216 protein-coding genes, 4 tRNA genes and 2 pseudogenes (2 of these 222 running past the window's edge) are annotated in these 224,385 nt (G+C 69.9%); 152 read left to right on the plus strand and 70 right to left on the minus strand.

Going from position 1 to position 224,385, the window contains the following annotated elements; genetic code table 11:
* Both ACFWYM_RS03860 and ACFWYM_RS03865 read left to right on the plus strand, forming a co-directional pair.
* Positions 1-591, plus strand: partial view of an MFS transporter gene (locus ACFWYM_RS03860; protein ID WP_384829563.1) — the final stretch only. The gene continues 864 nt to the left of window position 1, outside the view; 591 of the gene's 1,455 nt are visible here — the last part of the coding sequence; its start codon lies off the left edge, out of view; the stop codon is at positions 589-591.
* Between the two features lie 72 nt (positions 592-663).
* Positions 664-2,337: an alpha/beta hydrolase gene (locus ACFWYM_RS03865; RefSeq protein ID WP_384829565.1), complete on the plus strand. Its 1,674-nt coding sequence runs from the start codon at positions 664-666 to the stop codon at positions 2,335-2,337.
* Positions 2,338-2,374: 37 nt separating this feature from the next.
* Here the strand turns inward: ACFWYM_RS03865 and ACFWYM_RS03870 are convergent, their stop codons facing one another.
* From ACFWYM_RS03870 to ACFWYM_RS03880, 3 genes are all read right to left on the minus strand, one after another.
* A complete protein-coding gene (locus ACFWYM_RS03870) occupies positions 2,375-3,097 on the minus strand; it encodes a lysophospholipid acyltransferase family protein (RefSeq protein WP_384829567.1) in 723 nt (240 codons plus the stop codon).
* 212 nt (positions 3,098-3,309) lie between these two features.
* On the minus strand, positions 3,310-4,548 hold the full coding sequence (locus ACFWYM_RS03875; protein ID WP_384829569.1) for a lipase family protein: 1,239 nt from the start codon (positions 4,546-4,548) through the stop codon (positions 3,310-3,312).
* A gap of 68 nt (positions 4,549-4,616) precedes the next feature.
* Positions 4,617-5,678: an AraC family transcriptional regulator gene (locus tag ACFWYM_RS03880; RefSeq protein ID WP_384829571.1), complete on the minus strand. Its 1,062-nt coding sequence runs from the start codon at positions 5,676-5,678 to the stop codon at positions 4,617-4,619.
* A gap of 109 nt (positions 5,679-5,787) precedes the next feature.
* On the opposite strand from ACFWYM_RS03880, the gene ACFWYM_RS03885 reads away from it, so the two are divergent.
* Entirely contained in the window at positions 5,788-7,683 is a 1,896-nt protein-coding gene (locus ACFWYM_RS03885) for an AMP-dependent synthetase/ligase (RefSeq protein WP_384829573.1), read from the plus strand.
* Here the strand turns inward: ACFWYM_RS03885 and ACFWYM_RS03890 are convergent.
* The gene (locus ACFWYM_RS03890) at positions 7,649-7,963 is read right to left on the minus strand and encodes an AzlD domain-containing protein (protein ID WP_384829575.1); all 315 of its coding nucleotides are present in this window, start codon (positions 7,961-7,963) and stop codon (positions 7,649-7,651) included. The two genes, ACFWYM_RS03885 and ACFWYM_RS03890, sit on opposite strands and share 35 nt — an antisense overlap.
* Complete coding sequence (locus ACFWYM_RS03895; RefSeq protein ID WP_384829577.1) at positions 7,960-8,739, minus strand: AzlC family ABC transporter permease; 780 nt, start codon at positions 8,737-8,739, stop codon at positions 7,960-7,962. Before ACFWYM_RS03895 ends, ACFWYM_RS03890 begins: the two co-directional genes overlap by 4 nt.
* 80 nt (positions 8,740-8,819) lie before the next feature.
* On the opposite strand from ACFWYM_RS03895, the gene ACFWYM_RS03900 reads away from it, so the two are divergent.
* Complete coding sequence (locus ACFWYM_RS03900) at positions 8,820-9,386, plus strand: helix-turn-helix domain-containing protein (protein WP_384829579.1); 567 nt, start codon at positions 8,820-8,822, stop codon at positions 9,384-9,386.
* Positions 9,387-9,513: 127 nt separating this feature from the next.
* Here the strand turns inward: ACFWYM_RS03900 and ACFWYM_RS03905 are convergent, their stop codons facing one another.
* Complete coding sequence (locus ACFWYM_RS03905; RefSeq protein WP_003998944.1) at positions 9,514-9,717, minus strand: cold-shock protein; 204 nt, start codon at positions 9,715-9,717, stop codon at positions 9,514-9,516.
* Between the two features lie 288 nt (positions 9,718-10,005).
* Here ACFWYM_RS03905 and ACFWYM_RS03910 point away from each other — a divergent pair, with 288 nt between their 5' ends.
* Positions 10,006-10,914 (plus strand): menaquinone biosynthetic enzyme MqnA/MqnD family protein, encoded by a 909-nt coding sequence (locus ACFWYM_RS03910; protein WP_384829582.1) that lies wholly within the window; start codon positions 10,006-10,008, stop codon positions 10,912-10,914.
* 22 nt (positions 10,915-10,936) lie between these two features.
* Here ACFWYM_RS03910 and ACFWYM_RS03915 read toward each other — a convergent pair whose 3' ends face one another.
* Positions 10,937-11,962 (minus strand): alpha/beta hydrolase, encoded by a 1,026-nt coding sequence (locus tag ACFWYM_RS03915; protein WP_384829584.1) that lies wholly within the window; start codon positions 11,960-11,962, stop codon positions 10,937-10,939.
* Positions 11,963-12,106: 144 nt separating this feature from the next.
* Between ACFWYM_RS03915 and ACFWYM_RS03920 the strand changes: the two genes are divergently transcribed.
* A complete protein-coding gene (locus ACFWYM_RS03920) occupies positions 12,107-13,849 on the plus strand; it encodes a protein kinase (protein ID WP_384829586.1) in 1,743 nt (580 codons plus the stop codon).
* Between the two features lie 41 nt (positions 13,850-13,890).
* Here the strand turns inward: ACFWYM_RS03920 and ACFWYM_RS03925 are convergent, their stop codons facing one another.
* Positions 13,891-18,651: an FtsK/SpoIIIE domain-containing protein gene (locus ACFWYM_RS03925; protein ID WP_384829588.1), complete on the minus strand. Its 4,761-nt coding sequence runs from the start codon at positions 18,649-18,651 to the stop codon at positions 13,891-13,893.
* A 327-nt stretch (positions 18,652-18,978) separates the two neighbouring features.
* Here ACFWYM_RS03925 and ACFWYM_RS03930 point away from each other — a divergent pair, with 327 nt between their 5' ends.
* The 6 genes from ACFWYM_RS03930 to ACFWYM_RS03955 all read left to right on the plus strand — a co-directional run bounded on the left by ACFWYM_RS03930 (position 18,979) and on the right by ACFWYM_RS03955 (position 23,812).
* Positions 18,979-19,281, plus strand: a complete 303-nt coding sequence (locus ACFWYM_RS03930) for a WXG100 family type VII secretion target (protein WP_384829590.1) — start codon at positions 18,979-18,981, stop codon at positions 19,279-19,281.
* Positions 19,282-19,359: 78 nt separating this feature from the next.
* Positions 19,360-19,686, plus strand: coding sequence for a hypothetical protein (locus ACFWYM_RS03935; protein WP_384829592.1), 327 nt, complete (start codon positions 19,360-19,362; stop codon positions 19,684-19,686).
* Complete coding sequence (locus ACFWYM_RS03940) at positions 19,683-21,170, plus strand: putative T7SS-secreted protein (protein WP_384829594.1); 1,488 nt, start codon at positions 19,683-19,685, stop codon at positions 21,168-21,170. Before ACFWYM_RS03935 ends, ACFWYM_RS03940 begins: the two co-directional genes overlap by 4 nt.
* A gap of 4 nt (positions 21,171-21,174) precedes the next feature.
* A complete protein-coding gene (locus ACFWYM_RS03945) occupies positions 21,175-22,521 on the plus strand; it encodes a hypothetical protein (RefSeq protein ID WP_384829596.1) in 1,347 nt (448 codons plus the stop codon).
* Positions 22,521-23,219, plus strand: a complete 699-nt coding sequence (locus ACFWYM_RS03950; RefSeq protein ID WP_384829598.1) for a hypothetical protein — start codon at positions 22,521-22,523, stop codon at positions 23,217-23,219. Before ACFWYM_RS03945 ends, ACFWYM_RS03950 begins: the two co-directional genes overlap by 1 nt.
* Positions 23,216-23,812: a hypothetical protein gene (locus ACFWYM_RS03955; RefSeq protein WP_384829599.1), complete on the plus strand. Its 597-nt coding sequence runs from the start codon at positions 23,216-23,218 to the stop codon at positions 23,810-23,812. Before ACFWYM_RS03950 ends, ACFWYM_RS03955 begins: the two co-directional genes overlap by 4 nt.
* A 172-nt stretch (positions 23,813-23,984) precedes the next feature.
* On the opposite strand, the gene ACFWYM_RS03960 is transcribed toward ACFWYM_RS03955, so the two are convergent.
* The 7 genes from ACFWYM_RS03960 to ACFWYM_RS03990 form a co-directional block, all read right to left on the minus strand.
* Positions 23,985-25,403: a hypothetical protein gene (locus tag ACFWYM_RS03960; RefSeq protein WP_384829601.1), complete on the minus strand. Its 1,419-nt coding sequence runs from the start codon at positions 25,401-25,403 to the stop codon at positions 23,985-23,987.
* Positions 25,393-27,807, minus strand: a complete 2,415-nt coding sequence (locus tag ACFWYM_RS03965) for a hypothetical protein (protein WP_384829603.1) — start codon at positions 27,805-27,807, stop codon at positions 25,393-25,395. The genes ACFWYM_RS03960 and ACFWYM_RS03965 overlap by 11 nt, the downstream gene beginning before the upstream one ends.
* A gap of 97 nt (positions 27,808-27,904) precedes the next feature.
* A complete protein-coding gene (locus ACFWYM_RS03970; RefSeq protein ID WP_384829605.1) occupies positions 27,905-28,696 on the minus strand; it encodes a hypothetical protein in 792 nt (263 codons plus the stop codon).
* Positions 28,693-29,421, minus strand: a complete 729-nt coding sequence (locus tag ACFWYM_RS03975) for a hypothetical protein (protein WP_384829606.1) — start codon at positions 29,419-29,421, stop codon at positions 28,693-28,695. The genes ACFWYM_RS03970 and ACFWYM_RS03975 overlap by 4 nt, the downstream gene beginning before the upstream one ends.
* Positions 29,422-29,462: 41 nt before the next feature.
* Positions 29,463-30,368 carry a hypothetical protein gene (locus ACFWYM_RS03980; RefSeq protein WP_384829608.1) on the minus strand — a complete coding sequence of 302 codons (906 nt, stop codon included), beginning with the start codon at positions 30,366-30,368 and terminating at the stop codon, positions 29,463-29,465.
* A gap of 6 nt (positions 30,369-30,374) precedes the next feature.
* Entirely contained in the window at positions 30,375-31,757 is a 1,383-nt protein-coding gene (locus tag ACFWYM_RS03985; protein WP_384829610.1) for a putative T7SS-secreted protein, read from the minus strand.
* Complete coding sequence (locus tag ACFWYM_RS03990) at positions 31,754-32,068, minus strand: hypothetical protein (RefSeq protein ID WP_384829612.1); 315 nt, start codon at positions 32,066-32,068, stop codon at positions 31,754-31,756. The genes ACFWYM_RS03985 and ACFWYM_RS03990 overlap by 4 nt, the downstream gene beginning before the upstream one ends.
* Positions 32,069-32,308: 240 nt before the next feature.
* On the opposite strand from ACFWYM_RS03990, the gene ACFWYM_RS03995 reads away from it, so the two are divergent.
* From ACFWYM_RS03995 to ACFWYM_RS04005, 3 genes are all read left to right on the plus strand, one after another.
* Complete coding sequence (locus tag ACFWYM_RS03995; RefSeq protein WP_384829614.1) at positions 32,309-32,869, plus strand: hypothetical protein; 561 nt, start codon at positions 32,309-32,311, stop codon at positions 32,867-32,869.
* Between the two features lie 92 nt (positions 32,870-32,961).
* Entirely contained in the window at positions 32,962-33,393 is a 432-nt protein-coding gene (locus tag ACFWYM_RS04000) for a hypothetical protein (protein ID WP_384829616.1), read from the plus strand.
* Between the two features lie 63 nt (positions 33,394-33,456).
* Positions 33,457-34,404, plus strand: a complete 948-nt coding sequence (locus ACFWYM_RS04005) for a hypothetical protein (RefSeq protein ID WP_384829618.1) — start codon at positions 33,457-33,459, stop codon at positions 34,402-34,404.
* 39 nt (positions 34,405-34,443) lie between these two features.
* Here ACFWYM_RS04005 and ACFWYM_RS04010 read toward each other — a convergent pair whose 3' ends face one another.
* From ACFWYM_RS04010 to ACFWYM_RS04025, 4 genes are all read right to left on the minus strand, one after another.
* Entirely contained in the window at positions 34,444-35,190 is a 747-nt protein-coding gene (locus tag ACFWYM_RS04010) for a hypothetical protein (protein WP_384829620.1), read from the minus strand.
* Between the two features lie 23 nt (positions 35,191-35,213).
* The gene (locus ACFWYM_RS04015; RefSeq protein ID WP_384829622.1) at positions 35,214-36,128 is read right to left on the minus strand and encodes a hypothetical protein; all 915 of its coding nucleotides are present in this window, start codon (positions 36,126-36,128) and stop codon (positions 35,214-35,216) included.
* A 78-nt stretch (positions 36,129-36,206) separates the two neighbouring features.
* A complete protein-coding gene (locus ACFWYM_RS04020; protein WP_384829624.1) occupies positions 36,207-37,502 on the minus strand; it encodes a putative T7SS-secreted protein in 1,296 nt (431 codons plus the stop codon).
* 1 nt (position 37,503) lies between these two features.
* On the minus strand, positions 37,504-37,806 hold the full coding sequence (locus tag ACFWYM_RS04025) for a hypothetical protein (protein ID WP_384829626.1): 303 nt from the start codon (positions 37,804-37,806) through the stop codon (positions 37,504-37,506).
* Positions 37,807-38,344: 538 nt separating this feature from the next.
* On the opposite strand from ACFWYM_RS04025, the gene ACFWYM_RS04030 reads away from it, so the two are divergent.
* The gene (locus tag ACFWYM_RS04030; protein ID WP_384829628.1) at positions 38,345-38,986 is read left to right on the plus strand and encodes a hypothetical protein; all 642 of its coding nucleotides are present in this window, start codon (positions 38,345-38,347) and stop codon (positions 38,984-38,986) included.
* Between the two features lie 121 nt (positions 38,987-39,107).
* On the opposite strand, the gene ACFWYM_RS04035 is transcribed toward ACFWYM_RS04030, so the two are convergent.
* From ACFWYM_RS04035 to ACFWYM_RS04065, 7 genes and pseudogenes are all read right to left on the minus strand, one after another.
* Positions 39,108-40,193 carry a hypothetical protein gene (locus tag ACFWYM_RS04035; RefSeq protein WP_384829630.1) on the minus strand — a complete coding sequence of 362 codons (1,086 nt, stop codon included), beginning with the start codon at positions 40,191-40,193 and terminating at the stop codon, positions 39,108-39,110.
* Positions 40,190-40,861, minus strand: a complete 672-nt coding sequence (locus ACFWYM_RS04040; protein WP_384829632.1) for a hypothetical protein — start codon at positions 40,859-40,861, stop codon at positions 40,190-40,192. The genes ACFWYM_RS04035 and ACFWYM_RS04040 overlap by 4 nt, the downstream gene beginning before the upstream one ends.
* Positions 40,862-41,289: 428 nt before the next feature.
* Complete coding sequence (locus ACFWYM_RS04045) at positions 41,290-41,517, minus strand: hypothetical protein (protein WP_384829634.1); 228 nt, start codon at positions 41,515-41,517, stop codon at positions 41,290-41,292.
* Between the two features lie 62 nt (positions 41,518-41,579).
* Positions 41,580-41,783 (minus strand): annotated as a pseudogene (locus ACFWYM_RS04050) (hypothetical protein); the annotation flags it as partial.
* A 93-nt stretch (positions 41,784-41,876) separates the two neighbouring features.
* Entirely contained in the window at positions 41,877-42,845 is a 969-nt protein-coding gene (locus ACFWYM_RS04055) for a hypothetical protein (protein ID WP_384829636.1), read from the minus strand.
* A 59-nt stretch (positions 42,846-42,904) separates the two neighbouring features.
* Positions 42,905-43,576 (minus strand): hypothetical protein, encoded by a 672-nt coding sequence (locus ACFWYM_RS04060; protein ID WP_384829638.1) that lies wholly within the window; start codon positions 43,574-43,576, stop codon positions 42,905-42,907.
* 269 nt (positions 43,577-43,845) lie between these two features.
* Complete coding sequence (locus tag ACFWYM_RS04065; RefSeq protein ID WP_384829640.1) at positions 43,846-44,754, minus strand: S1 family peptidase; 909 nt, start codon at positions 44,752-44,754, stop codon at positions 43,846-43,848.
* A gap of 441 nt (positions 44,755-45,195) precedes the next feature.
* Here ACFWYM_RS04065 and ACFWYM_RS04070 point away from each other — a divergent pair, with 441 nt between their 5' ends.
* The 9 genes from ACFWYM_RS04070 to ACFWYM_RS04110 all read left to right on the plus strand — a co-directional run bounded on the left by ACFWYM_RS04070 (position 45,196) and on the right by ACFWYM_RS04110 (position 51,830).
* On the plus strand, positions 45,196-45,927 hold the full coding sequence (locus ACFWYM_RS04070; RefSeq protein ID WP_384829642.1) for a hypothetical protein: 732 nt from the start codon (positions 45,196-45,198) through the stop codon (positions 45,925-45,927).
* Positions 45,928-45,997: 70 nt separating this feature from the next.
* The gene (locus ACFWYM_RS04075; protein ID WP_384829644.1) at positions 45,998-46,849 is read left to right on the plus strand and encodes a hypothetical protein; all 852 of its coding nucleotides are present in this window, start codon (positions 45,998-46,000) and stop codon (positions 46,847-46,849) included.
* A complete protein-coding gene (locus ACFWYM_RS04080; RefSeq protein WP_384829645.1) occupies positions 46,846-48,153 on the plus strand; it encodes a CpaF family protein in 1,308 nt (435 codons plus the stop codon). Before ACFWYM_RS04075 ends, ACFWYM_RS04080 begins: the two co-directional genes overlap by 4 nt.
* A 7-nt stretch (positions 48,154-48,160) precedes the next feature.
* Positions 48,161-49,219, plus strand: coding sequence for a type II secretion system F family protein (locus ACFWYM_RS04085; RefSeq protein ID WP_384829647.1), 1,059 nt, complete (start codon positions 48,161-48,163; stop codon positions 49,217-49,219).
* Entirely contained in the window at positions 49,216-50,145 is a 930-nt protein-coding gene (locus ACFWYM_RS04090) for a type II secretion system F family protein (protein WP_384829649.1), read from the plus strand. Before ACFWYM_RS04085 ends, ACFWYM_RS04090 begins: the two co-directional genes overlap by 4 nt.
* 52 nt (positions 50,146-50,197) lie before the next feature.
* Entirely contained in the window at positions 50,198-50,455 is a 258-nt protein-coding gene (locus ACFWYM_RS04095; protein ID WP_384829651.1) for a hypothetical protein, read from the plus strand.
* A gap of 23 nt (positions 50,456-50,478) precedes the next feature.
* Complete coding sequence (locus ACFWYM_RS04100; protein WP_384829653.1) at positions 50,479-50,928, plus strand: TadE family protein; 450 nt, start codon at positions 50,479-50,481, stop codon at positions 50,926-50,928.
* Positions 50,929-51,357 carry a TadE/TadG family type IV pilus assembly protein gene (locus ACFWYM_RS04105; protein ID WP_384829654.1) on the plus strand — a complete coding sequence of 143 codons (429 nt, stop codon included), beginning with the start codon at positions 50,929-50,931 and terminating at the stop codon, positions 51,355-51,357.
* Positions 51,354-51,830 carry a TadE/TadG family type IV pilus assembly protein gene (locus ACFWYM_RS04110; RefSeq protein ID WP_384829655.1) on the plus strand — a complete coding sequence of 159 codons (477 nt, stop codon included), beginning with the start codon at positions 51,354-51,356 and terminating at the stop codon, positions 51,828-51,830. Before ACFWYM_RS04105 ends, ACFWYM_RS04110 begins: the two co-directional genes overlap by 4 nt.
* 22 nt (positions 51,831-51,852) lie before the next feature.
* Here the strand turns inward: ACFWYM_RS04110 and ACFWYM_RS04115 are convergent, their stop codons facing one another.
* Both ACFWYM_RS04115 and ACFWYM_RS04120 read right to left on the minus strand, forming a co-directional pair.
* Positions 51,853-53,697, minus strand: coding sequence for a serine/threonine-protein kinase (locus ACFWYM_RS04115; RefSeq protein ID WP_384829657.1), 1,845 nt, complete (start codon positions 53,695-53,697; stop codon positions 51,853-51,855).
* A 369-nt stretch (positions 53,698-54,066) separates the two neighbouring features.
* The gene (locus tag ACFWYM_RS04120; protein WP_384829659.1) at positions 54,067-54,408 is read right to left on the minus strand and encodes a hypothetical protein; all 342 of its coding nucleotides are present in this window, start codon (positions 54,406-54,408) and stop codon (positions 54,067-54,069) included.
* 186 nt (positions 54,409-54,594) lie between these two features.
* Here ACFWYM_RS04120 and ACFWYM_RS04125 point away from each other — a divergent pair, with 186 nt between their 5' ends.
* From ACFWYM_RS04125 to ACFWYM_RS04150, 6 genes are read left to right on the plus strand one after another with little or no spacing between them, the layout of a single operon-like run.
* Positions 54,595-54,933: a hypothetical protein gene (locus tag ACFWYM_RS04125; RefSeq protein WP_384829661.1), complete on the plus strand. Its 339-nt coding sequence runs from the start codon at positions 54,595-54,597 to the stop codon at positions 54,931-54,933.
* Positions 54,930-55,619 (plus strand): hypothetical protein, encoded by a 690-nt coding sequence (locus ACFWYM_RS04130; protein ID WP_384829663.1) that lies wholly within the window; start codon positions 54,930-54,932, stop codon positions 55,617-55,619. Before ACFWYM_RS04125 ends, ACFWYM_RS04130 begins: the two co-directional genes overlap by 4 nt.
* Complete coding sequence (locus ACFWYM_RS04135) at positions 55,616-57,484, plus strand: putative T7SS-secreted protein (RefSeq protein WP_384829665.1); 1,869 nt, start codon at positions 55,616-55,618, stop codon at positions 57,482-57,484. The genes ACFWYM_RS04130 and ACFWYM_RS04135 overlap by 4 nt, the downstream gene beginning before the upstream one ends.
* Positions 57,481-57,903 (plus strand): hypothetical protein, encoded by a 423-nt coding sequence (locus ACFWYM_RS04140; protein ID WP_384829667.1) that lies wholly within the window; start codon positions 57,481-57,483, stop codon positions 57,901-57,903. The genes ACFWYM_RS04135 and ACFWYM_RS04140 overlap by 4 nt, the downstream gene beginning before the upstream one ends.
* A complete protein-coding gene (locus tag ACFWYM_RS04145; protein WP_384829669.1) occupies positions 57,900-58,610 on the plus strand; it encodes an enhanced serine sensitivity protein SseB C-terminal domain-containing protein in 711 nt (236 codons plus the stop codon). Before ACFWYM_RS04140 ends, ACFWYM_RS04145 begins: the two co-directional genes overlap by 4 nt.
* On the plus strand, positions 58,585-59,328 hold the full coding sequence (locus ACFWYM_RS04150; RefSeq protein ID WP_384829670.1) for a hypothetical protein: 744 nt from the start codon (positions 58,585-58,587) through the stop codon (positions 59,326-59,328). Before ACFWYM_RS04145 ends, ACFWYM_RS04150 begins: the two co-directional genes overlap by 26 nt.
* A 120-nt stretch (positions 59,329-59,448) precedes the next feature.
* Here ACFWYM_RS04150 and ACFWYM_RS04155 read toward each other — a convergent pair whose 3' ends face one another.
* Entirely contained in the window at positions 59,449-59,604 is a 156-nt protein-coding gene (locus tag ACFWYM_RS04155; RefSeq protein WP_384829672.1) for a hypothetical protein, read from the minus strand.
* A 280-nt stretch (positions 59,605-59,884) separates the two neighbouring features.
* Between ACFWYM_RS04155 and ACFWYM_RS04160 the strand changes: the two genes are divergently transcribed.
* The 7 genes and pseudogenes from ACFWYM_RS04160 to ACFWYM_RS04190 all read left to right on the plus strand — a co-directional run bounded on the left by ACFWYM_RS04160 (position 59,885) and on the right by ACFWYM_RS04190 (position 69,252).
* Positions 59,885-62,944, plus strand: a complete 3,060-nt coding sequence (locus ACFWYM_RS04160; RefSeq protein ID WP_384829674.1) for a BTAD domain-containing putative transcriptional regulator — start codon at positions 59,885-59,887, stop codon at positions 62,942-62,944.
* 4 nt (positions 62,945-62,948) lie between these two features.
* On the plus strand, positions 62,949-63,671 hold the full coding sequence (locus ACFWYM_RS04165; RefSeq protein WP_384829676.1) for a prepilin peptidase: 723 nt from the start codon (positions 62,949-62,951) through the stop codon (positions 63,669-63,671).
* Between the two features lie 47 nt (positions 63,672-63,718).
* On the plus strand, positions 63,719-64,918 hold the full coding sequence (gene mqnC / locus ACFWYM_RS04170) for a cyclic dehypoxanthinyl futalosine synthase (protein ID WP_384829678.1): 1,200 nt from the start codon (positions 63,719-63,721) through the stop codon (positions 64,916-64,918).
* Positions 64,919-64,925: 7 nt separating this feature from the next.
* Positions 64,926-65,525 (plus strand): hypothetical protein, encoded by a 600-nt coding sequence (locus ACFWYM_RS04175; RefSeq protein WP_384829680.1) that lies wholly within the window; start codon positions 64,926-64,928, stop codon positions 65,523-65,525.
* A 229-nt stretch (positions 65,526-65,754) separates the two neighbouring features.
* Entirely contained in the window at positions 65,755-66,444 is a 690-nt protein-coding gene (locus ACFWYM_RS04180) for a demethylmenaquinone methyltransferase (protein WP_384829682.1), read from the plus strand.
* Positions 66,445-66,618: 174 nt separating this feature from the next.
* Positions 66,619-66,690, plus strand: a pseudogene (locus ACFWYM_RS04185) (zinc-ribbon domain-containing protein); the annotation flags it as partial.
* Between the two features lie 156 nt (positions 66,691-66,846).
* Entirely contained in the window at positions 66,847-69,252 is a 2,406-nt protein-coding gene (locus tag ACFWYM_RS04190; RefSeq protein WP_384830171.1) for a hypothetical protein, read from the plus strand.
* Here the strand turns inward: ACFWYM_RS04190 and ACFWYM_RS04195 are convergent.
* On the minus strand, positions 69,242-69,571 hold the full coding sequence (locus ACFWYM_RS04195; RefSeq protein ID WP_384830134.1) for a PASTA domain-containing protein: 330 nt from the start codon (positions 69,569-69,571) through the stop codon (positions 69,242-69,244). The two genes, ACFWYM_RS04190 and ACFWYM_RS04195, sit on opposite strands and share 11 nt — an antisense overlap.
* 244 nt (positions 69,572-69,815) lie before the next feature.
* Here ACFWYM_RS04195 and ACFWYM_RS04200 point away from each other — a divergent pair, with 244 nt between their 5' ends.
* The 4 genes from ACFWYM_RS04200 to ACFWYM_RS04215 all read left to right on the plus strand — a co-directional run bounded on the left by ACFWYM_RS04200 (position 69,816) and on the right by ACFWYM_RS04215 (position 73,972).
* Complete coding sequence (locus ACFWYM_RS04200; protein WP_384829684.1) at positions 69,816-71,099, plus strand: geranylgeranyl reductase family protein; 1,284 nt, start codon at positions 69,816-69,818, stop codon at positions 71,097-71,099.
* 85 nt (positions 71,100-71,184) lie between these two features.
* Positions 71,185-71,511, plus strand: coding sequence for a putative quinol monooxygenase (locus ACFWYM_RS04205; protein ID WP_384829686.1), 327 nt, complete (start codon positions 71,185-71,187; stop codon positions 71,509-71,511).
* Between the two features lie 44 nt (positions 71,512-71,555).
* The gene (locus ACFWYM_RS04210) at positions 71,556-72,818 is read left to right on the plus strand and encodes an ATP-binding protein (RefSeq protein WP_384829688.1); all 1,263 of its coding nucleotides are present in this window, start codon (positions 71,556-71,558) and stop codon (positions 72,816-72,818) included.
* The gene (locus tag ACFWYM_RS04215; RefSeq protein WP_384829690.1) at positions 72,815-73,972 is read left to right on the plus strand and encodes a tetratricopeptide repeat protein; all 1,158 of its coding nucleotides are present in this window, start codon (positions 72,815-72,817) and stop codon (positions 73,970-73,972) included. Before ACFWYM_RS04210 ends, ACFWYM_RS04215 begins: the two co-directional genes overlap by 4 nt.
* A gap of 108 nt (positions 73,973-74,080) precedes the next feature.
* Here the strand turns inward: ACFWYM_RS04215 and ACFWYM_RS04220 are convergent, their stop codons facing one another.
* Positions 74,081-74,899, minus strand: coding sequence for a C40 family peptidase (locus tag ACFWYM_RS04220; protein WP_384829692.1), 819 nt, complete (start codon positions 74,897-74,899; stop codon positions 74,081-74,083).
* A gap of 774 nt (positions 74,900-75,673) precedes the next feature.
* Between ACFWYM_RS04220 and ACFWYM_RS04225 the strand changes: the two genes are divergently transcribed.
* The 15 genes from ACFWYM_RS04225 (at position 75,674) to recQ (ending at position 93,827) form a co-directional block, all read left to right on the plus strand.
* Positions 75,674-76,033 carry an NADH-quinone oxidoreductase subunit A gene (locus ACFWYM_RS04225; protein WP_003992243.1) on the plus strand — a complete coding sequence of 120 codons (360 nt, stop codon included), beginning with the start codon at positions 75,674-75,676 and terminating at the stop codon, positions 76,031-76,033.
* A gap of 13 nt (positions 76,034-76,046) precedes the next feature.
* Positions 76,047-76,601, plus strand: a complete 555-nt coding sequence (locus ACFWYM_RS04230) for an NADH-quinone oxidoreductase subunit B family protein (protein ID WP_010041554.1) — start codon at positions 76,047-76,049, stop codon at positions 76,599-76,601.
* Complete coding sequence (locus tag ACFWYM_RS04235) at positions 76,598-77,338, plus strand: NADH-quinone oxidoreductase subunit C (protein ID WP_384829694.1); 741 nt, start codon at positions 76,598-76,600, stop codon at positions 77,336-77,338. Before ACFWYM_RS04230 ends, ACFWYM_RS04235 begins: the two co-directional genes overlap by 4 nt.
* Positions 77,338-78,678, plus strand: a complete 1,341-nt coding sequence (locus ACFWYM_RS04240; RefSeq protein WP_384829696.1) for an NADH-quinone oxidoreductase subunit D — start codon at positions 77,338-77,340, stop codon at positions 78,676-78,678. Before ACFWYM_RS04235 ends, ACFWYM_RS04240 begins: the two co-directional genes overlap by 1 nt.
* 32 nt (positions 78,679-78,710) lie before the next feature.
* The gene (nuoE, locus tag ACFWYM_RS04245) at positions 78,711-79,454 is read left to right on the plus strand and encodes an NADH-quinone oxidoreductase subunit NuoE (RefSeq protein WP_384830137.1); all 744 of its coding nucleotides are present in this window, start codon (positions 78,711-78,713) and stop codon (positions 79,452-79,454) included.
* Entirely contained in the window at positions 79,451-80,815 is a 1,365-nt protein-coding gene (gene nuoF / locus ACFWYM_RS04250; RefSeq protein WP_384829698.1) for an NADH-quinone oxidoreductase subunit NuoF, read from the plus strand. The genes nuoE and nuoF overlap by 4 nt, the downstream gene beginning before the upstream one ends.
* Positions 80,812-83,340 carry an NADH-quinone oxidoreductase subunit G gene (locus ACFWYM_RS04255; protein WP_384829700.1) on the plus strand — a complete coding sequence of 843 codons (2,529 nt, stop codon included), beginning with the start codon at positions 80,812-80,814 and terminating at the stop codon, positions 83,338-83,340. The genes nuoF and ACFWYM_RS04255 overlap by 4 nt, the downstream gene beginning before the upstream one ends.
* The gene (nuoH, locus tag ACFWYM_RS04260; protein WP_384829702.1) at positions 83,337-84,719 is read left to right on the plus strand and encodes an NADH-quinone oxidoreductase subunit NuoH; all 1,383 of its coding nucleotides are present in this window, start codon (positions 83,337-83,339) and stop codon (positions 84,717-84,719) included. Before ACFWYM_RS04255 ends, nuoH begins: the two co-directional genes overlap by 4 nt.
* Positions 84,712-85,389, plus strand: a complete 678-nt coding sequence (gene nuoI / locus ACFWYM_RS04265; RefSeq protein WP_384829704.1) for an NADH-quinone oxidoreductase subunit NuoI — start codon at positions 84,712-84,714, stop codon at positions 85,387-85,389. The genes nuoH and nuoI overlap by 8 nt, the downstream gene beginning before the upstream one ends.
* Positions 85,386-86,204 carry an NADH-quinone oxidoreductase subunit J gene (locus ACFWYM_RS04270; RefSeq protein ID WP_384829705.1) on the plus strand — a complete coding sequence of 273 codons (819 nt, stop codon included), beginning with the start codon at positions 85,386-85,388 and terminating at the stop codon, positions 86,202-86,204. The genes nuoI and ACFWYM_RS04270 overlap by 4 nt, the downstream gene beginning before the upstream one ends.
* Positions 86,201-86,500 carry an NADH-quinone oxidoreductase subunit NuoK gene (gene nuoK, locus ACFWYM_RS04275; protein WP_384829707.1) on the plus strand — a complete coding sequence of 100 codons (300 nt, stop codon included), beginning with the start codon at positions 86,201-86,203 and terminating at the stop codon, positions 86,498-86,500. Before ACFWYM_RS04270 ends, nuoK (ACFWYM_RS04275) begins: the two co-directional genes overlap by 4 nt.
* Before the next feature lie 14 nt (positions 86,501-86,514).
* Positions 86,515-88,410 carry an NADH-quinone oxidoreductase subunit L gene (gene nuoL / locus ACFWYM_RS04280; RefSeq protein ID WP_384829709.1) on the plus strand — a complete coding sequence of 632 codons (1,896 nt, stop codon included), beginning with the start codon at positions 86,515-86,517 and terminating at the stop codon, positions 88,408-88,410.
* A gap of 5 nt (positions 88,411-88,415) precedes the next feature.
* Entirely contained in the window at positions 88,416-89,987 is a 1,572-nt protein-coding gene (locus ACFWYM_RS04285; protein WP_384829712.1) for an NADH-quinone oxidoreductase subunit M, read from the plus strand.
* The gene (gene nuoN, locus ACFWYM_RS04290) at positions 89,984-91,636 is read left to right on the plus strand and encodes an NADH-quinone oxidoreductase subunit NuoN (protein ID WP_384829714.1); all 1,653 of its coding nucleotides are present in this window, start codon (positions 89,984-89,986) and stop codon (positions 91,634-91,636) included. Before ACFWYM_RS04285 ends, nuoN begins: the two co-directional genes overlap by 4 nt.
* A 196-nt stretch (positions 91,637-91,832) precedes the next feature.
* Positions 91,833-93,827, plus strand: a complete 1,995-nt coding sequence (recQ, locus tag ACFWYM_RS04295; protein WP_384829716.1) for a DNA helicase RecQ — start codon at positions 91,833-91,835, stop codon at positions 93,825-93,827.
* 62 nt (positions 93,828-93,889) lie between these two features.
* Here recQ and fahA read toward each other — a convergent pair whose 3' ends face one another.
* Positions 93,890-95,131, minus strand: a complete 1,242-nt coding sequence (gene fahA / locus ACFWYM_RS04300) for a fumarylacetoacetase (protein WP_384829718.1) — start codon at positions 95,129-95,131, stop codon at positions 93,890-93,892.
* Between the two features lie 190 nt (positions 95,132-95,321).
* Between fahA and ACFWYM_RS04305 the strand changes: the two genes are divergently transcribed.
* Positions 95,322-96,599, plus strand: coding sequence for an ATP-grasp domain-containing protein (locus ACFWYM_RS04305; RefSeq protein ID WP_384830140.1), 1,278 nt, complete (start codon positions 95,322-95,324; stop codon positions 96,597-96,599).
* Between the two features lie 61 nt (positions 96,600-96,660).
* Entirely contained in the window at positions 96,661-97,863 is a 1,203-nt protein-coding gene (locus tag ACFWYM_RS04310) for an FAD-dependent oxidoreductase (protein WP_384829720.1), read from the plus strand.
* On the opposite strand, the gene ACFWYM_RS04315 is transcribed toward ACFWYM_RS04310, so the two are convergent.
* Genes ACFWYM_RS04315 through ACFWYM_RS04325 form a run of 3 tightly spaced genes read right to left on the minus strand, consistent with a single transcriptional unit; the run spans position 97,860 to position 103,203 of the window.
* Positions 97,860-98,198: a hypothetical protein gene (locus ACFWYM_RS04315; RefSeq protein WP_384829722.1), complete on the minus strand. Its 339-nt coding sequence runs from the start codon at positions 98,196-98,198 to the stop codon at positions 97,860-97,862. The genes ACFWYM_RS04310 and ACFWYM_RS04315 overlap by 4 nt on opposite strands.
* Positions 98,195-98,665, minus strand: coding sequence for a hypothetical protein (locus ACFWYM_RS04320; protein WP_384829724.1), 471 nt, complete (start codon positions 98,663-98,665; stop codon positions 98,195-98,197). The genes ACFWYM_RS04315 and ACFWYM_RS04320 overlap by 4 nt, the downstream gene beginning before the upstream one ends.
* Positions 98,662-103,203, minus strand: a complete 4,542-nt coding sequence (locus tag ACFWYM_RS04325; protein ID WP_384829725.1) for an RHS repeat-associated core domain-containing protein — start codon at positions 103,201-103,203, stop codon at positions 98,662-98,664. The genes ACFWYM_RS04320 and ACFWYM_RS04325 overlap by 4 nt, the downstream gene beginning before the upstream one ends.
* Positions 103,204-103,340: 137 nt before the next feature.
* Between ACFWYM_RS04325 and ACFWYM_RS04330 the strand changes: the two genes are divergently transcribed.
* Complete coding sequence (locus ACFWYM_RS04330; protein ID WP_384829727.1) at positions 103,341-104,144, plus strand: HAD family hydrolase; 804 nt, start codon at positions 103,341-103,343, stop codon at positions 104,142-104,144.
* A gap of 63 nt (positions 104,145-104,207) precedes the next feature.
* On the opposite strand, the gene ACFWYM_RS04335 is transcribed toward ACFWYM_RS04330, so the two are convergent.
* Together ACFWYM_RS04335 and ACFWYM_RS04340 are read right to left on the minus strand one after the other, a co-directional pair.
* Complete coding sequence (locus ACFWYM_RS04335) at positions 104,208-106,217, minus strand: CocE/NonD family hydrolase (protein ID WP_384829729.1); 2,010 nt, start codon at positions 106,215-106,217, stop codon at positions 104,208-104,210.
* Between the two features lie 27 nt (positions 106,218-106,244).
* Positions 106,245-107,747, minus strand: a complete 1,503-nt coding sequence (locus ACFWYM_RS04340; protein ID WP_384829731.1) for a peptide MFS transporter — start codon at positions 107,745-107,747, stop codon at positions 106,245-106,247.
* A gap of 252 nt (positions 107,748-107,999) precedes the next feature.
* Between ACFWYM_RS04340 and ACFWYM_RS04345 the strand changes: the two genes are divergently transcribed.
* From ACFWYM_RS04345 to ACFWYM_RS04365, 5 genes are all read left to right on the plus strand, one after another.
* Positions 108,000-109,010, plus strand: coding sequence for a polyprenyl synthetase family protein (locus tag ACFWYM_RS04345; RefSeq protein ID WP_384829733.1), 1,011 nt, complete (start codon positions 108,000-108,002; stop codon positions 109,008-109,010).
* A 139-nt stretch (positions 109,011-109,149) separates the two neighbouring features.
* Positions 109,150-110,256: a CHRD domain-containing protein gene (locus tag ACFWYM_RS04350; RefSeq protein WP_384829735.1), complete on the plus strand. Its 1,107-nt coding sequence runs from the start codon at positions 109,150-109,152 to the stop codon at positions 110,254-110,256.
* Positions 110,257-110,535: 279 nt separating this feature from the next.
* Entirely contained in the window at positions 110,536-111,846 is a 1,311-nt protein-coding gene (locus ACFWYM_RS04355; protein ID WP_384829737.1) for a DUF2092 domain-containing protein, read from the plus strand.
* A 101-nt stretch (positions 111,847-111,947) separates the two neighbouring features.
* Complete coding sequence (locus ACFWYM_RS04360; protein WP_384829739.1) at positions 111,948-113,042, plus strand: ABC transporter ATP-binding protein; 1,095 nt, start codon at positions 111,948-111,950, stop codon at positions 113,040-113,042.
* Positions 113,029-113,937 (plus strand): ABC transporter permease, encoded by a 909-nt coding sequence (locus tag ACFWYM_RS04365; protein ID WP_384829741.1) that lies wholly within the window; start codon positions 113,029-113,031, stop codon positions 113,935-113,937. Before ACFWYM_RS04360 ends, ACFWYM_RS04365 begins: the two co-directional genes overlap by 14 nt.
* 44 nt (positions 113,938-113,981) lie before the next feature.
* Here ACFWYM_RS04365 and ACFWYM_RS04370 read toward each other — a convergent pair whose 3' ends face one another.
* From ACFWYM_RS04370 to ACFWYM_RS04395, 6 genes are all read right to left on the minus strand, one after another.
* On the minus strand, positions 113,982-114,599 hold the full coding sequence (locus ACFWYM_RS04370) for a flavodoxin family protein (protein ID WP_384829743.1): 618 nt from the start codon (positions 114,597-114,599) through the stop codon (positions 113,982-113,984).
* Positions 114,600-114,711: 112 nt separating this feature from the next.
* Positions 114,712-115,662, minus strand: coding sequence for a M28 family metallopeptidase (locus ACFWYM_RS04375; RefSeq protein WP_384829746.1), 951 nt, complete (start codon positions 115,660-115,662; stop codon positions 114,712-114,714).
* A 186-nt stretch (positions 115,663-115,848) separates the two neighbouring features.
* Positions 115,849-117,525, minus strand: coding sequence for a hypothetical protein (locus tag ACFWYM_RS04380; RefSeq protein WP_384829749.1), 1,677 nt, complete (start codon positions 117,523-117,525; stop codon positions 115,849-115,851).
* Positions 117,526-117,626: 101 nt separating this feature from the next.
* The gene (locus tag ACFWYM_RS04385) at positions 117,627-119,105 is read right to left on the minus strand and encodes a GNAT family N-acetyltransferase (RefSeq protein ID WP_384829752.1); all 1,479 of its coding nucleotides are present in this window, start codon (positions 119,103-119,105) and stop codon (positions 117,627-117,629) included.
* A gap of 110 nt (positions 119,106-119,215) precedes the next feature.
* Entirely contained in the window at positions 119,216-119,668 is a 453-nt protein-coding gene (locus ACFWYM_RS04390) for a VOC family protein (protein ID WP_384829755.1), read from the minus strand.
* Between the two features lie 117 nt (positions 119,669-119,785).
* Complete coding sequence (locus ACFWYM_RS04395) at positions 119,786-121,060, minus strand: MFS transporter (protein ID WP_384829758.1); 1,275 nt, start codon at positions 121,058-121,060, stop codon at positions 119,786-119,788.
* A gap of 352 nt (positions 121,061-121,412) precedes the next feature.
* Between ACFWYM_RS04395 and ACFWYM_RS04400 the strand changes: the two genes are divergently transcribed.
* Positions 121,413-122,456: a hypothetical protein gene (locus tag ACFWYM_RS04400; protein WP_384829761.1), complete on the plus strand. Its 1,044-nt coding sequence runs from the start codon at positions 121,413-121,415 to the stop codon at positions 122,454-122,456.
* Here the strand turns inward: ACFWYM_RS04400 and ACFWYM_RS04405 are convergent.
* On the minus strand, positions 122,426-122,860 hold the full coding sequence (locus ACFWYM_RS04405) for a winged helix-turn-helix transcriptional regulator (protein ID WP_384829764.1): 435 nt from the start codon (positions 122,858-122,860) through the stop codon (positions 122,426-122,428). The genes ACFWYM_RS04400 and ACFWYM_RS04405 overlap by 31 nt on opposite strands.
* A gap of 104 nt (positions 122,861-122,964) precedes the next feature.
* Between ACFWYM_RS04405 and ACFWYM_RS04410 the strand changes: the two genes are divergently transcribed.
* Positions 122,965-124,437, plus strand: coding sequence for an MFS transporter (locus ACFWYM_RS04410; protein ID WP_384829767.1), 1,473 nt, complete (start codon positions 122,965-122,967; stop codon positions 124,435-124,437).
* On the opposite strand, the gene ACFWYM_RS04415 is transcribed toward ACFWYM_RS04410, so the two are convergent.
* The gene (locus tag ACFWYM_RS04415; RefSeq protein ID WP_384829770.1) at positions 124,407-125,231 is read right to left on the minus strand and encodes an AraC family transcriptional regulator; all 825 of its coding nucleotides are present in this window, start codon (positions 125,229-125,231) and stop codon (positions 124,407-124,409) included. The two genes, ACFWYM_RS04410 and ACFWYM_RS04415, sit on opposite strands and share 31 nt — an antisense overlap.
* Before the next feature lie 80 nt (positions 125,232-125,311).
* On the opposite strand from ACFWYM_RS04415, the gene ACFWYM_RS04420 reads away from it, so the two are divergent.
* Positions 125,312-126,223: an NAD(P)H-binding protein gene (locus ACFWYM_RS04420; RefSeq protein WP_384829773.1), complete on the plus strand. Its 912-nt coding sequence runs from the start codon at positions 125,312-125,314 to the stop codon at positions 126,221-126,223.
* Between the two features lie 7 nt (positions 126,224-126,230).
* On the opposite strand, the gene rarD is transcribed toward ACFWYM_RS04420, so the two are convergent.
* Entirely contained in the window at positions 126,231-127,199 is a 969-nt protein-coding gene (gene rarD / locus ACFWYM_RS04425) for an EamA family transporter RarD (RefSeq protein ID WP_384830143.1), read from the minus strand.
* A 352-nt stretch (positions 127,200-127,551) separates the two neighbouring features.
* Positions 127,552-128,418 carry an NAD(P)H-binding protein gene (locus ACFWYM_RS04430; RefSeq protein WP_384829776.1) on the minus strand — a complete coding sequence of 289 codons (867 nt, stop codon included), beginning with the start codon at positions 128,416-128,418 and terminating at the stop codon, positions 127,552-127,554.
* A gap of 101 nt (positions 128,419-128,519) precedes the next feature.
* Between ACFWYM_RS04430 and ACFWYM_RS04435 the strand changes: the two genes are divergently transcribed.
* Entirely contained in the window at positions 128,520-128,891 is a 372-nt protein-coding gene (locus ACFWYM_RS04435) for a winged helix-turn-helix transcriptional regulator (protein WP_384829778.1), read from the plus strand.
* Positions 128,892-128,937: 46 nt separating this feature from the next.
* On the opposite strand, the gene ACFWYM_RS04440 is transcribed toward ACFWYM_RS04435, so the two are convergent.
* The 5 genes from ACFWYM_RS04440 to ACFWYM_RS04460 all read right to left on the minus strand — a co-directional run bounded on the left by ACFWYM_RS04440 (position 128,938) and on the right by ACFWYM_RS04460 (position 136,064).
* Positions 128,938-130,026: a 2-oxoacid:ferredoxin oxidoreductase subunit beta gene (locus ACFWYM_RS04440; RefSeq protein WP_384829781.1), complete on the minus strand. Its 1,089-nt coding sequence runs from the start codon at positions 130,024-130,026 to the stop codon at positions 128,938-128,940.
* Positions 130,019-131,950 carry a 2-oxoacid:acceptor oxidoreductase subunit alpha gene (locus tag ACFWYM_RS04445; protein ID WP_384829784.1) on the minus strand — a complete coding sequence of 644 codons (1,932 nt, stop codon included), beginning with the start codon at positions 131,948-131,950 and terminating at the stop codon, positions 130,019-130,021. Before ACFWYM_RS04445 ends, ACFWYM_RS04440 begins: the two co-directional genes overlap by 8 nt.
* A 303-nt stretch (positions 131,951-132,253) precedes the next feature.
* Complete coding sequence (locus ACFWYM_RS04450) at positions 132,254-132,913, minus strand: LuxR C-terminal-related transcriptional regulator (protein WP_384830146.1); 660 nt, start codon at positions 132,911-132,913, stop codon at positions 132,254-132,256.
* A gap of 268 nt (positions 132,914-133,181) precedes the next feature.
* Positions 133,182-134,507 (minus strand): sensor histidine kinase, encoded by a 1,326-nt coding sequence (locus ACFWYM_RS04455; RefSeq protein ID WP_384830147.1) that lies wholly within the window; start codon positions 134,505-134,507, stop codon positions 133,182-133,184.
* Positions 134,508-134,849: 342 nt separating this feature from the next.
* Entirely contained in the window at positions 134,850-136,064 is a 1,215-nt protein-coding gene (locus tag ACFWYM_RS04460) for a sensor histidine kinase (RefSeq protein ID WP_384829787.1), read from the minus strand.
* 316 nt (positions 136,065-136,380) lie between these two features.
* Between ACFWYM_RS04460 and ACFWYM_RS04465 the strand changes: the two genes are divergently transcribed.
* The 13 genes from ACFWYM_RS04465 to ACFWYM_RS04525 all read left to right on the plus strand — a co-directional run bounded on the left by ACFWYM_RS04465 (position 136,381) and on the right by ACFWYM_RS04525 (position 148,784).
* Positions 136,381-136,779, plus strand: a complete 399-nt coding sequence (locus tag ACFWYM_RS04465) for an NADH-quinone oxidoreductase subunit A (RefSeq protein WP_384830149.1) — start codon at positions 136,381-136,383, stop codon at positions 136,777-136,779.
* Positions 136,770-137,453, plus strand: coding sequence for an NADH-quinone oxidoreductase subunit B (locus tag ACFWYM_RS04470; RefSeq protein WP_384829790.1), 684 nt, complete (start codon positions 136,770-136,772; stop codon positions 137,451-137,453). Before ACFWYM_RS04465 ends, ACFWYM_RS04470 begins: the two co-directional genes overlap by 10 nt.
* Complete coding sequence (locus ACFWYM_RS04475; RefSeq protein WP_384829793.1) at positions 137,450-138,430, plus strand: NADH-quinone oxidoreductase subunit C; 981 nt, start codon at positions 137,450-137,452, stop codon at positions 138,428-138,430. Before ACFWYM_RS04470 ends, ACFWYM_RS04475 begins: the two co-directional genes overlap by 4 nt.
* Complete coding sequence (locus tag ACFWYM_RS04480; RefSeq protein ID WP_384829796.1) at positions 138,427-139,395, plus strand: NADH-quinone oxidoreductase subunit H; 969 nt, start codon at positions 138,427-138,429, stop codon at positions 139,393-139,395. The genes ACFWYM_RS04475 and ACFWYM_RS04480 overlap by 4 nt, the downstream gene beginning before the upstream one ends.
* Positions 139,395-139,997, plus strand: coding sequence for a NuoI/complex I 23 kDa subunit family protein (locus ACFWYM_RS04485; protein ID WP_384829799.1), 603 nt, complete (start codon positions 139,395-139,397; stop codon positions 139,995-139,997). Before ACFWYM_RS04480 ends, ACFWYM_RS04485 begins: the two co-directional genes overlap by 1 nt.
* Positions 139,994-140,632, plus strand: coding sequence for an NADH-quinone oxidoreductase subunit J (locus ACFWYM_RS04490; protein WP_384829803.1), 639 nt, complete (start codon positions 139,994-139,996; stop codon positions 140,630-140,632). Before ACFWYM_RS04485 ends, ACFWYM_RS04490 begins: the two co-directional genes overlap by 4 nt.
* Positions 140,632-141,036, plus strand: coding sequence for an NADH-quinone oxidoreductase subunit NuoK (gene nuoK / locus ACFWYM_RS04495; protein ID WP_384829806.1), 405 nt, complete (start codon positions 140,632-140,634; stop codon positions 141,034-141,036). Before ACFWYM_RS04490 ends, nuoK (ACFWYM_RS04495) begins: the two co-directional genes overlap by 1 nt.
* A complete protein-coding gene (locus ACFWYM_RS04500) occupies positions 141,033-143,066 on the plus strand; it encodes an NADH-quinone oxidoreductase subunit L (protein WP_384829809.1) in 2,034 nt (677 codons plus the stop codon). Before nuoK (ACFWYM_RS04495) ends, ACFWYM_RS04500 begins: the two co-directional genes overlap by 4 nt.
* Positions 143,067-143,072: 6 nt before the next feature.
* A complete protein-coding gene (locus ACFWYM_RS04505; protein ID WP_384829812.1) occupies positions 143,073-144,647 on the plus strand; it encodes a NuoM family protein in 1,575 nt (524 codons plus the stop codon).
* Positions 144,644-146,200 (plus strand): NADH-quinone oxidoreductase subunit N, encoded by a 1,557-nt coding sequence (locus ACFWYM_RS04510; protein WP_384829814.1) that lies wholly within the window; start codon positions 144,644-144,646, stop codon positions 146,198-146,200. Before ACFWYM_RS04505 ends, ACFWYM_RS04510 begins: the two co-directional genes overlap by 4 nt.
* A 183-nt stretch (positions 146,201-146,383) precedes the next feature.
* The gene (gene htpX / locus ACFWYM_RS04515) at positions 146,384-147,247 is read left to right on the plus strand and encodes a zinc metalloprotease HtpX (RefSeq protein WP_384829817.1); all 864 of its coding nucleotides are present in this window, start codon (positions 146,384-146,386) and stop codon (positions 147,245-147,247) included.
* Positions 147,244-147,636 carry a YccF domain-containing protein gene (locus ACFWYM_RS04520; protein ID WP_384829820.1) on the plus strand — a complete coding sequence of 131 codons (393 nt, stop codon included), beginning with the start codon at positions 147,244-147,246 and terminating at the stop codon, positions 147,634-147,636. Before htpX ends, ACFWYM_RS04520 begins: the two co-directional genes overlap by 4 nt.
* A complete protein-coding gene (locus ACFWYM_RS04525; RefSeq protein ID WP_384829823.1) occupies positions 147,636-148,784 on the plus strand; it encodes a barstar family protein in 1,149 nt (382 codons plus the stop codon). Before ACFWYM_RS04520 ends, ACFWYM_RS04525 begins: the two co-directional genes overlap by 1 nt.
* A 54-nt stretch (positions 148,785-148,838) precedes the next feature.
* On the opposite strand, the gene ACFWYM_RS04530 is transcribed toward ACFWYM_RS04525, so the two are convergent.
* A complete protein-coding gene (locus tag ACFWYM_RS04530) occupies positions 148,839-150,077 on the minus strand; it encodes an APC family permease (protein ID WP_384829826.1) in 1,239 nt (412 codons plus the stop codon).
* A gap of 86 nt (positions 150,078-150,163) precedes the next feature.
* Here ACFWYM_RS04530 and ACFWYM_RS04535 point away from each other — a divergent pair, with 86 nt between their 5' ends.
* On the plus strand, positions 150,164-150,430 hold the full coding sequence (locus tag ACFWYM_RS04535) for a GlsB/YeaQ/YmgE family stress response membrane protein (protein WP_384829829.1): 267 nt from the start codon (positions 150,164-150,166) through the stop codon (positions 150,428-150,430).
* A 134-nt stretch (positions 150,431-150,564) separates the two neighbouring features.
* Here ACFWYM_RS04535 and ACFWYM_RS04540 read toward each other — a convergent pair whose 3' ends face one another.
* A complete protein-coding gene (locus tag ACFWYM_RS04540; protein ID WP_384829832.1) occupies positions 150,565-151,053 on the minus strand; it encodes a YajQ family cyclic di-GMP-binding protein in 489 nt (162 codons plus the stop codon).
* A 200-nt stretch (positions 151,054-151,253) separates the two neighbouring features.
* On the opposite strand from ACFWYM_RS04540, the gene ACFWYM_RS04545 reads away from it, so the two are divergent.
* Positions 151,254-151,335 (plus strand) — tRNA-Tyr (locus ACFWYM_RS04545).
* Between the two features lie 89 nt (positions 151,336-151,424).
* A complete protein-coding gene (locus ACFWYM_RS04550; RefSeq protein ID WP_384829835.1) occupies positions 151,425-151,637 on the plus strand; it encodes a hypothetical protein in 213 nt (70 codons plus the stop codon).
* 24 nt (positions 151,638-151,661) lie between these two features.
* Here ACFWYM_RS04550 and ACFWYM_RS04555 read toward each other — a convergent pair whose 3' ends face one another.
* Both ACFWYM_RS04555 and ACFWYM_RS04560 read right to left on the minus strand, forming a co-directional pair.
* Positions 151,662-152,318: an SDR family oxidoreductase gene (locus ACFWYM_RS04555; protein WP_384829838.1), complete on the minus strand. Its 657-nt coding sequence runs from the start codon at positions 152,316-152,318 to the stop codon at positions 151,662-151,664.
* Between the two features lie 126 nt (positions 152,319-152,444).
* The gene (locus ACFWYM_RS04560) at positions 152,445-153,728 is read right to left on the minus strand and encodes an amidohydrolase family protein (protein WP_384829841.1); all 1,284 of its coding nucleotides are present in this window, start codon (positions 153,726-153,728) and stop codon (positions 152,445-152,447) included.
* A 244-nt stretch (positions 153,729-153,972) separates the two neighbouring features.
* Between ACFWYM_RS04560 and ACFWYM_RS04565 the strand changes: the two genes are divergently transcribed.
* The 8 genes from ACFWYM_RS04565 (at position 153,973) to ACFWYM_RS04600 (ending at position 158,764) form a co-directional block, all read left to right on the plus strand.
* Positions 153,973-154,045: transfer RNA gene (locus ACFWYM_RS04565), tRNA-Thr, on the plus strand.
* Positions 154,046-154,092: 47 nt separating this feature from the next.
* Positions 154,093-154,165, plus strand: a tRNA-Met gene (locus ACFWYM_RS04570).
* A gap of 88 nt (positions 154,166-154,253) precedes the next feature.
* Positions 154,254-154,418, plus strand: coding sequence for a 50S ribosomal protein L33 (gene rpmG, locus ACFWYM_RS04575; RefSeq protein ID WP_003948671.1), 165 nt, complete (start codon positions 154,254-154,256; stop codon positions 154,416-154,418).
* 115 nt (positions 154,419-154,533) lie between these two features.
* Positions 154,534-154,986 (plus strand): MaoC family dehydratase N-terminal domain-containing protein, encoded by a 453-nt coding sequence (locus ACFWYM_RS04580; RefSeq protein WP_384829844.1) that lies wholly within the window; start codon positions 154,534-154,536, stop codon positions 154,984-154,986.
* 3 nt (positions 154,987-154,989) lie between these two features.
* Positions 154,990-155,418, plus strand: a complete 429-nt coding sequence (locus tag ACFWYM_RS04585) for a MaoC family dehydratase (RefSeq protein WP_384829847.1) — start codon at positions 154,990-154,992, stop codon at positions 155,416-155,418.
* A 144-nt stretch (positions 155,419-155,562) separates the two neighbouring features.
* Positions 155,563-156,120 carry a TetR/AcrR family transcriptional regulator gene (locus ACFWYM_RS04590; RefSeq protein WP_384829850.1) on the plus strand — a complete coding sequence of 186 codons (558 nt, stop codon included), beginning with the start codon at positions 155,563-155,565 and terminating at the stop codon, positions 156,118-156,120.
* 78 nt (positions 156,121-156,198) lie between these two features.
* A complete protein-coding gene (locus tag ACFWYM_RS04595; RefSeq protein WP_384829853.1) occupies positions 156,199-157,641 on the plus strand; it encodes a DHA2 family efflux MFS transporter permease subunit in 1,443 nt (480 codons plus the stop codon).
* A 67-nt stretch (positions 157,642-157,708) separates the two neighbouring features.
* Positions 157,709-158,764, plus strand: a complete 1,056-nt coding sequence (locus ACFWYM_RS04600) for a UDP-N-acetylmuramate dehydrogenase (RefSeq protein WP_384829856.1) — start codon at positions 157,709-157,711, stop codon at positions 158,762-158,764.
* Positions 158,765-158,795: 31 nt separating this feature from the next.
* On the opposite strand, the gene ACFWYM_RS04605 is transcribed toward ACFWYM_RS04600, so the two are convergent.
* Positions 158,796-159,428: an NAD(P)-dependent oxidoreductase gene (locus ACFWYM_RS04605; RefSeq protein ID WP_384829859.1), complete on the minus strand. Its 633-nt coding sequence runs from the start codon at positions 159,426-159,428 to the stop codon at positions 158,796-158,798.
* An 87-nt stretch (positions 159,429-159,515) separates the two neighbouring features.
* On the opposite strand from ACFWYM_RS04605, the gene ACFWYM_RS04610 reads away from it, so the two are divergent.
* A complete protein-coding gene (locus ACFWYM_RS04610) occupies positions 159,516-160,112 on the plus strand; it encodes a TetR/AcrR family transcriptional regulator (protein WP_384829862.1) in 597 nt (198 codons plus the stop codon).
* Here ACFWYM_RS04610 and ACFWYM_RS04615 read toward each other — a convergent pair.
* Both ACFWYM_RS04615 and ACFWYM_RS04620 read right to left on the minus strand, forming a co-directional pair.
* A complete protein-coding gene (locus ACFWYM_RS04615) occupies positions 160,105-161,124 on the minus strand; it encodes an adenosine deaminase (RefSeq protein WP_384829865.1) in 1,020 nt (339 codons plus the stop codon). The two genes, ACFWYM_RS04610 and ACFWYM_RS04615, sit on opposite strands and share 8 nt — an antisense overlap.
* Positions 161,125-161,272: 148 nt before the next feature.
* The gene (locus ACFWYM_RS04620) at positions 161,273-162,499 is read right to left on the minus strand and encodes a pyridoxal phosphate-dependent aminotransferase (RefSeq protein ID WP_384829868.1); all 1,227 of its coding nucleotides are present in this window, start codon (positions 162,497-162,499) and stop codon (positions 161,273-161,275) included.
* 182 nt (positions 162,500-162,681) lie between these two features.
* Between ACFWYM_RS04620 and ACFWYM_RS04625 the strand changes: the two genes are divergently transcribed.
* The 11 genes from ACFWYM_RS04625 to ACFWYM_RS04675 all read left to right on the plus strand — a co-directional run bounded on the left by ACFWYM_RS04625 (position 162,682) and on the right by ACFWYM_RS04675 (position 177,073).
* A tRNA-Trp gene (locus ACFWYM_RS04625) sits at positions 162,682-162,754 on the plus strand.
* A 107-nt stretch (positions 162,755-162,861) separates the two neighbouring features.
* Positions 162,862-163,149, plus strand: coding sequence for a preprotein translocase subunit SecE (gene secE, locus ACFWYM_RS04630; protein ID WP_384829871.1), 288 nt, complete (start codon positions 162,862-162,864; stop codon positions 163,147-163,149).
* Between the two features lie 77 nt (positions 163,150-163,226).
* The gene (gene nusG / locus ACFWYM_RS04635) at positions 163,227-164,120 is read left to right on the plus strand and encodes a transcription termination/antitermination protein NusG (protein ID WP_384829874.1); all 894 of its coding nucleotides are present in this window, start codon (positions 163,227-163,229) and stop codon (positions 164,118-164,120) included.
* A gap of 172 nt (positions 164,121-164,292) precedes the next feature.
* Positions 164,293-164,727: a 50S ribosomal protein L11 gene (gene rplK, locus ACFWYM_RS04640; RefSeq protein ID WP_100594902.1), complete on the plus strand. Its 435-nt coding sequence runs from the start codon at positions 164,293-164,295 to the stop codon at positions 164,725-164,727.
* An 81-nt stretch (positions 164,728-164,808) separates the two neighbouring features.
* Entirely contained in the window at positions 164,809-165,531 is a 723-nt protein-coding gene (gene rplA / locus ACFWYM_RS04645; protein WP_384829877.1) for a 50S ribosomal protein L1, read from the plus strand.
* A gap of 176 nt (positions 165,532-165,707) precedes the next feature.
* A complete protein-coding gene (locus ACFWYM_RS04650; protein ID WP_384829880.1) occupies positions 165,708-166,607 on the plus strand; it encodes a hypothetical protein in 900 nt (299 codons plus the stop codon).
* A gap of 77 nt (positions 166,608-166,684) precedes the next feature.
* Entirely contained in the window at positions 166,685-167,674 is a 990-nt protein-coding gene (locus ACFWYM_RS04655) for a hypothetical protein (RefSeq protein ID WP_384829883.1), read from the plus strand.
* A gap of 312 nt (positions 167,675-167,986) precedes the next feature.
* The gene (gene rplJ / locus ACFWYM_RS04660) at positions 167,987-168,514 is read left to right on the plus strand and encodes a 50S ribosomal protein L10 (protein WP_384829886.1); all 528 of its coding nucleotides are present in this window, start codon (positions 167,987-167,989) and stop codon (positions 168,512-168,514) included.
* Between the two features lie 114 nt (positions 168,515-168,628).
* Entirely contained in the window at positions 168,629-169,018 is a 390-nt protein-coding gene (gene rplL / locus ACFWYM_RS04665; RefSeq protein ID WP_384829889.1) for a 50S ribosomal protein L7/L12, read from the plus strand.
* Positions 169,019-169,566: 548 nt separating this feature from the next.
* Positions 169,567-173,052, plus strand: coding sequence for a DNA-directed RNA polymerase subunit beta (gene rpoB, locus ACFWYM_RS04670; protein WP_384829892.1), 3,486 nt, complete (start codon positions 169,567-169,569; stop codon positions 173,050-173,052).
* Positions 173,053-173,173: 121 nt separating this feature from the next.
* Entirely contained in the window at positions 173,174-177,073 is a 3,900-nt protein-coding gene (locus tag ACFWYM_RS04675; protein WP_384829896.1) for a DNA-directed RNA polymerase subunit beta', read from the plus strand.
* A 72-nt stretch (positions 177,074-177,145) separates the two neighbouring features.
* On the opposite strand, the gene ACFWYM_RS04680 is transcribed toward ACFWYM_RS04675, so the two are convergent.
* From ACFWYM_RS04680 to ACFWYM_RS04705, 6 genes are all read right to left on the minus strand, one after another.
* The gene (locus ACFWYM_RS04680) at positions 177,146-178,258 is read right to left on the minus strand and encodes a M48 family metalloprotease (protein WP_384829899.1); all 1,113 of its coding nucleotides are present in this window, start codon (positions 178,256-178,258) and stop codon (positions 177,146-177,148) included.
* A gap of 43 nt (positions 178,259-178,301) precedes the next feature.
* Positions 178,302-178,811 (minus strand): Pycsar system effector family protein, encoded by a 510-nt coding sequence (locus ACFWYM_RS04685; RefSeq protein WP_384829901.1) that lies wholly within the window; start codon positions 178,809-178,811, stop codon positions 178,302-178,304.
* A gap of 59 nt (positions 178,812-178,870) precedes the next feature.
* The gene (locus ACFWYM_RS04690; RefSeq protein WP_384829904.1) at positions 178,871-180,217 is read right to left on the minus strand and encodes a hypothetical protein; all 1,347 of its coding nucleotides are present in this window, start codon (positions 180,215-180,217) and stop codon (positions 178,871-178,873) included.
* 53 nt (positions 180,218-180,270) lie between these two features.
* The gene (locus tag ACFWYM_RS04695) at positions 180,271-182,508 is read right to left on the minus strand and encodes a hypothetical protein (protein ID WP_384829907.1); all 2,238 of its coding nucleotides are present in this window, start codon (positions 182,506-182,508) and stop codon (positions 180,271-180,273) included.
* Positions 182,505-183,293 (minus strand): hypothetical protein, encoded by a 789-nt coding sequence (locus ACFWYM_RS04700; RefSeq protein WP_384829910.1) that lies wholly within the window; start codon positions 183,291-183,293, stop codon positions 182,505-182,507. Before ACFWYM_RS04700 ends, ACFWYM_RS04695 begins: the two co-directional genes overlap by 4 nt.
* Positions 183,294-183,449: 156 nt before the next feature.
* Positions 183,450-184,163 carry a Crp/Fnr family transcriptional regulator gene (locus tag ACFWYM_RS04705; RefSeq protein WP_384830152.1) on the minus strand — a complete coding sequence of 238 codons (714 nt, stop codon included), beginning with the start codon at positions 184,161-184,163 and terminating at the stop codon, positions 183,450-183,452.
* 411 nt (positions 184,164-184,574) lie between these two features.
* On the opposite strand from ACFWYM_RS04705, the gene rpsL reads away from it, so the two are divergent.
* From rpsL to tuf, 4 genes are all read left to right on the plus strand, one after another.
* On the plus strand, positions 184,575-184,946 hold the full coding sequence (gene rpsL / locus ACFWYM_RS04710) for a 30S ribosomal protein S12 (RefSeq protein WP_003948652.1): 372 nt from the start codon (positions 184,575-184,577) through the stop codon (positions 184,944-184,946).
* Between the two features lie 2 nt (positions 184,947-184,948).
* Entirely contained in the window at positions 184,949-185,419 is a 471-nt protein-coding gene (gene rpsG / locus ACFWYM_RS04715; RefSeq protein WP_003974303.1) for a 30S ribosomal protein S7, read from the plus strand.
* Positions 185,420-185,458: 39 nt separating this feature from the next.
* Positions 185,459-187,585, plus strand: coding sequence for an elongation factor G (gene fusA / locus ACFWYM_RS04720; protein ID WP_384829913.1), 2,127 nt, complete (start codon positions 185,459-185,461; stop codon positions 187,583-187,585).
* Between the two features lie 154 nt (positions 187,586-187,739).
* Entirely contained in the window at positions 187,740-188,933 is a 1,194-nt protein-coding gene (gene tuf, locus ACFWYM_RS04725) for an elongation factor Tu (RefSeq protein WP_384829916.1), read from the plus strand.
* A 129-nt stretch (positions 188,934-189,062) separates the two neighbouring features.
* Here tuf and ACFWYM_RS04730 read toward each other — a convergent pair whose 3' ends face one another.
* Positions 189,063-191,093 (minus strand): PIG-L family deacetylase, encoded by a 2,031-nt coding sequence (locus ACFWYM_RS04730; protein WP_384830155.1) that lies wholly within the window; start codon positions 191,091-191,093, stop codon positions 189,063-189,065.
* Positions 191,094-191,727: 634 nt separating this feature from the next.
* Between ACFWYM_RS04730 and rpsJ the strand changes: the two genes are divergently transcribed.
* The 31 genes from rpsJ to truA all read left to right on the plus strand — a co-directional run bounded on the left by rpsJ (position 191,728) and on the right by truA (position 209,019).
* On the plus strand, positions 191,728-192,036 hold the full coding sequence (gene rpsJ, locus ACFWYM_RS04735) for a 30S ribosomal protein S10 (protein WP_003948644.1): 309 nt from the start codon (positions 191,728-191,730) through the stop codon (positions 192,034-192,036).
* A gap of 14 nt (positions 192,037-192,050) precedes the next feature.
* The gene (gene rplC, locus ACFWYM_RS04740) at positions 192,051-192,695 is read left to right on the plus strand and encodes a 50S ribosomal protein L3 (RefSeq protein ID WP_384829919.1); all 645 of its coding nucleotides are present in this window, start codon (positions 192,051-192,053) and stop codon (positions 192,693-192,695) included.
* 7 nt (positions 192,696-192,702) lie between these two features.
* Positions 192,703-193,356: a 50S ribosomal protein L4 gene (gene rplD / locus ACFWYM_RS04745; protein ID WP_384829923.1), complete on the plus strand. Its 654-nt coding sequence runs from the start codon at positions 192,703-192,705 to the stop codon at positions 193,354-193,356.
* Positions 193,356-193,775, plus strand: coding sequence for a 50S ribosomal protein L23 (gene rplW / locus ACFWYM_RS04750; RefSeq protein WP_384829926.1), 420 nt, complete (start codon positions 193,356-193,358; stop codon positions 193,773-193,775). Before rplD ends, rplW begins: the two co-directional genes overlap by 1 nt.
* Positions 193,776-193,814: 39 nt before the next feature.
* Entirely contained in the window at positions 193,815-194,651 is an 837-nt protein-coding gene (gene rplB, locus ACFWYM_RS04755; protein ID WP_384829929.1) for a 50S ribosomal protein L2, read from the plus strand.
* A gap of 12 nt (positions 194,652-194,663) precedes the next feature.
* Positions 194,664-194,945, plus strand: a complete 282-nt coding sequence (rpsS, locus tag ACFWYM_RS04760; protein ID WP_384829932.1) for a 30S ribosomal protein S19 — start codon at positions 194,664-194,666, stop codon at positions 194,943-194,945.
* A gap of 41 nt (positions 194,946-194,986) precedes the next feature.
* Complete coding sequence (gene rplV / locus ACFWYM_RS04765) at positions 194,987-195,334, plus strand: 50S ribosomal protein L22 (protein WP_030359020.1); 348 nt, start codon at positions 194,987-194,989, stop codon at positions 195,332-195,334.
* Complete coding sequence (rpsC, locus tag ACFWYM_RS04770; protein WP_384799824.1) at positions 195,334-196,173, plus strand: 30S ribosomal protein S3; 840 nt, start codon at positions 195,334-195,336, stop codon at positions 196,171-196,173. The genes rplV and rpsC overlap by 1 nt, the downstream gene beginning before the upstream one ends.
* Before the next feature lie 5 nt (positions 196,174-196,178).
* Positions 196,179-196,598 carry a 50S ribosomal protein L16 gene (gene rplP / locus ACFWYM_RS04775; RefSeq protein WP_017949658.1) on the plus strand — a complete coding sequence of 140 codons (420 nt, stop codon included), beginning with the start codon at positions 196,179-196,181 and terminating at the stop codon, positions 196,596-196,598.
* A complete protein-coding gene (rpmC, locus tag ACFWYM_RS04780; RefSeq protein ID WP_017949657.1) occupies positions 196,598-196,822 on the plus strand; it encodes a 50S ribosomal protein L29 in 225 nt (74 codons plus the stop codon). Before rplP ends, rpmC begins: the two co-directional genes overlap by 1 nt.
* Entirely contained in the window at positions 196,822-197,109 is a 288-nt protein-coding gene (gene rpsQ, locus ACFWYM_RS04785) for a 30S ribosomal protein S17 (RefSeq protein WP_384829935.1), read from the plus strand. The genes rpmC and rpsQ overlap by 1 nt, the downstream gene beginning before the upstream one ends.
* A 140-nt stretch (positions 197,110-197,249) precedes the next feature.
* Entirely contained in the window at positions 197,250-197,618 is a 369-nt protein-coding gene (gene rplN, locus ACFWYM_RS04790) for a 50S ribosomal protein L14 (protein WP_003974257.1), read from the plus strand.
* Between the two features lie 2 nt (positions 197,619-197,620).
* Positions 197,621-197,944 (plus strand): 50S ribosomal protein L24, encoded by a 324-nt coding sequence (gene rplX, locus ACFWYM_RS04795; RefSeq protein ID WP_030685463.1) that lies wholly within the window; start codon positions 197,621-197,623, stop codon positions 197,942-197,944.
* Complete coding sequence (rplE, locus tag ACFWYM_RS04800) at positions 197,944-198,501, plus strand: 50S ribosomal protein L5 (protein WP_384829939.1); 558 nt, start codon at positions 197,944-197,946, stop codon at positions 198,499-198,501. The genes rplX and rplE overlap by 1 nt, the downstream gene beginning before the upstream one ends.
* Before the next feature lie 5 nt (positions 198,502-198,506).
* Positions 198,507-198,692, plus strand: coding sequence for a type Z 30S ribosomal protein S14 (locus tag ACFWYM_RS04805; protein ID WP_003956452.1), 186 nt, complete (start codon positions 198,507-198,509; stop codon positions 198,690-198,692).
* 210 nt (positions 198,693-198,902) lie between these two features.
* The gene (gene rpsH / locus ACFWYM_RS04810) at positions 198,903-199,301 is read left to right on the plus strand and encodes a 30S ribosomal protein S8 (protein ID WP_018528360.1); all 399 of its coding nucleotides are present in this window, start codon (positions 198,903-198,905) and stop codon (positions 199,299-199,301) included.
* A 24-nt stretch (positions 199,302-199,325) separates the two neighbouring features.
* Positions 199,326-199,865: a 50S ribosomal protein L6 gene (gene rplF / locus ACFWYM_RS04815; RefSeq protein WP_384829942.1), complete on the plus strand. Its 540-nt coding sequence runs from the start codon at positions 199,326-199,328 to the stop codon at positions 199,863-199,865.
* A 3-nt stretch (positions 199,866-199,868) separates the two neighbouring features.
* Positions 199,869-200,252: a 50S ribosomal protein L18 gene (gene rplR, locus ACFWYM_RS04820; protein ID WP_384829945.1), complete on the plus strand. Its 384-nt coding sequence runs from the start codon at positions 199,869-199,871 to the stop codon at positions 200,250-200,252.
* 41 nt (positions 200,253-200,293) lie between these two features.
* Positions 200,294-200,899 carry a 30S ribosomal protein S5 gene (gene rpsE / locus ACFWYM_RS04825; protein ID WP_005313527.1) on the plus strand — a complete coding sequence of 202 codons (606 nt, stop codon included), beginning with the start codon at positions 200,294-200,296 and terminating at the stop codon, positions 200,897-200,899.
* Complete coding sequence (gene rpmD / locus ACFWYM_RS04830) at positions 200,899-201,081, plus strand: 50S ribosomal protein L30 (protein ID WP_384829949.1); 183 nt, start codon at positions 200,899-200,901, stop codon at positions 201,079-201,081. Before rpsE ends, rpmD begins: the two co-directional genes overlap by 1 nt.
* Before the next feature lies 1 nt (position 201,082).
* Complete coding sequence (gene rplO / locus ACFWYM_RS04835) at positions 201,083-201,538, plus strand: 50S ribosomal protein L15 (RefSeq protein ID WP_384829952.1); 456 nt, start codon at positions 201,083-201,085, stop codon at positions 201,536-201,538.
* A 224-nt stretch (positions 201,539-201,762) separates the two neighbouring features.
* Positions 201,763-203,076: a preprotein translocase subunit SecY gene (gene secY / locus ACFWYM_RS04840; RefSeq protein ID WP_384829955.1), complete on the plus strand. Its 1,314-nt coding sequence runs from the start codon at positions 201,763-201,765 to the stop codon at positions 203,074-203,076.
* The gene (locus tag ACFWYM_RS04845; RefSeq protein WP_384829958.1) at positions 203,076-203,729 is read left to right on the plus strand and encodes an adenylate kinase; all 654 of its coding nucleotides are present in this window, start codon (positions 203,076-203,078) and stop codon (positions 203,727-203,729) included. Before secY ends, ACFWYM_RS04845 begins: the two co-directional genes overlap by 1 nt.
* Before the next feature lie 99 nt (positions 203,730-203,828).
* Complete coding sequence (map, locus tag ACFWYM_RS04850) at positions 203,829-204,668, plus strand: type I methionyl aminopeptidase (protein ID WP_384829960.1); 840 nt, start codon at positions 203,829-203,831, stop codon at positions 204,666-204,668.
* A 168-nt stretch (positions 204,669-204,836) separates the two neighbouring features.
* Positions 204,837-205,058 carry a translation initiation factor IF-1 gene (gene infA, locus ACFWYM_RS04855; RefSeq protein WP_003948620.1) on the plus strand — a complete coding sequence of 74 codons (222 nt, stop codon included), beginning with the start codon at positions 204,837-204,839 and terminating at the stop codon, positions 205,056-205,058.
* A 57-nt stretch (positions 205,059-205,115) separates the two neighbouring features.
* Positions 205,116-205,229 carry a 50S ribosomal protein L36 gene (rpmJ, locus tag ACFWYM_RS04860; protein ID WP_003948619.1) on the plus strand — a complete coding sequence of 38 codons (114 nt, stop codon included), beginning with the start codon at positions 205,116-205,118 and terminating at the stop codon, positions 205,227-205,229.
* Positions 205,230-205,420: 191 nt separating this feature from the next.
* Complete coding sequence (gene rpsM / locus ACFWYM_RS04865) at positions 205,421-205,801, plus strand: 30S ribosomal protein S13 (protein WP_055698234.1); 381 nt, start codon at positions 205,421-205,423, stop codon at positions 205,799-205,801.
* A gap of 65 nt (positions 205,802-205,866) precedes the next feature.
* Positions 205,867-206,271 carry a 30S ribosomal protein S11 gene (rpsK, locus tag ACFWYM_RS04870; RefSeq protein WP_003948617.1) on the plus strand — a complete coding sequence of 135 codons (405 nt, stop codon included), beginning with the start codon at positions 205,867-205,869 and terminating at the stop codon, positions 206,269-206,271.
* Between the two features lie 136 nt (positions 206,272-206,407).
* Positions 206,408-207,430 (plus strand): DNA-directed RNA polymerase subunit alpha, encoded by a 1,023-nt coding sequence (locus tag ACFWYM_RS04875; RefSeq protein ID WP_016645160.1) that lies wholly within the window; start codon positions 206,408-206,410, stop codon positions 207,428-207,430.
* 138 nt (positions 207,431-207,568) lie between these two features.
* Positions 207,569-208,072, plus strand: a complete 504-nt coding sequence (rplQ, locus tag ACFWYM_RS04880; RefSeq protein WP_384829964.1) for a 50S ribosomal protein L17 — start codon at positions 207,569-207,571, stop codon at positions 208,070-208,072.
* A gap of 83 nt (positions 208,073-208,155) precedes the next feature.
* Entirely contained in the window at positions 208,156-209,019 is an 864-nt protein-coding gene (truA, locus tag ACFWYM_RS04885) for a tRNA pseudouridine(38-40) synthase TruA (protein WP_384829967.1), read from the plus strand.
* Between the two features lie 22 nt (positions 209,020-209,041).
* On the opposite strand, the gene ACFWYM_RS04890 is transcribed toward truA, so the two are convergent.
* Positions 209,042-209,890, minus strand: a complete 849-nt coding sequence (locus ACFWYM_RS04890) for a hypothetical protein (RefSeq protein ID WP_384829970.1) — start codon at positions 209,888-209,890, stop codon at positions 209,042-209,044.
* Between the two features lie 74 nt (positions 209,891-209,964).
* Here ACFWYM_RS04890 and ACFWYM_RS04895 point away from each other — a divergent pair, with 74 nt between their 5' ends.
* The 4 genes from ACFWYM_RS04895 (at position 209,965) to glmM (ending at position 213,998) form a co-directional block, all read left to right on the plus strand.
* Complete coding sequence (locus ACFWYM_RS04895; RefSeq protein WP_384829973.1) at positions 209,965-211,209, plus strand: glycosyltransferase family 87 protein; 1,245 nt, start codon at positions 209,965-209,967, stop codon at positions 211,207-211,209.
* Positions 211,210-211,429: 220 nt separating this feature from the next.
* Positions 211,430-211,873: a 50S ribosomal protein L13 gene (rplM, locus tag ACFWYM_RS04900; protein WP_384829976.1), complete on the plus strand. Its 444-nt coding sequence runs from the start codon at positions 211,430-211,432 to the stop codon at positions 211,871-211,873.
* 42 nt (positions 211,874-211,915) lie between these two features.
* Positions 211,916-212,440: a 30S ribosomal protein S9 gene (gene rpsI / locus ACFWYM_RS04905; RefSeq protein WP_384829979.1), complete on the plus strand. Its 525-nt coding sequence runs from the start codon at positions 211,916-211,918 to the stop codon at positions 212,438-212,440.
* 199 nt (positions 212,441-212,639) lie between these two features.
* Positions 212,640-213,998, plus strand: a complete 1,359-nt coding sequence (gene glmM / locus ACFWYM_RS04910) for a phosphoglucosamine mutase (RefSeq protein ID WP_384829982.1) — start codon at positions 212,640-212,642, stop codon at positions 213,996-213,998.
* Between the two features lie 38 nt (positions 213,999-214,036).
* Here glmM and ACFWYM_RS04915 read toward each other — a convergent pair whose 3' ends face one another.
* Together ACFWYM_RS04915 and coaA are read right to left on the minus strand one after the other, a co-directional pair.
* Positions 214,037-214,984 carry a DUF389 domain-containing protein gene (locus ACFWYM_RS04915; RefSeq protein ID WP_384829985.1) on the minus strand — a complete coding sequence of 316 codons (948 nt, stop codon included), beginning with the start codon at positions 214,982-214,984 and terminating at the stop codon, positions 214,037-214,039.
* Positions 214,985-215,006: 22 nt separating this feature from the next.
* A complete protein-coding gene (gene coaA / locus ACFWYM_RS04920; RefSeq protein ID WP_384829989.1) occupies positions 215,007-216,005 on the minus strand; it encodes a type I pantothenate kinase in 999 nt (332 codons plus the stop codon).
* A 147-nt stretch (positions 216,006-216,152) separates the two neighbouring features.
* On the opposite strand from coaA, the gene ACFWYM_RS04925 reads away from it, so the two are divergent.
* From ACFWYM_RS04925 to ACFWYM_RS04955, 7 genes are all read left to right on the plus strand, one after another.
* On the plus strand, positions 216,153-216,521 hold the full coding sequence (locus ACFWYM_RS04925; RefSeq protein ID WP_384829992.1) for a holo-ACP synthase: 369 nt from the start codon (positions 216,153-216,155) through the stop codon (positions 216,519-216,521).
* A 109-nt stretch (positions 216,522-216,630) separates the two neighbouring features.
* A complete protein-coding gene (locus tag ACFWYM_RS04930; protein WP_384829995.1) occupies positions 216,631-218,115 on the plus strand; it encodes an NAD(P)H-hydrate dehydratase in 1,485 nt (494 codons plus the stop codon).
* Positions 218,116-218,582: 467 nt separating this feature from the next.
* Positions 218,583-219,548 (plus strand): L,D-transpeptidase family protein, encoded by a 966-nt coding sequence (locus ACFWYM_RS04935; protein WP_384829998.1) that lies wholly within the window; start codon positions 218,583-218,585, stop codon positions 219,546-219,548.
* Between the two features lie 116 nt (positions 219,549-219,664).
* Complete coding sequence (alr, locus tag ACFWYM_RS04940) at positions 219,665-220,855, plus strand: alanine racemase (RefSeq protein ID WP_384830000.1); 1,191 nt, start codon at positions 219,665-219,667, stop codon at positions 220,853-220,855.
* Positions 220,856-220,901: 46 nt separating this feature from the next.
* Positions 220,902-222,107, plus strand: coding sequence for an alpha/beta fold hydrolase (locus ACFWYM_RS04945; protein WP_384830003.1), 1,206 nt, complete (start codon positions 220,902-220,904; stop codon positions 222,105-222,107).
* 147 nt (positions 222,108-222,254) lie between these two features.
* Positions 222,255-222,761 (plus strand): tRNA (adenosine(37)-N6)-threonylcarbamoyltransferase complex ATPase subunit type 1 TsaE, encoded by a 507-nt coding sequence (gene tsaE, locus ACFWYM_RS04950; protein ID WP_384830007.1) that lies wholly within the window; start codon positions 222,255-222,257, stop codon positions 222,759-222,761.
* 215 nt (positions 222,762-222,976) lie between these two features.
* On the plus strand, positions 222,977-223,156 hold the full coding sequence (locus ACFWYM_RS04955; protein ID WP_384830010.1) for a hypothetical protein: 180 nt from the start codon (positions 222,977-222,979) through the stop codon (positions 223,154-223,156).
* Between the two features lie 20 nt (positions 223,157-223,176).
* Here ACFWYM_RS04955 and ACFWYM_RS04960 read toward each other — a convergent pair whose 3' ends face one another.
* Positions 223,177-223,731: a L,D-transpeptidase gene (locus tag ACFWYM_RS04960; RefSeq protein WP_384830013.1), complete on the minus strand. Its 555-nt coding sequence runs from the start codon at positions 223,729-223,731 to the stop codon at positions 223,177-223,179.
* 167 nt (positions 223,732-223,898) lie between these two features.
* Here ACFWYM_RS04960 and tsaB point away from each other — a divergent pair, with 167 nt between their 5' ends.
* On the plus strand, positions 223,899-224,385 hold the 5' portion of the coding sequence (gene tsaB / locus ACFWYM_RS04965; RefSeq protein WP_384830016.1) for a tRNA (adenosine(37)-N6)-threonylcarbamoyltransferase complex dimerization subunit type 1 TsaB. It continues 170 nt past the right edge of the window; the window shows 487 of its 657 coding nt (coding positions 1-487); its start codon is at positions 223,899-223,901; the stop codon falls past the right edge of the window.

Raw genomic sequence — 224,385 nt, forward strand, 5'->3', positions numbered from 1 at the left:
GCCATCAACGCGGGCTTCTACGGGCTGATCTTCCTGCTCGGGCTCTATCTGCAGGAGCTGCGCGGGATGTCGGGGACGGCCGCGGGGCTGATGTTCGTGCCGCTCGCCGCCATCATCACCTCCACGAATCTCGTCTCGCCGCAGCTCGCCCAGCGCTTCGGGCGCCGCCCGGTCGTCGTGGCGGGCCAGGCGATCCTCGCCCTCGCGATGTTCGTGCTGCTCCCGCTGACGGCCGCCACCCCGCTCTGGCTCGTCCTCGTCCTGCTGATCCCGACCGGCATCGGCGGCGCCCTCGCGGTCCCCGCGCTCACCGCGCAGCTCCTGGACAGCGTGCCGGGGCACCGGGCGGGCACGGCGTCCGGCCTGCTCAACGCCCTGCGGCAGACCGGTGGTGCGCTCGCCGTGGCCTTCTTCGGCTCGCTGCTCGCGGCGGACGGAGGCACCGGATCCGGCACGGGATCCGACACGGGATCCGGCACCGGATTCTCCCTCGCCGGGATGCACGAGAGCCTGCTGATCGTGGGTCTGGTCCTGTGCGCGACGGCCGCCCTCGCCGCCTGGCTGCTGCCCCGCTCCCGTCACGCACAGTGATCCCGCTGAACGGGCGAGGCGGTGGGAGCGCCCGTAGGGTGAGCCAGAGGGCACTCCCTTGGAGGTTGCCGAATGCGTAGACCCACCGTGCTCGCCGCCGTCACCGCGCTGGCCCTGGCCGGACTCCCGGTGGCCGCCCAGGCCGCACCGTCCGCGACGCCCACACCGTCCCCGGGACCCGATCTCTCGCGCTACTACACGCAGAAGATCAAGTGGGGCACCTGCGAGCAGGCCGAGGGGCTGCCCAAGAGCCAGCGGGACGGCGTGCAGTGCGGCAAGGTCACCGTCCCCCTCGACTACGCGAAACCGGCGGGTGACAGCGTCGACCTCGCGATGATCCGCATCAAGTCGAGCGCGCACGGCAAGCCCCGCGGCTCCCTCCTGCTCAACTTCGGCGGCCCCGGCGGCGCGGGCGTCTCCGCGCTGCTCGGCGCGCAGAAGGAGTTCTCCTACCTTGGCAAGGGCTACGACGTGGTCTCCTTCGACCCGCGCGGCGTCGGCCTCAGCGATCCCGTGAGCTGCGGCGACGCCGCCTCGGACGTCGACCCCACGGACTCGGGCACGGCCGACGCCGGCGAGCGGGCCGAGAACGACCCGACCGGCATCCTCGCCGATCTGCGCAAGGCCGCCGCCCAGTGCGCCAAGGACTCCGGCCCGGTCCTGCCGTACGTCGGCACGGTCAACGTCTCCCGCGACATGGACGTGATGCGCCAGGCGCTCGGCGACAAGAAGCTCAACTATCTGGGCTTCTCGTACGGGACGCGGCTCGGCGCCGTGTATGCCGCGCAGTTCCCGAAGAAGGTCGGCCGGGTGGTCCTCGACGGCGTGGACACGCTCACCGAGGACGTGGCCGAGCAGGCCCGGGTGAGCGCCGAGGGACGGCAGACGGCCCTCGACAACTTCCTCACCTGGTGCACCGGCAACGCGGGCTGCGTCTTCGGTACGAACGCGCGCACCGCCCGCACCGCCATGACCAAGCTGGTCAAGGACATGGACGAGACGCCGCTGCAGTCCCTGGACGGCGAGCAGTTCACCGGCCAGGACCTGGTGAGCGTGCTCGGTCAGGCCCTCTACAGCCGGCAGGCATGGCCCGCGCTCTCCCAGGCCCTCGGCGGCCTGATGGCGGACGGCGACCCGAGGGCCCTGATCCGCATGGGCGGCGCCCTGGCCCAGCAGGCGACGGCATCCCCCACCGGACCCGCCCGCCCCACCGACCCCACTCAGCCCACTGGCTCCACTCACCCCACCGACCCCACTCAGCCCACCGGCTCCACCCGCCCCACCGTCTCGCCGGACAAGATCCCCGCCGACAACATGACCGCCGCCCTGATGGCCGTGAACTGCGCCGACGACCCCGACCGCCCGGCCACCGCCCGCCTCGAACGCGAAATCCCGCGCCTCACCGAGGAGTTCGAGCAGACCTCACCCGTCTTCGGCCGGTCCATGCTGATCCCGGTCCTGCTCTGCTACGGCAGGCCCGCGGGCACGGACTACATCCGCGAGGACGTCCGCGACGTCGACACCCCGCACCGCTTCCTCCTGGTCGGCACCCGGGGCGACCCCGCGACCCCCTACCGCTGGGCGGAGGAGACCGCGAAGCGCCTCGGCTCCCAGGCCGTGCTCCTGGACAACAAGGGCGACGGCCACACCGGCTACCTGGGCTCCAAGTGCGTACGGGAAAAGGTGAACTCGTACCTGCTGTACGGGGAGATGCCCGCGAACGGGAGCTCGTGCGCGGCGGAGTGAGCGGCGGAGTGAGTCACGCCGTCACGCCGTCACGCCGTCACGCCGTTACGACAGGTGCGGTCTCCCTCTCCACCCTCTCCGCCCTCTTCGCCTCGCTCGCGTACGTGTCCACGTAGTCCTGACCGGACAACTCCCTCACGGTATCCATGATTTCGTCCGTGACCGCCCGCAGCACGGCGTGGTCCGGCTCCCGGCCGCCGAGGCCGTCCGCGTACCGGGAGAAGTCGAGCGGGCGCCCGAACCGCACCGTGACCGGCACGCGGCGCGGCACCCTGCGCCCCCGGGGCAGCGCCTCGAACGTGCCGATCAGGGCGCACGGCACCACCGGCGCGCCCGTGCGCAGCGCCAGCGCGGCGACCCCGACCCGCCCCTTGTAGAGGCGGCCGTCGTGCGAGCGCGTGCCCTCCGGGAAGATGCCGAGCAGCTCGCCCCGGCCGAGGACCCCGAGCCCCGCCGCGAACCCGGCCCGGCCCGCGCCGCCCCCGGAACGGTCCACCGGGATCGCCCTGATGCCCCGGAAGAAGGCGGCGGTGAGGCGCCCCCGCAGCCCCGGCCCGGTGAAGTACTCCTGCTTCGCAAGGAAGTTGATCCGGCGACGGAGCGTCACGCCCAGCAGGAACTGGTCGGCGAAGGACTGATGGTTCCCCGCGACGATCACCGGGCCCCGCCCCGGCACCCGGCCGCGCCCCTCGACGCGCGGGCGGAGCGGCCAGCGCAGCAGCGGCACCAGCACCAACCACTTGAACAAGCAATAGAACATGCCTGATGAGCCCCCTCTTCAACCGCTTGGAGTGCCCCCGCGCCGGAGCACGCTAGCGGTCGGTGGGGACGGGAGGGAGAACGCCTATTCGGCCACGGCCGCACACAGCGCACCGGCACCGCGCCAGCAACGCACCAACACCTCACCAGCACCGCACCAAGAGAGCGGGCCCGGCGCCACCTCATGGCGTCGGGCCCGCAACAGCCTTATGGCTACTGGCAGTTACCGCTCGCGGACTTGCCCGCGAACCGCTCCGCCAGCCAGTTCGCGGCCAGCGGCGACTGTGTGATGACGCCGCTGACGTGCTCGCCGACCGGGACCGTGTGCCACTCGACGTTCGCGCCCTTCGCGCACCAGTCGTCGCGCACCTGCTTGCCGACTGCGTACGGGATCAGCTCATCGGTGATCACGTGGTACTGGTACACGGGCGCGTCCGGGGCGTGCGTGCCGACCTGCGACTCGCGCAACCGCTGCTGCCAGTCGGGCTGTTCGAGGGGGTTCTTGGTCGTCACGTCGCTGATCTTCGTGAACGCTCCGCCGATCGAGCCGTCGATCACACAGCTCTCCTTCAGCTTGCCGACCAGGTCCTTGCCGCGTGCGTTCAGATACGAGTCGAGCTTCAGCTCAGGGAACGCGGCGTTCTGGCCGATCGCCGCCATGAAGACGAGCCCGGACCCGTACGAGCCGTCGTTGAACTTCGCGACCTTCATCAGGTCCCCGGGGACGCCTCCGGTCGCCGTGCCCTTCACGTTCAGGTCCGGCGCGTACGAGCCGTGCAGCTCGGCCGCCCACGACGACGCCTGGCCGCCCTGCGAGTAGCCCATGATGCCGACCGGCGAGTCCTTGGAGAGACCTGCCTGGCCCGCCTCGGGCAGCCGGATCGCGGCGCGGGCGGCGTCCAGCATGGCCTGGCCCTCGGCGCGGCCCACCGTGTAGGTGTGGTCGCCGGGGGTGCCGAGCCCCTCGTAGTCGGTGACGGCCACCGCCCAGCCGCGCAGGGTGAGTTGCTGGATGAGGTTGGCCTCCATGGTGGTGCCCTTCGGGAAGCCCGCGCTGGGCGCGCAGCGGTCGCCCACGCCGACCGTCCCGACGGCGTACGTGATGAGCGGGCGCGGCCCCTTCTTGCCGTCCTGCGGCACGATGACCGTGCCGGAGACCGTGTTCGGCTCGCCCTTCGCCGTGGTCGACCGGTAGTTGATCTTCCACGCCTTGGTGTTGGTGGGCTGCCCCGGCAGGGGGTGGAAGCTTCTCGGCTCGGAGCTCACGATGTCGCCGGGCGCGCCGGCGGACGCGGGTTCTCCGGCGGACGTGGAGTCTTTGGCGGTCGCGGGTTCTCCGGCGGACCGCGCGAGCGCGGGGGTCGCGGCCGACAGGCCGAGCGCGGCCACCACGGCCAGCGCTCTGAAGCTGGTGCGTACGTTGCGTCCTTTGCGTCCCTTGCGTCCGTGCATGCGGCTCTCCCAACTGTGCACTGCGGCTCGGTGGTTCGCCCGTCGACCGTAGTGACCGGTGAGTAAGATCAGCGCTGACCGGAACGCTCAGCTTCGTTGACCCCTCCGCCGGGGCCCAGGGCCGTGTTCACCTGTCGGTACGCCCCCGGCGTCGTCCCCGTCCAGCGCCGGAACGCCCGGTGGAAGGCCGTGTCCTCGGAGAACCCGAGCCGCGCCGCCAGGTCCGCGATCGGCTCCCGCCCCTCCGCGAGCCCCGCGATCGCCGCGTCCCTGCGCACCGCGTCCTTCAACTGCTGGTAGGAAGTGGACTCCTGGGCGAGCCGGCGGCGCAGCGTTGCCGGGCTCACCGCGAGCCGCCCGGCCACGTCCCCGAGCGAGGGCAGCCGGGGCGAGTCCCGCAGCGACTGGACGAGGGCGCGGCGCACCTGCTCGGCGACCGTCGTGCCGTACTCGCGCCGCGACAGGAGCTCGAAGGGGGCCCGGCGCAGCATCTCGCGCAGCTCGGCCTCGTCCCGGACCAGCGGGGCGTCCAGCCAGTGCGCGTCGAAGGCCGCCTCCGTGCGCTCGGCGCCGAACCGCACGGGGCAGCCGAAGAGCAGCTCGTACTCGTCCTTGTGCGGGGGTGGCGGATGCCCGAACTCCGCCCGGTGCAGCGGGATCCGGCGCCCGATCAGCCAGCTGCACAGCCGGTGCCAGATCATGAGCAGGCACTCGGCGAGGAAGTAGTCCTCGTCGACGCCACCGCGCACGACGAAGAGCGCGTTGCCGCCCCCGCTCTCGTCCCGCTCCAGGACCAGGTCGGGCCCGCCGGGGAAGAGCCCGTAGAAGGTGACCCCGCGCCGCACCGCCGCCCCCAGGTCCCGGCAGCCGAGCGCGGCGTGGCACATCATCGCGAACGTCCCCGGCCTGCTCACCGCCGAGCCGAGCCCCAGGAACTCGTCGCCCGTGACCCGGTACAACTCCCGGAAGAGCCGGGCGAATTGGTACGGGGTGACGCGCGCCCGGTCGTCGCCGAGCAGCAGCGGCGGTATCTGCGCGGCCTGGAGCAGCGGCACGGTGTCGACGCCGTGCCGCTCGGCCCCGCGCAGCACGGCCCGCACATGGTGCACGGTGATCGTCCGCCTCGCCATGAACACGACGGTAGCGGGCCCGGCGCCCGCGGTCATGAGCGCGTAGGCCAGCTCCGGTGACGTTTTCCGTCATCCCGCCGCGCCGTGTCCGCTCCTTAGCGTCGTACGCATGCAGCAGCAGCCTGAGCAGCCCGACCAGCCAAGCACCCTGTCCGTGCTCACGGAGTGGGCGGCCGACCGCTTCGGCGAGGCGCCCGCGCTCCGCTTCAAGAGGGGCGTCACCTGGCAGGAGATCTCGTACGAGGGGCTGCGCGCCCAGGTGCGGTCCGCGGGCGCCCGCCTGCTCGCCCTCGGCGTCCGCCCGGACGACCGCGTGGCGATCCTCGCCGAGACCCGGCCCGAGTGGACGTACACGCACTTCGCGGTGTTCGCGGCGGGCGCCGTGGTCGTGCCGGTCTACCCGACGGCGGGCGACGAGGAGCTGGAGTGGGTGCTCAGCGACTCGTCGGCGACGGTCGCGGTCTGCGAGGACGAGGCGAAGGCGGCGCGGGTGACCCGCATCCGGGACAGGCTCCCGGCCCTGCGGCACGTGGTCGTGATGACCGATGCGGCGGCCGAAACTCCGGCGGCCGCCCGCCCGGCCGACGCGGCCCCCACATCGGCCCACGAGGCGCCCGGTCGGCCCGCCGATGCCCCGGCCGCGCAGGCACCGGCCGGTCCGCCGAGCGGCCCTGCGGCTGAACCGGCCGACGCGGACGCCCTGTTGGCCCGCGCCGGCGCCCGCACGCCCGACGACCTCGCCACCATCATTTACACCTCCGGCACCACCGGCCTCCCCAAGGGCTGCCGCCTCACCCACGGCAACCTCGGCGCCGTCCAGGCGAGCACCCTCCCGCTGATCGACAGCCGCCCCGGCGACGCCACCTATCTCTACCTTCCGCTCGCGCACCTGCTCGCCCAGCTCATCGAGGTGACGACCCTCATCCACGGTGGCGCGATCTGCTACTTCGGCGGCCGCATCGAGAACGTCGTCGCGGAGCTCGCCGAGGCCCGGCCCACCCATCTCCCGTCCGTGCCGCGCCTGTTCGAGAAGGTGCACTCGATGGTCCTGTCGCTCGCGGAGTCGCAGGAGGGCGGGCGCGAGCGGTTCGAGGAGGCGGTGCGCATCGGCGTCCTGGCGGCGGACGGCGCGCTCCCGGCGGAGCTCAAGGAGGCGTACGAGGCCGCCGACCAGGCCCTCTACGGACTGGTCCGGCAGGCGCTCGGCGGCCGGGTGCGCTGGGCGCTCACGGGGGGCGCGCCCATCGCCCAGCAGACCATCGACTTCCTGCGCGCCTGCGGGATCGACGTCTACGAGGGGTACGGGATGACGGAGTCGGCCGGGGTCATCACCCTCAACCACCCGGGCGCCGTCCGCTACGGCACGGTCGGCCGCCCGGTCGCGGGCTGCGAGGTCCGCATCGCCGAGGACGGCGAGGTCCTCGCCCGGGGCGCGAACGTCTTCCCCGGCTACCACGGCGACCCGGCCGCCACCGCCGCCGCGCTCGACCCCGACGGCTGGCTGCACACCGGTGACCTGGGCGCCCTCGACGAGGACGGCTACCTCACCATCACGGGCCGCAAGAAGGACCTGATCATCACGTCCGGCGGCAAGAACCTCACCCCGTCGCTGAGCGAACTCGCCGTCCAGCAGTCCCGGTTCGTCTCCCGCGCGGTGATGATCGGCGACCAGCGCCCGTACCCCGTCGCCCTGATCACCCTGGACGCGGACGAGATACGGGGGTGGGCGCAGCGCGAGGGCATCGAGCTGACCGGTGCCCCCGGCCGCGACCCGCGCGTCCGCGCCCTCGTCCAGGAGGCCGTCGACGCGGCCAACGCGACGGTCTCCCACCCGGCCCGCATCCGCGCCTTCGCCGTCCTGGACGAGGACTTCACGGTCGAGGACGGCCTGCTCACCCCGAGCCTGAAGGTCCGCCGCAGGGCGGTCACGGAGCGCTTCGGGCCGGTCGTGGACGAGCTCTACGCCACGGCTACGGCACCCCCGCCAGACGCAGCAGCGCGGTAGCCCCCGCGGCGCCCACCACGACCAGGGCGAAGGGCGCACGCCGCCAGGCAAGGACCCCGCCGACAAGGACCCCCGCGGGCCGCGCCCACCCCGCGAACCCCTGCCCCTCGGTGAGCGCCCCGGTGGCGAGCAGCGCGACGAGCAGGACGGTGGCGCCGACGGCCAGCAACTCCTGCACGCGGACGGGCAGTTCGACGCGCCCGTGCAGGAGCGGCCCGGCGAGCCGGAAGGCATAGGTCCCGGCGGCGAGGGCGAGGACACAGGCGAGGTAGGCGTTCACGAGGTGCTCCTGGAGGACGTACGGCGGGTGGGGAGGCCGGGCCCGCGCCGCGCGGCGAGCAGCCCGACCAGGGCGAGCAGCACCGGCACCCCGGCCGGGAGGAGGGGAGCCGCGGCGACGGCGATCACCGCTCCGACCGCCGCGGCCCGCCGCGCCCTGCTGTCCCCGCGCAGCGCGGGCAGCACCAGGGCGAGCAGCACCGCGGGGAACGCCGCGTCGAGCCCGAACCGGTCGGTGTCCCCGAGCACGGACCCGGCGAGCGCACCCCCGAGCACGCTCACGTTCCACGCCACGAAGAGCCCGATCCCGGATATCCAGAAGGCGGCCCTGCGCCGGCGCCGCCCCTCCTGGGCGAGCACGAAGGCCGCGGTCTCGTCCGTGATGAGGTGCGCGCCGATCAGCCGGGCGGCCCAGGACCGCCCGAGGTCGTCGGCGAGCGCCAGACTGAACGCCGCCGTACGGGAGTTGAGCAGCAGCCCGGTCGCGGCGGCAGCGACGGGCCCGCCGCCCGCGGTCAGGATCCCGACGGCGCTGAACTGGGCGGAGCCCGCGTACACGAGCAGCGACATGACGACCGGCACCCAGACCGGCAGGCCGCCCGCGACGGCGATCGCGCCGAAGGAGACGCCGACGACGGCGTCGGCGAGCCAGACCAGGGCGATGTCGCGCAGCACCCCGGGCGGCAGCTGAGCCGGCCGCACGAACCCTCCGTCGTCGTCCCTCCCCTCCCCGTCTGTTCGCTCTACTGTGTCTTCTGTTCGGTGTGGCGAACGCATGCGTCGTAGGATGGGCGGAGCGAGTGGCGTTCGTCAAGCCGAACGATCGTCCTTCCATAACGAACAGCAGGGGTGCGCAGATGACGACCGAAGAGTCCCGGCTGCCGCGCGAGTGGATCGCCTCGGCGCTGCGCCGGGAGCGGACCAGGGCCGGACTCTCCCTCTCCGAACTCGCCAAGCGCGCCGGCATCGCCAAGTCCACGCTGTCCCAGCTGGAGGCGGCGACGGGCAACCCCGGCATCGAGACGGTCTGGGCCCTCGCCGTGGCCCTCGGCGTCCCCTTCAGCGTCCTGGTGGAGTCACCGGCCCCCGCGGTGACGGTGATCCGCGCGGGCGAGGGCCCGACGATGCACTCCGAACGCGCCTCTTACGCGGGCACGTTGCTCTCCGCGAGCCCCTCGGGCGTGCGCCGCGACATCTACCACGGCGCGATGGAGCCGGGGTCGGCGCGCGAGTCGGATCCGCACAACCCGGGCACGGTGGAGCACCTGATCGTCAGCACGGGCCGGGTCCTGGCGGGCCCGCGGGACGAGTCGGTGGAGCTGGGGCCGGGTGACTACATGGCCTACCGGGGCGACGTCCCGCACGCGTACGAGGCGCTGGAGCCGGGCACGACGTTCGTCCTGGTGATGCAGCACGCCTCGTAGAGCGTGGCGGCAAAAGGCAGGAGCCCCGCTCCCCTCGCGGTAAGCGAAGGGGCAGGGCTCCTTGGGTACTTCTCTCAGTTCCGCATCACGGCACTGTGCCGAGCTTGCGAGTCAGGGACTCGAAGGCTCAGACAGGGGTGACGTTCTCCGCCTGCGGACCCTTCGGGCCCTGCGTGACGTCGAAGCTCACGGCCTGGTTCTCCTCGAGGGAGCGGAAGCCGCTAGCGTTGATCGCGGAGTAGTGGACGAAGACGTCCGGGCCGCCGCCTTCCTGGGCAATGAAGCCAAAGCCCTTTTCAGCGTTGAACCACTTCACGGTTCCGGTAGCCATAAGCCCTCCTTGGGCCAAAGGGTTGCCCTGCTCCAGAACCTGCGATTGTTTAAACAACTGCATAAGTCTGAAAACGACGAGAGCCCGCGGGTCACATGCTCCGCAGGCTCTGTACTGCAAGGGAAACCAAACTGCAACTTGTGGCGAGCTTAGCACGCAGGCACCCGAAAGCAATAGGGGGCAAGATCACGTCACTCGGAGGTTTGACGAGGCCCTCTGCGGGGTTGACGGAGGCACATGGGGCCCCGGTCGCAAGGACCGTACCGCATGGGGGCTAGCCTCCACGATGTGGACAATTCTCCTGTGGACACCGTTGCCGACTCCGGCGCCATCGCGCCCGTCGGCCCCCGCCGCAGCACCCGGCCGCGCGTCGGTCACATCCAGTTCCTGAACTGCCTCCCGCTGTACTGGGGGCTCGCCCGCACCGGGGCGCTCCTGGACCTGGAGCTCTCGAAGGACACCCCGGAGAAGCTCAGCGAACAGCTGGTGCGCGGCGAGCTCGACATCGCGCCCGTCACCCTCGTGGAGTTCCTCAGGAACGCCGACGAGCTCGTCGCCTTCCCCGACCTCGCGGTCGGCTGCGACGGCCCGGTCATGTCCTGCGTGATCGTCTCGCAGGTCCCGCTCGACCAGCTCGACCGCGCCCGGGTCGCGCTCGGCTCGACCTCCCGCACCTCCGTGCGCCTGGCCCAGCTGCTGCTCGCCGAGCGCTACGGGGTCCGGCCCGACTACTACACCTGCCCGCCCGACCTGGGCCTGATGATGCAGGAGGCCGACGCGGCCGTGCTCATCGGGGACGCGGCGCTGCGGGCCAATCTGCACGACGGGCCGCGCCTCGGCCTCGACGTCTACGACCTCGGGCAGATGTGGAAGGACTGGACGGGCCTGCCGTTCGTCTTCGCGGTCTGGGCCGCGCGCCGCGACTACCTGGAGCGCGAGCCCCAGATGGTGCACGAGGTCCACCAGGCGTTCCTGTCCTCCCGCGACCTGTCCCTGGACGAGGTCGCGAAGGTCTCCGAGCAGGCGGCGCGCTGGGAGACCTTCGACGCGGGCGTCCTGGAGCAGTACTTCACGACGCTCGACTTCCGCTTCGGCGGGCCGCAGCTCGCGGGCGTCGCCGAGTTCGCCCGCCGGGTCGGCGCGACGACGGGCTTCCCGGCGGACGTACGGGTGGAGCTGCTCCCGGACCGGGGCTAGGGCCTGTCCGGCGCATCAGGTCCTAGCCGTTGTCGGGGATCGGGGCCTGCATGTGCTTGCTGATCCACTGGATGGGGCCGTTGGCCATGGCGGGGACATAGCTCCTGGCGTTGTGGCCGCCGCCCGGGATCACGTTGAGCCGCGTCTTGACCGGGCCCTTGCCGTACTTCTTCATGAAGGAGCGCAGGTTCGCCTGGCCGGACTCCGCCGTGCCGATCTGGAAGGCGATGTCCACCTCGGGGCCCTTGCGGTCGGCGAGGGCCTTCGCCAGCTTCTCCGGGTTGTTGGCCTGGCGCTCCGCCTCGTGGCCGCGCCACAGCGGGGAGTCCGGCACCGTGTCGGGGCCGCTGGCGATGACGGCCTTGAAGCGGTCCGGGTACTTCAGCACGGACTTGAGGCCCACGAATCCCCCGGAAGAGGACCCCATGAAGGCCCATCCGTCCCTTGACTTGAACGTACGGAAATTCGCCTTCACGAAATCCGGGACGTCGTCGGCCATCCAGGTGCCCATTTTCTTCTGGCCCGGAATGTCGCTGCCGTCGTAATAGAACTTTGCGTCCGGGTTGAGCACCGGCATCACGACAATGAACGGCAGGCTCTTTCCCTCCTTGGACCACTTCGCGATGCTGCTCTCCAGCTTCAGGTCCGTGCCCATCCAATAGTTATTGGGGTAGCCGGGGCCGCCGGGCAGGGCTATGAGGACAGGAAAGCCACTGTTCGCGTACTTCGGGTCGAAGTACTGCTTCGGTGCCCAGACCCAGACCTTCCCGGTGAACCCGGACTTCTTCCCCTTCAGGGTCGTGACACCGATCTTGGTGCCGTCGTCGAGGGTGCTCTCGGTGGTGAAGGCGGACTTCGGGCCGGTGGGCAGGCGGGTCTTCCGGGCCTGCGCGGAGCCGCTCGGGGCGTGGCCCTGCCCGTTCTCCTGGCCCTGCTTCGGGTTGTCGAAGCTGACCGGGTCGCCCTTGTCGCTGGAGCAGGCGGAGAGGGCCAGCGCGGAGGTGGCCACGGCGGCGACCGCGACCGTGGTCAGTCGACGACGATTCATTGTGATCTCGCTAGGTAAGTGGTTGTTTGGGCGATTACTCCCATGAAGAGGGGCAAACGGGCCGGACCGTTCCCGGTCTACGCTGATCCGTGGAGGACGGTCGGCAGTTCGGCAGTGGACCACGCCTGGGGGAGGGCCTTCGTCATGCACCCGCTCGAATCCGGTGAACCGACCGTGATCGGTCCCTACCGGCTCCTCGGCCGGCTCGGCTCGGGCGGCATGGGCCGGGTCTATCTGGGCCGCAGCTCCGGCGGCCGCACGGTCGCCGTCAAGATCGTCCACCCGCACTTCGCGCTCGACGAGGAGTTCCGCGCCCGCTTCCGGCGCGAGGTCGCCGCGGCCCGCCGCGTCGGCGGCGACTGGACGGCCCCGGTCCTGGACGCCGACCCGGACGCCTCCGTGCCCTGGGTCGCCACCGGCTACGCGGCCGGCCCCTCCCTCGCGGAGGCGGTCCGCGACCTCGGCCCGCTGCCCGCCCATTCCGTACGGGTCCTCGGCGCGGGCCTCGCGGCGGCCCTCTCCCACGTCCACGGCCTCGGCCTGGTGCACCGCGACGTGAAGCCGTCGAACGTGCTGCTCACCCTGGACGGCCCCCGCCTCATCGACTTCGGCATCGCCCGCGCCACCGACGGCACCGCCTCGCTCACGTCCACCGGCGTCTCCATCGGCTCACCCGGCTACATGGCCCCCGAGCAGATCCTCGGCAAGGGCGTCACGGGCGCCTCGGACGTCTTCTCGCTGGGCGCGGTCCTCGTGTACGGGGCGACGGGGGAGTCCCCCTTCCCCGGCGACTCCTCGGCGGCCCTGCTCTACAAGGTGGTCCACGAGGAGCCCGAACTGGGCGCGCTGGAGGGGGAGTTGCGGTCGGTTGCCGCCGCCTGCCTGGCGAAGGAGCCGGGCGCCCGGCCCGCCCCTCAGGAGCTCGCCGAGCGGCTCGCTCCCGAGGGCGCCGAGCGGCTCGTGGCGGCCGGGTGGCTGCCGGGGGCGGTGGTGGAGCGGGTGAGCCGGAGTGCGGTGCGGTTGCTGGACATGGATACGGGTGCGGGGGCGCAGGAACCGGGAGAGGTCCGCTCGGGGCTCGTCGCCTTCAACTCCCCTTCGGTGGATGGGGTGTTCGGGCCGCCGGACGCGTCATACGGGGCCCCTCCCTCCGTAACTCCGGCTGTGACTGTGCCTCCTGAGGCTCCGGCCGACGCCCCGTCCCCGCAGGACGCCCCGCCGCCCGGCAAGCTCTCCGTCTCCGTGGCCGCGACATCCGTCCCCGAGGGGCCTAACGGGCGGGGGCGCAGGGTGAGTTGCACGGTCGCCCTGGCGGTCGCGGGGGCGCTCGCGGCAGTGACGGTGGGGTCGGTGTTCGTGTTCAACCTGCTGCCCGGCGACGGCGACAAGGACGAGAACGCGGGCAGCCGCCCCCCGGCGTCGTCGGCCCCCACGGAGGCGCCCACGGAGGCGCCCACGGAGGCGCCCACGGAGGCGCCCACCGAGGACCCCGGCGACGGCGCCGGTGATGCCGAGGGCATCCCCGCGGCGTACGAAGGCAGTTGGAAGGGCGAGGCCACCGCCAAGCACGGCGCCACCGTCATTCCGCTGGGCACCTTCACCGTGACCCTGAAGGACGCCGCCCCCGGAGAGCGCGTCGGCACCGTCCTCCAGGACGATCCGATCGGCAACACCTGCGAGGACGTCCTCACCCTCAAGTCCGCCACGAAGAAGGAACTCGTCGCGACGGGCAAGGGGAAGAAAGGGAACGGGGGGCAGTGCTCGCAGTCCGAACACACCGTGTATCTGCGCCTGGTGGACCAGGGCGGCAAGCAGGGCACGCAGCTCCGCTACACGTCCGAGGACCCGGGGGCGGGAGACCCCCGGGCCACGCTGTCCCGGCAGTAGCTCGAGCGCGGCGGCAGTAGCGAGCGCCGCGGCGGTGCGCCCTACATCGGCGTGGTGACCGTGACCACCTCGCCGTTGCCCAGGTGCAGCATGCCCTTGCCCGGGGCGATCGGGCCGCCGACCATGCTGCGCGTGGTGCGGGCGCCGATGAGCTCGCCGCTCGACGAGTCCTGCGGGGAGAGCAGGATGCCGCGGCGGCCCTTCTTCGCCTCGACCTGCCAGCCGGAGAAGCCGCCGCACACCTCCTCCTCGTCGCCGCCGAGCACCAGGGCGAGGCCCCGCTCGGTGCCGCGCTGCACGAGCCGCTTGAACTCCCGCTCGGCGTCGCAGTCCTCGAGCACCTCGCCGTCGTCGATGATCCAGACGATCGGCTCCTCGGGCGTCGCCGACTCGACGACCTCCTTGAACTCGTCGCTCTCGATGTCGTCGCCCGTGAAGACCTTCAACACGCCGTCCTGGCCGTCCAGTTCGCGGAGCGGCGAGGGGCGGGGCGCCGCGACGACGATCCGTACGCCCTGCGTCAGATACGAACGGGCGATGTTCATGAGCGTGGTGCTGCGGCCCGACTTGGCCGGGCCCGCCACCACGAACGTGGGCACGCCCTGCGCGAGATCGGGGCCGAAGCCCATGATGTCGTCGCCGCCGATGCCGACCAGGCTCCACAGCTTGGCCGCGGCGACCTCCGGGTCGCGCATCTCCCAGGCGTCCGCGAAGGAGATCCGGCTCGGCAGCACGTCCACCCGGAACGGGCGGCGGGCGCGCGGCACATCGGCGTCGCGCGCGGCCGCGGCCTCGCCGATCGCGGTGAGCGCGGCGGCCTGGCCCTGACCCGAGGCGTCCTCGGCGAGCAGGGCGAACTGGGTCTCCGTACCGTGCTCGTTCTTGAAGCCGCGGCCCGGCGGGATCTCCTCGGGGACCTTGCGGGCGTTGATGCCGAGCATCGAGAAGTCGGAGCGGTCGGCGAGCCGCAGGCCGTACTTGTCCTCGGTGAGCGAGGCCATGCGCCCGATGAGGACCTGCCGGTCACCGGTGATCACCAGGTGGATGCCGACGCTCGCGCCCTCGCGCATCATCGCCTGCAGGGTGTCGGTCAGCTCGCCGTGGTCGTACTCGCCGAGCGTGGGCAGCCAGCCCTCCCAGCGGTCGAGGAAGATCACGATGTGCGGGAGCCGCTCCTCCTCGCCGACCGAGGAGCGCTGCTCGCCGATGTCGGCGTAGCCCTTGTCGGCCAACAGGTCCTGGCGGCGCGTCAGTTCGTCCTTGAGGCGGGTGATGACGCGGACCGCGCGCTCCGTCTGGTTGCGGCTGACGACGGCGCCGCAGTGCGGCAGGCGCGTGAAGGCGTTGAGCGCGCCGTTGCCGCAGTCGATGCCGTACATGTGGACGTCGGCGCTGGAGTGCGTGCGCGCGAGGGAGCCCGCGATGGTGCGGAGCACCTGGGAGCGGCCGGAGCGCGGGGCACCACCGATGAGCAGGTGCCCGAACGACTCGAAGTCGACGGCGACCGCGCGCCGCGCCTGGTCCGCGGGGATGTCCTCCAGACCGAACGGCGCGGGCGCGAGCGCACCGGCCTTCGCGGGCGCCGGGAGCGCCTCGATCTCGTCGAGCTGCAGCGTCTCGGAGAGCGCGGGCAGCCAGGGGCTGTGCTGGGGCGGAATGCCCATGGTGCGGTTCGCATCGTTGACCGCGTCGACGAGCACCTTCAGGTCGGTGATCTCCTCCTCCTCGCGGGCCTCGGCCTTGGGCTTGACCAGGGCGGCGCGGCCCAGGTCGGCCCAGTCGAGGGAGCCGGCCCAGGGCGCGAGCACGGCCGGGTCGGTCTGACCCGGGCGGCGGCCACCGACGCGCCCCGACTGGAAGGGGACGAGGGAGGCGTGCCCGAGCCGCACGTACGCACGACCCGGGGTGCTCTTGGCGATGTGGCCGGCCGCCGGGTCGTCGATGACGTCGCTGGACTCGGCGCCGTCCGTCACGCGCAGGGCGATGCGGAGGTTGGTGTTGGCGCGGATCTCGGGGGACACGACACCGGAGGGCCGCTGCGTCGCGAGCATGAGGTGAATGCCGAGCGAACGGCCACGCTGAGCGATGTTCACGAGCCCCGTCACGAAGTCGGGCAGGTCACGCACCATGGACGCGAACTCGTCGATGACGATGAGGAGTCGGGGCACGGGCGCGTGCGACGGGTCACGCCGCACCAGGTCCTGATAGTCCTCGATGTCCTTGGCGTCGGCGGCGGCGAGGATGTGCTCGCGCCGCTTCAGCTCGGCGCCGAGCGACTCCAGGGCGCGCTCGACGAGGTGGGCGTCGAGGTCGGTGACCATGCCGACGGTGTGCGGCAGCTTCACACAGTCCTTGAACGCCGACCCACCCTTGTAGTCGACGAGCACGAAGGTCATGTTCTCGGGCGTATTGGCGACGGCGAGCGCGGCCACGATGGTCTGCAGGAGCTCCGACTTACCGGAACCGGTGGTACCGGCGATGAGCCCGTGCGGCCCGTCCCGCCTCATGTCGATCCCGAAAGGCCCGTCGTACGACTCACCGATGACGGCCATCGTCGACTGCCCGCCCATGCGCCAGCGCGCGGTGATCGCGTCACCGGTCGGCGGTTCGAGCTGCAGCACGTCAAGCAGTCGTGACGAACCGGGCAGCGCGGAGTCCTCGGTCTCCCCACTGATGTCCCGCAGCGGGGAGAGGGCGCGGGCGAGGCGTCCGCACCAGGCGGGCGAGACGAAGTCGGGCCGGACCTTGCGGATCCGGGCGGTCCCGGTCTGCTCGACGCGCAGCCGCAGTTCGAGGGGCTTCTCGTCCTGGCCGCCGTGGTCGTCGGGCTCGGCGGTGTGCCACGCCTGGAAGGACGGGAAGCCACCGGGAGCGTTGGGCGGCACGGGGGCACCGGCGCCGACGGGCGGCGACGTGGGTACGGGGGGCCGCCCGGGCAGGGCGATCTCCTCGGGGCGCGGCTCGGCGACGACGATGGCCTGGCACTCGCCGGGCAGGAACCGCTCCTCGGAGTCGAGGCAGAGCGCGTACATGGAGACGGCCGGGCCCTCCTTGAGGAGCCGCACCACACCGGGCATGGACCGAAGCCGCCGCGACCCGTCCCAGATCACGATGATGTCCGGGTCCCCGAAGGACGCCTTCTCCCGCTGCCCGCTCTCCTTGGCGGCCTTCTGCCGTGCGTCGAGGAGCTGGGTGAGCTCACCGATGCGCGCGCCGACCGTCTCGGCGTCGGTCCCGATGAGGATGTTGACGTCCTGGGACCCGGCGGGCCGCGCGTGCGGCAGCCACCGCATCCAGTCCCAGCTCTGCTGCCCGCTGTTCTCGGTCAGCACATAGAACTGCACATCGAGCGGGCTGTGCAGCACGGACGTCTGCGCGACGGCCCACCGCCCGAGCGACTGGGCGGAGTCCCCGGGCCCGGCGATGCCGACAACTCCCAGATCCCGCAAGGAGAGCGCGACGGGCGCGTCCTCGATCTTCCACGTCACCTGACGCTTGTGCTCGTCCTGCTCCGGGTCGTCGAGCACGACCTCGGAGTCGAGCCGCCCGGTGCCGACGCGCAGCAGCAGATGGTCGGCGTCGGTCCGCCGCCGCTCCCACAGCCGCGTACGGGGCCCGGTACTGAGGGACAGGATCCCGGCCGGGTCGAGAATGGCCTGCCGCTTGGCGACCCGCTCGGCGACCAGCGCTTCTTGCGCATCCTTCTCGATCCGCGCCTTGTGCTCCTCGTACTCCTTCTTCTGCTTGGCATGGGACTTGCGCCCGTGCTTCTTGTCCATGAAGTAGTTGCCGAAGAGGATGATCGGGCTCAGCGCGGCCATGAAGAGGTAGTAGTAGCGCTGGGTGATCGCCACGGAGACGACGGCGCCGACGACCGGTGTGATCGCCATCAGCCAGGGCAGCGGCCGGGCCTCGTAGTCACGGGGCGGCGAGGGCAGCCGGAACTTCGTCTGCCGGTCCGGCGGCCGCAGCCGCGGCGGCCGGTTGTAGTCGAGCCCGCCCCCGTCCTCGGACCATTTGAGGGCGGCATTGGGCGGCGAGTACCGGTCGAGTTCGAGGAGGGTATTTCCTACGGCGACTTGGGCGCCGAGGGGCCATTCATCCTTTTTGCGCTTGGGAATGCCAGGAGCGACACCACTCCCACCGCCACCTTCCTCCGCATCCCTCTTCTTCTTGCGCTTCTTGCGCCGCTTGCGGCCATTACCGCTGTCGTCGTCCGCGCCCTTGTTCTTGTTCTTCTTCTCTTCTTCTTCGAGGTCGGCGAAGGTCTTCCCGTCGAGGGCGGCGTCCTTCTTGTCCGTATGCACATGGACTTGGCAGGTTCCGTCGGTGGCGACGGCCAGGGTGAGCGCGCGGGCGGGCATTTCCGGATCGTCGATACGGATGTACGAGGCCGGGCCGCTGCCGATGTCGTAGCGGCCGATCCCGAGCCGGTGCACGGCCCCCGCCGCCGGGCCGCCCGCGATGCGCAGCTCGACGAGGCCCGTGGGCTCCCCGGTCAGACAGCCGGCGGGATCGTGCAGGCTGACGATGGCGCCCTCGCGCAGGGCGGAGGTCCCGATGGTGGCCGAAGGATCGACGGGATACCCGTCGACGTACACGACGGGCGCGCCCCCGCCGGCTCCCTGCTGCTGGTGCTGGTGCCCGCCGAGGGGAATGATCTGGGCGTCGCCGCCCCCGTATCCCACCTGCGAGGCGAGCTCCTTGGCGATGTCCCCCACGGAGGACTCAGGATCGGCGTCGAGCACCACATCGGCGTTGGCGCCGCCGAGCGGATCGACGACGGTCAGAGTCAGGCGCACGATCGTCCTCCCCAGAGCCCCGAGGGCTCACCACAGCCTCAGCCAAGTCGGCCGAGTCAACCACCCCAGCCAATCACTCTGACGATATCCGCTCCCCCCTTCCCAGAGGCAACGGGCTGTGGGGGACCTCATGGACCTCTTGTGTGCTGTGCCGTGTACCGGAGACGTCCGGGTCATAGCAGTCCTGTAACTCAACCGGGGTGTGATCCCAACGGCCCCACCCGTAAGCTGCTGGCTCAAGAGCGGACGATCGCACGATCGATCGCATCCGCGAAGGGGAGCCAAGGGGGATGGCCCTGCGGCGAGTTGGATTGGATGTGAAGCCTCATGGCCAAAGACGCAGATATCACATATGAGGAAATGCGGAACGCGGCGGGCAAGCTGACCGACGCCAAGGACAAGATCGACGAGAAGCTCGACGCTCTGGAGCGCTTCATCGAGGGCCTGGTCAAGAACGGCTACACGACCCGCAAGGGTTCGCAGGCGTTCGAGGACTCCTTCAAGGAGTTCAAGAAGGGCGCCAAGGAGACCATCGAGGGCCTCGAGGGCATGGGCAAGTTCCTGACGAACGCCGCGAAGGCGTACGAGGACCTGGATGACGAGCTGGCTCGGGGCGTCAAGGGCAAGTAAGCCTGTCGGCGAGCTTGAGCAGGACATGGGTGCGGTGACTACCAGTAGTCACCGCACCCATCTGTTTCGGAGGTTGCAATGTCTGACCAGTCTGCAGATGTCACGCGCATCAAGGAGAGCGCCAGATCTCTGTCGAAGATCCATCGCCAGTTCACGCACAATGCGAATCCTGCAGAGGGGCTCGGCGTCGGCACGCTGGGCGCCAAGGACCTCGTGGACACCTTTGATGATTTCGGCGACAACTGGAAGATCCACCGGGAGCGTCTGACGGAGGAGCTGGAGAAGTTGTCGGGAATTCTGTCGGCGGCAGCCAAGGCGTACGAAGACATTGACCACCAGCTTGCTGAGGCTCTGCGCAACCAGGACAAGAAATCGTCTGGCGGATCCAAGGGAGGGGCGAAGTGAGCCGCCCACGGGATGATGAGTGGGCGGTCATCGGGGAGCCGTCCGATCCCATCCCGGGTGATCCGCACGAAGTTGCGAAGCTCGGCCGGGAGCTACGCAAGACGGCTGATGCCATTCGCAAGCAGGCCGATGAGATCAAGGCGCTGTGCTCCGTCGAGGCTTGGAAGAGCAAGGCTGCCGAGGAATTCCGCACGGAGGCCGATGAGGCTGACGGGAAACTGCGGAAGGCTTTCAAACGATACGATGCGGCAGCTGATGCGATCGGCGAGAAGGTCACCGAAGGCGTGTGCTCGACCGAGTACGCATCAGAACTGCAACGTGCGCAGAGCATGGCCGACAAGGCACTCAAAGATGCGCGGGAAGCAGATGGCGAGCATCAGGCAAGCAGCAAGGCCATCGACAAGCTGCCCGAGGATACGGATAAAGACGATCCTGACCGGACGAAGCTGAAGCGCCAGCAAGAAGGCGCCTCGGCTGCGTTGGAGCGGGCGAAGAAGGACCTGGAGGAGGCCAAGAGCGTCCGTGATGGGGCTGTCAAACGGGCTCGCGATGCGATTCGCTATGCGATTGACCATGATGGGCTCAAGGACGGCACCTGGGACAAATTCAAGGATTGGGTGCACGATAATTCCAAGTTCCTTGAGAAATGGCTAAACCGGATCGGCTGGGTGGCCACAATTTGTGGAACGCTCTCGCTGTTGGTGGGCTGGATCCCGATTGTCGGCCAGGCGCTGGCGGGAATTCTGGGAAGCATCGCGTTGATCGCCACCCTCATCTCTCTGGTGGGACATGTGGCCATGGCCGCCGCAGGTGAGGGCAGTTGGTTCGATGTCGTCCTTGACGTCGTCGGCCTCGCTACGCTCGGTATCGGCCGCGGAGCCATCGCCGGCGCGAAGGGAGCCGCGGCCGGGGCCAAGGTGCTGGCAAGGCAGTCCGCAGGAAGGGCGCTGCGCGCTGGAATCAAGGCCAAGCCGGGGACAGCCGCCTACCACAAGGCAGTTCAGGAGTCGTTCAAGAAGGCCAATAGGCTCAGTGGTGGCGCCTTGCGGGGAAAGGCCGGGGCTGAGGCATTGGCCAAGGCGCCGAAGGGGTGGCTCCCTGGTGCCGGACGATTGGGGGATGCGTTCAACCCTGCGTCCATCGCCAAGGAGGGCTGGGAAGGCTTGAAGGGGGTGAAGGAACTCCGGAACTTCCCGCGCACCATGGAGCAGTGGCGTGGAGCGCAGTTCAAGTTCGGAGATGCCGGGATGGACGGCCTTATCCGGGAGGTCGACGAAATTGCCCCCGGCGTGCGCGCGGCGGGCGAGGTGAAAGGCATGGTGGATACCTTTCGCACGCAGACTCACATTTGGCAGGGTTCGACCATGGTCGCCTCGGTCACTGACCTGGCCGACAAGGGCGATGTCTGGAAACATGTGGGACTCGATGACGGGCTATGGGGGGCTACCGGAGTCAAGGACGCCATGACGACGAGCAATGGGTGAGTAGATGAACAGCGCGGTACGGCCCGAGCCGGTGCTGCGGCCGAAAGGTATGGGCCGACACTCCCTGGATGTCGTGCGAAATGCGCGCGTGTACATGGACGGGCCGACCGTGGTTGTACGCCGACGGAGCGGTAAGGAGCGTCGCTACCCCGTGGGGGGCGAGGGAATCCGCAGTGCCGTGTTCTATCCACCCCCGGACGCCGATGATTCGACAGCGAAGAATCGCTCGCTGAGGTGGGGAACTCTCGTCTTCGAAGGTGCTGAAGGCCGGCACCTGCTGCAGATCCCACTCGCTGACTGGCTTCCCGAAGCCGGCATCGTCAGCACGGCACAGCTGACACCCGAGGCATGCCTGGTACGCACAGGGGCGAAGCAACTCGTAGAACTGCTCGGCATCCCACTGGAATTGAGCAGGCAGCCGTGGAGCCAATCAGTTTCCAGCGCGTATGGGCGAGGCCGTCGGGATGTCGCTGCTCATCGTGAACTGCCTATCTGGCACAGCTGGGTCAGAGGGATCGGCACACTCGTGTGGCTCCTTGCTCTCCTCTTTCCGTCCCTTCTCCTCGGGGACCAGGATCGCTGGGGTATCGCACTCGCCTCAGCGGCGTTGCTGGTTGTTGTCCTGGTCGATCCGATCCTGCGCGGTGTCACTCACCTTCGTTCCCGGGGCGGTGAGTACTCCCTGCGCACTGCAACGGTCGTACCTCCGCCACGTGTTGGCGCAACCCGCCGGTTCTGTCGAACTGCGGGAGTGCGGGTGTTGCCCGCGGACGTCGTCCTGACCAATGGGTTCGGTGGGGAACGCCGGATTGCCCGGGACGGCGTTGGTTCGGTGGCGCGTCTCGTCCGGCTGACGCATGCGGGCACCGGCGAACCGCTGGGGCTGGAGCTCCGGGACGGTACCGGACAGGCCCGCGCGCTCCTGCCCTGGCACTGGTGGTTCTCCGGTCCTGACGGCGGTGAGCGATGGTTGGCGTTGACCTCGGCACTCAAAGTCCCCCATGTGGAGGAGAAGCTGAAGTCGAGGGCTGCCGACGCGGCGGAATCCTGGCACCGAAGCCTGGAGTTCAGCGCAGATGTTCTGCAAATGTCTCCGACGGCCGATGCGAAAGAGGCGCGCAGGCAGACGAGTTGGTATGGCGGAACGCTCAGAGACGGAACCTGGATGCTGGCCCCGGTGTTCGCTGTGCTGACCCTCGTCGTGGCCCTCGCGGGCGACGGTGGTGCTTCAGTGTGGTTGACCGGCGCGTGTGTGGCCGCCACTCTCGTGGTCGTCCTCTGGACCACCCTTGGGCACTGGTTCCTCGGCCGCTTCACACTCGATGTTCCAGCGGTGAAGGAGGCAGGGTGATGTCCAGCGGAAGCGGACGTGTGGCCGATGAGGACGTGACACCGATCCCAGCGTCGGACTATCAACTTCTGTTGCCCGAGGGATGGTTCCGCATCCCGCTCGATCCCGGTCAACGGGAGCGATCCGTCGAGGCCCTGGTGGAGCGTCAGTTCAAGGGAACGGACGACCTTCCCCATGTTCGGAACCAACTGAGACAAGAGCTGCTGGGCCGAGCGACGGAAGCATTCGATGAGGGCGGCATCGAGCTGTACATCAGCTTGCAGCAGGCTGGGCCACTCACCATCCCGGCGTCACTCCTGGTCGGCCTGAGCCTCTCTCCGTCGGCAGGAGCCCTGCCGTCGTTGGACGACCTGGCCGCTCGGTTGTCTGAGGACGTCTCGGATGAAGGCGCGGATGGGAAGCACACGCGAAGGGACCGCCAGGAGATCTCTCTTGTCGAGATCGCCGCGGGTCGTGCACTCAGGGTCCGGAGTCAGACCGAAGCGCCCCCAGAGGAGACAGGCAGCCCATCCGGACCGGATCAAGAGGGCGATGCCTATGCGTTGGAGTCCGTCACTCTCGACTACCAGCTGCCTGTCCCGGGAGCCGAGGCGTACCTCTTGCTGGCCTTCTCCACGCCCCTTGTCCCGATCGCGGATGCCATGGTGGATCTCTTCGACGCGATTGCGGGTTCCCTCACTTGGAAGGGTGTGGCATGAGTCAGTTGCTGAGCTGTGGACTCGAGTGTCCGCTGGACTGGGTGCCACTGCCCGTCGAGCCGGACGACGACGTTGCCGGTTGGGTCAAGGCGAAAGCCGCTGAGATCGTCGACCGTAGCCGTGAGGCCGGCTATCACGTGGCCCTGAAGACCGTACGAGCGGATCTGAAGGAACGGGCCCAGGACAGCCGGGGACGGGACCCCTTCTATGCGTTCGCCCTCTACCCGGATGGTTTCGACACGGCCCTGGCCACTCTTGAGGTCGACCTGATTCACCCCGACGACGAGGTTCCGGAGATCACCCTCGACTGGCTGGCCGAGGTCTTCAGCGCCAAGGACTTCGGGCCGCCGGACATCGCGCATGTCGACCTGCCCATCGGTCGGTCAGTGAAGATCCGGCAGAACTTCGCTGCCAAGTCATCATGGTGGAAAACGCCGGGCGTGCTCATGGAGTCGGTCATCTACGGAGTTGTCCCCAAGGGCACAGACAGCGCCGTCATCGCGTTGTTCTCCTGGACCGTCCCAGGCATCGCCGAGAGCATGGAAGAGGCGGCCGAGTCAATCGTCCGCACACTGGTGGCGGAGGTGGGATGAGGGTGCGGGCGTACGGCCGCTGATGCCCGAGGCCGGTCGGTGCCTCGACCATCACGGCGCGTGCCTCAGCCACGTCCGCCGCTTCGCTTGTCCGCCAGCCGTGAATCGCCCACGAGTGATTCACCGGAAGGAAGAGCATGGCTCAGCTGAGAGTGGGCCCGGGTTGGGCGCCCTACGCGGTCCGTCCCCGTGAGAAGTCCCCCCGGCCGACCCGTGCCGCCAAGCTGTCCTCCGGGTCCTTGAGCAGGGAGCCGTAGCCCGTCGCCGCCCAGACGCTGTGGTCCGGGTCGACCTCGAAGTACGGGACCTCGTGGGGGCCGGACGACGTCCTGCCGGTGCCGGTGCCGGTGTCGGCGGGTGTGTCGGTGAGGACCTCGGGGGGCCTGTGGGCGCGGACCGACTGGGTGCAGTCGGGGCAGGCCGCGACCTTGAGGTGGGTGCGGTGGCCCAGGGGGCGCCAGCGGACGGTGCGGGTGGCCCGGCCGTGCAGGGGGTTGAAGAAGCAGAGGGGGAGGGGGGAGGGGGATTTGTGGGGTGTGTGGGGTGTGGGGGGCAGGGCGTCGCGGCCCTCCGCCACCAGGGCCAGGACCCCGGCGAGATCCGCGAGGCCGCGCGCTCCGTCCAGGACTGTGCCCGCCGCGTCGTAGGCGTCAAGTGCCTTCTGCAGTCCGGGTGTTGTGGAGGGGGCCGCCGCTTGGGCCGCTTCGCCCAGTGCCAGGATCTCCGCCTCCGCGCGGCGCCGCAGCTCCGCCTCGTCCGCCGCGCGGGCCGCCGCGAACGCCGCCTGAGGGAAGGCGAAGGGGGATGTGGATGAGTGTGTCCTGCGGTGGCGCCTGTAGTAGAGGGTGCCTGTGGTGGTGATGGCCGCCAGCGCTGCCAGGGCCAGGAGGAGAGGGAGCCAAGGGATGCCCTCGTCCTCGTCCTCGTCCTTGTCCTTGTTGTGGTCGGGTGCGGTGGGGCCCTGTGAGAGTGAGGAGCCGGAAGAGGATCCGGCCGTGTCCCCGTGGAGCTTCTCGGTCTCCTTCTCGTAGACCGCCTTGCCGTTGCCCTGCTTGATGATCTCGATGGCCTTCGCCGTACGGTCGCCGAGGGACGCGTCCCTCAGGTCGTCCATGAAGAAGACCGCGTTGGCCGCGTCGCTCGCCTGGTGCCTGCCGTCGGGCCACTCGAAACCCCTCAGGTCGCCCTGGCTGGTCTCGCTGCTCGTCACCAGGATCAGGTCCCGCTGATCGATCCGGTCGCGCAGGACCGAGCCGAGGGTGTCCGCCTCGCCGTCGAAGGCGTCGCCCTTGGTGAGGGGGATGAGAACGACCTTGATGGGCAGGCCCGTTCGGGCGATCTGGCGGGCCAGTTGCTTCTGGCGGGCGGGTGGGACGGCTCGCGCGTACGCCGGGTCCACGTACACCGGAGACGTGCGCAGGGCCTTGGCGATCTTTGTGCCGGGGCTCGGCTCGGGTGCCGCCGCCGTGGATGCGGGCGCCGTGAGGAACATCAGGAGTGTCAGGAGTGCCAGGAGTGTCAGGAGGAGTGCCGTTGCCGTCGCGAGGGGGGCCAGGGGGCGGGTGGCGGGGGGCTTGAGGTCACTGGACACCGGTGTACTCCCGTACCTGGCGGATGAGTTGAGGGATTCCGGCGCGTGCCGCGGAGATCGGGCCGGGCGCGTCCACGTACGGCATACGGGGGGAGCGTGACCTCGGGCCCGGGCCCGAGGCCGGGAGTGTGAGGCGCAGCGCGTGGGCGAGGTCCGGCCACTCCTCGACGGCCGGGCGGCACTGCGCGCAGACGGGGATGTGGCTCCGCCTGCGGTCCTCGGGCGTGAACTTGGCGTCGCGCCAGCTCACCGCCGGGCCGTGCAGGGGGTTGAGGGCGCAGGACGGCTTGTCGGTGCCGGCGAGGAGGGCGCGGGCCGAGCGGGCGAGGACGATGGCGGCGGCGAGGTCCGCGGGGGTCGCGGCGTCGTCGACGCGGCCGTCCGGGCCGCCGCCCGCGCGGTCGACGAGGAGCGTCGCGGCGTCCAGGCAGTCCCAGACGCGGGTCCTGGTCCGGTCGCGGAGGGTGGTCGGGGACGAGGGTGAGGGTGACGGCGAAGGTGAGGGCGCGTCTGCCGTGGTGAACTCGCGCGCCAGTGCGTCGAGTTCGTCGCGGGCGGTGCGGCGCAGGTACTTGGGGGAGGGGTCGGCGGGGGCCTCGAAGGCGCAGCCGGCGGTGCTGCCCGTGCCGCCATGACCGCTGGTGCCCGTCGGGGTGCCGAGGGGTGACGTCATGCGGCTCCTGCGGCGCAGTGACGGTACCGACAGGCGCACGATGCCCAGCAGTGCCGCCGCGACCGCGAAGACCAGCACGGCGGCCAGCGCGCCGATCATCAGGCCCGGCCAGAAGTCCCCCGCGAAGAAGACGCCGTGGACGTCCTCCTCCTGGGAATCGGTCGCGTCGGCGCCGGACGAGCCGAGCGAGGACGTCTCCGGGTCGTCGATGCGCGGGGCCTTGCCGAGGAAGGTCACGAGGTCGTCGAGGCGCTCCCCGATGCGGTGGTCGACCGCTTCGTCATCCTTGTCGGTGCCGTAGCGGATCTTGTCCGGCACGTCGAAGGCCACGAGATTGGCGTCGACGTGCGCCTCGTACGAGACGGTGTCGATGTTCCCGGAGAGCGGATCGGCGACGACGTACACGCCGTCCTTGCCGAGCTTGTCGCGCACCGCCTGCGTGAAGGCGTCCGTGTCGTTGGCGGACTCGTCCTCCGTCAACTGCGGTACGAGCACGATGTGGAGGGGGAGCTGTGGCTTCAACTTCGCTATGCGCGAGTGGAGTTGCGCGAGCTGGCCGGCGTCCAGGACGCGGGGGCTCTCGGGGTCGCTGTAGACCGGGTCGTGCTTCAGGCCGTCCGCCACGCGGTCGATGCGGGCGGAGAGGTCGGTGGCGGTGGGCGGGGGCGAGGCGTCCGTGGCCGGTGGCTTCTGGTCGAAGAGGAGCAGGGCGGTGACGGTGAGCACGGCGATGGAGAGGAGCGCGGCGCCGACTTCGACGCGACCCGCTGTGGACCTCGACCAGGCTATGGCCTTCGAACCGGTCGTCATGCGGCGGCCGTTGGTCCCCGTGCCCGGGCCGGTGCCCGTGCCCGGGCCGGTGCCCGTGCCCGTGCCTGTGGTCGGTGCGGGGCCCATCCCCCTGTTCCGCCGCACCCACCTCCGTACGTACGGGCTGAGCAGCAGGATCAGCAGCGGGACGCCGACGAGCGCGATGCCCGTCACGAAGGACTGGTTGTCGCGGTCGGTCGCGCCGATGTACTGGGACTCGGGCTCGTCGCCGTCGCCGTCGTCGCCGTGCTTCTCGCGGGCCTCCTCGGCGCGGGTGGCCGCCTTGGTGCTGCCTTGCGCGATGACGTCGACGAAGCGTTCGAAGACGGTCAACGCATCGGCGTCGTAGGGGAGTTCGTAGATGGTGACCGTCATGGCGTCGTCGGCCGGGGCGCGCACCCCGAAGGCGGCGGCGTCGGCCACGCCGTCCCCGTCGGCCAGGACGTACAGCCCGTCCCGCCCGAGCCGGTCGTGCACGGCCCCGAGCAGCCGCCCGCCGTCGCTCGTCACCTGGTCGGGCAGGACGAGGACGTACGTCGGTACGCCCGTCCGCTTCGCCAGCTTCGCGAACTTGGGGGCGGTGGAGCGGGGGAGCTTGCGGGGGAGTTGGTCGGTGACGTAGACGGGGTTCTTGCGGAGGTGGGTGGCCAGGGCGGCGGCTTGGGAGGTGCCGGTGCCGGTGCCCGTGCCGGTGCCCGTGCTGGTGCCCGTGCTGGTGCCCGTGCTGGTGCCCGTGCTGGTGCCGGTGCTGTTCTTGTTGCTGCTGCTTTTGTCGCTCTTGCTGTCGTCGGCGGCTGACGCCGCGGTGGCGGTTGCGAAGAGGAGTGCCACGAGGGTGCCGAGTACGGCGAGGAGGGGTATCCGGCGTCGGGGGACGGGAGGGGTGGGAGGGCTGTGGTGGCTCGTCCGTATGTGCCTCATTGGTCTCCCCCTGCTCCCCGTCGGCTGACCCGCCGCCTGCTCCCCGCCGGCTGACCCGCCGCACTTTACTGTCCGGTTCGCTCCGGCGAAACGGGGGTCAGGTCGTCGCCGGTGTGCCCGTCTCCCCCCACCGCCGCTCCTCCCTCACCCGGGCCCGAGCCTCCCGTACCGCCCAGAACCAGTGCCGGATTCCCGTCCCCAGTGCCCAGCCGCCCACGACGGTGAACGTCACGCCAAGACCCGCGAGCACCAGCGCCGACGGGTAGCCGGAGGGGACCGCCGCGGCGACCGCCACGAGGCCGAACATGAGGGGCGCCGAGGGCAGCGTCAGCCACGCGACGACCGCGCCGGAGACATGGACGAGGTGACCGCGGCCCTGGTGGTACACGGCGGCCTTGTCCCGCCAAGGCCGTCCGGCCCGCAGCAGGTCCCAGGGGGACGCGAGCTCTTCCGGGATCGCCCCCGGCGGCAGTGAACGGGCCGCCGGGTCGCGGTCGAGCGCCGTCCACTCCGCGAGCAGCCGCCGGGTCAGGCGCCCGCGGCGCAGCACGCGTGCGAATCCGGCGAGGGACAGTCCCGTGACGGCGAGTGCCAGAGCGGCGGCCGTGGTGCCCACGCCCCACTCGACGGCGTCGGGGGAGTCGGGAGCACCGAGGTCACCGAGGTCACCGAGGTTGCCCAGCCAGGTCACGGTCTCTGTCAGGATCAGCCAACTCGCCGACACGGCCAGGGTGGTGAGCCCCGCCCAGCCGAGGTCGCGCAGCCGCAGGGCGCCCCGGGTCAGCTGCGCGACGGCTGCGGCGCGGGTGGTGAGGAGGGAGGCCCGGTCGGGCCAGGCGAGGGGGTGAGGGACGGGTGGGAGGGGGTGAGCACGGGGGTGGAGATTCATTGCTGGTACGGGTTTGGGTGAGCAGTCGGGTTCGGGTTCGGGTTCGGGTTGGGGTCGGGGTTCGGGTTTGTGGATCGTGTGCGGCGGCCCATGGCGAACGCGCAGGCCACCACGGAGACGAGAGCCGCACCGGAGATCCCCGCGGCGACATACGTGCCCACCGTGCTCGGCGCCGACCGCTCCGGACCCACCTCGCCCTCGGGGTCTTCGAGCACGGTGAGCCGGTCGCCGCGCGCGAGGCCGCCGCAGTCGTCCAGGTCGCGTGCGAGCCTGCTGCCGTCGGAGACCCGGCTGAGCCGGCATGCGGGGTCCTGCCTGGGCTGCGTCACGAGCTCCGTCACCGTCACCGGGGTCCAGCGGCCACGGGCCGCGAGCACGTCGGCGGAGTGGCCGTTCCAGCAGAAGAGTGTGAGAGCGACCGCGGCGACGGCGTACCCGAGGGTGAAGTACCAGGTCCCGCCGAAGTAGTTGACCTCGGTGAGGAGGACGAGCAGCCCGGTGGCCACGACGACCAGCAGCACGTATGCCACCCAGCTGTCCCCGCGTACGAGAAGCAGGAGCAGACGGAGCGCGAAGGGCAGGGCGCAGGCGATCAGGCCGAGGAGGAGGCCGAGGCGGGTGAGGGCGGCGCGGGGCAGGCGGTGCTGGATGCCGTCGAGGCGGTGGCTGAGGGTGTGGACGGCGAAGGGTTCGCCGAGGCCGGGTGTGCCGTCGCCGCCGTTCATGGGGCCTCCTCCGGGGCTCACGCGGTGCTGTCCGTCGTGGTTCACGCGGCGCTGTCCGTCCCGCTCTCGTCCGCGCCATCGACCTCGGCGAACGTGGAGTTGCCGCCGATGAGGGCGACCGCGGCCGCGAGGGGCAGGACTTGATCGGGGTCGAGGCAGTTGCCGACGACGAGGAGCCCGTGGGCGGCGCCGGGCGCGCACGAGAGGGAGATGGCGAGCCCGATGCGACCGGCTCCGGTGCGACCGGCTCCGGTGCGGGAACCCGCACCGGGTGACGCCTTGGCCGCCCCCGCGTCGTCCGGCGTCACGCCGTCGTCGCCCCCTTCTCGGTCGTCGCCCCCTTCTCGGTCATCGCCCGCCTCTCGGTCATCGCCCGCCTCTCGGCTGTCGCCCGCCTCTCGGCTGTCGCCCGCCTCTCGGTCATCGGCTCCCTCCTGGGTGGGGGGAAAGAGGTGGAGCTCGCCCTCGTCGGACATGACCGGTCGGGAAATGACCCCGAACCCGATGCCCATGGCTGTCGGGTACGTCTCCACGTACACCTCACGGTCGGCCAACTCCTCGCCGAACAGCCGGGAGATGACCGTTCCCAGGTCGATGTCGGGCTGTGTCACCGGAAGGTCGACGACCGCGGCCATGATCTGCCAGACCGCGGGCCCGAGTTCGGTCTCGGGGAGCGACACGAGACCGTACGCGATGGCGCCCTGCTCGCGGAGCGTGCTGCGCCAGACCATGAGGGCCTCGGTGAGGTCGGCCCGCAGACCGGGCTCGCGGTGCGGGTAACTCTTGTCGATGAGGTCGGCACAGCGGGCGCGTGCGAGGGTCTCGTCGTCACCGGCGACGAGATCGAACCAGTCTTCAGGAGCGTAGAGGTTGACGGTGCCGCCCGTGCCGGGGACGCGAGTCGCCCCCTCGAAGGACAGGGAGGTGGGGGAGGCGGAGGAGGACATCTCTGATCAGTTGCCGCTCTGTCGGGGAACGAGGAAGGGGCCGGTGGGGGTCGGGAACTTCCCCAGGTCGGGCATCTTGGGCATGGACCACGGCGACTGCCCCTGGGCGATCTGCCCCAGAGCCGTCGCGCCACCACCCGGTACGAGTCCCATGAAGTTGCCGCCGATGGTGTTGGTGAACCGGGCGGCCTGGAAGCCGAACTCCGTCGTCTGCAGGCCCCCCTTGCCCATCCCGGCGCAGAACCGGAAGTAGCCCGGCACGCTGGGCAGCCCGGACTTGCTGCCGACCTTCATCGTGGCGCCGGCGATCTTCGCGTAGCTGCCCGTGGCGCCCGCCGCCTTCATCAGTTTCAGCCCGGCGCCGAAGGCGGCACCACCGAAGGCGAGGGTGACGGCGTCGATGATGACGGTCGGGTCGGTGAGGGCCTTCATGAAGCTGCCGGTCGTTCCGACGGCGGACAGGTAGTGGCTGGCCAGCGCCACGCCGCCCAGGATCAGCGCGGGGAGCGCGAGGAACTGGAGTCCGGGGATGAGGGACAGCAGACCCAGCACGGTGCTGGCGAACCCGGCGATGTCGCCGAGCACTTTGAGGAGCGGAGCGAGTTCCTTCAAGACGGACTTGATCTCGTCGAGAATGGCATCGCTGATCTCTCCGATGGTGTCGGCGAGTTCGCCGATCGCGTCGCCTATCCGGTCCCAGATGCCGGGCTCGTTGGGCGCGATGTCCATGGCGTGCTTGAGCCGGTCAGCGACGGACTCGCCCTTCTCCGTGTACTTGTTCCGCAGCCGCTCGGCCTGTCCGCGAAGCTCCTCCAGTTCCCCGTTGGCGGAGTGCAGGGCCTTCTCTTTGCCGCTCCGGTCGGCCTCCAGTTTTTCGCGCTTGGCCTTGTCCTCGTGGGACTCGTCCTTCGGCGGCAGGTTGCCGGGGCCGCCGGGGCCGCCGGGGAAGCCGGGGAAGCCGGTGCCGGGCTTGGGCGGCATCCCGTCGAGGTCCTTCTGGGCGGCGCCCGCCCGGTCCTTCGCCTCCTGGGCCAGCTGCTCGAGCCTGTCGGCCTCGCGCTGCCGCCCTTCCATGTACGACGTCCAGTCCTCCAACGCCTGCGCGGCCTGGCCGAACGAGTCCCGCGCGTCCTCGACCTTGGGCCGGAAGTCGTCGTGGAACTGCTCCCGGAATGCCTCGGCGGCCTTGCCGCGCCAGTCACCGCGCCCGGTTCCGTTCAGCACGTGGGCGATGTCGCGCAGGGAGTCCGCGGTGCGGCGCACGATGGCCGCGACGTGTTCGGCGGTGCGCTGGTCACCTGGGCAGGGGCAGAACCCGATCGCGGGGAAGCGGGCGTCGGCGGCGGGGTCGGGCCGCATCCAAGGGGCGTCGGAGTCCCAGCCGCTCACTTACTGTGCCCCTTCGCCGGTGCGGGCTTCTTGCGCAGCTCGTGTTCGATCTGGTCGTCCAGATCCTCGAAACTCTTCTTGATCTTCCCGAGCGCCTTGGATGCGGACTTCGAGAACTTCGCCAACTGCTTGATCCCGTACGACCATTCGTCCCCGAAGTCGTCCATGCGCCTGGCGAGCTTGATCACGCCCATCGACTTGCCGTCGACGTCGTCCATCTCGCGGCAGGGCTTCTGCATGACGTCGGAGATGTTGGCGATGTCGTGCTGGGTCTTCTCCAGCATGTCGTAGTCGATGTAGAGGTCACTCATGGGGTCAGTTGAACCTGGGATGGTGAGGGGAAGGGGAAGATCAGTTCGGGTTTGATGGGTTGGCTATGGCTTGCTGACGGGTTGGCTATGGATTGCTGATGCCGTCTTGACGGGGGCCGGGCGGGGCGGGGGCGGGGGCTCCGGGGCTGGTGCTCTGTCGGAGGGTGCGGGTGTTGCGAGGTGGGTCTGATGCGTTGGGGGTGCCGGGTGGTGGAGAGGAGGCCGAGGTGCTGTGGAGCAATGACTGCGGCTGACCCGTCACGTGACCCACTGATCGACCGGGCCGACGCCGCCATCGGGATCGGCCATGTCGGACAGGAGAAGGCTGCCGAGGTGGTCGCGGCCGTCCCGGAGTCCCGGTACAGGGCGCTCGACTGGCTGCGCACGCTCGCTGACGCCGGACAGTGGCGCAGCTTCGAGCGGCTCGCGGGCGTGGCCCTGCACGTTCATCCGGAAGGACTCGCAGAGATCCTGATCTCCGCGCTGGCGTCGGCGGGTTCACGCGGCGAGGTGAACGTCGAGGACCTGGTGGACATGCTGGGCGAACTCCGTGCACCGGAAGCGGTGGGCGCGCTGGCGGCGCTGTTGCACGAACGCAGGGAATCCGACGCACCCTTCTTCCCCCTGTCCGTGAAGAGCGTCCAGTCGCTCGCCGAGATCGGAACGCCTGAGGCACTGACCGTCCTCCGCGGGGTCGCCACCGGTGCTGACTGGCCGAACCCCGTGAGATGGCACGCGGCCGAAGAACTGGGCATCGAGGAGGAGCTCGGCTACGACGAGGACGAGATGCTCAGGCCGTAGCATCGGCGTGCCGTCGCGATGCCGGACGTCGGTCACCCTCAGGGGGACCTCAGGGGGACCTCAGGGGGACCTCAGGGGAGAGGGAGCCACCCATGATCCGCTTCTCGTTCGACGTGGACCCGTCCGAGCTCGAACCTCCCTCGCCGGGTTTCGCGTTGGGCGACATGGAAGTGATGGGTGGCGGGGGCCGGGCGACGTCGCGGGGACACACTCCGGACCAGTCGATGATGATCTTCGTGGCGCTGAGCGACCTCCTCGACGGCCTGCGGACGCTCGCCGTGCGCGGGAGCGGGTCCTTCCACTTCGTGGGGACGGACTCTTCGTTCCGACTGGACTTCACGCTCGGCAAGGGAGACCGGATCACCACGAGGGACGGCTCCCGGCTCGTCGACGCCGCGTCCCCGGCCACCGAGGTGCTCGAAGCGGCGTACAGGTCGGCGAGGCCGTTCTTCGAACGCCACCAAGGGCTTGCTGAAGTGCTGGGGTGCTGCGGCGGTTGCGGGTCGCCGATCGGGTTTCGTTAGCCTGCCCTTCGACAAGGAGAACCCAGAACTCAGAGCTCAGAGAACACCAGTGGAGCGGCTTCTATGGCACCGTGGACCCCTGCCCCGGGCGAGACTCTCCTGGCCCGTGACTCCATCGCCTTCGCCAGTGGCACGGCCGGCACGGTCGACGGCATGCGCTGGTTCCGGGACCCGGAACGCAAGGACATCCAGGGCGAGTTGGTGCGGTACGGGTGGCCGGAGGGGCCCGTCCACACCGCGAACCCGGTGCCCCCGCCCAAGAGAAAGGGATCCAAGTCCCTTCGTAGGGCTGGGGTCTTCGGGCTCGGGGCCCTCGCCGCCGTCGTCCTGGTCGCGCTCGCGGCCATATTCGACGGGGCCAGTCCCAGCGGTGGCTCCGGCGGTGGCGGCAAGGGGCCCGGTCGCCCCAGGAAGCCCGAGGACGAGGTCGATGACTTCCCCGTCATGTGGGCCGCGCCGGGGAGCACGGCTCGCACCCTGCCCTGGCAGCTCGACCCGGCCCGCCGCCCCGACGGCGACTACCGCACCCACCTGGCCGTCACTGACCGGCGCATCGTCGTCCTCGGCTTTCCCGGCGACGATCCCAACCAGGACGAGGTCCTCTGGGAGATCGGGCGGGAACACCTCGCGAGCGTGGAGAGGATGCCGTACAGCAAGGTGTGGGGAGACGTGAAGATCCGCTTCGCGGACGGCTCCTGGTGCCGACTGGCGCCGCCCGAAGAGCGCTTCGCGTGGCCGGTGGCGCTCCATCTCGCGCAGCAGCCGACAGGGCCGATCGCCGTCGAGTCACTGCCGCGGCGTCATCGGGCCTACATCGCCAAGCACGTCGTGACCGAGGCAGACCGCGATCCCGCAGTGGATCCCGTCGTCACGCGCCGCCCCAACGGTAAGTTCCTCGTCGAGACCACTCGCGCCAAGCCCGTGCATCCCGACCACGGGGTCGAGAAGGAGATGACACTGCTGAGCAAGCGCGGGCTGCGCATGGCGCCCATGGAGTCGACCCTCTGGTGAGCCGAGGGCGGCGGGTCAGCCTGTTGCGACGTCCTCCTCTTACGCGTCTCCTTCCGCGTCCTCTTCCGTGTCCACCCCTAGGGGCTCGGTGAAGCTGACCGTCTGGAGGATCGATCCCATCATGTCGCAGAACTCGCCCCAGTAGTCCGTGGAAGCGGTGTAGAGCGTGAAGACCGCCGTGAACGGACCGGTGGGGAACGGGACATGGACCTGGATCTGGCCGGTGAGGAGTTCCACCTCCTCGCCGCTCTCGGTCACTTCCGGGTTGAGCTTGAATTCCTTGAGGGTGACGCACGACACCGCAGGGCCGCAGGGTAGATCGAGCCAGCGGGCGTCGTTGTACGGGTCGCGCGAGAGGATCGCGAGAATTCCCTGGGCGACGACGTCGGTGTCGGCCCGCGCCTGGTCCGTGGGGACGGCGGCCACGGTGAACGCGCACTGGGCCACGCCGTCGGCCCCTGCGGCCCGGACGACGTCGTCCTCTTCCGTGTTCTCCGCGGTCTCCTCCGCCGTGGAGAACAGCCCCATCGCCGCGTACGAGACGCCCGTGTCCGCCATGAGTTCCGCGATCGCCGAGTAGTAGGGGGCGGCGGGTTCCCAGATGCTGTCGTCGCCGTGCGAGTAGAGCTCTCGTACGAAGGAATGGGCGCGTTCGGTGCGTTCTTCGGCTGTGGCGGCCAGGGGGAGCGCGAAGAATCCCTCAGGGGAGAGGAACCAGATCGGTGGGGGTTCGATGCCGGTGTCGAGAGGTGGCAGCGCGTCCGTGGGGCTGGTGGGGGTTGTCATGGTGAGTGGCTGTCCTGGTGGAATCAGAGGTCTTCCGGGTGGAGGTCGGCGTACTCCACCTCGCTGCCGTCGTCGTTCATGTGGAAGTTGTCACTGCCCGCACCGAAGAATGCGCTGAGCTGGTCGGGCACGAACGCCTCAGCTCGGTAGTGCCCGCACGGCAGGCGCGTCACGAAGGGTTCCGAGTGGTCCGATGCGCGAGTGGTGGCGAGGAAGTTGTCGATGGCCTCTCGCTGCGCCGGTGTCAGGGATTCCCAGGGAATCAAGTCGGGGGTTGAGACCAGGTATCGGGTGAGCTTGCCCCGGGACAGGGAGCTCAGCCTGCACCATGAGCCGTCGGTGAAGGAGACCTGTACGTCCCACCCGTCTTTGAAGTTGCGGGGCTCGACCTTGCTGATGGTGGACCGAGGGGTTTCCCAGAGGACTTCGTCTTCGATCCGGCGCTCGTCCTTCTTGTAGTAGGGGAGGCCGACGATGACCAGGCGGCGATCGGTGATGATCGCGTGGGTGCGGTAGTGCTTTTCGTCCGAGCGCCCGGGGTCCAACTGCCAGGGGAGCGTTCGGGCAAGGGCGTTGGGGGCGGCCCACATGACGGGGAAGTCTTCGACCTCGTCCGCCCGGTTGTCAGGAGTATCCGAGCCGGAATCGCCGAAAGGGCTGCCACTGGCATTGCCCCCGAAGGCGCTGAGCACGGCCATGATGGCGCCGCCCACGGCCATTGCCCCGCCCTTCCCCGCCTTCCGTGAAAGGGAGGCCCCAGACGAATGAGCCGTGTACACCGGCCCTTCGGGCCACCCGGGCAATTCGCTCTGGATGTCATTGCGCTCGTTGTCGCGGAACCAGCGCATGCCCTTGACGCGTGTGGCTGCTCCCGTGGCGAAAGTTGCAGGAGCGCGGGCAAGGAGCGTCTCGCCCGGGTCGGGCTGCCAGATGTCCATATCCGTACGACTCTTCCTGTGCGACGACCAGGCCCGGTTGCCCGGAGCCTTCACTCTGTCAGTTCGCCCCGCGTCCGCTCAGCTCCCCGAGGTCGACTGCGAGAAACGATCGCCCGGGAAGAGCGCTTCTCCAACGTGCTGGTGAATGCTCGTGATCTTGGGGAAGATCTTCGCTCCGGCGTCGATGGCGATACCGGCACCCATGGGGTTGATGTTCACCTTGGGGATCATGTTCAGTCCCTTGGATCCCAGCCACTGTCCTTCGTGATAGCCCGCTACAGCCAGACCACCCATGCGGGACTTGAGTCCGCTGGTGGCGTGCGCCACCTCGTAGACATCCTCGGACTTTCCACCGATCTTCACCAGACCAGCCTTGCCGATGCCCCCAGTGAGCTTGCTCGAGTTCTTCCCGAAGGCCATGAGGATCTTCGATTGGCCAATGCTGGTGTACTTGAATCCCTTGCCCAGGTTTGCGGCGGTGGCGATTGCCTTGCCCTCGCCGACGACCTTGATCCCCTTGCTGAACATGCCGATCCCCGGCATCAGCCCCACCGCATCCATCCCGATCTGCATCCAACTCACATCGGCCCCAGCGGCTTTCGCCAGCCCGTGTGCCGCCAGTGCGAGTCCGCTCGTGATCAAGGCGGCCGTGCCGAAGATCGCCGCGAGAGGCGGGAACGGGAGGGTGATGATGGCCAGCAGACCGAGCACCGCGGTCAGGTCACTCAACAGATCACCGATCAGCTTGATCAGATCGGCATGGTCCTTGATCCACTTACCGGCCGCGTCCCACGCGTCCGCCACGCCCTTGGTGAGCTTGTCCCAGAAGCCGGGCTCGTCCGGGGCGATGTCGTCCGCCTTGTCGAGCTCCTTGCTGATCTGGCCGGCGGCCTTGTTGTAGCGGTCCTCGAGGTCGTGGACCTCGTTGGTGACCTGGTCGACGGCCGAGGACTCCTCGCCGAAGCCCTTGTCCTTCTCCGCTTCCTTGCCGCCCTTGGCCTTGGCCTCCTCGGACTTGGACTTGGCCTTGTCGCGCTCCTCGAGCTTCTCCCCGGCCTTCTTCTCGAGCCGGTCCGCTTCGAGTTGGAAGTCGTGGAGTTCGCCCGCCCACTTGTGCAGGGCGCGCGACGCCTTGTCGAACGAGTCGTGGCTCTTGCGGATGAGGGGGGTGACGTCCTCCCCGATGTACTCGGTGAAGGCGAGCGCGGTCTTGCCCTTCCAGGCTCCGCACTCGATGCGCTCCAAGTTCCTCAGCGCGTCGCCGAGTTCGCCGGCCAGGCCGCCGAGCTTCTTCGCGAGGTCCCGAGTGTCCTCCACGTCCCCCGGTGTGGGGTCCCAGCCGATGTGCGGAAAGGCCGGACGCTTGCCCGCCACGTCACTTGCCCTTCTTCTTCGTCGACTTGAGCGACTCGGCCAGGTCCTGGTCGAGCTTGCTGAACTCGGTGTCGATCTTGTCGATCATCTTGACGGCGCCGTGCGTGTGCTTGCCGAGCTGCTTGACTCCGTAGCTCCACTCGTCGGAGAAGTCGTGCACGTCCTCGACGAGGCTCTTCGCGCCGACGACCGACCCGTCCGTGTTCTTGAGCGTGCGTCGCACGGCGTCCATCCGGTCACTGACCGTGGAGAACGTCTTCTTCAGTTCCGCGAAGATCGTGTCGTCGAGCCGTAGGTCACTCATGTCGTGATCCGGTTCCCCTGAGCGAGCGAGCGAGCGTGTGGGTGCTGGAGCTGGCGACGTGGCGCCAATCAGGGTCTCTGCAGGGGTAGTTCACGGTGGTGTCGACTACGGCCCCGTTGCGACCTTCCGTGCGAAGAGCGTATCGCCGAGGTGGAAAAACATATGAGGGGGGTCAAGATTGCGCTAGGGGTCATTGAGGGGGCTGTGGCGGGTGATATGGGGCGAGAGTGTGGAAAGAGTGAAGGTCGCGGGTCGGTGCGGCAGTGGTTGAACTTCTATTGGAGTTCTCTTGGGAATTCATTTGCTCGCTCCGTTGCTCGCTCCGTTGCTCGCTCCGGTGCTTGGTCCGTGAGGTGTCCGCCGGGCGATCGTGAAGCCCTCAGCGAGGCGGGCGGGCGGTGATGTGTGCGACGGCCATCGTTCGAAAGGCTGACCCCGGCCGATTAGGCTGACGAGCCACAGGCACGACCGCCGAGCCGACACCGGCACGGCTCACAAGGGACCGAGGGACCGAGGGACCGAGGGGACGGGGGACACCATGGCCCGCTACACGGAAGCGCAGACCATCGCGCGCGGTGGCTTCAGCATCAAGGTGCCGGAGACCTGGTGGGAGTTCGACGTGCGGCCCGAGTCGCGGGACGCCAGCATCCGGCAGATGATCAACGACCGGGTGCGGGAGCGGCCCGAGCTGGCCCCGCACCGGGAGACCTTCGAGGCGTTTCTGCGCAAGGCGTCGAAGGAGGCGTGGCAGTCCGGGGCGCTGTACTGCGGCTGCATGGCCGAGAGCTTCGGCGGTGACACCCCGATCACCGGATCCGTGACCGTGTCGCTGGTCGGCGCCCGGACGGAGAAGGGCGACTTCCTGCCCACCGACCCCGCGCAGATCGTCGCCCAGCTCGCGGTGCGCGAGGCCAAGCGGGAGGGGGATGCGTGGCGGAAGGTGACCACCGTCGACATCCCGGGGGTCGGGCTCGCGGCACGTACGTACGGGATCGAGGACGTGTCCGTGCCGGGCGACGACCGGACGGTGCGGGTCGTGCTCATGCAGACCTTCATCCCCGTACCCGGGCAGGAGGGCAAGGTGGCTCTCGTCTCCGGCAGCAGCCAGATCCTGGACCTCGCGGACTCCTTCTTCGACATCTTCGACGCGGTCACCTCGACGTTCCGGTTCGCGGAGTAGCCGCCGCCTATCCCTCTGGGGCAGGCCCTTGTGACGCGTCGCGCGTGACGTGACGAAGCCCCGTACGCCGCCGTTGTGAGCGGAGTACGGGGCTTCCTTCGTACGGCTGGGCCGTGGGCCGTCAGCGGTTGACCGCCTGGGCCTCCTCGACCGTGATGTCCTGAACGGCCTCGATCGTGCCGTTCGGCATCTTGACCGGGGCGGCCTGTCCCGTGCCCGTCCAGCTGATCTCCCACGTCAGGGTCGCCTTCAGCGGGAACGTGCCGCCGTTCGACGAGCGGAGGTACGTGATGCCGCACGGCGGGGTCTTGTCGGCCTTGCCCTTGGCGTACGGCTCACCGATCTTGCCGCCGACGATGGGGCACTCGCCGTTCGCCGGGAGGGTGGTGGCGTTCTCCGTGCCCGGGTTGAGCGTGAGCGACTTGGGCTTCGCGGTCGTCGTCGCCTGGAGGTGGAAGCCGGGGACGTTGATCTCCGCCGTCGCCTGGACCTCGTCGAACTTGGCCTTGTCCAGCCAGATCCACGTCGGCAGGTTCACCTTGGACTTGCCGTCGGGGGCGAGGGTGACCTTGGTGTCGGGGAGCTGCATGTGCTGGTAGGCGAGGGCGGCCAGCATCTTCGGGGTGATGGCCTCTTCGTACTGGGGCGGCGCGGGCTCGCCGTTGTCGACCCAGAAGGGCAGGTCGGTGCAGGACGTCCGCTTGAGATAGTCGGGCTCGTTGGGGTTCTCGACCCCGGCCCAGAACATCCCCTTGCCGTCCTTGTCGGTGTTGTAGTCCTTGTAGCCGGGGGTGTCCGTCCAGCCGTAGTCGTCCTCGTAATGGCGCTGCATTTCGCTGAGGGCCGCGCCCGCGTGACCGCCCATGCCGGGCGCGTTCATCTGGTCCTTGATGCTCTTGGACATCTTCTTCTTGAAGTCCTTGGCGCCCATGTACGGGGCGTACCAGCAGGGCGGCGGGTCCCATTTGACGTCGGTGGACTCGACGTTGCCCTTGCCTCCGCCCTTGGTCACGGAGCCGGAGTAGTGGACCTGGGCGGCGGCGTAGATGCCGTTCTTTCCGTCGCCGCCGCCGTCTTCCTTGGTGCCGCCGTTGCCTGTATTCACTGGTTCCGCCACGGCGTGGGGAGCAGCGAGAATGAGGGAGCTGATCGCGAGGGTCAGGGCAGCCGTGCTGGTGCCCAGAGCCGTACGCCGTGATCTGTTCACTGGCACTTCTCCGCCTTCGTCTCTACGAACACCTTGGATGCCTGCCACAGGCCCTTGCCGGTCGGGAACTTGACCATGACGACCTTGTAGTAGTTGAAGTCCTTGATGCCGGGCTTGGCCTTCAGGACCTTGCCCGTCTTTACTTCCTTGCCGTAGAACTTCCCGGTGTCCGCACAGAATGCGACCTCCACGGAATTCCCGTTCGCGGTGGACCGCGTGGTGGCCTGGTAGTGACGGCGGGTGCCGGTGGCGGTCCAACCGCCCTTGATCCATTCGTTGATCTGGGTCTTGCCGTAGGTGAGTCCGTCGCCTGTGCTGTACGCGGTCAGTGCCGCGTCCTCCGTCGTCCGCTTGTCCACGCCCCGGTAAATGGCGCGGAAGAAGTTGGCGGCATCGCCCATCGCCGCTGCCTCGTTCTTGTCCTTCGGCTTGTCCCAGTCGAAGGTCAGCTTCATGTCCTTGGGCAGGGACAGGTCCACGCCATCGGAGGAGTCCTGTTCCGAACCACCCGCAGGCTCGCCCGACTTCTTCGGCTTCTCCGACCCCTGACCGGCACCGGCGATCTTGTCGTCCTTGGACTTGCCGTCGTCCCCACTTCCACAGGCCGTCAGCAACAGGGCTGCGGTCGCGGCGAGCGCGGCAGCGACGGGCAGGGTGCGGCGGTTCACGGTGGGCTCCTGGTGGGATGGGCCGGGGTGGGGCGCGATTTCCGTCAAGGGCAATGACGGTAACCGTGGGGTGTGCGGTTTCACCAGAGTGAATTGGCTTACGGGGGTGGCCTAATGGGGGCGAATCAGGGAAAGGCCGGGCATACGGAGAGCTCGATCTTGTAATGCGGAAGCGAGGGCTCGACTTTCGCCTATGCGTGTGCATGGGCCATGAACTTCGGGGCTGTGGTTGTCGGCTCGCTTGATCGATTGACGGAGAGCGAACGCGGGTGGCGGCCGGCAGTCGACATGGTGACCGACGGCCTTCGCCACGTCATGCCGACCATGGTGGCCTGAGCCCTGCTCAGCGTGTGTGCGGCGATGGCTGTGTGCGTGAGGACGCCGGGCCGGGCATCCCCCGGCAGCTCGGCTTGGCATCACCGCTGAGGTCAGGAGTTTCCTGCCTCGTGCCATCCGACCGCCCAGTTCCCTTCGGAGAAGAACCCTTCCAGGGACGGGTAATCCTCTGCCCAATAGTCACCGCAGCCATTCTTGAATTCCCGGTCATGGGCCAGCAGGATCAAGTAACTCGGCGGTGAGTCGGGGAGCTCCTCGACTCGGACGTATTTCCCTGCTTCATCCCCGGTCCGGATGAACCCCACCTTGTTGATTTCCATCACTGGTCCTCCTCGGTGATGTGGGGGCTATTCGATGAGACGGTAGCCTGGCCCCAGGAAGCCGCCAGGGCCTGCGCGCGCTCCAGCTTCGGCCAGTAGTCCGCGAGGGCGTCGCCCGCCATCCCCTTGGTGTCGCGGAGCACATCGGACACGTCGTCCGCGAAGTCGTGCAGGTTCTTCGCGAGACTGCGAACGCGCTGTGGATCACCGGGAGTTGGGTCCTTGTCCAGATCCAGGACATGCCAGTCGGCAGGACGGTGCGACAAGGTTCCATTCCCCCGTGGTACCCCGCGTGTGGTGCGCGGTGTTTGCTGTCTGGATCAGAGCGTGGGAGTGGGTGCTGCCAGGCGGGTGGCCGGTCAGCGGTTCACCGCCTGGGCTTCCTCGACCGTCACCGGCTGGTTGTTGCCGTACTCGCCGTTGGGGAGGTCCACCGGCTTGTCCTGGCCTGTGCCCGTCCAGGAGATCTTCCAGACCGCGGTGGCCTGGAGGTTGAACGTGCCGTTGCCGGATGAGCGGAGGTAGGTGACGCCGCAGGGCGGGGTCTGGTTGGCCTTGCCCTTCGCATACGGCTCGCCGATCGAACCGTCCTTGTTCACCGCGCACTCGCCCGAGGCGGGGTGGATCGTGGCGTCCTCGGTACCCGGCTTGAAGGTCAGGGAGGACGGCGTGGCGGTGGTGGTGGCCTCGATGTGGAGGTCACCCGCGTCGAGGGAGGCCGTCACCGAGACCGGCTTGAAGTTCGCCTTGTCCAGCCAGGCCCAGGTCGGCATGTTGACCTTGGAGGGGCCGTCGGGGGCGAGGGTCACCTTGGTGCCGGGGACCTTGATGTGGTTGTAGGCGAGGTTGGCGAGGACCTCTGCGTCGATGACGTTCTCGACGTCGGGCTTCTCACCGTTCTTGACCCAGAAGGGAGGCTTGCTGCACTTCTGCTGCTCCTCGAGTGTGGCGTCGGGGCTGAACTGGGCGCCCCACCACATGCCTTCCTTCTCCTTGTCGATGTTGTAGTTGTCCTTGGCGTACTTCTGGTTCTCGTCCGACATTTCATTGAGGGCGTCGCGAGGAGCACCCGGATCGTGCCGCGCGCCGTAGTACAGCCGGTCGCGGTAGCCGCGGAACTCGCTGGCCTTCCACTCGGGTGCGTACCAGCACGGCGGCGGCGTCCAGTTGGTGTCGACGGACGTGATGGGGCCGCCGCCCTTGGCGTTCCCCGAAGACCGGAAGGAGATCTTGGCGTAGGCGCCGACGTCGCGGTCGCGGCCGGATTCCTTGGTGGCACCGCTGTCGGTGCTGATCTCTCCACCGGCGAGTGCCGGCGTGCTGGACAACAAGATCAGTGCGCCGCAAAGAGCGGATGTTATGAGCGACTTGCGCATGTTCATCCCCGTTATCCCTTGCACTGCTGGGCGTTGGCCTCCACCTTGATCCGGTCTGCCCGCCAGAGGCCCTTGTTCGACTTGGCGGCCTTCATCGAGACCTGCCAGAAGGAGTAGTCCTTGACGCTGGGCTTGGTCTGGTGGACCTTCTTGGTCTTCACTTCCTTGCTGAAGTACTTGGTGTCATCGGTGCAGAAAGTGACGACGACGTTCTTGTGCTTCGTGATGGTCTTGGCCGTCACGTTCTCGATACTGCGCTCACCTGTGATGGTGAAGCCGGCGGCGATGTTCTTCTTGATCTGGTCCTTCGCGTAGACGAAAGACGGGCCACCGTATTCCGAGTAGAACTTGTACGCGGCGCCTTCCGCGTCCTGCTTCACGATCCCGTACGCGATGGACTGCGTGTAGTTCCGGGCGTCGTTCCAGGCGGCGGACTGGTCCGGATCCGACAAGTTCGGGTCCTTGACGGTGAGCTTCAGGTCCGACGGCAGCTTGATGTCCGGCCGATCGATCTTCGCCCCCGAGCTCGCACTCGCACTGGGAGACTCCTTCTTCTTCCCGTCCCCCGCCCCCGCGATCTTGTCCCCGGAATCCTTGTCGTCCCCGCCCCCGCACCCGGTGAGCAAGAGAGCAGCGGCAGCCGTGAGCGAGACGGCGACTGGCAGGACACGACTGCGGTTCACGAGCGACTCCCGGTGGGGCGACAGTTCCTCAAGCCATCCGAAGGTACTGAAGTGGACATCCTCAGCACCAGGGTCAAGGCCCTGAAGTGTCAAGGGTCTCGACCGTGCAAATGCCCAGTACAAAAAGGGGCAAGTTCGGGCGGGAAGTGTCGAGTTCGGGCAGTGCAACCTGTTACTTCAACGAGACATCTCGCGCCGGTCGCCGGGGCGCACCAACCTCTGCGCGCCCCGGCGGCCGGTATCCCTCAGGCCCTCAGGCCCTCAGGCCCTCAGCCCCTCCGCAAAACCCCCCGCACCCTCTTCCCCTCCACCGACTCACCCAACGTCTTCCACAGCCTCGACGAGCTCAGCGACACATACACGCCCGGAGCCCCCTGCTCCCCGCACCCGTCCCCGTACGACACCACCCCCGTCTGGATCGGGGCCTCCCGCCCCGGCACCTTTCGGAAGACGGGGCCGCCGCTGTCGCCCTGGCAGGAGTCCTTGCCCTCGACTCCCGCGCAGAAGTTGACCTTCGCGTCGTAGTCCTTGTAGCTCACCTTGCATTCCGCGTGGGACAGCACGGGAACCCGTACCTGGCGCAGGCGGTCCGGTGTGTGGGGGAGGGACGAGTCCGTGTTGCCCCAGCCCGTCACCGTGGCCTTCTGGCCGGGGCGGATCAGGGCGTCCGTGCCCTGGGTGGGGAGGGCGACCGGGGCCACGCCCCGTACCGGCTTCGACAGCTGGATGAAGCCGATGTCGTACGCCTCCTGGCCCTTCAGATAGCGGGGGTGGACCACCACCCCGCCCTTCGCCACGTTGCGGGTCACGCCCTGGTTGGTCGAGGACAGGACCGTGCGGCCCACCACTGCCTGGAGGGACTTCGGGCTGACCGGCCTGCCCGTCTCCTCGTCCACCAGGCAGTGCGCCGCCGTCATCACCACGTCCGGGCGCACCAGGCTCGCGCCGCAGAACTGGCGGTCCTGCGGGGTGCCGCGGCCCTTCTCCAGGAGGGCCGTCATAAAGGGGTACGCGTCGTTCGGCGCCGCCGTGCCGCCGATGATCGCGTGGGCCGCCGGGGCGTTCACCGTCCCCGCGATCGCCGCCCCCGCGAGCACCGCGAGGGTCGTCGCCAGGGTTGCCGTGGTGGTCGACGCCGTTCTCTTTGTCCGTGTTGCTGCTATCTCGTGCTGCTTCATTCCGTGCATGGGGGGCTAAGTCACTCTCACGTAGCAGGAGTTGATGCTTTCGCCTGATAGAGGGGTGTGCGCATCTGTGGGTTCAGCCGGAGAAGGGCCCTTACGGCCCCAATTCGCCCCCCGGTCAGTCCCGCTGCAAACACTCTCTGTTCGCTCCCGCACACTCGCCCCGGCTCCGGAACACCGAATCAGATGTCGGAACCATTGAGTGGGGATTGCGCGTGAATAACGATGGTGGGCGGCTCCAGAGGTGCCAGGTCACGGTGCGGTTCGCGATCCGGAACGCGCCTTGAGGGGCTTATGTGCTGCTGATACGGTGCGATGACTTGACACGGTGACTGGGGGCTGAGGGGCGATTCGACGCCCGCCCCAGAGCGTGCGCACAGCACGCGAACGTGTCTCAAATGACCGAATTTTCTTGGGCGTGCGGGGAGCAGTTGCGTGAAGATCCAAGAGCGTACGGGGGCGGGCAGTGGACGCTCCGCCGCACCGGCTCAGGGTGCCGTCGGTGAGCGCCTTCCCGCGCCGCCTCGCGAGCGCAAACCCGCGCTCGCCGCGCTGGCCGTTCTGCTGATTCTGATCGGCGCACTCGGCGCCACCATGCTCGTGCTGCGGGCCGGTGACCGTATCGAGGTCGTCAAGGTCACCAAGGAGATCCCGGCCGGGGAGTCCGTCGAGAAGGGCGTGAACGTGACCTCGGTCATGGTCGCCGAGGACTCCGGCATCAATTACGTGAAGTGGTCGCAGGTCGGTGCGCTCGCGAAGCTGAAGGCGACCAACACCATCCCGAAGGGCTCCGTCGCCGTCGGTGAGATGTTCTCCGACAAGGGCAGCCTTCCGGCGGGCAAGGCCGCGGTCGGGCTGTCCCTGAAGGAGGGGCAGTTCCCGGCCGGTCTGAAGGTCGGTGACACCGTCGCCGCCTACCACGTCGGGGCCAACAACTCCGGCAACTCCGGCGGCAAGGGCGGGACCAGCGGTGGGTCCGCTGCCGCCGGTGAGCCCATCGTGGCCAAGGCCCGCGTCAACACCGTTGGCGGCAACAGCGATTCGACCGTCAGCAGCGGCAACCTCAGCGTCACGCTGCTCGTCGACGAGGCGGACGCCGGGGCGCTGACCCAGGCCGCCGCAGCCAACGAGGTCTCCCTCGTCTTCGTCACTCCCGCCGGCAACTAGCGGCACACCGAGAAGTCGCCGCAGGCAGCCGAGAAGATACAGAGACAGGGACAGGGACAGAGGCACGGATATGGCGCTTATCGCTCTCGCCGCCGACAAGGGGTCCCCGGGGGTCACCACCGCCGCCGTGGCGCTCGCCGCCGTCTGGCCGCGTCGCGTCCTGGTCGCGGAGACCGACCCCGCGGGCGGCGACCTGGTGTACCGGAGCGCCGCCGCGCACGGGGGTCCGCTCAACCCGAACACGGGGATGCTCAGCATCGCCGCCACCGCGCGCCGGGGACTCGTACCGGATCAACTCTGGGACCACACACAGCCGTTGAGCGGTGGACTCGAAGTGCTCGTGGGGCTCGGAGTGGCCGAGCAGGCCGCCGGGCTCGTGGGGCTCTGGCCGACGCTCGGGCACGCCTTCGCGCAGCTCGGGGAGTCGCCGAACGCGCCGGCCGACGTGATCGCCGACTGCGGGCGGATCAGCGGGGACACCCCCGCCGTCGAGCTGTTCCCGCACGCCTCGCTCGTGCTGCTCGTGTCGCGGACCGAGCCCGAAGCCATCGCGCGGGTGCGGGACCGGGCTGCCGCCCTGTCCACGAAGCTGCACGGTGGACCCAGGGGCGCCGCCTCCCTCGCCATGCCGCTCATCGGCGTGCTGCTCATCGCCGACCCCGGCACCTCCGCCAAGCTCGTCCACCAGGTCAACGACATGCTGGTGGCCGCGCAGACCGGGGCCCGGGTGGTCGGCACCCTCGCCGACGACCTCGCGGGCGCCGAGCAGCTGGCCGGGCGCAGGCGCGGGCGGCTCGACAAGTCGATGCTCATCCGGTCCGCCCGTAAAGTCACCGTCGATCTCTACCAGCAGTACGGCGCCGCCTGGGCCAACCCCACGGCGAACCCGAACCCGAACCCGGCGGCGGGTGCGGGCCGATGACCACCGTCGACCACCAGCTCGTCAAGCGGTTCCGGCAGGACGCCGGTGACCGCATCGCCGAGCAGCGCAGACTCGACCAGGTGTCGGGTGTCACTCCCATGTCCGGCGAGGACGAGCGGCAGTACGCGCGCGCCGTCATCGCCCAGATATTGGAGGAGTACGCCCGGATAGAGATCAGCGCCGGGCGCACCCCGCTCGACGCCGAGACCGAGGAGCAGTACGCGTCAGCCGTGCACGCGGCGCTCTTCGGCGTGGGGCGGCTGCAGCCGCTGCTCGACGACCCCGAAGTCGAGAACATCGACATCAACGGCTACGACCAGGTGTTCGTCGGATACGCCGACGGGCGCGAGGTCAAGGCCGACCCCGTCGCCGAGTCCGACGAGGAGATGATCGAGCTCATCCAGGTGCTCGGCGCCTACTCGGGTCTCTCGTCGCGCCCCTTCGACTCCGCCAACCCCCAGCTCGACCTGCGTCTCCCGGACGGCTCGCGACTGTCGGCCGTCATGGACGTGACGCGGCGGCCCGCGCTCTCCATCCGGCGTGCGCGCATGGGCAAGGTCTTCATGTCCGACCTGGTGGGGAACGGGACGCTGACCCCGGAAGTCGCGCACTTTCTCGCGTGTGCGGTCCGGGCGCGCAAGAACATCATGATCGCGGGAGCCACCAACGCCGGTAAGACCACGCTGCTGCGCGCCCTCGCCAACGAGATCCCGCCGCACGAGCGTCTGATCACGGTGGAGCGGGCCCTGGAGCTCGGCCTCGACACCTTCGCCGATCTGCACCCGAACGTCGTGGCCTTCGAGGAGCGCCTGCCCAACTCCGAGGGCCAGGGCATGATTTCGATGGCCGAGCTGGTGCGCCGTTCGCTGCGTATGAACCCCTCGCGGGTCATCGTCGGTGAGGTGCTCGGCGACGAGATCGTCACCATGCTCAACGCGATGTCGCAGGGCAACGACGGCTCGCTCTCGACGATCCACGCCAACAGCTCCAGCGAGGTCTTCAACCGTATTTCCACGTACGCGCTGCAGGCCAGCGAGCGCCTCCCGATCGAGGCCAGCCAGATGCTGGTGGCCGGCGCCGTGAACTTCGTCGTCTTCATCCAGCGGCGCAACAACTACCAGACCGGCGGGCGGCTCCAGCGCATGGTGACCTCGGTGCGCGAGGTCAACGGCGTCGACGGCCGGGTGCTGTCCAGCGAGGTCTTCGCCGAGGCACCGGACGGACGCGTCGTCTCGCACGCGCCCATCGCCTGCCTCGACGATCTCGCGGCCTTCGGCTACCGCCCTGCCGGGCAGTGGGGGTGAGCACGACATGAACTCACTCGGCTCCATGGACGGGTTGTTCTCCCTGCCCGTCCTGTACGCGCTCGCGTGCGGCGTCGCCGTCGGCGGCGGCATCGCGCTCTTCGCGGTGGCGCTGCGCGGCCTGCCCGCGAAGCCCGAGCACGAGAAGCAGCGGGCCGGCGAGCGGGCCGACGAACTGCTCCGGTTCGCGGGCCGGCGCGGCTCGCTCGCCGTCGGCATCGGCCTGGTCGTGCTGCTGCTCACGCGCTGGGCGGTGGCGGGCATCGCGGCCGGGATACTCGTCTTCTTCTGGGACAAGCTCTTCGGCGGTGCCAAGGAGGAGCGGGCCCAGATGAAGCGCGTCGAGGCCCTGGCGGCCTGGACGGAGTCGCTGCGCGACACCATCGCGGGCGCGGTCGGCCTGGAGCAGGCCATCCCCGCCTCGGCGCGCGCGGCCGCACCCGTCCTCCGGCCCCATCTCGACGCCCTGGTCGACCGGTTGCGAGCCCGCACGCCACTCCCCGAGGCGCTGCAGGTCCTCGCCGACGAGATCGACGACGCCTCCGCCGACATCATCGTGGCGGCCCTCATCCTCAACGCGAAGCTGCGCGGCCCCGGTCTGCGCCAGGTCCTCGGCGCGCTCGCCAAGTCGGCGCGCGAAGAGGTCGACATGCGCCAGCGCGTGATGGCGCAGCGCGCCTCGACCCGCCGCTCCGTGCAGATCGTCGTGGCCGTCTCGGTCGCGTTCGTGCTCGGCCTCGCGATCTTCAACCGTGACTTCGTCTCGCCGTACGGCACGGCCCTCGGCCAGGTGGTCCTCGCCTGTGTCTGCGGCCTGTTCGCGCTCGGCTTCTGGTGGCTGCGCAAGCTGTCGACGGTCGAGACGCCGGACCGCTTCCTGGTCAAGGACGAGCCGGGGGTGCAGTTCGTGCGGCCGCGGGGGCCTGGGCAGGGGCCGGGCGGCGAGCAGCTGCCGCAGGCGGGCGGTCAGGCGCAGACCTTGCCGCCGCATGCCAACTCGCCCTATCCGGCGGGCCAGCCGGGTCAGCCGGGTCAGCCGGGTCAGTCGGAGGGAGTACGTCGATGAGTCTGACCATGCCGATACTCGTCGGCGCCATTCTCGGCCTGGGCATCTTCGCCCTCGTACGGGCCCTGATGCCGGGCAAGCGCAGCGCGGTCGCCACGGTGGCGCGCATCGATGCGATGCGGGCGCGGGGGACTGCGTACGAGACGAAGCACCGCGCCACGGACGAGGACAGCGGGCGTCTCGGTGGTGTGCGCACGCGGGTGGGGCAGCGCGTCGCCGAGTTCTACATCCAGCAGGGCTGGGAAATGCGGTCGCTGCGGTCGGACCTGGCGGTCATCGACCGGAGCTGGGAGAAGTTCCTGGCGACGAAGGTGCTGCTGGCGGCCACGGGTGTGTTCTTCGGGCCGTTCCTGTTCGCCGTCGTCTGGACGCTCGGCCTCGGCAGCAGCCCCATCATCCCGGTGTGGCTCGCGTTGATGTTCGGCGTGGTGTTCTTCTTCCTGCCCGACCTCGAAGTACGGCGTGACGCCGCGGACAAGCGGCGCGACCTGCGCCGCGTCGTGGCCGCCTACCTCGACCTGGTGTCGATGAGCCTCGCCGGAGGGCGCGGTCTGCCCGAGGCCCTGATGGCGGCGGCGGAGGTCTCCGACGGCTGGGCGACGCAGCGCATCCGCACGGCCCTGGCCGACGCCCGCATCACCGGTGTCAGCCAGTGGCAGGCTCTCGGCGAGCTGGGCGACGAACTGGGCATCGAGGAACTCAAGGAGCTCTCGTCGTCCCTCGCCCTGGTCGCCGACGACGGCGCGAAGGTCCGCGATTCGCTGGCCTCCCGCGCCGAGACGATGCGCCACCGAGAGCTCGCCGACATCGAGGGCAGCGCGGGGGAGAAGTCCCAGTCGATGCTGGTGGCCCAACTCCTGCTGTGTGCGGGGTTCTTGGTGTTCCTCATCTTCCCGGCTGCGATGCGCGTGTTCCAAGGTGCCTGACTACCGTGGAGTGACTACTCCCCCCACTAATTTCTCGAGAGGACAACTCACCATGACCGAACGGAACTCCAACACCGGAATCCCGGCTGTCGACTTCCTCGTGACCTTCTTCCAGGGGCGCGTGCAGCGTGTCCGCTCGGGCGAGCTCGACCGGGGTGCGTCCGCGGTGGAGTGGGTCATCATCTCGGCGGTCGTCGTGGCCATCGTGGGTGTGGTCGCCGTTGTCATCAACCGGGCGCTGAAGACGGGCGCCGAGAACGTCGAGGACTGCATCAACGGCGCGACCGCCGACGGCACCTGCAAGAAGTAGCGGGCGAAGAGCCGAAGGGCGTCATGGTGAAACGGGTCCGGGGACTTGTGCGCCGCAGAGTGGAGGCCGCCTCCACTCGCGGCGAGTCCGGCATGACCGCGATCGAGTTCGTGCTGCTCACCCCCGTGCTCTTCTTCATGATCTTCGCGACGGTGCAGTTCGCGCTGTACTTCTTCGCGGATCACGTCGCCCAGGCGGCAGCCCAGGCGGGGGCGCGCAAGGCGCGCGCGACCGCCGACAAGGAGCCCGGAGCCTGGCAGGGCAAGGCGCGGGATGTCGTCGACGACTACATCCAGCAGCTCGGCCCGAGCCTGGTGGTCGGCCCCGACGTGAAGATGCTCCAGCCGGAGCAGAACACGGTCGGCGTCGAGATCTCCGCGAAGGTGCCTTCGGTCTTCCCGGGCCTCGACTTCAAGGTGCATGCGGAGTCGTCCGGGCCGGTGGAGCGGTTCGTGAAGGACGGGGAGAACTAGATGGTGCCCGTGCCGGGCATACGGGGAGCGGAGCAGGGCGCGGACCGTGGCATCTCGACCGTCGAGGTCGTCATCCTCGCGCCCGTGATGATCCTCTTCATCCTGGTCCTGGTGGCCTTCGGCCAGCTCGTGGACGGCCGTGGGGCGCTCGACGGCGCCGCGCGGGATGCTGCGCGCGCGGGTTCGATCCAGAAGGACGGCGGTACGGCCCTCGCCGAGGCAAAGAAGGCGGCTGCCGCCGACCTGGCGGACGTCTGCATCGGCCCGGTCTCGGTCAACCAGACCAGCGGTCCCTATGCCACCGCCAAGTTCTTCACCGTGGAGGTGAGTTGCGAGGTGCGCGGCCTCGGCATGCTGGGCCTGAACATCCGTACCACCATGGACGCCAAGTTCAGCTCACCGATCGACCCGCTGCGGAGGTCGACATGAGGGGACTTCAGGGCGTACGGGAGTCCGTACGGGGATGGGCACAGGTACGGCGTGACCGGCTCGACGACCGGGGCTCCGGTGCCGCGGCCGTCCTCATCTTTGCGATCCTCTTCCTCGCGCTGGCCGCATTCGTGATCGACGGCGGCCTGTCCATCTCCAAGCGCGAACGCGCCGCGGACATAGCGGAGCAAGCCGCGCGCTACGCCGCCCAGGACATCGACCGCGAGGCCATCTACGAGGGCAGCGAAGGCGCCCCCATCAAGTACGAGAACTGCGAGGCCCGTGCCAAGGCGTTCGCCCGCGAACTCGGCATGACCGGCGCGGACGTTGCCGCGACCCACTGCGTGGCGGCCAACGCCCAGCAGGTCGAGGTCGAGGTCCAGATGACGTACGACCCGATCTTCACGGGGATGTTCTACGGCGGCTCCGTGACGGTGCACGGGCGTGCGGTGGCGGAGAACGAGACGGGCTGAGGGCCCTTGTGGGCCTCAGGGGCTAACTCTCCGGCTTCCACTGCGTGGCTTTGAAGACGTAGGTGCGGAGATTGTCGTTCTCCGGTTCCTTGTTGACCCTTGTGATCAAGAGGTGGGTGACAGCCCCCTTGCCGGACTCGACGCAGATGCCCGAGTTCAGCTTGAGGACGGAATCGTTGCGGATCTTGCCCGGGGGGATGGGGTTGGGCAGGTCTGCCTGGTGTGCGGCGTCACTGCACTCGCTCGGGGTCGGGCGGCTCTTGTCGATGGTGCCGAAGGCACCGTCCTTGTCGGCGAGGCGGATGCCGTTGGTCGAGATGGGGCTCGCGCAGTCGATGTAGGTCAGGTAGGGGGAGACGCTCGGCAGGTAGTTCTGGTTGGTCTCGACGCTGAGCTCGTCGATGTCGAGCAGGGTGACGTCGGACGGCTCGCAGAGGGACCCACCACCCGCCTCCTTCGAACCGCGCGTGTACTTCGGCGCCCGGAACGCGACCGTCTTCTCCGCGCTGACCTGCCAACCAGCCTCCGTCTTGGGCGCGTTGGCGTCGGCCCCGCTCCCGCCGGACGCCCCACCACCCCCCGGCTCCTTCTCCCCGGAATTCCCCGAAGCCTCGCTCCCCGTACCGGACGTGCTGCCCTGGGCACCCTTGTCACCGTCGTCACCGAGCAGCTTGTACGCGGCGAACCCCCCGCCCCCGACGGCGAGCACTCCCGCCACGGCCAGCACGGCGACCAACGGTGTGCGGCGACGGGTGCGCCCTGCGGCCGGGGCGGCGGCGTGCCCGACGAAAGGGTCCTGTGCGGGGGCGGTAGGCGCCCCCGCCGCAAACACCTGCCCCGGAGTGTGCTCCGGCCGCGTCGGCGCCCCCGCCGCGAACGCGGTGTGCGGGCCGAGCCCGGGCCGCGTGGGCACGGGCCCCTGCGCGGGCATGGGCGGCACCGCGGGACCCTGCCCCGACCCCTGCCCGCCCATCCGCAGCCGCACGGTCTGCTCGCGCGCGGCCACGTCCTGGGCGACGGCCGGCGGCAGCCACCACCCCTCGTGGCGCACCACACCCCCCGTACCGGCGAGGGCGTTGCACATGTCGATGAGCTGCGTGGGGGTGGGCCGCGCGGCCGGGTCCTTCGCCAGGCAGGCGCCGACGAGTTCGCGCAACTCGGCGGGGCAGGCGGCGAGTTCGGGCTCGGACGAGACGATCCGGTACAGCAGCGCGTGTGAGTTGCCGTCTCCGAAGGGGTGGCTGCGGGTCGCGGCGAAGTAGGCGACGAGGCCGAGCGCGAAGATGTCGAGCGCCGGGCTGACGTCGCCGCCCAGGGCCTGCTCGGGGGCCATGTAGGCGGGGGTGCCGAGCCGGACGTCGCTGCCGGTGAGGGCCGTGGAGTCGGCGGCGCGCGCGATGCCGAAGTCGATGACGCGCGGGCCGTCACCGGCGAGGAGGACGTTGGAGGGCTTGAGGTCGCGGTGGATGACGCCGGCGGCGTGGATCGTCTGCAGGGCCTCGGCGATGCCCGCCGTCAGCTGCAGCACCGTCCGTACGGGCAGCGGCCCGTGCTCGGAGACGGCGGCCGCGATCGAGGGTCCCGCCACATAGCTGACGGCGAGCCAGGGCTCGGGACCCTCGGTGAAGCTGTCGAGCACGGGCGCGGTGTACACGCCCTGCACCCGGCGGGCGGCGCCGACCTCCTGCGTGAAGCGGCGGCGGAATTCCGGGTCTTGGGCGTATTCGCGCCGTACCACCTTCAGGGCGACGGGCTGGCCGCCGCGGGTGTGCGACAGGTACACCATGCCCATGCCGCCCTCGCCGAGCCGGGCGAGGAGCGGGTAGCCGGCTATGTCCCGGGGTTCGTCCGGTGCCAGCTCATCCATTCCTGATCGCCCTCTTCCGTCTGCTGCCGAGTCCGTCACCGTGCGCTGCCGTGCGCCGGGCACGGACGGGCCATGCTACGCATGGGAGTTGAGAGGGGGGAGGGGCGGCTGTGGTTCGATCACGTATAGGAGGGTGTGTCATGACTGCGCACGTTGAGCGTGCTGAGTCCTCGGGGCGGCTGCGGGCCGGTCGCCCTTCCGTGAGCACCTGCGCGCGGACGGTGTACTGGAAGCGGTGCTCGGGCGCCCGTGCCCGTCGTCGTCTTCGGCATGGACTGCCCCGGCTGGGAGGCGGAGGCGACCGTGGCGGCCAATCCGCCCGAACTGCTCGGAGAATTCGGGGAGTTCGTGAGCGGGTGAGCAGGGCGGCTACTTGTCCTTGCCGCCCTTCCCGCCCTTGCCCTCCCCCTTCACGCCGTCCTGGGCCTGCTTGGCCAGGTCGTCGTCGAGCTTCTTGAATTCGCGTACGACGGCGTCGGACATGCTGGCGAGGGCGTCGAGCTGCTGGGTGATGTCCTCGCGGCCGTCCTCCCAGCCGGACTCGAAGTCCTCCAGGGAGTCGTACAGGCCGCCGTCGCCCAGATCGTCCTCGTACTGCTGGAACGTCTTCTTCGTCCGGTTCATCCGGTCCTTGATGGACCGCAGCCGGTCTCCGTAGTGCTCCAGTTCGCTGAGCGGAAGCGCGAGGTCGCTCTTTCCCTTGCCACCCATGACGTGTCCCCCCTGGTCACCTGGTCTGCGCTCGTTCGTGTGCCGAGACGAGTATCCAGACGAGTATGACGTGTGGAGTGGTTCCGGGGGTGGGGGTCGCGTGGTGAGGCGGGCTAGTCTGTTTTCGGCCAGCAAAGATTCAGCCACACCGCTGCGGCCACTGTGCAGACCAGGGACGGGGGACCCGTGACCGACTTCGGAATGGACACCGACGCGCTCGAAGAGTTCGGCGGCCGCCTCGCGCGCATGCTCTACGGCCTGGAGGGGGCGCGGAACATGGTCGACTCGTACGACTCCGACTACGGCGACCACCGGGTCAAGGACGCCATGCACGGCTTCGAGAAGCACTGGCGCGACGGCCGCAAGCACGTCAAGGACACCGGCGGCACGCTCGCCACCATGGCTGTCGAGTCCGTGAAGGCGTTCCGCAAGCTCGACGACGACCTCGGCAAGCAGCTGCGCGACGCCACCAAGGGCGATGGCAAGGGTGACGGCAAGGGGCAGGGCGGGGGGAAGAAGGGATGAGCGGCGGTCCCGCCTTCGACACCGGGCACGGCTACGCCCTCCGCGTCCCCGACGCCTGGTACGAGATCGACCTGCGCCCCGCCACCCGCGACGCCTCCGCCGCCGACCTGGTCCGCGCGCGCATGGCCGACGCCCCCGAGCTGCGTGAGCGCCGCGCCGACGTGGTGAAGCTGCTGTGCAAGCAGGCCGCGGCCGCCTGGGACTCCGGCGCCGTCTTCTGCGCCGTGATGGCCGAGCCCGTGGCCGACGGGCTGCTGCCCGCGAGCGTGACCGTCTCCTTCGTACGGGGGCCGCTGGACGCCGACTCGGGCGCCGGGGACCGGGTGGCGCCGCTCCTCGCGCCGCTCGCGGTGAAGCGGCCGAAGAAGGAGGGCGACCCGTGGACGGAGGTCACGACGGTCGACCTGCCCGAGGCGGGTGGGCTCGCGGCCCGCTCGTACGGGGTCGAGGACGTACACGATCCGAACGGCGGGCCCGGCAGCCCCACCATCCGCGTCGCGACCATGCAGACCTTTGTGCCCGTGCCCGGCGTCAACCGGGTGGCGATCGTCTCCTGCAGCAGCCCCGCCATCGAGGTGGCGCAAGGGCTGCACGACGTCTTCGACGCCATCACGTCGACCTTCGCTCTCTTCGAGGCGGGCAAGCTGATCCGTAAGGAGACGGAAACGGGAGGTGAGGACGCGTGAGCGGGCGGCCCACCGACTGGCACATCCTCGACCGCGACGCCGACCCGGCGCCGGGCGACCCGGCCCGGCTCCGGCTCCTGGCACGGACGGTGCGCACCATCGCCGACGACGCCGACACCGCCGCGCGCGGCGTGAAGTCGCTGTCCAAGGACAAGGGCGCGATGGAGTGGATCGGCGCCGCCGGAGATGTCTTCAAGGACGCGATCGGGGATTTCCCCAAGCAGCTGAAGAAGGTCGGCGACTCGCACGGGCAGGCCGCCGACGCCCTGGACGCGTACATCAAGGACCTGGAGACCGCCCAGTCGCAGGCCGACCGCGCGCTGGCGAACGGCCGCGAGGTGTACGACCAGGTCAAGAGCCTGCGCTCGCAGCTGGCGTCGGCGCGCGGCACCCTCAGCGACCTCGACAAGGACGCCGACAAGCCGAAGCCGCCGGACGAGGACAAGGTCAAGGAGGCGACGCGCAAGCACGGTGCCGCCAAGGACCGGGTCAGCAGTCTGAGCAGTCAACTCGCCGGTCCCGAGGCGCAGTTGGAGGCGGCCAAGAAGCTCGCCGGGCAGGCCGCCACGCTGCGCGACACAGCCGCGGGCACCGCCGAGAAGAAGATCCGCGAGGCGGCGGACGCGGGCATTCCGCCGGACTCCTTCTGGGACAAGCTGAAGGATGTCGCCGGGAAGGTGTGGGACGGGCTGGTCACGATCGCCAAGGTCGTGGTCGCCATCGGCGGCATCATCGCGCTGATCGTCGGCGGCCCGATCGCCTGGATCGTGTTCGCGGCGGCGCTGATCGTGCTCGCGGACACCCTCGCCAAGTACGCCCAGGGGAAAGCCTCGTTGTGGGATGTGGGGCTCGCGGCGCTGAGCTGCATTCCCATGACGAAGGGGCTCACCTCGCTCGCGGCGCTCAAGGGCGCCTGGGCCGAGGGGGCCATGCTCGGCGGCAGCGGCCTGCTCGGCGTCGGCGGCCATCTGGCCGGGGTCGGCCTGGACGCGCTCAAGGCGTTCGGCAAGGCGCCGCTCGCGCTGTGGCGGGGCCGGGGCGCGCTGCCCGGCCTGATGAAGGCGCTGCCCACGACGGCCTGGGGCAAGCTGACGGGCATGGCGACGGACCTGCGGTACGGCGTGCCGGGCGGTCTGACCGGGTTCGGGGCGGGCTTCGGCGAGGGCTCCGGGGTCTTCGGCTCGTTCAAGTCCGGCTTCTCCGGCCTGGCGGACGGCTGGAAGGGCGTCACTGGCGCAAGCAGCCCGGAGGCGTGGCGGATCGCCAACGCGTGGCAGGGCCAGGGCGCGTACATCGGCATCGACAACTGGTCGAACACCGTCATCTCGGCGGGCACCGACATGGAGGCCCTGCACCCGATCCTGACCGGCTTCTCCATGCCGGAAGGCACGATGGCGGCGCTCGGCGGGGACTCGGCGGCGATCAGCCGGGGGGTTCAGGTCGGCCCCGCGGACATCGACGCGGGCCGCAACATCCTGCACCACTACCGCCCGGAGGGCGTCACCCTGCGTTTCAACGACGATGTCGGCGCGGCCACCTCGCACGCCACGGCGAACCCCCAGTTCGGTGAGGGCGGACTGCGCCAGTACTACGTCCCGGACGTCATGGAGCACGTCAAGGCGGGCAACATCACCGTCATCGACAGCGGCGGCAACGCGCTCGGCTACGAACCGTGGGGCAAGGTCCACACGGGCGCGCCGGGCCAGTCCATCCCGCTGCACAACCTGGACCTGACGCCGGGCTCCCCGATCCTGACGAACGGCCAGACGGCGGGAGTCGTGGACGCGGGCAACGCGATCAAGAACCCGGTGGTGGGCGTGAACAACATCAGCTCGGTCTTCCGGGAGAACGGGAGCGGACGGTGACCGGACCGGAGCGTGCGACGGGCGACGGCGACGGCGATGGCGACGGCGGGAGCGGGTCGGGCGAGGGAGGGCCGGGCGACGAGCGGCTGCGCATCGCGGCGAGTGGCACCAGGCAGCACCCGCACGCCCACTTCGCCCCCGTCGTCGAGGCCGAGCTGAGCTGGGGCAACAGCGTCGTCAGGGACTGGCACCTGATGGATCCCAAGATCGGCGGCTGGCAGCTCGAGTTGGCCCGGCCGTTCCACGTGGAGCTGCTGCGGGAGACGTTCCGTTTCCCGCCCAACTTCGCGCTCCACGTCATCGGTGCCGAAGGCCCTCTGCCCCTCCCGCGCATGTCGCTCGGCGACAAGTGCTTCATGGCCGTCGTCGCTCCCGCTCCCAAGGGCTGGCGAGCCGGGAACCAGGAGATCCCCCTGTGAACAGCCCTGGTGACCCCCGCGACCCCCGCATCACGGCCACGCCGCTGATCTACCGGCTCGCCGACAGCACGGTCCTGATCGGCGTGAAGCAGACCGAGCGTGGCCCGGAGCCGCTGTTCACCGCCGTGTCCGGGGAGCCGTGCGCCGTCGCGTACACGGAGCCCGACGAGATCCGCGAGGTCCTGCCGGACGACTACCACCTGTACCAGATCCCGGTGGTGGAACTCCTCGCTCAACTCCCCCCGGTCTGCGGCCTGTTGATCAACCCGAAGGCGGCCTCGCCGCTCTACGTGGCCGCGGAGGAGCGGGACGCGGTGATCGCGGCGGGGGCCCCGTTCCCCGCCGGGGCGTTCATCAGGATCAAGGCGAGCGCCGAGAACCCGGCCCGGCTGCTGCCCGCCGTCCTCGCGCGGGTCGCGGACGTCCACGCGCTGCGCCGCCTGTACTGCACGCGGTACCAGGTGGCGGATGCGCGCGAGAAGATCCTGATGGTGTACGACACCGGGGGCGCCGCCGACGGGCCCGCGCCCGACGCGGTGGCCGACCAGGACCGGGCGGTGAATGACGCGATCATGGAAGCGGCGGCCGAGACCAGCCTTCCGGACCCGATGCAGATCATCGCGCTCGACGACCTCCCGGAAGAGTTCCGCCGCCTGGTCCTGACGGATGTGGAGCCCTGCTATGTGCGCGCAGACCTCCGGGCCTGACGGCGGCGCGGCCCCCGGGCCGTACGACCGCGTCTGGCCCGGACGGCTCCCGTTCCCGCTGGCGGGCCTCCACCTCTGGACGGACCCCGAGGGCGAGCCGTGCAGGACGGACCACGGCACGGAGCCGTGCGCCGTGGCCTCGACGACACCGAGCCAGGACGCGGCGGACGTACCGGGCGACTCCACCCCCCAACACCCGCACTCGACACGTGAATTGATCGCGGCGGTCCCCGGCGGATTCGGCCTCTGTGTCGACGCGGGCGCGGCCGGGGGCGGCCGTCACCTCACCCGTGCCCAGGTGGACGGCGTACGGGGCGCGGGACCCCCGCTCGGCACGGAGGTCCACCGGGACGTCACCTCGGCCCCCGAGCACCTGGACGCCATGCTCGACGACGTGGAGCTCGCGGCCCTCGTGGCCGGCGCCGAGGACGTGGACGCGGCCTGGCTCCGCCTCCCCGCCGGTCCTGCAGGGCTCCTCGTGGACGTACGCGGCCGGGACCGCGAACACCCGCCGCCCACCGCGGCGTTGGACGCCGCCCTCGCGGCCGTGCGCAGCCACGCACCGCAGGAGCGGGTGCGCGTCGTGGGGAACGTGTGGCTCACCGAGCGGACGCACGACGCGTCCGCCTCCGGCGACCGGGGCTGCCAGTGGGCGATCGTGGTGTGTGTGCTGGTCGTCGCCGTGGTGGTCGCGGCGGTTCAGAACGACTGGTTCTGAACCCGGACCGGCTCGGTCGGTAACCCGAACCGGCTTGCCCCTCGAGGGCGGCAAGGCAGTGGCGTGCCTCGGGTGATCCCTTGAGGGTGAAGATGACCCAGGGGGCGCCGTACGCCCCCTTCAACGGCGGCGACGCAGGGCCTGCCACGCGTCCTGAACCGCGTCCGCGGACCGCAGCCACCAGCCCTCCACCCCGTTGCGCACCGCCGACACGACCTTCCACCACTGGAACCGAGGCGGCCGCTTCGGCCCCTCGCGCGGCAGCCTGAGCCCCACCCGCCCCCTCGCCCGGCACCCCACCCCGCACCCCCCGATCCGTGCCAGAAATGTGACGTGCGCCCGCAGGTCCCGGCTCCGGGCGGGTCATCGGCGTGCTCCTCGTGGACAGTTGTGGTCACGCGCCCGGTGCCCTTACCGAGCAAATTGGTCGTAAGCGGACAAGGGTCGGACGGAAGGCCCTGTCTGACCTCCGACACCTTCCGTACCATCGGCTCAGCAGCTTCAGTCACAGTCACACACGGCCACTCACAGCCACCAGGACACCAGGATTCCCGCCATGGCGCGCACCACCTCCAGCTCGACGGGCGGCTCGTCGGCTCCGCGGAACCGGACGCCGCAGCCCCTGCCCCGGCGTCGTCGGACGTTCGGGGACTTCGTCAAGGCGTTCTTCGCCTTCGTCGCGCTCGCCGCGCTCGTGGTCGGCGTGCCCGGGGCCCTCGCATACTTCGTGGGATGGCCGCTGCCCAGCGGGGCGCCGTCCATGGACTGGCTGCAGAACGAGATCACGGCCGGGACCTTCATCCACATCCTGACCGTCGTGGTGTGGCTCGCCTGGGCGCAGTTCACCGCGTGCGTGCTCGTCGAGGTGAAGGCCGCGCTCTCCGGGGTCGGCATGCCGGGGCGGGTGCCGGGGGCCGGGCCCAGCCAGATGCTCGCCCGGCAGCTCGTCGCCGCGCTGCTGCTCGTCGGTGCCACCGCCGCGAGCTTCGCGCCCGGGCTCTCGCAGTTCGGGCAGTCGCTCGAAGGGAATCAGAAGCCCGCTTCCGCCGCGTCCGCCCAGCAGACCCCCGGGCTCTTCGGGCAGGAGCAGCAGAGCGCCGCCGCCGACGCCGCGAGCGCGATCGCCCAGCAGGCCGATCAGGCCGCCTCGCACGCCGACGGCGCCGCCGGTGCGGCCCACAAGCACGGTGACACGAAGTACTACCGGATCCAGCCGCCCGAGGGCCGTCACCACGACTCGCTCTGGGAGATCGCCGAGCGGCACCTGGGCGACGGCCGTCGCTACAAGGAGATCTACGAGCTCAACAAGGACCGGGTGCAGCCCGACGGTTCGCGGCTGTCCGAGGCCAGCCTGATCCGGCCCGGCTGGATCATGGAGATGCCCGGCGACGCCCACGGCGGCGAGCTCGTCCAGATGCCCGACGAGGCGCCGAAGGTCTCCGAGGACCTGAAGGAGCAGATCTCCGACTACGCCAAGACCGGCAGCGGCGGAGCGGGGGAGCAGGGCTCCGGTCAGCAGGGGAGTGGTCAGCAGGGCTCCGGCCGGCAGGGCGGAGGGGGCGCCACCGATCGCGACACCGCCCACATCGTTCTGCCCGAGCAGCGCCCCGGCGACAGCGGCCACCGCGGCGAGAACCACGAGGCCCACACCCCCGCCGCCACCGGCTCCTCCTCCCACGACAGCGGCTTCGACTTCGGGCTGCCCGAGGCCCTCCTCGGCGCCCCCCTCCTCGCCGCCGGTCTCCTCGGCGCGCTCGGCCGCCGCCGCAGGCACGCCCTGTGGCAGTCCGCGATGGGCGCGCTCGGCGGCCGTCGCGGCATGGAGCCGCCCACCCCGTCCGGCGCCGCCGCCGACGCCCAGGACGCGCTTCTGGTCGGCGCCGACCCCGAGGGCGTGCGCCTCCTCGACCTCTCGCTGCGCGGGCTCGCCGCCTCCCTCGCCGAGGAGAACCGCGCCCTGCCGACCGTGTACGCGGCCTGGATGAGCAACGGCGATCTGCACCTCCAGCTGGCCCAGCCCGCCGGACGGCCGCCCGCGCCCTGGCAGTTGGGGCAGGACCAGACGTTCTGGATGCTGGCCCGCACCGACGCCGAGAACTATGAGGAGAGCGAGACCGCCGCCCCGTATCCGGGGCTCGTCAGTCTCGGCACCCTCGACGACTCGCGCCTGCTGCTGAACCTGGAGGCCGTCCCGGGGATCGTGTCGCTCAGCGGCAGCGAGAGCGACCGGGCCGCCGTCTTCGCCTCCGTCGCCGCCGAACTCGCCACCAACGGCTGGTCGGACCGCATGACCATCACGCTCGTCGGCTTCGGCCAGGACCTCACCCCGCTCGCGCCCAACCGCCTGCGGCACCTGGAGGACGTCGAGGCGCTCATCGAGACCATGGAGGCCGAGACCCGCCAGCGCCGCGGCGCCCTCGGTGCGGCGGGCCACGACTCGGTCCTCACCGGCCGCACCGGCCCCGCCCAGCACACCCGCTGGGCCCCGCACCTTGTGCTGCTCGCCGCCCAGCCGACCGACGACGACGCGGTCAAGCTCGCCGAGCTGGCCGCCGACGCGAGCCGCCTCGGCATCGGCTACCTCGTCGGCACGGAGAGCACCGAGAGCGGCGGCCTGCCCGGCGCCGCCTGGGAGATGGAGATCACCCGCGAGGGCAAGCTCCTCGCCCCGCTCCTCGGCCTGGAACTGGAGGCGCAGTCGCTCCCGGAGGCCACCCAGCGCGCCGTCGTCGAGCTGTTCGTGGAGGCCGACCCGAACCAGGGCGGCACCACGGGCGCCGGGGACCCCGGGGCCGGGGCCACGTCCGCGACCGCCCCGCCCTTCCTCGTCGACGTCACCGAGCAGGGCCGCCCCGCCGTCTACGCCCGCATGGTCGGCAGTTACGAGATCATCGGCCTCGACAGCCCCGACGGCGAGCGCAGCGCCCTCCTCCACGAGGCGCTCGCGATGCTGCTCCTGCACCGCGAGGGCGTGCACCCGCGCGTGCTCGTCTCCGCGCTGTGGCCGCGCGGCGTCACAGGCGATGTCCGCGACGCCCTCCTGGACCGGCTGCGCGACTGGCTCGGCCAGGACCCCGACGGCACCCCGCGCCTCAAGTCCGACGAGTCCGGGCGGCTCAAGCTCGCCCAGTCCGTCGTCTCCGACCTGGACGTGCTGCGCTCGCTCTACCACGAGGCCACGCAGGGGCGCGGCGCGAACAGCCGCCAGGTGCGCGGCCGGATGCTCACCGACGCCCTCGTCCTGGTGCGCGGCCCGCTCCTCGCCGACCGCCCGCAGGGCCGCTACCGCTGGCTCACGCACGAGATCATCGACGCCCAACTCCCGCTCCTGGTCGCCGACATCGGCCTCGCCCTCTCCGAGTTCCACCTGGAGAAGGGGCGCGCGGAGAAGGCCATCGAGGCGCTCGGCGCGGCGATGAACTCGGCGCCCACCGACGAGCGCCTCTGGCACGAGCTGCTGCGCGCCACCCACACCCTCGACGACCCGGCCCGGCTCCAGGCGCTCGCCGCCGACCTGGTCACCCGGTCCGGCGCGCGCGGACTGCCGCCCCGCACCGAGGCGCTCCTCGACGAGCTGCTGCCCACCTGGCGCAGCGGGCTCAGCGCCGTCGGGTGACCTGGTGCAGCTGACCCTCACGGTGGGCGCCCTGCTCTGGGGCGCCCTCGCCGGCCTCTTCGTCCCCCGCCCCGCGTACCGCTTCTCCGTCGCCCCCGACGAGGAGTGGCGCACGGCCTGCCCCGCCGGGCACCCGCTCACCGGCTGGCTCGGCCTCGCCCGCTGCCGGGACAAGGGGGACAGGTACGGCCCGAGCACCCCGCTCGTGGCGACCGCCACCGCCCTGGTCTGCGCGGCCCTCGCCGCCACGACCGGGCCGCGTCCCGAACTCGCGGTCTGGCTGCTCCTGGCCCCCCTCGGGGTGCTGCTCGCCGTCGTCGACTTCACCGTGCAGCGGCTGCCGGACGTCCTGACCCTCCCGCTCGCCGCCGCGGCCCTCGCCCTCCTCGGCGCGGCCGCGCTGCTGCCCGAGCACGGCGGCTCCTGGACGCACTCGGCCTTCGGTGCGCTCGCGCTCGGCGGCGGCTACTTCGTCCTCTTCCTCATCAACCCGAACGGCATGGGCTTCGGCGACGTGAAGCTCGCCCTCGGCCTGGGCGCGGTCCTCGGCTGGTACGGGTGGGGGGTGCTGCTCCTCGGCACGTTCGCGGGATTCGTCCTCGCCGCGCTGTACGGGATGTGGCTCGTCGTCGTGCGCAAGGCGGGCCGCAAGACGGCGATCGCGTTCGGCCCGTTCCTGGTCGGCGGCGCGTTCGCGGGCCTGCTCCTCGGGGCCTTCACCGCCTGACGTACGCTGAGACGGCCTGCCCGCAACCCTGACGAAAGGGACCCCCGGTGACCGAGAAGGCCGACCTTCAGTCCGTCCTCGACCGTGCCGCCGCTGGTGGGCGGATCACCCCCGAAGAGGCGCTCGTCCTCTACCGCGACGCTCCGCTGCACGCCCTCGGCGCCACCGCCGACGCCGTGCGCCGCCGCCGCTACGCCGGTACGGAGCACATCGCGACGTACATCATCGAGCGGAACATCAACTACACGAACGTCTGCGTGACGGCGTGCAAGTTCTGCGCCTTCTACGCCGCCCCGAAGGACACGAAGAAGGGCTGGAGCCGCGACCTCGACGACATCCTGCGCCGCTGCGCGGAGACCGTCGAGCTGGGCGGCACCCAGGTCATGTTCCAGGGCGGCCACCACCCGGACTACGGCGTCGAGTACTACGAGAAGCACTTCGCCGCGATCAAGAAGGACTTCCCCCAACTGGTCATCCACTCCCTCGGCGCGTCCGAGGTCGAGCACATGGCCCGCATCTCCAAGGTCTCCGTCGAGGAGGCGATCCAGCGCATCAACGCCGCCGGGCTCGACTCCTTCGCGGGCGCGGGCGCGGAGCTGCTCCCCGAGCGCCCCCGCAAGGCCATCGCGCCCCTCAAGGAGTCGGGCGAACGCTGGCTGGAGATCATGGAGACGGCGCACAACCTGGGCGTCGAGTCGACTTCCACGATGCTGATGGGCACGGGCGAGACGAACGCCGAGCGCATCGAGCACCTGCGCATGATCCGCGACGTGCAGGACCGGACCGGGGGCTTCCGGGCCTTCATCCCGTACACGTACCAGCCCGAGAACAACCACCTCAAGGGCCGCACCCAGGCGACGATCTTCGAGTACATCCGCATGATCGCGATCGCCCGGATCTTCCTCGACAACGTCGCGCACATCCAGGGTTCCTGGCTGACGACCGGCAAGGAGGCGGGCCAGCTCACGCTCCACTACGGGGCGGACGACCTCGGCTCGGTGATGCTGGAGGAGAACGTGGTCTCGTCAGCAGGCGCGAAGCACCGCAACAACCTGCGCGAGATGATCGAGATGATCCGCACGGCGGACCGCGTCCCGGCCCAGCGCGCCACGACGTACGAGCACCTGGTGGTGCACGACGATCCGGCGAACGACCCGGTGGACGACCGCGTGGCCTCGCACATCTCCTCGACGGCGATCGAGGGCGGCACGGCCCACCCGGAGCTGAAGCTCCTGGCCACCAACTGAGCCTGCGTTGCTGACACTTCACGTCGCCGAGCGTTCCCCCGAGACGGCGGTCCTGGTCGAGGGTGCGAGCGTCGCGGCGGTGGGCCCGTACGAGGACCTGGCCACGGCGTATCCGTCCGCGCGGGTCCGCCGCTGGCCCGGCATCCTCACGCCGGGCCTGCTCAACCCGTACGGTCCGGAGCTCCTGGAAGCCACGTACCACCCCGACCCCCGCGAGGCCGCCGAGCTCGGCACGGCCCCCCTGACCGGGGAGCGCGCAAAGGCGATCTTCCGCACCGACCCGTCCCGCCTCGGCGCGAGCGCCCGCCGCGGTGTCCAGCGCCTCCTGGCCCACGGCACGGTGGCGATCGCGGGCGAGCTCCACGCCCGCCCCGTCCTGGACGCGATCCGCAGAGCGGGCCTGGCAGTGGGCCAACGCCCCCCTCAACTCCCGGGCCCCGCGAGCCTTTCACCCAGCCCGTTGATCCTGCTCCCACCCTTGGCAGCGGGCGGCCCGGCACGCTTCGCGGTGTTCGACGTGGCGGACAGGGCGGAGCTGGTGCGACGGGGACCGGGGACGTGCGTGGCGACGGTGGTGGCGGGCCGATTGGTGTACCGCAGCAAGTGAGACGGCGCCCTACAGGGTGCCCTGCAAGGGCCGCTGTCAGTGCGAGGGTGCCCTACAAGGGGCGCGGGGAACTGCGCGAGCAACCACACACAGGCCGCACCCGCCCAGGCGCCGCCCCCGGCACACGCAAGGGCGAGATGCCCGCCGCAGGCGAAGGGCCCGCCGCGGGCGAAGGAGAGCCCGGCACACCCCAAGGGAGCGAGGCCCCCGGGCCTGACACAATGACCAGGTGACCCGAGCAAACCTGGACAAGCAGCCGCACGAAGTCGCCTCCATGTTCGACGACGTGGCGGAACGCTACGACCTCACCAACGACGTGCTCTCGCTCGGCCAGTCCCGCCTCTGGCGCAAGGAGGTCGCGAAGGCGGTCGACGCCCGCCCGGCGCAGAAGATCCTCGACCTCGCCGCCGGCACGGCCACCTCCTCCCAGCCCTTCGCGCAGGCCGGCGCGTACGTCGTGCCCTGCGACTTCTCGATCGGCATGCTCCGGGTCGGCAAGCGCAACCACCCGTGGATGCCGTTCACGGCGGGCGACGGGACCCGGCTGCCGTTCAAGGACGACACGTTCGACGCGGTCACGATCTCCTTCGGCCTGCGCAACATCCAGGACACCGACCAGGCGCTCCGCGAGCTGTACCGGGTCACGAAGCCCGGCGGCCGCGTCGTGATCTGCGAGTTCTCGCACCCGACGTGGACACCGTTCCGCACGGTCTACACCGAGTACCTGATGCGCGCCCTGCCGCCGGTCGCCCGCGCGGTCTCGTCCAACCCGGACGCGTACGTCTACCTCGCCGAGTCGATCCGCGACTGGCCCGACCAGCCCGCGCTCGCCGCGAAGCTGCAGGCCGCGGGCTGGTCGAAGGTGGCCTGGCGCAACCTCACGGGCGGCGTCGTCGCGCTGCACCGCGGCATCAAGTAACCCGAAAGCAGCCCGAGCCCGCACTCGGACTGAACCGGCTCTGTCACGCCCGGAGTTGACGGGAACCGGGGGCCGGGGAAGATGTGTCAGTTGATACACCGCTGAGACACCTCCCCACTTCTCGACCCTCTCGTATCCCCATCCCGCTCGACTCCCCAACGACGGAGTGTCCCCATGGCGTCGTACTGCCCGCACTGTGGTGCCCAAAGACTGGATGAGGCGCGCTTCTGCATGAAGTGCGGGCGCGAACTCCCTGCGACCGCCGCCGAGTTGCCGCCCCCTCCCGAGGGGAAGCCCGCTCCGCAGCCGTCCGGCCCGCCGCTCCCGCCCGCCCACGTCCCCGCACCCGCGGCACCCTCCGCACCCGCGGCACCCTCCGCACCCCCGGCACCTCCGGGCCCCATGGTTCCCGCCACGCCCCCGCCGCCCCCACCACCCCCGCACCCCGCAGGCCCCTCACCCGTCGGCGCCTTCTTCGGGCGGGCCTTCCGCGGGGACTGGGCCGGGTCCGTGCAGGCCGCGCTCTGGCCCGTGCTGCTGCTCCTCGTGGGAGCCGTGGGGATCGCCATCCCCTCGTACGGGCAGGACGACGAGGTCGTGGTCGGGTTCACCGACCGGCTGCGGATGGCGCTCGCGCTGCTCCTCCAAGGAGTGGGCGGCGGCTTCGGGTTCAGCGGTCAGGACCAGAAGTCCATCGGGGACGGCTCGGGCCTCGGCGGCAGCTCGCGCGACATCGCCGTCGAAGGGTCGTACAGCCTCTCCCTCACCCCGCTCACGGTCACGGTCCTGTGGATCCTGGCGCTCTACATCGGCGTACGCGTCGTCAGGAGCCGTAATCGCCGGCGCGCCGCCGAGGCGGGAATGACGACGATCGGGCGAACCGACGGTCTGGAAGCGGCCGTTCGCATCTCGCTTCTCGTGACCCTCGCCACCCTCGTGCTCGCGCTCTTCGCGCAGCCCGAGGTCCAGGGCGTCGAGTTCTCCTCGGTCCCGGCGCTGTCCGCGCTCGGCGCGCTCGTGCTCGGACTCGCCGTCTCCTGCGCGGTGTTGCACCAGGACGACCTGGCGCACTGGCTGGCCGCCCGCCCCGCGGCCCACGCCGTGGTGCGCGCCGGCGGCACGGCCGTCAAGGCGCTCGCCGTCGTGATCGCCCTGTCCGCGGTCGTCGCGTACATCAGCATCGGCCAGCTCGACGACCTCGACCGGCTCACCGACTCCGACGACTCACCCGTCTCCCCGCTCGTGGCCGCCCTCCTCGTGCTGCCCAACCTCGGCGTCATGGCCCTCGGCCTGAGCTGGGGCGCGCCCGCCGAGGCCAAGGCGGACAGCTCGGGCTCCTCGCTCGGCAGCGGTGGCGGTCCGGAGAGCGAGTCGTTCGGCCTCTCCGAGCTGGGCGACTACGCCAACGACTGGGCGGTCGTGGGGGCGTTGGGGCTCGGCCTCGTGTGCGCGCTCACCATCGGTGTGCTCGCCGCGCGCCGCTCCGCCCGCCGGGGCGAGCAGTTCCTCGCCGGCGGCATCTGCTTCCTCCTCTTCCTCTTCCTCGCGGGGATCAGCGGCTTCGGCATGGAGGTGAGCGCCAGCGCCTCGTCTCCCTACGGGGACGGAGGCGGGAGCGGGGACGGCTTCGGCAGTGGCGGCAGCGACTACAGCGGTGGCAGTGACTACACCGGCGGCAGCGCGGGCGGCAAGGGCAGCATCGAGGCGGGCACGAGCGTGCCGGACGCGCTGCTCTTCGGGATGCTGTGGGTGGGCGTGGCGGTGTTCCTCGCGCCGTTCCTGCTGCAGATGGTGGGGAGCCGGTCGGGGACGGGCGTCCCAAGTGCCTTCGCTTCGGCGGGAGTTGTCGGTGCGCCGGACATGTCGGCGCCGGGTGCGGCACCGGCCGTACCGGGAGCCGCACCGGCCGTGCCCGGCGCCGCACCAGGCGTCCCGGGTACCCCAGCCACTCCGGCCAACCCGGCCAACCCGCTCACCCCTGGCAACCCAGCTCCCCTGGCCACCCCCGCCGGCCCCCACGACCTCTCCCAGTACGCGACCTACGTCGGCCAGCAGCCCCCGGTGCCGGACCCGGCCGCCCCGGCCCCGCGCCGCCGCGCCGTCATCTGGGTGGCGACCCTCGCGGGTGCCTTCCTCATCGGCAGTGCCGTCGCGGCGGGCATCCTGCTCTGGCAGAACCACGACGATGACAAGGACGGCGGCGGCAAGGAAGGCAAGAACGGCAAGGCCGGGGTGAGCAGGACCCAGGAGCAGGAGCCCTCGCAGACGCCCTCGGCGCAGGAGACATCGAGTCCCACCCCCTCCGCGGAGACGTCGGAGGACCCGGGCGCCGACTCCGGTGGCCTCGGGGAGGACGGCGGCTCGGCCCGGGTGGAGGACGCGAAGGGCTTCTCGTTCATCGCCCCGGCCGGGTGGACGCTCCAGGCGGGCGACAACCCGACGCAGCGCACGTACGCGGGCAGCACGGGACGCGAGGAGTTCCTCATCGGCGTGATCCCGAACGCGGACTACACCTCGTACGAGAACCTGAAGGACGGCGAGGACCACGCCGAGAAGAACAAGAAGTGGTCGGACTACCAGCGGGTGCGCCTGGAGGAGAACACCTTCCAGGGGCGGCCCGGAGCGGTCTGGGAGTACACGTACACCGACGACCAGGACCGCGCCATCCACGCGATCGACCAGAGCTACATCGCGGACGACGGCACCGAGTACGCGATCCAGCTGTCGTGGCGCGAGGACTTCTGGCCGGCGGGCTACGGCGCCCGGACCCACCAACGGGCCCTGGACTCCTGGAAGCTCACGGACTGAACAGGGCCGGGTCGGCCGGGTCGGCCGGCCTGAGCGGGGGTGCCGGGTCGGCCGGGTCCACGGGGTCGGGCAGCTCCCGGCGCAGCCCGCCGCCGGGAGGCACGGGGCGTCGAGGCTCCCGCACCCCGGCGCCCCCGCCCCCCTCACCCGGGCCGAGCTCGAACCAGACCGTGACCACGGCGCCGCGCGGCACCTCGGCGCCGGGCTGCGGGTACTGGCGCACCACATGGTCGACCAGGACGTCGTGGAAGCCGGGGCGGTCCGGGGCCGCGAGCAGCACGCCGTGCCGAGCGGCCGCCTCCCGCGCGTCGACGGCCATCAGGCCGATCAGGCGCGGAACGCGCACCTCGGGTGTGCTGGCTGCGTCGGACGTCCCTGGCACGGATGTCACCCCCCGGCGGTACCGGAAGGGTAGACCCGCGCCCGGCGGGCCGCCAGGCACCCGGGCGCCACAGCGCCCTGCGGCGGCGGCCCCTTCGCCGGGTGGATCGGTACGGCCTCATAGACTGCCTCTGTTCCGTGCCCGTCGGCACACAGAATTCGAGCCTTGGGGAGAACCCGCCGTGACCGAGCCGCTCTCCGAAAACACCGCGGACGTCATCGTCGTCGGAGCCGGGCCCGCCGGTTCGACCACGGCGTACTACCTGGCGAAGGCCGGGCTCGACGTGCTCCTCCTGGAGAAGACCGCGTTCCCGCGGGAGAAGGTCTGCGGCGACGGGCTCACCCCCCGCGCCACCAAGCAGCTCGTCTCCATGGGCATCGACATCTCCGAAGAGGCGGGCTGGCTGCGGAACAAGGGCCTCCGCATCATCGGCGGCGGCGTCCGGCTCCAGCTGGACTGGCCGGACCTCGCCTCGTACCCGGACTACGGCCTGGTGCGCAAGCGCGACGACTTCGACGAGCAACTGGCCCGCCAGGCGCAGAAGGCGGGCGTGCGCCTGTACGAGCGCTGCAATGTCGGCGCCCCGATCATCGACGACCGCACGGGCCGCATCACCGGCGTGCACGCCAAGCTCGGCGAGGAGAAGACCCCGGCCACCTTCCACGCCCCGCTGGTCGTCGCCGCCGACGGCAACTCCACGCGGCTCTCGCTCGCGATGGGCCTGCACCGCCGCGACGACCGCCCGATGGGCGTCGCCGTCCGTACGTACTTCACGTCCCCGCGCCACGACGACGACTACCTGGAGTCGTGGCTGGAGCTGTGGGACCGCCGCGGCTCCCAGGACCGGCTCCTGCCCGGCTACGGCTGGATCTTCGGCATGGGCGACGGCACGTCCAACGTCGGCCTGGGCATCCTCGACTCCTCCGCCGCGTTCAAGGAGCTCGACTGGCGCGAGGTCCTGAAGGCGTGGTGCGCCTCGATGCCCGAGGACTGGGGCTACACCCCGGACAACATGACGATGCCGATCCGCGGCGCGGCCCTGCCCATGGCCTTCAACCGCCAGCCGCACTACACCAAGGGCCTGCTCCTGGTCGGCGACGCGGGCGGCATGGTGAACCCCTTCAACGGCGAGGGCATCGCGTACGCCATGGAGTCCGGCCAGATCGCGGCCGACGTCATCGTGCAGGCCCACGCCCGCCAGACGCCCGCCCAGCGCGAACTCGCCCTCCAGCGCTACCCGAAGGTCCTCAAGGACACCTACGGCGGCTACTACACGCTGGGCCGCGCCTTCGTGAAGCTCATCGGCAACCCGAAGGTCATGAAGATCGCGACGCAGCGCGGACTGACCCATCCCGTCCTGATGAAGTTCACGCTGAAGATGCTGGCCAACCTGACGGACCCGACGGGCGGGGACGCCATGGACCGGATCATCAACGGCCTGTCCAAGGTGGCCCCCAAGGCGTGAAGGCGGTCCCCGAGGCGTAGCGGCGACCGCCGGGGCGTATTGGCCCGATTTGGCCAATACGCCAGGTCAGAGGCAGGGTGGACGGATGATTTTCATCGCAGTGAAGTTCACCGTCAGCCCCGAGCACGCCGAGTCCTGGCTGGAGCACACCGCCGCGTTCACCGCCGCCACCCGCGCCGAGGAGGGCAACCTCTTCTTCGACTGGTCGCGCAGCGTCGACGACCCGAACCAGTACGTCCTCCTGGAGGGCTTCCGGGACGCCGAGGCGGGCGCGGTGCACGTGCAGTCCGACCACTTCAAGGCGGGCCTGGAGACGATGGCCGGGCTCATCGCCGCCACCCCCGAGATCATCAACGCCGACATCCCGAACGAGGGTTGGGGCGCGATGGGGGAGCTGGCCGTGGAAGCCTGAGCCCGACCGCTCGACCGTGGCGCCCGCTTCGTACAGTGGGCGCCATGTCGGCCGATTCCCCCCTCATCACCAGCTTGCGCACCGCTGTCTCGGCGGCGCCCCAGGACGTACCGCTCCGTCTGCATCTCGCCCAACTGCTCCTGGACGCGGGGCACATCGACGCCGCCGTGGCCGAGGTGGCGGTCGCCCTCCAGCACGCGCCGGGCGATGCCCAGGCCCGGGAGCTGATGGGGCGGGCCATGGGAGTGCCCCCGGCGCCGCAGGCTCCCGCCGCACCGGTGCCGCAGGCTCCCGCCGGGCCGAGGGGGTTCGACTGGAAGGCCGCCGAGGACCAGGTCGGCGACGCCGTCCCGCCCCGGTTCGTGGAGGCGCCGCTCGCCGAGGACGGCAGCGGGGACCCCGGCGACGCGGAGGCGTGGGACGTCGAGGACACGGCGGCGCCCGGCGCCGTCCGGCTCGCCGACGTCGGCGGGATGCAGGACGTCAAGGACCGCCTCGAAGCCGCGTTCCTCGCCCCCCTGCGCAACCCCGAACTGCGCAAGCTGTACGGGAAGAGCCTGCGGGGCGGACTTCTCCTGTACGGGCCTCCCGGCTGCGGCAAGACCTTCATCGCCCGCGCCGTCGCCGGTGAACTCGGCGCCAGTTTCCTGTCGGTGTCGGTCAACGACGTCCTCGACATGTGGATCGGCAACTCCGAGCGCAACATGCACGAGGTCTTCGAGACGGCCCGCCGCCAGGCGCCCTGCGTCGTGTTCCTGGACGAACTGGACGCCCTGGGCGGCAAGCGCAGCCGCACCCAGAGCAGCGGCATGCGCAACACCGTCAACCAGCTGCTCACCGAGCTCGACGGCGTCGACGCCGCCGCCAACGAGGGCGTCTTCGTGCTCGCCGCGACGAACGTCCCCTGGGACGTCGACATCGCCCTGCGCCGCCCAGGCCGCTTCGACCGCACCCTGCTCGTGCTGCCGCCCGACGCCCCGGCCCGCGAGGCCATCCTCCGCTACCACCTGCGTGAACGCCCCATCGAGAACGTCGACTTGGGCAAGCTCGCCAAGGCCACCGACGGCCTCTCCGGCGCAGACCTCGCCCACATCTGCGAGGGGGCGGCCGAGACCGCGCTGCTCGACTCGGCGCGCACCGGCACCGTCCGCATGATCGGCATGAAGGACCTGCTCGGCGCGGTCAAGCAGACCGTGCCGTCCGCCGACCCCTGGTTCGCGTCCGCCCGCAACGTGGCGATGTACGCGAACGAGGGCGGCACGTACGACGACCTCGTTGCCTACCTGAAGAAGAAGCGGAAGCTGTGACCCTGGACCAGGCGGTGGAGCGGGCCGAGGGGCTCGTCGCCCTCGGACGGCACGACGAGGCCGTCGAACTCCTTGAGCGGAGGCTCGCGCAGGAGCCCGACGACGTGGCGGCGTGGGAGCAGCTCGCCCGCTGCCACCTGCGGGCCGACCGCCCGAAGCAGGCCCTGGAGGCGACGGAGCGGGCCCTGGCGCTCGCGCCCGAATACGTCGACGCGCTGCTGGTGCACTCCCAGGCGCTGCGGCTGAGCGGCGCGGGCCTGGACAAAGCGGAATCCGCGCTGCGCGAGGCGGTCCGGCTCAACCCGCAGTTCTGGGGCGGCTATTCGATGCTCGCCGACCTGGTGTTCCGGGCAGCCGTCGTCCGCCGCGGCCAGGAGCTCGGGCCCGGCGGACGCCTGGAGTTCGACGACATCCACGCCGTGACCGGCGAGGCGAGGGAGCTGGTCCAGGAGGCGATACGCCTGGGGCCCGAGCAGATCGGCGCGTACGAGACCGCGAAGTTCATCGCCGAGCTCTCCGGCGACGAGGACACGGTCGACCGGATGGAGCGCGAGATCCTGCGGCTCGATCCCACGCACAAGGAAGCGCTGGCCGGGCAGACCCGCAAGGCGGCCGAGGCACCCGGCGTCAGGGCGGCCGACGCGGCCGACATGTACGCGGACGCGCTCGCCGTCGACCCGGGCTCGGCCCCCATGCAGGCCCAACTCGACGCCGCCACCTACCGGATGCTGCGCGGCACCCGCTGGCTCGCGCTGTTCTGCCTCCTGCTCATCGCCGCGAGCGCCCTCGACCTGTACCCGACCGACGGCGAGACCCCGCTCGAACTGCCGCTCTCCCTCGGCCAGCGGCTGTGGAACCTGGTGCCGCTCACCGTGATCTGGCTGCTCGGCGCGGCGCTGCGGTTCTACCGGCGGCGCAAGGGCGTCCGCCTGAACGTGCGGTCCTTGCTGCGCCGCGACGGGTGGGCCCGGCTGGCCGCGGGGCAGTCCGCCGCCGTGATGGCCTGCACGCTGGTGCTCGACCTGGTGCCGTGGACCGAACGAGGGATCCCCAGAACGCTGTTCTGGATCGCCCTGGTGTCGACGCTCCTGACGATGTGGGTCGACCGTCCGTCCGTACGGAAGACGTTCAGGGAGGCGTCGAGGCGGCGCTGAGGCGGCGTCGAGGAGGCGCCGAGGCCGTGAGACGCCGCTGAGAGCGCGCGAAGGGCCGGAACCCCTCCGGGGGGTTCCGGCCCTTCGCCGTGTGTCTGTGTGCGGCCCTCAGAGGACGCGGACGGCGCCCGAGGCGGGGTAGCCGGACAGGTCCTGGATGACAACGCCCTTGCCGGGGTTGGCGGCGTCCAGGTACTGGCCGTTACCGATGTAGACACCCACGTGGTACGCGGAGCCCTTGCCGCCCCAGTACAGGATGTCGCCGACCTGCAGGTTCGAGGTGCCGACCTCGGTGCCCATCGTCGACTGGTCCTGGGAGACGCGCGGCAGGCTCACGCCGGCCTGCTTGAACGCGGCCTGGACGAGGCTGGAGCAGTCCCAGGCGTTGGGGCCGGAGGCGCCCATGACGTAGGCGTCGCCGAGCTGCGCCTTGAGGAAGCTGATGACGGAGCCGACGCTGCCGCTCGGGGCGCTCACGGACGAACCGGAGTCGTCCGAGGCGGAGGAGGACTGCGTGGAGAGGTCCGTGCGCTCGGCGGAGCGGGAGGCGCGCTCGGCGGCGGCCTTCTTCTTCGCGGCGGCCTCGGCCTTGGCCTTCGCCTTGGCTTCCTTCTCGGCCTTCGCCTGGTCCGCGGCGGCCTGCTTGGCGGCCTTGGTGGCGGCGGCGTCCTGCTCGGCGCGGGACTCGTAGGCGTCCGCGGTCTGCTGGGTGGCGTCCGCGGACTGGGCGATCTGAGAGGTCAGATCGGTGGTGAGCGTGGGCATCTCGATGGTCTCGGTCACCGGCTCGGCGGCGTTCGCCGTACCAGCGGCGCCGGCCACTGCCAGGGTGCTGAGGACGCCACCGGCAACTCCTGCGCGCAGGGCCATCTTCGACGCGCTGCGGCGGGGCTTCCGGTGGCTGGGTATGTGAGCGGTGTGGGACATGAGAACAACCGCTATCAGGGACCCACGGTTCCCTTCAAGAAACGTGTGGTGCGCCACAGTTAGGGAATCCAGCCCCGAATCCCGGGCGTGTCGCTTCTTATTGACGCCGTAACGGGCAATGCGGACACGGCCGATCACGCCTGTGATCATGGGTTTTCTGTGATACGTCCGAATTGCCCGTGGACTACCACCCGTTGAGGCCAATGGCCAAGCCCGGTTTATTGGGCCCGAAGGGTGCTGTGGCATAGGTCACAGCATGACCCCTCGGGGATCTCCCTGAGATCTCGCTGAGACCTCCCTGAGATGTCCCGTAAATCTGTGGGCCGTTCGGAAGGCCATGGAGGGGGCCGTCGCCCGGTGCTCGTGAACGTGTGCACGCATCGGCGCCCCTGCACCTCCGTTCACACCTGCCCCGCCCGGATGTGAACGCGACCCCACTATCAAGCGCGCGCGTCCAGCGCCAATTTGCTTGAGCGGTCTACCTCTTGATAGTGCGAACCCGCTCTCACCAGGGGCGACGCACTGAGATGTCACCTCTGGTGATCACTCAGGCGCTTCGCGTACGAAGATCACCGCTCATCCGACTTCATGATCCTTCGTCAGGTGGTGGAGATCACAAAGCAGTTGTCGCACCCCGTGTCGCAGATCACAGACCGGCGGGCATAAGATGCGGGGCAGTTGGGCTTGTGACCTGCTTCACATGTAAGCGATCTTCGGCAGGAATCAGGACCAGCGCCGCCAGCAGTCAGTGCCGACTGAGAGGAGCGAGGAGCGGTGAACGCGTATGCGCCCATCCTCGTACTGGGAGCCCTCGGGGCAGGCTTTGCGATCTTCTCCGTGGTCATGGCCACGCTGATCGGTCCGAAGCGCTACAACCGGGCCAAGCTCGAAGCCTATGAGTGCGGCATCGAGCCGACGCCGACACCGGCCGGCGGTGGGCGTTTCCCCATCAAGTACTACCTGACGGCGATGCTCTTCATCGTCTTCGACATCGAGATCGTCTTCCTCTACCCCTGGGCCGTCACCTTCGACGCCCTGGGGATTTTCGGGCTCGTGGAGATGCTGCTCTTCGTGCTCACCGTCTTCGTCGCGTACGCGTACGTGTGGCGGCGCGGCGGCCTGGAATGGGACTGAGGGGCCAGGAGCTATGGGACTCGAAGAAAAGCTGCCGAGCGGATTCCTGCTGACCACCGTCGAACAGGCCGCGGGCTGGGTGCGCAAGTCATCCGTCTTTCCGGCCACGTTCGGCCTCGCGTGCTGCGCCATCGAGATGATGACGACCGGCGCCGGGCGCTATGACCTGGCGCGCTTCGGCATGGAGGTCTTCCGGGGGTCGCCGCGACAGGCGGACCTGATGATCGTGGCCGGGCGGGTGAGCCAGAAGATGGCGCCCGTCCTGCGGCAGGTCTATGACCAGATGCCGAACCCCAAGTGGGTCATTTCCATGGGGGTTTGCGCCTCATCGGGCGGAATGTTCAACAATTACGCAATTGTTCAGGGTGTAGACCACATTGTCCCAGTTGACATCTATTTGCCCGGCTGTCCGCCGCGGCCCGAGATGCTGATGGACGCGATTCTCAAGCTCCACCAGAAGATCCAGACCTCCAAGCTCGGCGTGAACGCCGAGGAGGCGGCCCGCGAGGCGGAGGAGGCGGCCCTCAAGGCGCTCCCCACCATCGAGATGAAGGGGCTGCTGCGGTGAGCGACGCGCACAGCAACGGGACCAATCCCGAAAAGGACCTCAGCGCCGCCAACCTCCCGGGCCAGCGCGGTGACCAGGGCGAGGAGATCCGCGTCCAGCGCGGCATGTTCGGCGCCGACAAGGGCGGCGACACCTCCGGCTACGGCGGCCTGGTCCGCTCGATCCGGCTGCCCGGCGAGTCCACCCGCCCCTACGGCGGCTGGTTCGACGAGGTCGCCGACGAGCTGGAGGGCGCCCTGGAGGAACAGGGCCTCGTCCCCGAGAACGCGATCGAGAAGACCGTCGTCGACCGCGCCGAGCTCACCTTCCACATCGCGCGCGAGCACCTCGTCCGCGTCGCCCGCACCCTGCGCGACGACCCGGCCCTGCGCTTCGAGCTGTGCACCGGCGTGAGCGGCGTGCACTACCCCGGCGACAAGGGCCGCGAGCTGCACGCCGTCTACCACCTGCGTTCGATCACCCACAACCGGCTGATCCGCCTCGAAGTGAGCGCGCCCGACGACGATCCGCACGTCCCCTCGCTGGTCCCCGTCTACCCGACGAACGACTGGCACGAGCGCGAGGCGTACGACTTCTTCGGCCTGGTCTTCGACGGCCACCCGGCGCTGACGCGGATCATGATGCCGGACGACTGGCAGGGCTTCCCGCAGCGCAAGGACTACCCCCTCGGCGGCATCGCCGTCGAGTACAAGGGCGCCCAGATCCCGGCTCCGGACCAGCGGAGGTCGTACAGCTGATGTCTGCCACTCAGGGAACTTCCACTTCCCAGGCTTCCGCCCGCGAGACCACCGAGGGCACCGTATATACGGTCACCGGTGGCGACTGGGACGAGGTCGTCCAGTCCGCGGCCACGTCCGACGACGAGCGCATCATCGTCAACATGGGTCCGCAGCACCCGTCCACGCACGGGGTGCTGCGCCTGATCCTGGAGATCGACGGCGAGACGGTCACCGAGGCCCGCTGCGGCATCGGCTATCTGCACACGGGCATCGAGAAGAACCTCGAGTACCGCACGTGGACGCAGGGGACCACCTTCGTCACGCGCATGGACTACCTGACCCCGTTCTACAACGAGGCGGGGTACTGCCTCGCCGTCGAGAAGCTCCTCGGCATCGAGGACGACGTCCCGGACCGGGCGAACATCATCCGCGTGCTCCTGATGGAGCTGAACCGGATGTCCTCGCACCTCGTCGCCATCGCCACCGGCGGCATGGAGCTCGGCGCCACGACGATCATGATCTACGGCTTCCGTGATCGTGAACTCATTCTCGACATCTACGAGTTGATCACCGGCCTCCGGATGAACCACGCGTACATCCGGCCCGGCGGCCTCGCCCAGGACCTGCCCCCGGGCGCCGTGGACCAGATCCGCGAGTTCGTGAAGAAGATGAAGAAGAACCTCCCGGAGTACGACAAGCTCGCCACCGGGAACCCCATCTTCAAGGCCCGCATGCAGGACGTCGGCTATCTGGACCTCGCCGGCTGCATGGCCCTCGGCGCCACCGGACCCGTCCTGCGCTCGGCCGGGCTCCCGCACGACCTGCGCAAGACCCAGCCGTACTGCGGCTACGAGACGTACGACTTCGACGTCCCGACCGCCGACACCTGCGACTCCTACGGGCGCTTCCTGATCCGCCTGGAGGAGATGCGGCAGTCGCTGCGCATCGTCGAGCAGTGCCTGGACCGGCTCGCCCCCGGGCCCGTCATGGTCGGCGACAAGAAGATCGCCTGGCCCGCCCAACTCGCCCTCGGGCCGGACGGACTCGGCAACTCGCTCGACCACATCAAGAAGATCATGGGCACCTCCATGGAGTCCCTGATCCACCACTTCAAGCTGGTGACCGAGGGCTTCCGGGTCCCGCCGGGACAGGCGTACGCCGCCGTGGAGTCGCCCAAGGGCGAGCTGGGCGTGCACGCCGTGTCCGACGGCGGCACCCGCCCCTTCCGGGTCCACTTCCGCGACCCGTCCTTCACCAACCTCCAGGCCATGGCGGCGATGTGCGAGGGCGGCCAGGTCGCCGACGTCATCGTCGCCGTCGCGTCCATCGACCCCGTGATGGGAGGCGTCGACCGGTGACCGCCACACCTTCCGAGGGCGTGAGCCTGGGGATGCCCCAGCTGCCCGCCCCCGACTACCCGGCCGACGTACGGGCCCGGCTCGAAGCGGACGCGAAGGACGTCGTCGCCCGCTACCCGGACTCGCGCTCCGCGCTGCTTCCGCTGCTGCACCTCGTGCAGTCCGAGGAGGGCCATGTCACGCGCACCGGCATGCAGTTCTGCGCGGACGTGCTCGGCCTGACCACGGCCGAGGTCACGGCGGTCGCGACCTTCTACACGATGTACCGCCGCAAGCCGAGCGGCGACTACCAAGTGGGCGTCTGCACCAACACGTTGTGCGCCGTCATGGGCGGCGACGCCATCTTCGAGGAGCTCAAGCAGTACCTCGGCGTCGGCAACAACGAGACGACCGAGGACGGCAAGGTCACCCTCGAGCACATCGAGTGCAACGCGGCCTGCGACTTCGCCCCCGTGGTGATGGTCAACTGGGAGTTCTTCGACAACCAGACCCCCGAGTCCGCCAAGCGCCTCGTCGACGACCTGCGCGACGGGAAGGTCGTGAAGCCCAGCCGCGGGGCCCCTCTGTGCACGTACAAGGAGACCGCGCGCATCCTCGCCGGGTTCCCGGACGAGCGGGAGGGCGCCGTCGAGGCGAGCGGCGCCGCCGGGCCCGCCTCGCTGATCGGACTGCGCCTGGCCAAGGGCGAGTTGGGACAGCCGCGCGTGGTGCACCCGCGCGCTGAGGAGCCCCAGGACCAGCCCCCGTCTGGCCGGGCCACCGAGGAGGGGGAGTGATGACGTTGGCAGCCGAGATCAACGAGACGAGCCCGGAGAAGCTGCTCTCGCCGGTCCTGTCGGCCTTCTGGGACGAGGAGAAGTCCTGGACGCTCGACGTCTACCGCCGCCACGAGGGATACGAGGGGCTGCGCAAGGCCCTCGCGATGGCGCCGGACGACCTCATCGCGTATGTGAAGGACTCGGGCCTGCGCGGCCGCGGCGGCGCGGGCTTCCCCACCGGCATGAAGTGGCAGTTCATCCCGCAGGGAGACGGCAAGCCGCACTATCTAGTTGTCAACGCCGACGAGTCGGAGCCCGGGACCTGCAAGGACATCCCGCTCCTCTTCGCGAACCCGCATTCCCTCATCGAGGGGATCGTGATCGCCTGTTACGCGATCCGTTCGTCGCATGCCTTCATCTATCTACGGGGTGAAGTCGTCCCCGTGCTGCGGCGGTTGCACGAGGCCGTGCGCGAGGCGTACGAGGCCGGGTACCTCGGCAAGGACGTCCTGGGCAGCGGACTCGACCTGGAACTCACCGTGCACGCGGGCGCGGGCGCGTACATCTGTGGTGAGGAGACCGCGCTGCTCGACTCGCTCGAAGGCCGCCGTGGCCAGCCGCGGCTGCGCCCCCCTTTCCCTGCCGTCGCGGGCCTCTACGCCTGCCCCACTGTGGTGAACAACGTCGAGTCCATCGCATCCGTTCCCGCGATCCTGAATCGCGGGAAGGAGTGGTTCAAGTCGATGGGCACCGAGAAGTCCGCCGGCTTCACGCTGTACTCGCTCAGCGGGCACGTCTCCTCGCCCGGCCAGTACGAGGCCCCGCTCGGCATCACACTGCGCCAGCTCCTCGACATGAGCGGCGGGATGCGTCCGGGCCACCGGCTCAAGTTCTGGACGCCGGGCGGCAGTTCGACCCCGATGTTCACCGACGAGCACCTGGACGTCCCCCTGGATTACGAGGGGGTCGGCGCCGCCGGATCCATGCTCGGCACCAAGGCGCTGCAGTGCTTCGACGAGACGACGTGCGTCGTGCGCGCCGTCACCCGCTGGACCGAGTTCTACGCCCACGAGTCCTGCGGAAAGTGCACGCCCTGCCGCGAAGGCACGTACTGGCTCGTGCAGTTGCTCCGGGACATCGAGGACGGCAAGGGCGTCATGTCCGACCTCGACAAGCTGAACGACATCGCCGACAACATCAACGGCAAGTCCTTCTGCGCCCTCGGTGACGGCGCCGCCTCGCCGATCTTCTCCTCGCTCAAGTACTTCCGCGAGGAGTACGAGCAGCACATCACCGGCGGCGGCTGCCCCTTCGACCCCGCCAAGTCGACCGCCTGGGCCGACCGGCCCGCCGGTAGCACCTCGGAGGTGAACGCATGACAGTGACCACCAATAGCGCTCCCTCCGGGGGCGGTGAGCCGGCCGTGCCGCCGGAGGACCTCGTCTCGCTGACCATCGACGGCATCGACATCAGCGTCCCCAAGGGGACCTTGGTGATCCGCGCCGCCGAACTGCTCGGCATCGAGATCCCCCGGTTCTGCGACCACCCGCTGCTCGACCCGGCGGGCGCCTGCCGCCAGTGCATCGTCGAGGTGGAGGGCCAGCGCAAGCCGATGGCCTCCTGCACGATCACGTGCACCGACGGCATGGTCGTCAAGTCGCAGCTCACCTCGCCGGTCGCGGAGAAGGCCCAGCACGGCGTGATGGAGCTGCTGCTCATCAACCACCCGCTGGACTGCCCGGTCTGCGACAAGGGCGGCGAGTGCCCGCTGCAGAACCAGGCGATGTCGCACGGCCAGGCCGAGTCCCGCTTCGAGGGCAAGAAGCGGACGTACGAGAAGCCGGTGCCGATCTCCACCCAGGTGCTGCTCGACCGCGAGCGGTGCGTGCTGTGCGCGCGCTGCACCCGGTTCTCGAACCAGATCGCGGGCGACCCGATGATCGAGCTCATCGAGCGGGGCGCGCTCCAGCAGGTCGGCACCGGCGAGGGCGACCCCTTCGAGTCGTACTTCTCCGGGAACACCATCCAGATCTGCCCGGTGGGCGCGCTCACCTCGCAGGCGTACCGGTTCCGCTCCCGGCCCTTCGACCTGGTGTCGTCGCCCTCGGTGTGCGAGCACTGCTCCGGCGGCTGCGCCACCCGCACCGACCACCGGCGCGGCAAGGTCATGCGGCGGCTCGCCCAGGACGACCCCGAGGTCAACGAGGAGTGGATCTGCGACAAGGGGCGCTTCGGCTTCCGGTACGCGCAGAAGCCGGACCGGCTGACCACGCCCCTGGTGCGGAACGCCTCAACCGGTGAGCTGGAGCCCGCCAGTTGGCCCGAGGCCCTCGCGGCCGCCGCCACCGGTCTCGCCGCCGCGCGCGGGCGTGCCGGGGTGCTCATCGGCGGCCGGCTGACCGTCGAGGACGCCTACGCCTACAGCAAGTACGCGCGCGTGGCGCTCGACACGAACGACATCGACTTCCGTGCGCGGGTGCACAGCAGCGAAGAGGCCGACTTCCTGGCGGCGCGGGTCGCCGGGCGCGGCCGGGACCTCGACGGGAGCGGCGTCACGTACACCGCCCTGGAGAAGGCGCCCGCCGTGCTGCTGGCCGGGTTCGAGTCCGAGGAGGAGGCGCCCGGGGTCTTCCTGCGGCTGCGCAAGGCGTGGCGCAAGCACGGCCAACGCACCTTCTCCCTGGCGCCGTTCGTGACGCGTGGTCTGGAGAAGGCGGGCGGCACGCTGCTGCCCGCCGCGCCGGGCACCGAGACGGAGTGGCTGACTGCGCTGTCTCAAGAGGGGCTCGCCGCCGGGGTCGGCCTGGAGGCCGAAGGGACGGCGGCCGCCGAGGCGCTGCGCGCCGACGGCGCCGTGATCGTCGTCGGTGAGCGGCTCGCGGGCGTGCCCGGCGGGCTCACCGCCGCCGTACGGGCCGCGTCCGCGACCGGCGCCCACCTGGTGTGGATCCCGCGCCGGGCGGGGGAGCGGGCCGCGGTCGAGGCGGGCGCGCTGCCGTCGGTGCTTCCGGGCGGGCGCCCGGCGACCGACCCGCGCGCGCGTGACGAGGTCGCGGGCGCGTGGAACGTCGCCGAACTCCCGCACCGCTACGGCCGCGACACCGGCCAGATCGTGGAGGCCGCCGCCACCGGCGAGCTGCGGGCGCTGCTCGTGGCGGGCGTCGAGGTCGCGGACCTGCCCGACCCCACGCGCGCGCGTGAGGCGCTCGACGAGGTGGCCTTCGTGGTCTCCCTGGAGCTGCGGCCGAGCGAGGTGACGGAGCGGGCGGACGTGGTCCTTCCGGTCGCGGCCGTCGCCGAGAAGCCGGGCACGTTCCTCAACTGGGAGGGGCGGGCCCGGATGTTCGAGGCGGCGCTGAAGCCCGACCAGATGACCCGCACGCTCGCGCCGACCGACGCGCGCGTGCTGCAGATGCTGGCCGACGCGGGCGACGTCCACCTGGGCCTGCCCGACATCGTCACCATCCGCCGCGAGCTGGACCGCCTGGGTGGCTGGGACGGGCCGCACGCGACAGAACCGCTGGAGACGGCGGCTCAGCCGCCGCGCCCGGCAGCGGGCGAGGCCGTGCTCGCGGGCCACCGGCTGCTGCTCGACCAGGGCCGCCTCCAGGAGGGCGACGAGGCGCTCGCGGGCACCCGGCACGCGGCTGTTGTCCGTCTGTCGGCGGCCACCGCGGCCGAAGTGGGCGTCAAGGACGGCGACGTCCTCGCGGTCACCGGCACCGCGGGGCGCACCGAACTCCCGCTCCAGGTGACGGAGATGCCGGACCGCGTGGTGTGGCTGCCGCTCAACTCCATCGGAGGGGGCGTCGCCGCCGACACGGGCGCCGTACCGGGCGCGCTGGTCAAGATCGGCCCGGCCGTACGCGTCGAGCCCGCTCAGGAGCAGGAGGTGCAGTCATGATGCCGCTCGCAGCCGACACGCTGCCGCTGGCCGCCGAGGACCTCTCCATGTTCGGGCGCGACCCCTGGTGGCTGGTCGCCATCAAGGCGGTCTTCTGCTTCGCCTTCCTGATGGTGACGGTGCTCTTCTCCATCGTCTGGGAGCGCAAGGTCGTCGCCTGGATGCAGCTGCGCATCGGCCCCAACCGGCACGGCCCCTGGGGCATGCTCCAGTCCCTCGCGGACGGCATCAAGCTGATGCTCAAGGAGGACCTGATCGTCAAGCGCGCGGACAAGGTGGTCTACGTCCTCGCGCCGATCGTCGCCGCCATCCCCGCCTTCATGGCGATCGCGGTGATCCCCTTCGGCCCGGCCGGCAACGAGATCTCGATCTTCGGCCACCGCACCACGATGCAGCTCACCGACCTCCCGATCGCGATGCTCTACATCCTCGCGGTCGCCTCGGTCGGCATCTACGGCATCGTGCTCGCGGGCTGGAGCTCCGGCTCCACGTATCCGCTGCTCGGCGGCCTGCGCTCGTGCGCGCAGATGATCTCGTACGAGATCGCCATGGGCGCCGCGTTCGCCTCGGTGTTCCTCTACTCCGGGTCGATGTCGACCTCGGCGATCGTGGAGGCGCAGGCGGACCGCTGGTACGTGCTGCTGCTCCCGGTCTCGTTCCTGATCTACATCGTGACGATGGTCGGCGAGACCAACCGCGCTCCGTTCGACATGCCGGAGTCCGAGGGCGACCTGGTGGGCGGCTTCAACACCGAGTACTCGTCCATCAAGTTCGCGATGTTCATGCTCGCCGAGTACGTCAACATGGTCACCGTCTCGGCGGTCTCGGTCACGCTCTTCCTGGGCGGCTGGCGGGCCCCGTGGCCCATCTCCACCTTCTGGGAGGGCGCGAACCACGGCTGGTGGCCGATGGCCTGGTTCGTGCTCAAGGTCCAGCTGCTGCTGTTCTTCTTCATCTGGCTGCGCGGCACGCTGCCCCGCGTCCGCTACGACCAGCTGATGAAGCTCGGCTGGAAGGTCCTCATCCCGATCTCCGTGGTCTGGCTGATGCTCGTCGCCACCGTGCGGGCGATGCGGAACGAGGACTACGACTTCACCTCGATCGCGCTCTATGTGGGCGGCGCCGTCATCGCGCTCCTGCTGCTCTCCGTGGTCGTCGACATCTTCCGGGACAAGCGCGGCAAGGAGGAGGCGGCAGCGCGGGCCGAGCAGGAGTCGGACGCCGCCTTCGACCCGATGGCCGGGGGCTTCCCGGTGCCGCCGCTGCCCGGACAGACCCTGCCGCCCGTGCCGCGTCGACCGTCGCGTCAGGAGCGGGAGTTGATTGTCAGTGGTGGCCCGGATACTCAAAGTGACGGAAAGGAGGCGTCCGATGGCTGAGCAGTCCAAGCACCCCGCCCGGAAGGATCCGGCAGGGCTGCCGGAGCAGGCGCGCCAGTCGGCCGGGGCGAACCAGTCGGACCAGGGGTTCCAGAATCCCGTCGCGGGCTTCGGCGTGACCTTCAAGGCCATGTTCAAGAAGCGGCTGACCGAGCAGTATCCGGAGCAGCAGAAGACCACCGCTCCCCGTTTCCACGGCCGGCACCAGCTCAACCGCCATCCGGACGGCCTGGAGAAGTGCGTGGGCTGCGAGCTCTGCGCCTGGGCCTGTCCCGCGGACGCCATCTATGTGGAGGGCGCGGACAACACGGAGGAGGAGCGCTACTCCCCGGGCGAGCGGTACGGCCGCGTCTACCAGATCAACTACGCCCGCTGCATCCTGTGCGGCCTGTGCATCGAGGCGTGCCCCACGCGCGCGCTGACGATGACCAATGAGTTCGAGCTGGCCGACAGCAGCCGCGAGAACCTGATCTACACCAAGGAGCAGCTGCTCGCCGGGCTCGACGAGGGCATGGTCGACTCGCCGCACGCCATCTACCCGGGGATGGACGAGCAGGACTACTACCGAGGGCTGGTCACCGAGGCCGCCGCCGGGACGGTGCCCCAAGTCGCCGTCTCCAAGGGCGAGAAGCCCGATGAGGCGCCGCAGGCCGAGGAGGTGGAGGCGTGATGCAGCAACTCGCCGCCTACTCCACGTCCACCGGCGAGGCATTCCAGTTCTGGGTGCTCGGCACGGTCGCCGTGATCGGCGCGCTCTGCACGATCCTCATGAAGAAGGCCGTGCACAGCGCGCTGTGCCTGGCCGGGACCATGATCATCCTGGCGGTCTTCTACCTCGCCAACGGCGCGTACTTCCTGGGCATCGTCCAGATCGTCGTCTACACCGGCGCGATCATGATGCTCTTCCTGTTCGTCGTCATGCTGGTCGGTGTCACCGCCGCCGACTCCCTGAAGGAGACCATCAAGGGGCAGCGCTGGCTCGCCGCCCTGGGCGCCCTCGGCTTCGGCATCCTGCTCTTCGCCGGGATCGGGAACGCCTCGCTGAAGGAGTTCAACGGCCTCGGCAAGGCGAACGCGAACGGGAACGTGGAAGGGCTCGCCTCCCTCATCTTCACGAAGTACGTCTTCGCCTTCGAGATCACCGGCGCCCTGCTGATCACGGCGACGGTCGGCGCGATGGTGCTCACCCACCGGGAGCGCACCGAGCGCGCCAAGACCCAGCGCGAGCTGGCCGAGCAGCGCGTGCGCGAGGGCAAGCACCTGCCGCCGCTGCCCGCCCCCGGCGTCTACGCCCGGCACAACGCGGTGGACATCGCGGGCCTGCTCCCGGACGGCACCCCGTCCGAGCTCACGGTCTACAAGACGCTGCGCGACCGCGGCCAGATCCGGGACGTGTCGGACGAGGCGATGGCCGACCTGCGCGCCCTGGAACAGCGCTCGGCCGAGCGCCTCGAGCGGACCTCGACCGAGGAGGCGTCGAAGTGAACCCGGTCAACTACCTCTATCTGTCCGCCCTGTTGTTCACGATCGGCGCCGCCGGCGTCCTGATCAGGCGGAACGCGATCGTGGTCTTCATGTGCATCGAGCTCATGCTGAACGCCTGCAACTTGGCGTTCGTCACGTTCTCCCGGCTGCACGGCAACCTCGACGGCCAGATCATCGCCTTCTTCACGATGGTCGTCGCCGCCGCGGAGGTCGTGGTCGGGCTCGCGATCATCGTGTCGCTGTTCCGCTCCCGCCACTCGGCCTCGGTCGACGACGCCAGCCTGATGAAGCTGTAAGGGGTCGCTGAATCGTGGAGAACTTGATCGCGCTGCTCATCGCGGCGCCTCTGCTCGGAGCGGCCGTACTGCTGTGCGGCGGGCGGCGGTTGGACCGCGTGGGCCACTGGCTCGGCACGCTGCTCGCGGCCGTCTCCTTCGTCATCGGTGTGGCGCTCTTCACCGACATGCTCGGCAAGGGCGCCGAGGAGCGCCACCTGTCGCAGCATCTGTTCAGCTGGATCCCCGTGGAGGGCTTCCAGGCGGATGTCGCCTTCCAGCTCGACCAGTTGTCGATGACGTTCGTCCTCCTGATCTCCGGTGTGGGCACGCTGATCCACATCTACTCGATCGGGTACATGGAGCACGACGAGCGGCGCCGCCGCTTCTTCGGCTATCTGAACCTGTTCCTCGCGGCGATGCTCCTCCTGGTCCTCGCCGACAACTATCTGCTGCTGTACGTCGGTTGGGAGGGCGTGGGCCTCGCCTCGTACCTCCTGATCGGCTTCTGGCAGCACAAGCCCAGCGCGGCCACCGCCGCGAAGAAGGCGTTCCTGGTCAACCGGGTCGGCGACATGGGCCTGTCGATCGCGATCATGCTGATGTTCACCACCTTCGGGACCTTCGCCTTCGGGCCGGTCCTTGAGGCCACGGGGGACACGAGCGAGGGCAAGCTCACGGCCATCGGCCTGATGCTGCTGCTCGCCGCCTGCGGCAAGTCGGCCCAGGTGCCGCTGCAGTCCTGGCTCGGGGACGCGATGGAGGGCCCGACCCCGGTCTCGGCCCTCATCCACGCGGCGACGATGGTGACGGCGGGCGTCTACCTGATCGTCCGCTCCGGCGCGATCTTCAACGGGGCGCCGGACGCCCAGCTGGTGGTCACCGTGGTCGGCGCGGTCACGCTCCTCTTCGGTGCGATCGTCGGTTGCGCGAAGGACGACATCAAGAAGGCCCTCGCCGGCTCGACGATGTCCCAGATCGGCTACATGATCCTGGCCGCGGGCCTCGGCCCCATCGGCTATGTCTTCGCGATCATGCACCTGGTCACGCACGGCTTCTTCAAGGCCGGGCTCTTCCTCGGCGCCGGTTCGGTCATGCACGGCATGAACGACGAGGTGGACATGAGGAAGTACGGCGCCCTGCGGAAGTACATGCCGGTGACCTTCGTGACCTTCGGGCTCGGCTATCTCGCCATCATCGGCTTCCCTGGCCTGTCCGGCTTCTTCTCCAAGGACAAGATCATCGAGGCGGCCTTCGCCAAGGGCGGCACGGAGGGCTGGATCCTCGGCTCCGTCGCGCTGCTCGGCGCGGCCATCACCGCGTACTACATGACGCGCGTGATGATCATGACCTTCTTCGGTGAGAAGCGCTGGGAGGCGGACGCGGAGGGCAATGAGCCGCACCCGCACGAGTCCCCGAAGTCCATGACGATCCCGATGATCCTGCTCGCCTTCGGATCGGTCTTCGCGGGCGGCCTGTTCAGCATCGGCGACCGCTTCATGCACTGGCTGGAGCCGGTCACCGGCCATGACCACGGCGACTCCCCGCTCAGCGCCGTCACCGTCACGGGCGCCACCATGGTGGTCCTCGTCATCGGTGTCGCGCTGGCCTGGGCCCAGTACGGGCGCCGCCCGGTCCCGTCCGTCGCCCCGCGCGGCTCGCTGCTCACCCGGGCCGCCCGCCGCGACCTCCTCCAGGACGACTTCAACCACGTCGTCCTGGTGCGCGGCGGCGAGCACCTCACGCGCTCCCTGGTCTACGTCGACCACACCCTGGTCGACGGAGTCGTCAACGGCACGGCGGCCTCGGTCGGCGGGCTCTCCGGACGGCTGCGCAAACTCCAGAACGGCTACGCCCGCTCGTATGCGGTCTCGATGTTCGGCGGCGCCGTGGTGCTCATCGCCGCGACCCTGCTGATGAGGGCGGTCTGATACCGATGTCCTTTCCTCTCCTGACAGCGACGGCGGCCCTGCCCGCGGTCGGCGCGATCGCCACGGCAGCCGTACCGGCCGCCCGGCGGACCGCCGCCAAGTGGCTCGCGCTCCTCGTCTCGCTCGCGACGCTCGCGCTCGCCGTGGCCGTCCTGGTCCGCTTCGACCCGGACGGCGACCGCTACCAGCTCACCGAATCGCACGCCTGGATCGCGGACTTCGGGGTGCGCTACGAGCTCGGGGTCGACGGCATCGGCGTCGCGCTCGTCGCGCTCACCGCCCTGTTGATCCCCTTCATCATCCTGGCGGGCTGGCACGACGCCGATCCTCTGGAGACCAAGTCGTCGCGCTGGCGCCCGACTCAGGGCTTCTTCGCCCTGATCCTCGGCGTGGAAGCGATGGTGATCATCTCCTTCGAGGCCACCGACGTCTTCCTCTTCTACATCTTCTTCGAAGCCATGCTCATCCCGATGTACTTCCTCATCGGCGGCTTCGGAGACCGCGCTCACGCGGGCAGCGACGAGAACGCCTCGGCGCAACGCTCGTACGCGGCCGTGAAGTTCCTCCTCTACAACCTCGTCGGCGGCCTCATCATGCTGGCCGCGGTGATCGGCCTCTATGTGGTCGCCGGGAACTTCTCCCTCCAGGAGATCGCCGAGGCCCGCGCCAACGGCTCGCTCGACATGGCGACCAACACGGAGCGGCTGCTCTTCCTCGGCTTCTTCTTCGCCTTCGCGGTGAAGGCCCCGCTGTGGCCGCTGCACACCTGGCTGCCGAACGCGATGGGCGAGGCCACGGCCCCGGTCGCCGTGCTCATCACGGCGGTGGTGGACAAGGTCGGCACCTTCGCGATGCTGCGCTTCTGCCTCCAGCTCTTCCCGGAGGCGTCGAAGTGGGCGACGCCGGTGATCCTCGTCCTCGCCCTGATCTCGATCGTCTACGGGGCGCTGCTCGCCGTCGGCCAGCGCGACATCAAGCGCCTGGTGGCGTACGCGTCGATCTCGCACTTCGGGTTCATCATCCTCGGCATCTTCGCGATGACGAGCCAGGGCCAGTCGGGCGCGACGCTCTACATGGTCAACCACGGCATCTCGACGGCCGCGCTGATGCTGGTCGCAGGGTTCCTGATCTCGCGGCGCGGCTCGCGCCTCATCGCGGACTACGGAGGGGTGCAGAAGGTCGCCCCGGTGCTCGCGGGCACCTTCCTGATCGGCGGTCTCGCCACGCTCTCACTCCCCGGGCTCGCGCCCTTCGTGAGTGAATTCCTGGTCCTGGTGGGCGCGTTCGCGCGCTACCCGGTGGTCGGGATCATCGCGACCTTCGGCATCGTGCTCGCCGCGCTCTACACCCTCGTCCTCTACCAGCGGACGATGACGGGCCCGGTGAAGCCCGAGGTCTCGGCCATGCCCGACCTCAAGGTCCGTGAACTCGTGGTCGTCGCACCGCTGATCGCGCTCCTGATCGGCCTCGGCGTCTACCCGAAGCCGCTCACCGAGCTGGTCGACCCGGCGGTGCAGCACACCATGTCCGACGTACACAAGAAGGACCCCAAGCCCGAGGTGGAGGCGGCCAAGTGAGCGCATCAGCCGTCCACAGCCTGTGGACAACGGCGGCGGCCGATCAGATCGACAAGATCGACGCCCCCGACATCGAGTATGGCCAGCTCTCCCCGACCTTGATCGTCATTGGCGCGGCGGTCATCGGAGTGCTCATCGAAGCCTTCGTGCCGCGCAAGTCCCGCTACTACACCCAGGTGTTCGTCTCGGTGGTCGCCCTCGCGGCGGCCTTCGCGGCGGTCGTCGGGCTCGCCGCCCGCGGCTTCGGCACCACGAAGGCGCACATCGCGGCGATGGGTGCGATCGCGGTGGACGGCCCCGCGCTGTTCCTCCAGGGGACGATCCTGCTCACCGGACTCGTCGCGATCTTCACGTTCGCGGAGCGGCGCCTGGACCCGGAGGCGCACGGCAACCGCGTCGACTCGTTCGTCGCGCAGGCCGGTGCCGTGCCGGGCAGCGAGAGCGAACAGGCCGCCACGAAGGCCGGGTTCACCACCACCGAGGTGTTCCCGCTCGCGCTCTTCGCGATCGGCGGCATGCTCGTCTTCCCGGCGGCCAACGACCTGCTGACCCTCTTCATCGCCCTGGAAGTCTTCTCGCTCCCGCTCTATCTCCTGTGCGCCCTGGCCCGCCGCAAGCGGCTCATGTCGCAGGAGGCCGCGGTGAAGTACTTCCTGCTCGGCGCCTTCGCCTCCGCGTTCACACTCTTCGGCATCGCGCTCCTCTACGGATACGCGGGCTCCGTCTCGTACGCGAAGATCGCGAGCGTCGTGGACGGCAGCGTGAAGACCGTCGACCCGGCCCTGGCCGGCACGATGGGCAACGACGCGCTGCTCCTGGTGGGCGCGGCCCTCGTCGTGATGGGCCTGCTGTTCAAGGTCGGCGCGGTGCCCTTCCACATGTGGACGCCCGACGTCTACCAGGGAGCGCCGACCCCGGTCACCGGCTTCATGGCGGCGGCCACGAAGGTCGCGGCCTTCGGCGCCCTGCTCCGGCTCCTCTACGTGGTCCTGCCGGGGATGCGCTGGGACTGGCGGCCGGTCATGTGGGGCGTTGCGGTCATCACGATGCTCGGCGGTGCGATCGTCGCGATCACCCAGACCGACATCAAGCGGCTCCTCGCCTACTCCTCGATCGCCCACGCGGGCTTCATCCTGGCCGGTGTCATCGCCACCAGTGAGGACGGCGTCTCGTCGGTCCTCTTCTACCTGGGCGCCTACTCCTTCGTGACGATCGGCGCGTTCGCGGTGGTCACGCTGGTGCGGGACGCGGGCGGCGAGGCGACGCACCTGTCGAAGTGGGCGGGGCTCGGCCGCAGGTCGCCGCTGGTCGCGGCGGTCTTCGCGATCTTCCTCCTTGCCTTCGCGGGCATCCCGCTCACGTCCGGCTTCGCGGGCAAGTTCGCCGTCTTCAAGGCGGCGGCGGAGGGCGGCGCGGGACCGCTGGTCGTGATCGGTGTGCTCTCCTCGGCCGTCGCCGCGTTCTTCTACATCCGCGTGATCGTGCTCATGTTCTTCAGCGAGCCGAAGGCGGACGGCCCGACGGTCGCGGTGCCGTCGCCGCTGACCATGGCGGCGATCGGCATGGGTGTGGCGGTCACGCTGGTGCTCGGTGTGGCCCCGCAGTACTTCCTGGACCTGGCGAACCAGGCAGGGGTCTTCGTCCGCTAGCCGATCACTGTCCGTACGGTTCCGCCCGGCCCTCTGTTCGATAAGGGGGCCGGGCGGTTCTGTGTGGGCGTGCCGTTCTCCGGGTGGGCCTGTGGATAACTCTCGGGGTGTCGGCGCGGGCGCCTATCGTGGACGCAGTGGTCGAGGCGCGACAGGCGGGGGCACGGCGATGAGCGGGATCAGTGGGGTCGACGGGATGACTGAGGTGGTGGAGAGCGACGCGCTGCGGACGCTCCACCGGGTGTTCGGGTACGACGCCTTCCGGGGCGAGCAAGAGGCGATCATCGGGCATGTGGTGGACGGCGGGGACGCCGTCGTCCTGATGCCCACCGGCGGCGGCAAGTCGCTCTGCTACCAGATCCCGGCCCTGGTCAGACCCGGCACCGGCGTCGTGATCTCCCCGCTCATCGCGCTCATGCAGGACCAGGTGGACGCGCTGCGGGCGCTCGGCGTGCGGGCCGGCTTCATCAACTCGACGCTGGACTTCGACGAGCGCCGCACGGTGGAGGCCGAGTTCCTCGCGGGCGAGCTCGACCTCCTCTATGTCGCCCCCGAGCGGCTGCGCCTGGACGCCACGCTCGACCTGCTCTCCCGCGGCAAGATCTCCGTCTTCGCGATCGACGAGGCGCACTGCGTGGCGCAGTGGGGCCACGACTTCCGCCCGGACTACCTCTCCCTCTCCCTGCTGGGCGAGCGCTGGCCGGACGTCCCGCGCATCGCCCTGACGGCGACGGCGACGGACGCCACCCACCGCGAGATCACCCAGCGCCTGGGCATGCCCGACGCGAAGCACTTCGTGGCGAGCTTCGACCGCCCCAACATCCAGTACCGCATCGTCGGGAAGGCCGACCCGAAGAAGCAGCTCCTCTCCTTCCTCAAGGAGGAGCACGAGGGCGACGCGGGCATCGTCTACTGCCTCTCGCGCAACTCGGTGGAGAAGACCGCCGAGTTCCTCTCGCGCAACGGCATCGAGGCGGTCCCGTACCACGCGGGCCTGGACGGCTCGACGCGCGCCACCCACCAGTCCCGCTTCCTGCGCGAGGAGGGCCTGGTCGTGGTCGCGACCATCGCCTTCGGCATGGGCATCGACAAGCCGGACGTCCGCTTCGTCGCCCACCTCGACCTGCCCAAGTCGGTGGAGGGGTACTACCAGGAGACGGGCCGCGCGGGCCGCGACGGCCGGCCCTCCACGGCCTGGATGGCCTACGGACTCCAAGACGTCGTCCAGCAGCGCAAGTTGATCCAGTCCGGCGAGGGCGACGAGGCGTTCCAGCGCCGCGCCGCCGCCCACCTGGACGCGATGCTGGCCCTGTGCGAGACGGCCCAGTGCCGCCGCGCCCAGCTCCTCACCTACTTCGGCCAGGAGCCCGTCGCGGCCGCCTGCGGCAACTGCGACACCTGCCTCACCCCGCCCGAGACCTGGGACGGCACGGTCGCGGCACAGAAGGTCCTGTCCACGGTGGTGCGCCTGCAGCGCGAGCGCGGCCAGAAGTTCGGCACGGGCCAGATCATCGACATCCTGCTCGGCCGCAAGACCGCGAAGGTCATCCAGTTCGACCACGACCAGCTGAGCGTCTTCGGCATCGGCGAGGAGCTCGGCGAGGGCGAATGGCGGGGCGTGGTGCGGCAGTTGCTGGCCCAGGGCCTCATCGCGATCGAGGGGGAGTACGGGACGCTGGTGCTGACCGGGACCAGCGGCTCCGTCCTCGGCCGGGAGCGGGAGGTGCGGTTGCGCAAGGAGCCGAAGCGGCCCGCCCGTGGCGGGCGGGGCTCGGGCGGCTCCGGCGGCTCGGGTGGCTCCGGCGGCGGCAAGTCCAAGGCCGCCGCGGTGGACCTGCCCGAGGAGCTGGTCCCGCTCTTCGAGGAGCTGCGGGCCTGGCGGGGCGCCCAGGCCCGGGAGAAGGGCGTCCCCGCGTATGTGATCTTCCACGACGCGACGCTCAGGGAGATCGCCACGCTCCGCCCCGCGACGGTGGCGGAGCTCGGCGGGATCAGCGGGGTCGGCGAGAAGAAGCTGGCGACGTACGGGGAGGGCGTGATCGAGGTCCTGTCCGGCTTCGGCGGCACTCCCGCGCCGTCCCCCGCACCGCAGCAGCAGGGTGCCCCCGCCGCCCCCGCCCCCGCCCCCGCGAGCGAGCCGCACGACCTGGGCTGGGACGACGCCGAACCGGACCCGGAGCTCGACTGGTAGGCCACGGCCGGTGGGCGAGGGGGGCGAGGGGTGAGGCAAGGAGCACCCCTCGCCCGCGAGGGCTACCGCGCAGGCAGGATCCGCCCCGTCACCTCGCCCAGACCCACCCGCGTCCCGTCCGGCCCCGGGGCCCACGCCGACAGCGTGACCTCGTCGCCGTCCTCCAGGAACGTCCGCTTGCCGTCGGGGAGTTCGAGCGGGTCGCGGCCGTTCCACGTCAGCTCGATCAGGGAGCCGTACTGGGCCGGCTCGGGGCCGCTCACGGTGCCCGAGCCGTAGAGGTCGCCGGTGCGCAGGGACGCGCCGTTGGCCGTCATGTGGGCGAGCTGCTGGGCGGCCGTCCAGTACACCGTCGAGAAGGGGGGCTCGGAGATCACCTGGCCGTTGAGGGTCACGGTCATGCGCAGGTCGTAGCCGCCGGGCTCGTCGGCCACCGACTCCGCCGAGTCGTCGAGGTAGGGGAGGAGCTCATGGGTGCGCTCGGGCGGGGTCACACGCGCCGCGTCCAGGGCCTCCAGCGGGGTGACCCAGGCGGACACCGAGGTCGTGAAGGACTTGCCGAGGAAGGGGCCGAGCGGCACGTACTCCCACGCCTGGATGTCGCGCGCCGACCAGTCGTTGAGGAGGCAGAGCCCGAAGACGTGGTCGCGGAAGTCCGCGAGCGGCACGGGTGTGGCGAGCGTCGACGGCGTGCCCACCACGAAGCCGACCTCCGCCTCGATGTCGAGCCGGACCGAGGGGCCGAAGACGGGGGCGGTCTCGGCGGGCGTCTTGCGCTGCCCGGTCGGACGTACCACCTCCGTCCCGGAGACGACAACGGTGCCGGACCGGCCGTGGTAACCGATCGGCAGATGCTTCCAGTTGGGGGTGAGCGGGGCCGGCGCGTCGGGGCGGAACATCTGGCCCAGGTTCGACGCGTGGTGCTCCGAGGCGTAGAAGTCGACGTAGTCCGCGACCTCGAAGGGAAGGTGCAGCTCCACGTCCGACAGCGGGTGGAACAGCGGCTCCACCACGGCGCGGTGGGCGGGCACGGTGACCCACGCGGTGAGCGCCCGGCGCACATCGCTCCACGCCGTGCGCCCCGCCGCGAGCAGCGGGTTCAGGGTGGGCTGCGCGAGCAGGGAGACATACGGGGAGCCGAGCGCGGCCGCGGCGGCGCCCGCATCCAGGACGTGCGAGCCCAGGCGTACACCCACCCGCCGGTCGCCCTGCGCGGCGCCCCGCAGCGAGAACACACCGTAGGGAAGGTTGTGCGGACCGAAGGGGTCGCCTTCGGGGACATCGAGCGGGGTCTGCTCGGACATGCGTACCTGCCTCACTTCCATCGGGGTGTGCCACACGTTACGTGGGAACCCGTATCAGGGGCAGTGCCTAAAGAGTTCGCAATGTCCGAATAGGTCTTGCTGGAGTGCTCAGTTCCGGCTTAGCGTCCTTTGGGGGACGCGGACACGGATGCGTGGGTCCGGGTCGGAAGGGGGACACGTGGGGGGACCCGTGGCCAACAACCGCAGCAGCCTTCCGTTCGAGCCGGACCGCAGCGTGCCCGGACTGATCGTGAAGTTCGGCGACTACCCGCTGCACCACGGCGGCGTGGGCGCCATCCGCAGCCTCGGCCGCCTCGGCGTGCCCATGTATGCGATCACGGAAGACCGCTACACCCCCGCGGCCGCCTCCCGCCACCTCACCCGCGCCTTCCCGTGGCGGACCACGGGCACGGAGGACCCGGAGCGGCTGGTCGACGGCCTGCTGCGGGTCGGGCGCCGCATCGGGCGGCCGACGGTGCTGATCCCCACGGACGAGGAGGCGGCCGTCCTCATCGCCGAGCACCAGAAGGAGCTCGGCGACAAGGAGAGCGGCTTCGGCGGCTTCCTCTTCCCGCGCGTGGAGCCCGAGTTACCCCGCCGCCTCGCCAGCAAGCAGGGGCTGCACGAGCTGTGCGTGGAGCACGGCATCGCCTCTCCGCCGGCGGCGTTCCCGCAGTCGTACGCCGACATCGAGGAGTTCGCCGGGGCGGCCCGTTTCCCGGTGGTCGCCAAGAACCGCGAGGCGTTCACCCGCCGCAAACAGCCCGCGGTGAACGGCACCACCCGCATCGAGACCCCCGCGGGCCTGCTCACCCTCGCCCGGGACTGGGGCGAGCGCCCCGGAGTGATCCTCCAGGAGTATCTGCCGCGGGAGCAGGCGGAGGACTGGATCGTGCACGCGTACTTCGACGCGGACTCCACGCCCCTCGCGCTCTTCACCGGCGTGAAGGTCCGCTCCTGGCCGCCCCACGCGGGCATGACGGCGAACGCATACGTGGTGGACAACCCCGAACTCGCCGACCTCACCACGCGGTTCATCAAGCAGATCGGCTTCACCGGCATCATCGACCTGGACCTCCGCTTCGACCGGCGTGACGGCCGGTACAAGCTCCTCGACTTCAACCCCCGCATGGGCGCCCAGTTCCGTCTCTTCGAGAGCGAGTCGGGCATCGACGTGGTCCGCGCCATGCATCTGCAACTGACCGGCCGCGCCGTCCCGGAGGGCGAACAGCGCGCCGGCCACCGCTACGTGGTGGAGAACATCGACCTGCCCGCCCTCCTCGCGTACCGCCGCAGCGGCTACACCACGCCGCACGCGCCGGCCCGCCCGTCCTCCACGGAGCTGGCGTGGCTCGCGGCGGACGACATGTTGCCGTTCTTCACGATGCTCGCGCGTTTCGTGCGGCCGGGGGCGAAGCATCTGTACCAGTTGTGGCGCACCAACAGACGGGGTAGCGCCGGAAGTTGACGCGGTGCGCGAAGTGAGTCCGCAGTGCACGAAGTGAGTGTCGTCCTTGGGGAGGGACTTCGTGATCCAACCAGTTGCAGTCATCGGGGCCGGTCCTTACGGCCTGTCCGCCGCGGCCCATCTGCGGGCCCGCGGCATCCCGGTGCGCGCCTTCGGCGAGCCCATGGTGAGCTGGCGCACCCACATGCCCAAGGGCATGCTGCTGAAGTCCACACCGGTGGCCTCGAGCATCGACGCGCCGCAGCGCGGCCACACCCTCGCCGACTACTGCGACGACGCGGGCGTCCCGCGCCTCGTGACCGACGAGGACATCATCCCGATCGAGACGTTCGTGGCGTACGGGGACTGGTTCCAGAGCCGGCTCGTGCCCGAGCTTGAGCGGGTGCGCGTGGTCTCCGTGGACCGGCGCGGCACGGAGGGCTTCGAGCTGAAGCTGGACTCCGGGGAGCAGTTCACGGCGCGCGCGGTCGTCGTCGCGACCGGCCTGTCCGGACTCAGCCACCTGCCCCCGGAGCTCGCCGCGGCCGCCCCGGACGGACCCACCCCCACAGGGCCCGTCTCACACAGCTCGCAACACGGCGACCTGTCCCGCTACGAGGACAAGGAGCTCCTCGTGGTCGGCGCCGGCCAGTCCTCCCTGGAGACGGCCGTGCTGGCGGCGGAGGCGGGGGCACGCGTGCGCGTGGTGGCCCGCGGCAAGGGCGCCGTCGGCTTCGGGGCGCCCCCGTGGAAGCAGCCGAAGCTGCGCCCCGAGTCGCCGTTCGGCCGCGCCTGGTCCCTCTACGCCCTCAGCTACTACCCCCACCCGTACCGCTATCTGCCCCCGCAGGCCCGGCACTTCCTGGTCCGCCGCATCCTGGGCCCGCTCGGCGCCTGGTGGCTGCGCGACCGCTACGAGGGCCGGGTCACGACCCGAGAGATCGCGGCCATCACCAAGTCCGAGGCGCGGGAGGGCCGTTCGGTCCTGACCGTCCGGACCCCCGGCGGCCGTATCGAGGAGCTGGCGGCGGACCACGTCATCGCGGCGACGGGCTACCGCGTCGACGTCAACGCGATGGGCTTCCTCGGTCCCGCCCTCCGCGCCCGCCTCGCCACCAGCCGCGGCACTCCGAAGCTGGGCGCCGGCTATGTCTCCTCGGTACCGGGCCTCTACTTCACGGGCATGCTGGGCGGTTCCTCGTACGGGCCGGTCATGCGGTTCGTGTGCGGGACGGAGTACGCGTCACCGCGGTTGGCGGGGCATTTGGTGCGGGCGCACGGTTAGGCGGCGTCGTACGGGAGTGTCCAGGCGGGGGAGCCCTCGGGCGGTGCGGGACGGATGTCGTACGCGGAGAAGTCGACGTCCTCGTCCGGGTCGCCCGAGGGGAGCAGCTTTCCGCCCGGGCGCTCCTTCAGGTACAGCCCGAACGCCCAGAACTCCGGCATCTCGTGGCACATGAGGTCCGGGCAGGGACCGATCTCCAGGCGCCCGTACCGCTCGTTCACCCGGGCCACGGCTTCGGCCCGGGAGATCCCGAAACGGGTCGCGGCCTCGTCCACGATCTCGCGGAAGTACGCGAGCATGCCGTCGTCGAGGCGCATCAGGAACTCAGCCGTCATGGTGCCGTTCCACCGGCCGGCCCGATGAAATCCCCGAACTCCTCCAGCGACATCTCCAGGTCCCTGCGCGCCGGGTCCTGCGTGGGCAGCTGTGCCCGGTGGCTGTCGAGGAAGGCATGGGCCGCCCGGTGGGCCGCGCCGAGGACCTCGGCGGCGGGCGACTCGTCGACGATCCCGTCGCCGCCCCGTGTGGTGATGCGGCCGTCCTTGCCGTCGAGCGCGAAGTCCAGCCGGAACGAGGAGTCGGACCCGACGAAGCGGAAGGAGGCGCGACGGTGCTCGACGAGTGCCCGCAGGCCGTCGAGGAGTTCGCTCAGCGCCACGAAGATCATCATGGACTGATCCGGGGTGTGCCCCTTCGACGTCACCCGGCCCGCGCTGCCCACCACTTCCATGTCGCCCAACGCGAAGCCCGGCGACGGAGGTTCGAGCTCGGACGGGTCCACATCGAAGAAGAAGCGGATCACTTGTAACTCTTTCCGACAGGGAAGAACGAGATGATGCGGTTGCCGTCGGTCGAGTCTACGGACACGCGATACGTCGCGGTGAAGCCGTTCACGGTCATCTTCTTCTCGAAGGACTGCATGAGCCTGTTCGGGTTCTCGGTGATCCGGGTTCCCTTGCGCACCGCCTTGGACGCGGCCTTGTAGACCTGCTCCCGCGTGGTCCCCGGCGGCATCAGGTCACCGGGCCCCTTGGGATGGTCTCCGGTGATGTGGCGGGCGTCGATGTGAAGCCAGCCCTCCTTGAGGTTCCCGGTTTCCAGGCGGGGCTTCTTGCGGCACAGAGCGAGCCCGAACGGGTCGATCCAGGCCGTCGGGTTCGGCACGTACCAGCCCGGGTTGGGCCCGCCTCCGAGTCCGAGCGGGTCGAGGCTGCAGAAGCGGCCCACCGTCGGGTCGTAGTAGCGGAAGTAGTTGTAGTGCAGCCCCGTCTCGTCGTCCTCGTACTGGCCGGGGAAGCGAAGCGGACAGTCGACCGCATCGGAGGACGGGCCGGAGGACGGCTCGGAGGGCAGTCCCCACACGGTGTCTTCCCGGCGCCACTCCGTGTCGCCACCCGGAGTCACCAGCTCGCGTGGCGCGCCCACGAGATCGGTCACGATGGCGTGGAAGCGGGCGTCGGTCTCCGCCTGGTCCAGATCCCGCGCGCGGCGCTCGGTCTGCGCCACGGGCAGGTCCGTCTCCGGCGACCAGTCCCATGTCAGGGTCCTGGCGGCCCCGGCCCCGGCCCCGGCCCCGGCGCCGACGGAGTCGGTCTGCTCCGCGAGCACGGTGCCGTCCCAGACGAAGTCGGTCTGTTCGCGTACTCCGCCCGCCTCGTCGAGGAGCTGCTTGGCGATGCGTCTGCCGAGCGGGTCGTAGAGGTAGCGCCAGCGGTTCCCCTCGGGAGTGATCACCTCGGTGAGCTGGTCGTGATCGTGGTCGGCCCAGTGGTACTGCCAGGTGCGGGAGCCGCCCGAGAGCAGCTTGGTGGTGCGGCGGACGACCCGGCCCTGTCCGTCGTGGGCGAAGGTGGTCCGGCCCGCGCGGCGCAGCAGCGACGCGTCGTAGGACCGCTCGCCGGCCGTGTCGCCACCCGTCCGCCCCCCGGCCACGGCCTCGTGGACTTCGTGCCCCTCCCTGCCCCCGGGCCACATCGCGCGGGTGACATTGCCCGTCGCGTCGTACGCGTACTGCTCCGACCACGCGTCGGCCCGGACCGAGGTGATCCGTCCGGCGGCGTCGAGGTCGAGCCGACGGGTTCCGGTGACGCTGTCCCCGATCGCCGTGGCCAGGCCGTCGGCCCGGTAGCCATAGGTGCGCCGGGTGCGCTGGGACCCCCCGTCGACGCTGTGCTCCGTCAGTTGGTGATCGTCGTTCCAGTGACTGCTCAGGACGGCCGCCCCGACGCGGCGCTCCGTCTCCCGGCCGACCATGTCGTAGCCGATGCGCAGCGACTGTCCACCGGTGGTCAGCAGCACAGGCCGTCCGCCGGCGTCGTACTCCCAGCTGCTCAGCGCCCCGGAGGCGGTGCGGCGCGCGGTCCGTCGGCCGACGGCGTCATACGTGCTGTGCACGGTACGGCCGTTGCACGTCTCGGCGGTGACCCGGCCTGCCCGGTCGTGCTCGAACGTCAGCACCGCGGCGGCGTTCTGCGCGCGTGTGGTGCGGCCGAGCAGGTCGTACGAGAAGGTGGTGCAGGTCTCGTCGCTCTCGCCGCGCTGCTCGACGATGTTCCCGAGGACGTCATGGGTGTAGCGGGTGGTGTGTCCGAGAGCGTTCGTCCGGCGCGTCAACTGCCGTGCCGCGTCATAGCCGTACGTCAGGACGCGGCCGTTGAAGTCGGTCTCACGCACCAGGCTGCCGACCGCGTCGTACTCGTATCGCCACTGCTCTTCCAGCGGGTTGGTGACCGAGGTGAGCCGCAGCTCCGTGTCGTGGGTGAACCGCAGGCTCGTGCCGTCCGGCCGGATCACGGCACTGAGCAGATCGAAGTGCGTGTACTCGTACCTGGTCACGCCGCCGACGGCGTCGACGTGTTCGGCCTCGTTGCCCTCCGGGTCGTACGTCCAGCGCTCGGTCGCACCACTCGGCGCGGTGCGCCAGGCCATCCGGCCCTCCGGGGTCCAGCCGAACCGCGTGACCGCGTCGTTCGGCTCGGTGAGGGTGGCGATCCGCCCGTATCCGTCGTACGTGAAGCGGGTCGCGGCTCCGAACGCGTCGCCGACCGAGGTCGGCCGGCCGAGGGCGTCGTTCTCGACCCGGCGCGCGTGGCCCAGCGCGTCGATGGTCGCGAGCAGACCGCCACGGGGGTCGAAGGCATGCTCCGTGGTGGCGCCCGACGGGTCGGTGATGGCGAGGAGGTTGCCGCGGTCGTCGTACCGGAAGCGCCACTGGCTCCCGTCGGCTTCCGTGATCAGTACGGGCAGTCGCAGCTCGTTGTACGCGGCGGTGGAGCGCGACCCGTCCGGGCGGATCAACTCCGCTGTGTTTCCCTCGGAGTCGTAGACGTAGCGAGTCGTCCGGCCCAGGGCGTCGGTCTGCGCGACCAGCCGGTCGAGGGGATCCCACTCCGAGGTGATCGTCTGCCCGAGAGCGTTCGTCTCACCGACGATGCGGAAGTCACGGTTGTACTGGTATGTAGTGGAATGACCGAGTGAATCCGTGTGCACCGTCCGGTGGTTGACCTCGTCGTAGGCGAAGCTGCCGTCGTGGAACCCGTCGGAGCCGCTGGTCCGCACGCAGCGTCCCGCATCGTCGTACGTGTACGCGTACCGCGTGGAGTTGCGGTCCTCCCAGGCGACGATGCGGTGCGCGTCGTCATAGGCGAGGCGCAGGGGGGCTCCGGAGGAGTTGTAGATCTCGGTCAGATTGCCCTGGCCGTCGTAGCCGTAGCGCACGATCGGCGGTTGCTCGGGGTCGCTGAGCAGTCTGAGCGCGCGAATCCGGCGCGCCTCGCGGTCGAGTTCGACGCCGACCCGGTAGCCGCCGGAGTGGCTGACCTCCCGGGGCATGCCGTCGGCGTCGTAGGCGAACGTGACCGTGTTGGCGTTCCGGTCGGTCACCGCGGCCAACGGCAGCTCCGCGCCCGAGGTGCCGGGGAGCGCCCGGAAGTGTGAGGTGAGGCCCGACTCCGGCCGGTGCACCGTCAGGGTGCCCCCGTCGGCGGCGGACCACTGGAGGGGCCAGCGCGGGCCCATGACCGGCAGGACGGACACCTCGGGTTCCGGCACGGGGTAACTGAGCACCATCCCGTCCTCGGTGACGAACCGCACCCCGTCGGAGTCGAGGAGCAGCCTCTGATCGAGAGTTGAGGCCCAGGCCGCGCCGAACCAGCGTCCGCTCTGCACGGACGAGACATGGTGCCGCTCGAGGGTCAGCGGCAGCACGCCGGGCAGCTCCACGTCGACGGCCGAGGCGACCATGTCACCCGTCACGACATCGATGGGGTCGCTCTTGCAGCGGCGCTCGGCCATCATCTGGGCCTGCTGGCGCAGCTTGCCCATGCCGCCCTTGGCGGCCTTCGCCATCCCCTTGAGACCGCCCTTGGCGAGCCCCTTGAGTCCCTTGGCGAGACCGCGGAGGCTGGTCAGCCCTTTCATGCCGGGTATGCAGTCGAGCGCCGCGAACGCCACATCCCAGAGGCTGGCTTGTCCGTTGGCGTATTTGTTGAGGGTGTCGGCGAGCACGACGAGAGCGGCCACGAGGACGATCGCGCCGAGGATCGGCCCGCCGATGATCATGGCGACGATGCCCAGAACCGCGACGACGACCTTGCAGACGGCGACGATGGTGTCCCAGTTGTCGGAGACCCAGTCGCCGACCTCCTCCCACCACTTGCGGTTATGGATACCCGCGTCCGACGCCTCGTCGATCTTCTTCTTGGCCGTGCCCGCGGCGTCCTCGCGCATCTTGCGGGCGTCTTCCGCCATCTTCTTGGCGGCGTCCAGGGCGCCCTGCGCGTTCGAGACGTCGGACTTGGCGTCCGACTGGGCCTTCTCGGCGGCGTGGGCGTTGCGGGTGGCGGCCTTGACCTTGTCCTCGTCGGGCTTGGGGACGTCCTTGCCCTTGTCGCTGCCGTCTTTGTCCTTGTACTTGTCGGCTTCTTTCCCGGCGCGGTCCACCCACGAGTCCGCCGAGGACAGCTTGGACTTGGCCTCGCTCAAGTCCCCTTGCGCCTCACGCCCCTTGGCGAGCGCCTTGTCCGCCAGGGCCTGGGCGCGCTCCAGCTTCGGCCAGTAGTCCGCGAGCGCGTCACCGGCCATCTCGTAGCTCTTCTTGAGCTTCTTCAGCTTGCCCGGGGCGTCCTCGAACTCGGCGGTGAAGGAGTCCGCCGTCTTCCCCGCCCAGGTCAGGATCGCGTCATCGCCCGCCATCCCCTTGATGTCCCGCAACACCGACGACACGTCATCCGCGAAGTCATGGAGATTCTTGGCGAGTTGACGAACTCGCTGCGGATCCCCCGGCGTCGGGTCCTTGTCCAGATCCAGGACATGCCAATCCGCCGGCCGATGGCCTCCCATGGTGTTCCCCCGTCACACTCGCATCATGGGCACTCTGCGTGGCCCAAAGGTACGGCATGCCGCGCGAACGCGGAGTGTTCGCGTGCCGGGCGCTCCGAGGAGGGGCCAGTGAGCCCATAGGTCCGTATTCTCTGATCATGGCCGCTCAGATCGCATATGCCCTCATCGCCACTGACCTGGACGGGACGCTGCTGCGCGGCGACGACACCGTCTCCGACCGGTCGAGGGACGCGCTGGCACGGGCGGTGGCGGCGGGGGCACGGCACCTCGTGGTCACCGGGAGGCCCGCCCCAAGGGTGAAGCCGCTCCTCGACGAGCTCGGCAACCACGGGCTCGCGGTGTGCGGGCAGGGCGCGCAGCTGTATGACGCACGCCGTGACCGGATGGTGTGGTCCGTGACCCTCGACCGGGAGCTCGCCGAGGCGGCGCTCGGCAAGATCGAGGCGGAGGTCGGGATGGTCTACGCGGCCGTGGACCAGGACGGCGTGGACGGGCTCACGCTCATCGAGCCCGGCTATGAAATGCCGCACCCGACGCTCCCCGCGGTCCGGGTGCCCGGGCGTGACCTGCTGTGGGAGGAGCCCATCAGTAAGGTCCTGCTACGCCACCAGACCCTCGCGGACGACGAGTTGGCGGCGGTGGCCCGGGCCGCGGTGGGCACGCTCGCGACGGTGACGATGTCGGGGCCCGGCACCGTGGAGCTCCAGCCGTGCGGCGTGACCAAGGCGACGGGCCTCGCCCTCGCGGCCGAGCAGCTCGGGCTCTCGGCCGCCGACACCCTCGCCTTCGGGGACATGCCCAACGACATCCCGATGTTCGCCTGGGCCGCGCGCGGCGTCGCCATGGCCAACGCGCACGCCGAACTGAAGGCCGTCGCCGATGAGTTGACGGCGTCCAATGAGGACGACGGGATCGCGGTGGTGCTGGAGCGGCTGCTCTGAGGGGCACCCCCGGGGAGCGCCTGAAAGCGCCCAGGGAGCGCCCAGGGAGCCCCCTGAGGATGGTCACCCCGCCGTGCGCGGAATCCGTCGTTCCCACGTCCGGTGGAACACGACCTCGACGCCGTCCCGGCACACCACCTCGTTCGAGGTGATGAAGTCCGCCGCGTCGCAGGTGATCTCGGAGTGCGTCTCGACGGTCACGTCCCAGGCGAGCTCGGGGCGGTGCAGGCGGATGTGCCAGTCGGAGCGGGTGCGGGCGCTCAGCGGGTCCGCCTCGTCGATCGTGTACGTCTCCAGGGCGTCTTCGGTGAACTCGAGGCCGTCCGGGTAGACCCGGGTCCCGCCGTAGCGCGGGTCGACCTCCAGGCGCCACTCGCCCTTGGCCACGTCGCGGACGACGAGGCGCTCGGGCCGCTGTTCGTCGAGGGTGGCCGGGTACACGACCCCTAGGGGCTCCGACTGCTCCGGGGACTCGAAGGTGATCGAGGGGTCCAAGTCGCCGTCCCTTACGGGAAGTTCCAGGGAGCTGCCCGCCGGGTCGAGGGTGAACCCGGCCGAGTCCGCCTGCGGCCAGATCCACGGCCAGTACGCGGACGACACCGCGAGCCGGATGCGGTGGCCCGGCGGGAAGGTGTGGCCGATGCCGTTGAGCTCGAAGGTGACGTCCTCGGTGGCGCCCAGCGGCCAGGCGTCGGCGCGGTCCCGGCCGTTCCGGGCCGACAGGTTGAGCACCCCGCGCGTGACGAGGGTCGAGGCGCCGTCCGGGGCCACGTCGCAGACCCGGGCGACGGCCTGCCCGTAGGGGACGTCCATGCGCAGGCGCAGGGTGACGCGGGGGCGCCCCGATACCCGTACCAGCTGATCCACTTCGAATTCGAAGCACGCCGACTTCGCGTCCTCCTCGCGCTGGTCGGGCGGCAGGTCGGCGTCGTTCCCGAAGGGGAAGAAGCGGCCGGCGTCCAGGCCGGTGTGCATGGGGGAGTTGACCTGGACCGGGGCTCCCTGAAGGGCGTACGAGACGGGCGTGACGTTCGGGGACGGCCAGGAGGGGTCGCCGGCCCAGCCGCCGGAGAGCTCCTCGTACACCGTCGCGGGCCGGTGCGAGTCGCTGATCCAGGAGCGCAGCTTCGGCTCCTCCATGACGTCGTTGGCCACGCCCTTGAGGTGATGGTCCCACCAGCGCAGCGTCTCCTGGAGGAAGCCGATGGCGGGGCCGGGCGGCAGGCCCCGGTCCGGGTACTGGTGCGACCAGGGCCCGATCAACCCCCGTACGTCTCCAGGGAGATGTTCGACGAGGCGCAGCACCGTGTCCCGGTACGGGTCGTGCCAGCCACCCACCGCGAGGACGGCCGCCTTGATCGCGGAGTAGTCCTCGCAGACGCTGCCGTGCTGCCAGTAGGCGTCACGGGTCTGGTGGCCGAGCCAGGTGTGGATGAAGGGGTCGACGGCCTCCAGGCGCTTCAGCCACAGCTCGCGCCACTCCTCGCGCCACTTTTCGCCCATGTACTGCGGGTCCGGCGGGCGGCAGACGAAGGCCAGCATCGTGGCCGCCCACGCGTGCATGTCGACGGCGAGGACGGAACCACCCATGTAGTGCACGTCGTTGTCATAGCGGTCGTCGGCGGAGCAGACGGTGACGACCGCCTTGAGCGCCTCGGGCGCGAGGGCCGCGATCTGCAGGGAGTTGAAGCCGCCCCAGGAGATGCCGAACATGCCGACCTTGCCGGTGCACCAGCGCTGCGCGGCCAGCCACTCGACCACGGCCACGCCGTCCGCGAGCTCCGTCGCGTCGTACTCGTCCCCGGGCAGCCCCTCCGAGTTCCCGTGCCCGCGCACGTCGACGCGCACGGAGGCGTAGCCGTGGCCCGCGTACCAGGGGTGGCGCTGCCAGTCGCGGGGCGCCGTCCAGTCGGTCAGGCGGTAGGGGAGGTACTCGAGGAGGGCGGGGACGGGCTCGTCCGTGACCGGGCGCCACACGCGCGCGTAGAGCCTGGTCCCGTCCGGCAGCGGGATCCGGACGTCCTCGCGCGTGGTCTCGTACGGGAAGGAGTGGCGGATCTGGATGTCGGTCATGGCGGGTACCTCAGGGGACGGGCGTCCTCAGTGGACGGGGTGCATGGTGCGGCGCAGCCAGGGCGCGAGGGCGATCACGGCGACGCCGACGGCGATCGCGATGGCGCCGTTGACGCCGAAGTACGCGGGGTTGGAGACCTTGCCGTAGAGCTTCACGGTCTGTGCCTGGATGCCGTTGGCCAGGGCGAGCGAAAGGAACCACAGGGACATGGTCTGGCTGGCGAACGCCTTCGGGGCGAGCTTCGTGGTGGCCGACATCCCGGAGGTCTCCAGAAGGATGTCGCCGAGCCCGAGCAGCAGGTAGGACCCGACGATCCACCAGGCCGCCATCTTGTACGAGTCCCCGGAGTGCCCGACGGTCGGCAGCACCATCAGGACGAAGGAGAGGCCGCCCAGGATCACGCCGAGCGCGATCTTGTTGGAGGCGTGCGGCTGACGCGGCCCCATCCGCGCCCACACGGCGGCGACCACGGGCGCGAGCGCCACCTCGAAGGCCCCGAGCGCGGAGGCGTACCAGCTGGCGGGGAAGTGGAAGCCGAGGATCTCGGTGCGGGCGTTCGTCGAGGCCAGGAGCATCATCGTCGAGTACGCCTGGAACAGGATGAAGTTGAAGGCGACGGACGCGACGAAGAGCACCAGGTAGGGGCGGAGCCGCCCGCGCTCCTCGGCCGTCACGCGCGGGCTCTTGAACATCACCGCGAAGTACACGACGGGCGCGATCACGGAGATGACGGTGAGCACGTCCACGAAGCGGTCCATCGTCAGCCAGCCGACGCCCGCGAGCAGCGCGGCGAGCGCGGCCACCACGACCGCCCCGACGGCCATGAGGCGCACCGCCCGGCGCATCCCCTCGGGCGGCAGCGCGTACTCCGCGGTGTGCCCGCGCCCGGCCAGGTGGCGCCGCCCGGCGACGTACTGGACGAGCCCGAAGGTCATGCCGATCGCGGCCGCCGAGAAGCCCCAGTGCCAGCCCTTGTGGTCGCCGAGCCAGCCGGTGATCAGCGGTCCGGCGAAGGCGCCGATGTTGATGGCCATGTAGTAGAGGGCGAATCCGGCGTCGCGCCGCTCGTCCTCGGTGCGGTAGAGCTTGCCCACCATGGAGGCCACGTTGGGCTTCAGGAGGCCGGTGCCGGCGCTGATCAGGCCGAGGCCCACCCAGGTCATGGTCGGCGTGGGCACGGCCATCGAGTAGTGGCCGCAGGCGATGAGGATGCCGCCCCACAGGACCGCGCGGTACGAGCCGAGGATCCGGTCGGCGAGCCAGCCGCCCGCCACCGAGACCAGATAGACGAGCGTCCCGTACGCGGCCGAGACGGACGCCGCCGTTCCGGGGTCCATGCCCATGCCGTCGTTCGCGACCGAGTCCGCGAAGTACAGGACGAGGATGGCCTGCATGCCGAGGAAGGAGAACCGCTCCCACACCTCCAGGCCGGAGAGCGTCAGCAGGCCGCGCGGCTGGCCGAAGAAGGCGGTGTCGTCGCCCGGCGGCGGCTCTGTGGAAGGCTGCGTCTCAGCCGGATTACGAGACAAAGGTTCCGCTTCCGTTCATTGCGTGACGTATGTGCTAGGACGGGTCTCTCGGGCATACAGGCTGATCACGAACATACCGGTGGTGATCGAGGTCCGCCCGGGCTGGCTGCGCTCGTTCAAGCGCAGCCGGGCCCCCGCTGTGATCGAAAGGCGACCGGATACGCTGACTTGAGTGATGGCAGCGACACATCGACAAACCGTGTCATCGACCAATGACCGACCTTGTGATCGTCAGCAGACAGGAGACCGCTCGTGACCGTCGTCGAGCCGTTCAGGCTGAGCGTGCGGGACCAGGCTCTCGAAGCCGATGTCCAGGCCGGGTTGGCTGCCGTCGAGGAGGGGCTGCTCGAGGCCACCAAGAGCGAGGTCCCGTTCATCACGGAGGCCGCGCAGCACCTGGTGCGCGCGGGCGGGAAGCGCTTCCGGCCGCTCCTGGTCATGCTCGCCGCCCAGTTCGGCGACCCGTACGCCCCCGGAGTCGTGCCGTCCGCGGTGGTCGTCGAGCTCACCCACCTCGCGACGCTGTACCACGACGACGTGATGGACGAGGCGGATGTGCGCCGCGGCGTCCCGAGCGTCAACCAGCGCTGGGGCAACTCGGTCGCGGTCCTCACCGGCGACTTCCTGTTCGCCCGCGCCTCGCACATACTGGCCGACCTCGGCCCCGAGGCCGTCCGCATCCAGGCGGAGGCGTTCGAACGCCTGGTCACAGGGCAGATCCTGGAGACGGCGGGCCCGCGCGACGGACGCGACCCGGTCGACCACTACCTGGACGTGCTCGGCGGCAAGACCGGCTCCCTGATCGCCGTCTCGGGCCGCTTCGGCGCGATGATGTCGGGCGCCGACGAGACCGTCGTGGACGTCCTCACCCAGTACGGTGAGCGGCTCGGCGTCGCCTTCCAGCTCGCCGACGACGTCCTGGACATCGCCTCCGACTCGCACGAGTCGGGCAAGACGCCCGGCACCGACCTGCGCGAGGGCATCCCGACGCTGCCGGTCCTGCGGCTGCGCGAGCGCGTGCGCAAGCTCGGTCTGGCCGAGGACATCGCCCTGAGCGAGCTCCTCGACTCGGACCTGACGGACGACGCCCGGCACGCCGACGCCCTCGCCCGGCTGCGCGCCCACCCCGCCCTGGAGCAGGCCCGCCGGGACACCGTGCGGTACGCGGAGGAGGCCCGCGCGACGCTCGCGCCGCTGCCCGAGTGCGACGCGAAGACGTCGCTGGTGGAGCTGTGCGACGCGGTGGTGCACCGGGCGGGCTGAGCCCGGCCGCACCCATGAGTGTGACGCAGGTCACTTGATGAGTTCCAGACTGGATTGAGTCCAGGCTAGGAATCGGTCCGTACTCCCGCCCAGAAGCCGGCGCCGCTGGGGACGCCGGCCCGCAGGGGGGAGTCACACCATGGGTACGTTCAGCACATCCACGTCCACGTCCACATCTAGCTCCACGCCCACGAGCCGTCGCCGGACGCTGCTCGTCGCGACCGCCGTGGTCGCCGCTGCCGCCGGAGTCACGGCCTTCGTGCTGCCGGGCGACGGCGAGGGAGACTCGGCGAGGGGCGGCACGCACGGTGCGCACAGCCAGTCCGTCGAGGTCCAGAGCGGCGGCGCCGCGGTCTCCCGTGACGGCGCCGGAGTCTCCCGCGGCGGCGCGCTCCTCGTGGCGAGCATGAACGGCGCCAACGAGGTGCCCGTACAGGGCGGTCCCGCCGTCGGCGACAAGGACGGCAAGGCCCTCGAGTTCGTCCAGGTCAAGGGCGACCGGGTCACGGTGACGGTCAAGTGGCGCGGCACCGGGCGGCCCACCATGCTCCACATCCACCAGGGGAACAAGGGCGTCAACGGCGGCATCAAGGTCGACTTCACCAAGCTGCTCGGCGCCATCAAGGGCAACAGCGTCACCGGCACCGTCAAGGTCGCGGACGCCGCGCTCCTGAAGCAGCTGAAGGCCGACCCGGGCGGCTTCTACGCCAACCTGCACACCGCCGAGTTCCCGGGGGGCGCCGTCCGCGGCCAGCTCCACAAGGTCTCGGCGAACATCGGCTTCCAGGGCGCCAGGGCGAGCTTCCAGGCGTCGGTGATCCAGGGCCAGCAGATCTACGAGTGCAAGAAGGCGGCGGGCGGGGCCGCGACAGGCTCCGGGTCCGGGGCCGGGTCTGGTTCCGACTCCGGGAAGTTCGCCTTCGCGCAGCGCGACGTGCGGGCCCGCCTCGGCGGCGACATCGCCCACAGCTTCGTCGCCCCCAACTCCGGTACGCCGCAGTGGATCGCGCCCGACCGCAGCGCTGTCACCGGCCAGTTGGTCAGCAAGACGCCCAACGGGACCGAGAACATCCCGGAGCTGGACCTCAGGGCCACGCAGAGCGGCAAGCGGCAGGGGCTGCTCGCCGGCACCGCGGAGATCCTCCGCCTGAACACCGTGGGCGGCGTTGCCCCGTCCGGCAGTTGCGCGAAGGGAGCGGTGGTCGGCGTCCCCTATCAGGCCGACTACGTCTTCGTGCGGCGCTGAACGCCCCTCACGGACCGGGCCTGTTTCCCCGGACAGGCCCTGGGCGGTGCCTTCCCCTACGGGATGGGGGAGGCACCGCCTCTTCATGTCATCCCATGGCAGTACGCGGAGTTGCTCCCGGGGTCTGACGATTCCGCCTGGCCGATTTGGTCGTATGGAGGGAAGCAAGGTCCGGCAAGAAACAACCACTCCTCACCAAATCGGGTGAGAATGGCGGCGCGGGGTGGACGACCGCACGTACAGGGCAGGCCGCCGCCGACCACGGAGGTAGGGCACACAATGGCACCGTACGAACCGGAGCAGGACACCAGCGGAGCCGGGGAGCCGCGCGTGCGTCGCCGCAAGGCGGCGCGCTATGCCGTCCCGGTCGCGGTGATCGGGGTGGCGGCGGCGACCATCGGGCTGGTCCCGGCGCTCGCCAGCTCGGGCGACCCCGATCTGCCGAAGGTCACGGCACAGGAACTCATCGAGAAGATCGCCAAGTCGGACACCCAGCAGCTGTCCGGCACCGTGAAGGTCAGCACCGACCTCGGCCTGCCGTCCGTGGCCTCCGGGCTCGCCGGCGGCTTCGCGGGTGGGGGCGGTGGGGGCGGCGGGGGCCGGGGCGACGGCGGATCGTCGGCCGACCCCTCGTCCAAGCTGCTCGAACTCGCCTCCGGCACGCACACGTTGAGGGTAGCGGCGGACGGCCCTGACAAGCAGAAGCTCTCCATCCTGGACGACGCCTCGGAGTACAGCCTCTTCCACAACGGCGACGAGATGTGGGCGTACGACAGCGCGTCGAACGAGGCGTTCCACTCCAAGCAGCAGGGCCACAAGGGCGGCGACAGCGCCCACAAGAAGCTGCCGAAGGACGTTCCCGCCACCCCCGAAGAGCTCGCGAAGCAGGCCCTGAAGGCGGTCGACGACACGACGTCCGTGCAGGTCGACGGCACCGCGCAGGTGGCGGGCCGCGACGCCTACCGCCTGGTCATCAAGCCCAAGCAGTCCGGCGCTGCCCGGTCGACGGTCGGCCAGATCACCGTCGCGGTCGACGCGAAGGAAGGTGTGCCGCTCAAGTTCACGCTGACCCCGGCGGGCGGCGGCGCGGCCGTCGTGGACGCGGGCTTCACGAAGGTCGACTTCTCCAAGCCGTCGGCGTCCACCTTCGACTTCACGCCCCCGAAGGGCACGAAGGTCACCGAGGGCGACGAGCAGCGCGGCGCCCGGCACCGTGACGCCCGCGAGGGCATGGAGCTGGGCAAGGAGCTCGACAAGGACCTCGACAAGAGCCTCGGCGGCAAGGAGTTCGCGGGCGGCGAGGGCGCCGGGGGCATGAACGGCCTGAACGTCATGGGCGAGGGCTGGAACTCCATCGCCGAGCTGAAGATCCCGGGCGGCCAGGGCATCCCGTCGACGCACTCCGGTGAACTGCCGCCGGACGCGGCCAAGTTCCTCGACTCCCTCGGCGACCAGGTCACCGGGAAGTTCGGCTCGGGCACGGTCTTCAAGACCCGCCTGATCAACGCCCTCATCACGGACGACGGCAAGGTCTACGTCGGCGCGGTCACCAAGGACGCGCTGGTGAAGGCGGCGAACGCGGCCCACTAGGGCGCGCGGGCAGGAGCGGTACGTGGCGGCGGGCCGAGGGTGCCACACCCTCGGCCCGCCGCTCAGCCGTACGGTGGGGGCGGGCCAGGGGAGGGGAACACGTGCAGGACACCGAGAGCGTGATCGAGACCCACGCGCTGACCAAGCGGTACGGGAGGCATCTCGCCGTCGACGGCCTCGACCTCACCGTCCCGGCGGGCAGCGTCTTCGGGTTCCTGGGGCCCAACGGCTCCGGCAAGACCACCACCATCCGCATGCTGATGGGCCTCATCGAGCCCACCTCCGGCGGCGCCCGGGTCCTCGGCCGCGCCATGCCGCGCGCGACGCGCTCCGTCCTGCCGCACGTCGGCGCCCTGATCGAGGGCCCCGCCCTGTACGGGTTCCTGTCCGGCCGCGACAACCTCCTGCGGTACGACGCCGCCGACCCCACCGCCGACCCGCGCACCCGCCGGGCCCGGGCCGCCGCCGCGCTCGACCGGGTCGGCCTCACCGCCGCCGCGGGCCGCAAGGCGAAGGCGTACTCGCTCGGCATGAAGCAGCGCCTCGGCCTCGCCGCCGCCCTGCTCCAGCCGCGCCGCCTCCTGGTGCTCGACGAGCCGACCAATGGCCTGGACCCGCAGGGGATGCGGGAAATCCGGTCGCTGGTGCGGGAGTTGGCGTCGGACGGCACGACGGTGTTCCTGTCCTCGCACCTCCTCGACGAGATCGAGCAGGTCTGCACGCACGCGGCGGTGATGACCCAGGGCCGCCTCATCACCCAGGGGTCGGTGGCCGAACTCGCCGCGGGCGTACGGGGGCGGCTCGTCGTGACGACCCCGGACCCCGGCGAAGCGGCCCGCGTCCTGAAGGAGCACGGCGTCGCCGACCTGGTGGTGACGGAGGACCGGGTGACCGGCGAACCACCCGGCCCCGACACCAGTACCGGTCCCGGTCCCGGTACCGGTACTGGTGTCGGTACGGGCGCCGACACCGGTACGGGCCCCGGTACCAGTACGAGCCCCGATGCCAGTACGGGTCCTGGCACCGATACGGGTCCCGGCACCGGTACAGGCCCCGGTGCCGGTACCGACCTCGCCGATCTGAACGCCGCACTGGTGCGCGCGGGCGTCCGCGTCCGCGGCTTCGGCCTCGAACGCCCCTCCCTGGAGGACGCGTTCGTGGCCCTGACGGGGGAGGGCTTCGATGTCGCAGGCTGATCAACTCGGGGCGGCCGACCTTCCGGCCGATCTTCCGGCCGCCCGGGCCACCAGCCCCCTGTGGACCTTCGGCCTCCTCCGCAGCGAGCTCTCCGTGACCTTCCGCCGCTGGCGCACCCTCGCGCTGCTCGGCGTGCTGGTCGCGGTGCCGATCCTGATCGGCGTCGCCGTGAAGATCGAGACCAGCGACGGCTCGACGGTCGGCGGGGGCGGCGAGGGCGGCGGGCCCGCGTTCATCGCGCAGATCACCAACAACGGCCTGTTCCTGGTCTTCACCGCGCTCGCCGCGACCCTGCCCTTCTTCCTGCCCATGGCCGTCGGAGTGATCGCGGGCGACGCGATCGCCGGGGAGGCCAACTCCGGGACCCTGCGCTACCTCCTGGTCGCCCCGGCGGGCCGCACCCGGCTGCTGCTCGTCAAGTACGCGACCACGATGGCCTTCTGCCTGGTGGCGACCTTGATGGTGGCGGCCTCCGCCCTCCTCGTCGGCGCCCTGCTGTTCCCGCTGGGCGAGCTCACCACGATCTCCGGTACCCGTATCAGCCTGGCCGACGGCATGCTGCGCGCGCTGCTGATCGCCCTCGTGGTGGCCGCGTCACTGATCGGGGTCGCGGCGCTCGGCCTGTTCGTGTCGACCCTGACCGGCAGCGGCATCGCGGCGATGGCCACGACCGTCGGCCTGCTGATCACGGTCCAGATCCTCGACCAGATCCCCCAGCTCCACGCGGTCCAGCCGTACTTCTTCTCGCACTACTGGCTGTCCTTCGCGGACCTGATGCGCGAGCCCGTGTACTGGGACGAGCTGGTCAAGAACCTCGGCCTGCAGGGCCTGTACGCGGCGGTGTTCGGCTCGGCTGCGTGGGCGCGGTTCGGCGCGAAGGACATCACGGCGTAGCGGCCGCCGCGCAGCGGTCGGTGCCTGGCGGTCAGTCCTGGCGGTCAGCCCTGGCCCTGGTCCTGGTCCTGGCTCTGGTACGGGTAGCGGGCCAGCGCCGGCTCCTGCGTGAAGAAGGTCTTGGCGCGGGTGAGGGCCTCGGTGTCGGTCAGGACGTTGCCGGGCCGGGAGCCGTTGCCGAGCAGGACGCCGCCGAAGTGCATGGGGAAGAAGGCGGCCGTGTGGTTCAAGGTGCCGATCAGCGGGGCGGCCACTTCCTCCTCGCTGTGGGCGAGCGCCGTCACGCCCCACAGGGTGCGGCCCGCGAGAGCGTTCTTGAAGTCGACCTCCGGGACCTCCAGCCAGGCGTCCCAGTAGTCGAGGTAGCGCTTCGTGGTGGCCGAGAGCGAGTACCAGTACAGCGGCGACACGATGACGATGTCGGTGGCTTCGAGGGTCGCGTCCAGGAGCAGCGCCTCGTTGTCGCCGACGGGGCGCGGGCGGGCGCGGGGGCGGGTCCCGTCGTGGCGGTGGTCCTCGAAGTCCGGGAGGTGGTGCTCGGCGAGGTGGAGCCAGCGCTGTTCCACGTCGGGGGCGAGCTGCTCGGCGGCCTTGCGGGCCAGGAGCTCGGAGTTGCCTCCGGTGCGGGCGCTGCCGAGCACGAACAGGAACTTCCGGGTCATGGCCATACTCCCTCGTCGCGATTACATGCGTGTGCAGTTTATGCACACGCATGTAATCGCGTCCAGGGGCATTCCTGAGGGCCGCCCTCAAGGGCGGCCCCTGGGAAGGGAGTTACGCGGAGAGCCCCCACAGCGCCACCGCGATGGCGTCACTGTTGTGGTCGAGCGCGGTCTCGTCGATGTTCGACGTCTTGTCGCAGGCCGAGTGGTAGCAGGGGTCGAACGGCTTCCCGGCCGTGCCGCCCCAGTTCTGCGCCTGCTCCGCGGTCTTCTCGTAGTCGGCGCCGCTGAACAGGCCGCCGACCGGGATGCCCGCGTCCTTGAAGGGCGCGTGGTCCGAGCGGCCGTCGCCCTCCTCGTCCGGCTCGGTGGCGAGGTTGAGCCCGGCGAAGTAGTCCTTGAAGGTCTTCTCGATGGTGGGGTCGTCGTCGTAGACGAAGTAGCCGGGGTTCGGGGAGCCGATCATGTCGAAGTTCAGGTAGTCCTTGATCTTCGAACGGTCGCCGGTGGCGAGCTTGTCGACGTAGTGCGAGGAGCCGACGAGCCCCAGCTCCTCCGCGCCCCACCAGGCGAACCGCAGGTGCTTGGCGGGCTTGTAGTTCTCCTTGGCGACGGTCAGGGCCGTCTCCAGGATCGCGGCGGAACCCGAGCCGTTGTCGTTGATACCGGGACCGGAGCCGACGCTGTCGAGGTGCGAACCGAGCATCACGGTCTGCCCCTCGTCACCGCCCGGCCAGTCCGCGATGAGGTTGTAGCCGGTCTTCCCGTTGGAGGTGAACTCCTGGACGGAGGTGGTGAATCCGGCCGCGTCCAGCTTCCCCTTCACATAGTCGAGGGACGCCTGGTAGCCCTTGCTGCCGTGCGCGCGGTTGCCGCCGTTGGCGTCGGCTATGGACTGCAGTTCGTTCAGATGTGCCTTGACGTTGGCCACCGAGATGTCGGGGGCGGCGGCCTTGGATGCCTGGGACGTGGGGGCGGCACCGGCGATCGCGCTGGTGGTGAGGAGCGCGCCGACGGCTATGACGGCGGCTGCCGCGGTACGCCCGGGAACGGAGAGTTTCATGTGGGGGGGCTCCGATTTCCGTGAATCCCGAACGGGTCTTCCCCGAACGGGTGTTGGCGAGCCTGATGGTGAGGGTGGGATTCACGTGACGTCAAGAGCGCGATCCGGACGGAACGTTCCGCATAGCGGCGAGGGGTGTCTCGGAGGAGCACTCAGGGGGCGCAAAGGTGGTGCACAGGAAGTTGCTCAAGGGTGGTGCGGAGGCTCCGGGTTGAGGGCCACCGTCCAGCCCTGGGCATAGGTGTCCGGAACCGAGTGGCGGGGCCAGCCGCGGGCCCACCCCGGAGGTTCCGCTTTCCGCAGGACGAGGGCGTCGGGCGGGGGAGTGCCGCCGCTCCGGGTGCCGCGCGGACCGGCCGCGCACCCGGTGGCGTACGCGATGGGGATCACCGAGGTGTTCCCGCGCAGCACGCAGGAGGCGCGCACCCCCTCGTCGCGCAGGACGGCGGCGACGCGCGGCCAGTCGTCGCGGGCCCGGCTCTGGATCCCCGTATTGGTGTAGGTGAAGGGGAGTTGGGCGCCGAGGTGACCGGCGACGGCGGCGGCGATGACGGCCGTGGCCGCGGCGGACCGCAGCCGGGCCCGCAGCAGCCGTGCGACGGCGAGCACACCGAGGGCGGCGGGCAGCGAGAGCAGGGCGTGCGCGGGCAGCAGGAAGCGGGGCGCCCCGTAGGGGACGAGGAGGAGATACGGGGCGGCGGCACAGAGCCCGACGGCGAGGGCGAGCCAGGCGGCGGCGCGGGCGCGGGGGCTGGTGCCGGTGCCGGGCTTGGTAAGGGTAGGAGTGCTGGGCTTGGTACGGGTACGGAGCTTGGTACGGGTAGGGGTGCTGGGCTTGGTACAGGTACGGCTCTCGGTACGGGTACGGAGCTTGGTGCTGGTACCGGCGCGATGCAGCGTCCACAGCCCGAGCGTCACCAGTACCGGCAGCACGATCCACCACTCCAGCGCGACGGCCTGCAGTCGGTCGCCCTCGCACGGACGGCAGAGCAACGGCCCGTCCAGCGCCGTCAGTTGATGCAGCGCCGAGGGGCCGGGCCGCAGCCCACCCTGTACGTCGCTGGCCTCGCGGAGCCGCGCGCCCACGCTCCCGAAGCGCACCACCGCCTCGACGGCCCACGGCACCGCGCCCGCCGCGAACCCGCCGACGACCGCGAGCGCCCGCCCCCACCCCCGGCACCGCGGCACGCACACCGCAGCGAGCAGCAGCGGCGCGGCGACGGCGGCACCGTCGTTGGGACGCATCAGCGTGGCAAGCGCTGTGCCGACGGCGATTCCCGCGTACGTACGAGGAGTCGGGCGCCCCTTGTCGTGCAGGAGGAGGCCGGTGGCCGCCGTGGCACCCATGGCCGTGTAGTGGTTGGGCATGGCGGCGCCCGCGTAGAAGAGCGTGAACCAGAGGCTTCCGTAGAGCGCGCCGGCGACGACGGCCGTCCGCCCCGGCAGCACCCGCAGCCAGGGCCGGAACCCCAGGTAGAGCGCGGCGCTCGACAGCAGCGTCAGCCACACCCGCAGCAGCACGACGGAGTCGCTCCAGGATGCGACGGGCGCGATGAGCAGCGGCACGCCACGGGTGCGGGGCGCGCTGAACGGCACGGCGGGCCCGTGTGCGTACGGGCCGAACCGGCTGGCGTAGACGGTCTCGTCCCAGCCGAGCGGGAGGTTGAGCGGGACGAGGACGAGGGAGAGGAGGGCGAAGGTGAGGGAGAGGACGAGGAGGGGGCGGGTGCTGATCCTGGTACCGATCCCGGTACCGGTACCGGCTCCGATCCCGGTCCCAGTAACGGCACCGGGATCAGCACCGGAATCAGTACCAGCACAGGCTCGGGTTCCAGTGTCGGCACGGGTCCTGGTATCGGCCATGCTGCTGACGCCCCCTACTGGCTCCCACATGCCCATGAGTGAAGGCCCGGCGACTTCAGCCTTCACTCATCTATCTGTTCGTGGGGCCGTGAGAGTTCCCCTCAGGGGCGGCCCCAGGCCATCTTGAACTCCCGCTCGAACGTGGCATATCCGGCACGCGCGAAGGCCGCCGCCATGGGTGAATTGCCGAGGTCGGTCGAGGCCCGGATCCGGGGCACGTCCTCGGCGGCGAGAACCCGGGTGCCCTCGGCGAGGAGCGGGTCGATGTAGCCGTGGCCGCGGTGCTCGGGGACGACCCCGATGTAGGCGACGATCGCGTTGTAGGTGTTGCGGGCCGGGATCACGAAGCCCACGGGATCCCCTCCGGGGAGCGTGGCGATGCGCCACCAGGAGCGGGGAGTCCCGTACCGGGCGAGCTCGCCCGCGTAGTGCTCGACGGCGGCCTCGCGGGGCGTCATACGGGCGAGTTCGGTGCGGCTGTAGTGGTCGAGGGTGCCGTCGAGAGCGCGGGTCATCAGGCCGATGAGCTCCTCGGTCCCGGCGTCGGTCTCCTCGACGGACCGGAAGAGGAGGCGGCCGTCCGGCTCGGGCACCGGGCTGCCGGGCTCCCACTGGAGGCGCAGCCGCTCCACGGAGTGCCGGGCCCCGGTCGCCTCCAGGAGCCCGGCGCGGCGCTCCACGGCACGCCGCTCGGCGGGGATCTCGCGCCAGTCACCGGGGAGGAACCGGCTGTACTCCGGCCGCACTTGGTCCTCCCGGATCGGGACGACCTTCTCCAGGGCGGTGTCGAGGAGGAGGGACGCGGCGCCCTCGGCGGTGGAGTCGGCGAGGTCCGTGTCGAGCACGTCGAAGACGTCGAGCACCAGGGGCTCGTCCTCGGCGGCCCGCCCCCACCACGCGATCCGTGCGAGGACCTGGCTCCCGCGCACGGCGACCCACATCCACTCGGGCCTGCGACGGCCGCCCGCGAGGTCCTCGGCGATCTCGTGGTTGAGGGTGTACGGGAGCTGATTGAACAGGCCCACTTCTTCGGGGCCGCTGAGGGGACGTATGACGACGTCCCCGGACCGCGCCGTCTCGATGAGCTCAGCCACCAGGGCGCCCTTCGCCTCGGCATAGCGCTCCCTGGCGTTGTCGACGTCCTGGAGACGCCGGCTCAGCTCTCTCTTCAACTGGCTGTAGCGCAGGACGTCTTCGGGGTGGGCGCGCAGATGGTCGCGGAGGAGCACGTGGTCGAGGTGCGGTGTGGATCCCGCGACCACGGCATACAGGTGGTGGTCGATGTCTCCCGGGGGAGCCTGGAACGCCTCGCGCCCGGTGATGCCGAGGTCGCCCTCGTGGTGATAGCCCCGCTTCACGAGCCGGGAGATGACCTCGGGGAGGAGGGAGGCGTCGTCGACCACGATGTCGATGTCGATGATGGGCTTGGCGGCGCAGCCGGGCACGGAGGTGCTGCCCACATGCTCGACGGTGTGGCGGACGTCCTCGAGGGCCGACGCGAGAACCGTCCGCAACTCCGCGAAGAGGCCGGCCCATTCGGGGTCGAATTCCTGGACGGTGAGTGTCTTGCTCTGGTTCATCCTGCGTTGGCTCCCTTGGCCTGGCGACACGGCGGGTGACGGCCCGGAAGGGAGGCCGTCGCACCATTGTGTGCCTCGGCAAGGGGTCAGCAGAGGGAATGTGTTTCCCCTCAGTGGACGCAGAACTCATTCCCCTCCGGGTCCGTCATCACCACCCACTCGCCCCCCTGCGCCGCCACCCGCCGCACCACACCCGCGCCAAGCCCTTCCAGGCGCGTGACCTCGGCGTCCCGCTCGCCCGGCGCCGCATGCACGTCCATGTGCAGCCGGTTCTTGGTGTCCGGCTTCGGCTCGGGCACCCGCTGGAAGAGGATCCGGCGCCCGAGGCCCGTGCCGCTCTCCTGGTCGTACGGGTCCTCGGGATGCCGTACCGCGATGAGGTCGCGGAAGGCGTGGCGCCCCCGGAACTCCAGGGTCTCCGACTCCTGTACGGCGCCGAAGCCGAGGAGCTTGCCGATCAGCTCACTGTTGTCCTCCACCTCATATCCCAACGCCTCGGCCCAGAAGGCGGCTTGGGCATGCGGATCGGACGCGTCGACGACGAGCTTCCAGTGCAAGGTCATGGGGCAGTTATAACCGGGCCCACTGACAATCCCCGCCGAGGCCACTGCCATTCCCCGCCGAGCCCGCGGATCGCCACCGCCGGGCCCGCGGATCGTCACCGCCGAGGCCGCAGGCCATCACCGCCGCGCCGGAAAGCCGTGCGTGCGCGCCGCGATCACCACGGCGAGGACGGGCACCAGGAGCACGAGGACGCTCCAGGAGAAGGACGTCGACCCGAACAGGCCGAGCAGCACGCCGCCGACGACGCCGCCCGCGGCCATCGCCACGTTCCACAGGGTGACGAGCATGGCCTGCGCCGCGTCCGCCGCCTCGCCCCCGGCCTCGCCCGCGGCGGTCTGCAGCAGGGTCGGTGCGCCGCCCCACCCGAGCCCCCACAGGGCGACCGCCCCGTAGACCAGCGCCTCGCTCCCGGAGACCCCCGGCGCCACGGAGACCACGGCCAGCAGGGCGGCCCCGGCGGCGACAAGGAGAGCACTGGCGAGCATGAGGGCGCGCGCCCGCCGGTGGATGTGGGCACCCACGACCCAGATGCTCACCAAGGAGGCGCCGCCGAAGACAAGGAGGACGAGGTCGGTGGCGTCGCCCATGCCGAGGTGGTCGAGGAGCGTGGCGATGTAGGTGTAGAGGACGGTGTGGGCGAGGACGAAGACGAGGGTGACGAAGAGGACCGGGGCCACGCCGGGGACGGCGAGGGAGCGGATCACGGGGGCACGCCCGCCGCCCGGGTGTTCACCGGTCGCACCGGTCGCACCGGTCGCACCGGGCTGATCGGGGACGAGCGCGGCGATCCAGGCGATCACGCCGACCGCGAGCCCCGTCATGAGCAGGAATGTCACCCACCAGCCGAGCACCTCGCCCAGGAACGTGCCCGCGGGCACCCCGAGCGACAGGGCGACGGGGATGCCGGTCATGACGACGGCGATGGCCCGGCCCTGGAGCCCGGGGGGCGCGAGGCGGCGCGCGTACCCGGCGAGCAGCGCCCAGGCGAGCCCCGCGGCCACCCCGGCGACGAACCGGGCGGCCATGGTGAGGAGATAGTCGGCCGAGAGCGCGGTGACGGTGTTGGCGACGGCGAAGGCCGCCATCGCGGTCAGCAGCAGCCGCTTGCGCCGCCAGGACGCCGTGGCCGCGGTGAGCGGGATCGCGGTGAGTGCCGTGCCGATCGCGTAGATCGTCACGGACTGCCCCATCGCGGACTCGCTGACGCCGAGGTCGGCGCTCATCGCGGGCAGGACCCCGGCGGGCAGGGTCTCGGTGAGGCTGGTGATGAAGACGGCGGTGGCGAGGGCGAGCAGGGCCAGGAGGGGAAGCTTCCGCTCCGTCTCCTGCGGCGTGCTCCGGGAAGAGGCAACAGGGCTTTCCGGGCTGAGGGTTCGAGTTCGAGTTCGCATGCCGGGATGGTCGACCCTGACATTGATGTGAAGTTCAAGCGCGTGATTCGCGAGTCGACCCCTGAGCGTGCGACTCCCGGCACCTAAGGGGGAGTTGAGGGGCGGGTCGGGGTGATCCCGGATCGCGGGGCGGCGGGTGCGGGGCGCAGTCTGGAATCGCACGGGAGCGCCGCCCGGCACGAGCGGCTCGGCGCCGTGGGCCATCGGGGGAGAGCACGCACATGCCGCACACGCATACGCAGCACTCGCAGAAGACGCGCGCGCAGCACACGCAGCAGACGGACGCGCAGCAACAGCCCCCCACCCGGCGGGCCCGCGTGCTCGTCCGCACGCCCGGCGCCCCGCCCACCTCATGGCCTTCACGCTGTGCGGGATCGCCACGGTCCTCGCCACGCGCGCCTTCCTCTCCCTCGCCGGGTATCCCAAGCTCGGCAGCGGCGGTGGCGGCGGCCTGCACATCGCCCACATGCTCTGGGGCGGCCTGTTGATGACGGCGGCGATCCTGCTCGCGCTCACCTGCTCCGGCCGAGCGGCCCGGCGCGGGGTCGCCGTCGTCGGCGGGGTCGGCTTCGGCCTCTTCATCGACGAGATCGGCAAGCAGGTCACGGACGAGCCGGGCTACTTCTACCAACCCGCGGCCGGGCTCATCTACGCGAGCTTCGCGCTGCTCCTGGTCCTGACACACAGACTCCGCGCACGAAGCACGCGAGGCATCCAAGGCATACAGGGCCCACAGGGCATCCAAGGCGCACAAGGAACGCGGGGCGCACAGGGCATACAGAGCACGCAAGACACAGAGCACACGCAGCGCACCGCGCACGCCGCCGACCTCGCCCTGACCGGCGTCACCTCCGGACTCACCACCGAGCAGCGGGAGTTGGCCCTCGGCCTGTTGGCGGGCTCGGAGCGCGAGGTCGACGTGGCGCTCGCCCGGCTGCTCGCCACCCTTCCGCAGCGCCCGCCCGCACCCGCCGCCCGGTGGCGGGCGGTGGCCCGCAAGGCAGGGCGTTGCCTGCGCCGGATCGCCCGCACCCGCACCGTGTTCGTGCTCGCCGTGTTCTGCGTGCTGACCGAGGCGCTGCTCTTCGCCGGGATGATGTCGTGGGACGTCTACGACGGAGCGCTGGCGAACGACCCGCAGGAGGGCGCCAATCTGGCCGTCGCGCTGACGGAGGTGGTCTCGGCGGGGCTCGGCGTCGCCGGCCTGATACGGCTGCGCACGGACCGGGCGGCCGCCTTCCGGCTGTTCCAGGCGGCGCTGCTCGCGGACATCCTGTTCGGGCAGGTCTTCAAGTTCACGATGGACCAGTTCGCGGCCGTCGTCGAACTGGGCATGGACCTCTGCCTGCTCGGGGTCGTCTCCGCCTACAGGGCGGCCGCCTCCCGCGCGTCGTAGTCGGCCCGCGCCCCCGCGATCTCGTTCTGGTGCTCCTCCGTCCAGGAGACCAGGGACTGGATGGTGTGGTGCAACGTCCCGCCGAGGGGCGTGAGTTCGTACTCGACGCGGGGCGGGACGACGGGGTGGACGGTGCGCTTGACCAGGCCGTCCCGCTCCAGCTGGCGCAGCGTGACGGTGAGCATGCGCTGGCTGATCCCGTCGATCTCGCGCCGCAGCTCGGTGAAGCGCAGCCTGCGCCGGTCGAGCAGGGCGATGACGAGCAGCGACCACTTGTCGGCGATCCGGTCGAGTATCTGGCGCACCTGGCAGTCCTCGCGCGTATCCCACTGGAAGGGATCGGCGTCGCCGTAGTCCATGGTGCCCGCGCAGTCACTCGGTGACTTTGAAGTGCCTTCTTCCATACCCGTCGATGCTGCCGCAGCATCGCAGTGGTTACAAGAGGGAACTGACCGGCGTTTCAGTAACTACCGCTGGTGGTCCGTGTGTTGAGCTCAAGGAGAACGTCATGCGCGCACGCGCCTGGGCACTGCTGTTGGTCCTCTGCGGAACGATCTTCCTGGAGGGCATCGACGTAGCCATGATCGCGGTCGCCGTGCCGTCGATCAGATCCGATCTGGAGTTGTCCACGGGCACGGCGGCCTGGCTGCTGAGCGCCTATGTCCTCGGGTACGCGGGCTTCACGCTGCTCGGCGGCCGGGCCGCCGACCTGCTGGGCAGACGCCGGATGTTCCTGATCTGGCTCGGTGCCTTCCTCGTCTTCTCCGGCCTCGGCGGCTTTGCGACGGAGGGCTGGATGCTGATCGTCGCGCGCTTTGTGACGGGGGTGTCCGCCGCGTTCATGACGCCCGCCGCGCTGTCGCTCATCACCACCTCGTACGCGGAGGGGCCCGAGCGCAACAAGGCCCTGCTGGTCTTCGCCGGTACGGGCGCCGGGGGCTTCTCGCTCGGCCTCGTCATCGGCGGGCTGCTCACCGAACTCGGCTGGCGCTGGGTGTTCTTCGCCCCCGTCATCCTCGCGGGCGCCCTCCTCGTGGCGGCGCTGCGCCTCGTCCCCGCGCCTGCCGGCCGGTCCGCGCCGAGGGGAGAGCGGGGTGGCTTCGACCTCGCGGGAGCGGCCACCGCGGCCGGTGCCATGCTGCTGCTCGCCTTCGGGGTCGTGCGGCTCGAACACGGCCTGGACGGCTGGCCGTTGACGGCCGGTGCGGCGCTGGCGGGGCTGCTGCTCATCGCCGCGTTCGTCGGCATCGAGCGCCGCGTGGCCGTGCCCCTCGTCCGGCTCGGGATCTTCCGTACCGGCTCGGTGGTCAGGGCGGGGCTCGGGGCGCTGCTCTTCGTCGGGGCCTTCTTCGGCTTCCAGTTCGTGCTCACCCTCTACCTCCAGGAGCTGCGCGGCTGGTCGTCGTGGCAGACCGCCGTCGCCCTGATCGCCATGGGCTGTGACGTGGTGCTCGCGCCCACGCTGACGCCCCGCCTGGTGAACCGCTACGGCAACGCCCGGGTGATCCTCGGCGGGTTCGTCCTCGCGGTCCTCGCGTACGGGTTCTTCCTGCCGGTCGGCCCGGACTGGACGTACGCGGTGATGTTCCCGGCGCTGCTCCTCGCGGGCACCGCCTTCGCCCTGGCCTACGGCCCGTTGATGATCGCGGCGACCGACGGTGTGCCGGAGTCGGAGCAGGGGCTCGCGGGCGGGCTCCTCAACACCGGGACCCAGTTCGGCTCGGCGATAGGGATATCGGCGGTGACGGCGGTGTACGGGCTCGCCTCGCCGGAGGTGGGAGCCAGTGCGGGGGAGACCCTCTCGGCGTACCGGGCGGCGCTCGTGGTGCCCGTGGCGATGGTGGCGGTCGGCACGGCTGTCGCCGTCTTCGGGCTGCGGTCCCGCAGGGGCGTTCCCGGCGCTGTGGTGAACACACGCCCGGAGCAGGCGGGTTCGGACGCGGACTTCGCTCAGCCCACGGCCGTGAGCGAAGCCCGGTAGCCGCTCGGCGCGATGCCCCGGATCCGCTTGAAGGCGTCGCTGAAGCCGAACCCGTCGGCGTACCCCACCTGCCCCGCCACCCCGGCGACCGTCGCACCGGGCTCGGCGAGGAGCTCGGCGGCGAGCGTCATCCGCCACTCGGTGAGGTAGGCCATCGGGGGCTTGCCGACCAGCTCGGCGAAGGTGCGGGCGAAGGCGGCGCGGGAGACCTGGGCGCGCGCCGCGAGCCCGGCCACCGTCCAGGACCGGGCGGGCTCGTCGTGCATGGCGCGCAGGGCGGGGCCGACCACGTCGTCGCCGAGCGCCCGGTACCAGCCGGGCGGGCAGGCTTCGGGCAGGTCGAACCACTCGCGCAGGGTGCAGGCCAGCATCCAGTCGAGCATCCGGTCCATCACGTACTGGCGGCCCGGCCGGTCGGCGGTCACCTCGGCGGCGATCAGCTCCACGATGGGCAGGCACTCCTCGCCGGACGGCACGACGAGGACCGGCGGCAGCGCGCTGATCAGGCGCCGCCCGACCGAGCCCGCCAACTCGTAGGCACCGGCGACCAGTTCGCCCTCGACGGTCAGCACGGTGGGCGCCGTCGTGCAGATCACGGCGGCGCCGCCCTCGCGCAAGCGGTGCGGGGCACCGCCCGCCGGGTCCGTGATGCGGGCGGATCCCCGTACCACCGTGACCAGTTCGAGCGCGGCGCCCCCGGTGCGGCGCGGCTCCCACGGCCCGCTGAGCACGGCCCGGTCGAACAGCGCGCCGTCCGCGCGCACCCCTCGCAGCAGATCCCCCAGAGCGTCCACCCCACCACCGTAGACGGACACCCATGAGGGCGAGACGGACGCCCATGTCAGCAGTACGGGAAGGGCGGTTGGCTGAACCCATGACGACCTACGACACGAACACACCCGCACCCGCACCCGCACCCGGATCCACACCCGCACCCGGATCCGCATCCGAATCCGGGTCCGCACCCGCACCCATCCTCGTCCTCGGCGCCACCGGCAAGACCGGCCGCCGCGTCGTGGCCCGGCTGCGGGCGGCGGGGCGGCCCGTGCGCGCCGCGTCCCGTACCGCCGAGACCCCCTTCGACTGGACCGACAGCGCGACCTGGGGCCCCGCCCTGGAAGGGGTGTCCGCCGTCTATCTGGTGCCGCCGCCCCGCCCTGAGCCGATCGCCGCGTTCGTCGAGCGGGCGCGGGCCGCGGGCGTGCGCCGCTTCGTGGTGCTGTCCGGCCGGGGCATCGAGCAGTACGGGGACTCCTTCGAGCCGTCGATGGCGGAGGCGGAGCGCGTGGTGCGCGCGGCGGGCGTGGACTGGACGGTGATCCGGCCCAACAACTTCGTGCAGAACTTCGACGAGGACCTCTTCCGGGCCCCGCTCCTGGCGGGCCGCCTGGCGCTGCCGACCGGCCATGTCCTGGAGCCGATCATCGACGTGGAGGACATCGCCGACGTCGTCGCGGCTCTGCTCACCGAGGACGGCCACACCGGCAAGGTCTACGAGCTCTCCGGGCCGCGCGCGCTCACCTTCGCCGACGCGGTGGCGGAGATCTCCGCGGCGGCCGGGCGTCCGATGCGCTTCGAGGCGATCACGGCCGACGCGTACACCGCCGAGCTCACCGCGGACGGGGTCCCCGAGGCCGACGCCCGCTCGCTCGCGGACGTCCTGGTCTGGCTCTCCGAGGGCCACAACTCCTCGGTGGCGAGAGGCGTCCGGGACGTACTCGGCCGCGAGCCGCGCGACTTCTCCGAGTATGTGAAGTCGGCGGCCGCGGCCGGTGCGTGGTCGTAGCCGAAGGTCAGCCCACGGTCTCCCGGGAGACGCCGTCCTGGGACACGCCGTCCTGGGACACGCTCTCCGAAGGCGTGCCCGCCCGGGAGACCCGCTCCCGCTCTCGTTCCCGCTCCGCGGCCGCCGCGGCGCGGGAGAGCTCCACCCGGCCCCGGTGCGCCGTCCGCAGCGCGTCCCAGGTCAGCAGCGCGAGCGCCAGCCACACCAGGCCGAACCCGGCCCACCGCTCGATCGGCATGGCCTCGTGGAAGTAGAGGATGCCGATCACGAACTGGAAGACCGGCGCCAGGTACTGCAGCAGCCCGAGCGTGGACAGCGGCACCCGGATCGCGGCCGCGCCGAAGCACACCAGCGGCACGGCGGTCACCACACCGGTCGCCGCGAGCAACACCGCGTGCCCCGTCCCGTGGTGGCCGAAGGCCAGGCCGCCCTGGGTGCCGAGCCAGATCAGATAGGCGAGCGCGGGCAGGAACTGGATCGCGGTCTCGGCGGCGAGCGACTCCAGACCGCCGAGGTTCACCTTCTTCTTCACCAGGCCGTACGTGGCGAAGGAGAAGGCGAGGACGAGGGAGATCCACGGCGGCCGCCCGTATCCGAAGGCGAGCACGAGGACCGCGGAAAGGCCGACGCCGACCGCCGCCCACTGCACGGGCCGCAGCCGCTCGCCGAGCAGCACCACGCCCATCGCGATGGTGACCAGCGGGTTGATGAAGTAGCCGAGGGAGGCTTCCACGACGTGGCCGGAGTTCACCGACCAGATGTAGACGCCCCAGTTGACGGTGATGACGGCGGCGGCGACCGCCACCAGGCCCAGCCGGCGCGGCTGGCGCAGCAGTTCCAGCGCCCACGCCCAGCGCCGCACGCACAACAGCACGACGACGACCAGGACGAGCGACCACGCCATGCGGTGGGCCAGGATCTCGGCCGCCCCGGCGGGTTTGAGCAGCGGCCAGAACAGGGGCACGAGCCCCCACATCCCATACGCCGCGAAGCCGTTCAGCAGCCCGATCCGCTGCTCGCTTCCGGACTGCTCACCCTGCAGGTCACCCTGCGACTGGGGGCCCGCCTGCCCCACCGGACCCTTCACGGTCCCTCCTTCACGCGCGCAGCACCGTGCTGCCCGCTGAAAGTATCCGGAAAGACCTGGATCTGTCAGCCCCGTATGAACTGAACACTCATGACGGCGCTGGTGGGACAAGCGTGGGGCGAATCAGCCCGTCGGAATCAGCCCGTCGGAATCAGCCCGTCCGGCGTTGGAGGACGAGGCGCGCAGCGCCGATGGGGGGGGCCGGGGGCGAAGCCCCGGGAAGGGCGCCCCACCCAGAAGCTCAGCCCTTGACCGCGACGGCCACCGCCGAGGCCAGCGGCGTCGTCGCGCGCCCGATGAGGGCGGCCAGCTCCCCACTCGTCCCGGCCAGGCGGCCACGAGCCACCGCCGCGTCCACGTCGACCAGGATCTCCGCGAACTGCTGCGGCACCCCGGCCCCGGTCAGGACCTCCAGGTGCGCGGCGGCCGGGACGTCGCGGTGGGCGATCTCCTGGCCGGACGCCCGCGCGACCTCGGCGGCGTACTCGGCGAGCGACCAGGCCACGTCCCCGCTCAGCTCATAGGCGCGCCCCAGGTGGGCGTCGAGGTCGCCGGTGAGGACGGCGGCGGCCGCGGCGGCGTAGTCGGCGCGCGCGGCCGAGGCGATCCGCCCCTCGCCCGCGCTGGCGACGACGGCGCCGTGCGCGAGGACCGGGGCGAGGTTCTCGGTGTAGTTCTCGTGGTACCAGCCGTTGCGCAGGAACGTGTACGGCAGGCCGGAGTCGAGGATGACCTGCTCGGTGGCCTTGTGCTCGTCGGCCAGGAGGAAGTCCGCGTCCGGTCCGCCGAGGATGCCGGTGTAGGCGAGCTGCGCGACGCCCGCCGCCTTGGCCGCGGCCACCACCGCCGTGTGCTGCGGCACGCGCCGCCCGACCTCGCTGCCGGAGATCAGCAGGACGCGGTCGCCGGAGCGGAAGGCCCCGGCCAGCGTCTCGGGGGCGCTGTAGTCGGCGATGCGCAGCTCGATCCCGCGGGCCGCGAGAGCGGCGGCCTTGTCCTTGTCGCGGACGACGGCGGCGATGTCGGCCGCGGGCACACCGCGGTCGAGAAGGGCGTCGATGACGAGACGGCCGAGGTGCCCGGTGGCTCCGGTGACGACGATGCTCATGTCTTGAATCTCCTGGTACGGGGTCTTCCGCTGCTTCTGGGACCGAGCGTACGTCGAGCGCTAACTATTCGTAAGTACCCACTTTGAAGTAAGGTACTGGCATGGCAGTAAGCGAATGGAATCTCAGCGGTGACGAGATGTGCCCCCAGCGCCTCGTCCTGGAGCACGTCACCAGCCGCTGGGGCGTGCTGGTCCTGATCGCCCTGGAGGAGCGCTCGTACCGCTTCAGCGAGCTGCGCCGGGCGATCGGCAAGGTCAGCGAGAAGATGCTGACCCAGACCCTGCAGACCCTGGAGCGCGACGGCCTCGTCCACCGCGACGCCAAGCCGGTGATCCCGCCCCGCGTCGACTACTCCCTGACGGACCTCGGCCGCGAGGCCGCCGGACAGGTCCGCGCCCTCGCGGCGTGGACGGAGCAGCGCATGGACGACGTGCAGAAGGCGCGCCTGGCGTACGACGAGGCCCGGTCCTGAAGATTCAGAACCGGGCCTCGTACTGCGGCGGTTGACGTGATCGGTGTCAGCCGACGACGGTCCAGGTGTCGCCGCCGGCGAGCAGGGCGGCGAGGTCTCCCTTGCCGTTCTGCTCGATGGCGGTGTCGAGCTGGTCGGCCATGAGCGTGTCGTAGACCGGCCGGTCGGTGGAGCGGAAGACGCCGATGGGGGTGTGGTGCAGGGTGTCGGGGTCGGCGAGGCGGGAGAGCGCGAAGGCCGTCGTCGGGGACGCGGCGTGCGCGTCGTGGACGAGGATCTGCGCCTTGTTGTCCTCGGTGACCGCGACGACCTTGAGGTCCCCGGTGATCGAGTCCCGTACGACGCCCTTGGAGCCGTCGGTGCCGAAGACGATCGGCTTGCCGTGCTCCAGGCGGATCACGGCTTCCTCGGCCTGCTGCTTGTCCTTGAGGACCTCGAAGGCGCCGTCGTTGAAGATGTTGCAGTTCTGGTAGATCTCCACCAGCGCGGTGCCCTGGTGGTCGGCGGCCTGGCGCAGCACCGAGGTGAGGTGCTGGCGGTCGGAGTCCACGGTCCGGGCGACGAAGGACGCCTCGGCCCCGATGGCCAGGGAGACCGGGTTGAAGGGGGCGTCCAGGGAGCCCATCGGCGTCGACTTGGTGATCTTGCCGACTTCCGAGGTGGGGCTGTACTGGCCCTTGGTGAGCCCGTAGATCCGGTTGTTGAACAGCAGGATCTTCAGGTTCACGTTGCGGCGCAGCGCGTGGATGAGGTGGTTGCCGCCGATGGACAGCGCGTCGCCGTCGCCCGTGACCACCCACACGCTCAAGTCCCGCCGGGAGGAGGCGAGTCCGGTGGCGATGGCCGGGGCGCGGCCGTGGATGGAGTGCATCCCGTAGGTGTTCATGTAGTACGGGAAGCGGGAGGAGCAGCCGATGCCGGAGACGAAGACGATGTTCTCCTTCGCCAGGCCGAGCTCGGGCATGAAGCCCTGCACGGCGGCGAGGATCGCGTAGTCACCGCAGCCGGGGCACCAGCGCACTTCCTGGTCGGACTTGAAGTCCTTCATGGACTGCTTGGCCTCGGCCTTGGGGACGAGCGAGAGAAGCGTCTCGGTCGTGCCCCCGGTCCCTTCCGTGGTCGTCGTGTCAGCCATCGATGGCCTCCTTGAGAGCCGTGGCGAGCTGCTCAGCCTTGAACGGCATGCCGTTGACCTGGTTGTAACTGTGGGCGTCCACCAGGTACTTCGCCCGGATGAGGGTGGCGAGCTGACCGAGGTTCATCTCGGGGATCACCACCTTGTCGTAACGCTTCAGGGCCTCGCCGAGATTCCGCGGGAAGGGGTTGAGGTGGCGCAGGTGGGCCTGCGCGATGTGCTCCCCGGCCGCGCGCAGCCGGCGCACGGCGGCGGTGATGGGGCCGTACGTCGAACCCCAGCCCAGGACCAGGGTGTCGGCCTGCCCGTCCGGGTCGTCGACCTCGATGTCGGGCACCTCGATGCCGTCGATCTTGGCCTGCCGGGTGCGGACCATGAAGTCGTGGTTGGCCGGGTCGTAGGAGATGTTGCCCGTGCCGTCCTGCTTCTCGATGCCGCCGATCCGGTGCTCCAGACCCGGCGTGCCCGGCACCGCCCACGGCCGCGCGAGGGTCTGCGGGTCGCGCTTGTAGGGCCAGAAGACCTCGGTGCCGTCGTCCTGCGTGTGGTTGGGCCCGGAGGCGAACTGCACCCGCAGATCCGGCAGTTCGTCGACCTCCGGAATCCGCCACGGCTCGGAACCATTGGCCAGGTAGCCGTCCGAGAGCAGGAAGACCGGGGTGCGGTAGGTGACCGCGATCCGCGCCGCCTCCAGCGCCGCGTCGAAGCAGTCCGCCGGGGTCCTGGGCGCCACGATCGGCACCGGCGCCTCGCCGTTGCGCCCGTACATCGCCTGCAGCAGGTCGGCCTGCTCCGTCTTGGTCGGCAGGCCGGTCGAGGGCCCGCCGCGCTGGATGTCCACGATCAGCAGCGGCAGTTCGAGCGAGACCGCGAGACCGATCGTCTCCGACTTCAGCGCCACACCCGGACCGGAGGTGGTGGTCACGGCCAGCGAGCCGCCGAAGGCCGCACCGAGCGCGGCACCGATGCCCGCGATCTCGTCCTCGGCCTGGAAGGTCCGCACACCGAAGTTCTTGTGCTTGGACAGCTCGTGCAGGATGTCGGAGGCCGGCGTGATCGGGTACGAGCCCAGATACAGCGGCAGATCCGCCTGCCGGCCCGCCGCGATCAGCCCGTACGACAGCGCCAGGTTCCCCGAGATGTTGCGGTACGTACCCGTCGGGAAGGCCGTGGCGGCCGGGGCGACCTCGTAGGAGACCGCGAAGTCCTCGGTGGTCTCACCGAAGTTCCAGCCCGCGTGGAACGCCGCGATGTTCGCCGCCGCGATCTGCGGCTTCTTCGCGAACTTCGCCTTCAGGAACTTCTCCGTGCCCTCGGTCGGCCGGTGGTACATCCACGACAGCAGACCCAGCGCGAACATGTTCTTGGAGCGCCCGGCGTCCTTGCGGGACAGGTCGAACTCCTTGAGCGCCTCCACCGTCAGCGTGGTCAGCGGCACCGGATGGACGTTGTAGCCGTCCAGCGAGCCGTCCTCCAGCGGCGAGACGTCATAGCCGACCTTCTGCATCGCCCGCTTGGTGAACTCGTCCGTGTTGACGATCACCTCCGCGCCGCGCGGCACATCGGCGATGTTCGCCTTCAGCGCCGCCGGGTTCATCGCCACCAGCACGTTCGGGGCGTCGCCCGGAGTGAGGATGTCGTGGTCGGCGAAGTGCAGCTGGAACGAGGAGACACCCGGCAGGGTGCCGGCCGGGGCACGGATCTCGGCCGGGAAGTTCGGCAGCGTCGAGAGGTCGTTGCCGAACGATGCCGTCTCCGAGGTGAAACGGTCGCCCGTGAGCTGCATACCGTCACCAGAGTCCCCCGCGAACCTGATGATCACCCGGTCGAGACGGCGTACGTCCTTCTCGCCCGCAGGCTTGCGTTGCTCTCCGACGACAGCCCCGTCGGCCTGCTCGGCTGGGCTACTGACCTGGCTGGTCACTGAACTGGACCTCCCTCGAGGCGGCTGAGCTGGAAGGACGGGACGACCGGCCCTCGCAAGGCCCACCCTACGTCGGTGAGGGTTGCCTTCCTCGGGCCTCTCGCATCCTGGACGCTACTTTGAGACGCCGTGATGCCCTGATTCGTCATGGTCTGACCCGCCCCTCGCCCTTCATGGAAAGACGCTCCTCGCTCATCCATTGGTTCTAGGACTGTGTTCTAGGAGTGGTGCTGTGTGTGCTGCTGCCTATACGTCTGTGCGCGGTTCCGTGGCTGGTGCGGTATCTGACAGGGTGTCAGGTTGCTAGGAGTTGAGGTAGGTGAGGACGGCGAGCACCCGCCGGTGATCCCCGTCACTCTGGGACAGGCCGAGCTTCAGGAAGATATTGCTGACGTGCTTCTCGACGGCCCCGTCGCTCACCACGAGCTGACGGGCGATCGCCGAGTTCGTGCGCCCCTCGGCCATCAGACCGAGGACCTCCCGCTCACGCGGCGTGAGCCCCGCGAGAACGTCCTGTTTGCGGCTGCGCCCAAGGAGCTGGGCCACCACCTCCGGGTCGAGCGCCGTACCGCCCTCCGCCACCCGGACCACCGCGTCCACGAACTCGCGGACCTCGGCGACCCGGTCCTTCAGGAGATAGCCGACGCCACGGCTCGAACCGGCGAGCAGCTCGGTCGCGTACTGCTCCTCCACGTACTGCGACAGGACCAGCACACCGAGACCGGGGTGGCGCTGGCGCAGCTGGACCGCGGCCCGCACCCCCTCGTCGGTGTGCGTCGGCGGCATCCGCACATCGGCCACCACCACGTCCGGGAGCGCGCCCTGCTCCCCGAGCCCGGTGACCGTCTTGATCAGTGCTTCCGCGTCACCCACACCCGCGACCACGTCATGGCCGCGGTCGGTCAGCAACCGGGTCAGGCCCTCCCTGAGCAGCACTGAATCCTCGGCGATGACCACCCGCACCTTGTCCTCCACGATGTTCTTGGCCCCCCAGCCCTGTCCCCGCCCCGGTGCAACAGCATCCAGCATCCCAGCATCGCGAGCCGCACGCGCCCGAGCGACGGGGATACGACAGGCTTCGGTGCCCTTGCACCAGCGGCGTCCCACGTCCGAGGGGCGTGGGACGGGGCCCGGATACGGCACATGAGGGCGGGCCGCGCCATGCCTTCGGCGGGCCCGCCCTCATGCCGGACGCCGGGGTGCTCCCGGCGCCCTCCTGCTCTGCCCCCGCTCACCCCCGCCAGGGCAGCTCGGCCGTGACCGTGGTCGGCCCGCCCTGCGGCGACTCGACCACGAGGATCCCGTCGACCGCGTCCAGCCGCCCGGCGAGCCCCGCGATACCGGACCCGGCGCTCGCGTCGGCACCGCCCCGGCCGTTGTCCCAGACCTGGAGCATCAGCCGGTTCTCGACCTGCCACACCTCGACGCCGGCCTGCGTGGCCCGGCTGTGCTTGCTGATGTTCTGCAGCAGCTCGGAGACCGTGAAGTACGCGATGCCCTCGATGGCCGCCGCCGGGCGGGACGGCAGATCCACCTCGACCTGCACCGGCACCGTGCAGCGGGCGGCGAGCGCCGAGAGCGCCGCGTTCAGGCCACGGTCGGTGAGGACGGCCGGGTGGATGCCCCGGGCCAGGTCGCGCAGCTCCTGCAGGGCCACCTTCACCTCGCCGTGCGCCTCGTCGACCATGCGCGCGGCGGCCTCCGGGTCCTCGGTCAGCTTCTCCTTGGCCAGGCCCAGATCCATGGCGAGGGTGACGAGCCGGGCCTGCGCGCCGTCGTGCAGATCGCGCTCGATGCGGCGCAGATCGGCGGCGGCCGTGTCCACGACGACGCCCCGGTCCGACTCCAGCTCCACCACGCGGGACGCCAGCCGCGACGGCCCGAGCAGCCCGAACACCAGCAGCCGGTCGACGGTCGTCAGGGCCCGGACGATCCACGGCGTGGCGAGCGTCACCAGCAGGCCGACCAGCGCGACGAGGCCGATCTCGAAGGGGTTGTCGAGGTAGATGCGGTGCTGGTCGTCGCCGTAGATCTGCAGCCCGCCCTGGCCCGCGTACATCGGGAAGACCCAGAACCAGAGCGGATACGTCAGCATCGCCCAGCCGTACGACCAGAAGCCCACCCCCACCACGAACGAGAAGATCGCCCACGGCATGTGGATCAGCGCGTACAGCAGATGCCGCCAGGAGGCACCGCTCTTGAGCATCGCCCCCATCCACGCGAACGCCCCGCCGTCCCGGGGCCGCAGCGGCTCCGGCGCATCCACCTCGAGGCCGAGCAGGGCGCGGGCCCGCTGCCGCTCCAGGGCGCCGAAGCCCCGGCAGGCGAAGAGCCCGAACGCGAGCACGGGGATGCCGATGAACGTGATCAGGAGCCCGACGCCGAGCGACATCACCGCCACCGCGAACGCGAACGCGCAGACGCCGATCGGCAGCGAGAGCACCACATAACCGAGCTCCCGCCAGGTACGGGCGGCAAGCGGCGCCCGCAGCCCGGAGGGCACCCGATGCCGCCGCTCCGGCGCGTACCCCTGCCCCTGTCCGTACTCCGTGACCATCGGCGTCATCCGTTTCTGCTCCGTTGCTGCTCCGGACGGCGACTGCGTCCGCCCCGTGTGCCGCCCCGGGCGGCAACTGTGCCCGCCCCGTGCGTCGTACCTCCAGAATCCGCGCCCCGGCGCATCGCTGCCATGGAGCACGTCGGCGTCTTGGACCGGGGGTTTTCCCTACCTTGGGCGAGCTGCCTTTGGCGTGCTTCGACACCTTGGGCGAGCTGCCTTTGGCGTGCCTCGGCGATGGGCAGGGATCACACAGGGGCCCCACCCACCCCGTAAGGGCACTTCCCTACGGAACCCGCTCCCCACCGAGCCGCCCCCTACGGAGCCGCCCCTTGCCGACCCTTACGGAGTCGACTTCCGGTCCCGCCACGGCAGTTCAGCCGTGATCGTCGTCGGCCCGCCCTGCGGCGACTCGATGACGAAGAGCCCGTCGACCGCGCCGAGCCGGTCCGCGAGGCCCGCCATGCCAGTGCCGCCGTCGAGGGAGGCACCGCCGCGCCCGTCGTCCCACACCTGGATCAGGAGCCGCCGGTCGGACCGCCACACGTCGACGCTCGCGGACCGGGCGCCGCTGTGCTTGCTGACGTTCTGGAGGAGCTCGGAGACCGTGAAGTACGCGATGCCCTCGATGGCCTCCGCGGGCCGCTCGGGCAGTTCGGCCGTCACCTTCACCGGCACGGTGCACCGCGAGGCCACCGCGGACAGCGCCGCGTTCAGGCCGCGGTCGGTGAGGACGGCGGGGTGGATGCCGCGGGCCAGGTCGCGCAGCTCCTGGAGGGCGAGCTTCACCTCGCCATGCGCCTCGCCGACCATCTCGGCGGCGGCGTCCGGGTCCTCCAGGAGCTTCTCCTTGGCGAGGCCGAGCCCCATGGCGAGCGCCACCAGGCGGGCCTGCGCGCCGTCGTGCAGATCGCGCTCGATGCGGCGCAGGTCGGCGGCGGCCGTGTCCACGACGACGCCCCGGTCCGACTCCAGCTCCGCGATGCGCTGCTCCAACTCGTCGGACGGGGACAGCAGTCCACGCACCATCGCCCGGTCCGCGTTGGCCAGCCCGCGCACCACGAACGGCAGCACCGGCCACAGCACGAACAGCCCCACCGTGGTGACCGCGAAGGTGACCACGCCCCAGGGCAGCCGCATGACCGCGTACAGCATGGTGCGCCAGCCCACCGGGTCCTTGAGCCCGGTCCACAGCCAGCCGAAGAACCCGCCCCTGTGCCGCGCGGTGGGCAGCGGGCTCGGCTCGTCGACGTGCAGCCCGAGCAGCGTGCGGGCGCGGGCCCGCTCCATCCGCCCGTACTGCCGCGCCCCGGCCAGGCCGAGGGCGAGCAGCGGCAGGCCGATGACCGTGACCGACAGCAGGCCGCCCGTGAACACCACGGTGACGGCGTAGACGAAGCCGATGATGCCCATCGGCAGGTTCACCAGCAGATGGGCGATCTCCCGCCAGGTGTGCCCGCCGTACGCGAACCGGGCGGGCGGCGGCCCGTCGGCGGACGCGGACGCGCCCGTGGACGCGGCTGCGGCGGCGGAGGAGGTCGAAGTGCTCGCGGTCATACGCGCAAGCGTGCCCGGCCGCGCGCCGCGACGCCATGAGGTGCGCTGCCGGGGCGTACGGGGGATAACCCCCCATCCGCCCCGGGTTCCTCCCGGTACCGGCCCGGGTTCCTCCCGGCACCGCCCCCGGTTCCTCCCGGTACGCTCCCCGACCCGGTAACGGAATGGCCGTGACAGATGCCTGACGCTCTGCTTACCGAACCTTTAGCAGGGCCTAGACTCCCGTCCGTACAGATCGTCGAAGCGGGTCCGCTGGACAGCATCCGCAGGGAACGAGGGAGTGAGGGCTGACGTGCACGCACCGGCGCACGACCACATGACGCACGATCATGTGTCGCACCTCGCCGCGAGCTACTACCAGTCGTACTCCGTCGTCGGGCTGCTCGCGCTCGTGGGTGTCCTCTTCGTCGGCGTCGCGTTCGGCGCGGGACGGCTGCTGCGCCCCGTCGTGCCGACCCCGGAGAAGCTCCTCACGTACGAGTGCGGCGTCGACCCCGTCGGCGAGGGCTGGGCACACACCCAGGTCCGGTACTACGTCTACGCGTTCCTGTACGTGATCTTCGCCGTGGACTCGATCTTCCTCTTCCCCTGGGCGACCGTGTTCGCCGCGCCCGGCTACGGCGCGACGACGCTCGTGGAGATGTTCATCTTCCTCGGCTTCCTGGCCGTGGGACTGCTGTACGCATACAAGAAGGGCGTCCTCACGTGGACGTGACCCCGGAGAACCAGAACCCGGTGAACCCGGCGATCCCGGACCCTGTGCCCGTCCTGCTCCCCGAGCCGAAGCGCCTCGGCGCGCTCGCCCGGCTGGCGCCCGAGCCGATGAAGGTGGTCCTCAACTGGGGCCGCCGCTACTCGCTCTGGGTCTTCAACTTCGGCCTCGCCTGCTGCGCGATCGAGTTCATCGCCGCGTCGATGGCCCGCCACGACTTCATCCGGCTCGGCGTGATCCCGTTCGCGCCGGGGCCGCGCCAGGCCGACCTGATGGTGGTCTCCGGCACAGTCACGGACAAGATGGCCCCCGCCGTGAAGCGCCTGTACGAGCAGATGCCCGAGCCGAAGTACGTCATCTCCTTCGGCGCCTGCTCCAACTGCGGCGGCCCGTACTGGGACTCGTACTCGGTGACCAAGGGCGTCGACCAGATCATCCCCGTCGACGTGTACGTGCCGGGGTGCCCGCCCCGGCCCGAGGCGCTGCTCCAGGGCATCCTCAAGCTCCAGGAGAAGATCGCCCGCGAGTCGCTGGGGGAGCGGTACGGCTCCAACGGCGCGGGCTCCATCGGCGCGGGCGTCAATGGCTCGGGCGCCAACGGCTCGGGCAGGCCCTCGACGGCCGCCCTCCGCAGCGACCTGGTGAAACCGCCGACGCCGGGGGAGGCACGGGCATGACCGGCTGGCTGCCGAGCCCCGTCGAGGAGCTCTTCGGTGCCGAGGCGACGGCCGAGGAGTCGTACGAGGTCCTGACGGTGGACGTGCCCGCGGCCGCCTGGATCACGGCACTTCGGACCGCGCGCACCACCCTGAACTGCACCTACTTCGACTGGCTGAGCGCCGTCGACGAACCGGGCACCGGCTTCCGCGTCTGCGCCCACATCGTCGCCCTCGCCCCGGTGCGCCGCCTCCTCGTCCGTACGACGGTGCCGCACGAGGCCCCGGTCCTCGCCACCGCCGTCGACGTCTACGCGGGCGCAGCCTGGCACGAACGCGAGACCCACGAGATGTTCGGCGTCCGCTTCGAGGACCACCCGCACCTGGTCCCGCTGCTGCTGCCCGAAGGCTTCGAGGGCCACCCCCTCCGTAAGGACTTCGTGCTCGCGGCGCGCGTCGCGAAGGCGTGGCCGGGCGCGAAGGAGCCGGGCGAGGGCGCGGGGCACGGCGGGCCCAAGCGCCGCCAGATGCTGCCCCCCGGCGTGCCCGACCCCAACGAGTGGGGCCCGCTCAAGGGCCAACTCCCGCCTGCCCCGGCGCGACCGGCGCGGGGCGCGGGCCGCGCGGGCGCCGCGGGTGAGCGACCGGCGCGGCGGACCCGGACGGCGGGGGAGGGCTCGGCGAGCCAGGCCGCCGCCCCCACGACGGGCGCGCCGGAGACCACCGAGGCGAAGCCTCCGCGCCGGGCACGCAGCGCGAGCCAGGGCTCGGCGAGCCAGCGGGCGACGACGCCCGAGCCCCCGACGGCGCCGCAGCCCTCGGCGGCCGGCAGCAGCAGCCCGGACGCCCCCTGGCACCACGCGAAGCCCGCCTTCGACGACCCGAGGCCCAAGCCGGAACCGGAAGCCAAGCCGGAGCCCGCGCCGGAACCGGAAGCCAAGCCGGAGCCCAAGCCGCGACCGGAAACGTCAGAAGACAACCCAGGAGGAACGGAGTGACCGACGCCCTCGACGTCACCCTGCGGCTCCTCGCCGTCTTCGTCGTCTTCCTCGTGCTGCCCCTGGTCATCGGCCAGACCGAGCACAAGGTGATGGCTCACATGCAGGGCCGCCTCGGCCCCATGTACGCGGGCGGCTTCCACGGCTGGGCCCAACTCGTCGCCGACGGCGTGAAGTTCGCGCAGAAGGAAGACGTCGTCCCGGCCGACGCCGACCGCCGCGTCTTCCAACTCGCCCCCGCCGTCGCCCTGCTGCCCTACCTCCTCGTGCTGATCGCCATCCCGATCGGCCCCGGCGACGGTGCCGTCGGCCAGCTCGTCGACGCGGGCATCTTCTTCGTCCTCGCCGTCATGGGCGTCGGCGTCCTCGGCTCGCTCATGGCGGGCTGGGCCTCGGCCAACAAGTTCTCCCTCCTCGGCGGCCTGCGCACCGCCGCCCAGCTCCTCGCCTACGAACTCCCCATGCTGCTGGCCGCCGCCTCGGTCGCGATGGCCGCCGGAACGGTTTCCCTGCCCGGCATCCTCCACGCCTTCGAGTGGTGGTGGCTGCCCTGGCAGATCGTCGGCGCCCTGGTCTTCTTCGTGGCGGGCCTCGCCGAACTCCAGCGTCCGCCCTTCGACATGCCGGTCGCCGACTCCGAGATCATCTTCGGCGCCTACACCGAGTACACGGGCCTCCGCTTCGCGCTCTTCCTTCTCGCCGAGTACGCGGGGATCGTCGTGCTGTGCGGCCTCACCACCGTCCTGTTCCTGGGCGGCTGGCACGGCCCCGGCGGCGCCGACGGCCTCGGCTGGCTGTGGACCCTGCTGAAGACGGCCGTCCTCGCCTTCGTGGTCATCTGGCTGCGCGTGACCTACCCCCGTCTCCGCGAGGACCAGCTCCAGAAGCTCTCCTGGACCCTCCTCGTCCCGCTCGCCCTCGCGCAGATCGCGCTCACCGGCATCGTGAAGGTGGCGATCAACTAGTGGCTCCGTTCCCCGGCTCCGGCCTGGCCAAGGGCCTGGCCGTCACGCTCCGCACGATGACGAAGAAGACCGTCACCGAGCAGTACCCCGACGTCCAGCCCGAACTCCCGCCCCGCACCCGGGGCGTCATCGGCCTGTTCGAGGAGAACTGCACGGTCTGCATGCTGTGCGCCCGCGAGTGCCCCGACTGGTGCATCTACATCGACTCCCACAAGGAGACGCTCCCGGCGGCGGCCCCGGGCGGCCGCGAGCGCAGCCGCAACGTCCTCGACCGCTTCGCCATCGACTTCTCGCTCTGCATGTACTGCGGTATCTGCATCGAGGTCTGTCCTTTCGACGCGCTGTTCTGGTCCCCGGAGTTCGAGTACGCGGAGACCGACATCCACGAACTCACCCACGAGCGCGACAAGCTCCGCGAGTGGATGTGGACCGTCCCGGCCCCGCCCGCCCTCGACCCGAGCGCCGAGGAGCCGAAGGAGATCGCCGCGGCCCGCAAGGCGGCGGACAAGCTCGCCGCCACGCAGGCGGCCGCAGCCCAGGAGGCCGAGGCTCAGGGGGCCGAGGCCCAGGGGACCGCTGCCGGAACGGAGGGCGACGCGTGACTCTCGCGGCAGGCGCCCCCCAGGGCTTCCTCTCCCCGTCCGGCGTCGAGATCGCCTTCCTGCTCGTCGGCCTCGTCACCCTCGGCGCGGCGGTCATCACCGTCACCACCAAGCAGCTGGTGCACGCGGCGCTGTGGCTGGTCGTGGCGCTCGGCGGGCTCGCCGTCGAATACCTGCTCCTCACGGCCGAGTTCATCGCCTGGGTCCAGGTCCTGATCTATGTGGGCTCCGTCGTCGTCCTCCTCCTGTTCGGTCTGATGCTCACGAGGGCGCCCATCGGCCGCTCCCCGGAGGCCGATTCGGGCAACCGGCCGGTCGCGCTCGCGGTGGCCGTCGCCGCCGCGGCCGCCCTGGTGTGGGTGGTCGTCGACGCCTTCCGTACGCAGTGGATCGACGTGGACTCCCCGCAGGGCTCCACGGACGTCACGGGATCGATCCTGTTCCGCCACTGGGTGCTGCCCTTCGAAGCGCTCTCGGTCCTCCTCCTCGCGGCCCTGGTCGGCGCGATCGTCCTGTCCCGCAAGAAGGACGCCGACGAGAGCACCAACGGAAAGGCGCCCACCACGCGCACCGCTTCGGGCCGTTCGGGCCGCGCGGATCGTTCGGATCGTTCGGATCGAGAGGAGACCAACTGATGCACCTCGCCTATCCCGCGGTCCTCGCCGTCCTCCTCTTCTGCGTCGGCCTCTACGGCGTGCTCGCCCGCCGCAACGCGATCCTGGTCCTGATGTCCGTCGAGCTCATGCTCAACGCGGTCAACCTCAACCTCGTGGCCTTCGACGTCTGGCTGCGCGACGCCCTGCACGCCGGGCAGGCGCTGACCCTCTTCACGATCGCCATCGCCGCCGCCGAGATCGGCATCGGCCTCGCGATCGTCCTGGCGGTCTACCGCAACCGCGGCACGTCCGCCGTCGACGACCTCCGCGACACCGCCGAACGCCCCGACGACCCCGATGACCCGGATGACGGTGCCGAGGGCGCCGCCGCTGACGAACCCGCCCCCGCGGAGCCGTCACAGAAGGCTGAGGCCACCGCGTGACCACGACCACCCTCGCCGTACTCGTCCCCCTCCTGCCGTTCCTGGGCGCGGCCGCCGGTCTGCTCCTCGGCCGCCGGGCCCCCGGTCTCGTCCGCCCCCTCGCCGTCCTGCCCACGCTGACGGCCCTCGTGCTCGCCGTGCTCGTGGCCGTCCGCCAGGGCGGCGAGCAGTCCGTCGACGCCGCCACCGAGCTCACCCCGACCGGCTCGGTCCCCATCGAACTCGCCCTGCACATCGACGGCTTCGCGGCCCTCGTCGCCGTCCTGGTCGGCGTGGTCGCGTCCTGTGTGCAGATCTACTCGACGGGCTATCTGCGCGACGACCCGCGCTACCCCTCGTACGCCGCTCTCGTCTCTCTGTTCACCTCCGCGATGCTGCTCGTCGTCTACTCGGGCGACCTGATGGTTCTCCTGGTGGGCTGGGAAGTCATGGGCATCTGCTCGTACTTCCTCGTCGGCCACTACTGGGAGACCCCGGAGGCCCGCGCCGCCTCGCTCAAGGCGTTCCTGGTCACCAAGCTCGGCGATGTCCCCTTCCTGATCGGCCTGTTCGCGCTCGCCACGGACGCGGGCTCCTTCCGCATCACGAAGATCCTCGCGACCGTCGCGGACGGCGGCCTCGACCACCCGACGCTGATCGCCCTGCTCCTGCTCGCCGGAGTGGCGGGCAAGTCCGCGCAGTTCCCGCTGCACACCTGGCTGCCCGACGCGATGGCGGGCCCCACACCCGTCTCCGCGCTGATCCACGCCGCGACGATGGTCGCCGCCGGTGTCTACTTCGTCGCCCGCCTCCTCCCGGTCTTCGCCGCCTCGCAGGCGGCGCTGGTCGTCCTCGCGGTCATGGCCGCCGTGACCATGGCCGGCTCGGCGCTCGCTGCGCTCGCCCAGGACGACATCAAGCGCGTCCTCGCGTACTCGACGATCGGCCAGCTCGGCTACATGACCGGCGCCCTCGCGGTCGGCGACCGCGGCGCCGCCGTCTTCCACCTCCTGTCGCACGGCGCCTTCAAGGCGCTCCTGTTCCTCGCCGCGGGCGTGATCATCCACGCCGCGGGCACCAACTCCCTGGCCGCGATGTCCCGTATGAAGGACCTCCGCGACCGCGTGCCCGACGCCTACTGGACGATGAGCGTGGCGCTCCTCGCGCTCGCCGCGATCCCGCCGTTCAGCGGCTTCTTCTCCAAGGAGGCGGTGCTCGGGTCCGCCGAGCACGCCGCCACCGGCCACGCCGAGTCCGTCCCGCACGCGGCGGGCTGGATCGTCCTCGTCGCCGCTCTGGTCACCGCCCTCCTCACGGCCGCCTACGCGACCCGCCTGTGGCTGCTCGCCTTCCGGGGCAAGGGCGTCGAGGCCCCTGACCTTCCCCAAGCTCTCAACTCCGTTCGAGCAGGGGAGACCCCATGGCGGCAGCCCGTCACCATGACCGCCGTGCTCTGGGTGCTCGCCGTCCCCTCACTCGCCTTCGGCCTCTCCGTCGGCGCCCTGCCCGACTGGTTCGACGGGCACGAACTCACCCCGACCCTCACCACCTCCGTCCTCGGCACGGGCTTCGCCCTGGTCGGCGCCCTCGTCACCTACGGCGCGTGGCGGCACACCTCGGCCCTCGCCGCCCGCGTCCCCCTGGGCGCCGTCGCCGCCGACCCGGACGCCGACGGCGGACTCGTCGAGGCCGAGGCCATCGCCACGCACACCGTCGAGTACGGCGACCCGGCGACCGCCCCCGACCCGGCGGACCCCGGCCGACTCCTGCTGGGCCCCCTGCACCGGCACGCGGCCGTCGGCTTCCACCTCGACGCCGTCTACACGGCTCTGTTCGTGCGCCCCGTCCAGGCCGCCGCGAGCCTCGTCCGCTTCCTCGACCGCGAGGTCGTCGAGACCTATGTACGCGGTGCGAGCGCCGCCCCCCGCTGGCTGGGCGCCGCGGTGCGCCGGGCCCAGACGGGCAACGTGCAGACCTACCTCAGCGCGCTGCTCGCGGGCGCCGTCGTCCTGGCTGTCGCCGCCGTCCTCGTCGCCACCGCCGGAGCGTGAGCAGCCGTGATCGGTATCAGTGAGTCCGTGATGCAGTTCCTTCTCGCATTGATCGTCGTCGGCCCGCTCATCGGCGCCGCCGCGGCCTTCCTCCCCGCCCCGCCCGGGCTGAAGGGGAAGTCGCCGGAGCAGGCCGTGCTGCGCCACGGCGTGACCGTGACCGGCGTGATCCTGCTCGCCGCGATCGTCCTCGCGCTCGGCTTCGACCATGACCACCCGTCGAAGATGCAGGCCACGACGGATATCAGCTGGATCCCCGCACTCGACGTGCGCATCCATCTCGGCATCGACGGCATCTCGCTCCCCCTCCTGGTCCTGACCGCGCTGCTGACCTTCCTCTGCGCGCTGTACTCCTACTTCAAGATGCCGACGGGCCCGTCCCCCAAGGCATTTGTGGCGCTGATCCTCGTCCTCGAGTCCGGCACCCTCGCGACCTTCGCCGTCCTCGATCTGCTGCTGTTCTTCCTCGCCTTCGAGATGGTCCTCATCCCGATGTACTTCCTCATCGCCCGCTGGGGCGGTGAGCAACGGACCCAAGCTGCTTGGAAGTTCATCCTCTACACGCTGCTCGGCTCCGTCGTCATGCTGCTGGGCCTGCTCCTCATCGGGCTCAAGTCCGGCACATTCGACATGGTGGCACTCGCCACTGACAACGGCCGGTCGCTGACCACATCCGTGCAGGTCATCGCCGTTCTGGCGATCGGGATCGGGCTCGCGGTCAAGACGCCGATGTGGCCGCTGCACAGCTGGCTGCCGGACGCCCACACCGCCGCGCCCACCGTCGGCTCGGTCCTGCTGGCCGGCGTCATGCTCAAGATGGGTACGTACGGGTTCGTCCGGATCCTGCTGCCCGTCGCGCCCGATGGGATGCGGGAGTTCGCGCCGTACCTCGCGGCCTTCGCGGTCGTCGGGATCATCTACGGGTCCCTCGCCTGCCTCGCGCTCGCCAAGCAGGGCGCGAAGGGCGACCTCAAGCGCCTCATCGCGTACTCGTCCGTCGGCCACATGGGCTTCGTCCTGCTCGGCATCTCGACGATGAGCCCGACCGGCGTGAACGGCGCGCTGTTCGCCAACATCGCCCACGGCCTCATCACCGGCCTGCTGTTCTTCCTCGTCGGCGCGCTGAAGGACCGCACGGGCACCACCGACCTCGACAGCCTGGCGCAGCAGTCCGGCGCCGCGCTGTACGGCAGGGCCCCGCGCCTCGGCGGCCTGCTCGCGTTCGGCGCCGTCGCCTCGCTCGGCCTGCCCGGCCTCGCCGGGTTCTGGGGCGAGATGCTCGCCCTGTTCGGCGCGTTCCGGCCCGCCGACGACCTGAGCCGCCCCGCCTTCCTCACCTTCATGTCGATCGCCGCGTTCGGCACCCTGCTCACCGCCGCGTACATGCTCGTCGTCGTGCGTCGCGTCTGCATGGGCCCGACCGCACAGGAGACCCCGAAGCTCGCCGACGTCCACGGCTACGAGTTCGCCGCCTGGACCCCGCTCGTCGCCCTCACCGTCCTCGCCGGACTCTGGCCCGCGGCTCTCCTCGGCCTCACCGACCCGGCCGTGCAGCAGCTCCTCGCAGGAGGCAAGTCGTGACCGTGGCCGCATCGACAGCCGTCACCGAGAGCGCCGCGAGCCTCGTCCAGTCCGTCGACTGGCTCGCGATCGCGCCGCCCACCATCGCGGCGGTCGTGGGCCTCGTCGTGCTCGTCGCCGACCTCTTCCTGCCCGGGGACCGCAAGGCGCTCCTCGGCTGGGTCTCCGTGGTGGGCCTGGCCGCCGCCGCGCTCGCCCTGCTGCCGCTCCTCGACGACGACCGCTCCACGTTCTGCCTGACCGGCGGCGGAGCGGACGCCTGCAGCTACACCGCCGACCGCTTCACGCTGGTCATCCAACTCCTCGTCCTGGGCGGGGCGCTACTGGCGGCCCTGCTGTCGATGAGCACCCTCAAGGACGCCAAGCGCGCGGACCGGGAACTCCCCGAAGGGGAGTTCTGGTTCCTGCTGCTCTCCTCCGCGGCGGGCGCCGCCCTCCTGCCCGCCTCCCGCGACCTCGCCACGCTCGTCGTCGCCCTCGAAGTGGCCTCGCTGCCCGCGTTCGCCCTGGTCGGCATCAAGCGCGGCGACAAGAAGTCCTCGGAAGCGGCCCTCAAGTTCTTCCTGTCCTCCGTGACGGCGACCGCCGTGACCCTCCTCGGCGTCAGCTTCGTGTACGCGGCGACGGGCACCCTGCACCTCACGGAGATCGCCGACAAGCTCCAGCACGTCGACGGGCAGCTCGACACCCTCGCCCAGACCGGAGTCGTCCTCACTCTGGTCGGCTTCGCTTTCAAGGTCGCGGCCGTCCCCTTCCACTTCTGGGTGCCCGACACCTACGTAGGCGCGCCTCTGCCTGTCGCGGCGTACCTCTCCGTGGTCGGCAAGGCGGTCGGCTTCACCGGCCTGATCCTCGTCACCGTCGTCGCCTTCCCGTCGTACGCGGACGTCTGGGGCCCGGCCCTCGCCGTGCTCGCGGCGCTCACCATGACGGTCGGCAACGTGGCCGCGCTGCGGCAGCAGTCCACGCGCGCGTACAGCGCGGTACGCCTCCTTGCCTGGTCGTCGGTCGGCCAGGCGGGCTACCTCCTGGTGCCCATCGCGTCCGCCGGGTACGCGGATGACGGCGCCGCCGCGCAGAAGGCGGTCGGCTCCACCGTCGCGTACGCCCTGATGTACGCGGCCGTGAACCTGGGTGCCTTCGCCGTGGCCGCCCTGGTGGGCCGCAGCCGGCGCCTGAACCGCGTCAGCGACTACTGCGGCCTGTACGCGCGCAGCCCCCTCGCCGCCGTCGTCCTGGCCTTCTTCCTGCTCTGCCTCGCGGGCCTGCCGCCCGGCATCATCGGCCTCTTCGCGAAGGTCACGGTCTTCTCGGCGGTCGTCGACGCGGGCCTCGGCTGGCTCGCAGTGATCATGGCGGCGAACGTCGTCATCGCGCTCTACTACTACCTCCAGTGGACCGCGCTCCTGTTCCGCGCCCCCGAGGGCGAGCCGCAGAAGCACCGCGTCCCGGCGCCGCTGACCGTGGCCATCTCGCTGACCGCCGTCCTCGCGGTGGCCCTCTCCGGAGCGCCCCAGCTCGTGCTGCGGTTCGCGGACACCGGCCTGTTCTGACGGCCGCCCCCGGCCGGGCCCCGGACACCGGCCCGAGGCCGTCACCCGTAAGGCCCACACCGCTCCTGCGCGCACAAGGGAACTAGCGCTCCTCGCCTGGCGTTGACCAGTACGGGAGGGTCCACTGAACAGTGGAAGACCAGTCAGCAGAGGGTTCCCCCACGCACCATCAGGAGGGCCACCGTGCACCGCCGGCACAATGGGCTGAAGACCGCCGTACTGCTCGGGGGACTGTCCGCTCTCATCATCGTCATCGGCAGTTTCTTCGGCCGTACGGGCTTGATCGTCGCCGTCCTCGTGGCGCTCGGCACCAACGCGTACGCGTACTGGAACAGCGACAAGCTGGCCCTGCGCGCCATGCGTGCCCGCCCGGTGAGCGAGTTCGAGGCACCCGAGCTGTACCGCATGGTCCGCGAGCTCTCCACCGAGGCCCGCCAGCCCATGCCCCGCCTGTACATCTCACCCACGGAAGCGCCGAACGCGTTCGCGACGGGCCGCAATCCCCGTAACGCCGCGGTGTGCTGCACCGACGGCATCCTCCGCCTCCTGGACCAGCGCGAGCTGCGCGGCGTCATCGGCCACGAGCTCAGCCACGTCTACAACCGCGACATCCTGATCTCGTCGGTCGCCGGAGCCCTCGCCTCCGTGATCATGTTCTTGGTCAACTTCGCCTGGCTGATCCCGGTCGGCCGGTCGAACGACAACGACGGCCCGGGCATCTTCGGCATGCTCCTGATCATGCTCCTCGGCCCGCTGGCGGCCTCGATCATCCAGCTCGCGATCAGCCGCTCCAGGGAGTACGAGGCGGACGCCTCCGGAGCCCAACTGACCGGCGACCCGCTAGCCTTGGCCAGCGCCCTGCGCAAGCTGGACGCGGGTACGAAGCAGCTCCCGCTGCCGCCCGAGCCCCGGATCGAGACGGCGAGCCACATGATGATTGCCAACCCCTTCCGGCCCGGCCAGGGCATGTCCAAGATGTTCTCGACGCATCCGCCGATGGCGGAGCGGATCGCCCGGCTCGAGCGGATGGCAGGTCGTCAGCAGTGAAGACAATCCTCAACGTCATATGGCTCGTCCTCTGCGGCTTCTGGATGTTCCTCGCCTATCTCCTGGCCGGTGTCATCCTCTGCATCACGATCATCGGCATCCCCTTCGGTCTGGCGAGCTTCCGCATCGGCCGCTACGCCCTCTGGCCCTTCGGCTACACGACAGTTGAGCGCCGCGACGCGGGCGCCCCTTCCTGCATCGGCAACGTCCTGTGGCTGCTGCTCGCGGGCTGGTGGCTCGCCCTCGGCCACATCGTCACCGGCTTCCTGCTCTGCGTCACGATCATCGGCATCCCCCTGGGCGTCGCCAACTTCAAGCTCATCCCGGTCTCGCTGCTGCCGCTGGGCCGCGAAATCGTGCCCACGGACCAGCAGTTCGCGGCCTGGTAGTGCACCTCCCGAAGTACGCCCTCGCGGCGTACGACGCCGAGAACCTCCAGCACGACGACATCTGGGCCCTGTGCGAGGACGCCGAGGCCCTCTTCGCCGACCCGCCGCCACGCGCGCGTGCCCGCTACGAACTCCTCGGCTGCACCCCGCAGGGAGAGCTGGCCGCTGCCGTGGAGGCGGCGCTGGCCGACGGCTCCGCCCCGCTCGGCTTCCTCGCCCTGGAGATCCTCGACAAGGCACACACGGGCGTGGGGGAGTGGTATCTGGAAGACGTACGGGTCCTCGGCGCCCGCGTCTGCGCCCGCGACCTGTCCCGCCTGGACCTCACCGTCGAGGCGTCGGAGGCGGACGGGCAAGCCGACTACCCGCAGTGCCCGCCCCTGTCCCCGGGATACCGGCTCCTCGGCCCCGCGGACGAACCGTGGGGCCCCTGCCGGGACTTGGCCCGCGTACGGGACAGCGGCCCCGCGACGGCCGCACCGGAGGGGCCCCCGGTACGACTCCTCGGCTGCGCACCCCGGGGCGCCCTGCGCACGGCCCTGGACGCCGGCAAGGAGGCCCTCGGCCACGCCGCGCTGCTCCGCCTCGACGAGTCCGGGAAGACGCTGGAGGAGGCCGCGGAGGGCGAGCTCATCGCGTGGATCCCGTCCGCGCGCGGGCGTGGCCTCGTCGACCTCACCCTGGACCCGTGGTCGGACCGTCCGCCGCCCGCGGCCCGGCAGGTCTGGGACACATGGTGGCCCGGCCACCCCACCGAGCCCAACCTGTGGGCGCCGCTCACCACCGAAGGCCGCGACCACTGGATGGGCACCGCACTGGTCAACCGCGCGTGGTACGCCCCCGACGCCGGCCCCGGAGCCACGTACCACCTGGACGGCCGCCACATCACCGACGTACCCGGCTTCTACTGCGCGCTGGGCGAGGCGGTGAACGGGCCCGGGGGCTACTTCGGCCGGAATCTCGACGCGGTCACCGACTGCCTCCGAGGCGGCTTCGGCGCCCGCTCGCCCGTCACCCTCGTCTGGCACGACGCCCACATCGCCCGGTCCTGCCTGGGCCTGACCCCGCGCGTGGACCAGCGTCCGCACACCTTCGAGGAACTCCTCACGTTCCTCGTGGAGGAACGCGTCCAGGTCGAGCTCGCCTGACGCAGGCTGCCCCGACCCGGTCGGCCGGGCCCCAGAGGCCCGCGCGCGCCCCAACTACCCACGGGACAACCACTTCCGCGCCCCGTACACCGCGACCCCCACCCCCAGCACCGCGCTCCCCGCCACCACGGCCCCCACCGGCAGCGCGAAGGCGAGGACCACACACCCCAGGCCCCCCACCAGCGGCCCCATGCGCGCGAGCGGCGACGAACTCAGCGTCCACGCCGAGGCGTTGGCGACGGCGTAGTACACCAGCACCCCGAACGACGAGAAGCCGATCGCACCCCGCACGTCCACCGTCGCCGCGAGCACCGCCACCACGGCGCCCACCACGAGCTCCGCCCGGTGCGGCACCCGGAACCGCGGATGCACCGCCGCGAGCGCCCCCGGCAGATGCCGGTCCCGCGCCATGGCGAGCATCGTCCGCGATACCCCGAGGACCAGCGCGAGCAGCGACCCGAGCGCCGCCACCGCCGCCCCCACCCGCACCACCGGCGCGAGTTCCGGCACCCCCGCCGCCCGCACCGCGTCGGCCAGCGGCGCCGTGGCCCCGGCGAGCCCGCCCGCACCGAGCACCGACAGGGCGGCCACCGCCACGGCCGCGTACACGCACAGCGTGATCCCCAGGGCCAGCCGGACGGCCCGCGGAATGGTCCGCGCCGGATCGCGCACCTCCTCCCCGAGCGTCGCCACGCGCGCGTACCCGGCGAACGCGAAGAAGAGCAGCCCTGCCGCCCGCAGCACCCCGCCCGCCCCACCGGAGAGGTCCACGTCGAGCCGGCCCGCCTCCGCCGCCCCTGAACCGAGACAGACGGCGACGACCGTCGCGAGCACCGCGAGGACCACGGCCACGATCACGCGCGCGAGCCACGCCGACTTCTGCACGCCTCCGTAGGTCACGGCGGTCAGCGCCACCACGGCCCCCGCCGCCACCGCATGTGCCTGCCCCGGCCAGGCGTACGCCCCCACGGTCAGCGCCATCGCCGCGCACGAGGCGGTCTTCCCTACGACGAAGGCCCAGCCCGCGAGGTATCCCCAGAACTCCCCGAGCCGCTCCCGCCCGTACACGTAGGTGCCGCCGGACGCGGGGTACCTGGCGGCGAGCCGTGCGGACGCCGTGGCGTTGCAGTACGCCACCACAGCGGCGATCCCGAGGCCGACGAGCAGCCCCGGCCCCGCCGCCTCCGCCGCGGGCCCCAGAGCGGCGAAGACGCCCGCCCCGACCATCGCCCCGAGCCCGACCACGACCGCGTCCCCGACGCCCAGCGTCCGTCGCAGCTCTGGCTGTGTCATGCGCCGCACCCTACTGATCGCCGCAACCGCGCCCCGTCCGCGCGGCGTCTTCCCCGTCAACAGCGCACGAAAGGTCAGGTCACCGCATGGGCATCCTCAGCTGGATCCTTCTGGGCCTCATCGCCGGAGCCATCGCCAAGGTCCTGCTGCCGGGCCGCGACCCGGGCGGTTTCGTCGGTACGACGGTCATCGGCATCGCCGGCGCCTTCATCGGCGGCTGGCTCTCCGCCCGCTATTTCGACCGCCCCATAGTCAAGGACTTCTTCGACGGAGCCACCTGGGCAGCCGCGATCGGCGGCTCCCTGGTCCTGCTGATCGCCTACCGCCTCCTCTTCGGCAATTCCCGCCGCTGACCTCTCCGTAGGCGCAAGAACTGCAGCCAGCAGCAAGGGCGGGCACCCGGTCCGGGTGCCCGCCCCACGTCTGTCGGCCCTCTCCAGGACGCCGATTGCGGACCGGCCTCTCCTGGAGAGCGATTCGCCTGCGCCTAGCGGTAGTTCACGAACTGCAGCGCGAAGTCGAAGTCCTGCCCCTTGAGCAGCGCCTGCACGGCCTGCAGGTCGTCGCGGCTCTTGGAGCTGACACGCAGCTCGTCGCCCTGGACCTGCGCCTTGACGCCCTTGGGGCCCTCGTCGCGGATGATCTTGGCGACCTTCTTCGCGTTCTCCTGGGAGATGCCCTCCTCGATCGAGGCGAAGATCTTGTACTCCTTGCCGGAGATCTGGGGCTCGCCCGCGTCCAGCGCCTTCAGCGAGATGCCCCGCTTGACGAGCTTGGACTGGAAGACGTCGAGGATCGCCTTGACCCGCTCCTCGCCGCTCGCCTCCATCAGGATCTTCTCGCCGGACCACGAGATCGAAGCGCCCGTGCCCTTGAAGTCGTAGCGCTGCGAGATCTCCTTCGCGGTCTGGTTGAGGGCGTTGTCGACCTCCTGCCGCTCGACCTTCGAGACGATGTCGAAACTGGAGTCGGCCATGTCCTGTGGCTCCTTGTATCGGGGTATGCGTACTCAGCGGATACACGGCCTACAGCCGCCGACCGCATCCCGCAAAGCCTAGCCACTGCCCCCGCGCGGGGTGCCGATCAATCGGGTGGCGAAGCACCCCTGTGCATCAGGTATCGTTTACGTCGTTGCCACGGAGCGCCGCCCCAAAGCGGATCTCAGGCAGCGACCCAGGCGGTGTGCCCGAGCGGCCAAAGGGAGCAGACTGTAAATCTGCCGGCTCAGCCTTCCCAGGTTCGAATCCTGGCGCCGCCACATTGAGGAAGCCCCCTCCAACTGCGGAAACGCAGCATGGAGGGGGCTTTTTCGTATGCACGCCGCCACGGCGCGGGCAGACTGTCCCCATGTCGTCCCGTCGCAGGAACTGCCCGGAGTGCCGCCGCGAGATCGCCGTCGTCGCGGGCCGCTTCGCACGCCACGACCCTCCAGGAGCGCACGGCACCGGCGAGCTCGTCTCCTGCCCCGGCTCCCGCAGGCTGGCCCAACTCGGCGCCGCACAACCGGCTCTCGACGGCTACACGGTCCCGGACTTCCCGGGCCAGCTGCCGCTGTTCTGACGCGCCTGCTCCTCGCTCAGAAGCTCAGTTGCCCGCCACGGACTTGACCGCCACGGAGACGGGCGTGGAGCCGCTGATCAGCTCCAGCGTCAGCCCCGCCGTGGCCGCGCTCTCCAGGAGCTCGGCCAGGACCGCGGCGACATCGTCCCGGGGGACCGGCCCGCGCCCCGTAGACGCCTCCAGACGTACGAGACCGGTGCCCGCGTCGTCCGTGAGCATCCCGGGCCGCAGGATCGTCCAGTCGAGCCCCGCACGCGCGCGTACGTTCGCGTCGGCCTCGCCCTTGGCGCGCAGATAGGCGTCGAAGACCTCGTCGCCCGGGCGGGCCGGATCCGCGCCCATCGAGGACACCACGACATAGCGCCGCACCCCGGCCTGCTCCGCCGCGTCGGCGAAGAGCACGGCAGCGCCCCGGTCGACGGTCTCCTTGCGGTCGATACCGCTGCTGGGCCCCGCGCCCGCGGCGAACACCGCCGCGTCCGCGCCCTCCAGGTGGCGCGCGACCTCGTCGACGGACGCCGACTCCAGGTCGCACAGCACCGGTTCGGCACCGGCGTCCCGCAGATCGGCTTCCTGCCCGGCATTGCGGATCAGCCCGGCTACTTCGTCACCGCGCGCGGCGAGCAGACGCTCCAGCCGCAGCGCGATCTGACCGTGTCCCCCAGCGATGACAATGCGCATGCTTCCGACCGTACGGCAGGCGCGACCGCTTCGCCCCGGCACGCACGCGTGCCCCCACAGCGGGCAGCGCGCTTCCGGACAGGCGCGCGGGCCGGCCCGCTCAGGCCCGGCGGTCCCGGGCGCGCGTCAGGACGGCTCGCCGCCCTTCGTGCGCCCCTGCTCACTGCCCTTCGACCGCCCCTGCCGCGGCAGGTCGAGCGCGACGGCAGCCGCCGAGTCGCAGTATTCGCGCACCGCGCTGGTCCGCGCCACCACGCGCCCCCGGTGCACCACGATGCGGCTGTACGCGAGCGAGAGCGCGCCCGCGAGCCGGTCCCCGCGCACGGCGAGCAGCTCGGCCGGAAAGCCCGCCTCCACGCGGACCTCGGGCAGCCCCATGGCCGCGCGCGCCGCCCCGCTCACCGCCCCGTACGCGTCTTCGGGTCGCAGCCCGCTCCGCGAGGCCAGCAGATAGGCGGCCTCCAGCGGATCCCCGCGCCCCACCGGGTTCGACACGTCGCGCATCGCCCCGCTGCCCGCCGCGAGCCGCACCCCCGCCGACCGCAGCAGCCGCACCGGCGCCACCCCGCGCCCCTCCGCCCCTCCGCACCCGCCCTGCGGCAGGCAGACCACGGTCACCCCGGCCGCCGCCAGCTGATCCGCGGCCCGTGAGGCGACGTCGGCGGGCAGCCGCCCGAGTCCCCCGCACGGCCCGATGCTCACTCCCGGCCGCAGCCCGCCCGCCATCGCGGCGAGCCGGGCGAGCCGCGCCGGGTCGCTGCCGTCCGTGTGCAGGTCGACGGGGCAGCCGTGCTCCGCCGCGATCTCCAGGACAGCTTCCGCGTACCCCGTCGGATCGGGGTCGACATCGGGACAGCCGCCCACTACGGAGGCGCCCATTTTCACGGCGTCCCGCAGCATCGCGAGCCCGTCGGCCCCAGCCGCTCCGGTCAGCAGCCGCGGCATCGCCACGGCCGTCAGATCGACGAGCCCGCGCAACGAGCGCCGCGCCTGGAGCACCGCCTCCATCGACGTCAGCCCCTGGAGATCTCCGATGCGCACGTGCGAGCGCAGCGCCGTCGCCCCGTGGCCGAGCTGCAGCAGGGCGGCCTCGGTGGTGCGCCGCTGGACGTCCGCGAGTTCGTACGAGACGGGGCCCTCGGCGTCCGCGGACAGTGCGGTGTCGCCATGGGCGTGCGGCTCGGCGGCCGCGGGCAGCAGGAGGTAGCCGCCGAGGTCTACGCGCGCGGCGTGCGCGGTGAGGCTGCCGGCGGTCCCGACCGCCTCGATGTGGCCGCCCCCGAGCCGCACGTCCACGGTCCTGCCGTCGGTGAGCCGGGCCCCGCACAGCAGCAAGGAAGACGCCTCGGCGGCGGACTCGCCGCTGGAGGACCCGGAGGAGTGGGGCTGCTGCGGCTGACTGTCGGGCATCGCGCTCCTGTGGTTCGGGGGCGGCTGCTGGGGCGTCGAGGCGCACAAGATCACGCAGCGTGAGTCGAGCCTAGGGTGACGACCGGCCCGCTTCGAGGAGGAGCGCAATAGTCGTACCGGTGTGGTGCGGGGTACCGATGGGGCGTATCCAGACGGCAGTGACGGGGCTGCCCATGCCCCCGGACGGCCCTGGCGAAACGGATTTGGGCGATCGGCGACCGAGCGTGTAATGTCTTCATCGCTCGCCCCAATAGCTCAGTCGGTAGAGCGTCTCCATGGTAAGGAGAAGGTCTGCGGTTCGATTCCGCATTGGGGCTCTGATGTCGAGTGATCCTCGCCTTCGGGCGAGGGGATCCGGCATCGCAGCGGTGTAGCTCAGTCGGTAGAGCAAGCGGCTCATAATCGCTGTGTCACCGGTTCAAGTCCGGTCACCGCTACTCCTGGTAGCCGATTGTGGGGTCGGTCCTTCGATCGGCTACTCTTTTTTGCGTTCATCCGTCCATCCGTCCGTCAAGGAGCACTCACGTGGCTGCCACCGACGTCCGCCCGAAGATCACGCTGGCCTGCGTGGAGTGCAAGGAGCGGAACTACATCACCAAGAAGAACCGGCGCAACAACCCGGACCGTCTTGAGATGAAGAAGCACTGCCCGCGTTGCAACGCGCACACCGCGCACCGCGAAACGCGATAAATACAGGCTCGTTCGTGAGGCCGTCCCCGATTGCTGGGGGCGGCCTCACGGCGTTTACAGATCAGGCCGCATCTGTTTCGGCCAGTCGACCTTCAGCTGCAGGAGGTGCCGAGCCATGGCGCTCGACCAGTCCTTCGTGGGGCGGTCCTACCCGCCCACCGACCCCTATGAGGTCGGCCGGGAGAAGATCCGGGAGTTCGCCGAGGCCGTGGGGGACGCCAACCCCGCGTACGTCGACCCGGAGGCCGCCAAGGCGCTCGGGCACCCGGATGTGATCGCCCCGCCGACCTTCGTCTTCGCGATCTCCTTCAAGGCCGCGGGCCAGGTCATCGAGGACCCCCAGCTGGGGCTCGACTACAGCCGCGTCGTGCACGGCGACCAGAAGTTCTCGTACCGGCGCCCCGTGCGCGCGGGCGACCGGCTCACGGTCACGTCGACCATCGAGGCGATCAAGTCCATGGCGGGCAACGACATCCTGGACATCCGGGGTGAGGTGCACGACGAGGCAGGGGAGCACGTGGTGACCGCGTGGACCAAGCTCGTCGCGCGTGCGGTCGAGGAGGCGTAAGCGATGGCGGCGAAGATTTCCTACGACGACGTCGAGGTCGGTACGGAGCTGCCGGCCCAGACCTTCCCCGTGACGCGCGCCACGCTCGTCCAGTACGCGGGTGCCTCCGGGGACTTCAACCCGATCCACTGGAACGAGAAGTTCGCGGTCGAGGTCGGTCTCCCGGACGTCATCGCGCACGGCATGTTCACCATGGCCGAGGCGATCCGCGTCGTGACGGACTGGACGGGCGACCCGGCCGCCGTCGTCGAGTACGGCGTGCGTTTTACCAAGCCCGTCGTGGTCCCGAACGACGACAAGGGCGCGACCATCGAGGTCAGCGCCAAGGTCGCCGCCAAGCTGGACGACAGCCAGGTGCGGGTCGACCTCACGGCGATGAGCGCGGGCCAGAAGGTCCTCGGCATGTCGCGCGCGGTCGTGCGGCTGGCCTGAGCTTCGAGAGCTTCGAAAGCGCGCAGTAAGGGGCACCCGGCCATTGCGGGTGCCCCTTACGCGTATGAGGCGGCGGCTCACGCGGTGAGGGTGGCGCGCACCACCCTCTTGACGTAGATAGTGATTGGCCACTAACTTCCTTGCATGGCAAGGATGAGCGCAGAGGAGCGACGTGAGAGCGTCATCCGCGCGGCGATGACCGAGTTCGCCCGCGGCGGCTACAAGGGCACCTCCACCGAGGCGATCGCCAAGCGGGTCGGTGTCTCGCAGCCGTATCTCTTCCGCCTTTTCCCCGGCAAGCAGGCCATCTTCCAGGCGGCGTCCATGCGTTGCTGTCAGGAGACCACCGAAGTCTTCAGGAGGGCGTCCGAGGGGCTCGAGGGGGAGGCCGCCCTGCACGCCATGGGCGCGGCCTACCAGGCGCTCATCGCCGACGACCCGGACAAGCTGCTCATGCAGATGCAGATCTACGTCGCCGTGGCCGCCGCGGAGGCGGCCGGGGACCACGAGTTCGGTGAGGCGCTCCGGTCGGCGTGGATGGAGATGTACGACGTGTGCCGGCTGGCGCTGGGGGCGGATGTCGGCGAGACGACGCAGTTCCTCGCCTACGGGATGCTCATCAACGTCCTGGTCTCGATGGGCTTTCAGCCCGATCATCGAGTCTGGACCGGCTTCTACGACTCGTCGCAGCCCAAGGGCTGAGTCGTGCGCAGGTGAGTGGGGGCGGGCTTTCTGTGTCCGCAAAAGTTAGTCATTGATAACTAACAACAAGGGGAAGCAATGTCACAGCAAGCCGAACGTCGCGGGGGAGTCGTCTGGGCCCTCGTCGTCACCAGCGCCGCCGGATTCATGGCGGCCCTCGACAACCTCGTGGTCACCACCGCCCTGCCCTCCATCCGAAAGGACCTCGGCGGGGCCCTGGAGGACCTTGAATGGACCGTGAGCGCCTACACGCTCACCTTCGCCGTGCTGCTGATGTTCGGCGCGGCCCTGGGGGACCGCTTCGGCCGCCGCTGGCTCTTCCTCATGGGCCTGGTGATCTTCACGGGGGCCTCCGCGGGCGCGGCGCTCGCACCCGGCATCGGCGGGCTGATCGCCGCCCGCGCGGTCCAGGGCGTCGGCGCCGCGATCATGATGCCGCTGACGCTGACCCTGCTCACGGCCGCCGTGCCCGTGGCCAAGCGCGGTATGGCGTACGGGATTTGGGGTGCCGTCAACGGCCTCGCGGTGGCCAGCGGCCCGCTCATCGGCGGCAGCCTCACCGAACATGTGTCGTGGCAGTGGATCTTCTGGCTGAACGTGCCGATCGGCCTGGCCCTGCTGCCGCTCGCCCGGCTGCGCCTCGCGGAGTCGTACGGCACGGGGGCGCCCTTGGACATCGTCGGCACCGTGCTCGCCAGCGGCGGACTCTTCGGGATCGTGTACGGCCTGATCCGCGGCAACATCGACGGCTGGACCAGCATGCCGGTCCTCACCGGGCTGTTCGCGGGCGCCGCGCTCCTTGCCGGGTTCATCCATCACGGCATCCGCAACGCCAACCCCATGCTCCCCATGCGTCTCTTCCGCAGCCGCGCCTTCTCCGCGATCAACGCCGCCAGCCTGCTGATGTTCGTCGGGATGTTCGGCTCGATCTTCCTGCTCAGCCAGTTCCTCCAGGGCGTCCTCGGCTACTCGCCCACCGAGGCGGGGCTGCGGATGCTGCCCTGGACCGGCATGCCGATGCTCGTCTCGCCGATCGCGGGCTATCTCTCGGGCCGGATCGGCGGCCGCCCGGTCGTCGCCGCGGGGCTCGTGCTGCAGGCCGTCGGCCTCGGCTGGTTCGCCACCGTCGTCGCCACCGACGTGTCGTACGCCGCACAGCTCCCCGCCCTGATCCTCAGCGGCATCGGCATGGCCCTGTACTTCGCCCCGGCCGCCGACCTGGTCATGTCCAGCGTCCGCCCCTCGGAGCAGGGCATCGCGTCCGGCGCCAACAACGCCCTGCGGGAGGTCGGCGGCGCCCTCGGCATCGCGATCCTGGCCTCGGTCTTCTCCGGCCAGGGCGGCTGGGAGTCGCCGCAGGCCGCCGTGGACGGGCTGCAGCCCGCGCTCTGGGCGGGCGCCGCGGTGGTGGCCCTGGCGGCGGTGGCGGCGGCGCTGCTGCCGCGGCGGTCGGCGGCCGGGAGCCCCGTGGCGGCCGCCGTGGAGCCCGCGGCCGAGGAGCGCGCCCCGGCCGGTGTCTGACCACGGCGGCTCCCGCGGTCCGTGGCCCCGCCCGAGCGGTGGGGCCACGGACCGTACCCTTGTGCACGTGCAGGAACTTCACGACGCCCCCCTCGCCCCGCTGACCACCTTCCGGCTCGGCGGCCCCGCGACCCGCCTGATCACCGCGACGACCGACGCCGAGGTGATCGCCGCCGTCCGCGAGGCCGACGACACCGGTACGCCACTGCTGCTCATCGGCGGCGGCAGCAACCTGGTCATCGGCGACAAGGGCTTCGCGGGCACCGCCCTGCGCATCGCCACCCAGGGCTTCGAACTCGACGGCACGAAGCTGGAGTTGGCGGCCGGCGAGATCTGGACCGACGCCGTCGCGCGGACGGTCGAGGCGGGTCTCGCGGGCGTCGAGTGCCTCGCCGGAATCCCCGGCTCCGCAGGCGCGACGCCGATCCAGAACGTGGGGGCGTACGGCCAGGAGGTCTCGTCGACGATCACCGAAGTGATCGCGTACGACCGGAAGACCCAGGAAACGGTCACGATTCCGAACGCCGAGTGCGACTTCTCGTACCGTCACAGCCGCTTCAAGACCGATCCCGACCGCTATGTGGTCCTGCGCGTGCGCTTCGAGCTGGAGGACGCGGGCGGCCAGAGCGCCCCGATCAAGTACGCGGAGACGGCCCGCACGCTCGGCGTGGAGGCGGGTGACCGCGTGCCCGCCGCCCTCGCCCGGGAGACGGTCCTGAAGCTCCGCTCGGGCAAGGGCATGGTGCTCGACCCCGAGGACCACGACTCCTGGTCGGCCGGGTCCTTCTTCACCAACCCGATCCTCACCGAGGAGGAGTTCGCCGCCTTCCGCGCGCGCGTGGAGCAGCGCCTGGGCGCGGACACCGCCCCGCCCGCCTTCCCGGCGGGGGAGGGGCGCGTGAAGACCTCCGCGGCCTGGCTCATCGACAAGGCGGGCTTCACCAAGGGCTACGGATCGGGGCCTGCCCGCATCTCCACGAAGCACACGCTCGCGCTCACCAACCGGGGCGGCGCCACTACGGAGGACCTGCTCGCACTGGCCCGTGAGGTCGTCGCCGGAGTGCGCGAGACCTTCGGGATCACGCTGGTCAACGAGCCGGTGACGGTGGGCGTCAGCCTGTAGGCAATGGCCGGAGGGTGGTCAGTGGGCCACCTCAGTAAGCCACCCCCACCCCCTGCTTCACGGTGGCCGGATCGTCGATCATGGCCAGCATCGCGTGCGCCACGTCCGCCCGCGCGATCGTCCGCCCCGCGCGCGGGAAGCTGCCCACGGCCGTCCGGTACGAGCCCGTGAGCGGCTTGTCGAGCAGCCGCGGCGGCCGCACCGACGTCCAGTCCGTCGCGCTGCCCGCCAACTCGGCCTCCATGGCGGTCAGGTCGGCGTAGACGTCCTTCAGGATCATGCTGATCACGGCCCGCATGGCACGGTCCAGCAGCGGTGTGTCCGCGGGTTCGAGCCCCACCGGCCCGGCGCTCACCACCAGGAGGCGGCGCACCCCCTCCGCCTCCATGGCCCGCAGTACCGGGCGGGTCACCTCGGTGGCGATGCCCGCGTCCGCGCGCTTGCGGGCGCCGAGTCCCGACAGGACCGCGTCCCGGTCGGCGACCGCAGGCCGCAGCGCTTCCGCGTCCTTGAGGTCGGCCCGGAACACCTCCAGGCGCTCGCCGGTCACTGTGAACCTGGCAGGGTCCCGCACGACCGCCGTCACCTCGTGGCCCGCGTTGAGCGCCTGCTTGACGATCTCCTGGCCGATGCCCCCGGTCGCACCGAAAACTGTGAGCTTCATGGCACACCCTCCCAAGGTGGGTAAGTATTCACTCACCCCTAGGGTGAGTGGGCACTCACCCACTCGTCAAGCTTCTTTGGAGTACGCATGCAGCAGAAGCCGACCCGCACCCGCCTCGTCGACGCCGCACGCGAACTCATGCTGACCCTCGGCCTCGCGCGCACCACCACCAAGGAGATCGCCAAGGCGGCCGGCTGCTCCGAAGCGGCTCTCTACAAGCACTTCGCCAACAAGGAGGAGCTGTTCGTGACGGTCCTCAACGAACGGCTGCCCCGGCTCAACCCGCTCCTGACCAGGCTCGTCCTCGACTCGGGCGGGCACAGCGTCGAGGAGAACCTCACCGAGATCGCCCGCCAGGCGGCCCTCTTCTACGCGCAGACCTTCCCGATGGCCGCCTCCCTGTACGCGGAGCCCCAGCTCAAGCGCCGCCATGAAGAGGTGATGCGCGAGATGGGCACGGGCCCGCACAAGCCCATCGAGGGCCTGGACGCCTATCTGCGCGCCGAACAGAAGGCGGGCCGCATCCGCGCGGACGCCGACACCCACGCCGCCGCGTCGCTCCTCCTGGGGGCCTGTGCCCAGCGCGCTTTCGCGTACGAAATGACGCCGGACGGCCAACCACCGCAGCCCGTCGACGAGTTCGCGGCAGCCGTCGCCCGCACCCTCCTGAGCGGAATCAGCTAGCCAGCCACGCGTCGACCCCGGAAAGCAGCTTCTCCTTGATGTCGACGGGGGCGGCCGACCCGCGCACCGACTGCCGCGCGAGCTCGGCCAGCGCGGCGTCGTCGAAGCCGTGGTGGCGCCGCGCGAGCTCGTACTGAGCGGCGAGCCGCGACCCGAAGAGCAGCGGATCGTCGGCGCCGAGCGCCAGCGGCACCCCGGCCTCGTACAAGGTCCGCAGCGGCACGTCCTCGGGCTTCTCGTAGACGCCGAGCGCCACATTCGAAGCCGGGCAGACCTCGCAGGTCACGCCCCGCTCGGCGAGGCGCCGCAGCAGCCGTGGGTCCTCGGCGGCCCGCACCCCGTGCCCGATCCGGGAGGCGTGCAGGTCGTCCAGGCAGTCCCGCACGGACGAAGGGCCCGTCAGCTCGCCCCCGTGCGGGGCGGACAGCAGCCCGCCTTCGCGGGCGATGTGGAAGGCGCGGTCGAAGTCCCGTGCCATGCCGCGCCGTTCGTCATTGGAGAGCCCGAAGCCGACGATGCCGCGGTCGGCGTAGCGCACCGCGAGCCGGGCCAGCGTGCGGGCGTCCAGCGGGTGCTTCATGCGGTTGGCCGCGACCAGCACCCGCATCCCGAGCCCGGTCTCCCGCTGCGCGCTGTCCACGGCGTCCAGGATGATCTCCAGGGCCGGGATGAGCCCGCCGAGCCGAGGCGCGTACGACGTCGGGTCCACCTGGATCTCCAGCCACCCCGAGCCGTCCCGCAGATCCTCCTCGGCGGCCTCGCGCACGAGGCGCTGGATGTCCTCGGGCTCCCGCAGGCAGGACCGGGCGGCATCGTAGAGCCGCTGGAAGCGGAACCAGCCGCGCTCGTCGGTGGCCCGTAGCTTCGGTGGCTCGGCGCCGGTCAGCGCCTCGGGCAGCCGGACGCCGTACTTGTCGGCGAGATCCAGCAGGGTCGAGGGGCGCATCGACCCCGTGAAGTGCAAGTGCAGATGGGCCTTCGGCAGCTCTCTTACGTCGCGTACACGCTCCATCCCAAGATCCTGCCGTACACACCTGTCGTACCGGTAGCCGCTTTTCCCCATCGGGTACCTGCCCGAACTGACAAACGGGCCCCTCCGTAGACACTTTCTACGGAGGGGCCCGTCCACGCGCGCGTGGAGCGCGAAAACCGCGAAGGCGTCAGTCGCGGGCCTCCGCGAGCAGCTTCTGCAGCCGGGAGACGCCCTCGACCAGGTCCTCGTCCCCGAGGGCGTACGAGAGGCGCAGATAGCCCGGCGTACCGAACGCCTCGCCCGGCACCACGGCGACCTCGACCTCGTCCAGGATCAGCGCGGCCAGCTCGACCGAGTCCTGCGGACGCTTGCCGCGGATCTCCTTGCCGAGCAGCGCCTTCACCGACGGGTAGGCGTAGAAGGCGCCCTCCGGCTCGGGGCAGACCACGCCGTCGATCTCGTTGAGCATCCGCACGATGGTCCTGCGGCGCCGGTCGAATGCCTCACGCATCTTCTCCACGGCGGTCAGATCGCCGGAGACGGCGGCGATGGCCGCGGCCTGGGCCACATTGGAGACGTTCGACGTGGCGTGCGACTGGAGGTTCGTCGCGGCCTTCACGACGTCCTTCGGGCCGATGATCCAGCCCACGCGCCAGCCCGTCATCGCGAACGTCTTGGCGACGCCGTTGACCACGATGCACTTGTCGCGCAGCTCGGGCAGGATCGCGGGCAGCGACGTGAACTTCGCGTCTCCGTAGACGAGGTGCTCGTAGATCTCGTCGGTGAGGACCCACAGGCCGTGCTCGGCGGCCCAGCGGCCGATCGCCTCCGCGTCGGCCTCGCTGTAGACCGCGCCCGTCGGGTTGGACGGCGAGACGAACAGCACGACCTTCGTGCGCTCGGTGCGCGCGGCCTCCAGCTGCTCCACCGTGACGCGGTACCCGGTGGTCTCGTCGGCGACGACGTCGACCGGGACGCCGCCCGCGAGGCGGATCGACTCGGGGTAGGTGGTCCAGTACGGGGCCGGGACGATGACCTCGTCGCCCGGGTCGAGGATCGCGGCGAACGCCTGGTAGATGGCCTGCTTGCCGCCGTTGGTCACCAGGACCTGGGAGGCGTCGACCTCGTAACCGGAGTCGCGCAGCGTCTTCGCGGCGATCGCGGCCTTGAGCTCGGGCAGGCCGCCCGCGGGCGTGTAGCGGTGGTACTTCGGGTTCTTGCAGGCTTCGATGGCCGCTTCGACGATGTAGTCCGGGGTCGGGAAGTCGGGCTCACCTGCGCCGAACCCGATCACCGGCCGCCCGGCGGCCTTGAGGGCCTTGGCCTTGGCGTCCACGGCGAGGGTCGCGGACTCGGAGATAGCGCCGATGCGGGCAGAGACCCGGCGCTCGGTGGGAGGAGTAGCAGCGCTCATGAGCCCCATGGTTCCAGACCCCCAAGAGGCCCGGCACACAGGTTTCCAAGACCATCGGATCCGTATCTGTTCGACGGGGGCTCGCAGACCACGTACACTCTTCCCTCGTTGGCCTTCAACGGCCGCAGCCTCTCAACGCACTCCGTGCACATGGGCGGATGCGGTAGGTTGGGGGAAATCAAAGGGTCGTAGCTCAATTGGTAGAGCACTGGTCTCCAAAACCAGCGGTTGGGGGTTCAAGTCCCTCCGGCCCTGCTACACACTCCTTCGCCAGGATGTGTGCGCATGTACGTACTGCAATGCACCGCCGTGCGGCTCAACCGGGCGCGGCACGGCCACGACCCGGAATCAGGTGAGGACGAGTGACGGACGCCGTGGGCTCCATCGACATGCCTGATGCCCAGGATGAGGCGCCGGAGTCGAAGAAGAAGGCTCGTAAGGGCGGTAAGCGCGGCAAGAAGGGCCCCTTCGGTCGGCTCGCGCTCTTCTACCGCCAGATCGTCGCCGAGCTCCGCAAGGTCGTCTGGCCGACGCGAGGCCAGCTCACGACGTACACCACCGTGGTGATTGTCTTCGTCGTCATCATGATTGGTCTTGTGACCGTGATTGACTATGGCTTCAACCACGCAGTCAGCTACATCTTCGGCTGAGCCGAAAGCGAAGGGCGCCGTTCCCGGCGCCCCTATTCGCGTGTTCCACCCCTTGTATCCAGGAAGAAGCAGCCACCGTGTCTGACCCGAACCTGAACGACGCCATCGAGTCGGCGGAGTCCGTGGAGGACCAGATCGACATCGTCGAGGCGGCGGACGCCGAGGGCCCGGACCAGGCCGAGGCTGCCGACGCCGCCGCAGGCGCAGCCGCCGAAGAGGCCGCCCTCCACCTCGAGGGCGACGCCGAGGCTGTCGCGGAGTCCGAAGAGGACGAGGCCGCTGTCGCCGAGGTCGCCGACGAGGAGAGCGCCGAGGACGAGGCGCCCGTCGAGACCGAGGAAGAGGCCGAGCCGGTCGATCCGATCGCCGCCCTCCGTGACGAGCTCCGCACCCTCCCCGGCGAGTGGTACGTCATCCACACGTACGCCGGTTACGAGAACCGCGTGAAGACCAACCTCGAGCAGCGCGCCGTCTCGCTGAACGTCGAGGACTTCATCTTCCAGGCCGAGGTGCCGCAGGAAGAGGTCGCGCAGATCAAGAACGGCGAGCGCAAGACCATCCGTCAGAACAAGCTCCCCGGCTACGTGCTGGTGCGCATGGACCTGACGAACGAGTCCTGGGGCGTCGTCCGCAACACCCCCGGCGTCACCGGCTTCGTGGGCAACGCCTACGACCCGTACCCGCTGACCCTGGACGAGATCGTCAAGATGCTCGCCCCGGAGGCCGAGGAGAAGGCCGCCCGCGAGGCCGCCGAGGCCGAGGGCAAGCCCGCTCCGCAGCGCAAGGTCGAGGTCCAGGTCCTGGACTTCGAGGTGGGCGACTCGGTCACCGTCACCGACGGCCCGTTCGCGACGCTGCAGGCGACGATCAACGAGATCAACGCCGACTCGAAGAAGGTCAAGGGCCTCGTCGAGATCTTCGGCCGCGAGACCCCGGTCGAGCTGAGCTTCGACCAGATCCAGAAGAACTAGGTTCTTCCGGACCGCACGCTTCCGAGCAGGTCAGACGGGCTGCCAAAGCCCGTCTGACCTGCTCGGTTTTTGGCCGCGCATGGATACCCGTTATCGTTGTGCGGTATGCCTCCATCCGGATGATCCGGACTGGATGGCTGAACACTCTCACTAAGACCCGGAGAGAGAGCACATGCCTCCCAAGAAGAAGAAGGTCACGGGGCTTATCAAGCTCCAGATCCAGGCCGGCGCCGCCAACCCGGCTCCGCCGGTCGGCCCCGCGCTGGGCCAGCACGGCGTCAACATCATGGAGTTCTGCAAGGCCTACAACGCCGCGACCGAGTCGCAGCGCGGTTGGGTCATCCCGGTGGAGATCACGGTCTACGAAGACCGTTCCTTCACCTTCATCACCAAGACGCCTCCGGCCGCCAAGATGATCCTCAAGGCCGCGGGCATCGAGAAGGGCTCCGGCGAGCCGCACAAGACCAAGGTCGCGAAGATCACCGACGCGCAGGTCCGCGAGATCGCCACCACCAAGATGGCCGACCTGAACGCCAACGACCTGGACGCCGCGGCGAAGATCATCGCCGGTACCGCGCGCTCCATGGGCGTCACGGTCGAGGGCTGACCTCACCCCGTTTGACCTTTCAGTGGTAGGGCCGGCGCTGGCTCGGACCACGAACTCCATCCCTGAACCTCAGGAGTAGAAGTGAAGCGCAGCAAGTCCCTCCGCGCTGCGGACGCCAAGATCGACCGGGAGAAGCTCTACGCCCCGCTCGAGGCCGTCCGTCTCGCCAAGGAGACCTCCACGACCAAGTTCGACGGCACCGTCGAGGTCGCCTTCCGCCTGGGTGTTGACCCGCGCAAGGCCGACCAGATGGTCCGCGGCACCGTGAACCTCCCGCACGGCACCGGTAAGACCGCCCGGGTCCTGGTCTTCGCGACCGGTGACCGTGCTGCGGCCGCGGAAGCCGCTGGGGCCGACATCGTCGGCGCCGACGAGCTGATCGACGAGGTCGCCAAGGGTCGCCTGGACTTCGACGCCGTCGTCGCCACCCCGGACCTCATGGGCAAGGTCGGCCGCCTCGGCCGCGTGCTCGGTCCGCGTGGTCTGATGCCGAACCCGAAGACCGGCACCGTGACCCCCGACGTCGCCAAGGCTGTCAACGACATCAAGGGCGGCAAGATCGAGTTCCGTGTCGACAAGCACGCGAACCTGCACTTCATCATCGGCAAGGTGTCCTTCGACGACACCAAGCTGGTGGAGAACTACGGCGCGGCCCTGGAGGAGATCCTCCGTCTGAAGCCGTCGGCCGCCAAGGGTCGCTACATCAAGAAGGCCGCCATCACCACCACGATGGGCCCCGGCATTCCGCTCGACTCGAACCGCACCCGCAACCTCCTCACCGAGGAGGACCCGGCCGCCGTCTGAGCACTCTGACGGCAGTCGCGCGTACGCGTAGGTGACGCGCTCCGGCGCGTTCCGTGGACGGGCCCCGCAACCTTTCGAGGTGCGGGGCCCGTCCTTGTTTGTTGAGTTCGCGGGTACGTGATGTCAGAGGGCTGCGTTAGCGTGCAGGCTCTCTGTGGACACAAGGGGTGGGACGAATGAACAGCACGACGACCGTGCGCCGGGCGGGCCTGGCCATCGCGATCGCGGCCGCACTGACGTCCGTGGCGGCCTGTGGCTCCTCGGACGGGGGCTCGGGCAAGGATGAGGGCTCCAAGGGCAAGGGGAGCGTGGCGCTCAGCCCCATAGCCGCCCTGCGTGGCATCGCGAAGACGACGGACAAGGCGGACTCCGCCAAGGTCGAGGGCACGACCCAGATGGGCAGCCAGTCGACGATGGACATGGACGGCGCCATGGCCTGGTCGGACGGCATCACGGGGGACGTCACGGTGACGTTCACCGGTGGCGCCCAGGCCGAGCAGATGAAGGCGCTCGGCCAGCCGAAGATCAACTACCGCTATTTGAAGAACGGCTTCTACGCGAACATGGGCGACAAGTTCGCGGCGCAGGCCGGCGGCGGCAAGCACTGGGTCGAGTACGACTACGACAGCCTCGCCAAGCTGAGCGGTGCCGCGGGTGCGGCCTTCAAGGACCAGATGCAGAACACCACTCCGAACCAGTCGGTGAAGATGCTGCTGGCCTCGGGCGATGTGAAGCGCGTGGGCGAGGAGACGGTCCGCGGCACGAAGGCGACCCACTACTCGGGCACGGTCGACGTGGCGGACTTCACCGGCAAGAGCGCGAACCTGGACGGGCAGCAGAAGTCGGAGCTGAAGAAGCAGTTCGACCAGATGGGCATGAGCACCGAGCAGATCGACATCTGGGTCAACGGCGACGACTTGCTGGTCAAGAAGATCGAGAAGGGCGAGACGAAGAACGGCACGTTCTCCCAGACCGCCTACTACAGCGACTACGGCACCCCGGTCTCCGTGGCGAAGCCCTCGTCCGCCGACACCATGAACTTCAAGGAGCTCATGAACCAGCAGCCCGCGGCATAACCGGAAGATCCACAATCGCACCTCAGGTACGCTCAGGACACGAAATGTGTCGATCATGTGTTCCTAGGGGTGGGGTCATGACTGGTGTTGTCCGTGGAAATCTGGGCCGCAAGCGGGCGGCGGGCGCCGTGCTCGCCACCGCGCTGCTCTGCACCGGAGCGGTGGCCTGTTCCGGCGGCGACTCGTCCGACAAGGGCGCGGGGAAGGCCGGGGAGCCGCAGTCCCGCTCGCAGGTGACGGACGTCATCACCGCCGCGTACAAGAAGACCTCGGCCGCGAAGTCCGCCAAGGTCCGGATGACGATGTCGACCCCCGCCGGGTCGATGGGCAAAGCCATGGGCGGCGCGGGCGAGATGAAGATGACCGGCGTCATGGGCTGGAACCCGTCCGTCATGGACGTGACGATGACGGGTTCCTCCCTCACGGAGGGCAATCCGGACGCACCGGAGAAGATCCGGATGCTCTGGAGCGACAACGTGATGTACGCGGACATGGGCGCGGCCGGGGCCAAGAAGATGGACGGCAAGCGCTGGATGAAGATGGACATGAAGTCCATCGCCGAGGAGGCCGGCGACCCGAAGCTCACGAAGATGCTGACCGGCGGCCTCGACAACATGAACCAGAGCCCGGCGCAGCAGCTCGCGATGCTCCTGGGGTCGCCCAACCTGAAGCACCTCGGCTCCGCCACGGTCGACGGCGTGCAGACGCAGCGCTACAAGGGCCGCCTCACCGTCAAGGAGATGATGTCGACCAACAAGGCATTGGACGACGTCCTCACCAAGCAAGAGCGCGAGCAGCTCTTCAAGAACATCGACAAGTCGGGCATCAAGGGCTACGACACCGAGGTCTGGGTCAACGAGGACGACTACCCGGTCCGCATGGACATCGGCATCAAGTCGCCCGAGGGCACGGTGAAGACCTCGCAGACGTACTCGGACTACGGCGCCGCCGCCAAGGTGACACCGCCGCCCGCCAAGGACACCTTCGACCTGTTCAAGACCCTCAAGGAAGGGTTCGAGAAGGGCGGAGCGGGTGCCGGAGGGTCCGCCGGTCTGGGCGGTATCTGAGCGATTTGCTTGACGCGGACCCGTTCGCGTACTCTTCCACAGAAGCCAAAGACCGCTGGTCGTTGCTGTGTGCTCTCGCGAGTGCGCGGCGGCCGAAGGATCCGCTGAACTGCGGACGACCCGCGCAGGTGACTGTGGAAGAGATCCCGGATGCATGCTGTCCGGTTGAGCTCACGCCCCGTGCGCCTGCGCCGGGGCGTTTCGTTTTGCTGCAGAGCCCCTTCTTCACGTGCCTGATTCAGGCGGTCCGGCGACGTGCGGCTGATCGGAAGGTCAGTCGAGGATCATCACCCCGGAAGGAGGCCGAGGCTCATGGCGACGTCCGACAAGGTCGCTGCTGTCGAGGAGATCACGCAGAAGCTGCGCAACTCCAACGCTGCTGTTGTGACTTCTTACACCGGACTGACCGTGGCGCAGCTCAAGGAGCTTCGCCGTTCTCTCGGCGAGAACGCTCAGTACCGTGTGGTGAAGAACACGCTGACCAAGATCGCGGCCGACGAGGCCGGGATCCCGCTGGACGAGCACCTCAAGGGCTCGACGGCTGTCGCTTTCGTGACCGGTGACCCGGTCACGGCGGCGAAGGGTCTTCGTGACTTCGCCAAGGACAACCCCGCTCTCGTCATCAAGGGCGGTGTCCTTGATGGCAAGGCGCTGTCCGCCGACGAGATCAAGAAGCTTGCGGACCTCGAGTCCCGCGAGGTTCTGCTCAGCAAGCTGGCGGGTGCCATGAAGGGCAAGCAGTCCCAGGCTGCCTCTGTCTTCCAGGCGCTCCCGTCGAAGCTCGTCCGCACCGTGGACGCGCTTCGCGCCAAGCAGGCCGAGCAGGGCGGTGCCGAGTAATTCGGCTCGCGTCATGATCTGCGCCGCGTAGGGCGCGGGTCACAGCGGGCCTGAATGTACGCCCGCCTCACATGTAACTCCGGCACCAGCCGAATTAGTGGAAGGACCGCCATCATGGCGAAGCTCAGCCAGGACGACCTGCTCGCGCAGTTCGAGGAGATGACCCTCATCGAGCTCTCCGAGTTCGTGAAGGCATTCGAGGAGAAGTTCGACGTCACCGCCGCCGCCGCTGCGCCGGTCGTCGTTGCCGGTGGTGCCGCTGCCGGTGGCGACGCCGCCGCCGCCGAGGAGCAGGACGAGTTCGACGTCATCCTCACGGGTGCCGGCGACAAGAAGATCCAGGTCATCAAGGTCGTGCGTGAGCTGACCTCCCTGGGCCTGAAGGAGGCCAAGGACCTCGTCGACGGCACCCCGAAGCCGGTCCTCGAGAAGGTCGCCAAGGACGCCGCGGAGAAGGCCGCCGAGGCCCTCAAGGGCGCCGGCGCCTCCGTCGAGGTCAAGTGACCTCGCGAGTCGTCTGACTCTTCTGAGTGCCGCCTGAGGCGCTCACCAAGGGCGATCACCCATCTGGGTGGTCGCCCTTTGGCGTTCCCGTGACGGCTGCCTTGCACTGTCCGTCCCGGCGAGTATGGTGATCTTCGTTGTGCCACGAAACGGCCCCTGGCGGTGACGATGTCGGAGCCCTGTCTGGGCAGGGGGGCCTTGACGAACCGCACGCAGCGCGCAATTCTCAGGACGCGTCGTCACAACGATCCGCATCCGAGGCATGGATCGGCGGCGAAGAGGGCAGTATCGATGTGCGCTGAGGACGTGGCTTGCCGCAGGTGTTGAGAACAACGAGGGTCTCCCAAAACCCGCACTGGACATCAGTGGGCCTACTGGCTACACTGACCCTTTGCGCTGCCTGTTAGCTGCCTCCTGCCCGTCACCAGGGGCATGCCCATGCTTGAGCACCGTGGATTGAAACTGCCCTGACCTGGGCTTTTCTGTCTCTGTGTCCAGCTGGGACCGGTACGCGCGTAGTGAGTCCGAGCCCTCGGAAGGACCCCCTCTTGGCCGCCTCGCGCACTGCCTCGACCGCGAATACGAACAACGGCGCAAGCACCGCCCCGCTGCGCATCTCCTTTGCAAAGATCAAGGAGCCCCTCGAGGTTCCGAACCTTCTTGCGCTGCAAACCGAGAGCTTCGACTGGCTGCTCGGAAACGACGCGTGGAAGGCTCGTGTCGAGGCGGCTCTCGAAAGCGGACAGAACGTCCCCACCAAGTCCGGCCTCGAGGAGATCTTCGAGGAGATCTCCCCGATCGAGGACTTCTCCGGGTCGATGTCCCTGACGTTCCGCGATCACCGCTTCGAGCCCCCGAAGAACTCGATCGACGAGTGCAAGGAGCGCGACTTCACGTTCGCCGCCCCGCTCTTCGTCACCGCTGAGTTCACCAACAACGAGACCGGCGAGATCAAGTCCCAGACGGTCTTCATGGGCGACTTCCCGCTCATGACGAACAAGGGCACCTTCGTCATCAACGGCACCGAGCGTGTCGTGGTGTCGCAGCTGGTCCGTTCGCCCGGTGTCTACTTCGACTCCTCGATCGACAAGACGTCCGACAAGGACATCTTCTCCGCCAAGATCATCCCGTCCCGGGGTGCCTGGCTGGAGATGGAGATCGACAAGCGCGACATGGTCGGTGTGCGCATCGACCGCAAGCGCAAGCAGTCCGTCACCGTTCTCCTGAAGGCTCTCGGCTGGACGACCGAGCAGATCCTCGAGGAGTTCGGCGAGTACGAGTCCATGCGCGCCACCCTGGAGAAGGACCACACCCAGGGTCAGGACGACGCGCTGCTCGACATCTACCGCAAGCTGCGTCCGGGCGAGCCCCCCACGCGCGAGGCCGCGCAGACGCTGCTTGAGAACCTTTACTTCAACCCGAAGCGCTACGACCTGGCGAAGGTCGGCCGCTACAAGGTGAACAAGAAGCTCGGCGCGGACGAGCCGCTGGACGCCGGCGTGCTCACCACCGACGACGTCATCGCCACCATCAAGTACCTGGTGAAGCTGCACGCCGGTGAGACCGAGACGGTCGGCGAGTCCGGTCGCTCGATCATCGTCGAGACGGACGACATCGACCACTTCGGCAACCGTCGTATCCGTAACGTCGGCGAGCTGATCCAGAACCAGGTCCGTACGGGTCTCGCCCGTATGGAGCGCGTCGTGCGCGAGCGCATGACCACCCAGGACGTCGAGGCGATCACGCCGCAGACCCTGATCAACATCCGGCCGGTCGTCGCCTCCATCAAGGAGTTCTTCGGCACCAGCCAGCTGTCCCAGTTCATGGACCAGAACAACCCGCTGTCGGGGCTGACGCACAAGCGTCGTCTGAACGCCCTCGGCCCGGGTGGTCTCTCCCGTGAGCGGGCCGGCTTCGAGGTCCGAGACGTGCACCCGTCTCACTACGGCCGCATGTGCCCGATCGAGACGCCCGAAGGCCCGAACATCGGTCTGATCGGTTCGCTCGCCTCGTACGGCCGCATCAACGCGTTCGGCTTCATCGAGACGCCGTACCGCAAGGTCGTCGACGGTGTCGTCGGTGACGAGGTCGACTACCTCACGGCCGACGAGGAAGACCGCTTCGTCATCGCGCAGGCCAACGCGCCGCTGACCGACGAGCTCCGGTTCGCCGAGGCCCGCGTCCTGGTCCGCCGCCGTGGCGGCGAGGTCGACTACGTGCCCGGCACGGACGTCGACTACATGGACGTCTCGCCGCGCCAGATGGTGTCGGTCGCGACCGCCATGATCCCGTTCCTCGAGCACGACGACGCCAACCGTGCCCTCATGGGCGCGAACATGATGCGTCAGGCCGTGCCGCTGATTAAGTCCGAGGCGCCGCTCGTCGGCACCGGCATGGAGTACCGCTGCGCGGTCGACGCCGGTGACGTGCTGAAGGCCGAGAAGGACGGTGTGGTCCAGGAGGTCTCCGCGGACTACATCACCACCGCCAACGACGACGGCACGTACACCACGTACCGCCTGTCGAAGTTCTCCCGCTCCAACCAGGGCACCTCTGTGAACCAGAAGGTCGTCGTGGACGAGGGCGCGCGGGTCATCGCCGGTCAGGTCCTGGCCGACGGTCCCGCGACCGAGGACGGCGAGATGGCCCTCGGCAAGAACCTGCTCGTGGCGTTCATGCCGTGGGAGGGTCACAACTACGAGGACGCCATCATCCTCAGCCAGCGTCTGGTGCAGGACGACGTCCTCTCCTCGATCCACATCGAGGAGCACGAGGTCGACGCCCGTGACACCAAGCTCGGCCCCGAGGAGATCACCCGGGACATCCCGAACGTCTCCGAAGAGGTCCTCGCCGACCTCGACGAGCGCGGCATCATCCGTATCGGCGCCGAGGTCATCGCCGGCGACATCCTCGTCGGCAAGGTCACGCCCAAGGGTGAGACCGAGCTGACCCCGGAGGAGCGTCTGCTCCGCGCGATCTTCGGTGAGAAGGCGCGCGAGGTCCGCGACACCTCCCTGAAGGTGCCGCACGGCGAGACCGGCAAGGTCATCGGCGTCCGCGTCTTCGACCGTGAAGAGGGCGACGAGCTGCCGCCGGGCGTGAACCAGCTGGTTCGTGTCTACGTGGCGCAGAAGCGCAAGATCACGGACGGTGACAAGCTCGCCGGCCGTCACGGCAACAAGGGTGTTATCTCCAAGATCCTGCCCATCGAGGACATGCCGTTCCTCGAGGACGGGACGCCGGTCGACATCATCCTGAACCCGCTGGGTGTGCCGTCCCGAATGAACCCGGGACAGGTCCTGGAGATCCACCTCGGCTGGCTCGCCAGCCAGGGCTGGGACGTCTCCTCGCTCGGTGACGACTGGGCGCAGCGCCTGCAGGCCATCGAGGCCGACCAGGTCGCCCCGCGCACCAACGTCGCGACGCCCGTCTTCGACGGCGCCCGCGAGGACGAGCTGGCCGGTCTCCTCGAGCACACCATCCCGAACCGCGACGGTGACCGCATGGTCCTCCCGTCCGGCAAGGCGCGGCTGTTCGACGGCCGTTCCGGTGAGCCGTTCCCGGACCCGATCTCGGTCGGGTACATGTACATCCTCAAGCTGCACCACCTGGTCGACGACAAGCTGCACGCTCGCTCGACCGGTCCGTACTCGATGATCACCCAGCAGCCGCTGGGTGGTAAGGCTCAGTTCGGTGGCCAGCGCTTCGGTGAGATGGAGGTGTGGGCGCTGGAGGCTTATGGCGCCGCGTACGCCCTCCAGGAGCTGCTGACGATCAAGTCCGACGACGTGACCGGCCGCGTGAAGGTCTACGAGGCCATCGTCAAGGGCGAGAACATCCCCGAGCCCGGCATTCCCGAGTCCTTCAAGGTGCTCATCAAGGAAATGCAGTCCTTGTGCCTCAATGTGGAGGTGCTGTCCTCGGACGGCATGTCCATCGAGATGCGCGACACCGACGAGGACGTCTTCCGCGCCGCGGAAGAGCTCGGCATCGACCTGTCCCGGCGCGAGCCGAGCAGCGTCGAAGAGGTCTGACGGGTCTGGCCGGGTTCTCATGGACGTACGGAAGTGCAGTACGGAGATGAGAACCCGGCCCCACCCCGGACCCCCTCAGACCATGATTGAGACACGACCCCGAAAGAGGGATTGACGACAAGTGCTCGACGTCAACTTCTTCGACGAGCTGCGGATCGGCCTCGCGACCGCGGACGACATCCGACAGTGGTCCCACGGTGAGGTCAAGAAGCCGGAGACCATCAACTACCGCACCCTGAAGCCCGAAAAGGACGGACTCTTCTGCGAGAAGATCTTCGGTCCGACCCGGGACTGGGAGTGCTACTGCGGCAAGTACAAGCGTGTCCGCTTCAAGGGCATCATCTGCGAGCGCTGCGGCGTCGAGGTCACTCGCGCCAAGGTGCGTCGTGAGCGGATGGGCCACATTGAGCTGGCCGCGCCTGTCACGCACATCTGGTATTTCAAGGGCGTTCCGTCGCGCCTTGGCTACCTGCTCGACCTCGCCCCGAAGGACCTCGAGAAGGTCATCTACTTCGCGGCGTACATGATCACGTTCGTGGACGAGGAGCGCCGCACGCGCGACCTGCCCTCCCTGGAGGCGCACGTCTCCGTGGAGCGTCAGCAGGTCGAGAACCGCCGCGACGCCGACCTCGAGGCCCGCGCCAAGAAGCTCGAGACCGACCTGGCCGAGCTCGAGGCCGAGGGTGCCAAGGCCGATGTGCGCCGCAAGGTGCGCGAGGGCGCCGAGCGCGAGATGAAGCAGCTGCGTGACCGCGCCCAGCGCGAGATCGACCGTCTCGACGAGGTGTGGAACCGCTTCAAGAACCTCAAGGTCCAGGACCTCGAGGGCGACGAGCTGCTCTACCGTGAGCTGCGCGACCGCTTCGGCACCTACTTCGACGGCTCCATGGGTGCAGCTGCCCTGCAGAAGCGCCTGGAGACCTTCGACCTCGACGAGGAGGCCGAGCGCCTCCGCGAGATCATCCGTACCGGCAAGGGCCAGAAGAAGACCCGTGCGCTCAAGCGCCTCAAGGTCGTCTCCGCGTTCCTGCAGACCAGCAACAGCCCCAAGGGCATGGTGCTCGACTGCGTGCCGGTCATCCCGCCGGACCTGCGTCCGATGGTGCAGCTGGACGGTGGCCGCTTCGCGACCTCCGACCTGAACGACCTGTACCGCCGCGTGATCAACCGGAACAACCGCCTGAAGCGGCTTCTCGACCTCGGTGCGCCCGAGATCATCGTGAACAACGAGAAGCGCATGCTCCAGGAGGCGGTCGACGCCCTCTTCGACAACGGCCGTCGTGGTCGCCCGGTGACGGGCCCCGGCAACCGTCCGCTGAAGTCCCTCAGCGACATGCTGAAGGGTAAGCAGGGTCGATTCCGTCAGAACCTGCTCGGTAAGCGTGTGGACTACTCCGCGCGTTCCGTGATCGTCGTCGGTCCGCAGCTGAAGCTGCACCAGTGTGGTCTGCCGAAGGCCATGGCGCTGGAGCTCTTCAAGCCGTTCGTGATGAAGCGCCTGGTCGATCTGAACCACGCGCAGAACATCAAGAGCGCCAAGCGGATGGTCGAGCGCGGCCGCACGGTCGTGTACGACGTCCTCGAAGAGGTCATCGCCGAGCACCCGGTTCTCCTGAACCGTGCGCCGACGCTGCACCGCCTCGGCATCCAGGCCTTCGAGCCGCAGCTGGTCGAGGGCAAGGCCATTCAGATCCACCCGCTCGTCTGCACCGCGTTCAACGCGGACTTCGACGGTGACCAGATGGCCGTTCACCTGCCGCTCTCCGCGGAGGCGCAGGCCGAGGCCCGCATCCTGATGCTGTCCTCGAACAACATCCTCAAGCCCGCTGACGGTCGCCCCGTCACCATGCCTACGCAGGACATGGTGCTCGGCCTCTTCTTCCTCACCACGGACGAAGAGGAGCGCGAGGTCAAGGGCGAGGGCCGTTCGTTCGGTTCCACGGCCGAGGCGATCATGGCGTTCGACGCCAAGGAGCTCTCGCTGCAGGCGAAGGTCGACATCCGCTTCCCGGTGGGCACCATCCCGCCGCGCGGCTGGACCCCGCCGGCCGTCGAGGAGGGCGAGCAGGAGTACCAGCAGGGCGACAGCTTCCGGCTGCGTACGACCCTGGGCCGCGCGCTCTTCAACGAGCTGCTGCCCGAGGACTACCCGTTCGTCGACTACTCGGTCGGCAAGAAGCAGCTCTCCGAGATCGTCAACGACCTCGCCGAGCGCTACCCCAAGGTCATCGTGGCGGCGACGCTCGACAACCTGAAGGCGGCGGGCTTCTACTGGGCGACCCGTTCCGGTGTCACCGTGGCCATCTCCGACGTCGTCGTTCCCGAGGCGAAGAAGGAAATCGTCGCGGGCTACGAGGCGCAGGACGAGAAGGTCCAGAAGCAGTACGAGCGCGGTCTGATCACCAAGGAAGAGCGCACGCAGGAGCTCATCGCGATCTGGACCAAGGCGACCAACGAGGTCGCCGAGGCGATGAACGCGAACTTCCCCAAGACCAACCCCATCTTCATGATGGTTGACTCGGGTGCCCGAGGAAACATGATGCAGATGCGGCAGATCGCCGGTATGCGTGGTCTGGTGTCGAACGCGAAGAACGAGACCATCCCGCGTCCGATCAAGGCGTCCTTCCGCGAGGGCCTCTCCGTGCTGGAGTACTTCATCTCCACGCACGGTGCCCGTAAGGGTCTTGCGGACACCGCCCTTCGTACCGCCGACTCCGGTTACCTCACCCGTCGTCTGGTCGACGTCTCGCAGGACGTCATCATTCGCGAGGAGGACTGTGGCACCGAGCGCGGTCTGAAGCTGAAGATCGCGGTCCGCGGCGAGGACGGCGTCCTGCGCAAGACGGACGACGTCGAGACGTCCGTGTACGCCCGCATGCTGGCCGAGGACGTCGTCGTCGACGGCAAGGTCATCGCCCCGGCCAACGTCGACCTCGGTGACGTGCTCATCGACGCCCTGGTCGCCAACGGCGTCGAGGAGGTCAAGACCCGCTCGGTCCTGACCTGTGAGTCGGCGGTCGGCACCTGTGCCTTCTGCTACGGCCGTTCGCTCGCCACCGGCAAGCTGGTCGACATCGGTGAGGCGGTCGGCATCATCGCCGCCCAGTCCATCGGTGAGCCCGGTACCCAGCTGACGATGCGTACCTTCCACACCGGTGGTGTGGCCGGTGACGACATCACCCAGGGTCTGCCCCGTGTCGTCGAGCTCTTCGAGGCTCGTACGCCGAAGGGTGTCGCCCCGATCTCCGAGGCCGCGGGCCGTGTCCGCATCGAGGAGACCGAGAAGACCAAGAAGATCGTCATCACCCCGGACGACGGCAGCGACGAGACGGCGTTCCCGATCTCGAAGCGCGCCCGTCTGCTCGTGGGCGAGGGCGACCACGTCGAGGTGGGCCAGAAGCTCACCGTGGGTGCCACCAACCCGCACGACGTGCTGCGGATCCTCGGTCAGCGCGCGGTCCAGGTCCACCTGGTCGGCGAGGTCCAGAAGGTCTACAACTCGCAGGGTGTGTCGATCCACGACAAGCACATCGAGATCATCATCCGGCAGATGCTGCGCCGCGTGACGATCATCGAGTCCGGCGACGCGGAGCTGCTGCCGGGCGAGCTCGTCGAGCGCTCGAAGTTCGAGACCGAGAACCGTCGGGTCGTGACGGAAGGCGGCCACCCGGCCTCCGGCCGTCCGCAGCTGATGGGTATCACCAAGGCTTCGCTGGCGACGGAATCCTGGCTGTCGGCCGCCTCCTTCCAGGAGACGACCCGAGTTCTGACGGACGCGGCGATCAACGCCAAGTCCGACAGCCTCATCGGCCTCAAGGAGAACGTCATCATCGGTAAGCTCATCCCGGCCGGTACGGGCCTGTCCCGCTACCGCAACATCCGGGTCGAGCCGACCGAGGAAGCCAAGGCCGCGATGTACTCGGCCGTCGGCTACGACGACATCGACTACTCCCCGTTCGGCACGGGCTCCGGCCAGGCCGTTCCGCTGGAGGACTACGACTACGGGCCGTACAACCAGTAAGCGAGTCGCTTGAGTTGAACTGAAGGGCGGCCACTCCGTTTCGTACGGGGTGGCCGCCCTTCGGCATTGCTCCTACCTACCTGGCCCCAGGTAGGGGCGGAGGCGATGTATCCGGGTCGCGTAGTCGGGGTGCGTGGTGAGCAGCCGGGCCAGGAGCCCCGGTTCGGCGGGATTCTTCCCGGCAGCGGCCATTGCCCGCCGCTTGGTTTCGGTCTCGGCCGCATGCATGGACTGCAGCACCTGCGCGAGCATGGGGGCGAAACCGAGTGCGGCGGCGTGCTGGTCCGCGCGCAGTTCGGACCTTCGTCCCATGGCGGCGATCAGATACGGGATGGCGAGGAGAACGAGCGGCAGCCCGTACAGAAGCGTGATCGTGGCCAGCGTGAAGACGCTGATCACGAGCACCAGGATCGCCGTCGCCAGCCAAGAGAAGTGGCTGGTGAACACCACGGCAAAGACGACGATCAGCCGGATCAGACGCCAGGCTGCCCGGCCTGGCAGCGCGTACCAGTAGCCCAGCAGTGAGGCCCAGACATGGCCGCCCGTGTGGTGTCCCAGTTCATGGGCGAGTACGGCGGCGAGCTGGGAGCTCGGCAGACGGTCCAGGGCGAAGCGGGTGACACCGACGATGTGCCCGGCGGCGGCATACGCGTTGAGGTCATCGCTGTCCTCGATCCACAGCTCGTACGCTCGACCGTCGACGCCCGCGCGTGCGGTCACCTCGCGCCACACCGGTTCGAGACGTGCGTACTCCTCGGGCATGGGACGCTGCAGCCGCAGGAAATAGCGGGCGAAGAAGTCCTCGGTGGGGCGATGGAAGAACAGGGCCCCGGACGCCAGCCAGAGCAGTGGCGGGAGCCAGAGCGGAATCCCTGCCCAGGCGTTCAGGATGCCGGATATCAGGAGGAGCACCAGCAGGCTCATCAGCATGCCGGGGAGGTGCAGGATCAGCTGGCCGAATGCCGTGGCATCGACCCCGCGCTGATGGGCGGAGAAATGGAGCCGCCCGCTTCGGTGCTGGTAGTCGAGGTCGTCGGGGGCCGCCGACCGGGACGTGTCGGTCTCCGAGGGTGGTGGGAGCGGCTCGGGTGTCGGCGGGGGCGGTGTGTCTCCCGGAGCGGGTGATGGTTGCTGCCTCTCGCCGTCAGGGGGTTCGGGTTGCCAGGGATCGGTGGGTCGGGGCATGGTCAGCCTCCGGAGATGAGGACGTCAGCTGATGAGCGGGACGTCAGCCGATGAGCAGGGAGCCGGGGAGCAGCACTACGGCGGCGGCGAAGGCGATCAGACCCACCCGTATCCACTGGTGCTTGAGCAGGGCGATACGGCTGGTCTCGGTCAGGGCCGCGATCACGCCGGCCGCCGGAATGCGTTCGGTTTCGATCAGCGCTTCTGTCAAGTGGCCGCTGCGCGCGGCCTGTTGGATGTCACCGAAGTACGACAAGGGGGCGCCCGGCGCCCACCTGCCGGTGCCGTAGCGCGGCAGTACCGCCATGAGCAGCGCGAGCAGGGTCAGGGCGAGCGCGAGGATTCCGGCCCACCACGCCGAACCACCGGGGGCGGAGAGGGCGGCCGGGGTCCACTCGTTCCTGGCCAGCAGCCCGCTGAAGACACCCGCCGCCACGCCGAGGGCCGCGACGAGGACGCCCGCCTTGGCGTCCGCGCGGGCGATCTCGGTACGCAGGTCGGTGAGCAGGCGCTCGGCCGTCCTGGTGCCGGGTGCGGGTGCAGGGGCCGCCAAGCCGGGGCGATTCGAGGCGGGGGACGGCTCGGGTGGGGGCGCTTGCGTGTCCACGCTGGTCACGGGGCGAGATCCTCTTGGCCGTCACGGTCGGGCTGTGGTTCCTGCGATGGCGGTGTGGTCGGTGAGCTGCCGTAGCCGGGGGGTGGTTGCCAGCCGGGGAAGGCGCCGGTCTGCTCCGCGGGGGCCGGTTCCTGTCTCGTTGTCCGCTTGTTCAACTCTTCGCTGGGTTCCGCTGGTTGAGGGGTGCTCTCGGGCGGGTCCGCCTTGGTGAGCCGCACCTCCGGCGGGGACGGCGTTGCCGGAGGGGGAGAGGTCGACTGGCTGCGAGGTATTCCCGGAAGGCGTTGGTTGAAGAGTTCGTACATGGCATTCAGGGCACGCCGTTTGGGTGCTTCCCGCTCGTAATCCTCGAGGTTGTCGCCGCTCAGTAGCTCCCTTGCCAGTTCCATCTGGGCTTGGGCCAGCTGGAGTTGGGCCTCGCTCATGCTGCTGACGACGAGCTGTGAGTCCGCTGGATTCGCCGCGAGATGCATCGCCCAGGCCACCACGCCCCCTTCCTCCAGATACTTCTGGTAGAACGCGATCTTCTCGGCCTCGAGCTGCCGGAGCTCCGCCTCGTGCCGCGCCCCCAGCCGGTCCTGCTCGTGCTGCCACTTCTGTCGCTGCAGGGAGAGTTCGTGGTCGAGCCGTCCATACTCCATGGCCCGCTCTGCCTGGAGCTCGTCCTGCTTGCGGGTGCGCCGGTCGAGCTCGACGTCATACGCCATACCGAGCTGCTCAGCGCGTATCTGCTCGGCGGAGGTGTGGTCGATGGACTGGAGCCGTCGCTGGTGGTCGATGTCCTGCTGATCGCGGCGGAGCCGCAGGGTCCAGGTCACCTTCAGGCCGACGGCCGCGCCGGGCGGCGCCTGTCCGGCCAGCGCGCGCAGCAGGCGCTCCTCGGCGCTCGCGCTGTCGTGGATGGCGAACTGGCGCGTGACGGACCGGGCCGACTGCTGCAGTTCGCCGAGGAGCAGGACGGGTACGTCCCGGTGACCGCTCTGCACGAAGGCGGCGGGATCGACGACCTGCCAAGTCAGGTCGACCGAGGCAGTGAACTCGAAGGCGTCGTTGTCGCTGGGCAGGGGGATCTCCGCCCGGTGCGGATGGACGCCCATGTCCACCTCGTACACCGCGGTGTAGTGCTTCGCGGCGACTTCTCCGCGGCTCGGGCGTAGGGGCGGCAGATAGGCGTCGTATCCGCCTTTGGAGGTCGAGAAGACCAGGGCGTAGTCGATACGGGTCAGCGACTTGCGCGCGAATCCGAACCGAGAGAGCTGCCGCACGGTGATGACGGGATCGATCAGCGAGGTGTCCCGGCCGGCCGGTTGCTGCCAGTCCGGCGGACGGCGGAAGTCACCCATGGCGCTTGCCTCCTTGAGAAGTTCGTACGTGCGATGTGTGCGGTCCGCGAGGCTCAGCGGTGGACCGGGAGGACAGTCAGCAGGCGGTCCGCGACGGGCGGCGGGGGCGCGCCGTCCTCGCCGCGCATGGTGCGCAGGAGATGGCTCAGGCGCTGGTGCTCGGCCACGGTGGTGACCAGTGCGGGGAGCAGGGCGGCCAGTGCCCATTCGGTCGGGGGGTCCTGGTCGGCGATGCGGACCCACGCACTCAGCTCCTCCAGCGCATCCCTTGTGTGGTGGCGGTTGTCGAGCGCCGAGCGCCAGAGCCGCACGAGCTCGCCCGCCGCGCGGCCGCCGTCCGCGGCCGAGGTGGCATACCAGCGGAGGATCAGCGGCTGTCCGTGCCGCTCGCCCTCCGCTCTGCGCCCGCACGCGCTGAGGAAGCCGCTCAGGGCGAGGTCGTGCACGGGTCGGTCGTCGTCGAGCATCCGGATCAGCTCGGTGAGGACGTGGTCACCGGCGGGGGAGAGCAGCAGCAACTCCACGGACTGAGCCAGCTGCTCCACCATGAGCTCGTCGATGTCGTTCTCGTCGCCGTCCTCTTCGGCCTGCTGGTACTGGGTGCGGATGGCGCTGCGGAGCGCGGCGAGAGTCTGCTCCGGTCGTTCCGTGCCGATCAGGCCGTACGTGCGGATGGCCGCCCAGCGCATGCCCTCGTCCTCGCTCGCGCACCACGAGTCGAGGATGCTCGGGATGTTGGGCGCGTCGAGAAGGTGCGCGAGCGTCAGCGAGTTGGCCGCGACGAGGCGGTGGCGGAACAGATGGGATGCGGCCCACGGCTCGATGACCAGCGCCATGGTGGAGGGCAGATCCGTGTACGCGAGGACGGCGACGGTCGACGCCGCGCGGGTGCGGACCAGGGGCCTGCCGTCATCGGCAAGCCGTCGCAGCCAGTGCACCAGGGCGGGCCTGGCCGAAGGGTGCCCCGTCCATACCTCGCGCAGCAGGACCAGCGAGACCCGGTCGTCGCGGAAGCGGGCCTTGGACTGCGTGACCGGCCCCCACTCCGTGTTCTCGTCCTCCAGATACGGCTCGGCGCGGGCGAGCTGCAGGCGTTTGCCGATGTGGGTGCCGAACACCGGGACCCGCGGACGAAGAGCGGAGTTCTCGGTCTCCTGCAGGAAGGCGTAGAGCAGGTCGCTCAGCTCGGCCGTGAGCGCGTAGGGGCCCCCGTCGAAGGCGGCCAGAGCGACGAGGAACGCCTTGTCCCGCAGCGGGACCAGCTCCTCGTCCTCCTCGAACCACTCCTGGACCTGGCTTTCCAGGGTGAACAGCGAGAAATCCCTGACGGCCGCTTCGGTCACCTCTCCCTCCGCGTACCGCTTGAGGAGCCTCGCGAAGGCCGCGACTTCGCGCAGCTGGTGGTCGCGGCCGAGGAAGTCCGTGACCGCGGGGAGGACCAGCAGTCGGTGCGCTGTCACTTCGTCAGTCAGCTCGCGCAGGTGTGTCGCCAGTACGTCGCCGGGGCTCGGCGGCTTCCATTCGATGGCGGAGATGTCTTCTAGCGCGGCCGCCGGGCCGACTGTGATGACCAAGTAGGCGTCGTCCTTGGCCAGTTGACCGCGGGCAGCGAGGAGGTGGGGTTCCCTGAGTGGCTGGTCGCGGCGGGTGGTCAGGTCGCACAGGACGTACCCCTTGGCCGGGTGCTGGTCGTCGCTGAGCTGCTGGACGAGCTGTGCCGGGGTGGTGTCGCGGACGAGGGTGCGGACCGGGGAGACAGCCAGGCGGTGGAGCAGCATCAGTGCGGCGGTGCGTCGGCCGGTGAAGTGAGGGCCGGAGAGCACGATGACGCGTTCCGTGCGGAGCCGCGCGAGCAAGCCCTCGAAGACACTCTCGTCGGTGACGAAGCAAGGGGCGAGGCGGTCCAGCGTCGCCTGCGGCACTTCGCCCGAGCCGTGTTTCGCGGCGGAGACCCCGAAGTGGTAGATCTCCGTCTTGCTGCCCATGATGACGTCTCCGGCGACCCGGCCGCCGCTCACACCGTGCTGGTCACCGGTGACCAGGCTGCCGCCGAACCGGGCGTTGTCGCCGACGCCCATCGCCTTCGGGCTGTGGTCCACCAGGTCCCTGCGGGCGGACCAGGCGTCCTGCGGGTGGTCCCGCTCCTCGTCCTTGCTCTCGGCGCCCTCGGCGTCCGAAGCCTCGGGACCGGACTGTTGTGGGGCGTCGCTTTCTTTTTCCTTGTCGCCGCGCTGCCGCGGCCCGCCGCCCGCCGCCGCTCCCGGCCGGGCTGCCGGCTCGCCCGCGCTCATTGCCGCTCACCCCGCCCGCGGATGGTGCCTCCGCCTCCCAGGTGTACGTCCCCGTGGACGGTGCCGCCGCTCACACCGTGCTGAGGGCCGTTCACGAAGCTGCCGCCGAAGGAGGGGGAACCGCCGAGGAAAGTGACGGCACCGGACTCTTTGGCCGACGTCGGCCGAGGGCTCTCTGCCGGGCCGCTTGTGTCCTCTGGAGCCGTGGCGCCCGTCGGCGCGGGCCCGTGCAGCCACGCGCGCAGGGGTCCGTTCTTGCTGGCCACCGTGATGGCGTGGAAGTCGGTCTTGGGGACGCCCGGATAGTCGTGCTGGACGATTCCGCTGTGCACGCTCTCCGACACGCAGAGGGCGAAGTCGTCCGAGCGCTCTCGTAGCGCCGCACGCAGCGGCTCACCGTCGAGCAGTCGGCAGGCGTGGTTGAGGGCGGACCCCACCCAGCCGTCGAGCTTGTCGATCGTGACGTATCCCGTGGCGAGCACGGCGCGGAGCCTGATCTGAGCGGACGCCGACGCCATCCGGTTCACCGCGCGCAGCTGCACTGGTACTTCGGTCAGCAGGGCGCGCAGCAGCGCGATCACCGAGGCACTGGCGTCGATCAGCTCCATGACCGAGTCGCCACGGTCGGCGCGCAGACGCAGCGTCTCGTCGATTCCGGCGCTCTCCAGGGTGCGGTCGGTGATGCCGTAGAGCATGCGCCGCAGATATGCCTGCTCGACGTCGTCTCGGTCGCTGTACCTCTCGATATCGAGGAGGAGGATCGTCCGGCTCACGGGGTCGGTCATGTTCACCTCTCAGTAAGGGAGTTGTGCTGTGCAGCAGCTTGGCGACGAAGGATCCGTGGTCGTGAGGGCGGATGACGCACTCGAACTGTGACCGCGTACACAGAACCGCTCCGCGGGCGGAGCGCGGCAGAAGGCCGGAGGCCCGTGGGCGGGAGGTCAGGGGCCCGGGCGCTCGGCGCGGGCGATGCGGCGCAGGACGTCCGGGCGGACGATCAGCAGCGCACGTCGTCCGGTGACCACCACCTCGCGCGTGCGCAGCTCCTTGAGGAGGCGCTGCACCATCTCCCGGGACGCACCGACGGACCCGGCCAGCTCCTGCTTGCTCAGGGGTACGGAGAGTTCGATGCCCTCGTCGGTACGACGTCCATGGGTGCGGGCCAGGTCGAGCAGCAGGACGGCGAACCGCTCCCGCACGCTCATCGATGCGAACTCCAGGCGGCGCCGGTCTGCGGCGCGCGTGCGGTCGGACATGAGCCCGAGCAGGGCGAACGAAACGGTGGGGGAGTCGGCGAGGAATGCGATGAGGTGCTCGCGCTCCACCGCCACGGCGCGCACGTCCTCCAGAGCCGTCACCGTCGCCGAACGCGGCCGCCCCGTCAGGGCGGCGGACTCACCGATGATGTCGCCGGGGCCGCGCAGCGCGAGGAGGGCTTCGTATCCATTGGGAGCGGCCGAGGTCACCTTGGACCAGCCCTGCACGATGAAGAGGACGTGCGACGACGGTTCGCGCTCATGGAGCAGAACGACGCGAGGCGCGAAGGTCAGTGTGTGCCCGAGCGCCAGCAGTGCCGACCGGTCCACGCTCTCCAGCCGCGCCAGGAAGGGAACCTGGTCGTCCAGGCCCCCTCCTGGTAAGTACGCCCCCGGCATGTGGCCGCCCTCCCGGATTGTCACTCAGCGGACCGGTCAAGGTACTGAAAGTCCGTATGTCATGGACCCTGAAAATGCGGGCACGGAGCGGCGAGCGGAGACACTAGGGGGCGCTTCGGAGCACAGGGAGGGCGCCTGACGATGGATCGGGGCGACAAGTCCGGCGTGTCGGGGCCCATCGCATTTGTTTTGACCGAAGTCCGTGCGGTAGGTACGCTCAGACCTTGTGCCTGGGGTGTGCCTGGGCTCGCGCGCGTGTCCTCAACCGCAGCGCGGGTTCGATACCGGCCACCGAAATCTGCGCCCTTCCCGCCTTCAGCGGGAGTCTGCAGCATTCGACACACCCGACCGCGTGGGTCGGCAACGTTCCAGGTTAGCTTTACTATTCGGCACACAGAAACCGGAGAAGTAGTGCCTACGATCCAGCAGCTGGTCCGTAAGGGCCGGCAGGACAAGGTCGAGAAGAACAAGACGCCCGCGCTCGAGGGTTCCCCCCAGCGTCGTGGCGTCTGCACGCGTGTGTTCACGACCACCCCGAAGAAGCCGAACTCGGCCCTGCGGAAGGTCGCGCGTGTGCGTCTGACCTCCGGGATCGAGGTCACGGCCTACATTCCGGGTGAGGGACACAACCTGCAGGAGCACTCCATCGTGCTCGTGCGTGGTGGCCGTGTGAAGGACCTGCCTGGTGTTCGCTACAAGATCATCCGCGGTTCCCTCGACACCCAGGGTGTCAAGAACCGCAAGCAGGCCCGCAGCCGCTACGGCGCCAAGAAGGAGAAGTAAGAATGCCTCGTAAGGGCCCCGCCCCGAAGCGCCCGGTCATCATCGACCCGGTCTACGGTTCTCCTCTGGTGACCTCCCTCATCAACAAGGTGCTGCTGAACGGCAAGCGCTCCACCGCCGAGCGCATCGTCTACGGCGCCATGGAGGGCCTGCGCGAGAAGACCGGCAACGACCCGGTCATCACGCTGAAGCGCGCTCTCGAGAACATCAAGCCGACCCTCGAGGTCAAGTCCCGCCGCGTCGGTGGTGCGACCTACCAGGTTCCGATCGAGGTCAAGCCCGGTCGTGCCAACACGCTGGCCCTGCGCTGGCTGGTGGGTTACTCCCGCGCCCGTCGCGAGAAGACCATGACCGAGCGTCTGCTCAACGAGCTCCTCGACGCCTCCAACGGCCTCGGTGCCGCTGTGAAGAAGCGCGAGGACACCCACAAGATGGCCGAGTCCAACAAGGCCTTCGCGCACTACCGCTGGTAGTCGCTACCCACATCGAGACCGAGAGAAGACTGAGCCGACATGGCTACCACTTCACTTGACCTGGCCAAGGTGCGCAACATCGGCATCATGGCTCACATCGACGCGGGCAAGACGACGACCACCGAGCGGATCCTGTTCTACACCGGTGTTTCGTACAAGATCGGTGAGGTCCACGACGGCGCCGCCACGATGGACTGGATGGAGCAGGAGCAGGAGCGTGGCATCACGATCACCTCTGCTGCCACCACCTGTCACTGGCCGCTGAACGACGTCGACCACACCATCAACATCATCGACACCCCGGGCCACGTCGACTTCACCGTCGAGGTGGAGCGTTCGCTCCGCGTGCTCGACGGTGCCGTGACGGTGTTCGACGGCGTCGCCGGCGTTGAGCCCCAGTCCGAGACCGTGTGGCGTCAGGCGGACCGCTACGGCGTTCCGCGCATCTGCTTCGTCAACAAGCTCGACCGCACGGGTGCCGAGTTCCACCGCTGCGTCGACATGATCGTCGACCGCCTCGGTGCGACCCCGCTGGTCATGCAGCTGCCCATCGGTGCAGAGGCTGACTTCAAGGGCGTCGTCGACCTCGTCACCATGAAGGCTTTCGTCTGGTCCGCCGAGACCAAGATGGGCGAGGCCTACGACATCGTCGACATCCCCGACACGCACACCGAGGCTGCCGAGGAGTACCGCGGCAAGCTGCTCGAGGCCGTCGCGGAGAACGACGAGGAGATGATGGAGCTGTACCTCGAGGGCCAGGAGCCCTCCGAGGAGCAGCTGTACGCGGCGATCCGTCGCATCACCATCGCCTCCGGCAAGGGCGGCGACACCACCGTCACCCCCGTCTTCTGCGGTACCGCGTTCAAGAACAAGGGCGTTCAGCCCCTGCTCGACGCGGTCGTGCGCTACCTGCCGTCCCCCCTGGACGTCGAGGCCATCGAGGGCCACGACGTGAAGGACCCGGAGACGGTCGTCAAGCGCAAGCCGTCCGACGAGGAGCCGCTGTCGGCTCTCGCCTTCAAGATCGCGAGCGACCCGCACCTGGGCAAGCTCACCTTCGTCCGGATCTACTCCGGTCGCCTCGAGGCCGGCACCGCGGTGCTGAACTCGGTCAAGGGCAAGAAGGAGCGCATCGGCAAGATCTACCGCATGCACGCGAACAAGCGTGAGGAGATCGCGTCGGTGGGCGCCGGTGACATCGTCGCCGTCATGGGTCTGAAGCAGACCACCACGGGCGAGACGCTCTGTGACGACAAGCAGCCGGTGATCCTGGAGTCCATGGACTTCCCGGCGCCGGTCATCCAGGTCGCCATCGAGCCGAAGTCCAAGGGTGACCAGGAGAAGCTGGGTGTCGCCATCCAGCGTCTCTCGGAGGAGGACCCCTCCTTCCAGGTGCACTCCGACGAGGAGACCGGCCAGACCATCATCGGTGGTATGGGCGAGCTTCACCTCGAGGTCCTTGTCGACCGCATGAAGCGGGAGTTCAAGGTCGAGGCCAACGTCGGTAAGCCGCAGGTCGCCTACCGCGAGACGATCCGCAAGGCCGTCGAGCGCGTCGACTACACGCACAAGAAGCAGACCGGTGGTACCGGTCAGTTCGCCAAGGTCCAGATCGCCATCGAGCCGATCGAGGGCGGCGACGCTTCGTACGAGTTCGTGAACAAGGTCACCGGTGGCCGCATCCCCAAGGAGTACATCCCTTCGGTGGACGCGGGTGCGCAGGAGGCCATGCAGTTCGGCATCCTGGCCGGCTACGAGATGACGGGCGTCCGCGTCACGCTCATCGACGGTGCCTACCACGAGGTCGACTCCTCCGAGCTCGCGTTCAAGATCGCCGGTTCGCAGGCCTTCAAGGAGGCCGCGCGCAAGGCCAGCCCCGTGCTGCTCGAGCCGATGATGGCCGTCGAGGTCACCACGCCCGAGGACTACATGGGCGACGTCATCGGCGACATCAACTCCCGTCGTGGCCAGATCCAGGCCATGGAGGAGCGCAGTGGCGCCCGGGTCGTCAAGGGCCTGGTCCCGCTGTCGGAGATGTTCGGCTACGTCGGAGACCTCCGCAGCAAGACGTCGGGTCGCGCAAGCTACTCGATGCAGTTCGACTCCTACGCCGAGGTTCCGCGGAACGTCGCCGAGGAGATCATCGCGAAGGCCAAGGGCGAGTAACTCAACCGAGTTGACGCTTTAGGCTTGACTCCGGAGCCTCTGGGTCATTCCGGTCCTCAACGGGACGGAATGACCCGGGCCCCGGGCACCCCAGCAAAGATCACCTGGCGCCGATGAAGTAAGGCGTACAGAACCACTCCACAGGAGGACCCCAGTGGCGAAGGCGAAGTTCGAGCGGACTAAGCCGCACGTCAACATCGGCACCATCGGTCACATTGACCACGGTAAGACGACCCTCACGGCCGCCATTACCAAGGTGCTGCACGACGCGTACCCCGACCTGAACGAGGCTTCGGCCTTCGACCAGATCGACAAGGCTCCCGAGGAGCGCCAGCGCGGTATCACGATCTCGATCGCGCACGTCGAGTACCAGACCGAGGCGCGTCACTACGCCCACGTCGACTGCCCCGGTCACGCGGACTACATCAAGAACATGATCACGGGTGCCGCGCAGATGGACGGCGCCATCCTCGTGGTCGCCGCCACCGACGGCCCGATGCCGCAGACCAAGGAGCACGTGCTCCTGGCCCGCCAGGTCGGCGTTCCGTACATCGTCGTCGCCCTGAACAAGGCCGACATGGTGGACGACGAGGAGATCCTGGAGCTCGTCGAGCTCGAGGTCCGTGAGCTCCTCTCCGAGTACGAGTTCCCGGGCGACGACGTTCCGGTCGTCAAGGTCTCCGCTCTGAAGGCCCTCGAGGGCGACAAGGAGTGGGGCAACTCCGTCCTCGAGCTGATGAAGGCCGTCGACGAGTCGATCCCGGAGCCCGAGCGCGACGTCGACAAGCCGTTCCTGATGCCGATCGAGGACGTCTTCACGATCACCGGTCGTGGCACCGTCGTCACCGGCCGCATCGAGCGTGGTGTCCTGAAGGTCAACGAGACCGTTGACATCATCGGCATCAAGCAGGAGAAGACCACCACCACGGTCACCGGCATCGAGATGTTCCGCAAGCTGCTCGACGAGGGCCAGGCCGGTGAGAACGTCGGTCTGCTCCTCCGTGGCATCAAGCGCGAGGACGTCGAGCGCGGCCAGGTCATCATCAAGCCGGGTTCGGTTACCCCGCACACCGAGTTCGAGGCGCAGGCGTACATCCTGTCGAAGGACGAGGGTGGCCGCCACACCCCGTTCTTCAACAACTACCGCCCGCAGTTCTACTTCCGTACGACGGACGTGACCGGCGTCGTGACCCTCCCCGAGGGCACCGAGATGGTCATGCCGGGTGACAACACCGAGATGAAGGTGGAGCTCATCCAGCCCGTCGCCATGGAGGAGGGCCTCAAGTTCGCCATCCGTGAGGGTGGCCGGACCGTGGGCGCCGGCCAGGTCACCAAGATCAACAAGTAAGTCTTGTTGGCTTGACAGCCTGGTAGCTCCAGCGAGCACCTGAGAGGGCCCGTACGACTTCGGTCGTACGGGCCCTTTCGCTTGCCTTCTTGCTTTCGCGCGCCCGGGCTGCCTCCGGACGCGCGGGTGCTACGCCTGCGACTGCTTGGGCCGCCAGAGCCAGGGGCGGGCGTCGGGGGAGAGGCCCGCGACGGCGGGGCCGAGCCGGGTGTCGGCGAGAGCGGGGCCGTCCAGGCTGGTGCGGGCCGTGGCCGGGTGGGTGAGGCGGCCGCGGTGCAGCAGCTGGAGCGCGCCGCGCACATCGCGGCCCAGGAGGTACTCCCCGGCGGCCGACACGGGGCCGTAGCCGGGGAAGCGGACGGGTTCGCCGCCGATGGATATCAGCTCGGTCGAGGCGGGCGGCCGGTAGTAGAGGCGGCTGCCCAGGGCGGCTATGGAGTCCGCCGGTACGGGCAGGCCGGCCGAGGGGACCGGGCCGTCCTGCGTCCAGTGGTGCACGGTGTCGCGTCCCGGCGCGTACACGTGCACCTGGCCGTCGTCCCCGGCGATCGCGGTGAGCCCGTCCTGCACCTGGCCGCCGCCGAGGTCGCGCCACGGCGACCAGACCCCGTCGGTCCCGCGCACGCGCGTGCTGATGCCCTGGTCCGCGTTGCGCACGAAGAGGTGCACCCGCCCGTCCTTCGCGGTCACCGCGACGGGCACCCCGATGCGCCGCCCCCGTACGGGCTCGTACTCGGGGTTGCCGAGCCCCGTCCACGCGGTGAAGCCCGACCGCTTCGTGCCCGTCGCGCGCTCCTCCAGGACCACGATCTCCCGTACGTTCTGCGCGCCGCGCCCCTCCACCGAGGCGAGCCGGAGCCCGAACACGAGCTGGCGCCCGTCCGGCAGCCTGGCCGCGCCGAGGACCGGGGCCAGGGGGCCGCCGCCCAGGTCGACGGGCTTCCCGAAGGTCCCGTTCGGCCGTTCCTGGTAGCGCACCGCGCGCAGGCCGAGAACGCCGTACGCGGTGAGCCTGCCGTCGGGGCCTGTGGCCAGCTGCAGCCGGGGGCCGGGGTAGCGGTAGTGGGTGGCGCGCACCCAGCCCTTGCGGTTGGTGAGGGGGCGGTTGCCGCCGACGTTGTAGTCGCCGCAGCCCGCGGGGTTGCCGCACTGCCACTCGGGCGCGGCGCCGTACGGCCGCAGCAGCGCCGCCTTCGCCTTGAGCACCGCGGTCGGGAGGTTCTTCGGCCAGTGGTTGTTGTAGTAGCCCCGGAAGGCCGTGGTGACGAACGGGGGCGGGCCGCCCTCGGCCGTCTGTGCCCAGCGGATCAGCGCGGCCCAGGTGAACGAGGCGACGGCCGTGTGGTCGGCGTGGTCGGAGTACCCGGGCTGCTCGCTGTCGCGGATGCGGGTGCGCTCGTCGCTGAGCTGGATGTCGGGGTCGGGGTCGAGCGTCTGCACCAGGGTGGGCCGGTAGCGCTCCAGGAGGCCGACGAGTACGTCGATCAGGGACTCGTGGTCGTACGACTGGACCGAGCGCAGCGGCGAGCCCTGCGGGATGACGGTGCGCAGCATCAGGCCCGACTGGCGCCAGAGGGCGGGGGCGCCCATGTGCCAGGCCGGGGTGTGCATGGCGAGGTTCAGGTGGATCAGGTCGACGCGGCGGTCGCCGTGCTCCAGGGTGTTCACCTCGGCGCGGTGGCCGCCGGGCAGCTTGAGGGTGCCCGTCTGCCAGGGCGTGAACAGCGGCAGCCCGATCAGCTCGGCGTACGACTGGCGCAGGCCCTGGTGGCGGGCGGCCGCGTACGCGGGCTGGTCGGCGGGCGGGTGCGGCTGTCCCGGGATCTTGTTGACCCCGTCGGCCTCGCCCGCGGTGACGTACACGCAGACCAGGGGGGTGCCCGCGGCCACGGCGTGCTGGGTGTCCGGGTTCATGAAGAACAGGTCGTCGTCCGGGTGGGCGAGGAACTGCAGGAGCAGCGCCCGGTCGGACTGGGTGGCGGGCAGGCCCGTGGCGGGGGAGGGGGCGGCGGTGCTGCTGCGCGGGGGAGCCTCGGTGGTGCGGGTGCAGGCGGCCGCGGCGGAGCCGGCCGCGACGGCGGCGGTGCCCAGGAGGAGGGTGCGGCGGGCGGGGGCGGGGCCGCGCCGGGGACGCTTCCCGGGCGCACCCGGGTCCCGTATGTCCTGGGTCTGGGGCGGGGCTGCGGGGGCTTCGCCCCGTCCCCGGCCGGTCCTCCAGGCAGGCCAACCTCGCACGTGCCTCTCTCCGTCCACCCTGTGCAGCGGTCGGGGGCCGCGCTGCTGTCCAGTTGTTTCGTCTGGAAAGAGGGTTAGCGGAGTGTGCAGGTTCCATGCATGTACATCTTTTGTTCACCCGAGGGGCGCAAAGAAGGAGCGCTGGGTGAGGGTGTGGGCATGACCACGCGGGGAGTGGGGTACGATCCCGCCTCGATTGGCCAGGGATACGTCCCGTATGGCAGACTGTCGGGGTTGCTCGGTTGAGTGCCGATGCTGCGCGCCTCCCGCCGGGAGGACCGGAAGCGAGTCCCACAGTACTCGTCGCCCCAACTGCCGAAAGGCAGCGCTGGAGCGGACGTACGGGAATCTTCTGGGAAGCGTGTGCGGGGTGCCTCGGCCAGGCACCCGGTGGGTTTCTTCCCCCGGTACGCGGCCTCGGGCCGCAGCCCCTGTAGCAGGGAAATCCCTTGGGATATCCGTGTCAGCGAGGTTGCGACACGCCCGACCGCGTGGGTCGGAAGAAGCACGAACCCGCCGGGTTCCAGAGCGTTACGAGACAAAGGACTACTAAGTAGCCATGGCGGGACAGAAGATCCGCATCCGGCTCAAGGCCTACGACCACGAGGTCATCGACTCCTCGGCGAAGAAGATCGTCGAGACGGTGACGCGTACTGGTGCGTCGGTCGCGGGCCCGGTGCCGCTGCCCACTGAGAAGAACGTGTACTGCGTCATCAAGTCGCCGCACAAGTACAAGGACTCGCGCGAGCACTTCGAGATGCGTACGCACAAGCGCCTGATCGACATCCTCGACCCGACGCCCAAGACCGTTGACTCGCTGATGCGCCTGGACCTTCCGGCCGGCGTCGACATCGAGATCAAGCTCTGAAGGGCGCTGGAGAGATGACCAAGCAGATCAAGGGCATCCTGGGCGAGAAGCTCGGCATGACCCAGGTCTGGGACGAGAACAACCGTGTCGTCCCGGTGACCGTGGTCAAGGCCGGGCCCTGTGTCGTTACCCAGGTCCGTACGAATGACTCCGACGGCTACGAGTCGGTCCAGATCGCCTTCGGCGAGATCGACCCGCGCAAGGTGAACAAGCCCCTCAAGGGCCACTTCGCCAAGGCCGACGTGACCCCCCGTCGCCACCTCGTCGAGATCCGTACCGCTGACGCCAGCGAGTACACCCTCGGCCAGGAGCTGACTGCCGAGACCTTCGAGGCCGGCGTCAAGGTCGACGTCACCGGCAAGAGCAAGGGCAAGGGCTTCGCCGGTGTCATGAAGCGCCACAACTTCCACGGTGGCAAGGCGTCCCACGGTGCTCACCGTGTGCACCGCAAGCCCGGTTCCATCGGTGGCTGTGCCACCCCCGGCCGTGTCTTCAAGGGCATGCGCATGGCGGGCCGCATGGGCAACGAGCGGGTCACCACCCAGAACCTGACCGTCCACGCCGTTGACGCGGAGAAGGGTCTGCTGCTCATCAAGGGCGCAGTTCCCGGTCCGAACGGCGGCCTCGTCCTGGTCCGTACCGCGGCCAAGGGGGCTTGAGGAACCGATGAGCACCATTGACATCCTTTCGCCGGCAGGCGACAAGGCCGGGACCGTCGAGCTCCCCGCGGAGATCTTCGACGTCGAGAAGATCAGCATCCCGCTGATCCACCAGGTCGTTGTCGCGCAGCTGGCCGCTGCCCGTCAGGGCACGCACAAGACCAAGACCCGCGGCGAAGTCCGTGGCGGTGGCAAGAAGCCTTACCGCCAGAAGGGCACCGGCCGCGCGCGCCAGGGTTCGACCCGTGCGCCGCAGTTCGCCGGCGGTGGCGTCGTCCACGGCCCCGTGCCGCGTGACTACTCGCAGCGGACCCCGAAGAAGATGAAGGCCGCGGCCCTGCGCCACGCCCTCACCGACCGGGCCCGCAACAGCCGTATCCACGTCGTCGCCGACGTGGTCGAGGGCGACATCTCCACCAAGGCCGCCAAGGCTCTCCTCGGCAAGATCAGCGAGCGCAAGAACGTGCTCCTGGTCGTCGAGCGGGAGAACGAGAAGGCCCTGCTGTCCGCCCGCAACCTGCCCCAGGTCCACATCCTGGAGCCGGGCCAGCTGAACACGTACGACGTTCTCGTCTCGGACGACGTGGTCTTCACCAAGGCCGCCTTCGAGTCCTTCGTGTCCGGCCCGAAGGCCAATGACACCGAAGGGAGCGACGCCTGATGGCCATCCGTCACCAGAGCATTGCGTCCAAGGCTGCGAAGGCCGCCAAGGCCGCGCGCGTCGCCAAGGCGAAGCGCATCGCGACCGAGGGCAAGTTCGAGGTTGAGCCCACCCCGCTGAGCAAGTCCTTCTCGGACCCGCGCGACGTCCTCGTCAAGCCGGTCGTCTCCGAGAAGTCGTACGCGCTCCTGGACGAGGGCAAGTACACGTTCATCGTGGCCCCGGGCGCCAACAAGACCCAGATCAAGCAGGCCGTCGAGGCGGTCTTCTCGGTCAAGGTCACCGGCGTCAACACGATCAACCGTCAGGGCAAGCGGAAGCGCACGCGCACCGGGTTCGGCAAGCGTGCCGACACCAAGCGCGCCATCGTGACCCTTGCTGAGGGCGACCGTATCGACATCTTCGGCCAGGCCTCCTAACGGAGCGCCCTGGTCCGAATATCGGACGAGGACTGAGAAATGGGAATCCGCAAGTACAAGCCGACTACGCCGGGCCGTCGTGGCTCCAGCGTCGCCGACTTCGTCGAGGTAACGCGGTCCACGCCGGAGAAGTCGCTGGTCCGCCCGCTGCACAGCAAGGGCGGCCGTAACAACGCCGGTCGGATCACGGTTCGCCACCAGGGTGGCGGACACAAGCGCGCCTACCGCGTGATCGACTTCCGTCGTCACGACAAGGACGGCGTGCCGGCCAAGGTCGCGCACATCGAGTACGACCCCAACCGCACCGCGCGCATCGCGCTGCTGCACTACGCGGACGGCGAGAAGCGCTACATCCTCGCCCCGCGTGGTCTGGCGCAGGGTGCCCGGGTTGAGAACGGCCCTGGCGCCGACATCAAGCCCGGCAACAACATGGCGCTGCGCAACATCCCCGTCGGTACGACGCTGCACGCCATCGAGCTGCGTCCGGGCGGCGGCGCCAAGTTCGCCCGCTCGGCCGGTGCCTCGGTGCAGCTGCTCGCGAAGGAAGGCGCCATGGCGCACCTTCGCATGCCGTCCGGTGAGATCCGCCTGGTCGACGTCCGCTGCCGCGCCACCATCGGCGAGGTCGGCAACGCCGAGCAGTCGAACATCAACTGGGGCAAGGCCGGCCGCATGCGCTGGAAGGGCGTCCGCCCGACCGTGCGTGGTGTCGTCATGAACCCGGTTGACCACCCGCACGGTGGTGGTGAAGGCAAGACCTCCGGTGGTCGCCACCCGGTCTCGCCGTGGGGCAAGAAGGAGGGTCGTACTCGTGATCGCAACAAGGCGAGCAACAAGTACATCGTCCGCCGCCGCAAGTCGAACAAGAAGCGCTAGGAGCGGGTTTAGATGCCGCGCAGTCTCAAGAAGGGGCCCTTCGTCGACGACCACCTGATCAAGAAGGTGGACGCCCAGAACGAAGCGGGCTCTAAGAACGTCATCAAGACCTGGTCCCGGCGCTCGATGATCATCCCCAGCATGCTGGGGCACACGATCGCGGTGCACAACGGCAAGACCCACATCCCGGTGTTCGTCACCGAGTCGATGGTCGGCCACAAGCTCGGTGAGTTTTCGCCGACCCGCACCTTCCGCGGCCACGTCAAGGACGACCGCAAGTCGAAGCGCCGCTAAGCGGGGTGTGAACGACTGTGACTAACACCGAAGGGACAACCATGGAAGCCAGGGCCCAGGCGCGGTACATCCGCGTCACGCCCATGAAGGCCCGCCGCGTGGTGGACCTCATCCGTGGCATGGATGCCACGGAGGCTCAGGCGGTCCTGCGTTTCGCCCCGCAGGCCGCGAGCGTGCCGGTCGGCAAGGTGCTGGACAGCGCCATTGCCAACGCCGCGCACAACTACGACCACACGGACGCTTCGTCGCTGTTCATCAGCGAGGCGTTCGTCGATGAGGGCCCGACCCTGAAGCGGTTCCGTCCGCGCGCCCAGGGCCGTGCCTACCGGATCCGTAAGCGGACCAGCCACATCACCGTGGTCGTCAGCAGCAAGGAAGGAACCCGGTAATGGGCCAGAAGGTAAACCCGCACGGGTTCCGGCTCGGTGTCACGACCGACTTCAAGTCGCGTTGGTACGCCGACAAGCTGTACAAGGACTACGTCAAGGAAGACGTCGCCATCCGTCGGATGATGACGTCCGGCATGGAGCGCGCCGGCATCTCGAAGGTTGAGATCGAGCGCACCCGTGACCGCGTGCGGGTGGACATCCACACCGCTCGTCCCGGCATCGTCATCGGCCGCCGTGGCGCCGAGGCCGACCGCATCCGCGGTGACCTCGAGAAGCTCACGGGCAAGCAGGTCCAGCTGAACATCCTCGAGGTCAAGAACCCCGAGGTCGACGCTCAGCTCGTGGCCCAGGCCGTTGCGGAGCAGCTGTCCTCCCGCGTCTCCTTCCGTCGCGCCATGCGTAAGAGCATGCAGTCGGCGATGAAGGCGGGCGCCAAGGGCATCAAGATCCAGTGTGGCGGTCGTCTCGGCGGTGCCGAGATGTCCCGTTCGGAGTTCTACCGCGAGGGCCGCGTGCCCCTGCACACGCTCCGCGCCAACGTGGACTACGGCTTCTTCGAGGCCAAGACGACCTTCGGCCGCATCGGCGTGAAGGTCTGGATCTACAAGGGCGACGTCAAGAACATCGCCGAGGTCCGCGCCGAGAACGCCGCTGCCCGCGCCGGCAACCGCCCGGCCCGTGGTGGCAACGACCGCCCGGCCCGTGGTGGCCGTGGTGGCGAGCGTGGCGGCCGCGGTCGCAAGCCGCAGCAGCAGTCCGCGCCGGCTGCCGAGGCCCCCAAGGCCGAGGCTCCCGCCGCTGCCGCTCCGGCTGCTGAGAGCACCGGAACGGAGGCCTGACCGAAATGCTGATCCCCCGTAGGGTCAAGCACCGCAAGCAGCACCACCCGAAGCGCAGCGGTATGTCCAAGGGTGGCACGCAGGTTGCGTTCGGCGAGTACGGCATCCAGGCGCTCACCCCGGCGTATGTGACGAACCGTCAGATCGAGGCTGCTCGTATCGCCATGACGCGTCACATCAAGCGTGGCGGCAAGGTCTGGATCAACATCTACCCGGACCGCCCCCTCACCAAGAAGCCTGCCGAGACCCGCATGGGTTCCGGTAAGGGTTCGCCGGAGTGGTGGGTCGCCAACGTCAAGCCCGGACGCGTGATGTTCGAGCTGTCGTACCCGAACGAGAAGATTGCTCGTGAGGCGCTCACCCGCGCTGCTCACAAGCTTCCGATGAAGTGCCGCATCGTCCGGCGCGAGGCAGGTGAGGCGTGATGTCGGCCGGAACCAAGGCGTCCGAGCTGCGCGAGCTGGGCAACGAGGAGCTTGTCGCCAAGCTCCGCGAGGCCAAGGAAGAGCTGTTCAACCTCCGCTTCCAGGCGGCGACCGGTCAGCTCGAGAACCACGGTCGGCTGAAGGCCGTCCGCAAGGACATCGCGCGGATCTACACCCTGATGCGTGAGCGCGAGCTGGGCATCGAGACGGTGGAGAGCGCCTGATGAGCGAGAGCAACGTGACTGAAGAGACGAAGGCCGAGCGCGGCTTCCGCAAGACCCGTGAGGGTCTGGTCGTCAGCGACAAGATGGACAAGACCGTCGTCGTCGCCGTCGAGGACCGCGTCAAGCACGCGCTGTACGGCAAGGTCATCCGCCGTACGAACAAGCTCAAGGCGCACGACGAGCAGAACGCTGCCGGCGTCGGCGACCGCGTCCTCCTGATGGAGACGCGTCCGCTGTCGGCGACCAAGCGCTGGCGCGTCGTCGAGATCCTCGAGAAGGCCAAGTAGGTAATTCCCGCAAGGGAATTCCCGTGAGTACTGCTCTGAGGGGTATCCCTCGGAGTTCGTTCCGCCAGGCTCGGCAGGGGTCCAACTCCCGTAAGGGATGAGGCCCCTGCCGGGAACCGGCAGACAAACAGGAGATAGACGTGATCCAGCAGGAGTCGCGACTTCGCGTCGCCGACAACACGGGTGCGAAGGAAATTCTCACCATTCGTGTTCTCGGTGGCTCGGGTCGCCGCTACGCGGGCATCGGTGACGTCATCGTCGCCACCGTCAAGGACGCGATCCCCGGTGGCAACGTGAAGAAGGGTGACGTCGTCAAGGCGGTCATCGTTCGCACCGTCAAGGAGCGCCGCCGTCCGGACGGCTCGTACATCCGCTTCGACGAGAACGCCGCCGTCATTCTGAAGAACGACGGCGACCCTCGCGGCACCCGTATCTTCGGCCCCGTGGGCCGTGAGCTGCGCGAGAAGAAGTTCATGAAGATCATCTCGCTCGCGCCGGAGGTGCTGTAAGCATGAAGATCAAGAAGGGCGACCTGGTCCAGGTCATCACCGGTAAGGACAAGGGCAAGCAGGGCAAGGTCATTGCCGCTTACCCGCGCGAGGAGCGCGTCCTGGTCGAGGGTGTCAACCGGGTCAAGAAGCACACGAAGGCCGGCCCGACCGCCAGCGGCTCGCAGGCCGGCGGCATCGTGACCACCGAGGCCCCCGTCCACGTCTCCAACGTCCAGCTGGTCGTGGAGAAGGACGGCAACAAGGTCGTCACGCGCGTCGGTTACCGCTTCGACGACGAGGGCAACAAGATCCGCGTTGCCAAGCGGACGGGTGAGGACATCTGATGACGACCACCACCACTCCGCGTCTCAAGACGAAGTACCGCGAGGAGATCGCGGGCAAGCTGCGTGACGAGTTCAAGTACGAGAACGTCATGCAGGTCCCCGGCCTGGTCAAGATCGTGGTCAACATGGGTGTCGGCGACGCCGCCCGTGACTCGAAGCTGATCGACGGCGCCATCCGCGACCTCACCACGATCACCGGCCAGAAGCCGGCCGTGACGAAGGCCCGGAAGTCCATCGCGCAGTTCAAGCTGCGCGAGGGCCAGCCGATCGGCTGCCACGTCACGCTCCGTGGCGACCGCATGTGGGAGTTCCTGGACCGCACCCTGTCGCTCGCGCTGCCGCGCATCCGCGACTTCCGTGGTCTGTCCCCCAAGCAGTTCGACGGCCGTGGCAACTACACCTTCGGTCTCACGGAGCAGGTCATGTTCCACGAGATCGACCAGGACAAGATCGACCGCGTCCGGGGTATGGACATCACCGTGGTCACCACGGCGACCAACGACGCTGAGGGCCGTGCCCTTCTCCGTCACCTCGGCTTCCCGTTCAAGGAGGCGTAAGCGAGATGGCGAAGAAGGCTCTTATTGCCAAGGCTGCTCGTAAGCCCAAGTTCGGTGTGCGTGCGTACACCCGCTGCCAGCGCTGCGGCCGTCCGCACTCCGTCTACCGCAAGTTCGGCCTGTGCCGCGTGTGCCTCCGTGAGATGGCTCACCGTGGCGAGCTGCCGGGCGTGACCAAGAGCTCCTGGTAATCCCCGTAATAAGGGATTTCAGGGCTCTCGGTAAGTAAAGGGCTCTGTCAGGTGCCCACCCCTCCATGGCTTAGGCTAGGAGGGTTGGGCGCCTGACGCCCGTACGACTTACTACGCCGTAGGTCCCCGCGCCGCACCCGTCCCGCCCATGAGTGGGGAGAGGGATGGCGCATACAGGAAACCCCGGCGAGAGAGGCCGAAGGCCAATTCATGACCATGACTGATCCGATCGCAGACATGCTTACGCGTCTGCGGAACGCGAACTCGGCGTACCACGACACCGTGGCGATGCCGCACAGCAAGATCAAGTCGCACATCGCCGAGATCCTCCAGCAGGAGGGTTTCATCACCGGCTGGAAGGTCGAGGACGCCGAGGTCGGCAAGAACCTCGTTCTCGAGCTGAAGTTCGGCCCGAACCGTGAGCGTTCGATCGCCGGCATCAAGCGGATCTCGAAGCCGGGTCTGCGCGTTTACGCGAAGTCCACCAACCTGCCGAAGGTCCTCGGCGGCCTGGGCGTGGCGATCATCTCCACGTCGCACGGTCTCCTGACCGGCCAGCAGGCAGGCAAGAAGGGCGTGGGTGGGGAAGTCCTCGCCTACGTCTGGTAGCGGAAGGGAACGGAGGAAACAGCTATGTCGCGTATTGGCAAGCTCCCCATCACGGTTCCCGCCGGCGTGGACGTCACCATCGATGGCCGCACGGTCACGGTGAAGGGTTCCAAGGGCACCCTGACCCACACCGTCGCCGCGCCGATCGAGATCGCTAAGGGCGAGGACGGCGTTCTGAACGTCACCCGCCCCAACGACGAGCGTCAGAACAAGGCCCTGCACGGCCTGTCCCGCACGCTGGTGGCGAACATGATCACCGGTGTGACCCAGGGTTACGTGAAGAAGCTCGAGATCAGCGGTGTCGGTTACCGCGTCCTGGCAAAGGGCTCCAACCTGGAGTTCTCGCTGGGTTACAGCCACCCGATCCTGGTCGAGGCGCCCGAGGGCATCTCGTTCAAGGTCGAGTCGCCCACCAAGCTGTCTGTCGAGGGCATCGACAAGCAGAAGGTCGGCGAGGTTGCGGCCAACATCCGCAAGCTGCGCAAGCCCGACCCGTACAAGGCCAAGGGCGTCAAGTACGAGGGCGAAGTCATCCGCCGCAAGGTCGGAAAGGCGGGTAAGTAAGCCATGGCATACGGTGTGAAGATTGCTAAGGGTGACGCCTACAAGCGCGCCGCCAAGCAGCGCCGCCACATCCGCATCCGCAAGATCGTGTCGGGTACGGCGGAGCGTCCGCGCCTCGTCGTGACGCGTTCGAACCGCAACATCGTTGCTCAGGTCATCGACGACCTCAAGGGTCACACCCTTGCGTCGGCGTCGACCCTGGACGCTTCGATCCGCGGTGGCGAGGGTGACAAGTCGGCCCAGGCCAAGCAGGTCGGTGCGCTCGTCGCCGAGCGTGCCAAGGCCGCGGGTGTCGAGGCTGTCGTATTCGACCGTGGTGGCAACAAGTACGCCGGGCGCATCGCCGCCCTGGCGGACGCCGCCCGCGAAGCCGGGCTCAAGTTCTGAGCCGGTTCCGTAGCTAGCGGAAACAGAGAGAGGTAATTCCAATGGCTGGACCCCAGCGCCGCGGAAGCGGTGCCGGTGGCGGCGAGCGGCGGGACCGGAAGGGCCGTGACGGCGGCGCTGCTGCCGCCGAGAAGACCGCGTACGTTGAGCGCGTTGTCGCGATCAACCGCGTCGCCAAGGTTGTGAAGGGTGGTCGTCGCTTCAGCTTCACCGCGCTGGTCGTGGTGGGCGATGGTGACGGCACCGTGGGTGTCGGTTACGGCAAGGCCAAGGAGGTGCCGGCCGCCATCGCCAAGGGTGTTGAGGAGGCCAAGAAGCACTTCTTCAAGGTCCCCCGTATCCAGGGCACCATCCCCCACCCCATCCAGGGTGAGAAGGCCGCGGGCGTCGTCCTGCTCAAGCCTGCTTCCCCCGGTACCGGTGTTATCGCCGGTGGCCCGGTGCGCGCCGTCCTGGAGTGCGCCGGCGTTCACGACATCCTGTCGAAGTCCCTGGGCTCCGACAACGCGATCAACATCGTGCACGCGACCGTGGCGGCCCTCAAGGGCCTGCAGCGTCCCGAGGAGATCGCGGCTCGCCGTGGTCTGCCGCTCGAGGACGTCGCCCCCGCGGCTCTCCTTCGTGCGCGTGCGGGAGCAGGTGCGTAATGGCACAGCTCAAGATCACGCAGACGAAGTCGTACATCGGCAGCAAGCAGAACCACCGCGACACGCTGCGCAGCCTGGGCCTCAAGCGCCTCGGTGACAGCGTCGTCAAGGAGGACCGCCCCGAGTTCCGCGGCATGGTGCACACCGTCCGCCACCTCGTGACGGTTGAGGAGGTCGACTGACATGGCGGAGCAGAACCCGCTGAAGGTCCACAACCTCCGTCCTGCCCCGGGCGCCAAGACCGCCAAGACCCGTGTGGGTCGTGGTGAGGCGTCCAAGGGTAAGACCGCTGGTCGTGGTACCAAGGGCACCAAGGCCCGTTACCAGGTTCCGGAGCGCTTCGAGGGTGGCCAGATGCCCCTCCACATGCGTCTCCCGAAGCTCAAGGGCTTCAAGAACCCGTTCAAGACCGAGTACCAGGTCGTGAACCTCGACAAGCTGACCTCGCTCTACCCCGAGGGTGGAGAGGTCACGGTGGCCGACCTGGTCGCCAAGGGCGCCGTTCGCAAGAACAGCCTTGTCAAGGTCCTCGGCCAGGGCGAGGTCACCGTGGCGCTGCAGGTGACGGTTGACGCCGTCTCCGGCTCCGCCAAGGAGAAGATCACCGCCGCCGGCGGTACCGTCACCGAGCTCGTCTGAAATACCCAGGCGTCTCGATGACTTGAGCGATCCCAACCGGGGATGCCCCACAAAAGGGGCATCCCCGGTTGGTCGTTCCAAGGGGGGCACGGTCGCCGGTAAGGTGGCGTGCACTGTCTAAACTCCGTGCGGTCTGCCCGCACGGTTTTCTGGCTGTTATACGAATTCGTCGAACCCAAGACCACTACCTCTGACGCACGTGCGCGGGGGTCGCAGGAGGCACCGTGCTCACCGCGTTCGCCCGAGCGTTCAAGACGCCCGACCTGCGCAAGAAGCTGCTCTTCACGCTCGGCATCATCGTGATCTACCGAATCGGTACGCACGTCCCGATTCCCGGCATCAGTTACAAGAACGTCCAGACCTGCATGGACCAGGCCAACGCCAATCAGGGGCTGTTCGGTCTGGTCAACATGTTCAGTGGTGGCGCGCTGCTGCAGATCACGATCTTCGCGCTCGGCATCATGCCGTACATCACGGCGAGCATCATTCTTCAGCTGCTGACTGTGGTGATCCCGCGCCTCGAGGCCCTGAAGAAGGAGGGCCAGGCGGGCACGGCCAAGATCACGCAGTACACGCGCTATCTGACCATCGCGCTCGCGATCCTCCAGGGCACCGGCCTGGTGGCCACCGCCCGCACCGGCACCCTGTTCCAGGGCTGCCAGGTGGCGAGCGAGATCGTGCCGGACCAGTCGATCTTCGTGACCGTCACCATGGTCATCACCATGACCGCGGGTACCGCCTGTGTGATGTGGCTCGGCGAGCTCATCACCGACAAGGGCATCGGCAACGGCATGTCGATCCTGATGTTCATCTCGATCGCCGCCACCTTCCCGAGCGCCCTGTGGGCCATCAAGAAGCAGGGTGACCTCGCGGGCGGCTGGATCGAGTTCGGCACCGTGATCCTCGTCGGCCTGGTCATGGTCGGCCTGGTGGTCTTCGTGGAGCAGGCGCAGCGGCGCATTCCGGTCCAGTACGCGAAGCGCATGATCGGCCGCAGGTCCTACGGCGGTACGTCCACGTACATCCCGCTGAAGGTCAACCAGGCGGGTGTGATCCCGGTCATCTTCGCTTCGTCGCTGCTCTACATCCCGGCGCTCGTCGCGCAGTTCGCGGGCGGCAACTCGGAGTGGAAGACCTGGATCGACCAGCACCTGACCAAGGGAAACCACCCGTACTACATCGTCACGTACTTCCTGTTGATCGTCTTCTTCGCTTTCTTCTATGTGGCGATCTCGTTCAACCCCGACGAAGTCGCGGACAACATGAAGAAGTATGGTGGCTTCATCCCGGGCATCCGGGCTGGCCGTCCGACCGCTGAGTATCTGAGTTACGTGCTCAACCGGATCACCTGGCCGGGCTCGCTGTATCTGGGTCTGATCGCTCTCGTACCGACGATGGCGTTGGTGGGCTTCGGCGCGAACCAGAACTTCCCGTTCGGCGGGACAAGCATCCTCATCATCGTGGGTGTGGGTCTGGAGACCGTGAAGCAGATCGAGAGCCAGCTCCAGCAGCGCAATTACGAAGGGTTCCTCCGCTGATGCGAATCGTCCTCGTCGGGCCGCCCGGTGCGGGCAAGGGTACGCAGGCCGCGTTCCTTGCCAAGAACCTGTCGATCCCGCACATCTCCACGGGCGACCTCTTCCGTGCCAACATCAGCCAGGGCACGGAGCTCGGCATCAAGGCCAAGTCCTACATGGACGCGGGCCAGTTGGTGCCGGACGAGGTCACCATCGGGATGGCCAAGGACCGCATGGAGCAGCCGGACGCCGTGAACGGCTTCCTGCTCGACGGCTTCCCGCGCAACGTCTCGCAGGCCGAGGCGCTCGACGAGGCCCTCAAGGCCGACGACGCGAAGCTGGACGCGGTCCTGGACCTGGAGGTCCCCGAGGACGAGGTGGTCAAGCGCATCGCGGGCCGCCGCATCTGCCGCAAGGACTCGAGCCACGTCTTCCACGTGACGTACAGCAAGCCGAAGGTCGAGGGCGTCTGCGACGTCTGCGGCGGCGAGCTGTACCAGCGGGACGACGACAGCGAGGACACCGTCCGCAAGCGCCTCGAGGTCTACCACGCCCAGACCGAGCCGATCATCGACTACTACCGCTCGCAGGGCCTGGTGGTCACGATCTCCGCGCTCGGCAAGGTCGACGAGGTCACGAAGCGCGCGATGGACGCCCTCAAGGGCGACAAGTAGTTTTCAGCACGCTGCTTCGGCCGCGGTCCCCGTCACGGGGGCCGCGGCCGTAGTGTTGTGTGCACAACGGTTGTACGTGAGACGGAGAGCTGAAGCCCCATGGTGCAGATCAAGACCCCCGAGCAGATCGCGAAGATGCGCGAGGCGGGACTGGTCGTGGCCGCGATCCACGCGGCCACCCGTGAGGCGGCCGTGCCCGGCGCCACCACGCGGGACCTCGACGAGGTCGCGCGCAAGGTGATCGCGGAGCACGGCGCCAAGTCGAACTTCCTCGGCTACGGCGGCTTCCCCGCGACCATCTGCACCTCGGTGAACGAGGTCGTGGTCCACGGCATCCCGGACGACAAGACCGTCCTCAAGGACGGCGACATCATCTCCATCGACGCGGGCGCGATCATCGAGGGCTGGCACGGCGACGCCGCGTACACCGCGTTCGTGGGCACCGGTCACGCACCGGAGCTGGTCGAGCTCTCCCGGGTGACCGAGGAGTCGATGTGGGCGGGCATCGCGGCCATGAAGCAGGGCAACCGCCTGGTCGATGTCTCCCGCGCCATCGAGACGTACATCCGCCGCCAGCCGCGTCCGGCCAGCGGCAAGTACGGGATCATCGAGGACTACGGCGGCCACGGCATCGGCACCGAGATGCACATGGACCCGCACCTGCTGAACTACGTGGAGCGCCGGCGCGGCCGCGGCCCCAAGCTGGTCCCCGGCCTCTGCCTGGCCATCGAGCCGATGGTGAGCCTCGGCACACCGAAGACCGAGGTCCTCGAGGACGAGTGGACCGTCATCACGACGGACGGCACCTGGTCCTCGCACTGGGAGCACTCGATCGCGCTGACCGAAGAGGGCCCGCTGGTGCTGACCTCGCCCGACGGGGGCAAGGCGAAGCTGGCTGAGCTGGGAGTCACGGCGGCGCCGGACCCGCTGGGCGCCTGACCTCCCGGTTGCTTAAGGATCTTGCCGATGGGGCATTCTTTCTCGATTCGTCTTTCCGGGTGCCCTGACGTAGACTGACTCGTCGGCTCTCGTGCATCCGTATGTCTACAGGCTTGTAGGCCCTGCGGGGTGGGAGTCGATCAAGGTAGTCGATTCGAAGGGCGAAGCGTGGCCAAGAAGCAAGGTGCCATCGAGATCGAGGGCACTGTCGTCGAGTCTCTTCCGAACGCCATGTTCAAGGTCGAGCTCCAGAACGGCCACCAGGTCCTGGCACACATCAGCGGCAAGATGCGCATGCACTACATCCGCATCCTCCCTGACGACCGGGTCGTGGTGGAGCTGTCTCCGTACGACCTGACGCGTGGCCGGATCGTCTACCGGTACAAGTAGATCTTGCCCGCACTCCGCTCCGGCGGGGTGGTGGCACTGACCCGGAGAACCTCACCAATGAAGGTCAAGCCGAGCGTCAAGAAGATCTGCGACAAGTGCAGGGTGATCCGCCGTCACGGCCGGGTCATGATCATTTGCGACAACCCGCGCCACAAGCAGCGCCAGGGCTGACGCACGACTGCAGTTCGCAGATTTTCGCGCGACGCACAGCAAGTACATACGCAGGACCCGTCCCTCTTCAGCTCCATCGCAGGTAATGGAGGGCGACACCCTCGGTCGGAGGCCGGGGACCCAGGCTGTACCTCATACGGCACCTGGGAGTGGTTCTGCTACACACCTCCGAAGATTCACAGGAGCCATGAATGGCACGCGTTGAAGGTGTTGACCTCCCGCGCGACAAGCGCATCGAGGTCGCCCTCACCTACGTGTTCGGCATCGGCCGGACGCTGTCTCAGCAGACGCTGGACGCCACCGAGGTGGACCGCAACACCCGTGTTCGCGACCTGACCGAGGAAGACCTCGTCAAGATCCGCGAGTACGTGGACGCGAACATCAAGACCGAGGGTGACCTCCGTCGCGAGATCCAGGCCGACATCCGCCGCAAGGTCGAGATCGGCTGCTACCAGGGTCTGCGTCACCGTCGCGGCCTGCCGGTCCGCGGTCAGCGCACCAGCACCAACGCTCGCACCCGCAAGGGCCCGCGTCGCGCCATCGCCGGTAAGAAGAAGCCGGGCAAGAAGTAGTCCTCGCTCAGCGGTCTATCGACAGCTGGCGCTGCAGGACCGACCACCTCCCGTAGGAGTTATAGATGCCCCCCAAGGGTCGTCAGGGCGCTGCCAAGAAGGTGCGCCGCAAGGAAAAGAAGAACGTCGCTCACGGCCACGCGCACATCAAGAGCACGTTCAACAACACGATCGTGTCCATCACGGACCCGACCGGCAACGTGATCTCGTGGGCCTCCGCCGGCCACGTCGGCTTCAAGGGTTCGCGCAAGTCGACCCCGTTCGCCGCGCAGATGGCTGCCGAGTCGGCCGCCCGTCGCGCGCAGGAGCACGGCATGCGCAAGGTCGACGTGTTCGTGAAGGGCCCCGGCTCCGGCCGTGAGACCGCGATCCGTTCGCTGCAGGCGACCGGCCTCGAGGTCGGCTCGATCCAGGACGTGACGCCCACGCCGCACAACGGCTGCCGTCCGCCCAAGCGTCGCCGCGTCTGACGCTCTGCGTCCGACGTTCGTACGTCGCTTGACTTGAGGATTCGGGCGGTACGGCTCTTCGGGGCCGTATCGCCCGTACCCTTGTCTTAACTCAGGGCATCAAATAGTGGGTGCCCCTGACTGAAGGAATCACTTCATGCTGATCGCTCAGCGTCCCTCGTTGACCGAAGAGGTCGTCGACGAGTTCCGCTCCCGGTTCGTCATCGAGCCGCTGGAGCCGGGCTTCGGCTACACCCTCGGCAACTCCCTCCGCCGGACCCTCCTCTCCTCGATCCCGGGTGCGGCGGTCACGTCCATCCGCATCGACGGCGTGCTGCACGAGTTCACCACCGTGCCGGGCGTCAAGGAGGACGTCACCGACCTGATCCTCAACATCAAGCAGCTGGTCGTCTCCTCGGAGCACGACGAGCCGGTCGTGATGTACCTGCGCAAGCAGGGCCCGGGTCTGGTCACCGCCGCCGACATCGCGCCCCCGGCCGGTGTCGAGGTGCACAACCCCGACCTCGTCCTCGCCACGCTCAACGGCAAGGGCAAGCTGGAGATGGAGCTGACCGTCGAGCGCGGTCGCGGCTACGTCTCCGCCGTGCAGAACAAGCAGGTGGGCCAGGAGATCGGTCGTATTCCGGTCGACTCCATCTACTCGCCGGTGCTGAAGGTCACGTACAAGGTCGAGGCCACGCGTGTCGAGCAGCGCACCGACTTCGACAAGCTCATCGTCGACGTCGAGACCAAGCAGGCCATGCGCCCGCGTGACGCCATGGCGTCCGCCGGTAAGACCCTGGTCGAGCTGTTCGGTCTCGCCCGCGAGCTGAACATCGACGCCGAGGGCATCGACATGGGTCCGTCCCCGACGGACGCCGCCCTGGCCGCCGATCTGGCGCTGCCGATCGAGGAGCTCGAGCTCACCGTTCGGTCGTACAACTGCCTCAAGCGCGAGGGCATCCACTCCGTGGGTGAGCTCGTCGCCCGCTCCGAGGCCGACCTGCTCGACATCCGCAACTTCGGTGCGAAGTCGATCGACGAGGTCAAGATGAAGCTCAACGGGATGGGTCTTGCGCTGAAGGACTCGCCTCCCGGCTTCGACCCGACCGCCGCTGCCGACGCCTTCGGCGCCGACGACGACGCGGACGCCGGGTTCGTCGAGACCGAGCAGTACTAAGAGCTCGGGACTGACGGTTTGAGTTCGGCTGCGCGTGCGTCTTTGGTTGCTCGCGCAGTTCCCCGCGCCCCTTACGGGGCGCGGGTCCACTGACCCCGGTACCTGATACGGCCGGGGCAGATCACAAGGAGAAACACCATGCCGAAGCCCACCAAGGGTGCCCGTCTGGGCGGCAGCGCCTCGCACGAGCGGCTGATGCTGGCGAACCTCGCCAAGGACCTGTTCGAGCACGGTCGCATCACCACCACCGAGGCGAAGGCCCGGCGTCTGCGTCCCTACGCGGAGCGTCTGGTCACCAAGGCGAAGAAGGGCGACCTTCACAACCGCCGCCAGGTGCTGCAGGTCATCACCGACAAGAGCGTCGTGCACACGCTCTTCACGGAGATCGGCCCGCGCTACGAGAACCGCCCGGGTGGCTACACCCGCATCACCAAGATCGGTAACCGCCGTGGCGACAACGCGCCCATGGCCGTCATCGAGCTGGTGGAGGCCCTGACCGTGGCCCAGCAGGCCACCGGTGAGGCCGAGGCGGCCACGAAGCGTGCCGTCAAGGAAGACGCCCTCAAGAAGGACGAGGCCGTCGAGGCCAAGGCCGACGAGGTCGTCGAGGACGCGAAGCCCGAGGGCGACGAGTCCAAGTAAGGCTGCGCCTTGCCGTGAGCGGGTCTGCCCCTTGTGGGGCGGGCCCGCTCTCGCGTGTGCGGGGGGCTGAGAGGATGACCGGTGTGAGCGATGAAGTAGAGCCCGGGTTCGTACGGGTGCGCCTTGACCTTTCGTACGACGGGAAGGACTTTTCCGGCTGGGCCAAGCAGCGGGAAGGGCAGCGGACCGTTCAGGGAGAGATCGAGGACGCGCTGCGGACCGTGACGCGGTCGCAGGAGACGTACGAGCTCACCGTGGCCGGGCGGACCGACAGCGGGGTGCACGCGCGGGGGCAGGTGGCCCATGTGGACCTGCCGGAGAGCGTGTGGGGCGAGCACCGGGAGAAGCTGCTGCGGCGGCTGGCCGGGCGGCTGCCGCACGACGTCCGGGTGTGGCAGGTGGCGGAGGCTCCCGCCGGGTTCAATGCGCGGTTCTCCGCGGTGTGGCGGCGGTACGCGTATCGCGTGACCGACCATCCCGGTGGCGTCGATCCGCTGCTGCGGGGTCATGTCCTGTGGCACGACTGGGAGTTGGACGTCGATGCCATGAACGCCGCGGCCGAGGGGCTCGTCGGGGAGCACGACTTCGCGGCCTACTGCAAGAAGCGTGAGGGCGCCACGACCATTCGTACGCTGCAGCAGTTGAGGTGGGAGCGGGGCGGGGACGGGATCCTCACCGCCACCGTGCGGGCCGATGCCTTCTGCCACAACATGGTGCGCTCCCTCGTCGGTGCCCTGCTGTTCGTGGGGGACGGGCACCGGCCCCCCGAGTGGCCCGCGAAGGTGCTCGAGGCGCGGGTGCGGGACTCCGCCGTGCACGTGGTGCGGCCGCACGGGCTCACGCTGGAGGAAGTCGGTTACCCCGCCGACGAGTTGCTGGCCGCGCGGAGCCAGGAGGCCCGGAACAAGCGGACGTTGCCCGGGGAGTCCGGGGCCTCCTGCTGCTGACCGGCGGCTGCCGGAGCGGCTGCTACTGGGGCATGCCCGCCGCGGCCGAAGCCTGGGCCTCGCCGCGGCGGTTGATCTGCTGGAAGGTGAAGCGGGCCACGTCGTCGCTGAGTTGGTAGACCTTGGTGTCCTTCTTCGTGACGTCCTTGCCGCCGGCGAAGCCCGAGGTCGTGAAGTAGGCGTAGCGGCCGTAGGAGTTGGCGGTCGAGCGGCACAGGCCCTGGCGGCAGAAGGTGGGCGCGCCGTGGCCGACCAGCGAGGTCACGTTGCCCTTCTCCCACTGGTCCTTGGCCTTGCTCGCCTGGGCCGCCGTGTCGAAGAGGGCGACGCCGACCGTGACCCCGATGCCGTCCTTGCTGTAGGTCGCGCGGATCAGACGGGTGCACTTGTTCTTGGTGAGCAGGGCGCCGAGGGGGCCCTGGGTGCGGGACGCGCACTTCGACGTGGAGTCGGTGCCGCCCTTCTTGTAGACGCGGTCGCCGGAGGTCAGCGTCTTGCCCGGGTAGAGCGTCGTCGGGCTGAGCGGCGCCTTGTCCTTCTCGGCGCTGGAGATGAAGTCCATCGGGTCGGGCGGCGGCGGGGGAGTGGTCGCCTCGAAGGACGGGTCGGGGGCGTTGCTGTCCTTCGGGATGTCCGCGGTGGTGGGCAGCTCGGAGGCCGGCTTGTTGGAGGCCGAGCTGTTGTCACTGTTCGCGGAGACGACCGCGACCGCGACGGCAGCGGCGACCGCGACCGTGGCGAGCGCGCCACCGCCGATCATCAGCCACTTGCGGCGGCGGTTGCGGTTCTCGGACGCCTCGGCCAGCGCCGCCCAGTCCGGAGTCTGCGAACCCCCGGGGCCCCACTGGGGTCCCCCTTGCCCAAAGCTCATGGGGCGCATCTTAGACGGGCCGCCCGGGATGTTGAGCCCGGGTTGAGGAGCTCCATCCGCCTAGCCTGACCAGAATGAACAGGGGCAATTCGGCACTTTCTGCTTGGGTGTTGCGGCCGGTGACCTGGCACGTCTGGGGTGCCCTCGCGGCCGTCCTCGTCGCCGGGGTCGTCCGGGTGGGGCTGCGCTTCTCGGGCGGCGGGATGGACAACGCCATCGTCGTGCGGGCCGCCGGGACCTGGCTCGACGGTGGATCGCCTTATGGGGACCGGCACTTCCTCTATCTCCCGGGGGCCGTGCTCGCCGCGGTGCCGCAGGCGCTGCTGCCGCCCGGTGTGCTGCGGTTCCTCGTGCCGGCGGTGGTCACCGGGGCGCTCGTCGTGGGGTGGGGGTGTGCGCTGCGGATCTACGGGGTGCCCTGGCGCAGCCGGTTCGCGGTGGGCGGGCTGCTCGGGCTCGCCCTGGGCTTCGCGCCGTTCGGGCACCTCGTCGAGCTCGGGAACTGGACCGTGGTGTCCGCGGCCGCGCTGCCGGCGGCGCTGCTGTGCGTGTGCCGGGGGCGGTGGGGTCCGGCGGGGCTGGTGATCGGGGCCGCCGTCGCGCTGAAGCCGCTGCTCGCCCCGGTCCTGCTGCTCTTCGTCTTCGCGCGGCGGTGGCGGGCGCTGTCCGTCGCGCTCCTCGTGCCCCTGGGCGTCTCGGCGGGGGCGGCGCTGCTCATGCCGGATCCAGCGGGCTTCTTCACGCGGACGCTGCCCTTCCTGCTGCGCGGGCACGACAGCTTCGTACGTCTCTATGAGGCGTCTCCCGCGGCTGTGCTGCCACGGTTCGGGGTGGGGCAGGGCGCGGCGACGCTGCTGGCCGCGGGGGCGGCGGTGGCGGGGGTGTGGTGCGCCTGGCGGCGGTGGGAGCGGGACGGTGCGCGGGGGTGGGAGCCGGACGGCGCCGGGGCGTGGGGGAGCGCTGCGGCCGCGCGGGTGGTCGAGACCGCCGTGCTGCTGATGCTCGCGGCCTTCCTCGTCTCCCGGCCGTCGTACGACCACTACCTCCTGGTCGTCGTGCCGCTGCTGCTCGCGGGGGCGCTGTCGGGGCCGGGGGCGGTGGCGCGCGACCCCTGGTTCTGGCTGGCGCTGCTTCCGCAGGTGCCGGGGTTCGGGTGGCCGTGGCTGGAGGCGGGGACGAGGCGGGCGTTCAAGGACGCCGTGACGTTGTGTGTGCTGGTGGTCACGGTCGCCCGGACCTGTGTGCGGAAGCGGCGCGTTACGCTGCAGGTGGCAGAGCCGCCCGAGGTGGCGGTGCCCGTCTCCAGATCCGCGTTTTGACCCGTACGGGGCAGCGCGGGTATTCTCGGGGTTTGTTATGCGTATTGGCTTCGTCGTTCTCACGCGAGGGCCCTTACGTAGGTTCCCTGGAGCAGTTACCAGTGGCTGGCATACGGGCAGCGTCCCCGGCACTGTGAGCCCTTAGCTGCATGATCTACGCGATCGCTTCTGGGGTGCCGTGTGTCTGGACCCCATCCACTGAAGAAGCGAAGGCTACGAAGTGCGTACGTACAGCCCCAAGCCCGGCGACATCACTCGCCAGTGGCACGTCATCGATGCCCAGGACATCGTCCTCGGCCGTCTGGCGACCACCGCCGCCACCCTCCTGCGGGGCAAGCACAAGCCGATCTATGCGCCGCACGTTGACGCTGGTGACTTCGTCATCATCATCAACGCCGAGAAGGTGCACCTCTCCGGCAACAAGAAGACCCAGAAGATGGCGTACCGCCACTCCGGCTACCCGGGTGGTCTGCGGTCCGTCCGCTACGACGAGCTGCTCGAGAAGAGCCCCGAGAAGGCCATCGAGAAGGCCGTCAAGGGCATGCTCCCCAAGAACACCCTGGGCCGTCAGATGCTCTCGAAGCTGAAGGTCTACTCGGGCGACCAGCACCCGCACGCTGCCCAGCAGCCGGTGCCGTTCGAGATCACCCAGGTCGCGCAGTAGTTCCGGCCACCCCCTAAGACGAAAAGAAATCTGAGGAGCATCGTGGCCGAGACCACTGCCGAGCAGCCGCTCGACGAGAACACCGAGAACGTCGACATCGAGTCCTACACCTCCGAGTCCGAGGCCCCCGTCGAGGGCGAGTACACCTCGGAGTCGAACGCCGCGCGCTTCGGCGACCCCCAGCCGGCCGCCGGCCTGGGCCGTCGCAAGAACGCCATCGCCCGCGTCCGGATCGTCCCGGGCTCCGGCAAGTGGAAGGTCAACGGGCGCACGCTCGAGGACTACTTCCCGAACAAGGTCCACCAGCAGGAAGTCAACGAGCCCTTCAAGGTGCTCGAGCTGGACGGCCGCTACGACGTCATCGCCCGCATCTCGGGTGGCGGCGTCTCCGGTCAGGCCGGTGCGCTCCGTCTCGGTGTCGCCCGCGCTCTGAACGAGGCCGACGTCGACAACAACCGCGGCGCCCTGAAGAAGGCCGGTTACCTGAAGCGTGACGACCGTGCGGTCGAGCGCAAGAAGGCCGGTCTCAAGAAGGCCCGCAAGGCTCCGCAGTACAGCAAGCGCTAATCGCTGCCTGCTTGTACATCTCGTTCGCCCCGGCGGCACTCACTGTGCCGTCGGGGCGTTCGTTTATGGGGCTGCCGGGCGTATAACGGCATATGGCGCCCCGAAGTTGCCAGTAGCGCTCAGTAGCTCTCATGAGCTCCCAGGAGCTAGCAAGCTCGGACTTAATTCCGAAGGTTTTCGAAAGTTCGGAGGACCACCAGTGGGACGACTCTTCGGCACGGACGGCGTGCGCGGTGTCGCCAACGCGGATCTGACGGCCGAGCTCGCGCTCGGACTCTCCGTCGCGGCGGCTCATGTGCTCGGCGAGGCGGGCACCTTCGCGGGCCACCGCCCGGTGGCGGTGGTGGGGCGTGACCCGCGCGCGTCCGGGGAGTTCCTGGAGGCCGCGGTGGTCGCGGGCCTGGCGAGCGCGGGCGTGGACGTCCTGCGCGTCGGTGTGCTGCCCACCCCCGCGGTGGCGCATCTCACCGGTGCGCTGGGCGCCGACCTCGGCGTGATGCTCTCCGCGAGCCACAACGCCATGCCCGACAACGGCATCAAGTTCTTCGCCCGCGGCGGCCAAAAGCTCGCCGACGAGCTGGAGGACCGCATCGAGTCCGTCTACGAGGAGCACCGCACCGGTGCCCCCTGGGAGCGGCCCACCGGTGCCGGGGTCGGCCGCGTGAAGACGTACGACGAGGGGCTCGACCAGTACGTCGCGCACCTCATCGGCGTGCTGCCCAACCGCCTCGACGGCCTCAAGGTCGTGCTCGACGAGGCGCACGGCGCGGCCGCCCGGGTCTCGCCCGAGGCGTTCACGCGCGCGGGCGCCGAGATCATCACGATCGGCGCCGAGCCGGACGGGCTCAACATCAACGACGGCTGCGGCTCGACCCATCTGGACCTCCTGAAGGCCGCCGTCGTCGAGCACGGCGCCGACCTCGGCATCGCGCACGACGGCGACGCCGACCGCTGCCTGGCCGTGGACCACACCGGTGCCGAGGTCGACGGCGACCAGATCCTCGCGGTCCTCGCCCTCGCCATGCGCGAGCGCGGCGCCCTGCGCCGGGACACCGTCGTCGCGACCGTCATGTCGAACCTCGGCTTCAAGCTGGCCATGGAGCGCGAGGGGCTCGCCCTCGTGCAGACGGCCGTGGGCGACCGGTACGTGCTCGAGTCGATGAAGGAGCACGGCTTCGCGCTCGGCGGCGAGCAGTCCGGGCACGTCATCGTCCTGGACCACGCCACCACCGGGGACGGCACCCTGACCGGGCTGCTGCTCGCGGCGCGGGTCGCGCAGACCGGGCGCAGCCTCAAGGACCTCGCCGCCGTCATGGAGCGGCTGCCCCAGGTCCTGATCAACGTGCCGGACGTCGACAAGTCCCGCGTGCGCACCTCGCCCGAGCTGACCGCCGCGGTCGGCGAGGCCGAGCGCGAGCTGGGCGCCACCGGCCGGGTGCTGCTGCGCCCCTCGGGCACCGAGCCGCTGGTGCGCGTCATGGTCGAGGCGGCCGACATCGACCAGGCGCGGTCGGTGGCGGGGCGCCTCGCGGACGTCGTGAAGTCCGCGCTCGGCTAGGGAAGTTCGGCCAGGGAAGTCCGGCCAGGACGGTCCGGCTAGGACAGTCCGGCCTTGGCGGTGCGCTCGCGCTGTCTGGCCCAGAGGAGCTTCTGGGTGAGCAGCGTGAGCGTACCGGCGAGGACGATGCCCAGCAGGTTCAGCAGGAGCTGCTCCGTCGAGCCCCACGCCTGCTTGTACGCGCTGTAGCTGAAGGCGACGGCGGCGTTCGCGGCGGCCGGGACCGTGGTCACCGAGATCGCCACGCCCACGAGGGCCCCCGACTTCGCCGACGTCAGCGAGAGCGTGCCCGCGGCGCCCGCGAGGACGGCCACGACGAAGGAGAACCAGTCGGGCCGGTAGATGAAGTTGGTGTTGGGGCGCTCCGCCTTCAGAGCGTCGGCGGAGAACAGGTCGACCGCGTCCATGAAGTAGCTGAAGCCCACGGTCACCGCCATCGCCACCGCGAAGCCCGCCACCAGGGCGATCAGCGAGCGCAGGGCAAGGCGCGGGGCGCGCTGCACGAGCGCCGTGCAGAAGCCCGCGAGCGGGCCGAACTCGGGGCCCACCGCCATCGCGCCGACGATCAGGATCGCGTTGTCGAGCACCACACCGCAGGCCGCGATCATCGTGGCGATGGTGATGAACGCGACGTAGGTGACGGAGAGCGTCGACTCCTCGTGCGTCGCGTCCGTGAGGTGCTCCCACAGGACCGCGTCCGCGCCCTCGCCCGGCGCCTCCTCCTCCGCCTTGTCGGCCCGCTTGGACAGCGACAGGTCGATGTTCTCGACGGCGATCGAGCCCGTCTTGTCGAGGTCCAACGCCCGCAGGCCGCCGATGAGTTCGTCGCCCGCCTCGCGCGCGACGTCGCACATGACGACGTCGCCCACGGGGTTGCGGGCGGCGCCCGGGACCACGGCGAGGTGGGTGGTGCCGGTCGTCTTCTCGATGAGGCGCACCACCTCGTCCGTCTTGTCGGCGGGCGTGATCAGGCGCAGATGCAGCATGCGCAAACCGTAGCCCGGCCGGTCAGAGCTTGCGCAGCCGCAGCCGCTGCACCTTGTGGTCGGGGCCCTTGCGGACGACGAGGGTGGCGCGGCCGCGGGTCGGCGCCACGTTCTCGACCAGGTTCGGCTTGTTGATGGTCCGCCAGGTGGTGCGCGCGTAGTCCAGGGCCTCCTCCTCCGAGACCTGGGTGTACTTGCGGAAGTACGAGGAGGGGTTCTGGAAGGCCGTCGCCCGCAGCTTGCGGAAGCGGTTCAGGTACCAGCGCTCGATGTCCTCGGTGCGCGCGTCCACGTACACGCTGAAGTCGAAGTAGTCCGCGAGGCCGACGCGGGTGCGGCCGTCCTTGCCGGGCATGGCGGGCTGCAGCACGTTCAGGCCCTCGACGATGAGGATGTCCGGGCGGCGCACGGTGAGCCGCTGGCCCGGCACGATGTCGTAGATCAGGTGCGAGTAGACGGGCGCCGTCACCTCGTCCTTGCCCGCCTTGATGTCGGCGACGAAGCGGGTCAGGGCGCGCCGGTCGTACGACTCCGGGAAGCCCTTGCGGGACATCAGCCCGCGGGCCTCCAACTCCCGTGTGGGCAGCAGGAACCCGTCCGTGGTGACCAGCTCGACGCGCGGGTGCTCGGGCCAGCGGGAGAGCAGGGCCTGCAGCAGGCGGGCGACGGTGGACTTGCCGACGGCCACGGACCCGGCGACTCCTATGACGAAGGGCGTGCCCGACTGGGAGCCCTTCTCACCGGTGTCGCCCAGGAAGGTGTTGAGGGCGCCGCGCAGGCCGTCGGTGGCGCCGACGTACAGGTTGAGCAGGCGGGAGAGCGGCAGATAGATGTCGCGCACTTCGTCGAGGTCGATGACGTCGCCGAGGCCGCGGAGCTTCTCCACCTCCTCGGCGGTGAGGGGGAGTGGTGTCTTGTCGCGCAGCGCGCTCCACTCGGTGCGGGTGAGGTCGACGTAGGGGGTCGCCTCCGGCTTGTGCCGGTGGGCGCCCCGTGGCGGCGAGGAGACCGAAGAGATCACATTCCATTGTTACGGGAGTTTGAAGCGCGGGGAGGGTGGGGTGCGTCACCCGGAGCAGGCGTCGGCCGTAGGCTGCGGCGTGCGGAGGGGCCGCCGGTCGGTGGCCCGGCGGCGAGAACTGGCCAAGTCGGTGACGGTGGAGAGCTCATGATCATTGGGGTGGGGATCGACGTCGCGGAGATCTCCCGGTTCGGCGCGGCCCTGGAGCGCACGCCGAGCATGGCCGAACGGCTCTTCGTGGAGAGCGAGTTGCTGCTCCCCGGCGGCGAGCGGCGCGGCATCGCCTCGCTCGCGGCCCGGTTCGCGGCGAAGGAGGCCCTGGCGAAGGCCCTCGGCGCGCCGGGCGGGCTGCACTGGACGGACGCCGAGGTGTACGTGGAGGAGAGCGGCCGGCCGCGGGTACGGGTGCGCGGCACGGTCGCGGCGCGGGCGGCGGAGCTCGGGGTGCGGGCCTGGCACATCTCGCTGAGCCATGACGCGGGGGTGGCCTCGGCGGTGGTGATCGCGGAGGGGTGATCCGGCTCGCTGAGCCATGACGCGGGGGTGGCCTCGGCGGTGGTGATCGCGGAGGGGCGACCCGGCCCCTGGAGGGCGGTGCGTCCGCGCGTTGGGGAGACTTGGTCCCATGCGGACTGCGTACGGCGTGGAGACGGTGCGGGCGGCCGAGCGGGAGCTCATGGAGCGGGTGCCCGAAGGGGCGCTCATGCAGCGGGCGGCGGCGGGGCTCGCCGTCGCCTGCGCCCAGGTGCTCGGCCGGGTGTACGGCTCGCGGGTGGTGCTGCTCGTGGGCAGCGGCGACAACGGCGGCGACGCCCTGTACGCGGGGGCGCGGCTCGCCCGGCGCGGGGCCGGGGTCGGCGCGGTCCTGCTCGCGCCGGAGCGGGCGCACGCGGGCGGGCTCGCGGCGCTGCGGGCGGCGGGCGGCCGGGTGGTCGGGGACGGGGCCCGGGAGGCGGCCAGGGACGAGGCGGCGGCGGTGGCGGTGGCCCGTGCGGACCTCGTGGTCGACGGGATCGTGGGCATCGGCGGCCGGGGCGGGCTGCGCCCACAGGCGGCTCAACTGGCTTCCCTCGTGCGGGAGTCAGGGGTGCCCGTCGTCGCCGTCGACCTGCCGAGCGGCGTCGACGCCGACACCGGCGAGGTGCGCGGCGAGGCGGTGCGCGCCGAGGTGACGGTGACCTTCGGGACGTACAAGCCGGGCCTGCTGGTCGACCCCGCGCGGGAGTACGCGGGGGCGGTGCGGCTCGTGGACATCGGGCTCGGCGAGGTGCTGCCGGAGGCGGGCGAGCTGGAGGCGCTGCAGTACGCCGACGTGGCGGCGCTGCTGCCGGAGCCGGGCGCGGAGAGCGACAAGTACCGCAGGGGTGTGGTCGGGATCGTGGCCGGATCCGCGCGCTACCCGGGGGCAGCCGTGCTCGCCGTCGCGGGGGCGCTGCGGGGTGGGGCCGGGGCCGTGCGGTACGTGGGGCCCGCGGGGGACGAGGTGCTCGCGAGGTTCCCGGAGGCGCTGGTCTCGCGGGGGCCGGCCGGGACGGCGGGGCGGGTGCAGGCGTGGGTCGCCGGGCCCGGGCTCGGGGACGAGGGGGAGCGGCTGCGGGACGTCGTCGACGCGGATGTGCCCGTGCTGATCGACGCGGACGGGCTGCGGCTCGTGGAGGCGGCCGCCGTGCGGGCCCGGTCCGCGCCGACGCTGCTGACCCCGCACGCGGGGGAGGCGGCCGCGCTGCTCGGCGTGGAGCGGGCCGAGGTGGAGCGGGGGCGGCTTGCCGCGGTGCGGGAGCTGGCGGGGCGGTACGGGGCGACTGTGTTGCTGAAGGGGTCTACGACCTTGGTGGCGGGGCCGGGGGGTGGGGCGGGCCCGGTCGGTGGCGCGGTGCGGGTGAACCCGACCGGGACGGCCTGGCTCGCCACCGCGGGGAGCGGGGATGTGCTGTCGGGGCTGGGCGGGTCGTTGCTCGCGGCGGGGCTGGGGGCGCGGGACGCGGGGTCGGTGGCGGCGTATCTGCACGGGCTTGCGGGGCGGCGGGTGTCGGTGGGGGCGCCCGTGGGGGCGTGGGATGTGGCGGAGGGGATTCCGGGGGCCTGGCGGGATGTGGTGCGGGGGGTGTGAGGGGGAGTGCCCGGCGTTCGCTGCGCCGCTGCTGCCGGTGGGGGGGGGGGCGGGGACGCGGCGGTATGTCCGTCCTCGAAAAGCCGGGGGCGCTGTGCGAGTACATGAGTACTGGCTTGGGTGGGGTGCTGTACTGCGGGCGGACATACCGCCGCGTCCCCGCCCCAGGCCGGATTGCGGCTGCGGGGCTGCGGGGCCGCGGGTCTGTGGGGTGGGGTGGGGATGGGGCTGCGGGCTGGTGGGAGGGGCGGATTGCGGCTGTGGGGTGGTGGGGCTGCGGGCTGGGGGGGGAGGGAGGAGCGCATTGTGGCTGCGGGGTGGGGGGCTGTGGGCTGGGGGTGGGAGTGTCGGATTGTGGCTGTGTGGCTGTGTGGCTGTGTGGCTGTGGGGCGGGGCCTGGGGCCAGCGGAGGGACCTCCCCGCGCGGCCTCGCCGGCCCGCGGGGGCCCTCGGGGTTTGCTGAGCCCATGATCGGAAGAACTGCGCACCGCGGCCTCGCCGCGCTGCTCGTCCTCGCCGCCGTGGGCCTGCCCGCGGTGCCCGCGAGCGCCGCCCCGGGCCCCGGCCCGGAGCCGCGGCCCACACCCACGGTCTCGGGCCCCGTCGCGAGCGGGATCGCCCCGAGGAAGCCCGCCGTGTCCGACCCCGCCGCGCGCCTCGTCCCGGGCATCCCCCTCACCCCGTACCAGCCCTGGCAGCGCGACACCCCGGACCAGGCCCTGCCGCCCCGCGTGTACGAGCCGAGCGAGGAAGAGGACGCCGTCGAGCCGCTGCGGCCGCCCGCCGCGATCGACGCCCTCATCGAGTACGTGCCGCCCGCCGAGGTGGTCGCCGCCAAGGCCGCCCCCGCGTGCAGCAAGCGCACCGGCCCCTACCAGCGCCAGGTCGAGCGCTGGCTGAAGCTCACGGTGGACGGGAGGCAGTCGGCCAAGGACTGCGCGGCCGTCGCGGCGTTTCAGCGGCAGCAGAAGATCCGGCCCGCCAGCGGCTTCGCCGGGCCCGTGACCTGGTCCCGGATGCGCTGGCTCAGCGCCCGCAAGAACCCCAACGCCGCGAAGAAGTGCCCCACGCGCGCGTACCGCCTCGCCTGCGTCGATCTGGCGCGGCAGTTGATGTGGGTGCAGCAGGACAAGAAGGTGCTGTTCGGGCCGGTGCCGATCCGCAGCGGGCGGGCCGGGTACACGACCCGCGCGGGCTGGCACAAGGTCTACTGGCGGCACAAGAACCACTGGTCGACGCTGTACAACACCCCCATGCCGTACAGCCAGTTCTTCAGTGGCGGGCAGGCCCTGCACGCCATCTACGGGAGCGTCTACAACCCGCCCGGCTCGCACGGCTGCGTGAACATGCGGTTCGTCGATGCCCAGGCTCTGTGGGGTGTTCTGAAGAAGGGGGACCGGGTCTATGCGTGGGGGCGCAAGCCCGGGACGTGAGGCGGGGAGCGAGCCGGTGCGGGAGCCGGTGCGGGGGCCGGGGGAGGGGCGCGGCTTCGGCGATCGGTTGAACGCGTGTCCGGGTGCTGTCGGCGGGCTCTGAGAGACTTGGGCGCGTGACCGAGACTCCAGCAATCCCGCGCGTCCGCGCCGAGATCGACCTGGCCGCCCTGCGCGCCAACGTGCGGGCCCTGCGCGCCCACGCGCCGGGCGCCGCGTTCATGGCGGTGGTGAAGGCGGACGGGTACGGCCACGGGATGATCCCCTGTGCCCGTGCCGCCGTGCAGGCGGGCGCCGACTGGATAGGCACCGCCACTCCGGAGGAGGCCCTCGCCCTGCGGGCCGCCGGGCTCCCCGGCCGGATCATGTGCTGGCTGTGGACGCCGGGCGGCCCCTGGCGCGAGGCGGTCGAGGCCGATCTGGACGTGTCGGTGAGCGGGCTGTGGGCGCTGCGCGAGGTCACCGCCGCCGCCCGGGAGGCGGGCCGCACGGCCCGCGTCCAGCTCAAGGCCGACACGGGTCTGGGACGCAATGGCTGCCAGCCCGCCGACTGGGCCGAGCTGGTCGAGGAGTCCCTGCGCGCCGAGGCCGAGGGGCTGATCAAGGTCACCGGCCTCTGGTCGCACTTCGCCTGCGCCGACGAGCCGGGCCACCCCTCCATCGCCGCCCAGCTCACGGTCTTCCGCGAGATGGTGGCCGGGGCCGAGCGGCAGGGGGTGCGCCCCGAGGTCCGCCACATTGCCAACTCCCCGGGCACGCTCACGCTTCCGGAGACCCACTTCGACCTGGTCCGCCCCGGGATCGCGATGTACGGCATCTCGCCGAGCCCCGAGATTGGCACCCCCGAGGACTTCGGCCTGCGCCCGGTGATGCGGCTCACGGCGTCCCTGGCCCTGGTGAAGCACGTTCCGGGGGGTCACGGCGTGAGTTACGGGCATCACTACGTCACACCCGGGGACACGACCCTCGGCCTGGTCCCCGCCGGGTACGGCGACGGCGTTCCCCGGCACGCGTCGGGCCGCGGCCCCGCCCTGGTGGGCGGCAAGCTGCGCACGGTCGCGGGCCGGATCGCGATGGACCAGTTCGTGGTCGACCTGGGCGGGGACGAGCCGCCGGTGGGCTCCGAAGTGGTCCTGTTCGGGCCCGGCGACCGGGGCGAGCCGACCGCGGAGGACTGGGCGCAGGCGGCGGGCACCATCGCGTACGAGATCGTGACCCGGATCGGTTCGCGCGTCCCCCGCGTCTATGCGAACGAGATGGACGAGTCGGGCGACGTGGACGACGCGGACGAGCGGGCGGAGGGCTGAGTCCCCAGACTGGGCCCGAGAGCGGACGACTGAGGAGGAGCGGCACGTGAGCGAGAGCAGCACGGGGGCGGCCGCGGCGGACGTGGCGCTGGCGGCGGCCGGCGCCGGTGCGGCCGGGAACTGGCGCAGGGCCGGGGTGGCCGGCGCCGCGATAGGCGTCATCGCCGCCGGAGCCGCCGCGGGCGTCGCCATCGAGCGGCTCACGGTCGGCCGCGGCATGCGCAAGAAGGCACGGCTCGCGCTCGACGCCTCGGGTCCGTACGGCTCGCTGCGCGGCACCCCGGGCACGGCCGTCGCACAGGACGGCACGGAACTCTCGTACGAGATCGACGAGCCCGAGCCGGAGAGCGCGTCGGCGCCCCGCAGGCGGCGGCTCTTCGGGCGCAAGGTCCCGGCCCCCGTCACCGTCGTGTTCAGCCACGGCTACTGCCTCAACCAGGACTCCTGGCACTTCCAGCGGGCCGCCCTGCGCGGCGTGGTCCGCGCGGTCTACTGGGACCAGCGCAGCCACGGCCGCTCGGGGCGCGGCGTCGACCAGACCGAGCGCGATGTCCCGGTCTCCATCGACCAGTTGGGCCGCGACCTGAAGGCCGTCATCGACGCGGCGGCGCCGGAGGGCCCGCTGGTCCTCGTCGGGCACTCCATGGGCGGCATGACGACGATGGCGCTGGCCGCCCAGTTCCCCGAGCTGATCCGGGACCGGGTCGCCGGGGTCGCCCTCGTGGGTACCTCGTCCGGGGGGCTCGGCCAGGTCAACTACGGCCTTCCGGTGGCGGGCGTCAACGCGGTGCGGCGGATCCTGCCCGGCGTGCTGCGGGCGCTCGGCTCGCAGGCGGAGCTGGTGGAGCGGGGGCGGCGGGCCACCGCCGACCTGTTCGCGGGCATCATCAAGCGCTACTCGTTCTCGTCGAAGGACGTGGACCCGGCCATCGCGCGGTTCGCCGAGCGGATGATCGAGTCGACGCCGATCGACGTGGTCGCGGAGTTCTACCCGGCCTTCGCCGAGCACGACAAGGCGGCTGCCCTGCGGTACTTCAGCCGCCTCCCCGTCCTCGTCCTGGCCGGGGACAAGGACCTGGTCACGCCCAGCGAGCACAGCGAGGCCATCGCCGACCACCTGCCGGACGCCGAGCTGGTCCTGGTGCCGGACGCCGGACACCTGGTGATGCTGGAGCACCCGGAGGCGGTCACGGACCGGCTCGCGGACCTGCTCACGCGGGCCAAGGCGCGGGCGCGCAGCGCGGTGGGGTGACCCCGGGGCCTGCCGGGGTCGGGCCGTCGGGTGGTCCGGTGGATGGACCGTCGGGTGGAGCGCCGGGTGGTCCGGCGGATGGTCCGGCGGGTGGACCAGCCCCTGAGCCGGGCGGACCGGTGGCCGTCAGCGGCTACCGTGGACGGCATGGAAGCACCGCACCGCCAGGCCCCCGCCGCCACTCTGCACCGCACCGTCAACTCCCCCCAGGAGATGGGCGAGTTGGGCCACCGGCTGGCCAAGATCCTGCGCCCCGGCGACCTCGTCATGCTCACCGGTGAGCTGGGCGCGGGCAAGACGACGCTGACGCGCGGGCTCGGCGAGGGCCTCGGCGTGCGCGGCGCCGTCACCTCGCCCACCTTCGTCATCGCCCGCGTTCACCCCTCCCTCGGCTCCGGCCCCGCCCTCGTGCACGTCGACGCGTACCGTCTGGGCGGCGGGCTCGACGAGATGGAGGACCTGGACCTGGACGTCTCGCTGCCCGACTCGGTGATCGTCGTGGAGTGGGGCGACGGCAAGGTCGAGGAGCTCTCGGACGACCGGCTGCACGTCGTCATCGACCGGGCGGTGGGGGACACCACCGACGAGGTGCGCGAGGTGACGCTGACCGGGATCGGCGGGCGGTGGGCGGGCGCGGACCTGGACTCGCTCTGAGTCCGGCCCCGAGTCCGGCCCCGAGTCCGGCCCCGAGTCCGGCCCCGAGTCCGGCCCCGAGTCCGGCCCTGAGTCCGCTCTCGTACTTTCCCCCTAAGGTTCCGACATGGTGTCGGCAAGATGTTGCACGGAGTGCGCCGGGCGTGGTCGTATGGATACCGGTCCTGGTTAGGTCTACCTAACCACGTCTGCCCCCGCGGCCCCAGGAGGCGTCCATGCCGGCTTCAGAGCACGAAGCGCAGCCGCAGCCGTACGGGCTGCCGGGAATCTCCGGCGGTCCGTCGATAAGGGATCTGCTCGCGGCCTGCGCCGCGGCGGACGCGGTGTCGACACCGCCCCGCGACCCGGAGCCCGTGTTCCGCCCCCAGGAGACGGGGCGCCGCGACGCCGCATAGCGGCCAGGGGGCGGGGAGCGCTACGGGACGACGACGACCTTCGTCCCCATCAGCGCGAACTCCCACATCGCGTTGCCGTCCTTGCGGGACTCGCGGATGCCGCCGGTCTTCTTCGACGGGTCGGGCTTCGGCGTCGAGCCGTCGACCGCCGCGCTGAACCCGATCGCGACCCCGTCGTTGTTCGTGAACCGCACGACGTGCTCGATCGCCTTGCCGTCCGTCCCGGTCACGGAGCCCGAGCGGGAGCTCACCGTGTAGGTGCCCGGAGCCGGGTCGACCGAGCCCGCCGTCACCTCGTACGTGCGCTCCACCTTGTTGCCCTTGTCGACCAGCCACACCCGCCGGTCGCCGAGCGCGTAGACGACGCGCTCACCGGAGCCGGACTGGCCGGGCAGCGCCTTCGGGTCGGCCTTGTCCTTGGGGGAGCGCGAGGAGGACGCGCTGGGCGACTTCTCGCGGTGCTTGCCCGTGAGGGAGTCCGGTGCGCTGGCCGAAGCCTGGTACGCGAGGAAGCCGACCACGGCGAGTGCCGCCGCCGTGAGCCCGGCCACGAATCCCGAGCTGCTCCTTGCCACTGCGCCACCTCTTCGTACTCCGTACGGCTACGGGGTGACGGTAGCAGCAGGCGTACGAACGGCAGGCGCACGCCATCCCGGGGTTGACCCCTCGGGGTCCACCCCCCGGAGGGTGGTGGACCCCGTTCGGGGCCGTGCGCCGGTCGCCGGAGCCGTAGGCTGTTTGCGTGCTCTTGCTCGCTCTCGATACCGCAACCCCCGCCGTCACCGTCGCCCTGCACGACGGGTCCGCCGTCGTCGCCGCGTCGAGTCAGGTGGACGCCCGCCGCCACGGGGAGCTGCTGCTCCCGTCCGTCGACCGGGTGCTCGCCGACGCCGGACTGAGACTCGACGCGGTCACCGGCATCGTCGTCGGCGTGGGCCCAGGCCCCTACACCGGGCTTCGGGTCGGCCTGATGACCGCCGACACCTTCGGCCTCGCCCTCGGGGTGCCGGTGCACGGGGTGTGCACGCTCGACGGCCTCGCCCACGCCTCCGGGATCGAGGAAGGCCCCTTCGTCGTGGCCACGGACGCCCGGCGCAAGGAGGTCTACTGGGCCCGGTACGCGGACCCGCGCACCCGCCTCACCGAGCCCGCCGTCGACCGGCCCGCCGAGATCGCCGAGGACGTGGCGGGGCTCCCGGCCGTCGGAGCGGGCGCGCTGCTCTACCCGG

It is taken from the genome of Streptomyces sp. NPDC059009 (genome assembly GCF_042740175.1).
Lineage (GTDB): Bacteria > Actinomycetota > Actinomycetes > Streptomycetales > Streptomycetaceae > Streptomyces.

Excerpts from the sequence above, each read along its gene's own strand:
- rplD (WP_384829923.1), top strand. The coding sequence starts at position 192,703 with ATGAGCACCATTGACATCCTTTCGCCGGCAGGCGACAAGGCCGGGACC.
- ACFWYM_RS04335 (WP_384829729.1), bottom strand. The coding sequence starts at position 106,217 with ATGACCGACATCCAGATCCGCCACTCCTTCCCGTACGAGACCACGCGC.
- ACFWYM_RS04390 (WP_384829755.1), bottom strand. The coding sequence starts at position 119,668 with ATGACCTTGCACTGGAAGCTCGTCGTCGACGCGTCCGATCCGCATGCC.
- ACFWYM_RS03905 (WP_003998944.1), bottom strand. The coding sequence starts at position 9,717 with ATGGCTACCGGAACCGTGAAGTGGTTCAACGCTGAAAAGGGCTTTGGC.
- rplK (WP_100594902.1), top strand. The coding sequence starts at position 164,293 with ATGCCTCCCAAGAAGAAGAAGGTCACGGGGCTTATCAAGCTCCAGATC.
- rpsC (WP_384799824.1), top strand. The coding sequence starts at position 195,334 with ATGGGCCAGAAGGTAAACCCGCACGGGTTCCGGCTCGGTGTCACGACC.
- rplE (WP_384829939.1), top strand. The coding sequence starts at position 197,944 with ATGACGACCACCACCACTCCGCGTCTCAAGACGAAGTACCGCGAGGAG.
- ACFWYM_RS04355 (WP_384829737.1), top strand. The coding sequence starts at position 110,536 with ATGGCACCGTACGAACCGGAGCAGGACACCAGCGGAGCCGGGGAGCCG.
- rplR (WP_384829945.1), top strand. The coding sequence starts at position 199,869 with ATGGCATACGGTGTGAAGATTGCTAAGGGTGACGCCTACAAGCGCGCC.
- ACFWYM_RS04285 (WP_384829712.1), top strand. The coding sequence starts at position 88,416 with ATGTCCTTTCCTCTCCTGACAGCGACGGCGGCCCTGCCCGCGGTCGGC.
- ACFWYM_RS04560 (WP_384829841.1), bottom strand. The coding sequence starts at position 153,728 with ATGCCCGACAGTCAGCCGCAGCAGCCCCACTCCTCCGGGTCCTCCAGC.
- ACFWYM_RS04620 (WP_384829868.1), bottom strand. The coding sequence starts at position 162,499 with ATGAGCGCTGCTACTCCTCCCACCGAGCGCCGGGTCTCTGCCCGCATC.
- ACFWYM_RS04455 (WP_384830147.1), bottom strand. The coding sequence starts at position 134,507 with ATGGTCACGGAGTACGGACAGGGGCAGGGGTACGCGCCGGAGCGGCGG.
- recQ (WP_384829716.1), top strand. The coding sequence starts at position 91,833 with ATGACTGAGGTGGTGGAGAGCGACGCGCTGCGGACGCTCCACCGGGTG.
- ACFWYM_RS03875 (WP_384829569.1), bottom strand. The coding sequence starts at position 4,548 with ATGCACGGACGCAAGGGACGCAAAGGACGCAACGTACGCACCAGCTTC.
- rplL (WP_384829889.1), top strand. The coding sequence starts at position 168,629 with ATGGCGAAGCTCAGCCAGGACGACCTGCTCGCGCAGTTCGAGGAGATG.
- ACFWYM_RS04150 (WP_384829670.1), top strand. The coding sequence starts at position 58,585 with ATGTGCGCGCAGACCTCCGGGCCTGACGGCGGCGCGGCCCCCGGGCCG.
- ACFWYM_RS04210 (WP_384829688.1), top strand. The coding sequence starts at position 71,556 with ATGTCGGCCGATTCCCCCCTCATCACCAGCTTGCGCACCGCTGTCTCG.
- ACFWYM_RS03885 (WP_384829573.1), top strand. The coding sequence starts at position 5,788 with ATGCAGCAGCAGCCTGAGCAGCCCGACCAGCCAAGCACCCTGTCCGTG.
- ACFWYM_RS04465 (WP_384830149.1), top strand. The coding sequence starts at position 136,381 with ATGACGCACGATCATGTGTCGCACCTCGCCGCGAGCTACTACCAGTCG.
- ACFWYM_RS04090 (WP_384829649.1), top strand. The coding sequence starts at position 49,216 with ATGAGTCTGACCATGCCGATACTCGTCGGCGCCATTCTCGGCCTGGGC.
- ACFWYM_RS04420 (WP_384829773.1), top strand. The coding sequence starts at position 125,312 with ATGACGACCTACGACACGAACACACCCGCACCCGCACCCGCACCCGGA.
- ACFWYM_RS03990 (WP_384829612.1), bottom strand. The coding sequence starts at position 32,068 with ATGAGTGACCTCTACATCGACTACGACATGCTGGAGAAGACCCAGCAC.
- ACFWYM_RS04325 (WP_384829725.1), bottom strand. The coding sequence starts at position 103,203 with ATGGGAGGCCATCGGCCGGCGGATTGGCATGTCCTGGATCTGGACAAG.
- ACFWYM_RS04935 (WP_384829998.1), top strand. The coding sequence starts at position 218,583 with ATGATCGGAAGAACTGCGCACCGCGGCCTCGCCGCGCTGCTCGTCCTC.
- ACFWYM_RS04610 (WP_384829862.1), top strand. The coding sequence starts at position 159,516 with ATGCAGCAGAAGCCGACCCGCACCCGCCTCGTCGACGCCGCACGCGAA.
- ACFWYM_RS04065 (WP_384829640.1), bottom strand. The coding sequence starts at position 44,754 with ATGAAGCAGCACGAGATAGCAGCAACACGGACAAAGAGAACGGCGTCG.
- ACFWYM_RS04240 (WP_384829696.1), top strand. The coding sequence starts at position 77,338 with ATGTCTGCCACTCAGGGAACTTCCACTTCCCAGGCTTCCGCCCGCGAG.
- ACFWYM_RS04650 (WP_384829880.1), top strand. The coding sequence starts at position 165,708 with ATGAACAGCACGACGACCGTGCGCCGGGCGGGCCTGGCCATCGCGATC.
- ACFWYM_RS04690 (WP_384829904.1), bottom strand. The coding sequence starts at position 180,217 with ATGGGTGACTTCCGCCGTCCGCCGGACTGGCAGCAACCGGCCGGCCGG.
- ACFWYM_RS04255 (WP_384829700.1), top strand. The coding sequence starts at position 80,812 with ATGACAGTGACCACCAATAGCGCTCCCTCCGGGGGCGGTGAGCCGGCC.
- rplJ (WP_384829886.1), top strand. The coding sequence starts at position 167,987 with ATGGCGACGTCCGACAAGGTCGCTGCTGTCGAGGAGATCACGCAGAAG.
- ACFWYM_RS04380 (WP_384829749.1), bottom strand. The coding sequence starts at position 117,525 with ATGGCCGATACCAGGACCCGTGCCGACACTGGAACCCGAGCCTGTGCT.
- rarD (WP_384830143.1), bottom strand. The coding sequence starts at position 127,199 with ATGTGGGGGCTCGTGCCCCTGTTCTGGCCGCTGCTCAAACCCGCCGGG.
- fusA (WP_384829913.1), top strand. The coding sequence starts at position 185,459 with ATGGCTACCACTTCACTTGACCTGGCCAAGGTGCGCAACATCGGCATC.
- ACFWYM_RS04845 (WP_384829958.1), top strand. The coding sequence starts at position 203,076 with ATGCGAATCGTCCTCGTCGGGCCGCCCGGTGCGGGCAAGGGTACGCAG.
- nuoI (WP_384829704.1), top strand. The coding sequence starts at position 84,712 with ATGGCTGAGCAGTCCAAGCACCCCGCCCGGAAGGATCCGGCAGGGCTG.
- rplV (WP_030359020.1), top strand. The coding sequence starts at position 194,987 with ATGGAAGCCAGGGCCCAGGCGCGGTACATCCGCGTCACGCCCATGAAG.
- ACFWYM_RS04075 (WP_384829644.1), top strand. The coding sequence starts at position 45,998 with ATGGCGCTTATCGCTCTCGCCGCCGACAAGGGGTCCCCGGGGGTCACC.
- ACFWYM_RS04890 (WP_384829970.1), bottom strand. The coding sequence starts at position 209,890 with ATGAGCTTTGGGCAAGGGGGACCCCAGTGGGGCCCCGGGGGTTCGCAG.
- ACFWYM_RS04925 (WP_384829992.1), top strand. The coding sequence starts at position 216,153 with ATGATCATTGGGGTGGGGATCGACGTCGCGGAGATCTCCCGGTTCGGC.
- ACFWYM_RS04370 (WP_384829743.1), bottom strand. The coding sequence starts at position 114,599 with ATGACCCGGAAGTTCCTGTTCGTGCTCGGCAGCGCCCGCACCGGAGGC.
- rpsS (WP_384829932.1), top strand. The coding sequence starts at position 194,664 with ATGCCGCGCAGTCTCAAGAAGGGGCCCTTCGTCGACGACCACCTGATC.
- ACFWYM_RS04595 (WP_384829853.1), top strand. The coding sequence starts at position 156,199 with ATGTCACAGCAAGCCGAACGTCGCGGGGGAGTCGTCTGGGCCCTCGTC.
- ACFWYM_RS03920 (WP_384829586.1), top strand. The coding sequence starts at position 12,107 with ATGCACCCGCTCGAATCCGGTGAACCGACCGTGATCGGTCCCTACCGG.
- rpmJ (WP_003948619.1), top strand. The coding sequence starts at position 205,116 with ATGAAGGTCAAGCCGAGCGTCAAGAAGATCTGCGACAAGTGCAGGGTG.
- ACFWYM_RS03995 (WP_384829614.1), top strand. The coding sequence starts at position 32,309 with ATGACTGCGGCTGACCCGTCACGTGACCCACTGATCGACCGGGCCGAC.
- ACFWYM_RS03950 (WP_384829598.1), top strand. The coding sequence starts at position 22,521 with ATGTCCAGCGGAAGCGGACGTGTGGCCGATGAGGACGTGACACCGATC.
- ACFWYM_RS04080 (WP_384829645.1), top strand. The coding sequence starts at position 46,846 with ATGACCACCGTCGACCACCAGCTCGTCAAGCGGTTCCGGCAGGACGCC.
- ACFWYM_RS03930 (WP_384829590.1), top strand. The coding sequence starts at position 18,979 with ATGGCCAAAGACGCAGATATCACATATGAGGAAATGCGGAACGCGGCG.
- ACFWYM_RS04440 (WP_384829781.1), bottom strand. The coding sequence starts at position 130,026 with ATGGCTGACACGACGACCACGGAAGGGACCGGGGGCACGACCGAGACG.
- ACFWYM_RS03935 (WP_384829592.1), top strand. The coding sequence starts at position 19,360 with ATGTCTGACCAGTCTGCAGATGTCACGCGCATCAAGGAGAGCGCCAGA.
- ACFWYM_RS04095 (WP_384829651.1), top strand. The coding sequence starts at position 50,198 with ATGACCGAACGGAACTCCAACACCGGAATCCCGGCTGTCGACTTCCTC.
- tsaE (WP_384830007.1), top strand. The coding sequence starts at position 222,255 with ATGGAAGCACCGCACCGCCAGGCCCCCGCCGCCACTCTGCACCGCACC.
- ACFWYM_RS03880 (WP_384829571.1), bottom strand. The coding sequence starts at position 5,678 with ATGGCGAGGCGGACGATCACCGTGCACCATGTGCGGGCCGTGCTGCGC.
- ACFWYM_RS04395 (WP_384829758.1), bottom strand. The coding sequence starts at position 121,060 with ATGCGAACTCGAACTCGAACCCTCAGCCCGGAAAGCCCTGTTGCCTCT.
- rplC (WP_384829919.1), top strand. The coding sequence starts at position 192,051 with ATGACCAAGCAGATCAAGGGCATCCTGGGCGAGAAGCTCGGCATGACC.
- rplQ (WP_384829964.1), top strand. The coding sequence starts at position 207,569 with ATGCCGAAGCCCACCAAGGGTGCCCGTCTGGGCGGCAGCGCCTCGCAC.
- ACFWYM_RS04365 (WP_384829741.1), top strand. The coding sequence starts at position 113,029 with ATGTCGCAGGCTGATCAACTCGGGGCGGCCGACCTTCCGGCCGATCTT.
- rpsH (WP_018528360.1), top strand. The coding sequence starts at position 198,903 with ATGACCATGACTGATCCGATCGCAGACATGCTTACGCGTCTGCGGAAC.
- ACFWYM_RS04475 (WP_384829793.1), top strand. The coding sequence starts at position 137,450 with ATGACCGGCTGGCTGCCGAGCCCCGTCGAGGAGCTCTTCGGTGCCGAG.
- ACFWYM_RS04100 (WP_384829653.1), top strand. The coding sequence starts at position 50,479 with ATGGTGAAACGGGTCCGGGGACTTGTGCGCCGCAGAGTGGAGGCCGCC.
- ACFWYM_RS04805 (WP_003956452.1), top strand. The coding sequence starts at position 198,507 with ATGGCGAAGAAGGCTCTTATTGCCAAGGCTGCTCGTAAGCCCAAGTTC.
- rpsK (WP_003948617.1), top strand. The coding sequence starts at position 205,867 with ATGCCCCCCAAGGGTCGTCAGGGCGCTGCCAAGAAGGTGCGCCGCAAG.
- ACFWYM_RS03900 (WP_384829579.1), top strand. The coding sequence starts at position 8,820 with ATGACGACCGAAGAGTCCCGGCTGCCGCGCGAGTGGATCGCCTCGGCG.
- fahA (WP_384829718.1), bottom strand. The coding sequence starts at position 95,131 with ATGTCCGAGCAGACCCCGCTCGATGTCCCCGAAGGCGACCCCTTCGGT.
- rplO (WP_384829952.1), top strand. The coding sequence starts at position 201,083 with ATGGCGGAGCAGAACCCGCTGAAGGTCCACAACCTCCGTCCTGCCCCG.
- ACFWYM_RS03970 (WP_384829605.1), bottom strand. The coding sequence starts at position 28,696 with ATGAATCTCCACCCCCGTGCTCACCCCCTCCCACCCGTCCCTCACCCC.
- ACFWYM_RS04655 (WP_384829883.1), top strand. The coding sequence starts at position 166,685 with ATGACTGGTGTTGTCCGTGGAAATCTGGGCCGCAAGCGGGCGGCGGGC.
- ACFWYM_RS03865 (WP_384829565.1), top strand. The coding sequence starts at position 664 with ATGCGTAGACCCACCGTGCTCGCCGCCGTCACCGCGCTGGCCCTGGCC.
- ACFWYM_RS04110 (WP_384829655.1), top strand. The coding sequence starts at position 51,354 with ATGAGGGGACTTCAGGGCGTACGGGAGTCCGTACGGGGATGGGCACAG.
- map (WP_384829960.1), top strand. The coding sequence starts at position 203,829 with ATGGTGCAGATCAAGACCCCCGAGCAGATCGCGAAGATGCGCGAGGCG.
- ACFWYM_RS04230 (WP_010041554.1), top strand. The coding sequence starts at position 76,047 with ATGGGACTCGAAGAAAAGCTGCCGAGCGGATTCCTGCTGACCACCGTC.
- ACFWYM_RS04330 (WP_384829727.1), top strand. The coding sequence starts at position 103,341 with ATGGCCGCTCAGATCGCATATGCCCTCATCGCCACTGACCTGGACGGG.
- ACFWYM_RS04590 (WP_384829850.1), top strand. The coding sequence starts at position 155,563 with ATGGCAAGGATGAGCGCAGAGGAGCGACGTGAGAGCGTCATCCGCGCG.
- ACFWYM_RS04435 (WP_384829778.1), top strand. The coding sequence starts at position 128,520 with ATGGCAGTAAGCGAATGGAATCTCAGCGGTGACGAGATGTGCCCCCAG.
- rplW (WP_384829926.1), top strand. The coding sequence starts at position 193,356 with ATGGCCATCCGTCACCAGAGCATTGCGTCCAAGGCTGCGAAGGCCGCC.
- ACFWYM_RS04460 (WP_384829787.1), bottom strand. The coding sequence starts at position 136,064 with ATGACCGCGAGCACTTCGACCTCCTCCGCCGCCGCAGCCGCGTCCACG.
- rplX (WP_030685463.1), top strand. The coding sequence starts at position 197,621 with ATGAAGATCAAGAAGGGCGACCTGGTCCAGGTCATCACCGGTAAGGAC.
- ACFWYM_RS04010 (WP_384829620.1), bottom strand. The coding sequence starts at position 35,190 with ATGACAACCCCCACCAGCCCCACGGACGCGCTGCCACCTCTCGACACC.
- ACFWYM_RS04030 (WP_384829628.1), top strand. The coding sequence starts at position 38,345 with ATGGCCCGCTACACGGAAGCGCAGACCATCGCGCGCGGTGGCTTCAGC.
- ACFWYM_RS04105 (WP_384829654.1), top strand. The coding sequence starts at position 50,929 with ATGGTGCCCGTGCCGGGCATACGGGGAGCGGAGCAGGGCGCGGACCGT.
- ACFWYM_RS04000 (WP_384829616.1), top strand. The coding sequence starts at position 32,962 with ATGATCCGCTTCTCGTTCGACGTGGACCCGTCCGAGCTCGAACCTCCC.
- rpmD (WP_384829949.1), top strand. The coding sequence starts at position 200,899 with ATGGCACAGCTCAAGATCACGCAGACGAAGTCGTACATCGGCAGCAAG.
- ACFWYM_RS03975 (WP_384829606.1), bottom strand. The coding sequence starts at position 29,421 with ATGAACGGCGGCGACGGCACACCCGGCCTCGGCGAACCCTTCGCCGTC.
- ACFWYM_RS04605 (WP_384829859.1), bottom strand. The coding sequence starts at position 159,428 with ATGAAGCTCACAGTTTTCGGTGCGACCGGGGGCATCGGCCAGGAGATC.
- ACFWYM_RS04555 (WP_384829838.1), bottom strand. The coding sequence starts at position 152,318 with ATGCGCATTGTCATCGCTGGGGGACACGGTCAGATCGCGCTGCGGCTG.
- ACFWYM_RS04700 (WP_384829910.1), bottom strand. The coding sequence starts at position 183,293 with ATGACCGACCCCGTGAGCCGGACGATCCTCCTCCTCGATATCGAGAGG.
- rpsJ (WP_003948644.1), top strand. The coding sequence starts at position 191,728 with ATGGCGGGACAGAAGATCCGCATCCGGCTCAAGGCCTACGACCACGAG.
- rplF (WP_384829942.1), top strand. The coding sequence starts at position 199,326 with ATGTCGCGTATTGGCAAGCTCCCCATCACGGTTCCCGCCGGCGTGGAC.
- ACFWYM_RS04005 (WP_384829618.1), top strand. The coding sequence starts at position 33,457 with ATGGCACCGTGGACCCCTGCCCCGGGCGAGACTCTCCTGGCCCGTGAC.
- ACFWYM_RS04585 (WP_384829847.1), top strand. The coding sequence starts at position 154,990 with ATGGCGGCGAAGATTTCCTACGACGACGTCGAGGTCGGTACGGAGCTG.
- ACFWYM_RS04195 (WP_384830134.1), bottom strand. The coding sequence starts at position 69,571 with ATGGCCGTCGACGCGCGGGAGGCGGCCGCTCGGCACGGCGTGCTGCTC.
- ACFWYM_RS04705 (WP_384830152.1), bottom strand. The coding sequence starts at position 184,163 with ATGCCGGGGGCGTACTTACCAGGAGGGGGCCTGGACGACCAGGTTCCC.
- ACFWYM_RS04875 (WP_016645160.1), top strand. The coding sequence starts at position 206,408 with ATGCTGATCGCTCAGCGTCCCTCGTTGACCGAAGAGGTCGTCGACGAG.
- nuoH (WP_384829702.1), top strand. The coding sequence starts at position 83,337 with ATGATGCCGCTCGCAGCCGACACGCTGCCGCTGGCCGCCGAGGACCTC.
- ACFWYM_RS04190 (WP_384830171.1), top strand. The coding sequence starts at position 66,847 with ATGGTTCCCGCCACGCCCCCGCCGCCCCCACCACCCCCGCACCCCGCA.
- ACFWYM_RS04955 (WP_384830010.1), top strand. The coding sequence starts at position 222,977 with ATGCCGGCTTCAGAGCACGAAGCGCAGCCGCAGCCGTACGGGCTGCCG.
- ACFWYM_RS03895 (WP_384829577.1), bottom strand. The coding sequence starts at position 8,739 with ATGCGTTCGCCACACCGAACAGAAGACACAGTAGAGCGAACAGACGGG.
- ACFWYM_RS03915 (WP_384829584.1), bottom strand. The coding sequence starts at position 11,962 with ATGAATCGTCGTCGACTGACCACGGTCGCGGTCGCCGCCGTGGCCACC.
- ACFWYM_RS04410 (WP_384829767.1), top strand. The coding sequence starts at position 122,965 with ATGCGCGCACGCGCCTGGGCACTGCTGTTGGTCCTCTGCGGAACGATC.
- ACFWYM_RS04015 (WP_384829622.1), bottom strand. The coding sequence starts at position 36,128 with ATGGACATCTGGCAGCCCGACCCGGGCGAGACGCTCCTTGCCCGCGCT.
- ACFWYM_RS04580 (WP_384829844.1), top strand. The coding sequence starts at position 154,534 with ATGGCGCTCGACCAGTCCTTCGTGGGGCGGTCCTACCCGCCCACCGAC.
- ACFWYM_RS04550 (WP_384829835.1), top strand. The coding sequence starts at position 151,425 with ATGTCGTCCCGTCGCAGGAACTGCCCGGAGTGCCGCCGCGAGATCGCC.
- ACFWYM_RS04680 (WP_384829899.1), bottom strand. The coding sequence starts at position 178,258 with ATGCCCCGACCCACCGATCCCTGGCAACCCGAACCCCCTGACGGCGAG.
- rpsG (WP_003974303.1), top strand. The coding sequence starts at position 184,949 with ATGCCTCGTAAGGGCCCCGCCCCGAAGCGCCCGGTCATCATCGACCCG.
- rplP (WP_017949658.1), top strand. The coding sequence starts at position 196,179 with ATGCTGATCCCCCGTAGGGTCAAGCACCGCAAGCAGCACCACCCGAAG.
- rpsM (WP_055698234.1), top strand. The coding sequence starts at position 205,421 with ATGGCACGCGTTGAAGGTGTTGACCTCCCGCGCGACAAGCGCATCGAG.
- ACFWYM_RS04385 (WP_384829752.1), bottom strand. The coding sequence starts at position 119,105 with ATGAACCAGAGCAAGACACTCACCGTCCAGGAATTCGACCCCGAATGG.
- ACFWYM_RS03870 (WP_384829567.1), bottom strand. The coding sequence starts at position 3,097 with ATGTTCTATTGCTTGTTCAAGTGGTTGGTGCTGGTGCCGCTGCTGCGC.
- ACFWYM_RS03945 (WP_384829596.1), top strand. The coding sequence starts at position 21,175 with ATGAACAGCGCGGTACGGCCCGAGCCGGTGCTGCGGCCGAAAGGTATG.
- ACFWYM_RS04315 (WP_384829722.1), bottom strand. The coding sequence starts at position 98,198 with ATGACGGCTGAGTTCCTGATGCGCCTCGACGACGGCATGCTCGCGTAC.
- ACFWYM_RS04895 (WP_384829973.1), top strand. The coding sequence starts at position 209,965 with ATGAACAGGGGCAATTCGGCACTTTCTGCTTGGGTGTTGCGGCCGGTG.
- ACFWYM_RS04220 (WP_384829692.1), bottom strand. The coding sequence starts at position 74,899 with ATGTCCCACACCGCTCACATACCCAGCCACCGGAAGCCCCGCCGCAGC.
- ACFWYM_RS04160 (WP_384829674.1), top strand. The coding sequence starts at position 59,885 with ATGGCGCGCACCACCTCCAGCTCGACGGGCGGCTCGTCGGCTCCGCGG.
- ACFWYM_RS04540 (WP_384829832.1), bottom strand. The coding sequence starts at position 151,053 with ATGGCCGACTCCAGTTTCGACATCGTCTCGAAGGTCGAGCGGCAGGAG.
- ACFWYM_RS04400 (WP_384829761.1), top strand. The coding sequence starts at position 121,413 with ATGGCCTTCACGCTGTGCGGGATCGCCACGGTCCTCGCCACGCGCGCC.
- rpsE (WP_005313527.1), top strand. The coding sequence starts at position 200,294 with ATGGCTGGACCCCAGCGCCGCGGAAGCGGTGCCGGTGGCGGCGAGCGG.
- ACFWYM_RS04120 (WP_384829659.1), bottom strand. The coding sequence starts at position 54,408 with ATGGGTGGCAAGGGAAAGAGCGACCTCGCGCTTCCGCTCAGCGAACTG.
- ACFWYM_RS04405 (WP_384829764.1), bottom strand. The coding sequence starts at position 122,860 with ATGGAAGAAGGCACTTCAAAGTCACCGAGTGACTGCGCGGGCACCATG.
- ACFWYM_RS04375 (WP_384829746.1), bottom strand. The coding sequence starts at position 115,662 with ATGAAACTCTCCGTTCCCGGGCGTACCGCGGCAGCCGCCGTCATAGCC.
- ACFWYM_RS03965 (WP_384829603.1), bottom strand. The coding sequence starts at position 27,807 with ATGAGGCACATACGGACGAGCCACCACAGCCCTCCCACCCCTCCCGTC.
- ACFWYM_RS04915 (WP_384829985.1), bottom strand. The coding sequence starts at position 214,984 with ATGCTGCATCTGCGCCTGATCACGCCCGCCGACAAGACGGACGAGGTG.
- nuoK (WP_384829806.1), top strand. The coding sequence starts at position 140,632 with ATGCACCTCGCCTATCCCGCGGTCCTCGCCGTCCTCCTCTTCTGCGTC.
- ACFWYM_RS04695 (WP_384829907.1), bottom strand. The coding sequence starts at position 182,508 with ATGAGCGCGGGCGAGCCGGCAGCCCGGCCGGGAGCGGCGGCGGGCGGC.
- nuoE (WP_384830137.1), top strand. The coding sequence starts at position 78,711 with ATGCCCCAGCTGCCCGCCCCCGACTACCCGGCCGACGTACGGGCCCGG.
- ACFWYM_RS03980 (WP_384829608.1), bottom strand. The coding sequence starts at position 30,368 with ATGTCCTCCTCCGCCTCCCCCACCTCCCTGTCCTTCGAGGGGGCGACT.
- rpmC (WP_017949657.1), top strand. The coding sequence starts at position 196,598 with ATGTCGGCCGGAACCAAGGCGTCCGAGCTGCGCGAGCTGGGCAACGAG.
- ACFWYM_RS04045 (WP_384829634.1), bottom strand. The coding sequence starts at position 41,517 with ATGGAAATCAACAAGGTGGGGTTCATCCGGACCGGGGATGAAGCAGGG.
- ACFWYM_RS04115 (WP_384829657.1), bottom strand. The coding sequence starts at position 53,697 with ATGGATGAGCTGGCACCGGACGAACCCCGGGACATAGCCGGCTACCCG.
- ACFWYM_RS04930 (WP_384829995.1), top strand. The coding sequence starts at position 216,631 with ATGCGGACTGCGTACGGCGTGGAGACGGTGCGGGCGGCCGAGCGGGAG.
- ACFWYM_RS04130 (WP_384829663.1), top strand. The coding sequence starts at position 54,930 with ATGAGCGGCGGTCCCGCCTTCGACACCGGGCACGGCTACGCCCTCCGC.
- ACFWYM_RS04025 (WP_384829626.1), bottom strand. The coding sequence starts at position 37,806 with ATGAGTGACCTACGGCTCGACGACACGATCTTCGCGGAACTGAAGAAG.
- ACFWYM_RS04615 (WP_384829865.1), bottom strand. The coding sequence starts at position 161,124 with ATGGAGCGTGTACGCGACGTAAGAGAGCTGCCGAAGGCCCATCTGCAC.
- rpsQ (WP_384829935.1), top strand. The coding sequence starts at position 196,822 with ATGAGCGAGAGCAACGTGACTGAAGAGACGAAGGCCGAGCGCGGCTTC.
- ACFWYM_RS04205 (WP_384829686.1), top strand. The coding sequence starts at position 71,185 with ATGATTTTCATCGCAGTGAAGTTCACCGTCAGCCCCGAGCACGCCGAG.
- ACFWYM_RS04085 (WP_384829647.1), top strand. The coding sequence starts at position 48,161 with ATGAACTCACTCGGCTCCATGGACGGGTTGTTCTCCCTGCCCGTCCTG.
- ACFWYM_RS04535 (WP_384829829.1), top strand. The coding sequence starts at position 150,164 with ATGGGCATCCTCAGCTGGATCCTTCTGGGCCTCATCGCCGGAGCCATC.
- rplB (WP_384829929.1), top strand. The coding sequence starts at position 193,815 with ATGGGAATCCGCAAGTACAAGCCGACTACGCCGGGCCGTCGTGGCTCC.
- ACFWYM_RS03955 (WP_384829599.1), top strand. The coding sequence starts at position 23,216 with ATGAGTCAGTTGCTGAGCTGTGGACTCGAGTGTCCGCTGGACTGGGTG.
- ACFWYM_RS04350 (WP_384829735.1), top strand. The coding sequence starts at position 109,150 with ATGGGTACGTTCAGCACATCCACGTCCACGTCCACATCTAGCTCCACG.
- ACFWYM_RS04430 (WP_384829776.1), bottom strand. The coding sequence starts at position 128,418 with ATGAGCATCGTCGTCACCGGAGCCACCGGGCACCTCGGCCGTCTCGTC.
- ACFWYM_RS04530 (WP_384829826.1), bottom strand. The coding sequence starts at position 150,077 with ATGACACAGCCAGAGCTGCGACGGACGCTGGGCGTCGGGGACGCGGTC.